This is a genomic window from Streptosporangium sp. H13245, from assembly GCF_055690525.1.
In genome coordinates this window covers 618309-848943 of the sequence record NZ_JBSZKT010000001.1, presented here as the reverse complement: position 1 = coordinate 848943, position 230635 = coordinate 618309, and the positions used below count along the sequence as shown (strand labels likewise).

Here is a 230635-nt window from a genome sequence, read left to right as displayed (position 1 = left end):
GGACTCCGGCGTCGCCGGGGAAGACGGCGACGCCGTGCGGCAGCGCCGAGTACTCGGCCACCGCCCCCCAGTGTGCGCGACCCCGGGTTACGTGACACCGGGACGCGCGGCTCCAGGGCCCGTGACACCGGAGTACGCGGCTCCAGGGCGCGTGACGCCGGGGTGCTCGACGACGCCCAGGTTCCCGCGCTGCGCTTCCACACCGAACCCGACGACCGCCCCGACGAGGAGCGGATCGAGATGGGGATCCGCGTGCTGGAGGCGCTCAGCTGGGCCGGTACCCGGATCAAGAACACGACGATCAAGATCGTCATCATCGTCGTGGCGGGCGCGGCGGGCACCCTGACCGGGATGAACCTCCTCGGCCCCGCGATCGAGTCCGAGGAGCCCACGAGTTCGCTGCAGGCGTCCACCAGCCAGGCCACCCGGTCCCCGCCCCCCGCCGCCGGTGCGCCGTCGCGGCAGGACGGGCTCGCCTCCCGCCTGCGGGTCCCGCCCGTGGTGACGCTGGACGAGTTCGGCCTGGGAAGCATGGTCCTCACCATCTCGGGAGAGCCGTTGAAATGGCGGATATCGGCTCCCGGCCTGGCCGTGAGCCCTTCCAGCGGCACGCTGCGGGAAGGGGTCACCCAGGTGATCAACCTGCGCGCCCACCGGGTCCGCAACTGGTGCGGCGCCCCCGCCTCGGTCACCGCCCCGATGACCGTCCACGGGCTCGACGACTCGATCGGTACGACGGTGCGCTGGCGGACCTGCTGACGATCCCATCCCCCCAAGATCGCTTTTCGAGAAAGGACCAGGGCAATGACGGATACCTCTCCCCACATCCATACATCGCCGCCCACCCCACCCACCCCGCCGACTCCACCCGAACAGTTCCACGAATCGGTCCCGCTCACCGCGGAGCACCTGCTCACCAACCGCCGCCCGGAACCCGCCGGGGGGTGGCGCCGTCTCGTCTGGCAGCTGTCCGGCAAGCGCATCATCCCCGCGGAGTCGGCGGCGGAGCTGGAACGGCGCACGCTGATGGCGCAGGCCCAGACCCCCGTCGCGAGCGGGCACCACCGGATCGCGGTCATGAGCCTCAAGGGCGGGGTCGGCAAGACCACGACGACCGTCGCCCTCGGCAACACGCTGGCCTCCCTGCGCGGCGACCGGGTGATCGCGATCGACGCCAACCCCGATCGCGGGACCCTCGGGATCAAGGTCAAGTCCGAGACGGCCGCGACCATCCGTACCATGCTGGCCGAGGCCCCCCACATCCTGCGCTACGCCGACGCGCGCGCCTTCACCTCCCAGTCGCCCGCCCGGCTGGAGGTCCTCGCCTCCGACACCGACCCGGCCGTGAGCGAGGCGTTCAACGCCGAGGACTACCGCACGGTCGCCGGGCTCATCGAGCGCTACTACTCCATCTGCATCACCGACTGCGGGACCGGCCTGCTCCACGGGGCCATGGGCGCGACGCTGGAGCTGGCCGACCAGATCGTGCTGGTCAGCCTGGTCGCGGTGGACGGGGCGAGCTCGGCCGCCGCGACGCTGGACTGGCTGACCGCCCACGGCCACGCCGACCTCGTCAGGAACGCCATCGTCGTGCTGAACGCCGTGGAACCCAAGTCCGACGTGGACCTGGACCTGCTGGAGCGCCACTTCACCTCCCGCTGCCGCGCGGTGATCCGCATCCCCTACGACCCGCACCTCAAGGAGGGTGCCGAGGTTGACCTGGTCCGCCTCCGGCCCACGACCCGGGGCGCGTACCTCCGCCTGGCCGCGGCGGCCGGGCAGACCTTCGGGCAGCGCCCCGACCGGAGCCACTAGTGCGGCCGGTCGCCGACGATCCCACGCTGAACTGGGATCTGGGCCCGCCGCCAAGCGCCCGGCGGCGGATGCTCATCGTGGTCGTCTCGATCGTGGGGACGATCCTGCTGGCGGCCGGCGCATGGCAGCTCCTCCGATCCGATCCCACCCCCGTGAACGCCTCCGCGCCGAAGGCCGTCGGGGACACCGTTCTCCTCGCCCCGCCCTCCGCCTACGAGGGCGCGGCCGGTTACCCCGTCGGGTTCCCCCGCACCGAGCTGGGCGCGGCCTCCGCCGCCGCCGCGGCGCTGGAGGCGGCGTGGACCCTCGACGCCGAGCAGGCCGAGCAGGCCGCGGTGCTGTACGCGCGGCCCGAGGAGCACGACGCGGCGCGGGCCGGTGCCCGCGAGGCCGTCGCGGGATGGCGGGAGATCCTCGGCCTTCCCAAGGACGGGGCGCTCCCCGACGGCGCCGCCATGCGGACGCGGACGATCGGCGTCCAGTGGAAGCCCCGCGCCCAGGATCAGGTGCAGGTCTCGGTCCTGGTCCAGGTGACCGCGACCAAGGGCGTCGGCGACACCGATCCAACCTATTCGAGCCCATACGCCATGAGCCTGCTCATGGTCTGGCAACCCGGCATGCGCGGCGCGAACCAGGGGGACTGGGTGAACGTCCCCGACCCCCTCGCCACCTCCGTGCCGCCGGTCGCCCTCCCGGGCACCCCCGAGTTCACCGCCGCGGGCTGGAAACCCATCTCCGGCCCAGAGCCCACCCCATAGATCCAGGAAGAGCGATCAATGCCCCCACGCAGCTCGTCCCGGCGTGTCACCTTACTCTCCGGCCTTCTGCTGGCCGCGGTCTCCGCGACGACAAGCGCGGTCATCGCCCAGCCGTGGGCCGCCGTGGCGGATCCCGGCATGAGCTCCGGCTCATCGTCGCAGGAGTTCGCCGGTCCCCCCGCCGGTTTTCCCCCCGCAGGCCCTCCTCCCGTACGACAGGAGTTCCCCCCGGAGGCCGCGAACCCCTCCCGCCCGGACAGTCCCCCCTCGGGCGACGGCTCCCGCTCGACGCCCGACGGGAACCCGCCCTCGGACAGCCGCTCCCGCCCGGCACCGGACGAGAACCCGCGCGCGGACGGCGGCGCCCCCTCCCGGCCGGACGGGAACCCGCCCACCGAGACGAGACCCCGCCGCGCCCCCGTGGAACGGGCGGCGCCACCCGAGACCGACGGCCCCCCTCCCACGTCCCGTAACCGTCCCGGCGAGAGGAACAGCGCGCCGCGCACGGAGGACGTTCCCCCTCGGGAGACGAGGGCGCGGGAAGCCGTACGGCCCAGGAACGAGGTGCCGGCGAACCCGCCGACCCGGAGGTCGCGTCCCGCCGAGGACCCGCCCGTGAACACCAGGTCCGCCGAAACGCCCCCGGAGACGGCGACGCCCCCGAGGAACACCAGGCCCACCGACACGCCTCCCGAGACCAGGAGGCCGCCCAGGAACACCAAGCCCACCACCAGCGCGCCCCCGAAGGCCAGGAAGCCCGCCCCGGCGCCGCCGAGGACGGCTCCCGTCCCGCTGCCCACCCCGGTCCCGTCGGGGACGTCCGCCCCGACCGCCCCCACCACTCCGGTTCCTTCGGCGACGTCCACGGCGACCTCCGCCCCCGGCACCCCGGCACCGTCGCCCAGCGCCACCTCGTCGTCCACGTCGAGCCCCGCGCCCACGTCGAGCGGGACGCCGCAGCCGCCGAAGGCGACACCGACCCCCTCCGGCACGGCCACCAACCCCGCGCCGACGCCGACCCCCACCACTCCCGCTCCCACGGCCACCGCGACGGCGACGGCGAGCCCGACCGCCACCGCGACGGCCACCCCGGCCCCGACGACCACCGCGACCCCGGCTCCGACCACCACGACCACGGCGACCCCGGTCCCGACCGCGACCGCCACCACCCCCGTGCCGAGCGCCACCCCCACCCCCACGCCCACCCGGTCGACGACCCCGAAGCCCACCACCCCGCCGAAGGGAACGCCGAAGCCCTCGGCGACCCCCACGACCACCGCCACCCCGCCGCGTACCGGTCCGCCGCGCTGGGTGACCCACGCGCCCCGGCCCGCGCCCACGCGGACCGGCGTCTACGAGCCCTCCCTCCTGACCGAGCCGATCCAGAGCACCCGGGCCCCGATGGCGGCCCCGTCCCCGGCGCCCTCGGCCAACACCGTCCTGCCCCTGCCGCCGCTCAAGCGCTCCACCTCCGACTTCTGTAAGCCGGAGGACATCGCCTCGTGCTGGAGCCTCGCGCCCTGGCGGAGCCGTACCGCGGAGTTCCCCGGCGTCCTGCTGATCGCCAACCAGGAGCCCGCGGGAGCGCCACGCTGGGTGTTCGCACCGCCCGCCTCACCCGCCCGGCAGCTGCCGAGCACGTCCGCGTCGTCGGCCCCCAACCCGACGAGCACCGGCTGCTGGAGCTTCAGTCCCTCGACACTCTGCGCCAGATCCTGGGAGGAGTAACCATGATCACCAGATCCCACGTACGGGTGGCCGTACTCAGCATGGTGGCCGCGCTGACGGTGAGCACCCTCAGCGCGGCCCAGGGAGAGGTGGTCTCCACGGCTCCCTGCGCCCCCGTCGCCACCGGCGAGGCCAGCGCCGCGCAGGCCCTCAACTGGGGCTCGCCGGCCTGGTGCGCGGAGTTCGACGCCGACTACCTCGACGAGTCCGACTGGGTGTTCTACGACTCGGCCGGGCACGCCGGTAACGGCCGCCGCTCCCCGCAGCAGCTCTACCTCGGCAACGGGGCGCTCTACCTGTACGGCCGCGAGGACGGCACCACGGCCGGTCTGGCCGCCCGTCACGACCAGGCCTACGGGCGCTGGGAGACCCGTATCCGCCTGTACGCGGGTGCCGGGTCGTACCACCCCGTCGCCCTGCTGTGGCCCACGGAGGGCGGCGGCAACGTGCGGAGCTCCACCGGTGAGGAGATCGACTTCCTGGAGGTCATCGACGACCCGGAGAGGCAGCGGCCGAACTTCTTCCTGCACACCCCCCAGGGGCAGGAGCAGGCCCACGCCAACATCGACATGACCACCTGGCACACCTACGCAGTGGAGGTCACTCCCAACAGCGTCGTCGGCTACATCGACGGGCAGGAGTGGTTCCGCTCCGCCAACTCCACCAGGAGCTCGATGTCGGTCTGCCTGCAGCTGGACTGGTTCCCCGGCCAGGGCAGCTCGGGTGAGGCGTGGATGGAGGTGGACTGGCTCCGCATCTACCCGTCGTCGACGGGCACCGCGGGCTGAGCCCACCGCAGTACAGGAGGGTGCGGGACCCGTGACGGGTTCCGCACCCTCCTCGTTTCTCAGGCGTTTCTCAGGCGAGCTGGGCGCCCTGCAGCCCGGCGTAGGCGCCGCGCAGCCGCATCAGCTCCTCGTGGGTGCCCATCTCCTCGATCCCTCCGTCGCGCATGACCACGATGCGGTCGGCGCCCCGGATGGTCGACAGCCGGTGGGCGACGACGAGGACCGTACGACCGGTGACCAGGCGGGTCAGCGCCTCCTGGATGAGCGCCTCGGAGCGGGTGTCCAGGGCGGAGGTGGCCTCGTCCAGGATCAGCACGCGCGGGTCGCGGATCAGCGCGCGGGCGATGGCCAGGCGCTGGCGCTGCCCGCCCGACAGCCGGGCGCCCCGCTCACCGACGACCGTGTCGAGGCCGTCGGGGAGCCGGTCGATGAACTCCAGCGCGTTGGCGTCCTGGAGCGCCCGCCGCACCCGGTCCTCGGGAACGTCGGCCATGCCGTAGGTGACGTTCTCCCTGATGCTGCCCTCGAACAGGATCGACTCCTGCGGCACGACGGACAGGAACCTGCGGTAGGTCCGCAGGTCCAGCGTCTCCATGTCGCGCCCGTCCAGCAGGATCCGGCCCGAGGTGGGCCGCAGGAAGCCGATGACGAGGTTGAGCACGGTCGACTTTCCCGCCCCGGAAGGGCCGACCAGCGCGATCGTCTCACCGGGACGCACCGTGAGGTCGAACCCCGTGATCGCGCTCTCCTCGCCGTAGGAGAACCCGACGTCGCGGAACTCGACCTCGCCGCGGACGGAGTCGACCTCCTCCTTGCCCGCGTTGTGCTCCAGGTCGGGCGCCTGGAGGACCTCGCCGATGGACCTTACGGACGCGAGCCCCTTGCTGATCATCGGGGTGAGGGTGAGCAGCGAGGTGACGGCGGCGGTGAGGGTGGCGAAGAAGCTGGTGAGCATGACCACGTCGCCCGCGGTGATGGGGATGACCTGGTAGTAGGCGACGAGCGCGGAACCGGTGAGGAAGGCGACGCCGAGCGCGTTGAGCAGGATCCAGGCCAGCGCGCCGAAGCTGCCGTTGAGCAGGTCGAGCCGGAGGCCCTTGCGCAGCACCTTGGTCAGCGTGCCGTCGACGCGGTGCAGGGCGTCCTGCTCCAGGCCGTGCGCGCGGGTGATCGGGATGAGCGTGGTCATCTCGCTGACCCGGCTGGACAGCTGCTCGACCTCGCGGCGGAAGCTCTCGTTGTCGTCGCGCAGCCGGGTGCGCATCCGCATCACGAGCAGGGCCGCGGCGGGTACGACCACCAGGAAGACGGGGATCGCGGCGGGCACCTGCACGGCGATCACCACCAGGCCCCCGGCCAGCATGGTGAGCGCGGACAGCCCCATGTCGGCCGCCTGCTGGCTGGTCTGCTCCACGCTCTCGACGTCCCGGATGACCTTGGTCTGGAGTACGGCGGCGCTGACCCGCGCGTGGTAGCCGATGGAGAGCTGCTGCATGCGGCGGCAGAGCGCGGAGCGCAGGTCCGTCCCCATCCGGCGGATGGCGCCGTGCAGGCAGCGGACGTAGAGCAGGTGGAGGGGGTAGTTGAGGAGCAGCAGGGCGAGCAGCACTCCCGCGTTGACCCACAGGTGGGCGATCGGGGCGCGGGCGACCACGATGTCGACGACGTTGGCGGTGATCAGCGGCAGCAGCCAGGTCGGACTGTGCTTGACCAGGAAGGCGAGAACCGCCACGAGCAGTCTGAGGCGGTCCTCCCTGAAGAGGTAGGCGAGCGTGCGGATTGGGTGCTCACCGCGGTAGCGGTGATCGAGAGCGCCAACCACAAATCCCCCAAACGATGGTAAATCCCCGGCAATCCTCTCGTACGGAGATTTCGTGCGCGTGACGCCCCCCGGGTGGATCGTGACGCCCCGCCGCGAGATCACTCACGGCACGAACCGGCAGGCACAGGTCACCCGGAAGCACCGGCCACCCGGCACGAACTTGCTCGACGCGGGACGTTCAGCCCGTGGTGGTGATGGGAAGCCTCGTCTCCAGGATCTGGCCCGGCCAGTCGCCGACCCTGAAGCTCTCGGTCCTGGTGAAACCCTGGCTCTCGTAGTACGCCACCAGCCGGCCGTCGTCACCGGCGTAGCAGTCGACCCGCACCAGCCCGATCCCCAGCCCGGCGGCCTCGGCGCGGGCGCGTCCCAGCAGGGCGGCCCCGACCCCCCGGCCGTGGAACCTCCGGTCGACGACCAGCCCCTGGACGTAGAGCTCGGGCTCGGGAGCGGGGGTGACGTAGGGCATCGCGGGCCCCACGACCAGGCAGCCCGCGGGCCGGCCGCCGAGTTCGGCGACGCGCATCCCGCCGGACGTCGCCCACGAGGTGATCCGCTCGACACGGGCCGCGTCGGCGGAGAACGGCTCGCCGCCCCACTGGCCGGTACGGCCCAGGGAGGTCAGCCACGCCACCGCGCCGTCGAACATCGCCAGCACGGCGGGTACGTCGCCGAGATGCCCGTCACGGATAATCACCGGCGGATCGTAACAGGACACATATCTCCACACGGGACGTGCCCGTACGGGATCCGCCACACCGGTAGATCAGTAAACTCGGCGACGGCCGGAGTACGGCTCCTCGGTCACGGGCCCACGCCGTGGCCTCTTCCCCCCCCGGGAGTCACGTGAGCAGCGGGTTGATCGACGCATTCCCGAAACCACCCACCGAGCCGCCTCCGGCGCCGCCCGGCGGGCGCCCGTCCCGGCCGCGCCACAGGTGGCTGTGGTGGGTGGTGGCCGCCGTCACCGCCGTGGTGCTCGTGGCGGCCGGGACGGTGGCGGGCGCGTACGTCAAGCTGACCGGCAACGTCAAGCACGTCGAGGTCTCCGCCGAGGACCTCGGGCGGCGCCCGGCCAAGGCCGCGGGCAGGGCGTTGAACGTGCTGGTCGTCGGCTCGGACCAGCGGGGCGGCAAGAACGCGAGGTACGGCCGGGTGGCGGGCGAACGGACCGACACGATTATGCTCGCGCACATCTCGCCGAAGCGGGACAACGCGATGGTCATCAGCTTCCCGCGTGACTCGATGGTCCAGCTTCCCGCCTGCCGGGCCAGGCAGGGGCTGCCCGGACAGCGACCGCACGTGGGCATGATCAACGAGTCGTTCAACTCCGGCGGCATCACCTGCACCTGGAAGACCGTCGAGTCGCTCACCGGCATCCACATCGACCACTTCGTGAAGGTCGACTTCACCGGCTTCAAGGGCATGGTCGACGCGGTCGGCGGCGTGGAGATCTGCGTACCCGAGGCGATCAACGACAAGAAGGCGCTGCTCCACCTGGCCGCCGGGCGCCAGAACCTCGGGGGCGAGCAGGCCCTGGGCTACGTACGGGCCCGCTACAGCCTGGGCGACGGATCGGACATCGGGCGCATCCAGCGCCAGCAGATGTTCATCGCCTCCATGGTCAAGAAGGTCATGAGCGGCGAGACGCTCACCGACCCCACCCGGCTGTTCGGCTTCCTCGACGCGGCGACGAAGTCGGTCACCACCGACCCCGGCCTCACCCCGGGCGTCATGAAGGACCTGGCGACCAGCGCGCAGGGGCTCGCCGCGGGACAGATCCACTTCATCACCACCCCGTGGCGCTACTCGCTCGTCCACCCGGGCCGGGTGGAGTGGGTCCAGCCGCAGAGCGGCAGGCTGTTCAGGATCGTCGCGACGGACCGGGCGATCACCGGCTCCGGGGTCAAGGGCGGCCAGACCAGGGTGCCCCGGTCGAAGATCCAGGTCGAGGTGCGCAACGGGACCATGCGGTCAGGGCTGGCCACCCTGGTGGCCGTCCAGCTGGAGGAGCGCGGCTACCACGTCGCCAGGATCGGCGACGCGTCCCGCAAGCCGTACCCGACGACCACGATCGCCTACTCGCCGAACGGCGCCGTCAAGGCGCCCACCCTCAGCCGCGACCTGCTCGCCTCCAGTCCGCTGCCCGTCCGCCGGGCGACCACCGGCAGGCTCGTCCTGACGATCGGCGACGACTGGAAGGGCCTGAAGCCGCTTCCCCGCGACGACACCGAGAGCCTGAAGGGGTTCGACGCGACCCACGACTCGTGCACCGGCGCCTGATCGTCCCGCCGGGGAGACATCGCGGCGGTCCGCGGGGGAATGATCGACCTGTCGCCGAGGGGCCGGAGGCCGCGCCGATACCCTCCCGGCCCCGGCCGGATGGGAATCATTGCCCTTCACCGCCGAACGGGCATCAGAGCTTGGCCGGGCTTTGCCCGTGGATTAATACCGATCACCTATAAATAGTCAAAAGCGTGTCTTTTGAGGAGGAAAGCCGCTTTTCGGGGGGGTATCTGTATTGCGACATCCGCGTTCGATCCGGGGTCGGGTGACGCTCATCGCGATCATCGTGTTCGCCCTGGCTCTGGGGATGGGCGCGTTCGCGACGTGGCAGATCGTGGAGACCAGGCTGTCGACCGACCTCGTCAACGCGGTCGCCGAAGCGGCCGTGAAGACGGCCCAGGACATCGAGAAGGGCGTCGCGAACGCCGTCGTCTTCCCGATCAACCGCATCAACCGCATCCAGGTCGTCGCGAGCGACGGCCGGGTGGTCGCCGCCAGCCCCGCCATGGAGGGGGCGCCCCCGATCACCCGGATGCGCCCGGCCCCCGGCGACACACGGGTGGACGGGACGTCGTGCGTGAGCTTCCCCTCAAGGGAACGGGCCTGCTACATCACCGTGGGCTTCCGGGCCGACCACTCCGTCTACGGCGACGTCATGGTCTACGCGGCGGTGCCGGAACCCCCCTCGCTCCGCACCAACTTCCTTGAGATCACGCTGGCGCTCTTCTCCTCGGGGCTTCTCGCGCTGCTCGGCTGGGGTACCTGGTACCTCGCCGGTCGTACGCTCGCGCCGGTGGAGCGGATCCGCGCCGAGATGGCCGAGATCACCGCCTCCGACCTCAGCCGCCGGATGCCCGTCCCCGACTCCGAGGACGAGATGGCGCAGCTCACCGAGACCATCAACGCGACCCTCGAAAGGCTGGAGCACGCCGTGGAGAACCAGCGCCGCTTCGCCTCCGACGCCTCCCACGAACTACGCACCCCCCTGACCGGGCTGCGCACCAAACTCGAACTCGCGATCTCCGACCCGGAGTCGGAGTCGGAGAACCCGCTGGAGACGATGTGCTCCGCGCTGGCGGACGCCGAGCGGCTCCAGGCCCTCATCGAGGACCTGCTGCTGCTCGCCCGCCTCGACGCCGGAGTACGGGGCACGCCGGAGCCGATCGACCTCGCCGAGCTGGTCACCTCCGAGGTGGAGCGCCGCCCGACCCGGCACGAGGTGCTGCTGAAACTCGACCCGGGCGTCGTGGTGCGGGGCAGCAGGGTCCAGCTGGACCGGCTGCTGACCAACCTGCTGACCAACGCCGACCGGCACGCGGTGAGCGAGGTACGGGTCCGGGTCGGGAGCGAGCGGGGCGAGGCCGTGCTGGAGGTCACCGACGACGGGCTCGGCATCCCGGCGGGAGAGCGGGAACGGGTCTTCCAGCGGTTCACCCGCCTGGACTCGGCGCGCAGCCGCGACGCCGGGGGAACCGGCCTGGGCCTGCCCATCGCGAGGGACATCGCCATGGCGCACCGCGGGCGGCTCTACGCCGCCGACAGCACCATCGGCTGCGGCGCCCGGCTCGTCCTCCGCCTCCCCCTGTCGGCCGACCCGGAGAAGGTGATCTCGGCGAACCGCGAAGGGCGACCCCGGCCGAACCACGGAAGGTGATCTCGGCGGTGATGGCCCGCACCTTCCCCGTACAAGAATCGGGTCATCTCCCTGTGGAAGAATCGGGCCATGCACAGGATCGTCATGCTCGCCATGGACGGTGTGATCCCCTTCGAACTGGGCATCCCGCCGCGCATCTTCGGCGGCGCCAAGAGCCCGGACGGCAGGCGGCTCTACGAGGTGATCACCTGCACCGTGGACGGCGCCCCCGTACGCACCGACGCCGACTTCGCGATCGCGGTGGACCACGGAGCCGAGGTCCTGGAGAGCGCGGACACCGTGGTGATCCCGGCCACCCACGCCCTCGGCACGATCTCCACCGAGGGACGGCTCCCCGAACCCCTGGCCGCCGCGATCGCGCGCATCCGGCCGGGCACCCGCCTGGTCTCGATCTGCACCGCCGCCTACGTGCTCGCGGCGGCCGGGCTGCTCGACGACCGGCCCGCGACCACCCACTGGAGCAGCGCCGCCCACTTCCAGAAGCTGTTCCCCCAGGTCAAGGTCAACCCGGACGTGCTGTTCGTGGACGACGGGGACGTGCTCACCTCGGCCGGGGTGGCCGCGGGGGTCGACCTCTGCCTGCACATCGTCCGGCGCGACCACGGCACCGAGGTGGCCAACCGCGTGGCCAGGCGGTGCGTCGTCCCGCCGTGGCGCGACGGTGGCCAGGCCCAGTTCATCGAGCGCCCGCTTCCCGCCCCGGCCACCGCGACGACCGCCTCGACCAGGGCCTGGGCGCTGGAGCGGCTGCACGAGCCGCTTCCCCTCAGCGAGCTGGCCGCCCACGCCCGGATGAGCCGTCGCACCTTCACCCGGCGCTTCCGCGACGAGATGGGCCTCAGCCCGGGGCAGTGGCTCATCCTGCAGCGGGTCGAGCTGGCCCGGCGGCTCCTGGAGACCAGTGACCTGCCGGTGGACGGCGTCGCCCTGCGGTCGGGGTTCGGCACCGCGGCCTCGCTCCGCCAGCATCTGCAGGTGGCCATCGGCGTCTCGCCGATGGCCTACCGCCGCACCTTCCGGCCCGTGGACGCCTGACCCGGCCGGACGTCTCAGCGAGAGAGCGCCGTCACCGGCCGGGCCGTGGGAGGCCGTCGAGGGGCCGTCACCGGGCCGGTCGGCGGGGAGGCCGGATGGGGCCGTCACTGGCCTCGGGACCACTCCTTCTGCAGGTGGTCGGCCGCCTTCTTCGCGGTGAGCCTGCCGCGGGCGACGTCGAGGATGGCGTCGCCCTCCGCGCGCTCAAGGAAGACCTCGTCGGGGACGTTCAGGGAACCGCCGCTTCTGACGAGGTCCTGGATCGCGGCGTAGCCGTCCTTGCCCTCGGAGGTGGCGAAGACGGACGAGTCCACCCGGAAGTCCTCGTGCGCGGGGATCAGCGCCAGGTCTCCGGCCCAGCTGGAGACGCCGTCGCCGGTGGTCAGGAACTCGATCAGCGTGGCCGCCTCGGCCACGTGCTTGGAGCTCTTGGGAACGGCCAGGCCCACTTCGGCCGTACTGCGGACGGCGGGCTTGGCCCCCGACAGGACGGTCGGGAAGGGCCCGGCGCCGATCTTCTTGACGGAGGTCTTCGTGGTCTTGCGGTAGGAGGTGGACAGCATCCGGCTCTGTCCCGAGCCGTCCACCAGGAACAGGGCCTTGCCGGAGCGGAAGAGCTCGGCCGGGCGGTCGCCCTTGAGGGTCAGCGACGATTTCGCCAGCACCCCCCTGTCGAACAGCGACCCGTAGGCGGTCAGGGCCGAGACCATCTCGGGGCCGTTCCACGGCTTGCCGCCGCTCAGCAGGTCGTCGGAGAGGGTCGGGTGGGTCTGGCCCGCGATGGTGAACAGCAGTTCCTCCTGCTGACGCGGCTCGCCGGAGAAGACGACCGGCCGGAGGCCGGGGATCTCCTTCTTGACCCGCATGACGACGGACTCCAGGTCGGCGGCCGTCTTGGGGAAGGAGAGCCCCAGCTCGGACAGGAGACCGGCGTTGTAGTACATGACCGCGCCGCCGCTGGAACCCATCGGGACGGAGTAGAGCGTGCCGCCCTTGGCGGCCTTCTCCGTCTGCCTCACCGCGTTCTCGTCGAGCTCGTCGACCCAGCCGCCGGAGACCTTGTCCTTCCAGTCGTCGACCGGGCGGAGCCGGTTCGCGACGGAGCGGGTCATCGTCGGGATCGGGAGACCGACGACGTCGAGTGCCTCGCCACCGGCGAGCGCCTCGGGCAGCCGCTCGCGGTAGTCGGCCTCGTCGAAGGTGCGCAGCTCGACCTCGATACCGGGGTTCGTCTGCTCGAACGCGGTGATCGCCCTCTTCAGCGCGGCCTCGGGCGGGGAGGAGGTCCAGTACTTCAGCGTGACGGGTCCCGCCGGCTTCTCGGGCTTCTTGGTCTCCTCGCCGGCCTTGGGGACGGCCTGCTTGACCGGCCGGCCGTCGGCCGGTTCACCCGCGCTACAGGCGGTCAGTCCAAGGGCGAGGGCCGCGGTGGTCACGGTGAACGCACGAGCTGTACCACGCATGCATACCTCCAGCAGAATCACGGTGCGGGTGACGGTGTTCAGCCCGGCAGGTCGATCACGGTCATTCCGATCGATCACGAAAAAAGATCTTATGTGGTCCCCTGCCGCGACAGGGGACCGTCAAACTCCCAGCGCAACCGCACCCGTCGGTCCCGGACTCCCGGCGAAGCCGCACCTCTCACTCACGGACTCCCGGACTCCCGGCGAAGCCACGCCTGTCAACTCAATCCGGGCTCCCGAAGCGACCGCGCCTCTCGGCCGGTTCCTCAGCCCCCGGAGCGAACGCGTCCGCTGTCAAGCCGGAACCACACCGCCCAGCTCAGTCCCGGGCGGTGCTCAGCGGCTCGGCGATGTCCTCCAGCCCCCTGCCCTCGGCCTTGACCCCGAGGAAGAGCTCCACCAGCCCTGCGGCGATCATGAGAACCGCGCCGATGCTGAAAGCGAACGCGGCGTCACCGGGCCTGCCGCTCTCGACGAGGTTGGCGAAGACCAGCGGCCCGGACACGCCGCCGACGAAGGTGCCGATCGCGTAGAAGAACGCGATGGCCATGGCCCGGGTCTCCATCGGGAAGATCTCGCTGACGGTCAGGTAGGCCGCGCTCGCCCCGGCGGAGGCGAAGAAGAGCACCACGCACCAGCAGGCGGTGAGCGTGACCGCGGTCAGTACCCCCTGGTTGAACAGCCAGGCCGTACCGAGAAGGAGCACCCCCGAGCCGATGTAGGTGCCGGAGATCATGGGGATGCGGCCGACCGTGTCGAAGAACCGCCCGAGCAGGAGAGGGCCGAGGAAGTTGCCCACCGCGATGACGGCGAAGTAGTAGCCGGTCTCGGTCTCGATGCCGAAGAAGGTCGACAGGATCTGCGCGTACCCGAAGGTGATGGCGTTGTAGAGGAACGCCTGGCCGATGAAGAGCGACAGGCCGAGGACCGTCCGCTTGGGGTAGCGGGCGACCATGGTGTGCGCGATCTTGCCGAAACCGATGGACCTGCGCTGGTGGATGGTCATCGACTGCGAGGGCTCGTCGAGCGTGACGCCCTTCTCGCGCTCGATCCGCTTCTCCACCCCGTCGACCAGCCCCTCGGCCTCCTTGTCACGGCCGTGGATGAACAACCAGCGTGGACTCTCCGGCACGTTCCTGCGCACCAGCAGGATGGCCAGGCCGAGCACCACGCCCATGCCGAACGCGACGCGCCAGCCGATGTTCAGCGGCAGGTTGTTGAGCAGCGGCACGGTCAGCAGCGCGCCGCCCGCGGCGCCGAGCCAGTAGCTGCCGTTGATGATGATGTCGATCCTGCCCCGGTGGCGGCTCGGGATGAGCTCGTCGATGGCCGAGTTGATGGCGGCGTACTCACCGCCGATGCCGAACCCGGTCAGGAAGCGGAACAGGAAGAACCACCAGGCGGAGAACGAGAACGCCGTCGCGGCGGTGGCGACCAGGTAGACGACCATCGTGATGATGAACATCTTCTTGCGGCCGAACCTGTCGGTGAGCCAGCCGAAGAACAGCGCCCCCAGGCACGCCCCTGCCACGTAGAGGGCGGCGGCGGTACCCGCGACCTGGGCCTGGGTGATCGCCAGGCCGCTGCCCTCCTTGGCCAGCTGGGCGGAGAGGTTTCCGACGATCGTCACTTCGAGGCCGTCGAGGATCCATACGGTTCCGAGCCCGATGATGACCATCCAGTGCCATCGTGACCATGGCAACCGGTCCAACCGCGCGGGGACCTTCGTGGTCACCGGTCCCGTCCGAACGTCGCTCATGGCGGCACCCGCTACCCCTTCACGACCGGCTTATACCGAAGTGAGCCCCCTCCCCCTCATCTGCCCCCGTCGCCCCCGCCCCACCAGGACAAACCACCGTGTTTTAGATACATTGCGCGAGCATGGGGAGACTTGACGCTGTTTAGGGAGATCAATGAAAGCCCGGATCACGGGCGTCGCGACGTATCTGCCGGAGCGGACCGTCTCCAGCGCGGACGTCGAACGGCGGATCGAGGGCTACGCGCCCCACAGAGGCATCGTCGAGCGGCTGACCGGAATCCGGCGCCGCCACGTGGCCCGCGACGACCAGCAGGCGTCCGACCTGGCCGCCGAGGCGGCCCGTGAGCTCGACCACTCCGACGCCGACCTGCTCGTCTTCGCGTCGGCCTCGCAGGACATGGTCGAGCCCGCCACCGCGCACATCGTGGCGGCCAAACTGGGACTCTCGTGCCCGGTGTTCGACGTCAAGAACGCCTGCAACAGCATGCTCAACGGGATCCAGATCGCCGAGGCGCTGATCCTGACCGGCGCGCACCGCAAGGTGCTGGTCTGCTCGGGCGAGATCCCGTCGCGGGCGATCCGGTGGCGGGTCAGGGACCGCGCGCAGTTCGTCGACTCCTTCGCGGGCTACACGCTGTCGGACACCGGGGCCGCGGTCACGGTCGCCGCCGATGTGGAACGTGGCATTTTCTACCGTGACTTCGCGGCCGACTCCACGGCCTGGGCGGTCGGCACCCTGCCCGGAGGCGGTTCGGCGCACCCCCGCGACCCCGAGTACTCCTACTTCCGCGGCGACGGGCGCGGGCTGAAGGAGGCCTTCGAGGCGGTCGGCCCGGACATCTTCCTCAACGCCCTCAAGCGCACCGGCCTGACCTGGGACGACTTCGCCATCGTGGCGGTGCACCAGGTGGCGCTGCCCTACCTGCGCTTCCTCGCCCAGGTGCTCGACATCCCCGAGGACAGGCTCGTGGTCAGCCTGCCCGAGCACGGCAACTGCGCCTCGACGACGCTGCCGCTCCAGCTCGCCCTGGGCGGCTGGCGGCCCGGCGACCGGGTGGCGCTGCTCGGGCTGGGCGGCGGAATCAGCAGCGGCGTGATGCTGGCGGAGATGTGACGAACCTCTGGGTGATCGTCCCCGCCTACAACGAGGCCCCCGGCATCGAGGCGACGCTGCGGGCGCTGGCCGAGCAGGACGACCGGGACTTCACGCTGCTCGTGGTGGACAACGCGAGCACCGACGGCACCGCCGAGGTCGTACGGCGGCACGGCGTCCAGGTGGTCGTCGAGACCAGGAAGGGCACCGGCGCCGCCTCCGACACCGGCATGCGCCACGCCATCGCGCACGGGGCGACCCACCTGGCCAGGACCGACGCCGACTGCCTGCCCCGCCCCGACTGGGTGCGCAACATCCGGCGGGCCTTCGGCGACGGGCTGGAGATGGTCGGCGGGCAGCTGCGGCCCAGGACCGACGAGTTCCGGCTGAAGTTCTGGGAGCGCCACCTCATCCCGTTCGTGGTGGGAGTCGCGGCGACCTTCGGGCGCTTCCGGCCGGGCAACAGGGACCCGCGCTACCTGGGCCCGTACGTGATGATGCCCGGCGCCACCCTGGCCATCACCGCGGACCTCTACGAGCGCGCGGGCGGCTTCCCCAGGACCGCGATCGAGGAGGTCCACGAGGACCGCGCCCTGGTCAACCGGGTGCGCACCCTCACCCCCGCGTACGCCTCGCGCCGCGACGTGGTGGTCTTCGGCTCCGTGCGCAGGCTGCGTGCGTACGGCCTCGCGGGCACCCTCGCCTGGTACGCCGACCACCACTACCGGCCGGAAGTGATCGACGTCCGGTGAACCACGAGACCCGCCTCCACCTGGCCGCCCACCCCTTCGCCTACCCGCTCATGCGGCTGCTGGCCCGGCTCGGGCCCGTGGTGCGCGTCCCCGGGCTGGGCGTGGTGGTCAACGACGCCGCCGTCGCGCGGGCCGTGCTGATGGACGGGCGCTTCCGCAAGGACGGCCCCGGCTCGCCCGGCGACCTGTGGACGCCCGTGCTCGGCCCCTCCGTGCTGCTCAACATGGAGGGACCCGGCCATCTCGCGCTCCGCAGGAAACTGATGCCGCTGTTCACCACCGGGTACGTGTCCGCGCTGGTGGACGACGTGCTCCGCGAGCCGCTCGACGACCTCTCCGCGCGTCTGGAGCGGGGGGAGACGGTCGACCTGGTGGACGCGATGCGGCTGATGGCCGGGGCGGTGATCTGCCGGGTGATCGGGCTGGGCGAGGTCCCCGAGGCGCGGGCCAGGGAGCTGTTCGCGGACGGGGAACGGGTCGTCTCGATGGTCTCGCTGCGCTCGCGGCGGCTGTCGGACCGGCAGGTGGCCGTCGCCAGACGGGTGCTGGACCGGATCGGGGACATCGCGCAGGCCGCCTACGAGGCCGGGGACGAGTCCACGGTCATGGGCCGGATGCGGGCGCAGGGACTGTCCGTGGCCGAGGCCAGGGGCGCGGCCGGGGCGTTCTTCCTCACCGGTACCGAGACCGTCGCCACGTTCGTCCCCCGGCTCATCGCCCTCCTGCACGACCACCGGACCCCGGTCGGCGACCTGGACGGGGTCATCGAGGAGGCCATGCGGGTCACCACGCCGACCCCGCTGATGCTGCGCTCGGTGGCCGCCCCCGCGCGCGTCGGGGACACGGCGGTACGCCCCGGCGACCGGGTGCTGATCGTCACCCACAACTGCGCGAGGGCGTACGGCCCCTTCGACCCCTCCCGCGCCCACCCTCCCGAGCTGCGGAGGCTCTGGTTCGGCGCGGGCCCGCACTTCTGCATCGGCTACCCGCTGGCCCTTGCGGAGATCCGCGCGGTGGCCTCGGTCCTGCTCTCCCACCGGGTGCGCGTCGTACGGCGACGCGCGGCCAGACGGGTCCTCATTCCCACCTACGAACACCTGTGGGTCGATCGGGCCGGTGCCGCGTGAACGACATCGTCAGCGGGATCATGACGGTCGCCGGACGGGAGCCGGGGCGCACCGCCATCGTCGACGGCCGGGGCCGCGAGATCACCTACGGCGAACTGGCCCGCCGGGTGACGGCGGTCCGCGACGCGATGAGCCGACCACACCCAAAGAACAAAACGCGCCCGAAGAACGAAACGCGGCCGGGAAACGAAACGCGACTGGGAAACGAAACGCACCCGGAAAGCGAAACCCGACCCGAAAGCGGGACGCGACCAGAAGACGAAACGCGCCCGGAAAACGGGATGCGACCGGAAAGCGAAACGCGGCCTGAAAGCGAAACGCGTCCGGAAGGCGGGATGCGTCCGGGGGACGGGGTGCTGTTCGCGGTGCGGCCCGGGGTGGACGCGGTGGCACTGGCGCTGGGGGCGGTGGCGGCGGGCGGGACGCTCGTCCTCGCGGACCCCGGCCTGGCACCCGACGTGCTCGCGGCCCGCATGGCCGCGACCCGGCCCGCGTGGGTGGTCAGCGAGTCCCTGCTCTACACCCTGAGCGGCCCGCTCAGGGGCCTGGCCCGCCGCCGGGGTCTGCTCCTGCCCGACCTCGCGGACCCGCTTCCCGGCCACCCCGTCCGGCACCTGTACACGGGCCCGTGGCTGCCCGGAGTCCCCCGCGGGGCCCTGCGGCTCTCCCGCATCCTCCGGTCGTCCGGTGACACCACCGCCCCAGCGGGTCGAGAGGCGTACAGAACGGACCTGAACCAACCGACGGCGCTCCAGGAAACATACGAAACCAACCCGGACCAAGAGGCGTACAGGACCAACCCGGACCAACCACCGGCGCCTCAGCAGGCCCACAGGACGGACCTGGGCCAACCACCGGCGTTCCAGGAGACGTACGGGACCAACCCGGACCAACCATCGGCGCTTCAGGGGGCGTACGGGGCCAACCCGGACCAACCGGCGGCGGTGATTTTCACGTCGGGGACCACCGCGCGCCCGCGAGGGGTGGTGCACACCCGGGGGTCGCTCGCGGCCGGGCTGGAGATGTTCAGGAGCGCCTTCCCGCTGGGCCCCGGTGACGTCGTGCACACCGACCAGCTGATGCTCGGGCTGCCCGCCCTGCTGGCCGGGGCGACCTGGTCCCTGCCCGGGGGCGGTGACCTCGCCGCGGAACTGGCCGCGCGGCGGGCCACCCACACCTTCGCCGTGCCGGTGCACCTGGACAGGCTGCTGCGCGAGACCCCCAGGCTCCCCGGAACCCTCCGCTACCTCCTGCTCGGCGCGGCCCCCGCCCCGCCGGGCGTGCTCCGCCGCGCGATCGAGGCCGGGCCCGAGGTCCTGTCGGTCTACGCGATGACCGAGGCGCTTCCCATCGCGATCGCGTCCGCCCGGGAGAAGCTGGCCCAGGTCGAAGGGGATCTGCTCGGGACGCCCCTGCCCGGCGTCGGCGTCCGGATCGCCGAGGACGGCGAGCTGTTCGTCTCCGGTCCCCACCTCGCGCGGCGCTATCTCGGCGAGGAGCCGCTGCGGGAGGTCGCCACCGGCGACCTGGTCCGGCTCGAAGGAGACCGGCTGGTGCTGCTCGGCCGGAAGAAGGACATGATCCTCCGCGACGGGGTCAACATCTACCCGGGCCTGTACGAGTCCGGCATCGCGGCGCTGCCCGGGGTGGCCGAGGCCGCGATCGTCGGGCTCTCCGACCCGGAGACCGGGGACGAGGAGGTCGTGCTGGCCGTCGTTCCCACGGACGGCTACGACGAGGGCCTGCTGCGCAAGGCGCTTCCCGAGATCGTGGACGCCGCTGCCCTGCCCGACCGGATCGAGCCGCTCGACGCCTTCCCCCGTTCCGGGCGAGCCGACAAACTCGACCGGGCCGCCCTGCGAAACCTGGTCACCCGCCGTGCCTGAGCGAAACGCCGTACCCGAACGAAACGCCGTACCTGAGCAACCCGCCGGACCCGAACGACAAGCCGGACCCGAACGACAAGCCGGACCTGGGCGACAGGCCGAGCCCGAACGAGCCACCGAGCCCGCCGGGCCCGTAGGGCGGGCGCCGAGGGTCGCGGTGACGGGCGCCTCCGGATTCGTGGGGGGCGCGGTCTGCCGGGCGGCCAGGGCGCGGGGCTGGACGGTGTGGGCCTTCGGCAGGCGCCCCCGGGTGGACGGCGCCCACGTCGGCGACGCCCCGTACACCTCGTGGAACCTCCTCGCCCCTCCGCCCGTACCGCTCCCTGAGGAGGTGGACGTGGTGATCCACTGCGCCGGGAGCGTCACGGACTGGGGGCCGCCGCGCGCCATCTGGGCCGCCAACGTGGACGGCACCCGCAACGCCGCCGCCGCCTTCCCCGGCACCAGGTTCGTGCACGTCAGCACGGCGAGCGTCTACGACCCGTTCCGGCCGACCGTGATGGCCGCCGAGGACGCCGCCCCGGTCGGGCGGTACGCCAACGCGTACGGCGCCTCGAAGGCCGCCGCGGAGAGGTGCCTGGAGCGGGCGGTCATCCTGCGGCCGCACGCGGTCTACGGCCGGGGGGACACCACGCTGCTCCCCCGGGTCCTCGGGGCGATCAGGGGCGGCAGGCTGCTCGCGGTGGGCGACGGGCGCCAGCGGATCAGCCTGACCTCGGTGGACAACCTGGTCCAGGCCTGCCTGCTCGCCGCAGAGGGCCCGGTCGACCACGGCGTCTTCAACGTGACCGACGCCGAGCCCGTCGTGCTCGACGACGCCCTGCGCGCGATCCTCGCGGAACGCGGCGTCGACGCCGAACCGTACTACCTGCCGCTCACGCTGGTGGACCCCGTCGCCGCCGTCGCCGAGACCGTGGCACGGCTGCTCCGGCGCCCGAGCCCGCCCCGGCTGACGCGCTACGCAGCGGGCCACCTGGCCGTCGAGCGGACCCTCGACATCACCGCCGCGCGCACCCGGCTCGGCTATCACCCCTCGGGGACGTCCTTCGGGGGTTCCGCGGACTGGTGAGGGCGGGCCTCGAACGCCGCGGCCGCGAGCCTGGAACGGACGCGCCTGCCCCTGACGATGAAGGCCGTCGCCGCCACGAGCAGGCCCAGCGTGAAGAGCACGCGCAGGCCGTCCCTCAGGAAGGCGGTCAGCGCGTCGAATATCGCGACCACGGCGGCGTACGACAGGCCGCCGGTGACCGAGGCGGGCAGATAGACGTTGCGGACCGCGGACATGGAGATCGCCAGCGCGAGCATGCTCGCGGCCAGGCCGAGCCCGGCACCGATCAGGGCGGCGCACCGGTCCCGGACCAGGAACACGCCCGCGACGATCAGGAGCGGTGACATGCCCATCAGGACCCACCTCAGCGAGATCAGCTCGTCGTAGACCCCGTCGATCGTGGCTATGGCGGAGGTGGGCAGCAGCAGGGTGACGGGGTGCGTCTTGGGCAGGCGGGAGGCGGCTCCCAGACCGGCGACCTGCAGCCTCCGCTTGACCAGCTCGTACACCGGGGCGAGGTCGTAGCCGACGCCGTTGCCCTCCACGCCGGGATTCGGGGCGTGGCCCAGGATCGCGAGGAGCCGCCGGTGCGTCAGCCGGTTGATCTCCACCCAGGCGACGGCGAAGTCCTCGTCGACGCCGGTCTTCACCGTCTCGCGGATGAGCTCCCCGCCGACCGAGATGCCCAGCCCGCGCAGCCGCACGATGATCTCGTCGGTGACGCGGTCCGTGAGGGCGTTCCTGACGGCCGGGTGGGCGGCCAGCGGAGTCACGTTCCGGATGTAGCGGTTGGGGTCGGCGATCTCGTTCGCCGCCCAGTAGGCGGTGAGGGCGAAAGGAGCGAGAAGGCATCCGAGCGCGATCAAAATCGAACCGATCACTGTACGCACGGGGCCCCCTAACCGCTTTACCTGGAAATCCCCACGTTTGCCTGGCAAAACCGGTTACAGGCTCTTTTTGACGCGAACTTGGAAATCAGTGTCATCCCAGCGGCGAAATCTGGTTTACAAACCTTGACCCACCACCCCCAGCGCGTCGAACAACCACATAGCCGATTCAACCGAAAACCGTTACTAACCTGCGACGTATTGGTCTGACGGATAGGAGATGTCACGGCTATGGCGGGCAATACGGGGCGAACAGGCGTCGGATCGAGCCTGGCACTGACACTGGGTTCAGCCGTTCTGTGGGGCCTGGCCCACCTCTGGGTGGGCCGCCGCCTGTCCGGTGCCTTCCTGCTGGGCATCGAACTACTCCTCGCCGGAGCCGCCGCGACCGCCGTGCTGACCGCCGGGCCCTCCCTGCTCTCCCTCGCCGTGCAACCCGCCTGGCTCTGGGTCTTCGCGCTCACCGCGATGCTGGTCGCCGCCGTGACGGTCGCCGTGATCATCCGCTCCTACCTGCTGGTACGGCCGGAGTCGGCGCCCCCGGCGGCCCGGTACCTCTCGGCCGCCGCCGTCGGCGCGCTGTGCGTGCTGGTGGTCGCTCCCATGGTCTACGCGGCCCGGCTGGCGTACATCTCCCACAGCGTGGTGACCTCGGTGTTCGCCGAAAGCGTCACACCGATCCCGGTGGACCCGTGGAAGGGCACCGACCGGATCAACATCCTGCTCGTCGGCGCGGACGCGGCGGCCAACCGGGTCGGCGTACGCACCGACAGCATGACCGTGGCCAGCGTCGACCCCCGGACCGGCGACACCGTGCTGTTCGGCCTGCCCAGGAACCTGGAGAACGTCCCGATGCCACCGGGCCCGGCCCGCGACCGCTTTCCCTACGGCTTCGAGGGCGAGGCGCCGTACACGCCGGGCATGCTCAACGAGATCTACCAGTACGCCGAGGACTATCCAGAAATGGTTCCCCGACAGGGCAAACGGCACCGCGGCCCGACACTTCTGAAAAGAACGATCGGCGGCATTCTCGGCCTCGACATTCCCTATTACGCGATGGTCGACATGAGGGGTTTCGTGGAGATCGTCGACGCGATGGGCGGCGTACGGGTCCGCATCAAGGATCCCATCGTGTACGGCAGGCAGAACGAGGGCCTGATCGAGGCGGGCAGGCGGAAACTCTCGGGCGAGGAGGCGCTCTGGTACGGCAGGTCCCGCACCTACAGCGACGACTACGTGCGGATGGGCCGCCAGAAGTGCCTGCTGAACGCCGTCGCCAAGCAGGCCGACCCGGTGACGGTCTTCCGGAGCTTCGAGAAACTGGCCACCGCCGCCGTCGACGCCATCTCCACCGACATACCCCGGCAGCTGCTGCCCGACCTGGTCGAACTGGCGGAGAAGGTGAAGGACTCCAGGATCAGGAGCCTCCAGTTCGTCCCCCCGCTGATCTACTCGGGCGCGCCCGACTACCACCTGATCAGGCGCGAGGTCATCGCCACCCTGGCGGCGCCGCCCGCCCCGCCCCGCTCCGTACCCGCCGTACAGGCCGGGGAGCGGAGGAACGCGGGCGAGTACGCCGAGACGAACGCCGTCGTCCTCGACTCCGCCTGCCACTGACAAACCGGGCCGACGGACTCGCGAGGACGATGTGCCCGGCGCGTCCGGCGCGTTGGGAGCGCTCACGAGGATCGGAATGCTGTTATGGAGTGATTACTGAGCGTAACAATGGAGGTTCGAGGATGAAACGCCACCTGGCGAGCGTGGCCCTGCTCGCCGTAATCGCCGTACCCGCCGCCGGATGGTCACCCGCCTGGGCCGATCCGGTCCCCTCGGTCTCCATCTCCCTCGACGACGGGGCGAGGGAGACCACTCCCGGCGCGGAGAACACCTACACACTCCGTCTCAGCAACCAGGGAAGCGCCCGGCTGAAGCGCGTCCTCCTGGTGCAGTCCCTGCCTCCGTCGATGACCTTCGTGAAGGCCGACGCCGGGGGGCACATGGAGCAGGGCAAGGTGGCGTGGACGGTGAACGTCCCGCCGGAGAGGGACACCATCGTCCACCTGAGCGCCCGGGTCGGCGCGGTCGCGGGGGCCGCGGGAGCCGCGGTGCAGAACCTGGCGACGACGGCCTGCGCCCGCAGGAGCGCTACCGGCCCCGTGCTGGTCTGCGCCACGGACATCAACACCGTGACCCCGCCAGAGCGGACGGCCGGATGGGTCCTGCCCGTCTCGCTGGTCTCCGCCGCCGTCGCGGGGCTGGTCACGGCCATGCTCCTGCTCCGCCGCCGTCGCCGGGTCCAACCGGTCTGATCCGGTACGACGAGTGCCCGGCTAGGGTCTCCCCAGCCGGGTACGCGACCGCAGGACCAGGCCGAGGCCGGAGAGCAGGAGCCCCACCAGGACCGGCCCGAACGGCAGCCCCGTGAACGGCAGCGAGGGAGCGGCCGGTACCCCGCGAAGCTCACCGGTGGGACAGGGAACCGCGAAGGACCGCCCCCGGCCCGGCACACACGACGGGTCGACGAGCGGCACCGGACCGGGAACAGGCACGGGCCCCAAGGGACCGGAAAAAAGCGCGGGCCCCGAAGGATCGGGAACAGGTACGGATCCCGAAGGATCGGGAACAGGCGCGGATCCCGAGGGGTCGGGAACAGGCGCGGGCCCCGAGGGGGAGACCGACGCCTGCGCCGGACCGGACTTATCGCCCGTTCCCGGGCCAGACTCGGTACCTGTTCCCGGGCCGGGCGCGGGCACCGAGCCGGGAGAGGGAATCGGCGCGGCGTCCGGATCAGGCACCGAAGCGGAACCCGGCGCCAAAGCCTGAACGGAGCCATCAGCGGATCCCGCCCCTGCCCCTGCTTCTGTCCCTGCTTCCGCCCCTGTCCCAGGCCTTGACCCAGTTCCTGCCCCCGGCCCTGACCCTGACCCCGATGCGGGTGCGGACGCGGTCTCCACCGCCCTCGTTCCGCAGCCCGGTCCTGTCGATCCCGCCGGGCAGCCGGAACCGGGCCTCACACCCACCGCGGCGTCATCCGGCCCGGGGGCCTCGGGCGCGAGCGTCCCGGTGGTCGTCCCCAGCACGGCGACCCGCTGCGCGCAGCCGAAGGCCGCGCCGGGGACGGGAGCGGCGCGCCTGGCGGACCACGGCACCGGGTCCGGGCAGTTCGTCCCGCCTCCGGGAGCCTGGACGGCACTGTCCAGCACCCCATCCCCGGTGGCGGTGGTGCCGACGGTCACGCTGTAGGTGATCGTGACCGTCTCGGCCACCGGGATGTCGCCGGTCCAGGCCAGCTTCGGCGCGCCGTACGAGAGGGTGCCGCTCGTGACCCGCGCGTCGCCGTTGTAGGCCGCGTCGTCGAGGACCCGGGAGAGCTCCCCGGTGAGCGTGGCACCCGGATAGGCGGCGTTGCCGACGTTGCCGATGTTGATCGTGTAGGTGACCCTCTGGCCGGGGACGGCGGTCTCCCTGTCGGCGGTTATGAGGACGTACAGCAGCGGCAGGCCGGATCCGCCGAGGTTTCCACAGGCGGGATCGGCGGACCCGGTCTCGCAGTTGGAGCCCTCGGGACCGACCAGCTCGCCGGTGAGACGCAGGTCCCCCGCCGGAGGGTCGTTCACCGTGACGCCGTAGGTGACCGTCACCGTCCTGCCCGCGGCCACGTCGCCGGTCCAGGTCATCTCGGACCCGGCGAAGGAGACCGCGCCCGACGTGGCCGACTGGTCGCCGTCGAAGCTCGCGTCGTCGAGCAGGCCCGACAGGTCGTCGGTGAAGGTGAAACCCCGGTAGGGGGTGCTCCCGGTGTTGCGTAGCTTGATGGTGTAGATGACCTTCTGGCCGGGCTTGGCGAGAACGGGGGCGGCCGTCTTGGTGATCTCGACCTCCGGCTTCCCCGCCCCCGCCGCACGGCTCTGCGCGACCCGCCTGCCCGTCACGGACGCGGGCGCGGAAGCGCGCGCCTCCTCGGGCACGTCCGTGGACACCTTCCCGGGGACCACGGGGACCACGGACGCGGGCATCTTCTCGGGTACGTGCGCCGACACCTTCTCTGCGGGTACGGACGCGGGCACCTCATCCGACCCCAGGACGGGCCCCGAGGAGGGAGCGTCGGCCACAGCGGGCGACACCTCGTCCCCCTTCACCACGGGCACCACGGGCACCACGGGCACCACGGGCACCACGGGCACGGCCGAGGGCTCCCCCTTCTCCACCGGCACGGCCGGGGACCGCCCGCCCGCCACCGGCACGGACTTCCCGTCCGTCGTCACCCGTGGAGTTCCGGCCTCCGCCCGGACGGACGGCGAGGGCCTCTCCTCCGCGCCCGTCCGGGGTGCGGCGAGAGCGAGCGACGGCGTCACGAGCACCGCGAGCGCGACACCCCACGCGGCGGACCCACCGGTCCACCGCCGGAAAACCCGCCGCCCCACAACCCGCCGTCCAAAGAACCGTCCGGAAAACCGCCGTCCGGAAAACCGTCGTTCGAGAACCCGCCGCCCGGAGACGCGACGCGACCAGGTACCGGTACGTACCACCGAAGCCCCTTGCTGACCCTTGTCCACGACCTCGCCGGGGGGCTCAAGATCAACCAACTCGGGGTGGGATACCCGGACCGGCCGGGTCTCATCGGCGCCGATGGCAAACATCCACCCCGCCGATTCCCAAAGCCGTTGTCGAGTCCGTACAGGAGACCCCGAAGCGGTTACAGCGGATCTTTGGCACCGGTCATGACATGGCAGGCGTTTTCTCTCACACCTTTCGCCCGCATTCGCCAAGAAAAATCACTCTCGTCCTTATTTGCGACGCGAGCACGCCTCCCCTCTTCCCCGCGATACGCGCCACGCGCCGCCGCCCGCCGTGGCATGATGGGCTCCGCGAAGGCTTGAAATGATTTTCATAATCAGATTGGATCGTCGTTGTGAGAGTGGCATTCGTCGGCAAGGGCGGCAGCGGCAAGACGACTCTGTCGGCGCTGTTCGCGAGATACACAGCGAGCCGGGGCGGCCCCGTGGTGGCCGTCGACGCCGACATCAACCAGCACCTGGGCATGGCGTTCGGGCTGGCCGACGGCGCGCTGCCGAGGCCGATGGGCTCGCACCTGACCGAGATCAAGGAATACCTGCGGGGCGACAACCCCCGCATCTCGTCGGCCGCCGCGATGGTCAAGACCACCCCGCCGGGGTCCGGCTCGCGGCTGCTCCGTCTCGACGAGCGCGACGACCCGATCCACACCGGATTCTCCGTCGCCACGCCCGAGGGACTCCGGCTGATGGTCACCGGGCCGTTCAGTGAGGACGACCTGGGCGTGGCGTGCTACCACTCCAAGGTCGGCGCCGTGGAGCTCTATCTCAACCACCTGCTCGACGGCGCGGGCGAGTACGTCGTGGTCGACATGACGGCCGGGGCCGACTCCTTCGCCTCGGGGCTGTTCACCCGCTTCGACATGACCTTCCTGGTGGCCGAGCCGACCCGCCAGGGCGTGAGCGTCTACCGGCAGTACCGCGACTACGCCGCCGACTACGGCGTACCGCTCGCGGTGGTGGGCAACAAGATCCACGGCCCCGGAGACGTGGCGTTCCTGCGCGACCAGGTCGGCGACGACCTGCTGGTCTGCCTGGAGCACTCCCCGGCGATTCGCGCGATGGAGCAGGGCCACCCCTTCGCCCTCCGCGACCTCGAACCGGCCAACTCCCGGGCCCTGGGCACGCTTCTCGACCATCTCGACGCCCGGGAGAAAGACTGGTTCCGCTTCGGGCGCCAGGCCGTGCAGTTCCACCTCCGCAACGCGGAGGCCTGGGCGAACAGGGCCACCGGCGAGGACCTGGCGGCCCAGATCGACCCCGGCTTCGTCTTCGGGCCCACGCGAGTGTCGCTCTCCCGCTAGATGGAGCGGTCAGTAGGCCCGACCTAGTGTCTGATGAATCCCCTTCTGTGAGGAGAACGCAGCATGTCGCTGACCGTTTCGAACGATCTTCTCGACCAGGCCAAGGCCGGTGAGGTGGACGACGCCGCATTCGTTACCTGTGTCAGAGACTCCCTTCCGTACGCCTGGTCGCTCATCACCGGCCTGGTCAAGGAGCGTGAGCACACCGGTGCCGAGTTCGCCGACAACACGGTGCCCCCGCCGGACGAGGCCGCTCGCGGCCAGCTCCTGCGGGCTCTCGCCAGCGACGCCATGCGCGGCGCCCTGGAGCGCCACTTCGGGGTGAGGCTGGCCTTCCAGAACTGCCACCGGGTCGCCGTCTTCGACCTGTCCGCCACCGGCGCCCACGCGGAGTTCGTCACCGCCAGGTCGCAGATCCTCAACCAGTCGCCCGAGCTGGTCGACTGCTGACGGCCTCGTTCCGAGGCGGGCCGCCTTCCCCGGCCGGATGTCCCCGCGCGAGGGTGTTTATCCGAAAAGCCCGAGCTGGCCCTCTCCGGCCAGCGGGTTGCGGTGCCTCTTGAGGTGGCGCCACCGGGGAAGGTCGTCCAGGTAGGACCACGACAGGCGGTGGTGTTCCGTCGGGCCGAGGGAGGCCAGCGCCGCCTGGTGGACCGGCGAGGGGTAGCCCGCGTTGTCGGCGAACCCGTACTCCTCGAAGCCGAGCGAGGCCATGTAGGTGTCCCTCCGGACCTTGGCGATCACGGAGGCCGCGGCCACGGAGACGCAGGAGAGGTCACCCTTGATCTCGCACCTGACCGGCCAGGGCGCGCCCAGATAGTCGTGCTTCCCGTCCAGGACGACCACGTCGGGCCGGACGGGAAGCCCGGCCAGCGCCCTCCTTGCCGCCCTGCGCAGGGCCTCGGTCATCCCGAGCGCGTCGATCTCCTCGTGGGACGCCTCGCCGTACCCGATCCCGGCCGCCCAGGCGGTGATCTCGGAGACCATGGCGGCGCGGCGGGCGGGGGTGAGCAGTTTCGAGTCGGTGAGCCCTGCGGGCGGTTCCGACAGGTCGGTGACCACGGCGCAGACCGCCACCGGACCGGCCCAGGCTCCGCGCCCGACCTCGTCCACCCCGGCGACCAGTTTGGAACCGCCGTCGTTCAGCAACCGCTCAAGGGCGTAGGTGGGAGGCACGTGCCGACGTTACCGGTCCGCGGCCTCCGGGCGTTCCCGTGACGTGGCTCGACCCTCGTTACCGGTCCGCGGCCTCCGGGCGTTCCCGTGACGCCGGTTCGACCCCCTCCAGGTCGGCGGCGAGCAGCCGGGCGGCGACGTGGACGGCCCGGAGGGTGACGGAGACGGCGGGGCGGTGGACACCGGACGACCGGGCGACGGCGTACACGACCCGGCCCACCCCCGGGCCGGGAAACCGGCGGACGGCGATGCCGCGGACCCCGGCGGCGAGCGCCAGGGCGGGGACGGCCGCGATGCCGATGCCCTTGGCGACCAGGCCGATGATCGTGCCCAGTCCCTCGAACTCCCAGGGCACCGGCCGGTGACCGCCGACGTCGGCCATCAGCCGGTCCACCGCCAGCCGGGAGGGTTCGCCGTCCGGGGTGGCCATCCAGGGCTCGTCGCGCAGGTCCCACAGGTCGACCGGGACGTCGGGGGAGGCGAGCCGGTGTCTGCGCGGCACCACGAGCACCAGCGGGTCGCGCAGCAGCGGGAAGACCCGCATGGTGTCGGGCTCGCGCATCCGGCCGTGCCAGTCGTCGACCAGGGCGATGTCCACCTCGCCCGACTGCACCTCGCGCATCCCGCGCCCCGAGCGGCCCTGTCCCATCCGCAGGGTGAGCTCACCGTGCCGTCGCAGCGTCCTGGCCAGCGCGGGCGCGAAGGCCACCGCGGCGGTCGGGAAGGCGGTCACGGTGACCCGTCCCGACGGGGTCGCGGCCTGGGCCGACAGGTCGGACTCGGCGCTCTCCACCATGGCCAGGATGCGCTCGGCGTGCTCGACGAGGCGGCGTCCCGCGTCGGTCAGCTCCGCGCTCCTGGCGGTCCTGTCGATCAGCACGGCTCCCGCCTGGCGCTCCAGCGCGGCCAGCTGCTGCGAGACCGCCGAGGGGCTGTAGCCCAGGGAGGCCGCGGTGGCCGCGATGCTGCCCCGGCGAGCGAACTCACAGATCAGGACGAGCCTCCGTAAATCAAGCATCAGTTTTCCTTACGCCTACCCACGACAACCGAAGCTTGTCCTGATGCACCCCATCCCACCAGGCTGGAAGGCACTCCACAACGTCCCGCGACGAGGTAAGGATCCCGCGATGAGCGTCACCCTTTCCGCCACCCTGGCGGCCAACGAGGACATCGAGCGAAGACGGCGCGCCGGTGAGCGCGTGCTGCACCTGGCCTTCGGTGAGGCGGGCCTGCCCGTCCATCCGGCCCTGCGCGAGCGGCTGGCCGAGGCGTCCGGGCTCAACGGGTACGGGCCGGTCGCCGGGGCGCCCGCGCTGCGCGAGGCGGCCTCCGGCTACTGGTCGCGGCGTGGCCTGCCCACCGATCCCGATCTGGTGGTCTGCGGCCCCGGGAGCAAGCCCCTGCTGTACGGGCTGCTGCTCGCGATCGGCGGCGACATCGTGCTGCCGATGCCGAGCTGGGTCAGCTACGCCGCCCAGGCCGAGCTGGTCGGGGCGCGTTCCCTGCTCGTCCCGACGCCCCCCGGCGAGGGTGGGGTGCCGGATCCCGAACGTGTGGCGGAGGCGGTCGGGAACGCCCGCGCCCAGGGGCGCGACGTGCGCTCGCTGCTGGTCACGCTCCCCGACAACCCCAGCGGCACGCTGGCCGGGGCGTCCACGGTCCGGCGGATCGCCGAGGTCGCCCGGGAGCTCGACCTGACGATCATCTCCGACGAGATCTACCGCGACCTGGTCCACTCCCCGGCCACCGGTTTCCTCAGTCCCGCCGACGTGGCTCCCGAGCGGACCGTGATCACCAGCGGGCTCAGCAAGAGCCTCGCCCTGGGCGGCTGGCGGATCGGCGTGGCCCGGCTCCCGTCGCCGTTCCTGCGCGACCGGCTCCTGGCGGTGGCGAGCGAGATCTGGTCCAGCCCGGCCGCCCCGGTCCAGCAGGCGGCGGCGTACGCGTACACCGAGCCGCCGGAGCTCGTCGAGCGGGTGGGCCGGAGCCGTGAGCTGCACGGCGCGGTGGCGCGGGCGGTGCGCGAGCGGTTCGTCCGCGCGGGTGTGCGGGTGGACGCGCCCCAGGGCGGTTTCTACCTCTACCCCGACTTCACCGGGTTCGGCTTCGCGTCCTCCGCCGACCTGGCCGCGCACCTGCTCGACCGGCACGGCGTCGGGGTGCTCCCCGGCCACGCCTTCGGTGACGACCCGGCGGCCCCGCGGGTACGGGTGGCGACCAGCCTCCTGTACGGCGAGACGACGCCGTTGCGGCTCGCCGCGCTCGATGCCCCGGACCCCCTGGAGCTGCCCTGGATCTCGGCCTCGCTGGACGATCTGAGCGGGGCCCTGGCGGGGCTGCGGGCGTCCCGCGTCCCGCTCGTCACGGGGTGATCGCCCCCCGCCGGGAACGCTCCGACGGGGTGGTTCCCGGGGTGTCGTCAGCGGATCTGACCTGGGATCCCTTACCGTGGAGACCCACGGGTCACCTGCGTTCCTCGATGCTCACCAAGATGTCTCGTGTCGTTTGGTATCAAGCAGGGGAAAGAGCCCTCATCATGTGCTCATGCCCGCTTTTGTCACCCTGTCCGGGCGCCTCGTGCGCCTGGAACCGCTCAGCCTCGCGGTCGTCGACGACCTCGTCGCCGCGGCGAGTGAAGACCGTTCCACCTATACCTTCACTCGCGTCCCCAATGGCCGGGACGAGATGGTCTCCTACGTGGAGGCCGCTCTGGCTGAGCAGGCGGAGGGCCGCACGATGCCCTTCGCCATCCGGTGGCTTCACACCGATCGTGTGGTCGGTGCCACCCGTCTCATGCACCTGGAGTACTGGCAGGGCCCCATGCCCTGGCCGCCGGGCGCTCGTGGGGCGGTGGGCGATGTCCCGTCCGTGGCCGACATCGGTTACACCTGGCTCTCCGCCTCCGCGCAGGGAACCGGTATCAACCGCGAGAGCAAGTATCTGATGCTCTCCCTCGCCTTCGAGACCTGGCAGGTCCACCGCATCACCCTCAAGGCCGATATACGGAACGTACGCTCCCGGGCCGCCATCGAAGCCCTCGGCGCACACCTCGACGGTGTGCGGCGGGCGGAGAGCCGAGGCGCCGACGACACGGTCCGAGATACCGCGTACTACTCGATCCTGAGTGACGAATGGCCGATCGTCCGAGAACGGATGCACGCGCGGATGAACCTGGCCGAGGCCGCGTGAGACGGGCACCCGACGTGCGGGAATACCACAAGGAGCGGCGAACCGCCACAAAGACTACATAGTCATATAAATAGTCACATAATATGATTTTAATCACTTAATGGAATAAAGCCCGCCCGGGGGTCCCGGGCGGGCCTGATGTTCGTCCGGCGCCGTACGCGAGTCGCGGCTCGCGTGACCGGCGGGTCGGGGGAGGATCGCGCTCACCGGTTGTCAGGTGAGCCCACCGGAGACCCCGGGGTCACTCCTCGTCGTCGGACTCGACCTCGTAGATGTAGCGCCACTTGCCGCACAGCGTCTTCTTGACGTCGTGCTTGTCCCAGTAGCAGACCCTGACCTGCAGGTTGTCGATGTCGTCCTCGACGAAGTGGAAGCGCTGGTAGCCGCTGGTGCCACACTTGCGCGCCCAGGAGTAGCTCTCGTCGCCGTCGTGGTTCTCGAACTTGAACTGGGCGTAGCCGCAGAGCCAGTTCGGCGAGTACTTGTCGTAGAGCCTGCCCTGGACGTGGAGGCGGTCGTTGCCGTCGACCGAGACGGTGCCCCGGGCACCGGCGCGGGAGTCGTCGTAGTACTTGGAGTAGTAGTAGCCCCACGACTCCTCGTCGTAGCCGCTCGAAGCGGCGGGGGCGGCGGTGAGGGTGGCGGCGGAGGCGGGGGAGGCGAGGGCGGGAACGCCGATCGCGATGACGGCGGTGGCGGCGGCGAGACCGAGAAGTTTGCTGATCGAGTGGCGCATGGTGGTTCTCCTTGAGGGGTGCGGCTCCCGTCTTCCGGAGGAGCCATGCCTCATTGATAGGCGCGGGTGCCTGCATCGCACTTACAGCGCCTTTATCCACACCTGCAATCCGCTGACATGTCGGGCATGGCCGCCCCCGTATGGGGCCATGCCCGACAGCACCAAGCATTGGGCGCACGACTCAACAGCCGATTGACGTGCAATCAACGTCTCGGCGAACAAGCAAGCCTCTACCTACGGGGTAAGCAAGGGAGGACCTATCATTTGGCCATAAAACTTTCCATTGGGCGGAGATTCGAGAAATGGCTGTTCAGGGCAGCGGAGACGGACTGCGGTTCGCCGTGCTCGGTCCTGTCCAGGCATGGCGCGACGGTTCCGAGCTCGACCTGGGCACCCCGCTGCAACGTTCCATCCTGGCGATGCTCCTGCTGAGAGAGGGCAGGGCGGTCACTCCGGCCGAGATGATCGACGCGATCTGGGGGGACGACGCCCCGCCCCGCGCGCTCGGCGCCCTGCGCACCTACGTCTCCCGGCTGCGCGCGGTGCTGGAGCCGGGCAGGTCCCCGCGCACCCGCCCCGAGCTGCTCACCTCCGTCGGCAGGGGGTACGCGCTGCGGCTGAACGACGGCTCCCTCGACCTGCTCCTCTTCGAGCGCGGCGTCCAGGAGGCCGAGGCCGCGCGCCGCGAGGGCGACCTGGCGCGGGCCGCGGAGAGCCTGCGCGCGAGCCTGGCGCTGTCCACCGGCGAGCCGCTCGCCGGGGCCGTCGGCCCGTACGCCGAGCACCAGCGCGGGCGGCTCGCCGAGCGGCGGATGAGCGTGCTTGAGGTCCTGATGGACCTGGACCTGGAGCTGGGCAGGCACGCCGACGTCCTGTCCGAGCTGATCGCGCTCACCGCCGACCACCCGCTGCGCGAGCGGCTGCGGGCCCAGCTGATGCTCGCCTACTACCGGTGCGGGCGCAGGGCGGAGGCGCTGGCGGCCTTCGCCGACACCCGCGCCACGCTGATCGAGGAGCTGGGCATCGAGCCGGGCTCCGACCTGACGAGCATGCACCAGCGCATCCTCACCGGTGACCCGGCCCTCACCCCGGCGCGGCCCGCGTCCGCCGAGGTCACCGAGGTCCCCGAGGCCGCGAGAACGGCCACGCGGGAGGGCTCCGAGGCGAAACTCCCCCAGCCGGACCCGGAGCACGCGGAAGCAGCGGGGACAGCGGGGACACGAGCGACGCCGACGGCCCCGGAGCTGCCGCGACCGGCGCAGCTTCCCGCCGCCGTGAACGACTTCACCGGCCGCCGCCAGATCATCGCGCGGCTGCGCACGCTGCTGTCGTCCCATGACGGCTCCGAGGGCGTGCCGGTGGCGGCCATCTCCGGCATCGGCGGCGTCGGCAAGACGGCCCTCGCCGTGCACGTCGCCCACGCCATGCACGACCTGTTCCCCGACGGCCAGCTCTACGCCGACCTGCGCGGGTACGGCGAGGAGCCGACCGCTCCCGAGTCGGTGCTCGCGGCCTTCCTGCGCGGGCTCGGCCTGCCCGCCGACGTCATCCCCGACGGCCTGGCCGAGCGGTCCGCGCTGTTCCGCTCGCTCCTGGCCGACCGGCGGATGCTCGTGCTGCTGGACAACGCCCGCGACGCCGCCCAGGTGAGCCAGCTGCTCCCCGGCTCGGCCGGGTGCGCGGCGATCGTGACCAGCCGGGGCAAGCTCGCCGACCTGGCCTCGGCCAGGCTGATCGACCTGGACGTCATGGAGCCGGACGAGGCCCTGGCGCTGTTCGGCATCGTCGCCGGTGTGGAGAGGGTGCAGGCGGAGCGCGCCGTCGCCATGGACGTGGTCGCCGCCTGCGGTTTCCTGCCGCTCGCGGTGCGGATCGTGGCGGCGCGGCTGGCCGCCAGGCCGTCCTGGACGGTCGCCTCCCTGGTGCTGCGGCTGGCCGACGAGCGCCGCCGCCTGGACGAGATGCGCGTGGGCAACCTCACGGTGGAGGCGACCTTCGCCCTCGGGTACGGCCAGCTCAACCCCGCCCAGGCCAGCGCGTTCCGGCTGCTCTCCCTGCCGGGGGGCCCGGACATCTCGATCGGGGCCGCCTCCGGGCTGCTCGCGCTGGACCCGATGGACACCGAGGACGTCCTTGAGTCCCTGGTGGACGCCAGCCTGCTCGAAGCCCCGGCCCCCGGCCGCTACCGCTTCCACGACCTGCTCAAGCTCTTCGCCCGCCGCGTCGCGGAACGGACCGAGAACGCGACGGAGGAGAGCTGCGCCGCGGGCGAGACGAAGCGGGGGGAGCGGCGCGGGTCCGGTGTGAGCGTGACCATCGGCGGGGAGGGCGAGGCCGCGCTGCGGCGGCTGCTCGGCTTCTATCTGGCGTCCGCCCGCTCGGCGCACCGCCTCGCCTACGAGGGCAGCACGATGGCCGACCGGCTGAAAGTCACCGGGACCGGCCACGTCTTCGCCACCGCCGACGAGGCGGTGGCCTGGCTGTCGGTGGAGGCGGAGTCGCTGTTCGCGTCGATCGCCCAGGTGACCTGCGCGGACGAGGCCGACGAGCTGCTGCCCGGGGCCGACCTGCTGCTCGCCATGGAGCCGCTGCTGGAGTCGGGGAGCCACGTCCGCGAGTTCGAGAGCCGGACGCGGGAGATGCTGGCCGTCGCGCGGCGGCTCGGCGCCGTCTCCATCGAACTGCGCTGCCGCTACGTGCTCGGGCGGGTGTTGTTCGGCGCCAACCGGCTGGCCGAGGCGGAGGAGGAGTTCCGTACGTCGCTGGAGCTGTCGGCCGGGGGCGACCGCGTCGTCACCGGCGAGACGCTCAACGCGCTGGCCGTCGTGGCCGGGCGCCGACGCCACCACGTGGAGGCCCTGGCCTGGTTCGACTCGGCGCGCAAGGCGTTCAGGGAGGCCGGGGAGCGGGGCGGGGAGGCACTGACGCTCAGCTACTCCGCCCGCGACCACCTGTTCCTGAAGCAGCCGGAGGAGGCCATCGCCGCCGCCGAGCAGGGACTGGCCCTGTTCATCGAGATGGGCTCCAGCGCGGGCACCGCCAGGGCCCGCTACCACCTGGGGATGGTCCTGTCGCGGGTCGGCAGGCTGAACGAGGCTGTCCACCACCACGCCGAGTGCCTCGCCTTCTTCAGAGCCAGCAGGCAGCGGGTGTGGGAGCAGCGGGTCTGCTCCCGGCTGGCCGAGACGTTCATCAACGCGGGCCGCTTCACCGACGCGGCCCGTCACGCGGAGCAGGCGCTCACCGTGAGCCGGGAGATCAGCCACCCGTACGGCGAGGCGCAGGCCCTGTGGGTGTTAGGCACGGCGCTCAACGGGCTCGGCAAGGTCGGGCGTGGCCGCGACTGCCTCGAACGGGCCCACGACCTGTTCGGCAGGCTCGGGGCGCCCGAGGCCGAGGATCTGCGTCTTCTGCTGGAGCGCGACCAGGTCGACAGCTGATCCCAGCCCGTCGTACAGGTCGTCGTCGAGACGCGTCATCCAGACGTGGTTGATCACCGGTGTTCCCCTCGAAGTCAGAGCCCGCGGTTCGGGATGGGTGTGGAGGTCCGGCCGGCCGTCTGACCCGGGCGACGCGTAGGGGGCCCGGTCATCCGGTGCGTCGCCCGCGGGTCGGCCGCCTCACTGTGACGGTCGGCCGGACGTGGCACGGACCCTTCACCCCCCGGGTCCGTGCCCCACGACCAGAGCTTCTCCCGTGGCGTTTGCGGTTCGATTGACAAGCGATAGCGGCGATATCCACAGCCTGTGGACAGTCACCCTGTGGATATGTGGAAAAACCCTTCGGCGATCAGTGGACGGAGGGCCGCGGGAGCCTTCGTCCGCAGGTCGGCATGGTCCTCGCCGGTCAGTTCCGCGATCGCGGCGAGCAGTGGATCCAGTGGATAGTCGCCGTCGCAGACCCCCGCGAGGGCGGCTTCCACGGTCCCGACCACCGCGCTGCGGCGCAGCCCCCCGGTCTGCCTCAGCACGATCCGCGACGGGTCCTCGGCACCCGGCGGGCCGACCCGCTCCTCCAGCACCCCCTCCGCCACCGCGAGCCTTGAGCCGAGCAGCTCGGCGTCGGTCAGCCGGTGCGCCGTGGTGATCGCGCCGAACACCTCGTCCACGTATCCGCCGACCGGCAGTTCCACCGGCCGCCCGTACTCCTCCACCCGCACGACCGGGTCGAGGCTCCCGGAGTCGTTCAGCGTGATCCAGCCGAAGCCGATGCCGGTGACGTTCTCCGCCTCGAACCAGCCGAGCCAGTCGTCGTAGAGCTCTCGGTGGCGCGCGGTGCCCTGCTCGGCGGCGTCCCGCAGCCACAGCTCGACGTACTCGGCGGGATCCTGGACGTCGCGCTGCACCACCCAGCCGTCGCAGCCGGTCCCGGTGAGCCAGCCGCCCACCCGGTCGCGCCAGTCCTCGCCGCCGACGTGCAGCCAGTTGGCCAGCAGGTGGCAGGTGCCGCCGGGGGCGAGGTGGCGAGGCGCCCGCCGTACGAGGTCGCGGCAGAAGTCGTCGGCGTGGAAGCCCGACTCTCGGTAGGTGAACCGGCCGCCCGGGGAGATCACGAACGGCGGGTTGGAGACGACCAGGTCGAAACGGTCGTCCTCGACGGGGTCGAACAGGGAACCCAGCCGGGCGTCGACACCGGTGATCCCCGACAGCGCCCAGCTGAGACTGGCCAGCTCCAGGGCGCGCGGGTTGACGTCGGTGGCCGTGATCTCCTCGGCTCTGCCGTGCAGGTGGAGGACCTGCACCCCGCATCCGGTCCCCAGGTCCAGGGCGCGCTCGACGGGACGGCGGGAGGCCAGCTGGGCCAGGTTCGCCGAGGCGCCGCCCGCGCCGACGACGTGGTCCGGGCGCAGGGCCGGGTCTCCCGGCCTGACCTTGCGGTCGGAGACGACGTAGCCCCCGTAACCGCCGCCGCCGGTTTCCCAGGGTTGCAGGTGGACCATGGAGGTGACCCGGCCGCCTTCGGTGGTCACCAGGCCCGCGGCGGCGAGTTCCTCCACGGGAAGGCCCGCGGGCACCTCCCGGGCCGCCACGGGGACGCCGAGCCACCACAGCCGGATCAGGGTGGCGAGCGGGTCGCCGTCCGCGGTGGCGCGCAGGGCGGGCACCGTCTCCTCGCGGGAGAGCGCGGTGGCGGCGACGTCGCCGAGACGCTCGCGGACGCCGTCGATGGTGTAGCCGGTGTCGAGCAGAAGCCCCCTGAGCCGGGCAGGCAGATCGTTCACCGGGCAATCCTCGCACCGGGTGCGTCCGAACGCTCCCGGTGATGAGACTGTTACCCACCGGGGTAAGCGTTCTGCAAGCGGACTTCAAGTGGAAAGCGGTACTTCTTGGGAGCCGCACCACACGCTTCAAAGGATCCATGATGCTGATCCCCTGCTTCGCCTGCGAGTCCCGTTTCCATCCTGACGAATATTTCCGCGCCTGCCACGACTACCACCGTGGCAAGGATCTGGTCGCCTGGACCTGCCCGCGGTGCGGCAATCAGGATGAGTTACGGGTCTTTCCCGGAGAGCTGGGGTTCGGATACGCCCGGCGTGGCAGGTTCGACGTCTCCGACCGGGTGCTGGTGCCCGGCCTGCGGCGTCGGCGTCAGGACCTGCGGCTGGACATATCGCTGGCCGAGGACGTCTGGCGGGTGGCGACGCGGACGCGCCAGCTGGTGGGAGCGCACTGAGACCGCTCCGGCCCGGAGAAGCCCCCGTGATCCGGGCCGGAGTGCCGGTGGTGACACCGGCTTGACGTACGGCGCTCAGAGCGGCCGGGACGCACAGAACCGATCGGAGCGGCCGGGGCGCTCAGCGCAGTCGGGACGGTCGGAGCGGCCGGGGCGCTTGGAGCGGTCGGGACGCACGGAGTAATCGGGGCGGTCAGCGCGATCGGAACGGCCGGGGTGCTTGGAGCGGTCAGAGCGGTCGATCAGGAGCTCTGCTGCCGCAGGCTCTGCCAGGCCGCCTCGCGGAGACCGCTGATCTCCTCGGGGGTGGGCTGGTGCGCACCGGCGAACCACAGTCGGCACATCTCGGTGGCCGGTCCCAGCCAGAGCACGTAGCACATCGTCGGGTGGACGGGCTGGAGCAGGCCGTCCTTCATGTGCGGGCGCCACCAGTCGGAGACCTTCCTGAAGAACGCCCTGCGCGACTCCGAGACCTCGGTGCCGCCCGGCTCGTCGCGCCTGGGCGGGCGCTCGCTGATCAGCAGGTGCGCGCGCTCGCGGTGTTCGCCGCTCCAGGACATGTGCAGCGCGACGATGGCCTCGATGCCTCCCCTGGCGGTCTCGTGGCGCTGGAGTTCGGCGAGGAACGCGTCCTGGTACATGCGCAGGGTCTCGGCGTACAGGACGCCGAAGACGTGTTCCTTGCTGGCGAAGTGGTGATAGAAACTGCCGACGCTGACGCCGCTCTCCTCGCGGAGGCTGGCCAGCGTGGTGGCCGAGACCCCGTCCTGGCTGAATCGGCGCAGGGCACCCTCGACGATCCTGGTGCGGCCGTCGCGTCCGTTCTTGGCGTTCTTCACGGATCCCATGGTGGGGTAACAGAACCTTGTTCCGCAAACTGCTCGGGAAACAGCTTGGACCACGTCGATCGTACCGCCCTGATCGTGGAGCCGCGCCGCCTCCCGTCGGGCGGGTTCGGGTACGGCCACGGGAGGCGGCGCCGGGGATCGCTCAGCGGAGGATCCTCGCGGTCACCTCGACCGTGCCGGAGGAGACGCGCATGGTCGCCTCCGGCCATGCCCTGCGGACCATCGACAGGACCGTGCGGTTGTCCCCGAGCACGTCCATCCCCACCGTCCTGGCCCCCCTGGCCTCCGCGCGGCGCATCAGCGCGCGGACGAGCCGGGAGCCGAGCCCCATCCCCTGCCACTCGTCGCCCACCACCACGGCGATCTCGACGTCGGCCTCCTCGCCCCGGCAGCTCATCGCGTGCCCGACGAGAAGGCCCCCGTGCACGGCGAGCAGGGCGTCGCGCCGCTCGTCCACCGCGAGAAGCGTCCTGACGAAGCTCGCGCTCGGGCGGCCCATCCCGGCGAAGAACCTCCGCGCCTGCGTACGGGACGACAGTCCCCCGAGGAAACGACGGATCCCCTCCTCGTCGTCCGGCCGCGCGGACCGGATCTCGACGGCGTCCCCGGACACCGCCGGCATGTTCCCGTACACGACCGCGATGTCCCCGGACGTCTTCGGAATGCTCCCGTACGCGACCGTGACGTCCCCGGGCGCCGGCACACCGTCCGGCGACACGAGCTGAGTTCGCATCATGGACTCAGAGTCTCGCAGGACATCTGAGTATGTCAACTAGACTTAGGTGAACGTTGGAGGTGGTGCGATGGCGACCTACGATTCGCACATGAAAGAGGCGGCTCCCGGCAACCTGCCCCTGCGGGTGGACAACTGCTCCATCGAACGCGCCCTGGGCGTCGTCGGCGAGAAGTGGACGTTCCTGGTGCTGCGCGAGGCGTTCAGCGGCGTGCGGCGCTTCGCCGACATGCAGGCCGCCACAGGAGCGCCCAGGCAGGTGCTCAGCGCCCGGCTGACCCGGCTGGTGGAGGAGGGGCTGCTGCGCAAGGTCCCCTACCGCGAGCCCGGCCAGCGGCAGCGTGACGAGTACCGGCTGACCCAGATGGGTCTCGACCTCTATCCGACCCTGATGGCCCTGATGCGGTGGGGCGACCGGTATCTCAGCGACCGCGAGGGGCCGCCGGTGCGCGTCACCCACCGAGGCTGCGGCGCCCTGGTCGAGCAGCACTTCCGGTGCGCCGAAGGGCACGAGGTGCCCGGTCCGAGGGAGGTCACCCCGGTGCCCGGCCCCGGCATGCGCCCTACAGGCTCCGGAGCTCCGCTTCCGGGGTCTCCGGCCCTCGCGTCTCCAACCTCCGCAGGCAGTGCCTGAGGCTGAGCACCGAGACCAGCGCCACGCCGCCGAGCAGCACCGCGACCGCGGAGGTGCGCACGAGGAGATAGGTCTCCAGGGTCTGGCTGAGCAGCAGCCACAGGCTCAGCGCCCCGTTCAGCAGCTGCGCGCAGCCCCACAGCACCGACTGCGACACGAAGAAGCGGCGCATCCGGGGATGCTCCATCACCTGGTCGGGCAGCGGTACGAGATCGGCCACCACCCGCCGGATCAGCGGCCTCTGCAGCGGCGCGGTGAGCAGGAAGCCCATGCTCACGCAGAACACCCCGAGGCAGGGCTGCAGGAAGAACACGATGGGGTTGCCCGTCGCCACCGCCAGCACCACCCTGACGGTGATCGTGCCCGCCGCCAGCAGCAGCGTGCCCGGTGCCTCGCCGCCCTTCACCAGCCGCCAGGCGACGCCGCCGTAGACCCAGGCCGCCGCCACCGCCAGCGCGCCGTTCGCGTTGGTGAAGATCAGCGCGACGTAGAAGACGAGAACGGGAAGGATCATGCTCTCGAACACCCTGGGAGCGGCGTGCCGCAGCAGGACCCCGATGCGGGGGAGTACGAGCGGAGCCGCGGGCGCGGGCATGAGCACAGTCATCAGGGGCGGGCTCCGGAGGTGGTGGAACATCCCGGGGTAAAACTCACATGACCGTATGCGACGCCCGGAGTGTCCGGTGAGCTTTTCCATGACATCCGAGGATCGGGCGGTCCCGGGCACCTTACTACGCCCAAAGGCGCACCCGGCTACGCCCAAAGGCGCACTCGGAGGACGGGGCGGTGCCCCCGGTGCCTACCCTTGAGGACGTGTACCGCTTCCTGCTGACTCCCCGATGGCTGGCTCTCCACGTGGTGGTGTTGCTGGTCATCCCCGCTTTCGTGCTGCTGGGCCAGTGGCAGTTCGGGCGTTTCGAGGAGAGGTCCACCAGCAGCCACCAGGTCACCGGCAACCTCGCCGCCGCGCCCGTCGCCGTGGAGAGCCTCACCTCACCCGGCGGCACCGTCTCTACGCAGGACAAATACCGCACCGTCACAGCTAAGGGGACGTACGACGCGAACGCCCAGCTCCTGGTCCGGCGCCGCGTCCAGGACAAGGCGGTCGGCTTCTACGTGCTGACTCCGCTGGTCAGGGCGGACGGCACCGGCGTGCTGGTGAACCGGGGCTGGGTCAGGGCGGGCAGTACCGCCGACGCCCTCCCCGAGGTCCCCGCGCCGTCCCCGGGTGAGGTGACTGTCACCGGCAGGCTACGCCCCGCCGAGACCGAGGAGACCTCCGGCATCCGCGACCGGGCGGGCCTGCCCTCGGGACAGGTCCTGCTGATCAACACCGAGGCGATCGGCCGCCGTCTGCCGTACCGGCTCCTCGGCGGGTACGTCGAGCTGACCGGGCAGTCGCCCGAGGCCGCCGCGGCGCCCGCACCCGTCCCCGCGCCGGAGGTCGGCGAGGGAGGCGGTCTCAACCTGGCCTACGGCGTGCAGTGGTGGCTGTTCATCGGGGTCGCGATCGGCGGCTGGGCGCTGCTGATCCGCAGGGAGGCCGCCGACCTCAGGGCCGCGGCGAACGCCCCCGGCGAGCCCGGTGGACCAGGCGAGTCGCCGGACGCCGCCCCGCGGACCGCGGCGGCACCGGCGGAACAGACCGGATCCTGACCGGGAGCCGGTGTCAGCCGGACACGAGGTCCAGAAGGTAACCGGCGGCCCGCGTCAGAACCCCGGAGAGCAGGCCCAGAAGTATTCCCAGCAGGAAGCCCCGCCCGCCGCCCAGCCGCCCGCGCGGCGCGGGGACCCGCCCGGCCGCGAACCAGAGCGGGCGGGGTTCGAGCAGCAGGAACAGGATCGCGCCGATCCACCCTCCGGCGAGGATCCAGAACCAGGCCCACCGGTTGCCCAGCCGGGGCGTCGACCCGAGCATGATCAGGAAGGTGAGCGCCCAGGCCGCGATCGGCCACTCACCGCCGATGGGCACCGGCAGCTCAAGAACCCACCGGGATCCGAGGGGGATTTCCCCGGAGTCGCTCAGCTCGATCACCTTGGCGCCGCTGCGACCCATGTCGCGCCTGAGGTCCGCCATCGTGTAGGGGGGCGATGCCGCCCCGAACGTCCCGGCGTCGAGTTCGCGCCAGGCCAGCGGGCCCTCGGCCCATCGGACGTAGCGGATCGCACCGTCCCGCTCGTCGTACTCGACGAGGGAGACGCGGTCGGCCGAGGCCGCGGCGCGGAACCCGTCCCGCGTCTCCGGGAAGGGCGCACGGTTCAGCACGGTGATCAGGACGCCGAAAACCAGGACGACCAGGAGGACCGACCGGATGGTCAGCCCGACGATCCGCCAGCCGCGACGGACCTCCAGCGCTTCAGGGGCCATACCTTATTAACTACTCGACGATCACGCGTTGACCATCGCCATGCCGAAAAGGAGCGCCACCGCGATCGCGAACCCGCGTGTCCCGTCGAGCCTGGCCGGTGCGGGCAGTGCCTCGTACGGGTCCCGCCACAGGGGTCTCGGCTCCAGCAGGACGTAGAGCAGCGAGCCGCCGGTGAGGAACATCCAGAACCACGCCCAGCGGCTGGCGTAGCGGGGGTTCGGCCGGGCCAGCATGAGCAGCCAGGCCAGGATCTCCGCCGCGACCGCCACCGGGCCGAACGGCTCCCACCACCGGCCGTAGGCGGGCGAGCCCGCCAGGGCCCCGGGGCCGTCGGTGCGCACGATCTCCACGGAGGGGTCGGCGGCGGCGCGCACCTGGGCCAGGAACGCCTCCTGGCGACGTTCCAGGGCCTCGGGGACCAGCCGGGTGGTCCGGGGGTCCCAGACGTCGTCGGGCTGGTCGAAACGGGCCTGGCTCCAGGAGAGCGGCCCGTGGGACCACGTCAGCGTGCCGTAGGCGGGCCAGTTGCGGTCATATACGATCTTGGTCACCGCGCCCGCCCGCAGGTCCGCCACGAGCTCCCCCGCGGGCCGCAGGGGAGGGGCCTGGTTGAGGTGGACGATCACCGTGGAGAGCGCGAGCACGAACAGCAGCGCCACCCGCACGGCGTACGGAATGTCATCCCGTGCCGGAACCATCACTCGCATCCCCTGCCCCATCGCGCGAGACCCACCGCTGGATAGGTTAGAGGGCGTGATCCGGCATATCGAGTTCGCGCGGCTGTACAACTTCCGTGACGTGGGCGGCTACCGGACGGACGGCGGGATGGAGGTGCGCTGGCGGCGGCTCTACCGCTCCGCCTCGCTGCACATGCTCGCCGACGACGACCTCGACCGCTTCCACGCGCTCGGCGTACGCACCGTGATCGACCTGCGCCATCCCAACGAGGTGGCGCGTCGCGGCCGTGCCCCGCAGGGGCCGGGCTACCACAACCTCCCGGTCGAGCATCGCAGGTGGGACACCACTCGTGACTACGACCCCGACGCCGGGATCGCCAGGTTCTTCGCCGACCGCTATCTGGAGGTCTCCCAGGACGGTCACGCCGAGCTCAGGAGCGCCCTGGAGGTGATCGCCGAGGCGGAGAACGCGCCCGTGGTGGTCCACTGCGCGGCGGGCAAGGACCGCACGGGGCTGCTGGTCGCCCTGGTCCTGCGGCTGCTGGGGGTGTCCGAGGAGGACGTGATCGCCGACTACGCGCTGACCGGGCTGGCCAGGCCCCAGATGGTCGCGTACTGGGAGAGGGAGCATCCGGGGGAGCCGGTCCAGTGGGCGGGGTTCGGCGAGGCGCCCGCCGACGCGATGCGCCTCTTCCTGGACGAACTGGGCCCGGTACGGGACTACTGCCTGCGCACCTTGGGTCTGGACGAAAAGGTGATATCCGCCCTCAAGCATCATCTTCTGAAAAATCCTGATATTGGGGCGATCTCTGGGTAGGCGCCCTCGCAGGGCCCGCCATGGGCAGCACCCTCCGGCGGGCCCGTCCCCGGGGTCGCACTTACCCCCCCTCAGGCGGCCCCGGGGCCCGCGAAAGGCACCGCGGGAGGCGCCGCGCGGGGGAGTGTCACCAAGGACATGACAGGGGCTCACGAAAAGCGCGATGAGGACATCACGAAAGACGCGATAGGGACATCACGGGAGACGCCGGCGGAGAGCGTGACGGGAACATCGCGGGAGGCGTCGTGAGAGACAGAGATACCAAGCGGAGACCTTGCAGCTTGATGAGTGTTATTCCAGCGGAATACGGTTGACCGTGTGACTACGCCGCTGCTCCCCGACCCCGAGCCCAGGCGGCGGGACTATGTGATCATTTCAGCCGACGACCACCTGATCGAGCCGCCCGACATGTTCGACGACCGGCTGCCGGAGAAATACGCCGACATGGCGCCCAAGGTGGTCGAGACCGACTCCGGTCACCAGGTCTGGCGGTACGGCGGGGCCACCTACCCCTGTGCCGGGCTCGACGTGGGTGCCGGCCTGCCCCGCGAGCAGTGGACGCTCGACCCGGTCCGGTTCGAGCACATGCGTCCCGGTTGCCATGACGTCGAGGCCCGGATCGAGGACATGGACCGCGCCGGTGTCTGGGCCGCGCTGTGCTTCCCCGGCATGCTGGCCGGGCAGTCCGGCATGGTCTTCGCCAAGACGCGCGACCAGGAGCTGGGCCTGTCGGTCCTGCGCGCGTGGAACGACTGGCACGTGGAGGTCTGGGCGGGCACCTACCCGGAGCGGATCATCGCCCTGCAGCTGCCCTGGCTGACCGACCCCGAGGTGGCCGCCAAGGAGATCCGCGACAACGCGGCGCGCGGTTTCAAGGCGGTGCTCTTCCCCGAGTTCCCCACCCGGCTGCGCCTGCCGTCCATCCACAGCGACCACTGGGACCCGTTCTTCCAGGCGTGCGAGGAGACGGGCACCGTCGTCTGCCTGCACGCCGGTGCCGGTTCCTGGGCTCCGGTCCCCTCCCCGGACACCCCGATCGAGGCGATCACCACGCTGATGCCGGCGAGCGCCATGTTCGCCTGCGCCGACTGGCTCTGGTCGGGCATCCCGCTGCGCTTCCCCGCGCTGCGGATCCTGATCGTGGAGGGCGGCGTGGGCTGGCTGCCGATGCTGGCCGAACGGGCCGACTACGCGCTCGACCACCCGGTGGCGGGGGAGGCCTCCTGGGAGGGCGGCCTGAAGCCCAGCGAGGTGCTGCGGAGAAACTTCTTCTTCGGCACGCTCAACGACCACGCCCTGTCGGGGGTGCGGCTCGCCGTCGGGCTGGAGCACGTGCTGCTGGAGAGCGGCTACCCCCACTCCGACTCCACCTGGCCAGACACCCAGCAGGCCGTCGCGACGAACCTGGGCAGCCTGCCGCCCGCCGACATCGCCCGGGTCGCCTACGGTAACGCCGCCCGCCTGTTCGGCCACCCGCTGCCCTCGCGCGCCTGGCTCAGGATGGAACAGATCTGACCCGCCCTCACTCAGGGCCGGACGGAACCCGGGGCTGGACGGACCTGATCCGCTCGCGCTCCCAGTCGACGTAGCGCCCGCCCTCACCGAGCAGGGAGCCCATCAGCCACAGGAACACACCGAAGTCGTCGGCCACCCCGATGAGAACCAGGAAGTCGGGGACGATGTCGACCGGCGAGATGATGTAGAGCACGCCGAGCCCCATCATGGCCAGCTTGCCCTTGCCCATACCGGAATACTGCCCGTTCATGACCGCGCCGACCATTCTGGGGAGGGCACGGAGACGGGTGCCGAGACCGGGAGAGCCCGGCTTCGTCACGTCCCGGTACGTCCGCCACGCCTGCGCCGCGCGCGCCGCCTTCGCCATGGGATCCTCCTCGGAACCACGTTCGCCTGGCGGCGTACTACCCCGCCGCCTCACGATATAACGCGTGATCTCCCGACAGGGTTCCCGAACGCCCCGCACAGGACAGGACGACGGCTACCGCGTCGCCGCGTGCCGGAAGGGCCGCTCCTCCTCGATCTGGGCGGCCACCCGGACGAGCAGGTCCTCCCGCCCCGAGGCGGCGACCAGCTGCACCCCCACCGGCAGTCCGTCCGCGGTGCGGTGCAGCGGCAGGGAGATCGCGGGCTGCCCGGTGGCGTTGACGGGCGAGGTGAACGACACGGCGCGGCTGGTACGGCCCGGCGAGGTGCTGACGTCGTCGGCGGCCAGCCAGCCGAGGCGGAAGGGCGCCACCCCCAGGGACGGCATGAGCAGCAGGTCGTGCGACTCCCACCAGGCGGCCATCCGCCGTCTGAACCCGTCGATCCAGTCGCGCGAGGTCACGTAGGCGACCGCGTCGAGCTTCCGGCCCGCCGCCCCCAGGATCCGGTTGCGCGTCTCCACCTCGTCGAGCTCGACGGGCCTGCCGCGCCAGCGCCCGATGTCCTCCAGGTCGGCGGCCACGTGGGCGGCGACGATCGTGCCGAAGTGCGTGGCGAAGCCCTCCTCGGCGAGCGCGGCGGGCCCTCCCGGCCCGACGTCGTGGCCCAGCGCCTCCAGCAGCCCGGCGGCCCCGGTGACCGCGGCCACCAGGTCCGGATCGGCCGGGACGCCGCCGCCCGGATGCCCGGTGAGGAAGCCGATCCGCAGCCGCCCGGGATCCGCCCCGGCCTCCTCGGCGAGCGGGCGCCCCCAGGCCGGGGCGCCGTACGGGTCGCCCGGCATCATCCCGGCGATCACGTCGAGGGTCGCCGCGCTGTCCCTGACCGTACGGCAGAGCAGGCCCGCGGCCGAGAAGCCCGCCCAGGGCTCGCCCCCCGAGGGGCCGGAACTGACCCTGCCCCTGCCGGGCTTCAGCCCGACCAGCCCGCACATGCTCGCCGGGATCCGGATCGACCCGCCGCCGTCGCTCGCCGTGGCGACCGCGACCATGCCCGACGCCACCGCCGCCGCGGACCCGCCGCTCGATCCTCCGCTGCTGTAGCGGAGGTCGTACGGATTGCGGGTGGGACCGAAGGCCAGCGGCTCCGTGGTGATCGCGGTGCCGAACTCCGAGGTGTTGGTCCGGCCCAGGATCGTGAACCCCGCCCGGCGCAGCTTGGTCACCGCGTAGCCCTCGCGCTCGGTGAGGATCCCGTCGAGGGTGCGCGATCCCGCGCGGTACGGTTCCCCGGCCATGCTCCAGCCCAGGTCCTTCAGCAGCGTCGGCACGCCCGCGAAGGGGGCGTCGGGGTCGACATCGTCCGCCTCCGCCAGTGCCCGCTCGAACCGGCGGTGGACGACCGCGTTGATCGTGCCGTCGCACGCCTCGATCCGCGCGATCGCCGCCTCGGCGAGCTCCCTCGGGGAGATCTCCCCCTTCCGTACGGCTTGCGCCTGCCCGAGCGCGTCGAGCCTCAACAGGTCGTGCAAGGGTCACTCCTCGGCAGGGGCCAGATCTCGTACGGCCTGGGCGATCGGGACCTCGCCCCCGGGGATGGGGGCGAGCACCGGGGTGTTCAGGCCGTCGCGCACATACTCCCGGATCCTGGCCCGGCACGTGGCGGCGTCGCCGTGCACGATGAGCTCGTCCACGACCTCGTCGGGGATGGCCTTGAGCGCCGCCCGCCGGTCTCCGGCCGCCCAGGCCTCGTGCATCGGCCGCAGCACCTCGCCGCGCCCCAGCCAGTCGTGGAAGGCGGCGTACACCGGGACGGTCAGGTAGCTCGCGAGCATCCGGCGCCCGAGCTCTCGCACCTTCTCCGCGTCTTCGCTGACGCACACGAACAGCCGGGCGATCAGCTCGGTCTCCGGGCCGATCTCGGCCCTGACCCGCCGCACGTCCCCGGGCGAGAGCCAGTTGGTGATCGCGCCGTCGGCCTCCTCGGCGGCCAGGCGCAGCATGCGGGGACGCAGCGCGGCGAGCACGATCTTCGGCGGGATCCTGGGGGCGCGCTCCAGCTTGAAGCCCTTGACCTCGAACGTCTCGTACCGCTCGGTGACCTTCTCGCCCGCGAGGGCCTCGCGCAGGAAGCGCAGGGTGTCCCTGGTCCTGGCGAACGGCTTGACGAACTCCCCGGCGTTCCAGCGTTCCACGATGGCCGGGGAGGAGGCCCCGATGCCCAGGACGAAGCGCTCGGGGGCGAGGTCGGCGAGCGTGGCGGCGGACATCGCGAGCAGGCCGGGCCCCCGGGTGGAGACCGGGACGATCGCGCTGCCGAGCCGTATCCCCGGGGCCCATTCCGAGGCCATCGCCAGGGGGACGAAGCCGTCGACGCCGCTGACCTCGGCGGACCAGGCGTCGGTGTAGCCGAGTCCGGGAAGCTCGGCGATCAGGTCCCTGGAGTCGGCCAGTGAACGGTCGTAGAAGGGGATCGTCATGCCCCAGCGTGGGCCCGTGGTCATCGTGCCGCCTCCGTGTCGGTGATCTCTTCCCAGAATGATGTTCTGACGTAGCTTGCCGCACCCGCTCGGGGTGCCGTCAATAGCCAGACCGTACCAACCGGACGGTATGCCACCAAGAAACGATCCGCGCCGTCCGGCCGTCGTCCATGAGGTCTCGCCGGGACTCACTCGCGGAGTTCGTGAACCCCCGCGATGAAGTCACGGGCGACCCCGCGCAGGCCGGGCAGGTGCGAGAGCCCCACCAGGCGGTCCACCAGCGGGACGGTGAGCTCGATGAACCGGTGTGTCCGCCGGCATCCCTCCGACTCGTCGTGCACCCAGAACAGGACGACACCCATCGACATCAGCCAGAGCAGCTCCGGCAGCTCGGCCCGCAGCTCGCTGTCCATGCGGTCGGAGGAGCCCTCCACGACCCGCCGGTAGATCGCGATCGACGCGTCCCTGGAGGGCGAAGACTCGGCGCTGAACGGGTTGAGCGGGTTACTCGGCTCGGCCGCGTGCTTGAAGAACTTCACCGCGAACTCGTGGTACGGCTCGGAGACCCGCACCCACTCCCGCAGCACCCCCGCCAGCCGCGCGGCGAACCGGTGCTCGGTGGCCAGCAGCTTCTCGCACGCGGCCTCGTGCTCGGTCTGAGCCCGGTCGTAGTACGCCTGGACCAGGATCTCCTTCGAGGCGAAGTAGTAGTAGGCGTTGCCCACCGACACCCCGGCCTCGGCGGCGATGGCCCGCATGGTGGTCGCCTCGTATCCCCGCTCGCGGAAGAGCCGCAGGGCCGTCTCCACGATGACCTCACGGGTCCTGTCCGATCCACGGGTCCTCGGGGTCGGCTCGGTCATCGGTCGCTCGTCACCTATCGATTGGAGCTGGGAGAACGGGCTCATCTGGTCTTTCTCCACTGGACGAACCCTAGATCATCCGTCCCGCACCGCCAGGGAGAAGCCCCAGTGAACGACCCTAAGCGCGCCACATGGCCCCCGCCACTCATATCCGTGATTGCTCCGCCACTCTCGCCCTCGCGCCGCCTCGCCCGCCCCCGCCTCCCGTGCGCTCCCCGCGTCGTCCGCCGACGACACGACGAGGGCACCGTACGTGATAAATCCAGACATGTCGGTCTATCGCCGAAATCGCTGTCCCAGCAGGTCATCGAGCCGCCCGATCATTCCCACTACCGGGCAAAAATCACTCTTCGTGAGGGATCATCCGGGTTCGGGAGTGGGATTGATCCATTTGGCGGAAGGGCTCCCGCGACAAGGGATACATAAATGGGGACACGTCCCTGTAGACAGCGGGCTGCCCGGTTGACGGCCGGAGCACTGCTCGCTCTGCAGCTATCTTTCATCGCATCGGCTCCGCACGACAGCGCGACCGCGGAGAGCGGGAACGCGTCGACCGGCGCCGCGGTCGTGAGCCGGCCCGTCGCGGCCGTCCCGGCGGAGGCACGCCGACTCACGATCACCGGAGTGTACGACATCGCCACCATGGAAACCGCGCGGCGCTACATCCGGGAACTGTGTCACCCGGCGGCCGTCCGGCGGAGCCCCGCGATCCCCCTCTGGCCGGAGGACACCACCCCTGCGGACACGCCGAAGCCCCCCGAGACCACCGCGCGGACACGCACCGCCGCCCTGGCGGGCAAGCACCACGAACAGGCCCCCTCCCAGACGTCCGAGACCACCGCGCGAGCACGCACCGCGGCCCTGGCGGGCGCCCCCCGGAGACAAACCACGGAAACCACCCCCCAGAGCCCCGGGAAAGCACAGGCGGCCGAGGCCCCCGTCGCCGCCACCCCGGCCTCCGTCGCCCTCGAAAAGCCGGCCGAGGCCCGCCCGCCCCAGACGCGACAGGCCCAGCAAGCACAGCAGCCCGTCAGGCTCCAGCAGACGGACGCCAAGCGGCTCCTGCGGGAAGCGGGCCTGACCTGGACCTCCTCGGGCAAGTGCGCGAACCGCAAGGTACCGAACTGCACCTCGCTGGAGGCCGTGCGATCCGCGACCGTCTCCAGCGCCATCGAGCTGAGGCGCCGCAGCGGCTGCCCCCTCGTCGTCACCGGCGGCACCGAGGTGGGCCACGCCCCCGGCCCCTACAGCCATCACGAGGGCTACAAGCTGGACATCAAGCCCAACGCATGCGTCAACCGCTACATCACGAAGAACTACCCGCCGCAGGGGGTGCGGGGGGACGGCGCCCGCCTGTACGGCCAGTCGGCGACCTCGGGCCCCCTCTTCGCCCGCGAGGCGGACCACTGGGACATCCTCTTCCGCTGACCCGGCGAACCCCACGACCCCTTGAGGGACCGCGCCCGGCCTCTCAGCGCCGTACGAGATCCCCCGCGCCGAGCCCCCGGGACCGCGAGGGCCGTGCGGCGGCGTGGCGTCACAGGACGCCACCCCGCCGCACGGCCCGGGAGGACTACGCGAACTCGGCCGCGACCAGCTCGGCGATCTCCGCCGCGTTCAGGGCCGCGCCCTTGCGGAGGTTGTCGCCGCAGACGAACAGGTCGAGGGTGTTGGGGAAGTCGAGCGCCTGGCGGATCCGGCCCACGTAGGTGGGGTCGGTCCCGACGACGTCCGCCGGGGTCGGGAAGACGCCGTTGGCCGGGTCGTCCATCACGACCACGGTCGGGGCGGCCTCAAGGATCCGGTGGGCGTCGGCGACGGTGATCTCGCGCTCGAAGGTCGCGTGCACGGCCAGCGAGTGCGTGGTGATCACCGGGACGCGGACGCAGGTCGCGGAGACCTTCAGGTCGTGGATCCCGAGGATCTTCCTCGACTCGTTGCGGAGCTTGAGCTCCTCGGAGGCCCAGCCGCCGTCCTTGAGCGAGCCCGCCCACGGCACGACGTTGAACGCCACCGGCGCCGGGAACGGCGACTCCTCGTCCCCGAGCCTGTTCTGCAGGGCCTTGCGCACGTCACCGGCGGTCTGCCCGATCGTACGGTCACCCGCCAGGGCCTCGACCTCGTCGTAGAGGCGGGCCGAGCCCGCCACACCCGCGCCGGAGACCGCCTGGTACGAGGCGACCACCAGCGCCCGCAGGCCGTACTCCTCGTGGAGGGCGCCCATCGCGGCCATCATCGACAGGGTCGTGCAGTTGGGGGTGGAGATGATCCCCAGCGGCCTGGTGCGCGCGTCCCGCGGGTTGACCTCCGGCACGACCAGCGGCACCTCGGGGTTCATCCGGAAGGTGCCCGACTTGTCGATGACGACGGCCCCGCGCTCGGCGGCGATCGGCACCCAGGTCGCGGAGACCTCGTCCGGCACGTCGAAGATCGCGATGTCGACGCCGTCGAAGACCTCGGGGGCCAGCTCCTGGACGACGAGGTCCTCGCCGCGGACCCGCAGGACCTTGCCCGCCGAGCGGGCGGACGCGACGAGCTTGATGTCGCCGTAGACGTCCTCGCGGCCGGAGATGATGTCACGCATGACGGTGCCGACGGCACCGGTCGCCCCGATCAGGGCGAGAGTGGGCTTGCGGCTCATCGCCCGCTACCTCCGTAGATCACGGCTTCAACCTGGTCCGCGTCGAGGTCGAACGCGCGGTGCGCGGCGCCGACCGCCGTGTCCACCTCGTCCTGCCCGACGATCACCGAGATGCGGATCTCCGAGGTGGAGATCATCTCGATGTTCACCCCCGCGTCGGCGAGGGCGGCGAAGAACGTCGCGGTGACGCCGGGGTGCGAGCGCATGCCCGCCCCGATCAGCGAGATCTTGCCGATCTGGTCGTCGAAGAGCAGCGACTCGAAGCCGATGCGCTCCTGGATCTTCTTCAGCGCGGTGAGCGCGGCCGAGCCGTCGCTCGTGGGCAGCGTGAAGGAGATGTCCGTCCGCCCGGTCGTCGCCGCCGACACGTTCTGCACGATCATGTCGATGTTGATCTCGGCGTCGGCGAGTGTTTTGAAGATCGTCGCAGCCTCGCCGACCTTGTCGGGCACCCCGACAACGGTGATCTTGGCCTCGCTCCGGTCGTGCGCGACGCCGGAGATGATCGGCTGCTCCATCTCTGTTCCTTCGCTGTCGGGGTCGGAGACGACCCACGTGCCTTCCTTGGTGCTGAACGAGCTTCTGACGTGGATCGGCAGGCTGAACCGGCGAGCGTACTCGACACAGCGCAGGTGCAGGATCTTCGCGCCGCACGCCGCCATCTCCATCATCTCGTCGTACGAGATCTTGGGGATCTTACGGGCGGCGGGGACGATGCGGGGGTCGGCGGTGAAGACGCCGTCCACGTCGGTGTAGATCTCGCACACGTCGGCGTTCAGGGCGGCGGCGAGCGCGACCGCCGTGGTGTCGGAGCCGCCCCTGCCGAGCGTGGTGATGTCCTTGGTGTCCTGCGAGACGCCCTGGAAACCGGCCACGATCGCGATCTGGCCGCTGTCGAGCGCCCCGCGGATCCGGCCGGGCGTCACGTCGATGATGCGCGCGCGGCCGTGCGAGGAGTCGGTGATCACCCCGGCCTGGGAACCGGTGAACGAGCGCGCCTCCTGGCCCAGGTTGGCGATCGCCATCGCCAGCAGCGCCATCGAGATGCGCTCACCGGAGGTGAGCAGCATGTCGAGCTCGCGGCCCGGTGGAAGCGGCGAGACCTGCTGGGCGAGGTCGAGCAGCTCGTCCGTCGTGTCGCCCATGGCCGAAACGATCACCACGACGTCGTTGCCGGCTTTTTTCGTCGCGACGATCCGCTGGGCGACCCGCTTGATGCAGGACGCGTCGGCGACGGACGAACCACCATACTTCTGAACAACGAGCGCCACGAGATGTCTCCGAAGCAATCTAGGGCTGTGGAGCTCACAGTCTACTGGCGCCCCTGCTGAGGCCCTCTGATCAAACCAGCATGTGGACGATCACACCGTCGTGCGCTCCTCCGCGACGTCGAGCCGCGTGTGGGCGACAAGCGCCTGAAGTGCCCGCATCGCCGCTCCGGCGTGGTTTCCCCAGGTGTTGAAATAGGAGTACTGCCACCACCAGAGCGCCTCAAGGGGACGGCCCGCCCGGTGGTGCCGCAGACCGTGCAGGAGGTCGGCGGCCACCGCCGTCAGGTCGTCCGACAGGCGGTACGGGGTGACCACGGTGTCCTTGTAGGGGTCGAAGACCTCGGCGTAGTCGTCGACCGGCCCCAGCCTCTCGGCGAGGGCCGTACGGACGGCGTCGACGTCCGGGTCCTCGCCCAGGTGCGGCTCCCAGTTGCCCGACAGGATCACGTCCTGGCTCGCGCCGAGCTGCGCGCCGGCCGAGCTGACCTGCGCGACCTCCACCAGCAGCAGCGGCAGGATGGCGTCGCCACCCTCACCGCCCGCCAGGCGGGTCAGGCCGTCGATGTAGTTCTTGGCGTGCTCCGCGATTCGTTCCGCGAGAGCGCTCCACGCATCGTCAGACATCAAGGAGCCTTCTTCCTTCGAACGCGCGGCCCAAGGTGACCTCGTCCGCGTACTCAAGGTCACCGCCTACCGGCAGACCGCTGGCCAGTCGTGTCACTTTCAGTCCCATCGGCTTGACCAGACGGGCGAGATAGGTCGCCGTCGCCTCCCCCTCAAGGTTGGGGTCGGTGGCGAGGATCAGCTCGGTGACCTGGCCGTCCGCCAGGCGGGTCATGAGCTCTCGGATGTTCAGGTCGTCGGGGCCGACGCCGTCGATCGGGCTGATCGCCCCGCCGAGCACGTGGTAGCGGCCCCGGAACTCACGGGTCCTCTCGATGGCCACGACGTCCTTCGACTCCTCGACGACGCAGATCACGTGGAGATCGCGTCTGGTGTCGCGGCAGATCCGGCACTCCTCCTCCGCGGCGACGTTGCCGCAGACCCGGCAGAAGCGGACCTTCTCCTTGACCTCCAGCAGAGCGTGCGCGAGCCGCTTCACGTCGGCCGGCTCCGCGGCCAGCAGGTGGAACGCGATGCGCTGCGCGCTCTTGGGACCGACTCCGGGAAGCATCCCCAGCTCGTCGATCAGGTTCTGGACGACCCCTTCGTACATGACCTAGAACCCGGGAAGCTGGCCGAGCCCGCCCCCGCCGCCCAGCCCCTGCGCGAGGGGGCCGAGCTTCTCCTGCTGCAGGTCGGCCGCGGCGCGCACGGCGTCGCGAATGGCGGCGATGACCAGGTCGGCGATGGTGTCGGCCGTCTCCTGGGGGTCGCCGGGGTCCACGGCCTCGGGACTGATCTTGAGTTCGAGCAGCTCGCCCCCGCCGTTGACCGTGGCCACGACCAGTCCGCCGCCCGCGGAGCCCTCGACTTCAGCGTCGTTCAGCTCCTGCTGGGCGCTCACAAGCTGCTGCTGCATGAGCTGTGCCTGCTCCAGCAGCTGCTGCAGGTTGACATCCCCTGGGTTCACCGTCGTTGTGCTCCTCGTCCGTGACATCGGTCGTCACGAGCCTACGGGGTTCGGGCCGGGTCGTGTACTGGAGCGAGCACGCGTTCCCCCAGGAGGGGGATTAAACCCCCCGTCGGGCCCCGGGCCCCCCTCCAGACGTCCGAGACCCGACGCGACACACGCCGGAGCGGCCGCACACGGCGCCGTGTGATCGAAAGGTAACCCTCCGAAGGTTGCACACACGTTGCGATCGTTCACTCACCCTCCGCACACCCTCTTTGGCCGAACGGGTTGCGGGCGGAGGCCCGACCATCGATGCTTCGGCCATCGGCTCTATTCCGGGGGGATATGTGCGCGACAGCCACCGGGGAGCTGTCCAGACGGTCGACCTCGACTCCTACTCGTCACGGCTGCGGCGTCTGCACGAGGCACTGATCAGGGGCGAGTGTCCGGCGGGTGAGGAGCCCAGAGGCGTGATCTCCGCGTCATGGCGGCGGTCGCTGGACGCCGGGGTCGATCCCGACACCGGGTCGGCCCCCCTCGCCTTCGAGGGCGAGGACATCCGCGAGATCCGCTCGGCGCACCCGATGAGCAGGCTCCTGCCGGTCATCACCGGGACCCTCCTGGAGGCCGTCGACGCGGACGACCAGATCCTGCTCGTCACCGACGCCCACGGCAGGGTGCTCTGGCGCGACGGCAACCACCGGACGATGGAGAGCGCCGACGAGGTGGGGCTGGCCGACGGCTTCGACTGGAGCGAGGACGCGATCGGGACCAACGGCCTGGGCACCGCCCTCGCGACCCGGCGCTCCCTGCACGTCTTCTCCGCGGAACACCTGGTCAGGGCGCTCCACGTCTGGTCGTGCTCCGCCGCGCCGATCGTCGACCCCGACAGCGGCGACCTGCTGGGCTGCGTCGACGTCAGCGGCAGGACGCGCGCCATGCACCCGGCGAGCGTCGCCCTCGTCGAGGCCGCGGCGCGGCTGGCCGAGAGCCACCTCACGCTGCGCATGCTCGAACGCGACGAGCGGCTCAGACGCCGTCACGAGCGGCACCTGAGCACGCTGCGCGGCGAGCCCGGCGCCCTGGTCACCGCGACCGGACGGATCATCGCCGGTAACGACGCGCGGCAGTGGGGCGCCCGCGTACGCCTGCCGGAGGTGGGCGACCGGGTGGTCCTGGCCGATGGTCGGAGCGCCTTCCTGGAGGTTCTCGGCGACGACGGCTTCCTGCTCCGGCTCACCGGCCCGGCCAGGGGTCCCGTGCTCACCCTGTCCTTCCTCGGCGCCGAACACCCCTCGGCGCACCTCGACGGGACCCGCCTGTCGCTCTCCCCGCGCCACGCCGAGATCCTCGCGATGCTCGCCCTCAACCCCCAGGGGATGACCGCCGCCCAGCTCTCCTTCCACCTGTACGGCGACGCGGGGAACCCGGTGACCATCCGCGCCGAGATCCACCGCCTCCGCGCCCAGCTCGGCCGGACGATCGCCGCCAAGCCGTACCGCCTGACCTGCGTGGTGGAGGCCGACTTCCTGGAGCTCAAGCGGCTGCTCGCGGCCGACGAGGCCACCCCGGTCGCCCGCGCCTACCGAGGCCCCCTGCTGCCCCGCTCCGAGGCCCCCGCCCTGCGCAGCGAACGCGAGGAGCTGGAGGGCCAGGTACGCGCCCGCCTGCTGCGGCGTGGAGGCCCCGAGGACCTGTGGGCCTACGCGGAGACCGAACACGGCAGGAGCGACATCCAGATCCTCGAACGCCTCGTCGTCACGCTGCCCCGCCACGACCACCGCGCGGTGGCCGCCCGGATCCGCCTCAGCGGCGTCGACCTGCCCTGAGCCGTGCCGCGGGTTCGTCCGCGCTTTCGGGACGAGCGCGGAGGAAGCGTCGCGGGTACGGCGGAAAACCTGCCAGGCGCGGCCGTCGAGACCGGGCCGGTACGGAACGACGCCGGGTCCCCGGTCCTCACCGCGAGTGCGACGTTCGCCGACGTCGGCCCTCGTGACGCGCTGCTCGCGGTGGGGCGATCGTCAGGTGTCCGGTCGAAAAGGCGTGACAGCGCGTCGCGACGGTCGGTGTGACGCGCTGCTCGCGGTGGAGCCGATCGTCAGGTGTGGTCGATCTCGCCGATGACCTGGCCGCCCAGCTCGCGCTGGAGGAGGGCCATGCCGCTGAGCGCGTCGACGTCGGCGTCCGCGTCGTTGAGCGGGTCGACCTCGTCGGTGTCGGGGGCGGTGCCGCGAGCACCTCGGGCGGGCACCGCGTCGGGCCAGGCCGCCGCCTTGGCGCCGGTCTTGGCCGCGGCCCTCGGACCGGCCTGCGCCGCCGCCCTGGCCGCCGAACGGGCGGCGGCCAGACCGGGGCTCGGCATGGAACTCGGCGGGGGAGGCGAGCCGGGGTCCTCCGGCATGGGGGCGTCCGGCCAGGACTCGTCCGTCGCGGGCGGGGCCTGCCGGGGCGGAGCCTCCCGCGGAGCCGCAGGCGCGGGGGCCTGGGGCGGAGACTGCGGGGCCGGTGCTGATGCCGGTGCCTGCGGCTGCGGTGCCTGGTTCTGGGGGGCGGGGTTCTGGGGCGCGGGATGCTGGGGGGCCGGGGGCTGCCTCGGGGCCGGGGGGCGGCCCTCGCCGGAAGGCGCGGGCCCGCCGCCGACGACGGCCTCGACCTTCCAGTTTCCGCCCAGGACCTCCTGCAGCACCGCCGCGACAACCGCGTCCTTGCCGCCGCCGATGAAGTTCTTCATCGCGCCGACCTGGGCGAAGCCGAGGGTGACGATCTTGCCTTCGACCCCGACGACCTGGGCGTTGGTGTTGACGTTGGCCCACACGACGATGCTGCGCCGCTTGAGCGCCGCGAGCACCTGGGGCCACGCCTGCTGCACGGCCCCGGCCCCGGAACCGGACGCCGTCGCCGTGTCGACCGGCGGGGGCGCGGCGGCGGCCTCGGGAGCCTGCTGGACGGACGCCTGTCCCTGCCTGCCGTGTTCCTGCCCCTGGGCCGGTGCGCCGGGCCTGACCGCCACGGGCCAGTCGTCGCCCTGGCCACCGGACCGCTCGGCGGGCGCCTCCGGCTGCGACGGGGGCGACGGGGGTGGTGGGGGCGACGGGTGAACCACCGGCGCGGGAGTGGGAGCGGGAGCCTGCTGCGGGAGGGGCGCGGGGGCCGCGACGACTCCGCCCTTCTCCAGCCGCTCCAGGCGGGCGAGCAGTGCCGCCTCACCCTGGGCGGCGCCGGGAAGAAGGATCCTGGCGCACATCAGTTCGAGCAGCAGCCGGGGCGAGGCCGCCCCGCGCATCTCGGTCAGCCCCGCGTTGAGGATCTCCGCCGCGCGGGTCAGCTCGGCCGGGCCCATCGAGGCCGCCTGGACCTGGAGCCGCTCCAGCTCGTCGCCCGGCCGGTCGAGCAGCCCGCTGGTGGCCGCCTCCGGCACGTTGGCCAGGATCACCAGGTCACGGAAGCGCTCCAGCAGGTCCATCGCGAACCGCCGGGGATCGTGGCCGCCCTCGATCACCCGGTTCACCACCTGGAACACCAGCGCGCCGTCACGACCCGCGAAGGCCGCGACCACGTCGTCGAGCAGGTCGCCGTCGGTGTAACCGAGGAGGGAGACCGCGCGGGCGTACGTGATGCCCGCCTCGTCCGACCCGGCGAACAGCTGGTCGAGGATCGACAGCGAGTCGCGGGCCGACCCCGCGCCCGCCCTGACCACCAGCGGGAGCGCGGCGGGCTCGAACGGGACCTTCTCCGAGGTGAGGATCTCCTCCATGAGCGCACGCAGCGCGGCCGGGGGGATCAACCGGAACGGGTAGTGGTGGGTCCGGGACTTGATCGTCCCGATGACCTTCTCCGGCTCGGTGGTCGCGAAGACGAACTTCAGGTGCGGGGGAGGCTCCTCGACGAGCTTGAGCAGCGCGTTGAAACCCTCGCGGGTCACCATGTGCGCCTCGTCGATGATGTAGATCTTGAAGCGCGACGACACCGGCGCGAAGAAGGCCCGCTCACGCAGGTCGCGGGCGTCGTCCACGCCACCGTGCGAGGCGGCGTCGATCTCGATGACGTCGAGGTGGCCGGGGCCGGTGGGCGCCAGCGCCACGCAGGACTCGCACTCCCCGCACGGGTCGGGGGTCGGGCCCTTCTCGCAGTTCAGGGAGCGGGCCAGGATGCGCGCGCTGGACGTCTTGCCGCATCCCCTGGGCCCGCTGAACAGGTAGGCGTGGTTGATGCGCCCGCTGCGCAGCGCCTGGCGCAACGGGTCGGTGACGTGCTCCTGACCCTTGACCTCGGCGAAGGTCCCGGGCCGGTACTTGCGGTACAGCGCAAGACTCATGCGGCGATCCCACCTGCGAGGGGTCTCAACGAAGAGACCCCTCGCACACCCGCCAGAGCCCGCTTATCCTTGCTGCCTTCCGGCCCTGGGGAGGTTCACAGGATGACGCCGCGCGAGGGGTCGGCCCTCAGTCTAGCCTCAGATCGGAGTGGTCGGTGTCGGAAATTAATGGTCCGCGCCGCTCCGAAAGTTAGGTAAGCTTCTCCACGGAGGATTCGCCTAGTTGGCCTAGGGCGCACGCTTGGAAAGCGTGTTGGGGGCAACCCCTCAGGAGTTCGAATCTCCTATCCTCCGCCAGTCGTAACACGAAAGCCCGCTCCGAACCGGAGCGGGCTTTCGCGCGTCAAGGGCCCGATCGGCCGGTTCGGAAGGCGTCTCTCCCCAGGTCCCGACCGGCCGGTTGATCGCGTAGACGGACCCGTGCGGGGAACGTCCAGGGAAGCGGGATCGCGGCCCGGTGGACGAGACGGGGCTCACGGGCGCCCGATCACCCGGGCCACGACGCCTTCCCTGAAGGGGTGTCCGGCCCCGTCGGCATGGCCGGCCCTCCCCTGGGCAGTCGGAGGGTCCCAAGCGGATCGAAGGGACGTCGGCGATGGACTTCAAGGATGACGCCCAGCTGGACAGCTCGCAGGTCGAGAGTCGCGGCGGAGGGAGGATTCCCGGTGGCGGTCTCGCGATCGGCGGCGGAGCGGCGGGAATCGTCGCGCTCATCGTGGCCCTCATTTTCGGGATAAACCCCGGGGACATCACCGGCGGCTCCTCCCAGCCGGCCCCGGTGGGCCCGAGCTCCGACCTCACCGCCCAGTGCAAGACCGGGCAGGACGCCGACCAGAACGAGGAGTGCCGGGTGGTCGGCGTGGTCAACAGCATCCAGGACTACTGGCCGAAGGCGGTCCAGGGGTACGAACCGGCCAAGACCGTGATGTTCTCCGGGCAGGTCGACACCGCCTGCGGTGCCGCCGACGCCTCCGTCGGCCCGTTCTACTGCCCGGCCGACCGCCAGGTCTACCTGGACCTCAGTTTCTTCAAGGAACTGGAGAGCAAGTTCGGCGCGAAGGGCGGGCCCTTCGCCCAGGCGTACGTCATCGGCCACGAGTACGGCCACCACGTCCAGAACCTCCTCGGGACCAACGCCAAGGCCCAGGAGGGCCCCGAGCAGGGTCCGGAGAGCGGCTCGGTCCGGCTGGAGCTGCAGGCCGACTGCTACTCGGGCGCCTGGGCCAAGAACGCGTACGAGACCGGCCTGTTCGAGAAGCCGTTCACGAAGACGGACATCGAGGAGGCGCTCAGCGCGGCCTCCGCCGTGGGTGACGACAGCATCCAGGAGCGGACCCAGGGCCGGGTCAACCCCGACGGCTTCACCCACGGGACGTCGGCGCAGCGTGTCAAGTGGTTCACCACCGGTTACCAGAGCGGCGACCCCGGCAGGTGTGACACCTTCGCGGGAAGCATCTGACACCGGCTTTGAACTGCGACGGGGGGAACCCGCCCTTCGCCGGGCGGGATTCTCTCCTAAACTACATACTGTGATCTTCAAGTTGGTCGGCGACGAACGGCCCTATCCCGAACACGGTCTCTCGCATCGCGAGTGGGCCCAGATACCGCCGCGACAGGTCCGGCTCGACACCCTGATCACCACGAAAGCGGTGCTCGACCTCCACTCCCTGCTCGCCAAGGACTCCACGTTCTACGGGGACCTGTTCCCGCACGTGGTCCAGTGGCGCGGCGACCTCTATCTGGAGGACGGCCTGCACCGGGCGCTGCGTTCGGCCCTGCACCAGCGCTCGGTCCTGCACGCGCGGGTCCTGGACCTGCCCGCCGAGAGCTGATCCTCTCAAGCGGGATACCGGACCCTGTGGCATCGGCCGGAGGGGTCAGGTGGGAAACCGGCGACCCTGCGGACTCTCGGCGATCCGAAAAACGGCGCATTCACGGCCGCCCCGGCGTGATTGTGGATATGCGAAGAGCCCCTGAGCTGCTCACGCAGTCCAGAGGCTCTTTTCGTGGCGGTGGAGGTGGGATTTGAACCCACGGATAGGTTGCCCCATCACACGCTTTCGAGGCGTGCGCCCTCGGCCACTAGGCGACTCCACCGCGGAGCAGCTTACCGGATAACCGCTATTGCTCGCGCATCCGTCGAGCGGTGAAGAACTCGGTGAGAACCGCCGCGCACTCGTCGGCCAGGACGCCCCCGAGGACCTCGGGCCGGTGGTTGAGGCGGCGGTCCCTGAGCACGTCCCAGAGTGACCCCGCGGCGCCGCCCTTGGGGTCCTCGGCGCCGTAGACGACACGGTCGACCCGGGCGAGCACGGCGGCTCCCGCGCACATGGTGCAGGGTTCCAGGGTGACCACCAGCGTGCAGCCGCTCAGCCGCCACCGGCCGCACGCCCTCGCGGCCCGCCGCAGGACGAGCATCTCGGCGTGCGCGGTGGGGTCGGCCGAGACCTCCCTGTCGTTTCCCGCGCGTGCCAGCACGGAGCCGTCGGGGCCCAGAAGGACCGCGCCGACGGGCACGTCTCCGCGCGCTCCGGCCTCGACGGCCTCCGCCAGGGCGAGCCGCATCTCCCGGACGTAGCCCACCGGTACCGGGCCGGTCACCGTACGCCCACCGCTCCGGCGCCGGGCCGGTCACCGTGCCGCCCCGGCGTCAGGCGTACGCCCAACGGCGGCGGGCCGGTCACGGCGCGTCCGTCACCGCAGGCGGTCGAGCTCGTCGGCGAACGCCAGCCGCTCGGCGATCACCGAGAGCGTGTCCGCGGGGAGCGCGCCCTCCTCCATGCTGAGCTCGATGAGCTCCTCCGAGCTGAGCCCGAGATCCTCCAGCAGCTCGAAGTCGCCCGCCGGCCGCACTCCCAGGTCGGGGGTGTCCTTGTCCACCGCCACCCCGGCGAGCTCGGTGAAGAGCTCACCCAGGTCGTCGGAGAGACCCGCGTGGGCGTCGGACAGGAACGTGCGCGGCTCCAGGTCGCCCTGGTATCGGACGATCGCGAACCACTCGTCCTCCACCTCCACGCACAGCAGGGCGAGCTCGTCACCGGTGAGCCCTAGATGTTCCTGGACGGCGTCGCCGAGGTCGTCGGCGATCTCCGCCTCGCTGAGGTCGACCTCCGCACCGTTCCAACCGTCCGTCGTACGGACGAAGGCGGCGGAGAACACGCTGTTGGATGGTCTGGAGGGCATGGCCGATCTCCCGAGGTCAGCCGAACACAGAGTCGATGGCGCGTTCGAACGGCTCGGAGAACCCCAGCCGCGCGGCGATGCTTGACAGGACGTCCTCGGGGAGGAGGTCGATATCCCCTGACAGGATGCCGAGCTCCATCTCGTCGAGGCCCAGGTCCGCGAAGATGGACAGGTCCCCCGCGGGGAGCGCCGTCTCCTCGTCCTGGAGGATCGCGTCGAGTTCGTCCTCGTCGGGAACCGGCACGTCCAGGTACTCCAGTGCCTGCTGGGCGAGCGGGAAGTCCCAGGACGCGGCGATGTCGGAGAGGAACACCTCGACCCTCTCGCCGAAGACCCGTAGCGCCACGAAGAACTCATCCCCAACGGCGACCAGGCCAATCGTGCCGTTCATGCTCGGCTGCTGGCGCAGGGCGTGGATGAGACCCTCAAGGTCGGAGGTGAGGGACACCGGGAGCATCTCCGCCTCCCAGCGGTCGTCCTCCCGGTAGATCACGATGGCAAAGTCCAGCGAGTCTTCGTCTGACATGGCCATCCCCACCGAATGCTTTCTCTACGGAGGTCAATGCTTTCAGAAGCGAAGCACTGACGTGGGCCTCTCCGACCAAATTGTGATCAAATCCGAGTGAGCGGGCGATGTCGAACGAGTGTGACCGTCATCCCCCGGCTTACCGCCGCCGACCGGGCCAGGATACCTTTGACCACCATGGAAACCCTGGTCGTCGACCATCCCCTGGTGGCCCACAAGCTGACCGCGCTGCGGGATGTGAACACGGACTCCCCCACCTTCCGGCGTCTCGCCGACGAGCTGGTGACCCTGCTGGCCTACGAGGCGACCAGGCACGTCCGCGTCACCGAGTGGTCGGTGGAGACCCCCGTGGCCCCCGCCAGGGGGGTGCGGCTGGCGCACCCGTACCCGCTGGTGGTCCCGATCCTGCGCGCGGGGCTGGGGATGCTGGAGGGCATGACCCGGCTGCTGCCGACGGCCGAGGTCGGCTTCCTCGGGATGATCCGCAACGAGTCCACGCTGGAGGCGGAGACCTACGCCACCCGCCTGCCCGAGGACCTCTCGGGCCGCCAGGTGTACGTGGTCGACCCGATGCTGGCCACCGGCGGCACGCTCGCCGCCGCGATCAAGTTCCTCTTCGACCGGGGCGCCGACGACGTGACCGCGCTGTGCCTGCTGGCCGCGCCCGAGGGGATCGCCCACCTCGACGAGTCCTTCGCGGGCACCGGCAAGCCGATCCGCCTGGTGACCGCGGCCCTGGACGAGCGGCTGAACGAGAACGGCTACATCGTCCCCGGGCTGGGCGACGCGGGAGACCGCCTCTACGGCGTCGTCTGAGGGCCCAAGGATCCGCTACCGGAGATTCCAGACCATCCTTTTCCCTTAAAGGATGGTTCTTCTACTCATCGACAGTTACATAATGTGGTTCCCCGGGTACTAAGCGTGGCGAAGACATCTCTTCTGTGTCCCCGGTCCGCCGAGGCCGCGGGCGCACACCAGGGAGAACCATGAGCGAGCGAATCATCCCGGACACCGAGCCGGACCCGTACGCGGACTTCAGCGCCGCGCTCAGGGACGAGTTCTCGGAGATCCATCCGGCGACCACGGTGACCCGCTGCATCGAGGCGGCCCACTACGGAGCGCTGGAGGTCGTCGGCCACGCCCATCCGGCGCTGGTCGAACGGATCGCCCGCAAGCACCTCGAGGTCCTCGCGCTGGTCGCGAGCGAGCGCGGGTGACGCGGGCGGCCGGGATGGCGGCGTGACGGGCGGGAAGTGCCCCGCGAGGGCCTCGGACGGGATCCTCGCGACGCGCACGAGACCGAATCAGCCGATGCGCTTTACCTCGGCATGGCCCTGGGTAATGTATATGGCGGGTGCAGTGGGTGAGCGGTAGTAGGAGGCCAAGGTGCAGGTCAAGAAAGTCCTAACGTACGGCGCTGTCGGATTTGTGGCGTTTTTCCTGTTCACACGACCAGGTGACGCGGCCAACGCTGTGAGGGGTGCCATGGACACGGTTTACACGGCGGCCGATTCTCTGGCCCAATTCGTCTCACATCTGTCATGAGGCTCGTGACCCACGGGGACTCCGCTCCCTCGTCGGTCAACCGCTACCTACTCCCCCACGAACACCAGGTCATCATGGTGCGGCGCCACCCGGCCGTGCTGCTTCGCGCGGTCGCCGAGGTCTTCGGCGGCCTGATCCTCGCCGGACTGCTGAGCAAGTGGTTCGGCGACCAGGGCGGAGGCGGCGTGCTCGTCGTCGTCTGGTGGGCCTGGCTGCTGCTCCTGATCCGCTTCGTCTGGAAGGTCGCCGAGTGGTCCGTCGACTACTTCGTCGTCACCTCCAAGCGAATGCTGCTCACCACCGGGCTGATCACCCGCAAGGTCGACATGATGCCGCTCGGCAAGGTCACCGACATGAGCTTCCAGCGTTCGATCCTCGGCCGCATGCTGGGATACGGCGAGTTCGTCCTGGAGTCGGCCGGTCAGGACCAGGCGCTGTCGAGGGTCAACTACATCCCGTACCCGGAGACCCTCTATCTGGAGGTCTGCCAGATGCTCTTCCCCGGGGGTAACGACTCGGACGACTAGCATCCGTGTCCGCGGTAGCGGGGGCCGTTGACACTTTCCGGTGAGGATTTTTCACTCGGGGTTACCTGATTCGACCGCTTCATGCAATCATGGCGAGAACGTTGACCATCCCCCGCCCTGAGAGATCAGATGCCGAGTCAGGGAACCATCGGTGACCGCGTCCGCGGACTGCGCCTGAGCAGGCGTATGTCCCAGGCCCAGCTCGCAGGGCCGGACCTTTCCGACAGCTATGTCTCCCTCATCGAGTCCGGCAAGCGGACGCCGACCCCCGTGGTCGCCCGCCTGCTGGCCGAGCGATTGGGGTGCACCACCGAGTTCCTGCTGCACGGGATCGAGCCGCGCCAGCGCATCGACACCGAACTCGGCCTGCGCCACGCGGAGCTGGAGCTCCTCCACGGTGATCCGTCCGTCGCGGCGGATCGCTTCGGCGAGATCGTCAAGGTCGCCGGCGAGGAGAACGTCATGCTGGCCGCGCACGCGCGGTTCGGCCGTGCCCGCGCGCTGGAGACCCAGGGCAAGATCGGCCCGGCGGTGAAGGCGTTCGAGCGGCTCCGCCGCGAGGCGTCCGCCCACCCCGAGCGCCTGGCCGACCTGCCGCTGGCGGTGGCCCTGAGCCGCTGCTACCAGCGCGCCGGAGACACCCTCCGCGCCCGCGACCTGGCCGTCCACGCGCTCGGTGAGATCAACCGGCTGCCCCTGTCGCAGGGGGAGATCGCCGTCGAGCTGGCCGCCTCCCTGATGGAGACCACCGGCACCCGGGGATCCGGCTCGCCGGGCATGTCCTACGTCCGGAACGTCCTGTCGGTCAACGGCGTCCCCGCCGCGGTCAACCGCACCGCGGAGATCCACGCCCTCTGGCAGGCGAGCGTCACCGCCGCCGACGGCGAGGACTCGGCGCTGGCCGTCCGTCTCGCCGACGACGCGATCGCGACCGGGCGCCCGGCGCGGATGGCCTCGCAGCTCGCCCTCATCGCGATGGACTGGGCCCGTCTCGCCGCCTCCACCGGTGACGGGCCGCTCGACGAGGCCCGCGAGTTCGCGGCCGCCGCGAGCGAGGTCTTCGCCGTGTTCCCCGAGCACGTCCACGAGTACGTCAAAAGCCTTGTCGTGCGCGCCCACGTCCAGTTGGGGGCGGGCGACACCCAGGGCGCGGTCACCCTGGCCACGACCGCCCTCGACATGCTGGACGGGCAGGCGAGCCCGGTCGGGGCGACCGCACGGCTGGTCCTCGCCCGTGCCGCGCTCGTCCGCGGTCAGGGCGGCGAGGTCACGACGGCCCTCGGCACCGCCAAGCAGGCGCTGAGCGACATCCGGTACGAGCTTTCCGGTCCCGACCGGGAAGCCGCGCGGGTCTGGCGCGAGCTCGGCGACCTGTACGGCCAGGTCGGTGTGGTCGACGAGCAGACCGGTGCGTATCGTAAGGCTCTTGAGGCTGCCGGAGTGCGCGACGCGATGGTGGGCGTGACCGTCGATTCGGCTCTGGTCCGTTAAGACGGGGTCCCGCCTTCTGGAGTTCCAGATTTGTTTTTGTGCCTCCGGAATAACTAGGGTCTACCAGTCATTGATTCGTAGGATGATTGGTTTCTCCGGAGGAGGCGGACGGTGAGTCTGCGTACGGCGCAGCGAGCATCCCTCGTCGACCAAGTGATCGATCAACTCAAGGAGCAGATCACTTCTAACTCCTGGCAGATGCACGCGAAGATTCCTACCGAGACCGTGCTCGCCGAACAGCTGGGGGTCGGGCGTAACACCGTGCGCGAGGCGGTGCGTGCCCTCACACACGCCGGTCTGCTGGAGTGCCGCCAGGGCGACGGGACGTACGTCCGGGCCACGAGCGAGCTCTCCGGGGCCATGCTGCGGCGGCTGCGCACCGCCGAGCAGCTCGAAATCCTGGAGGTGCGGCGCGCGCTGGAGGTGGAGGCCGCCAGACTGGCCGCCACCAGGCGCACCGAAGCCGACATCGCCGGGATCGAGGCGGCACTGGCCGAGCGGGAGCGGGCCTGGGAGCTGGGAGAGCCCGACGCGTTCGTCGAGGCCGACCTCGCCTTCCACATGGCGGTCGTCCGCGCCACCCACAACCTCGTGCTGATCGATCTCTACGAGGACTTCTCGGCGGCGCTGCGCGCCAGCATCACCGCCGCGGGCACCTCGCTGAACAGCACCCTGAACAGCACGTACATCCCGCACGAAGCGATCGCCCGTGCCATCGCCGTCGGTGACGCCGCCGCCGCCGAGCGCGCGGGCCACGCGTGCATGGAGCACATCCTGATCGCCCTGACGGAGGAGCAGGAACTCTCTCTCTGATCCTCGTTTTCTCATGCCGAGGGCCCCTCACCGTTCAGACGGTGAGGGGCCCTCGGCATGAGGCGATCAGGTCAGGCGCAGGGACATCACGAGGTAGCGGAACGAGGGGGCGGCGTCGCCGGGAACCTCCGTGACGAGGGCCGGGCGGCTCGGCGACTCCATGTTGAGCCGGACGAACTCAGTCTCGACCCCGCTCAGGCCGTCGAGCAGGAACTGGGACTGGAAGGCGATCTGGATGTCGCCGCCGGACAGCTCGGCGTCGACGACCTCGGTGCCCCGGCCGATGTCGCCGCCGCCCGCCTGGATGAGGACCTGCCCCTGGGCGAAGGAGAGGCGGACCGCGGTGTTGCGCTCGGCGACCAGCGCGACCCGCTTGATCGCGTCGATGAACGGCGCCACCGGCAGGTCGGCCCGGATCGACCAGTCGTCGGTCAGCCGCGAGCGGTAGTCGATGAACTGCTCGTCGAGCAGGCGGACCGTGGTGGCCCGGCCGACGCTCTCGAAACCGGCCACGCCGTCGCCCAGCGCCACCGACACCTCGCCGCCGCGCAGCGACTTGGCCACGTCGACGAGCACTCGCGCTGGCACCATCGCGGCGGCCGTGGTGCCGGCCGTCTCGGGGCGCCAGCCGAACTCCCTGGCCGCGATGCGGTAGCGGTCGGTGGCGGCCATGGTCACGTCGTCGCCGGAGATGTCGACCCGGATGCCGGTCAGCATGGGGAGGCTCTCGTCGCGGCTGGCCGCCGGGGCCACCTGGCCGACCGCGCTCGCGAAGGCCACGCCGCCGACCGCGCCGATCTTCGGCGGCATCTCGGGGAGGGAGGGGAAGTCCTCGACCGGCATGGTCAGCAGGCCGAACTCCGCGCTGCCGCAGGTCAGCACCGCTTCGGAGCCGCTGGTGAGGACCTCCACCACGTCGCCGGGCAGGCTGCGGGTGATCTCCGCGAGGATCCGGCCCGGGATCAGCACCCGGCCGGGCTCCGCCACGACCGCCTCGACCGAGACGCGGGCGGAGACGTCGTAGTCGAACGCCGACAGCACGAGGTCGCCGTCGTCGGCCTCCAGGAGCAGGCCGGAGAGCACGGGAATGGCCGGTCGGTTCGGCAGCACCCGGGCCACCCAGGCCACGGCGTCGGCCAGGACATCACGGTTAACCTGGAACTTCACCTGATCATCCCTTCGTCCCGAACGGCACACCGGGCGCGGAAGCCGTACTTCAACAGCACGTTATCCGCTGAGACCGACAGAACCGTTACGCGGCCGGGGAAAAAAGGGGAGGGGGAGGTCAGCCCCGGGCGGCGTTGAGGTAGGTCAGGACGGCGAGCACGCGGCGGTTGTCGTCGTCGGAGGGGGCGAGGTCGAGCTTGGCGAAGATGCTGGCCGTGTGCTTGCCGACCGCGCTCTCGCTGAGGAACAGCCGCTGGGAGATGGCCGCGTTGGAGCGGCCCTCGGCCATCAGCTCCAGCACCTCGCGCTCGCGCGGGGTCAGCGCGCCGAGCGGCTGGTGCCTGGCGGTGCTGGCCAGCAGTTTGGCGATCACCTCGGGGTCCATCGCGGTGCCCCCCGCGGCGACCCGGCGGACCGCGTCGACGAACTGCTCGGCGTTGAAGACCCGGTCCTTGAGGAGATAGCCGATCGCCCCCGAGCCGTCGGCCAGCAGCTCTCGCGCGTACAGCTGCTCGACGTGCTGGGACAGCACGAGCACCGGCAGGCCGGGGACGGCCCGGCGGGCCGCCAGCGCGGCCTGGAGCCCCTCGTCGGTGAACGTGGGCGGGAGGCGTACGTCGACCACCGCCACGTCGGGCCGCAGACCGGTCAGCGCCCCCAGCAGCTCGGGCCCCGACTCCACGGCGGCCACCACCTCGAAGTCGTGTGCCTGGAGGAGGTGGACCAGGCCGTCGCGCAGGAGATACAGGTCTTCGGCGATGACGACTCTCAGGCTCACCGGCCCAACCATAGGCGGGTCGGCAGGACCTCCGCCAGCCGCTGCTGGCGGGCGTGCATGACGGGGATGAGCATGCCCGCGGCGTACATGGACAGGCCCAGGAGGATGTTGAAGACGATCAGCGGCCACTGCAGCAGCTCGGGCAGGTAGAGGGCGAGGAACCAGCTGCGGTGCTCGGCGCCGAAGAGCTTCATGATCATCGTCACCAGTCCCTGCGGGAAGAGCGGGAGCCAGCCGATCCCCCAGCAGATCCCGACGATGACGGCCTTGCCCCGGGGCAGGGACGGCTTGCAGTCCGGGCTCTTCTCCCTCAGGGCGTTGGGCAGGTCGAACGTGGCGGTGGTCGGGCCGCCCCGCGGGCTGCTGACCGCGAGCACCCCGTCGAAGGCCGCCAGCCTGCGCTCGATGCCGCGCAGGCCGCTGCCCTGGGCCGGGTCGGCGCCCCCTGAGCCGTCGTCGGTGACCACCACGCGCAGCGCGTGGTCGTTGGTGCTGATGTCGATCCATACCCGCTCGGCGCCGCCGTGCCGGGCCGCGTTGGTGAGGAGCTCGCTGATCGAGAAGTAGGCGGCCGACTCCACGGGCGAGTCGGGGCGGGTGTCCAGGTCCACGGTGACCGTGACCTTCAGCGGGCTGTCCAGCGCCAGGGCGCGCACGGCGTCGCCGAGGCCGCGTTCGGCCAGGACCGGCGGGTGGATGCCCTTGACGAGGTCGCGCAGCTCGACGAGTGCCGTGGAGGAGGCCTCCCTGACCTTGCCGAGCAGGGCCTTGGCCGCCGCCGGGTCCTTGTCCATCAGCTCCTCGACCGCGCCGAGCGTCATGCCCATCGCGACGAGCCTCGCCTGCGCCCCGTCGTGCAGGTCGCGCTCGATCCGCCGCAGCTCGGAGGCCTGGGAGTCGACCGTCGCCAGGCGCGCCTGGTCGAGCCGCTGCACCCGCGCCGCGAGCACGGACCTGGCCGTGGGGGACAGCAGCAGGTGGTTCCATCGCGCGTACGCCCGCAGCAGTCGCGGGGTCGCGGCCAGCGCGGCGGCCGAGGCGCATCCCAGGGCGAGGGGCAGCGCCACCGGGGCCGCGGCCCACCACGCCAGGACGGCGCATCCGGCCAGGGTGAGGGGCAGCAGCGGGACGGCGTAGACGGCCAGCGGGTTGAGGAAGAGCCAGAGCCCGTCCCGCCAGGTGGCCGGGTCACCGATGATCCACTTCCAGCGGTTGTTCCAGTCTGGCCACTTCGGCGTCTTGTAGAGCTGGCGCTCGTGGCGGTACCAGCCGTCGGGCTGGGGCCGGGCCGGCAGCGGCGGGGGCAGGTAGGGCACCGGCACGGCGATCCCGAACCACGTGCCGTTCAGCCTTCTGGCGAGCGCGGTGCGGTGCCGGACCAGGTGGGCCGTGGGGGGAAACATGAAGACCATCCCCAGGCCGAACGCCAGCACGAACCCGACCAGGGTCAGCGCCACCAGGACGACGTCCACCAGCGCCGCCGCCCCCAGGGCGAGCGCCTTTCCCACCGCCACCGCGTATGTCCTCATGGCTCCAAGTGTCGGTGATCCGGCCGGGCGTGCCCAGTGGTGGCGGACGCCGCGGAGGGGTGGAGGTAGCCACACCCCCGGCGGGTGCCTGGCCCGCTCCCGCCGGGGACGTAGACGGATTCTCCGCGAGCGGCGCGGCTCGTAGCGTCGTTGGGCATGAAGGTCATCGAGGTCAGCAACCTCCGCAAGCGGTACCGCGACAAGCTGGCGGTGGACGACGTCTCGTTCACCGTGGAAGAGGGCGAGATCTTCGGCGTTCTCGGCCCCAACGGCGCCGGCAAGACGACCACCGTGGAGTGCGTCGCCGGCCTGCGCGTCCCCGACTCCGGCACCGTCAGCGTGCTCGGAGGTCTGCACCGCGGCGAGCTGAAGGAACGGCTGGGAGTCCAGCTGCAGAGCTCCACGCTGCCGGAGAAGCTCAAGGTCTGGGAGGCGCTCGACCTGTACGCGTCCTTCTACCGGACCCCGGCGGACTGGAGAGCGCTGATCGAGCGCGTCGGGCTCGCCGACAAGCGCGACACCCCCTACGGCAAGCTCTCCGGCGGCCAGCAGCAGCGGCTCTCGATCGCGCTGGCCCTGGTCGGCAACCCCCGCGTGGCGATCCTGGACGAGCTGACCACCGGCCTCGACCCCCAGGCGCGCAGGGACACCTGGGAGCTCATCGAGCGGATCCGCGAGGACGGTGTGACGATCCTGCTCGTCACCCACTTCATGGAGGAGGCCGAGCGGCTCTGCGACCGGCTCGCGCTGATCGACTCCGGCCGGGTGGTCGCGATGGACAGCCCGTCGGGCCTGATCGCCAGGGTCGGCGGGCGCCAGACCGTCAGGTTCCGGCCGTCCGGGCCGCTCGACGACTCCCGGCTCGAAGCCCTGCCCGAGGTCACCGGGGTGAGCCGCAGCGGCGGGCAGGTCGCGGTCACCGGCACCGGCAACCTGCTCCTCGCGGTCACGACCGTCCTGTCCGCCGCGGGTGTCGTACCCACCGACCTGCGCGTGGAGCAGGCCACCCTCGACGACGCCTTCCTCAGCCTCACCGGAAAGAAGATCTCCTCATGAACAAGATGCTCCTGACCGAGGCCAAGCTCTTCCTGCGGGACCCGGCCGGTCCGATCTTCGCGGTGATGCTGCCCCTCGTCCTCCTGCTCGCGCTGGGGCAGATCCCCGGCTACCAGGAGGCGGTTCCCGAGCTGGGCGGGGAGCGGGTCATCGACACCCAGCTGCCCGTCATGATGGTGATCCTGGCGGTGGTGACGATGGCGCTGACCGTCCTGCCCGCGACGCTGGTGACCTACCGGGAGAGCGGCGTGCTGCGCCGGATGTCCACCACCCCGGTCAACCCGATCCGGCTGCTGGTCGCCCAGGTCGCCAACAACCTCGTGGTGGCGATCGTCGCCACCGCCCTCCTGATCGGTCTGGGCTATCTCGTCCTCGGCTCGGTCCCGCCCAGGAGCCCGCTGGCCTTCACCGGGGTGTTCGTGCTCGGCACGGCCTCGATGCTGAGCCTGGGGCTGCTGATCGCCGCGGTGGCGCCCAACGCGAAGGTGGCGCCGGGCATCGGCTCGCTGCTGATGTTCCCGCTGATGTTCATGGCGGGGATGTGGATCCCCCGGGACCTGATGCCCGACGTGGTGCGGCGGATCGGGGACTTCCTGCCGATGGCGCCGTTCGCCGACGCGCTCCGCGACACGTGGGCCGGGCAGGCGCCGCAGACGCTGCACCTGGTGGTGATGACGGTGACCGTACTGGTCATGGGCGGGCTGGCCGCACGGTTCTTCCGCTGGGAGTGACGGCCGCCGGGGGGGGCGGCGGGGCCGCCGGGGTCCGTCCTTTACGAGGGGCAGGGACGGACCCCGGCTTATTTGACTGTTCGTTCTAGATTGTTCTACGTTTCTCCCATGGCGAGGGCAAAGGAGTTCGACCCGGACGCCGCCCTCCAGGCGGCGCTCGACCTGTTCTGGGAGCGCGGCTACGAGGCGACGTCGGTGAGCGACCTGGTGGACCGCCTGGGGATCGGCCGGGCCAGCCTGTACGCCACGTTCGGCGGCAAGCACGAGCTCTACCTCCGGGCGCTGCGGCGCTACCGGGAGATCCGCCGCCCGCTGTACATGGAGACGCTCTCGCGTCCGGGACCCGCGCTTCCCGCCGTACGGGAGCTGGTGGAGGGCTACGTCCGCGACTCCGCGGGGGAGGCGGGGCGGCGGGGCTGCATGATCGGGAACGCGGCGGCGGAGATGCTCCCCGGCGACGAGCAGGTGGCCCGGTGCGTGGACGGCGACTGGACCGCGCTGGAGACCGCGCTGATGTCGGCGCTCACCCGGGCGCGGGCACAGGGGGAGCTGCCCGCGGAGCGCGACCCGCGGGCGCTGGCGGGCTTCCTGCTGGTCTTCCTCCAGGGGTTGCGGCTGACGGCCAAGGGGACGTCGGATCCGGTACGGCTGCGCGTCGCCGCCGCCCAGGCACTCACTATTCTGGACTGATCAATCCACTATGGAGTCATCATGAAATTTCAGGACAAGGTGGTTCTGGTGACCGGGGGCGGGACGGGCATCGGCAGGGCGGTGGCACGCGGGTTCGCCCGCGAGGGCGCCCGCGTCGTGGTGGCCGCCCGGGGCCCGGAGGCGCTGGAGCAGACCGTGAAGCTGATCGAGTCGGACGGCGGCCGGGCGTCCGCCCTCGTCGCGGACGTCTCCGACTCCGCCTCGGTCGCCGGGCTGGTCGAGCGGATCGTGGAGCGGCACGGCGGGCTGGACGTCGCGATCAACAACGCCGGGGTGTTCGCCATGGGCGAGGTCGCCGACCTGCCGGAGGAGGATTTCACCCGGGTCGTCGGCGTCAACCTGACCGGCACCTTCCTCGCGATGAAGCACGAGATCCCGGCGATGCTGGCCGGAGGTGGCGGGGTCATCGTCAACGTCACCTCCCAGGTGGGGACGCACAAGCGCATCCCGGGCCTCGGCGCCTACGCCGCCTCCAAGGCCGGGGTGACGGCGCTGACCCGTACCGCCGCCCTGGAGTACATCGGCCGGGGTGTCAGGATCAACGCGCTCAGCCCCGGCCCGCACGACACCTCGATGTCCATGCGACCGGGTGAGACGGAGGCCGACCGGGCCGAGCGGATCAGCCGGCAGCTCCCGATCGGCAGGGTCGGCTCGCTCGACGAGCTCACCGGCACCGTCCTGTGGCTGGCCTCGGAGGACGCGGCCTTCGTGGTCGGCGCCGACATCGTGGTGGACGGCGGCTCCACCGCCTGACCCGGCGGCGTCCCCCGCCCACGCGGTTCTCCCTGGTTCACCGCCTGACCGGAACCGCGAGCCTCCGCGCCCGGATACACCACCTGGCCGGACACCGCGCCTCCGCGCGGCTCTCCCGGGTCCACCACCTGATCCAGCACCGCGTGCCTCCGCCCAGTTCCCCCGTTCCGCCCTCGCCCGGCTCTCCCATCCCGTTCCACGTGGTTCTCCCGGATCCACCGCCTGACCGGACGCCGCGCGTCTTCGCCCGGCTCCCCCGTCCCGTTCCCGTGCGGCCTCCTCCACACAGTTCTCCCGCTTCATGCCACGACACGGTGCTCCCGATCACACCGGTTTTCGACATCCGGTGCGTTCTTCCCCTCCGTATCGGATGTCCGGCGATGGGAAGCCGGATATGTCACTCTTGATTGATGCTGATCCTGGCGCACGTAAGTGACGTCCACATCGACGGTTCCCCCCGCAGCATCGACAGGACCCGATCCGTCATGCGGCACCTGGAGAACCTGCCCGGTCCCCTGGACGCGGTCGTGGTGACCGGCGACATCGCCGACAACGGCCTGATCGAGGAGTACGAGATCGCGCGTGAGCTGCTGACCACGCGCTATCCGACGATCATCTGCCCCGGTAACCACGACGTCCGTCCGGCGTTCCGCAAGGCCCTGCTCGACCTCGACGAGGACGGCGACGGGCCGGTCAACCAGGTCCTCAGGCTCGACGGGCTCACCGTCGCGCTGTGCGACTCCAGCGTCCCCGGGCGGCCGGAGGGCTTCCTGGAGGACGAGACGGTCACCTGGTTGAACGGCGTGCTCGCCGAGACCCCCGACACCCCGGCCATCGTCGGCATGCACCACCCGCCGGTGTCGCTGGGCATCCCGTACGTGGACGCGATCCGGCTGCGGAACCCGGAGCGGCTGGAGGCGGTCGTGCGGCGGCACCCGCAGGTGGTGGCCGTCGTCACCGGTCACGCCCACACCGCGGCGAGCACCACCTTCGCGGGCCTGCCGCTGTCGGTCGCCCCGGGGGTCGTATCCACGCTGCGGCTCACCCAGGAGCTCGACGTCCCGGTCCCCGTCGACTACGACCTGCCGCCGCAGATCGCCATGCACGTCTTCGACGGCGGCCGTCTCATCACCCACGTCCGCCCGGTCCTGTGACATCGCCGACATCGCCGCGGCCCGCCCCACGGCGTGCCGCGGCCTGAGCGAGACCCGGCCTCCCGGTGTCCGCGACGCCTCGGGAGACCGGCCCGTCCGCATAGCCGGATATATCCGTCACGGCCGACGCACCGATCCGTACGCCCCGCCTCGGGAGGCCGGTCCGCGTCCCCGTTTCCGGCCGGGTGTTCCGCGCCCGAAATTAGCGTTGTTGCACCCTTATGCGAAGCTAGTTCGACTGATAATCGGAAAACAACACGATCTGTTGAACCCTCGGGGACCCGGCGCCGTACTGCCAGCCGACACCGGAAAATCGTCCGGCGGCCGAACCCGGGAGGGCACAGCGTGATCGTGGACGCCCCGCGGCGACCCGCTCCAGCGGGCACCGCCGTGATCGCGGAACCGCCTCCCGGCGTTCGCGACCACGAAAAGGCGGGCGATGCCACCCCCGCGCACCGATCACGACCGCCCGACGCGAACCGCGGGGCACACGTGATGACGCGGCAGGGCGCCTGCCAATCCCCGCCGGTCGATTCCCCCGGAGAGAACCTCAACGTGAAAGCCTCTTCCTGGTCCGGTGACCGGCGAAGCCGGTCCCGCCACCGTCTGCGGCCGGTCGAGCCTCCCGACGACGAGCTGATCGTCGCGGAGCTGTATCGGGCGTACCACCGGCCGTTGCTCTCCTTCGTCGTACGGCTCACCCGTGGCGACCTGCAGTGGGCCGAGGACGTGGTGCAGGAGACCATGGTGCGCGCGTGGCGCAGCGCGGACCGGTTCGACGCCGACGCGTCGTCCCTGATGCCTTGGCTTGCGACGGTCGCCAGACATATCGTGATTGACGACCAACGCCGTAAGGACGCGCGTCCCCACGAGGCGGGTGAGGGACCACTGGAGAGTGTGCCCATGCCCGATCAGATGGAAGATCTTCTGCGACAGGTCGTCGTGTCGGACGCGCTCAACTCGCTGTCCCCCGCCCACCGCGAGATCCTCAACGAGACGGTCCTGCGCGACCGATCGGTGAACGACGCCGCCGAGGCGCTCGGCATCCCCGTCGGCACGGTGAAGTCGAGGGCGTACTACGCCCTCCGCGCGCTGCGCGTCGCCCTTGAGGAGAGAGGGGTGACGGCATGACCTCGCAGGTGGAGCACACCGACGTGGGCGCGTACGCCCTGGGCATCCTCGGGGAGCCCGACCGGACGGCCTTCTCGCACCACCTGGCCACGTGCCCGTCCTGCACCGCGGAGCTTCGGGAGCTGTCCGGGGTGGCGGACGCGCTCGCCGGGATCGGGCCTCTCAGGGACGAGGGCGGCAGGGTCGGCGACACCGATGACAGGGGTCCCGCCGAGGTGGTCAGCCTGCTGCGCCGTCGCAAGGCGGCCGACCGGCGTGCCCGCAGGGGCACGTTCGTGATCGGCGCCGCCGCGGCCGTCACCCTGGTCGCCGGTGGGATCGCCGTGGGCACCACGATCTCCGGCGACGGCGGGAGCGTTCCCGTCGGCCACTCCGCGCACGGCCCCGCGGAAGAGGCCTACCGGGCCGGTACGCCGCTCTCGGGTACGGGCGCCTCCGGCGTCACCGGCGGCCTGGTGCTGGAGACGAAGGGCTGGGGTACCCACGCCGTCCTGGAGCTCAGGGGCGTCAAGGGGCCGCTGGAGTGCGAGCTGGTCGCCGTCTCCCCGACCGGCGAGCGGCGCGTGGTCACCGGATGGGCGGTGCCCGAGCGGGGCTACGGGGTTCCCGGCTCTCCCGAGTCGCTCTACGTGCACGGCGGGGTCGCCTGGGGACCGACCGGGATAGACCGCTTCGAGGTGCGTACGACCGGCGGGGACACCCTGCTCACCGTCACGGTCTGACCCGGCATCCTAGCCCTCCCCCGGAACGGGAGGGCATTTTCCGGGCCGTTTCCGTATGTGTACTTTTACGTATTTGAACGTTGAACCATTGCTGGCCGTGGGGCCGTACAACCGGCTGAAGAACGCAGCAGCCCCTTACAGCTACGAGAGGTTCACGATGTCCAAGCGCACCCTCACCGTCTCCGGCGTGGCCATCGCCGCGGCCATGCTCTCCGCGGCCCTCGCCCCCGTCGCGCAGGCCGGTACAGCCGCGGCCACGCCCTCCGATACCGCGAGCACAACGGACGCCTACTTCGCGGGCACCCTGATCGGGAAGAACGAGGTGCCGACCAGCGGCGGTCCCGCCGTCGGCGACAAGAACGGCAGGGCCCTCGCCGTGGTCCGCATCCGAGGCAACGAGGTCTCCTACGCCGTACGGTGGGAGGGGACGGACACCCCCACCGCGTTCCACATCCACCAGGGCAAGGCCGGTAAGAACGGCGACGTGAAGGTCGGCTTCTTCATGGAGGCCCTGCCCGGCGGCAGCAAGGCCATCCTCGGCAGCGTCAGGATCAACGACGGCGGCCTGCTGTCCGGGATCAAGAGGAACCCGAAGAACTGGTACCTCAACCTGCACACCGCCGAGTTCCCGGGTGGCGCGGTGCGCGCCCAGATGCACCGGATCAGCCCGACCAACCTGGCCAACGTGCTGGCCAGCGGCGTGCACCCCATCTACCACTCCAACGCCGACGGCCGCCAGGAGGTCCCGGCCCCCGGCAAGAAGGTCGGCGACCCGAACGGCCGCGCCGAGTGGCTCGTCGGCATCAAGGGCTCGAAGGTCTACTACGCCACCATCTGGGAGAAGCTCGCCGCCCCCACCAACGGGCACATCCACCGGGGTAAGAAGGGCAAGAACGGCGATGTCGTGATCGACTTCTTCGCCGACACGAACGGCCTGCCCAAGGGGGTCACCGGGATCGCCGGTACCGCGTCGGTGAAGTCCGACATCGCCCGGGGCATCAAGCAGAACCCGAAGAACTGGTACACCAACCTGCACACCACCGAGTTCGGCGGCGGCGCGGTGCGCGGCCAGCTCTACCGGTCCGGCGGCGGCTGGTAACCCGACGTCCGGGGATCACGCGGCGGCGACGAGTCCGGACGCGGAGGGGATCCACGATGGCCACAAGCCACCCGTGCCCCCGGAGACGACGGCGCCCGCCACACGGACCAACTCCGTGCGGCGGGCGCCGTCGCGCGTGACGGCCGACTCCGTGGGGCGACCGTCACGTGCGACGGTTTCCGTGCGGCGGACAGTGTGGCGGGCACCGCCAGGTATGACCGCGACTCTGTGGAACGAACACCGTCACGCGTGACGACCGGGTCCGTGCGACAGGCGCCGTCGCGTGTGACCGCCGGTGTAACTTCGGCTGCCACCCCCTCGGGCCGGTGGGGTGGACCGTGCGACAGGCGCCGTCGCGCGTGACCGCCGGTATAACCGGGTCCGTTCAGTCCGTCCGGACGGGCCCGGGTTCCACGGCCGCGCGGAGGTCGTAGAGCTCGCGGGCGGCCATGATCTCCGAGACGTGCTTCTCCGACCAGCTCTTGATGCCCTCCATCAGCGCGACCACGCTGTGTCCCAGCGGGCTGAGCTCGTACTCCACCCGGGGCGGGATCGTCGGGTAGATCGTGCGGATCACCATCCCGTCGCGTTCCATGTTCCGCAACGTCTGGGTGAGGCTCTTCTGGGTGATCCCGTCGAGCCTGCGGCGGAGCACGCCGAACCGGACCGGGCCGTCCCGCAAGGCGTCCACCAGCAGGCAGGTCCACTTGTTGGCGATCGCCTCCAGGACCCTCCGCGAGCCGCACTCCCTCAGGTACGCGTTGGCCGCGCCGTACTCTCGCAGGCCAGAAATGGTTTCCATAAGGTACCTATATCTCCAGAAGGTGCCTTCTTACAAAGGGATACCGGTTTCGTCGACGATTGGTCCCGACGAACTTCCCTTCAGAGGAGACCACGATGCGTGTCATCACCCAGTCCGTCGTCGGCGGCCCGTCCGTACTCGACGTCACCGAGACCGACCGGCCGGAACCGGATCACGGGCAGGTCCTGATCAGGGTCGGGGCCGCCGGGGTCAACCCGGTCGACGGGGCCGTCCGCGCCGGTCTCTACCCGCTGCTCGGCCCGCCGCCGTTCACCCTCGGCTGGGACGTCGCGGGCACGGTCGAGTCCACCGGGCCCGGCGTGTCCGCGTTCGCCCCCGGCGACGAGGTGCTCGGCCTGCTCGCCTTCCCCGGTGCCGGCAACGCCTACGCCGACTACGTGCTCGCCTCGCCCAACGAGATCGTCCACAGGCCCGCCGCCCTGCCCGTGGAGCAGGCGGGAGGGCTTCCGCTGGCCGGGCTGACCGCCTGGCAGGCGCTGGCCGGTATCGCCCGCCTCGGCGAGGGGCGGCGGGTGCTCGTCCACGCCGCAGGAGGAGGGGTCGGCCACCTCGCCGTCCAGGTCGCCGCGTCTCTCGGGGCGCACGTCACCGGTACCGCCAGGACCGCCAAGCACGACCTCCTGCGCGAGCTGGGCGCGGACACCCTGATCGACCACACCGCCGCCGACTTCGTCGCGGAGACCGAGCCGGTGGACGTGGTGTTCGACCTGGTGGGCGGTGAGTACGGGGAACGTTCCGCCGCCGCGCTCAAGCCGGGCGGGCTGCTCGTCGGAGCGGTGGGGAACAACCTCGGCATCACGCGGGAACGCGCGGCCGAGCTGGGCGTACGGCTCGCGGTGGTGAGCGTGCGCCCCTCGGCGGCCGACCTGTCACGGCTGACGGCCCTGGTGGAGTCGGGACGGCTCAGGGTCCACGTGGACCAGGCGCTGCCGCTGGCCGAGGTGGTCAAGGCGCACGAGCTCCTGGCGACCCGCCGTACCACCGGGAAGATCGTCCTGATTCCCTGAGGTGCCCGGCCCGGTCAGGTGCCGTAGGGATGGGCGCTCCTGCCCTCGCGCAGCGTCCGCGCCCACCAGGTGAGCTGGTCGAGCAGTACCTTGGCCGCGCCGTCGCAGCTCCGCGGGTCGGTCGGCGCCCCCGTGTCGTCGAAGTTCCTCCAGGCTCCGTGAAAGCTGACGGTGTCGCGGACGGTGACCGCGTGCAGCTCGGCGAAGACCAGGCGGAGTTGCTCGATCGCCCGCAGGCCGCCGGAGACGCCGCCGTAGGAGACGAACCCGACTGGCTTGGCGTGCCACTGCCGGTCGTGCCAGTCGATCGCGTTCTTCAACGAGGCGGGGAAACTGTGGTTGTACTCGGGCGTCACGACGGCGAACGCGTCGGCCCTGGCCAGCCTCGGGGTCAGTGCCCCCAGAGCCCGCGCCGCCTCCGCGCCGGGCGCGGCCCCGAAGCGGGGCATCACCATCGGCAGGGAAATCTCGGCCAGGTCGATGACGTCGACCTCCAGGCCCTCGTGTCGGCGGGCCCGGCCCGCGAACCATTCCGCGATGGTCGGGCCGAACCGGCCTTCCCGGACACTTCCCACGATAACCGCCAACCTGATCGGCTCCTCGGGCATGACGGTCCTCCGCTGGTCACAGTGGGTTTGTCCGCGCCTTCACGGCGCCGTGTGAACAGGTTCGTACCTCAACCATGGTTCACGTCAAGCCGGGATCGTGCGTCCGTGGAAATCGGCGTCCCGGTGACAGGTCATGGTCGTGCGACTTACCGGTTGACGATGGCAAGCCGTGTCCGGGGTGCCCGGCTGGTGAGAAGATCGGGGGTGCTCCGAATAGCAGACGCAGTACTCGCGAGGTTGCCGGGACCGCTGCACGCGCTTGCGCTGAAGCACCGTGAACCGCTGAAGTTCGCGGTGGTGGGCGGAACAGCGTTCATAGTGGACAACACGGTGTTCTACGGGCTGAAGCTCACCATTTTGGAACCAAAGCCGGTGACCGCGAAGATCATCGCGGTGCTCGTGGCGACGATCGTGTCCTACGTGCTGAACCGCGAATGGTCGTTCCGGACCAGGGGCGGCCGCGAGCGCCGTCACGAGGCGGCACTGTTCTTCCTGGTCAGTGGCGTCGGCCTGGTACTCAGCTCCGCACCGCTCTGGATCTCCCGGTACGTGTTCCGCCTGGAGACCCCGGACGTGAGCCTGGTGACCCAGGAGATCGCCGACTTCGTGAGCGCGCAGGTCATCGGCACGCTGATCGCCATGGTCTTCCGTTTCTGGGCGCTCAGGAAGTGGGTCTTCCCCGACGAGAAGCCCGAGTCCGGCGGCGTACGACTGGCTCCCACCCCCGATCGCACGGACGAGGCGGCCTGACGGCTTGGACCGCTTCACCCTGACCGCCGAACAGAACCCTCGTAAGCCAGGCATCACGGAGCGTCGTCAACCTTCACGATCAGCCGCGCTTGCTCTTCGTCGCCGGATGAGCTGGCGCGGCAAGCCGCGGCGGCGATGACCCGGAAGCGCTCCGGCTCCGGCGCGCTCGCGCGTCATCGCCGCCGGGATGGTCTCTCAGGTGTCGTGACAGCGCTCAGCCGCCGTCGGCGCACCCGGCTTGGGCGTCGCGATACCACGGAGAAGCCTCAGCCTGTCGGGGGCCGGCATAAACGACGACCTTCGTACGCCCCGACAGGACCACACCTGATGGCCACCACGCGTCGGGAACGTTCGGGCGAACTTCTCTCTTGGGCCCCACGCGGAAGGAGTCGATTCCCATCCCGCGCCTGGCGAGCTCACCGCGAAGCTTCCCTACCGTCATGCGCATGTAGGGCACGCAGTGCAGCACCTCTCCCGGGGCGCTGATCTCGCCGGTGGTGGTGTAGTTCTCCCCCTCCCTGGCGGGTCTGCCCAGGGTCACACCGGCGGGTCCCGCCAGATCGGCCGGAATCCTGAGCTTCACCGTGCAAGGGTCTTCGAAGGCCGGGCAGTTCGGGTCGGGGATCGGCTCGATCTGCGGAGTCTCCTCCTCCGTCGACGTGCCCTGACCACCGACCACCTTGCCCACCAGGCTCGGCGACACCGGCTCCAGTTCCAGCGTGACCGGCAGTCCACGCGCCCGGAACTCCTCGGCGTACTGTTCCGGCGCGGCGTACACGTCCTTCACGGTGACGATGTAGTCCTTGCCCGACCTGGTGAAGTCCAGCGCCTCCGCCGGTCGCGGCCAGACCACGACACCGAGAGCGGCCACGGCGATGACGGTGCCCGACGCCACGGCGAACATCGCCGGCTTCCACGTCCTCCCGCGTGGCACGGGCCGCGGCCTGGACGCGGCCATGATGTGCCGCGCGTGAGCCGCCAGATCCGATGGGTCGGCGCGCACGCCGGAGGCCGGATCGTGTGCCCGCAGCGTGGTCCTCAGCTGCTTGACGTCGTGGTTCATACGGCACTCTCCCCGAATCGCGGCTGGCGCTGAGGGTGGTCGGCGAGGGACTGTTCGAGTCGTCTGCGGGCGCGGTGCAACCGCATCGCGGCCGTCGCTCTGGAACAGCCCGCGACCTGGGCCGCTTCGCGGAGGTCGAGCCCTTCCCAGGCGACCAGCAGCACCAGCTCCCTGTCGCTCTCGCTCAGGCTGTTCAGTGCCGTCAGGGCCGCCTGTCGCGCGACAACCGCAACGGCGTGATCGTCGATGTCGCCGACATCGTGGACCGCGAACAGTCCTTCGCGCCTCCTCTCCTTCTTGACGAGGTTCCGGATCAGGTTCCGGGCCGTGACATACAGCCATGGCAGCGGCCGGTCGGGCGGTATTTCTCGATGCTTCTCCCACGCGATTCTGAACGTCTCGCTGGCGATGTCCGGGGCGTCGGCCGGACCGACGCGCCGCCACGCATATCGAAGGACCGGCTCATAGTGCTCCTGGAACAGGCGCGTGAAATCTGCTTCTTCATCCACAGTCACACCCCTTGTATGTCACCAGGCCGCCCAACATCACCGAGGACGACGCGACCGGGGGTGTCCGTTCGGCGGGTTCGAACGCGGACCCCGCACACGGGGTCTAGTGCGGAGCCATGTCGACGAAACGGCTGTAGTGGCCCTGGAAGGCGACGGTGACCGTGGCGGTGGGGCCGTTACGGTGCTTGGCCACGATCAGGTCGGCCTCGCCCGCCCTGGGCGACTCGCGCTCGTAGGCGTCCTCCCGGTGGAGCAGGATGACCATGTCGGCATCTTGCTCGATACTTCCGGATTCGCGAAGGTCGCTGACCATGGGCCTTTTGTCGGTCCGCTGCTCGGGACCACGGTTGAGCTGGGAGATCGCGATCACCGGGACCTCCAGCTCCTTGGCGAGGAGCTTGATGGCCCGGGAGATCTCGGAGACCTCGTTCTGGCGGCTCTCGGTCTTCTTTGGCGAGGACATCAGCTGCAGGTAGTCGATGATGACGAACCGCAGATCGTTGCGCTGCTTGAGGCGGCGGCACTTGGCCCTGATCTCCATCATCGACATGTTGGGCGAGTCGTCGATGAACAGCGGGGCCTCGGCCACCTCGCCCATCCGCCGGGCCAGCTTGGCCCAGTCGTCGTCGGTCATCGTGCCCGACCGCATGGCGTGCAGCGCCACCCGCGCCTCGGCCGACAGCAGGCGCATCGTGATCTCATTGCGCGACATCTCCAGCGAGAACACCACGGTCGTCATGCCGTGCTTGATGGCGGCGGATCTCGCGAAATCCAGACCAAGCGTGCTGTTGTGCGTTGGAATACCGGTTCTTCCAGCAAGGTACATATGGTCGACATTGTCGACTTCCACGCATCTCACCGGCGTTGAGGGCACCGGCCGCACATCGACGATGTATCGGACAAGCGTCGACGGATGGGCCACGGTAACCTGCCGCACAGCCTTGCGGGACAGGCGGAACACTTTGTCCGCCGCCGTAAAGTTGATCATGTAGTAGGTGGAGGAGGCGACGCTTCTGCCCTTGACAGCCCGCGTCTTCATCGTCGCCCGGTAACCGAGACTCAGAACCAGTTCGTAGGCGTCTTCGGCGAGTCTCCTGTTGGTGACCCCGAACTGGATCTGACCGTTGCGGCTGACGTATCCATCGGTGTCGAGAAGACCGGCGAGCAGGGCGCGCCGCTGCTGCTCGGAGGCTCGCAGGTAGATCCGAGGAATGTGCTTGTCGCCGAGGACACCAAGGGTGCGCAAGACGGCCTGCACCGTGCCGTGACGGTTTCGGCATGCCTGGCACTGCCTCAAACCACTGGACGGGCCACCGCAGTCGGGACACGTAGGTGCCGGCACCGGACTCGACACCAGGCGGGCCCTGCCTCCGCACGAGCGGCCACAGGTGCGCACCTGGGATGTCTGGGGCACGAACAGAGCACCGCAGACAGTGCACGGCCTTTCCGCCACAGGCGGCGGATGCGGCAGACCAAGCGAGTAGAGGAGATCGGAGCTCGTACGGGTGACCCGCACCCCTTCGGCTTCCAGGTTGAGAACGATCTCTGGGTCGACGGTGGTGAACCGGGCACCGTCTGTGTGACCGTCACCAAGCCATACTCCGAGCGCGTAGGGGGGCAACGGCAGATCCCGCTCGGGCAGGTCGAACGCCGCGGCGACGGCCACCGCGTGGTTCGGCCGCCTGTCCGCCGAGGCGCAGCGCAATGTGCGGGCGATCTCCTCGGTTGTCACGACGTCCTCGTGGACAGCGGTCATGGAGGCGTTCATCGGCTGGGACACCCGCGCGTACAGCGCTCCGAAGAGCTCCGTGCGCGAGTATGCCGGGGCGTTCCACGTGTAGCGGCGAACCGGGCCGGTGACGGGCATGGGCACCTTGCCCGACACACCGATCTCCTTTTGCACGGTGTGGAGAACGTTGCGGAACTCGTCTCCTAGAACCGACAGGGCTTCCCGGTGCGTGACAAGCCGGTCCGGCTCCGCCGCCGACGTCTCGTACACGCCCCTGACGTGCTCTATGGATTCTTCGGGCCAGTAAAGGGTCCGTCTGTTCTCCGAGTCCTGGCGACGACGCGCACGCGTGGTCGTCCGCCATTGGTGCTGAGCGTCCGCGACGATCACGGTGCCGTCGCTGAACTCCACCTCGTAACAAGGCCGTCCGTGCATCACCTCGGTCGCCGCGACCACCCGTGTCGGCTTGCCGTCCGCACCGATCAGGTGGTCACCCGGCTCGACCTCACGCATGGTCGTCCAGCCGCCTGGAGTGGGCAGCGGCGTGTCGAGGGCGAGCGCCTTGCCGATGGCGGGACGGGCGGCCACGACGATCATCTGGCCGGGGTGCAGGCCGTTGGTGAGGGAGTCGAGGTCCTGGAAGCCGGTGGGGACCCCGACCATCTGGCCGCTCCGGCCGCCGATGGCCTCCAGCTCGTCGAGGGCGCCCGGCATGATGTCGGCCAGGGGGATGTAGTCCTCGGAGGTGCGGCGCTCGGTGACCTTGTAGATCTCCGCCTGGGCGCGGTCGACGAGGTCGTCGACCTCCTCGTCCTGGCCGCCGTAGCCGTAGGAGACGATGCGGGTGCCGGCCTCGATCAGGCGGCGGAGGATGGCCTGCTCGCGGACGATCCTCGCGTAGTAACCGGCGTTGGCCGCGGTCGGGACGACGGCGGTCAGCGTGTGCAGGTAGGCGCCGCCGCCGATCCTGGCGACCTCACCCCGTTTCTGCAGCTCGTCGAGGATGGTGACCGCGTCGGCGGGGTCGCCCCGGCCGTAGAGGTCGGTGATGATGTCGTAGATGATCTGGTGGGCCGGACGGTAGAAGTCGTCGGACCGCAGGATCTCGACCACGTCGGCGATGGCGTCCTTGGACAGCAGCATGCCGCCCAGGACCGACTGCTCGGCCTCGATGTTGTTCGGTGGGGTGCGCTCGAATCTCGGCTCGAAGACCGGCGGCTCCGCGATGCTCACCACACACCCCCTCTTTCGAACACAGTTACGTTATCTCTATTTGTAGCCGATCGGTGTGACAGTTTCGCGGCTTCGCGCCCGGCTGGCAACGCGGCCTGTCGACAGAGGTGTGGATAAGCTGTGCACTTCTTCCCCAGAGGTGTGGGCACCCTGGGGACAGTTCTGTGGATAACTCTTGTCCACAGCTGTGGATAACGCCCTGACCAGCGGAAATGTCATCCACTGCCTGTGGAGAAAAGAAAGTTGGGGCGACACGCCGAAAGTCGCCCCAGATGGCATGGCCTGACGGGTTCATCCCCCCGAAGATCCACCCGGAGGTAAGAGGCACAATAGACATGTGCCTCTTACCCCGCGATCCGGTGGATCCGGCCGATCCCGCCGATCCGACCAGCCCGGCCGATCTGACCGGTCCCGCGGATCCAGCGCATCCGGCCGACCCGGCGGATCCGCCCCCTCCGACCCCTCCGGCCGGTCCGGTCGCGACCACGACCGGCAGATCCTGCGGCTGGCACTGCCCGCGTTCGGCGCCCTGGTGGCCGAGCCGCTCTTCCTGCTGACCGACAGCGTCGTCGTCGGCCGCCTCCCCGCCCCCGCGCTCGGCGCCCTGGGCGTGGCGAGCACGGTGCTGAGCTTCCTGGTGGGACTGTGCGTCTTCCTGGCGTACGGCACGACCGCGGCGGTGGCCCGGCAGATCGGGGCGGGCGAGACCGGGCGGGCGCTGCGGCAGGGGGTGGACGGTCTCTGGCTGGCCGCCGGGGTGGGAGTGGCGATCATCGTGGTCGTCTGGCCGCTGGCGCCCTCGCTGGTCCACCTGATCGGCGCGGAGGGCGAGCTCGCCCGGCAGGCGGTGACCTACCTGCGGATCAGCCTGTTCGGCGTCCCCGCCATGCTGCTGGTGCTCGCGGGCACCGGCGTGCTGCGCGGCATGCAGGACACCGCGACCCCGCTGCTGGTGTCGGTGGGGGCCTTCGCGCTGAACGCGGTGCTCAACGTCGTGTTCGTCCTGGGACTGGGCTGGGGGATCGCGGGCTCGGCCTGGGGCACGGTGCTGGCCCAGTCGCTCGCCGCCGCCGTCTACCTCCTCCTGATCCTCGTCCGGTACCGCGCGCCGTTCCGTCCCGACCTGACCGGCGTACGGGCGGCGGGTTCGGCGGGGATCGCCCTGATCATCCGTACGGCGTGCCTCCAGGTGGTGCTGGCCGTCGCGACCGCCGCGGCCACCCGTATGGGAGAGCAGCAGATCGAGGCGCACACCGTCGCCATCAGGATCTGGACCCTGCTGGCGTTCGCCCTGGACGCGATCGCCATCGCCGGGCAGGCGATCACCGGCCGCGCGCTGGGCGCCGGTGACGTGGCGGGAGCACGCGGCGCGACCGGGAGGATGGTGATCTGGGGAGTCGGCTCGGGCGTGCTGCTCGGCCTCCTCGTGGTGGTGGCCAGGCCGTTCGTGCCCGCGCTGTTCGACGCGGGACCCGTCGTCACCGCGGAGTTGCTCGACCTGCTCTGGGTGGTGGCCGCCCTGCAGCCCGTCGCCGGGGTGGTCTTCGTACTGGACGGCGTGCTGATCGGCGCCGGGGACCGGCGCTACCTCGCCTGGGCGGGGGTGTGGACGACGATCGCCTACCTGCCCGCCGCGTTCCTGGTGGACCTCGGGGACGGCGGGCTGGTCGCGCTCTGGCTGGCGCTCGGGCTGTGGATGGCGGCCCGGCTCGTCACCCTGTCGACGCGGGCGTACGGCACGGCGTGGCTGGTGGTCGGCGGCTGAGGCGGCCGGACGCCTATCGCGGCGACGGGCGGTTCTCACCGGTGACGGAGGGTGTCTCCGACAGGTGATCCGGGCGTGACACTGTGGTGTCCACGACGTGATCGGATAGCCCTTGTCCTGCGGAACTCTCCTACGGCACTGTGAAGCGAGTCTCGCAATACCGGGTTACCAGCCCATCACGATTGGTCGCGTCGTGCCCGAAGGTCCTTCCTCCTCGATCGTTCGCCGCATGCCGCCGAGCCATGCCACCGAACGGTGGACCGGTGCGCGCCACGGCCTTCCCACGGCCTACCGAGGGGCGGACCTGATCGTCCTCGGCGTCGGCGTCATGATCGGCGCGGGCATCTTCAGCCTCGCCGGACGCCAGGCGGCGAGCATGGCCGGACCGGGCGTGATCCTCTCCTTCATGATCGCGGGAATCACCAGCCTGCTCGTGGCCTTCTGCATCGCGGAGCTGTCCTCCGCCATGCCGAGCTCGGGAAGCGCCTACACCTTCGCCTACGTCATCTTCGGCGAGCTCTGGGCCTGGATCGTGGGCTGGGCGCTGATCCTGGAACTCCTCCTGGCCGCGGCGGTGGTGGCCCGCGCCTGGTCGCACTACGCCGCCCAGATGCTCACCGACCTCGGCGTGAACCTTCCCCGGCCGGTCGCGGGCATGATCGGCCAGAGCACCGGCTTCGACCTGTTCACGTTGTTCATCCTGGCGATCCTCACGGCCGTGGTGGCCCTGGGCGCCCGCGTCGGGCTGCGCACCCTGTGGATCATCGTGGTCGCCAAGCTGCTCGCCATCGGCGCGGTCATCGTGGTCGGCGCCATCCACTTCGACCGGCGCAACCTCGCGGCCATCCCGGTGCCCGCGGCGCCCGCCGGGCAGGCCGAGGACACCCTGCACTCCCCGTTGCTCGGCATCCTCTTCGGCCAGACGGGCGCGTTCGGCTGGTTCGGCATCTTCGCCGCCTCGGCGGCCATCACCTTCGCGTACATCGGCTTCGACGTCGTGGCCACCGCCGCGGAGGAGGCGGAGGACGCGCCGAGGTCGATCCCGAAGGGCATCATCCGCGGGCTGATGCTCACCACGGTCATCTACATCGCGGTCGCGGTGGTCATGGTCGGGATGACCCCGTACGACAAGATGGACGCGAGCGCGCCGCTCGCCAGTGCCTTCCGCGACGCGGGCGAGGGCTTCATGGTGCACGTCATCAACATCGGGGCGGTGCTCGGCCTCACCACCGTCGTGCTGGTGCTGCTCGTCGGCCTGACGCGCGTACTGTTCTCCATGGCGCGCGACGGGCTGATCCCGCGCTCGCTCGCCAAGGTCAACCGCGGCTACCACAGTCCGACGAGGGTCACGCTGCTCATCGGCTTCCTCGCGATCCTGCTGGCCGAGTTCGTGGACGTGCTGACGCTCGAACCGCTGGTCGTGATCGGTGCCCTGTTCGTGTTCATCGTCGTGGGCGGCGGGGTGGTCAGGATGCGGCAGACGATGCCGGACCTGCCGCGAGGTTTCCGCACCCCGTTCTCTCCCGGCGTGCCGATCGCCTCGATCCTCGCCTGCCTGTGGCTCATGGTGAACCTCCAGCTCATCACCTGGCTGTACTTCATCATCTGGATGGCCTTCGGCGTGCTGGTCTACCTGATGTACGGGAGGCGCAACAGCGTGCTCGCCACGATGGCGCGGCCCCGCCCCGAGGCGCCCGCCGCTCCCGCCCCGGGACCGTACTACGGCGCCCCGCCCGGCGGCCCCGGCCCCGCCGCCGGGCCCCGTGGCAGGCACCGCCGCTGAGGCCGGTCAGAGGCGCCGGGCGTCGATCACGCTCTGTACGAACTCCCTGGTGCGGGGCTCGCGGGGATCGGTGAAGATCTGCTCGGGGGTGCCGCGCTCCAGGAGCACGCCGCCGTCGAGGAAGCAGACGGTGTCGGCGATCTCGCGGCAGAAGCCCATCTCGTGGGTGGTCAGGATCATGGTCATGCCCCCCTCCTTGAGCTCCCGGATGATCCCGAGCACCTCCTTGACCAGCGCCGGGTCCAGGGCGGAGGTGACCTCGTCCAGCAGCATCAGGCGGGGCTGCGTGGCCAGGGCCCTGATGATGGCGGCACGCTGCTGCTGGCCGCCGGAGAGCTGGTCGGGGTAGGCGTCCGCCTTGTCCGCCAGGCCGAACCTGGCCAGCAGGTCGCGGGCCTGCGCCTCAGCCTGTCTCCCGCCCACCTTGTGCACCTTGCGCGGGGCGAGCGTGATGTTGTCCAGCACGCTCATGTGCGGGAACAGGTTGAACGCCTGGAACACGATGCCCATGCGCTTGCGCACGTCGTCGGGATCGGCCCCGGCGTCGGTGATCTCCTCGCCGTCCAGGGTGATCGTGCCGTCGTCGGCGGTCTCCAGCAGGTTGACGCAGCGCAGCAGGGTGGACTTGCCGGAGCCTGAGGCGCCGATCAGGCAGACCACCTCGTGCGGCTCGACCTCCAGGTCGATCCCGCGCAACACGCTGTGGCCGCGATAGTTCTTCCACAGGCCCTCGATGGCCAGCAGGCTCATGCCCTCTCCTCCCGTACCGCCGCCGTCCCACCGGGCGGCACGACACCGCCGCCGTACGCCGGGCTCCGCCCGCTCACTGGCCCCGCCGCCTCTGCGAACGGGCCGCCAGGTAGTCGGTGAAGCGGGCCATCGGGATGGTGAGCAGGATGAACAGCAGCGCCGCCGCCAGGTAGGGGGTGTAGTTGAAAGTGCTCGCGACGTGGATCTGCGCCTGCCTCAGCGCCTCCAGGGGGCCGATCGTGGCGACGAGCGCGGTGTCCTTCTGCAGCGAGACGAAGTCGTTGAGCAGCGGCGGCACCACCCTGCGCACGGCCTGCGGCACCACCACGTAGCGCATCGTCTGGCCGTGGCTCAGCCCGAGGGACCGGGCGGCGGCCCGCTGGCTGGGGTGCACCGACTCGATGCCCGCCCGGAAGACCTCCGCCACGTACGCGCCGTACGAGAGGGTGAGCGCGATGATGCCCAGCGTCGCGAGGTCCGTCGGCGTCCCCTGCAGGCCGAGCGCGGGCAGGCCGAAGCCGACGAGATAGATGACGAGGATCGTGGGCACGCCGCGGAAGACGTCGGTGTAGATCACCGCCAGGGCGCGCAGCGGAAAGAACACCGGCGCCGTGAGGTTGCGGGCCAGCGCGACGAGCAGTCCCACGACGAGGATCAGCGGCTCGGCGATCAGGAAGATCTTGATGTTGAGCAGGAACCCGCTCAGCACGTCCGGCAGCGCCCCGGTGAACTGGTCGAGGTCGAAGAACGTCTCCCGCACCCTGGGCCAGCCGGGAGAGGCCGTGAAGAGCCAGAGCAGCAGGACGATCACGAGGATCGTCGAGACCGTCGCGACGGAGCCCGAACGGATCGACGACCTCCTGCGGAGCCGCTCCCGCTCCAGCTGCCGCTCGCTCTTCGCCCAGCCGGTGGGGACCTGCAAACGCTCGTCGTTCCTCATCGAGCGCCGCCGTGGCACGGACCGTACGCGGGCGGGACCCCGGCTCCGGGTGTGAACGACGTCGGAGGGGCGTACTCCAGGGTCACTTCAGCTCCGGCGCGCCCGCGGCGGAGCCGAGCCACTCGGTCTCGATCTTCGCCAGCTCACCGGAGGCGGTCAGCTTGTCGATGGCCTCGTTGACGCAGCCCACCAGCGGGCTGCCCTTCTCGAAGACCGCGCCGAAGACCTCGGGCTCCCCGGAGGCCGTGCCGAACTGACCGACGATCTTGGAGTTCTCGACCTGCGCGGCGGTCACGTAGAAGGCGGTGGGCAGGTCCACCACCACGGCGTCGACCTGCTTGTTCTTCAGCGCGTTGACGGCGTCGATCTGCTCGTTGTAGACGTTGAGCTCGGACGAGGGCTGGATGACGTCCTTGACCGCCTGCAGCGAGGTGGTGCCGACCTGCACACCGATCTTGGCGTCCTTCAGGCTCGCCAGGTCCGTGGCGGAGGCGACCTTGGAGCCGTCCAGCGCGACCACGGCCTGCTTGACCGTGTAGTAGCCCTTGCTGAAGTCGACGACCTTGGCCCGGTCGGGGGTGACCGAGACCTGGTTGACGTCGAAGTCGAACTGCTTGGCACCCGGCGCGAACGCGGAGTCGAACTTCACCGTCGCCCAGGTGACGTCACCCTGGGCGAAGCCCAGCTGCTTCGCGACGGCGTAGGCGACCGCGCTCTCGAAGCCCTTGCCGTTGGCCGGGTCGTCGTCGCTGAACCACGGGTCGTAGGCGGGCTTGTCGGTGCCGATGGTCAGCTTGCCGGGGGTCTTCAGCGCGAGGCTTTCCTTGGCGCAGGCGCTGGGGGCCGTGGAGGCGCCGCCGGAGGCGCTCGATGACGCGGGGCTCGCCTGGGTCGTCGTTTCCGAGGCCGGCGCACAGGCCACCGCGGTCGCCGCGAGGGCACCGAGCGCGAACAGCGTCGAGGGACGAACCATGACAAAACCTCCAGGGCGAAGCAACGATTCCCGAATTGTATGTACTCGCAGTGACCTGGGGTAACGGGGTATCAAAATGTGAACTTTTCCCGGCGGGAAAGGGGCTTTCCCCGGCCTCCACGACCCGCCACGGGACCTTGGCCGCGAGAACCTTTCCGGGCCACCGGACCGGCCCCTCGGGGCGGGGAAAGGACAAGGCCCCTCCCCGCGAACGGGAAGGGGCCTTGTCTCACGGGGCCTGTCAGGCCGCGACGACCTCGACATCGAGGGACGCGGAGACCTCCGGGTGCAGCTTGACGCTGACCCGGTGGGAGCCGAGGCTCTTGATCGCGGAGGCGATCTCGATGCGACGGCGGTCGAGCAGGGGGCCACCGGCGGCCTTGACGGCGTCGGCGACGTCACCCGTGGTGATGGAGCCGAAGAGGCGGCCGGACTCGCCGGCCTTCGTCTTCAGGACCACCTTCAGGGCCTGCAGCTGACCGGCGACCTCCTTGGCGGTGCCAAGGTCGCGAATCTCGCGAGCGTCGCGGGCCTTCTTGATCGAGGAGATCTGCTTCTCGCCGCCGCGCGTCCACAGGATCGCGAAACCACGGGGAAGCAGGTAGTTGCGGCCGTAGCCGCTCTTGACCTCGACGATGTCGCCGGGGGCGCCGAGGCCGGTGACCTCACTGGTGAGAATGAGCTTCATCTGTCCGGACCTCCTTAGCGCGCGGTGCTCATGTACGGCAGGAGCGCCATCTCACGAGCGTTCTTGATAGCGGTCGCCACGTCACGCTGGTGCTGGGTGCAGTTGCCCGTCACCCGGCGAGCACGGATCTTGCCGCGGTCGGAGATGAACTTCCGAAGCAGCGCCGTGTCCTTGTAGTCGACGTAGGAGATCTTGTCGTGGCAGAATAGGCAAACCTTCTTCTTAGGCTTGCGCAGTGCCGGCTTGGCCATCGTGGTGCTCCTTTCAGAGCCCCGCCGTCAGGCGGGAATGGTCGCTGCGGATATGGACTGGGAATACCGGACGCGGTCGCGTCCGTCCCGGAGGAGCGTCCCTAGAAAGGCGGTTCGTCGCTGAAGTCGCCGCCGCCGAAGCCGCCGCCACCCTGCTGCTGCTGACCGCCGCCGCCCCCGTAGTTGTTGCCGCCGCCGCCGGAGAAACCGCCACCTTGCGGTGCGGCCGGCGCCGCGGAGGCCCACGGGTCGTTGGCGGGGCCGCCGCCGAAGCCGCCACCACCGCCGCCACCGCCCTGACGGGCGGTCTTGTTGACCTTGGCGGTCGCGTTTCTCAGGGAGGGGCCGACCTCGTCGACCTCAACCTCGTAGACGGTGCGCTTCTCGCCTTCCTTGGTCTCGTAGGACCTCTGGCGGAGCCGCCCCTGAACGATGACCCGCATGCCGCGCTGGAGGCTCTCGGCGGCGTTCTCCGCCGCCTGCCGCCATACGTTGCAGGTCAGGAAGAGGCCTTCGCCGTCTTTCCACTCGTTGGTCGTCTTGTCGAGGAACCTCGGAGTGGACGCGATGCGAAACCGGGCCACCGCTTGCCCCGTGGGGGTGAAGCGCAGCTCCGGATCGTCGACGAGGTTGCCGACGATGGTGATCGTGGTGTCGCCTGCTGCCATGGCTAGCGCTGCCCTTCCTGCGGCCTTCGCTGGTTATCGGCTCAGAGTACGGCTGCCGTCCGACAAAATGCCGGAGATTAGTGCACGTCCGGGCGCAGGACCTTGGTGCGCAGGATTCCCTCGTTGAGGTTCATCTGCCGGTCGAGCTCCTTGACCGTGGCGGGCTCGGCGCTCAGGTCGATGACGGCGTAGATGCCCTCGGGCTTCTTCGCGATGTCGTAGGACAGCCTGCGGCGACCCCACACGTCGACCTTCTCCACGGTGCCGCCGTCGTTGCGGACGACCGTGAGGAACTGGTCGAGGGAAGGGGCGACCGTACGCTCATCGAGCGAGGGGTCAAGAATGACCATCACTTCGTAACGGCGCATGCTGACTTCCAACCTCCTCTGGACTCTTGCGGTCACGACACCGTGCCGTGACAGGAGGACGCTGACGTACTGCACCCCGGACTCCCATTTCGGCGCTCGGGGTGGAGGGTGGGCCATAACACACCCATTCGACGTAGCCGTGCCAGCCTACCAGCCCACCAAGGGTTGGGCCGTCACCTCGCCGGGCACGTGTCCCCACAGAAGTCCGCACGAAGGCACGCCCTCACGGGGAATTTCACGGGAAAGGGGGGTGAGGATGTCTCATGTGCCCGGACACCGCCAGAGCGGGCGTTTCCGGTTCAGGCTGAACAGCGACGGGCGGCGCCACCCCCTGGAGAACGTGCTGAGCGTCTGCACGATCCTCTGCGGGCTGGTTGCCTTCGTGGCAGGGTTCGTCCCCGCCGCGCACTCCGTCGCGTCGTTCCTGGGGGTGCTGGGGTTCTGCGGGGGCCTCTACTCCCAGTACGTCTCCGCGACGAGGCCGGAGCGCGCGCTGAACATCGTGGGCATCGTGGCCTCGTTCGTCGGTGTGGCCTTCGGCATCCGCCACGGGGGTTTCCTCCCGTAGGGTCCCGAACCTGGCGAAGGCCACACCGGCGAAGGCTCAAAGGCTCGAAGGCTCAGAAAGCCGGGCGGGCGAGGGTCCGTCGAACGAGGAACGGCTAACCGGCCAGGCGCAGGTCCACGCCCAGCAGGATGAGGAACCACAGGAAGACGGCGAGCAGGGCCTCGGCGATGTCCTTCAGGAGCGCGGGGGTGATGTAGTCGTACACCCAGGCGACGTAGATGCCGATCAGGATGTAGATGAGACCGATGAGACTGATCCCTCTGCGATAGCGAGCAGCCACTGGGAACTCCTTGGGGGTTTTGGCCCGTGGGGGCGGGCGGTGGGGCGCGACCTGCGACTGCCCATGCCCTCGGCGTTGAAACGGCTACTCTCGGATACATGCCGCTTATCGGAGCTCATGTCGACCAGGACGACCCGCTGGCACATGCCAGGGCACGTAACGCCGAGGTCGTGCAGTTCTTCCTCGGTGACCCGAAGGGGTGGAAGGCCCCGGTCATCGGCGAGAAGACCCGGGAGATCAAGGACTCGGGCGTGGAGGTCTACGTCCACGCCCCCTACGTGATCAACGTGGCGACCGCCAACAACCGGGTGCGCATCCCCAGCCGCAAGCTGCTGAGCGCGCACCTCGCCGCGGCGGCCGAGCTGGGCGCCCGGGGGCTGATCGTCCACGGCGGGCACGTCGGCACCGGAGACGACCCGCAGAAGGGCTTCGACAACTGGCGCAAGGTGTTCGAGCGCCTGGAGGAGCACGAGGTTCCCGTCCTCATCGAGAACACCGCGGGCGGCGACAACGCGATGGCGCGCAAGCTTGAGCGCGTCGCCCGGCTGTGGGACGCGCTCGACGGCTTCGACGTGGGCTTCTGCCTCGACACCTGCCACGCCCACGCGGGCGGCGAGGACCTGGCGGACGTGGTCGAGCGGGTCATGGCGATCACCGGCAGGATCGACCTGGTCCACTGCAACGACTCGCGCGACGCCTTCGACTCCGGCGCCGACCGGCACGCGAGCCTCGGCGCGGGCCAGATCGACCCCGAGCTGATCCTGGGCGTGTGCCGGAGCGCGAACGCGCCGATCGTGGTGGAGACCCCCTTCGACGGCCAGGCCGAGGACATCGCCTTCCTCAGGACGAAGCTCTGAAGGACGAGGCTCTGGGCCGGGCTTCCAGGGACAAAACTTCCAGGGGCGAAAGGGGCTACGAGCTGAGCCGCCCCCGCCGGTGGGCGAGAGTTGATCCACAGCCTGTGGATAACTTCATGGGATTACTTTTTCCCAAGAGTGGGTAAGGAGGCGTCCCCGCAGCTCAGCCCACCCAGGCGCCATCGGTGAAGATCAACGTGTTGAGCGCCATCAGCGGGCCCACCACCAGGGCGTAGACGATGATGATCCATCGTTGCCACGGCGCCGGTCCGCTGCTCACCCTGGCGAGCAGGACGAAGAGCGGCCACCACAGCAGCGCCGAGCGCGGGACCGACAGATAGTAGGCGGAGCACAACAGGGCGCCCACCTGGAGCCCCACATAGACGAACTCGCTCCACCTCCGCAGGTAGAGCAGGACCAGCACGAGCACCACCCCGACGATCGCCCCCGCGATCTCCAGCCGGAACGCCCAGGCGAACCGCCCCTCTCCCATGGCCGCGTTCCAGGTCGTGGTCAGCGACTCCCAGGGCCACACCATGTGACGCCCCCAGCCGGCCTCCTGCGCGGTCTTCCAGGCCAGCCAGTCACCCGTACGGGAGTACTGGTAGGCGGAGTAGAGCGCCAGCGGCACGAACGGGAGGAGCAGCCACCCCGCCCGCCGGACGGGCTGCCTGCGGGCGACGAACTCCACGATCAGCGCGACGGCCAGGAACAGGCCGGTGATGCGTACGCAGGAGGCGCCCGCCGCCAGGGCCGTGGCGAGCGGCCAGCGGCCCTGCCGCGCCGCGAGCCAGGCCGGGAGGGCGAACGCCAGGAAGAGCGCCTCGCTGTAGCCCGCGAACAGGAACACCGCCATCGGCCAGAGCAGCAGCGCCAGCACCGCGCGCCGGCCGGTCCCCTCAGGACCCTCGAACTCGGCCAGCCTGGCGAGCGCCACCATCGCGACGGCACCGGCCACCAGGGAGATCAGCAGCCCGGCGAGCGTCCAGTCGTCGATCACGAGATGCACCGCGCGGAGCATCAGCGGCATTCCGGGGAAGAAGGCGGGCAACCCCTTGTCGGGCTCGCTGCCCGGGGCTCCGCCGTAGCCGTGCTCGGCGATGGTGATGAGAAGGCCCGCGTCCCAGTTGCGCCAGCGCTCCAGGAACGGCTTCGGTACGGCGTCCCCCTCCATCAGCGCCTGGGCACCGACGACGACCAGGACGACGACTCCCAGCCGGGAGGCCAGCCAGAGCAGCAGCCCTTCCGTCGCGACGTCGCGCGGAGGGGTCTCTCGCGGAGGAGCGGGAGGAGTGATCACAAGGTCGGATTGTCCCGGATCACCGTGGCGGACCGCCAGACGTGGACGCTCGCCGAACAGACCCACCCTGCCTCCTGTCACGTTGACGGAGCACCGAACGCGGACGCTCGCCGGACGACCTGCCACCGTGGCGGACCACCGGACGCGCCGGACCCGCCGGACGTGGACGCTCGCCGTACGGCCCCATCCCCGCCCCCGCGCTAGGAGAGCGCGAGCCGGAAGCGGTCGGGGGCCTCGTCGAAGACGCCGCCCGCCTGGTCGTCGGTCCCGTCCTGGCGGATCACGTCCTTGTCGGGGACGAAGATGTCCCGTACGACGAACGCCATCATGATCAGGATGGTGATCACGCGGCCCCACACGGCGGTGAAGTAGGTGTCGCCCGCGATCCCCAGGGCCTCGTTGCCCGGCTGGATGCCGACGAGATAGAGCCAGATCGCGAAGAAGTACCAGCACTCGGCGAGCTGCCAGAGCGCGATCGGCTTCCAGCCCGGCCTGGCCAGCGCCGCGAAGGGGATCAACCAGAGCACGTACTGCGGCGACCACACCTTGTTGGTCAGCATGAACGCCGCCAGGGTGAGGAAGCACAGCTGCATCAGGCGTGGACGGGTCTTGGCCGTCAGGGTGATCACGGCGATCGCCAGGCAGAACCCGGCGAGCGAGACGACGCCCAGCTTGTCGAGGAGCTCGGAGTCACCCAGGATCGGCCACTGCTTCTGGTTGAAGAAGTACCAGATGGAGCCCCAGTCGGCCGGCCGCTCCTGGCTGAAGACGTAGAACCTCTTCCAGCCGTCGAAGGCGAAGTACATGATCGGCACGTTGACGACGAGCCAGGCGCCCGCGACGCCGCCGATCGTCTTGAGGAACGGCACCCACCTGCCGGTGCGCAGCGTCAGCAGGAACAGCGGGCCGAGGAACATCAGCGGGTAGAACTTGGTGGCGATCGCGAGGCCGAGCAGGATGCCCGCGAGCCACTGCTTCCGCTTCGACCAGGCCAGCAGCGCGCCCAGCGCGAGGGCGTTGGCCGCCAGGTCCCAGTTGATGTACGCGGTGAGGATCAGCGCGGGGGCGAGGGCGTACCAGAGCGCGTCCCAGCGCCTGGCGGGACCGGCCAGCGCGGCCATCAGCAGCACGCCGACGACCAGGCAGAACGCCATGAGGATGACGGTGAGGTCGTAGAACGCCGTCCCCTGGTCGCTCATGGGGGTGACGATCCGGCGGAAGAACTCCATGATCCCGCCGATGCCGACGGGGTACTCGACCGGATAGTCGAAATAGGGGATCTTGCCCTCGTTGAGCTTCTCGTTCCACCACAGGGGATAGATGTCGGTGTAACAGAAGTTCGTGAACTGCAGGGTCCCGTGGTTCCACGCCCCGCCGACGCGGCACGGCCACTTCCAGAACCAGGCCAGAACCGCCCCCAGCCCCGCGAACAGGGCCAGGGGCACGTACGGGATGGCCCGGGTGCCGAACTCGGGCAGCGAGCTCCGCGACGACAGGAGGTTCTTCATCAGGGACGTCGCCCGCTCGCCGAGGGCGTCGGCACGAGGGCCGCCGCCGGTGTGCCGGGGGCGCCGACCGAGGCCGGCGTGCCGCCCTGCCCGATCTCGCCGTTCGGCAGCTCGTCACTCGGGACGCCGCCGTCACCGCCGTCGGTGCCGACGTCGCACGAGCCGTCCCAGGGCAGGCACTCACGGCCCTCGGGCTGGTCTCCCCCGCCACCGTCGGGGTTGTCGTTCGGCCAGCCGCCGTCGTCGCCGTTCTCGTCGGGGAAGGGGTTGGTCTCCTCCATCGTCGGCGTCGGGGAGGGCGTCGGCGTGGGGGTGGCCAGGTTGCTCTGCGTCCCGGTGTTGGCCCTCGGCGGGAACTGCAGGACCTCGTCCTTGGCGGTCACGGCCTGCATGTAGTCGTGCCAGATCTGGGTCGGGGTGCCGCCACCGCCGATGAAGGAGGGCATGGGCTCCTCCTTCCAAAGGATCTTGGAGTCGTCGAGCTTCCGGTTCGGCAGGCCGTACTTGTCGACCTTCAGCTTGCGCGTCCCGGCCTTGTTGTAGGGCACGTCCTTGGACATGCCGACCGCGGTGACGATCTGCGGGGTGAAGCCGACGAACCAGGCGTCCTTGTAGGCGTTGTTCGTGCCGGTCTTGCCGGCCACCGGCCGGGTGCCGATGTTCGCGGCGCCACCGGTGCCGCCCTTGACGACGGCCTGGAGCGCGACGGTCGTGTCGGCCGCCGACTCGGGGCTGATGACCTGCCTCTCGGCGGCCTGCTCCTTGAGCACGACGGTGCCGTCGACCTCGATCACCTTGACGACGGTGTGCCAGTCGACGTGCTTGCCCTCGTTGGCGAAGATGGAGTAACCGGCGGCCTGCTCGACCGCGGTCACCGAGGCCACGCCGATGGTGGTCAGGTAGTTCTGGTTCTCGACCGCCCAGTCGACCGCGTTCTTGTCCTTGTAGGCCGGGTTCAGCTTGGCCGTCTCGCCCACGCCCGCCTCCCTGGCGATCCTGGCCACCTCGTCGAGCGTGACGGCCTCGCCCATCTGTGCGAAGACGGTGTTGACCGAGCTGGCCATGGCCTTGATCATGTTGATCGGCCCGAACGCCGCGTTCCCCGAGTTGCTGATCGGGGTGGTATGCGGCATCTTGATCGTCCGCATGCCGTCGACGTAGCTGTCGAGCGACCTGCCGCTCTCCAGCCAGGCCGCGAGCACGTAGGGCTTGAACGCCGACGCCGCCTGCTTGGTGGTGTCGAACGCGCGGTTGTTGAAGTCCTTGACGAAGTCGTCGCCGCTGTAGAAGGCGAGCACCCGGCCGTTCTTCGGGTTCACCGAGGCCACCCTGGCGTGGATGGTCGGCTCCAGGCCGGCGGTCCGGGCCTTCACCGCGTCCCTGGCGGCCTTCATCATGTCCTTGTCGAACGTGGTGTAGACCTTGTAGCCCCCGGTCTCCAGGTCCTTGCGGCTGATGCCCCGTCCGTTGAGCTCCCGGAAGACGATGTTGAGCATGTAGCCCCTGAGCCCCTCGAAGGTCTCCGCGACCTTGACGTCGGCGAACTTCAGGTCGTCGAAGGAGCTGTTCGCGTACTTGCCGTACTCACCCGGGTTCATCTCCGCCATGTTCCTGAGAGCGGCCTGGAAGCGCTCCTTGGTCGCGGCGTAGTTCTTCTTCTCCTCTTGGGTGTCGAAGGTGGTCGGGTTCTGGATCCGGCCGGCCAGGTAGGCGCCCTCCGGCACGGTCAGCTGGCCGACGTTCTTGCCGAAGAACGCCTTCGCCGCGGCCTGGATGCCGTACGCGCCACGGCCGAAGTAGATGAGGTTGAAGTACTCCTCAAGGATCTGTTCCTTCTCCAGCGTCTTGCTGATCTTGACGGCGACGAAGATCTCCTTGATCTTGCGCTGGATCGAGACCTCCGCGCTGAGACCGTCGTAGTAGCCGCGCGCCATCTGCTGGGTGATGGTCGAGGCACCCTGGAGCTGGGCGCCGCTGACGGTGCTCCAGAGCGAGCGGGCCATGCCCGCGATGTCGATGCCGCTGTCGGTGCGGAAGGTCTGGTTCTCCAGGGCGATCGCCGCGTCCTGGACGTAGACGGGGATCTGCTTGAGCTTCACCGGGGTCCGCTTGGTGCCGTAGCGGGCCATCACGGTCTTGCCGTCGCCGTAGTAGATCACGCTGCCCCGGTCGTCCACGCTGGCCTGCGCGGTGGGGACCGGCGTGTTGGCGTAGGCGACCGCGATCATGCCGAAGACGCCCGCGCTGAGGACCACGAAGCTGGCCATCAGGATCTTCCAGTTGGGCAGGAAGCGCGTCCACCTCCTGGTCTGGGGCTCGTCGTCCTCGGGGCCATCGCCCCCGGGCCCTCCGGGCCCCTCCGGGCCTCCGGGTCCGCCCGCGGCGGGTCCGCCCGCACCGCGCCCGCGGCGCCTGCGCCCGCCCTCGGCCCGCGAACCGGCGGAACGCCCGCCCGCCTGGGCGGCGAGCATCGACTGGGTGTCCTCGAAGGCGGCCTCGGCGCGGCGGCCGGTCGGGTCGGTGTCGCGACGGCGCACCTCGCCACCCCACTGCTCGGGGGCGCGCGGGGGCACACCGCCGGGGGTGCCGGGGCCACCGGGAGCGCCGGGTCCGCGCGGGGGCACGCCGCCGGGGGTGCCCGCGTCGCGCCGGGGCGGCCCGCCGGGCTGCTGGGACGCGCCACCGGGGTAGGGCATCCCGCCGTGCTGAGGCTGGGGCATCATCGCGGTCCGGGGATCGGCTCCCGCCGCCTGCGATGGCCGGGCCTGCGGTGCCTGCCGAGGAGAATCCCAGCCTGCACTGGTTTGGGGGTTTTGTGAGGGGGGAACTGCACGGGGAGCGGCTCCTGGGCTTGAGCGACGGCGCCGCCCCTGGCGAGCCGACTCGTCGGCGCCCTCCTGGCGCCCGTCCGACTCCGGGTCATTGCTGTGGCTGTAACTCACGCGTCCTCGTTTGGTCATCGGGGTCTACGACGGCGTGCAGGCGGGCGAGACTACCTCCTGATCACCAGAGATCTCGCCGCCTTGGCTCACTGGTAGCCGGCCTATTCGGGTGGATCTCCATTCCCGGTGACGAACGAGATCGTCGAGTGGTCCCGGCAACAACCTTGGCAGACCTCTCCCAGGTTGACGCGGGATTCCGGGTATTGGAAAGCGGTCCACGCCGCGCGAGGACCGTGTCCCACGACCGCCTGCTGTGACCACATACGCGCCAGACTACGGCCTTTTTGTCGTTTGCTCCCAACCACTGGGGAAAGTCGCTGATTGCAGCCTTATGTTGGATGGACGTATCCTGTCGATGTATCGGTTCGATACATCGACACGAGAGGTGGTGGTTTCCAGTGGCCGGAGGACGTGGCGGCGTGCTGGAGCTGGCCGTGCTCGGGTCGTTGCACGAGACCCCGCTACACGGCTATGAGCTGCGCAAACGGCTCAACGCCCTGCTCGGTATGTTCCGGGCGTTCTCCTACGGCTCGCTCTACCCCTGCCTCCGTCAGTTGCTCACCGACGGGCTGATCGTCGAAGACGGCGACGCCGCCGCGGCCAACACGGCCGCCGACAGCGCCATCGTGCTCCCCGGCCGCCGTTCGAAGATCGTCTACAAACTGACCGCGGAGGGCAAGGAACGCCTGCAGGAGCTGCTCACCCAGGCCGGTCCTTCCGCCTGGGAGGACGAGAGCTTCGGCGTGCACTTCGCCTTCTTCAGGCACACCGAGGCCGAGGTGCGCCTGCGCATCCTCGAAGGCCGCCGCAGCCGGCTTGAGGAACGTCTGGACGGCGTGCGCACGGCACTCGCCCGTACGCGCGAACGGCTGGACAGCTACACCCTTGAGCTCCAGCGTCACGGCCTGGAGTCGGTCGAACGCGAAGTGCGCTGGTTGAATGAGCTGATCGCCACCGAACGGCGAGCATCGCCGCCGGAGGGGGAGCGGCGACCCGCGCGAGACGAGACGTCCAGGGCGCCCGCGCCAGGGACGGGCACGACGGGGCGGCACGCCACCCCGGAAGAGAAATGACCACTGAGAAAGAACAAAGGGGAGCGAGTGCCATGGGTTCGGTGCGCGTAGCCATTGTCGGTGTAGGCAACTGTGCCACGTCGCTCATTCAGGGCGTGCACTACTACCGGGACGCCGACCCCGGTGCCCGGGTGCCGGGCCTGATGCACGTCAAGTTCGGCGACTACCACGTCGGCGACGTGGAGTTCGTCGCGGCGTTCGACGTGGACGCCAAGAAGGTCGGGCGTGACCTGTCCGAGGCGATCGTGGCCTCGGAGAACAACACGATCAAGATCTGCGACGTGCCGCCGCTCGGCGTCACGGTGCAGCGTGGCCCCACCTTCGACGGTCTCGGCGAGTACTACCGGGAGATGGTCGAGGAGTCCGACGAGACGCCGGTCGACGTCGTCCAGGTCCTCAAGGACAGCAAGGTGGACGTCCTCGTCTCCTACCTGCCGGTGGGTTCCGAGGAGGCCGACCGCTTCTACGCCCAGTGCGCCCTCGACGCGAAGGTCGCGTTCGTCAACGCGCTGCCGGTGTTCATCGCCTCCGACCCCACCTGGGCCCAGAAGTTCGTCGACGCCGGGGTCCCGATCGTCGGCGACGACATCAAGTCGCAGGTCGGGGCGACCATCACGCACCGCGTGATGGCCAAGCTGTTCGAGGACCGCGGGGTCGAGCTGCTCCGCACCTACCAGCTGAACTTCGGCGGCAACATGGACTTCATGAACATGCTGGAGCGCAAGCGCCTGCAGTCCAAGAAGATCTCCAAGACCCAGTCGGTCACCTCGCAGATCCCGCACGAGATGCAGAAGGCCGACGTGCACATCGGCCCGTCGGACCACGTGCCGTGGCTCGACGACCGCAAGTGGGCGTACGTGCGCCTGGAGGGCAGGTCCTTCGGCGACACTCCCCTCAACCTGGAGTACAAGCTGGAGGTCTGGGACTCCCCCAACTCCGCCGGCATCATCATCGACGCGGTGCGCGCCGCCAAGATCGCTCTTGACCGGGGCATCGCCGGGCCGATCCTGTCCGCCTCCTCGTACTTCATGAAGTCCCCGCCGGAGCAGTACTCCGACGACGAGGCGCGCGACTACGTGGAGAAGTTCATCCGCGGTGAGGTCGAGCGCTGACCTGCCGGCACCGAGCGGCAGACGGCGAGAGCCCCCGACCCATGTGGGTCGGGGGCTCTCGCCGTTGAACGGCCCTTCACGGGCCGGGGCTCCTGCTGTCGAACGGGCTGACGCCGAACGGGCACCCCGTCAGCGGGCGGCGGGCGGCAGACCGGCGGGGTCGGCGGCCGGCCAGGCGAGCGGGTCGGCGCCGAGCTCGACCAGCTGGGGGACCTGCTCGCGGCACCACGGGGAGATCGCCAGACGGTCGCCGAGCACCCCGTCGGTGAACTCCTTCCACGGCATCCAGCGCACGTCGTCGACCTCGTCGGGGTTGGGCGCGGCCTCCGAGGTCACGAGCACCCGGTAAACCGGGCACAGCTCCCGCTCGACGGTGCCGTTGTCCATGACCGCGCGGTAGGAGAAACGCGGCAGGAGGAGATCGACCTGGCCGGCCGCGAGGCCGAGCTCGTGGGAGAGCCTGCGGGTCACCGCCCCGGGGAGCGGCTCGCCGGGCAGGGGGTGGCCACAGCAGCTGTTGGTCCACACCCCCGGCCAGGTGATCTTGTGCAGTGCGCGGCGGGAGAGGAGGACCCGCCCCTGCTCGTCGAACACGTAACTGGAGAAGGCCAGGTGGAGGGGAGTGTCGAGACCGTGCACCGTGGCCTTGGCCGCCGTGCCGATCGCGTTTCCCTCGGTGTCGACGAGCACAACGTGTTCATCAGGTGTCACTCGACCGAGGGTACGTGATCATGTCGGTTTACCGCGCCCCCTACGTGATACGTAGGCAAAGGTCGTAAATGCCGGTCAGCACAATCAGGGATGTTCCCGATGCCCGCCCGGGGCGCCCGCACATAGGCTGAGCGCGTGTCATTTGCATCCGATCTACGCGTGGTCCTGGAGGGTCGGGACTTCCGGAGGCTGTACGCGACCCGGCTGGTCTCGCAGTTCTCCGATGGGATCTTCCAGTTCGCCGTGGCCGGGTTCGCCTTCTTCAGCCCGGAGAAGAGCACGAGCGCGGTGGAGATCGCCGCCGGGCTGGCCGTGCTGCTGCTGCCGTACTCGATCCTGGGTCCCTTCGCCGGGGTGTTCATCGACCGCTGGTCGCGGCGGCAGATCCTGGTGATCGCGCCGCTGGTCCGCGGGGCGCTGCTGCTCACCGCGGCGGCGCTCGTCGCCGCGGACGCCCCCGACGGGATCTTCTACGCCGCCGCGCTCGGCGTGCTCGGCGTGAACCGGTTCTTCCTGGCCGCGCTCGGGGCCTCGCTCCCGCACGTCGTACCAGCCGACCGGCTGATGGTGGCCAACGCGGTCACCCCGACCTCCGGCACCGTGCTCACCTTCGTGGGCATCGGCGCCGGCTACCTGCTTCGGATGATCTTCGGTTCCGGCCACCCGGGTACGGCGGTGCTGCTCGTCGTCTCCGGTCTCGTCTTCGGGTTCAGCGCGCTCATCGCGATGACCATGGGCAGGCAGCTGCTCGGCCCCGCCCACGACCCCGACCGGCCTCAGGCCCGCGAGGCCGTACGCCACGTGCTGACCGGCCTGGCCGACGGCGCGCGGCACCTCGCCCGGCACCGGTCCGCCGCGGCGGCGATGGGCGCGATGGCCACCCACCGGTTCATGTACGGCATGTGCACGGCGATGCTCGTGCTGCTGTCGCGCTACTACTTCGCCGAGAACGCCGAGGACGCGCTGACCGCGGTCTCCGTCGTGGTCGCCACCTCGGGGGTCGGCTACTTCCTGGCCATCCTGGTCACGCCGTGGGCCACCGAGCGCTTCGGCATCGAGCGGTGGATCCCGGCCATGCTGGTCACCGCCGGTGTGCTGACGCTGGCGCTCTGCGCGTCGTTCCAGCAGTGGGGGTTCGCGGCCGCGGGCTTCGTCCTCGGCATCGCCGGGCAGAGCATCAAGATCTGCGCCGACACCGCCGTCCAGCGGGACCTCCAGGACGCCTACCTCGGCCGGGCCTTCTCCATCTACGACATGCTCTTCAACGGCAGTTACGTGCTGGCCGCGGCCCTGGCGGCGACGCTGCTCCCGCCGAACGGCAAGTCGCTGCTCGTGATGGTGGTCATCACCGCCGGATACGTCGTGGGCGCGGTGATCTACCGGGCCGTCACACCGGCCCGGGCGGCCGAGCCACTGCCGTCGTCGCCGTCACAGTGACTCTCACGGTGACCTGGCCACCGCGTCGTCGCCGTCGTGGCGCTCACAGTGACCGGGCCGCCGCCGTCATCGCCGTCGTGATCCTCTCCAGGTCGCCGTCGCCGATCGAGTAGGGCGGCATCGCGTAGATCAGCCGTCCGAACGGGCGGAGCCAGACGCCGTGCCGCATGACGAGGTCCTGGACGGCGGGGACGTCGACGGGCTCGCGGGCCTCGATCACCCCGATCGCGCCGAGGACCCGCACGTCCCGCACTCCCGGCGCCCCCGAGGCCCCGGCCAGTCCCGCGAGGAGACCGGCCTCGATCCGGCCGACCTCCTCGCGCCACGGACGCTCCCGCAGGAGCTCCAGGGAGGCGTTCGCGACGGACGCGGCCAGCGGGTTGCCCATGAAGGTCGGCCCGTGCGCCAGCACGCCGACGCCCCCGGCCACCCGCTCGGTGCACAGCGTCGCGGCCAGTGACAGGTAGCCGCCGGTCAGGGCCTTGCCCAGGCACATGATGTCGGGCCTGATCCCGGCGTGGTCGCAGCCGAACAGCCTCCCGGTCCTGCCGAACCCGGTGGCGATCTCGTCGGCGATCAGCAGGACGCCGTGCTCGTCGGCCAGCTCGCGGAGCAGCCGCAGGTAGGCCGGGTGGTAGAAGTGCATGCCGCCCGCCCCCTGGACGACGGGCTCCACGATGATCGCGGCCAGCTCGTGGGCGTGCCGGGCGACCAGGTCCGCCAGCCGGGACGCGTAGCCCTCGTCGTACTCGCGCGGCGGCCGGTCGGCGAACACGTGCTCGGGCAGCACGCCGGAGAACAGGTGGTGCATGCCGTTGACCGGGTCGCAGACCGACATCGCCCCGAAGGTGTCGCCGTGGTAGCCGCCCCTGACCGTGAGCAGCCGCCCCTTGCCGGTGAACTGGAACGCCATCTTGATCGCGACCTCGACCGCGACCGACCCCGAGTCGGCGAGGAACACCTTCGGCAGCCCGGTCATCGCGGCGAGCGTGGTGGCCAGCCGTACGGCGGGCTCGTGGGTGAGCCCGCCGAACATGACGTGCGCCATGTCCTCCAGCTGGTCCCTCAGCGCCCGGTTGAGCCGGGGGTGGTTGTAGCCGTGGACGGCCGCCCACCAGGACGACATGCCGTCGACCAGCTCGCGCCCGTCGGCGAGCGTGAGCCGCACCCCGTCCGCGCGGGAGACCACGTGCGGCGTCACCGGCTGGGGCGTGGCCGCGTAGGGGTGCCACACGTGCTCACGGTCGAGCAGGGCGATCTCGGCCGCCCCGTCGAGACCTCCGAGACCGGGAACGGCGGCGTCAAGGTCGTCAAGGTCGTCGAGACCACCGAGGTCAGGGACGCCGTTCAGAGTCCACCTCGTTCGCGTCGCCCGCCTCGTTCGCCCGTGCCCACTCGCGGAGGGCGTCCGCGGCGGCCTCCTTGCCGAGGACACCCTGGTCGAGGCGCATCTCCAGCAGGAACTTGTAGGCGCGGCCCACGAGGGGACCCGGCGGGACGCCGAGGAGCTCCTGGATCTCGTTGCCGTCGAGCTCGGGGCGGATCTTGCCGAGCTCCTCCTCCTCGGCCAGCCGGGCGATGCGCTCCTCCAGCTGGTCGTAGGTCTGCGACAGGGCCAGGGCCTTGCGCCGGTTGCGGGTGGTGCAGTCGGCGCGGGTCAGCCTGTGCAGGCGCTCCAGCAGGTGCCCGGCGTCGCGGACGTAGCGGCGTACGGCCGAGTCGGTCCACTCGCCCGTGCCGTACCCGTGGAAGCGCAGGTGCAGCTCCACCAGGCGGGAGACGTCGGCCACCACGTCCTTGGGGAACTTCAGCTCCGCCATGCGCTTCTTCGCGAGCTGGGCCCCGACCACCTCGTGGTGGTGGAAGGAGACCCGGCCGCCGGGCTCGTGGCGGCGGGTCTTCGGCTTGCCCACGTCGTGCAGGAGCGCGGCCCAGCGCAGGATCCGGTCGGGGCCGTTCTCCTCCAGGTCGATCGCCTGCTCCAGCACGATCAGCGAGTGCTCGTAGACGTCCTTGTGCCGGTGGTGCTCGTCGATCTCCAGGCGGAGCTTGGGCAGCTCGGGCAGCACGTGGTCGGCGAGCCCTGAGTCGACGAGGAGCCGCAGGCCCTCGCGGGGGTGGTCGCCGCCGACGAGCTTGTCCAGCTCGTCGCGGATGCGCTCGGCGGAGACGATGTCGATCCTGTCGCCCATCGCGCCCATCGCGGCGAGCGCCGCCGGGTCGACGGCGAAGCCGAGCTGGCTGGCGAACCTGGCGGCGCGGAGCATCCGCAGCGGGTCGTCGCCGAAGGAGCGCTCGGGGGGCCCCGGGGTGCGCAGCACCCTGGCGTGCAGGTCGTCGAGGCCGCCGTGCGGGTCGACGAACTCGCGGGACGGCAGCCGCAGCGCCATCGCGTTGACCGCGAAGTCGCGCCGGGCCAGGTCGCCCTCCAGCGTGTCGCCGTAGGCCACGTCGGGCTTGCGCGACTTGGGGTCGTACGACTCGCTGCGGTAGGTGGTGATCTCCAGCAGCCACCCGCCCTTGCGGACGCCGACGGTGCCGAAGTCGATGCCGATCGTCCAGATGGAGTCGGCCCAGTCGCGGACGAGCTCCAGGACCGTCTCGGGCCTCGCGTCCGTGGTCAGGTCGAGATCGTTGCCGATCCTGCCCAGGAAGACGTCGCGTACGGAGCCGCCGACGAGGGCGATCTGGTAACCCCTGGCGGCGAAGAGCTCGCCGAGCTCGTCCGCCACAGGTGCGATCTTCCGGAACAGCTCGCTCATGCCGTGGCGCTGGCTCTGGGTCAGATTTGAAAGGGACAAGCCGGGTAGGTCCTTCGGTTACGGAACATGTTCCCCTGCGGGGATACACCTGAAGCGATCACCAGGTTACGGTCGGTCAGGGAACCTCGGGGACTGTGCGTCGAGGCAAGGAGCACACACATGAAGGATGCGCTCGCGATCCACCGCCGGCTCCTCGCACACCAGGTCCATCATGAGATCGTACGCCTTCCGCGCGCGATGACATGCTCGGACGAACTCCCCGAGGTGCTGTCGGCGAGTCCCGAGATCTGCGTGGGGGTCACGGTCTTCGAGGTCACGACGCGAATCGGCCGCGAGCCCGTGGCGGTCGTCGCCTCCGTCGGTTCCCCGCCCCGCCCGGGGGTGATCGGCGGCATTCTGGGGGCCCGGCGGGTGAGGGCGGCCTCGGCCTTCACCGTCAACTCCGCCACCGACTACGCCTCGGGCCTGGTCTGCCCGCTGCTGCTGCCCGCCACGCTCGCCGTGCTGGTGGACGAGCGGCTCACCCGCACCGCCACACCCGTTTACGTGCCCACCGGAGAGCGCCGGACGGCACTCCTGATCCGTGCCGACCATCTGCTCACACTGGTATCAGGAAAGATCGTCAACATGACCCGGCAGGGCTCCCTCGGCGAACCGGCGACCTTTCCCCTCGCCGGTTAGGCCATAGCATTACCGGCGTGCGCCGTACTCGACCCCTGGCCGGCACGTGATCCGCAAAGCCGCGCTCCTCGCCCTGCTCGCCACCACGCTGCTCGTTCCCGCGGCCGTGGTCGCTCCGGGTACGGCGGACGCCCGGACGGCCTCGGCCTCGGTGAACCGGGCTGGCCTCCAGGTCGTGCTGGAGGCGATCGGCCCCGACGCGCCGCGTGACCCGACCACCGAGATCAAACTGTCCGGCTCCCTGGTCAACTCGGGCACCGAGCCCATGAACGGGCTGCGCATCCGGATGCGCTTCTCGCCGCAGCCGTTCGCCAGGCGAACCGACATGCAGACCTACCTGGCGGGGCAGACCCTCCCGAACTCGTGGTGCTGCGAGAGTTTCGTCCAGGCGCCGATCGCGCCCTCGGGCAAGCTGCCGTGGGAGTTCGCCTTCACGCCGGGGGAGCTGAAGCTCTCCGTCTTCGGCGTCTACCCGGTCATGGTCGAGGTGCTCGACGCCTTCGGGCAGCAGGCCGGCAGCATGCGTACCCTCCTGACCTACATGCCCAGGGAGACCAGGGTGGCCCGCACCCGGCTCGCCATGGTGCTGCCCATCGTCGACCAGCCTCGCCGGTCCGTCGACTCCACCTTCGCCGACGAGGGCCTGCCCGCGGTCATGGCCCCCGGCAAGCGCCTGGGCGACCTGCTCAAGATCGCCCAGGACACGTCGTCCGCCAAGGGCATCACCTGGCTCGTCGACTCCGCGCTGCTCGACGACGCGCGGGCCATGGGCGAGCCGCACACGGTCAGGTCCAAGGACCGCACCCAGGAGCGCCCCGCGACCCCCGAGACCGCCCGGTGGCTGAGCGACCTCCGCGAGGCCGTCGCCGACCACCCGGTGGTGGCCACCCCGTACGGCGACCCCGACGTGGCGGCCCTCGCCCACAACGGGGTCGACGACGCCACCCGGACCGGGATCGCCGCGGCCGGGATCGTCGCCAGGGAGACCCTCGGCCGCGACGTGATCACCAACGTCAACTGGCCGGTGGGCGGCCTGATCGACTACGACGGGCTGGACCTGCTGGCCACCGGCGGCGTCAACACCGTGCTTCTGAACGTGCTGAACCTGCCGCCGGTGACGCCCCCGGTCGCCACCCCCGACGCCTCGGCGACCCTGGAGAGCGTGAACGGCCCGCTCACCGCCCTGGTCGCCGACGCCGTGCTGAGCGAGACCGTCGGCGCCGACACCTCCGCCCCCGGCGCGGCGCTCGTCAACCGCCAGCGGTTCATCGCGGAGACGGCGATGATCAGTTCGGAGCCCGCCACCTCCGCCAGGACGGTGATCGCCGTCCCGCACCGCCGCTGGGACCCCGATCCCGAGTACGTCACCGACCTGGTCGAGACGGCCGCCACCCTGCCCTGGCTGGCTCCCGTCACGCTCGACGCGATCAAGCGCGGCAAGGGCGTCCCGGTCCCGAGGGCCGGCCTGACCTACACCGACCAGAACCGGAAGCCGGAGCTCTCCAAGCAGTACCTGACGGGCGTCAAGAAGGTCGGCGCCCGCGCCGACCTGACCGCCGCGATCACCACCGCCCAGGACCTCGACGTCTTCGACCTGGCCCTGCTGCGCCTGACCTCCTCGGCCTGGCGGGGCAGGACCGGCTCCGCCACGCCGTACGTCCAGCAGGTCGCCGAGGCGATCGACGGCCGGATCGCGATGGTCAACATCACCGGCAGCGAGCAGTCGCGGCTGCGCACCCTGGCGGGCAGCAACGGCGACGTGCCGATCAGCGTGCGCAACGAGCTGAGCGGCGAGGCCAGCCGGATCGCGGTCCGGCTGAAGGTGACCTCCGACCAGCCCGACCTGCTCAAGATCGAGCCGTACGAGGACAAGCTGGAGATCATCGGCGGCCAGAACCAGACCATCCGGATCCCGATGACCTCGACGGAGAGCGGCCAGACGACGGTGACGGTCCAGCTCACCACCGACGACGGCCGCAAGTACGGCAAGCCGGTCGAGCTGACCGTGCGCACCACCGGCTACACCGGGGTCGCCCTGGTGATCGTGGGGGCCGCCCTCGTGGTGATGCTGGCCGCCGTCGTCATGCGCGTCCTGCGCCGCAGGGGAGGCCGCCGCCCGGCGGCCGCTCCCCCGCCGAAGCGCGAGCGCGAGCCCGCCGGCACCGAGTCCTGAGCGCCTGGCGCTCCCAGCACCTAGCGAAGGAAAGCGCATGAGCAGGGTCCTGCGCGCGAGCGCGATCATGGCGGCGGGGACGATGGTCTCCCGCGTCACCGGCTTCGTCCGGACGGCGGTGCTCGCGGCGGCCATCGGGACCTTCGCGCTGGGCGACGCCTACAACGTGGCCTACACGATCCCGTTCATCCTGTTCGACTCCCTCCTCGGCGGGATCCTGAGCAGCGTCGTGGTGCCGATGATCATCAAGCGGCAGAAGGCCGACCCCGACGGAGGCCGCGCCTACGAGCAGCGGCTGATGACGCTCGGGGTGCTCGGGCTGACGGTGGTCGCGGTGGTCTCGGTGCTGCTGGCCAGGCAGCTGATCGGCCTCTACAGCACCGACTGGGGTCCCCGGCAGACCGAGGTGGCGGTCAGGCTGGCCCAGTACATCCTGCCGATGATCGCCTTCTTCGGGATCGGCGCGATCGCCGGGGCGATCCTCAACACCCGCGACAGGTTCGCCGCCCCGATGTGGGCGCCCGTGCTCAACAACCTCGTGATGATCGCCGTCGCCGCCGTCTACTACGTGAAGCTGGGCGGCGCGGGCACCGACGTCGACACGGTCACCGACGCCGACCTGGCCCTGCTCGGGCTCGGCACCACCGCGGGCATCGTGGCGCAGTGCGTGGTGCTCGTCGTCTCGCTGCACCGGGTCGGCTTCCGCTTCCGGCCCCGGTTCGACCTGCGCAACGCCGGGCTCGGCGAGATGGGCCGCACCGCGATCTGGACCTTCGCCTACGTCGGGATCGGCCAGATCACCTTCCTGGTCACCACCAGGCTCGCGACCGGCGCGGGCCAGCGGGCGCCCGGCGCCGGCAACGCCGCCTACGCCTACGCCTACCAGCTCTTCCAGCTCCCGTACGGGATCATCGCGGTCTCGGTGATCACCGCGATGCTGCCCAGGATGAGCCGGGGGGTGGCCGACGGGCAGCTCGACACGGTCAGGGAGGAGTTCTCCTCGGGGGTGCGGCTGGTGTCGGTGCTGCTGGTGCCCGCCGGGCTGCTGCTGATGGTGCTGGGCCCCGCGGTGACCGTGCTGGTCTTCTCGTGGGGCAACATGACCGTCGACTCCGCGGTCTACATCGGCAACGTGCTGCAGGTCTTCGGGCTGTCGCTGGTCCCGTTCTCGATCTTCCAGCTGCTGCTGCGGGTCTTCTACTCCTTCGGCGACACGCGCACCCCGGTGTTCCTCGCCGTCGGCAACCTGACGGTGAACGTCACGCTCAGCCTCGTGGCCTACTACACCCTGCCCCCCCGCTACATCGTGATGGGCCTGGCCTCCGCGTTCACCGTCGCCTACGTGGCCGGCGCGGCGGTCGCCTGGATCCTGGCCGCGCGCCGGGTGGGGGGCCTGGCGGGGCGCAGGGTGGCCGCCGGGCTGTCCCGGATGTACCTGGCCGCGCTCCCGGCGGCGGCGCTCGCGCTCGGCGTGCTGTGGCTCACCCAGGAGCTCACGGCGCTGGACGCGCTGAGCGCCGCCATCATGCTGGCGGCGGGCGGCGGACTCGGTATGGTTCTTTACTTGGCGATCGCCCACCGGATGCGCATCCCCGAGGTGAGTTCGATCGTTGGAATGGTGGCAGGACGGGTAGGCCGGTAACCCAAAGACTTGTCTCAAACGTCTGACAAGACGAACACGGGCGGAACCGGCGCGGGACTACCATGGTGCAACGCGTGTGGTGACATGCGGCTAATGGAAGCAGGAGGGCGTGGGCGGATCCACCCAGCATCATGTGATGTGTCTTGATGTGCTGACCGGGCATGGTGCTGTCGTGTTCTCAGGTACGGGGTCCTCGTGAGTTCCCCCGCCGTCGAGCCCGGCACCAAGCTGGCCGAGCGTTTCCGGCTCGAAGACCGTGTCCACGAGTCGGGCGGGGCCACCCTGTGGAAGGCCATCGACGAGGTGCTCGCCAGACCCGTCGCCGTCCACACCTTCGACCCCGACTTCCCCCGCCTGAACGAGGTCGTCACGGCGGCCAGGGTGGCCAGTCGGCTCACCGACCCCCGCCTCACCCAGGTCTTCGACGCGACCGAGGACGACGGTCACTCCTACGTCGTCAGCGAGTGGGTGAGCGGCGAGTCCTTCGGCGACATGATCGCGGGAGGGCCGCTCGACCCCGAGCGGGCCGCCGCGATGGTCGCCGAGGCGGCCGAGGCGCTGGCCCACGCGCACGAGGCGAACCTCGCCCACCTCTGCCTCACCCCCGAGCACCTGGTGTGGACGGCGGGCAGCACGGTCAAGCTGCTCGGCCTGGGGGTCGACGCCGTCCTGGGCGACGTGACGAGCGACGACCCCGCCCGCGAGGACGCCGAGGGCCTCGGCCGCCTGCTGTACGCCGGGCTGACCGGCCACTGGCCAGGGGACGAGCAGGACAGCGGCGGCCTGCCCGTCGCGCCCATGGGCGACGGGCACTTCTGCACGCCGCGCCAGGTCACCGCGGGCGTTCCCGGCTACCTGGACGCCATCGTCTGCCGGGCGATGCTGCCGGAGACCAGGCGTGGGCTCGACCCGCTGACCACGCCCGCCGAGGTCGCCGAGGCCCTGGCCTCGGTGTCGCGGCCCAGTCCCCTGCCGATGCCGACGCCGATGCCCATGACGGCGCTGCCGGTGGCGGCCTCGCGTTCCGAGGGCATCGACACCATGGCGCCCCAGCGCCACACGCCCGCTTCCCAGCATCAGACCCAGCACCGCCCGATGCCCCAGCAGGGCGGCGGCATGGTCAACAAGGTCGCCATGACCGTCGTCGTGCTGCTGGTGATGGTGGCCGTCGGCCTGGGCGCCTGGACCCTCGGCCGCAGCATCGGCAACGCGGGCACCCCGACGCCCGGCGAGGAGAGCACCACGCCCACGCCGACCGTGGCCGCCGGGACCCGTGAGGTGAAGCCCTCCTCCGTCACCGGCTTCGACCCGCTGGGCGACAACGAGGAGCGCGGCGAGCTGGCCATCAACGCGACGGACGGCAAGGAGTCCACCGACTGGCACTCCGAGTCGTACGACTCCGCCGACTTCGGGCGGCTCAAGACGGGGGTGGGCCTCCTGCTGGACATGGGAGAGAGCGTCCCGGTCAAGCAGGTGACGGTCGAGTTCGGCGGCACCTCGGGAGGCACCGTGGAACTCAGGGTCGGCGACTCCCCGCAGCTCGACGACCTGTCCGTCCTGCAGAAGATCAACGGAGTCTCCGGCAAGAAGACGTTCACCGCGGAGGCCCCGAAGAAGGGCCGCTACGTGCTCGTCTGGTTCACCAAGATGCCCACCTACCAGGGGAAGTTCCGCGGCCAGGTGCTGGACATGAAGGTCCTCGCGACCAAGTGACACCACTGCGATTTGATCTGTTTTACATGGCTTCTTGCAGATCATCAGAGAATCCGTGGCACCATCTATCCCGTAGAGGTGTTCTCCCCGGATCGGTATAGCAGGACTCTCCTTGTGAATTTCCCACCCGAGACCCCGCCAGCGGCGGACGAGCAGACGGCGAAGGCCCCCGTGTCCGACGCCGACCTGCTCACCCGGCACATCGCCGGGGATCCGCACGCCTTCAGTGAAATAGTCAAGCGACATCGAGACCGCATGTGGGCGGTCGCCCTGCGCACGCTGGGCGATCCCGACGAGGCGGCCGACGCCGTTCAGGACGCCTTCGTCTCGGCCTATCGCAAGGCCGGGAGTTTTCGCGGCGAGGCGGCCGTGACCACGTGGCTGCACCGCATCGTGGTCAACGCCTGCCTCGACCGCATGCGCAGGAAATCGGTGCGCCCGGTGGCCGACGACGAGCTCGTCGAGGCCGCGGAGCGCGAGACCCCGGTGCTCGACCAGACGGCCGAGCGCGAGGTGTCCATGGAGGTCTCCGCGGCCCTGAAGCTGCTGCCCTCCGACCAGCGCGCCGCGCTGGTGCTCGTGGACATGATGGGCTACTCGGTCGAGGACGCGGCCCAGGTGCTGGAGGTGCCGAGCGGCACGGTGAAGAGCCGGTGCGCGCGCGGACGGGCGAAACTCGCCCCGATTCTTTCCCATTTACGGAACCGATCAGACCTGTCTCGCGTCTCATCCGCGAAGGGAGCAGAACTTCGTGACGGGTGATACGCACTACGACCTGGAGATCTTGGCCGAACTGGCCGAGGGGCTCCTCGACGCCGCCACGGCCATGCGGGTACGCGAGCATCTCGCGATCTGCGATCCCTGTGGCGAGAGCCTCGCCGACCTCGCGGCGGTTCGTGAGGTTCTGGCGGCGACCCCCACACCGGCGATGCCGATGGGAGTCGCGCTGAGGATCGACCGCGCGCTGGCCGTCGAGGCCGAGAGCTTCCGTGGAGGTGGAGTGGGCCTGGTGGAAGCACCGGCCTGGGACGACATAATGCGCGACGCGCCGTGGGAGACGTCCTCTCCCGCAGAACCGGCGCCATGGGAGACGACCCCCCAGAGGGACCCGCTCCCCGAGCTTGAGCCCGCCGTGCGGCTGGGGGTCGTCGGCGACGACGGCACCGTGGTCCCGGTGGTCCCGGCCAGGCGCCGCGGCGCGAACCGGCGGCGCCGGTGGGCGATGCCCGCCGCGGCGGCGGGCGTGGCGGCGGCGGTGATCGGCGCGACCGTGCTGGCGACCGGGACGCTGTCGGCGTCCGGGCCGGACCCCGTGATCTCGATCGCCCAGCCCGCGCCGGCGGACACGATCCAGTACACGCTGACCGACAGCAACTGGAACTACACCGACGCGGAGCTTCGCGGTTCGCTGCTCGACTACATCGGTCCCGGGACCATAGTCGGAACGACCGACAACTCCAGGATCGACCAGTGTGTCCGGCAGGTCTCGGCGCAGGTCGGCACGTCGCCCTTCGCCGTGGACCAGGGGTTCTACAACGGGCAGGAGGCCAACATCCTGCTCTTCTGGCAGAACCAGGCCAAGAACACGGTGCGCGTCCACGTCGTGGGCCCGCAGTGTGACAACGTGCGCAAGCCGGGTCTCGCAAGCTGGGAGTGACCGGTACGAAGTGGCCCCGGGTGACCTGCGACAGGCCACCCGGGGCGGCCGGTACGGCGCCGGACGCCTTTCGGGAGTCGGCGGACCGGTCCTCGGTGAGTCTCGGTGAGTGAGGCATCCGGGGTGATCGGCGATGGGTAATCCGTTTCCCAAAGACCCGTCCCTTCCGTGGGTGCCCGGCATGGATTCGTCCGTGCCGGGCTTTCCCGTTCCACCGGCGGATCCGTTACCGCGCCGGGCGGGAATCACCGGCGCCTAGGATCTGTTGACGCCGGTGGCATCGACAGAGGGAGAGGCGCGAGCACAGATGGACGTCCGGAATGTGATCATCATCGGATCGGGTCCCGCCGGTTACACATCGGCCGTGTACTCCGCGCGTGCCGACCTCAACCCGCTGGTCTTCGAGGGGTCGGTCACCGCCGGTGGCGCCCTGATGAACACCACCGAGGTGGAGAACTTCCCCGGCTTCCCCGACGGCATCATGGGGCCGGACCTGATGGACGGGATGCGCAAGCAGGCCGAGCGGTTCGGTGCCGAGCTGGTCGCCGACGACGTGATCGAGGTCGATCTGACCGCCAGCCCCAAGGTCGTCAAGACCGCCACCGACACCTTCTACGCCAAGTCGGTGATCCTGACCATGGGGTCCGGATACCGCGAGCTGGGCGTGCCGAACGAGAAGCGGCTGTCGGGTCACGGGGTGTCGTGGTGCGCGACCTGTGACGGGTTCTTCTTCCGGGGCCAGGACATCGTGGTGGTCGGCGGGGGGGACACCGCGATGGAGGAGGCGATCTTCCTGACCCGGTTCGCGGCCTCGGTGACGGTGGTGCATCGCCGGGACGAGCTGCGCGCCAGCAAGATCATGCGGGACCGGGCGTTCGCGAACGAGAAGATTCGTTTCGTCTGGGACAGCGAGGTCGTCGAGGTGCTGGGCGACTCCAAGGTGAGCGGGGTGCGGGTACGCGACCTCAAGACCGGCGCGGAGAGCGTGCTGGCGGCCACCGGGCTGTTCATCGCGATCGGGCACGATCCGCGCACCGAGCTGGTCAAGGGCCAGGTGGAGCTGGACGACGAGGGCTACATCAAGGTGGACTCCCCCTCGACCCGCACCAACCTGGACGGGGTGTTCGCCGCGGGTGACGTGGTCGACCACACGTACCGCCAGGCGATCACCGCGGCCGGCACCGGCACCGCCGCCTCGCTCGACTCCGAGCGCTGGCTGGCCGACCACGAAGGCGTGTGACGACCGCGCCACGTGACGGCGGGATGTGACGACGGCGGGCGGGTGCCGGGCGGTGCCGGGCACCACCCGCCGCCGGACACCGCCTGACACGCGTCGCACGCCGTCGAGCAGCGCGCCGGGCGCGCATATCGGGCGCACCGGGTGCGCGCCGGTCACCGCCCCATCGGCGTCATCGGCATCGTCAGCAGGAACAGTCCTCAGGCAAGTCCTCAGGGAAAAGGGAGAGCAGGAACCTTGGGCACCATCAAGCACGTGACCGACGCCAGTTTCGAGGCCGACGTCCTCAAGAGCGACAAGCCCGTGATCGTCGACTTCTGGGCCGAGTGGTGCGGCCCGTGCCGCCAGGTCGCGCCCATCCTGGAGGAGATCGCCAGCGAGAAGGCCGACAACCTCACCATCGTCAAGCTGAACGTCGACGATAATCCGGCAACGGCGACAAACTACGGCGTACTCCAGATTCCCACCCTGAACGTCTATAAGAACGGAGAGGTTGTGAAGCAGATCATCGGCGCCAAGCCGAAGGCCATGCTGCTTCGCGAGCTTGAGGGCATCATCTAGGCCCTCTGCGGCCGGCCGCCCCCCACGGCGTCCGCCCGTATCACCCGCTTCCGAGCGGCACACCCACCCACTGAAAGCCCCCCGCCTCACCGCGGGGGGCTTTCACATGCGCGGGACCTCCCGCCGTACGCCGCGTGGGCCTAAAAGGCCCTACGCGCACCACGCGGGCTCGCGAGGTCCCCGGAGAGAGGCTCACGGATCCCGGAGAGCGTTAGAAGGGCTCAGAGGCGTGCCGTACGGGCTCCAGGGGGTCTCAGACGGGCCGCAGGGCTCTCTCGGGACTCATCGACCCGAGGAGCCTCTCCAGTGCCACCTCGACGTCCTCACGCCACGAGACGGCGTTCTTGAGCTCCAGGCGGAGGCGGGGGAAGCGCAGATGCGGGCGGACCGTCTTGAAACCCACGGAGAGCAGGTAGTCGGCGGGCATCAGGCACGCGCCCGGCTGCTCCCACTTCAGGTCGCCGAACGCCTCGATCGCCCGTACGCCGCGCCGGGTCAGGTCCTTGGCCACGCCCTGGACCAGCATCCGGCCCAGGCCGCCCCCGGAGAACTCCGGGATGATGTGCGCGGTCATCAGCAGCACCGCGTCCGCGCTGACCGGGGAGGTCGGGAAGGCCACCGAACGCGGCACGTAGTGGGGCGGCGCGTAGAGCACGAACCCGGCCGCCACCCCGTCCACATAGACGATCTTTCCGCAGCTTCCCCACTCCAGCAGGGTGGAGGAGATCCACGCCTCCTTCTCCAGCCCGGGGTCGCCGACCTTCACGGCCCGGTCCGCGTTGACGGGATCGAGCTCCCAGAAGACGCACCGGCGGCAGCGGCGCGGCAGGTCGTCGAGATTGTCGAGGGTGACGTTTGCCAGCCGACGCGACACCTGTTGGCCCCAATCCTGGCGAGACGAGTGCAAGCCATGGCGAAAAACGCGCGAAAACGGCGTCTCCAGCTGGCATCGTAGCCCAGTGCGGGTCTTGGTTTCAGGAGGTCCCGTCCCCACACGCAGACGAACTACAACCCCTGCCGTAACCTGGTTTCTCTAGTATGAGCGCTTTGTGCTCCACAAAATCTAGGAGGTGGACCGTGCCCCAGAACAACGATCACGGTCAGGCCATCACCCCGTCCCATGGGTCGCGCATCGACGCCTACGTCGACCGTTACGCGGCACGGGCAACCGGGATGGTCGCCTCCGAGGTGCGAGCTCTCTTCTCCGTCGCGTCGAGGCCCGAGGTGGTCTCGCTCGCCGGCGGCATGCCGTACGTCACCGCCCTTCCCCTGGACGTGGTGGGGGAGCTGGTCGCCGACCTGATCGCCAAGCGCGGCCCCGTCGCGCTCCAGTACGGCTCGGGGCAGGGCGACCCGCACCTGCGCGAGCAGATCTGCGACGTCATGCGGATGGAGGGGATCGAGGCCAACCCGGACGACGTCGTCGTGACCGTCGGCTCCCAGCAGGCCCTCGACCTGATCACCCGGATCTTCATCGACCCGGGTGACGTCGTGCTCGCCGAGGGGCCCTCCTACGTCGGGGCGCTGGGCACCTTCTCCGCCTACCAGGCCAGGGTCATCCATGTCGCGATGGACAGCGAGGGGATCGTCCCCGAGTCGCTGGCCCAGACCATCTACGCCCTGAAGAGCGCGGGCAACCGGATCAAGTTCCTCTACACGATCCCCACCTTCCAGAACCCCGCGGGCGTGACGCTCAGCGTCGCGCGCAGGCGGCAGGTCCTGGAGATCTGCCAGCGGGCCGACGTGCTGATCGTCGAGGACAACCCGTACGGCATGCTCGGCTTCGACGGCGAGCCCATGCGGACGCTGCGCGCCGACAACGCCGACGGCATCGTCTATCTCGGCTCGTTCTCCAAGACCCTGGCTCCCGGTTTCCGGGTCGGCTGGGCCCTCGCCCCGCACGCCATCCGCGAGAAGCTGGTGCTGGCGATGGAGTCGGCGGTCCTGTCGCACTCCTCGTTCACCCAGCTGGCCGTCGGCCAGTATCTCGCCACCCAGCCCTGGCGCGAGCAGATCAAGTCGTTCAGGGAGCTCTACCGCGAGCGCCGCGACACCATGCTCTCCTCGCTGGAGGCCCTGATGCCCGACGGCGTCACCTGGACCCGCCCCGGTGGCGGGTTCTTCGTCTGGGCCACCCTCCCCGAGGGGCTCGACTCCAAGGCGCTCCTGCCCCGCGCGGTCGCGGAGCGGGTGGCCTTCGTCCCCGGCACCGGCTTCTTCGCCGACGGCGGCGGCGCGCGGCACATGCGGCTCTCCTACTGCTACCCCGAGCCCGACCGCATCCGCGAGGGCGTCCGCCGCCTGGCCGGGGTGATCGGGCAGGAGCTGCGCGTCCGCGACACCTTCGGGACCGGCTCGCCCGCCGAACGCGCCGGTATCGACACCCCGGGCCCCGACCTCGCGTAACCCGGCCTCCGGAGGTGCCCCGTGCCACGGGACACCTCCGGCATGAGTTCCTCCCCTCGGGTGCCGTACGGTGACTTCCTGCGCCGGTGCGCGGTGATCGATCCCGATCCGTCGGGACAACCGGGCCGCGCGTGACGAGAGCGACAGGACAGGCTCGGAGCGGGCCTTGACGAGAGGTATGTCGGATGCGTGACCTGGGCAATGTGCTCGTCCTGGCGGGCGGGCTCTCCTACGAGCGGGAGGTCTCGCTGCGTTCGGGCCGGCGGGTGAGCGAGGTGCTGCGGGGAGCGGGCATCTCCGTGGAGACCCGCGACACCGACGCGTCACTGGTTCCCGCCATGCTCGCGGACCCGCCGGACGCGGTCTTCGTCACCCTCCACGGCGGAGCGGGCGAGGACGGCGCCATCCGCTCGATCCTCGAACTCCTCTCCGTCCCGTACGTCGGCGCCGGCCCCGACGCCTGCCGGGTCGCCTACGACAAGCCCACCGCCAAGACCGTCGTCCGCTCCGTCGGGCTGCGCACCCCCGAATCGGTGACGCTGCCCAAGGAGACCTTCCACGACCTCGGCGCCTCCGCGGTGCTGGCCCGCATCGTGGACCGCCTCGGCCTTCCCCTGTTCGTCAAGCCGTCCCGTGGCGGCTCGGCGCTCGGCGCGTCGATCGTGCGCAGCGCCGAGGAGTTCCCCGCCGCCATGGTCGGCTGCTTCGCCTACGGCGACACCGCGCTGATCGAGCGCTGCGTCGAAGGGGTCGAGGTCGCCGTCTCCGTGGTGGACCTCGGGAACGGGCCCGTGGCGCTGCCCCCGGTGGAGATCGTCGCCAACGAGGGCGTGTACGACTACGCGGCCCGCTACACCGCCGGGCACACCGAGTTCTTCGCCCCGGCGCGCCTCTCGCCCAAGGCGTCGGCGGCCTGCGCCGAGATGGCGGTGACCGCGCACACCGCCCTCGGCCTCAGGGACGTCTCCCGTACCGACCTGATCGTCGACGCGGACGGCCTGCCCCACTTCCTCGAAGTGAACGTCGCCCCGGGGATGACCGAGACGTCCCTCCTCCCCATGGCCGCGGAGGCCGCCGGGGACGACCTCGGCACCCTCTGCCGGGTCCTCCTGGAACAGGCCGCCAAGCGCGGAGCCTGAGACCGGACCGGCGGCCGGGCCGAACCGATGGCCCGAACCGCCGGACCGGGCCGGTGGGCCGGGCCGACGGCGGGTGGGGGGACCGGCGGGGTGAGGGCCGGTGGCGGACGGGCCGGGGCGGATTCGGTGAGCGGATGAGCGGGCAGCGGACCGGATTCGGCGGGCGGGTGGCGGACCGGGCTCGGTGAGGCGGGTGCCGGACCGGACTCTGCGGGCGGGTGAGCGGGTGGCGGGCCGGGCTCGATGAGCGGGCGGGCCGGACCGGATTCGGCGGGTGGGTGGGCCGGGGCGGCGAGCGGGCCGGGCCTCCCCCTACGCTGGCCGTGTGCTGACCTCCACCCCATTCCCCAAGAGCTTCGCCAGCGACAACCACGCGGGCGTGCACCCTGCGGTTCTCACCGCCATCCTCGAAGCGAACACCGGAGACGCCCCCGCCTATGGCGGGGACGCCTGGACCACCGCGATGGAGGACGCCTTCCGCGCCGAGTTCGGCGACCACGCGACGACCTATCCGATGTTCAACGGCACCGGCGCCAACGTCGTGGGCCTCGGGCTCGTACTCCGGGCGTACGACGCGGTGCTCTGCCCGGCCACCGCCCACATCAACACCAACGAGTGCGGTGCCGCCGAACGTGTGCTGGGGACCAAGCTGGTCACCCTTCCCACCGGGGACGGCAAGATCTCCGTGGACGACATCCGCGGCCAGCTGTCCACGCTGGGGGACGAGCACCACTCCCAGCCCAGGGTCGTCTCCATCTCCCAGGTGACCGAGTGCGGCACCTGCTACACCGCCGACGAGATCGCCGAGCTCGCGGAGTTCGCGCACGCGCACGACCTCTTCCTGCACATGGACGGCGCCCGGCTGGCCAACGCGGCGGCCGAGCTCGGCTGCTCGCTCCGCTCCCTCACCACGGACGCGGGCGTGGACCTGCTCAGCTTCGGGGGTACCAAGAACGGCGCCATGGGTGCCGAGGCGCTCGTGATTCTCCGCCCGGAGCTGGACGCCCCGGCGCTGTTCCTGCGCAAGCAGGGGATGCAGCTCGCCTCCAAGATGCGCTTCGTCTCCGCCCAGCTGACCGCCCTCCTCACCGAGGAGCTCTGGCGTCGGAACGCCGCCCACGCCAACGCCATGGCCCACCGCCTGGCCGATGGCATCGCCGATCTCCCCGGCGTCTCCCTGCGCTACCCGGTGCAGTCCAACGCCGTCTTCCCCGCCCTCCCCGAGAAGGCCATCGCGGAGTTGCAGCAGCGCTACCTCTTTCACGTCTGGGACGCGACCGAGAACGTGGTCCGCTGGGTGACCGCCTTCGACACCACCCCCGAGCACGTCGACACCTTCGTCTCCGACATCCGTCTCGTCGTCCGGGAGGCCGTCGGCTCCTGAGCGGCGCCTGTTTCACGTGAAACAATCTCTCCCTCGGGGACGTGACTGTTTCACGTGAAACACCGGCCGCCATCCCCCTCTCCCACACGTAGACTCCTGGCCGTTCCGCAGGCAAGGCCCCGGCCGCCCGTCCTCCCCGCCGAAAGCTCGCGTCTCGCCGACCTCCGCTTCGTACGCCTGCCGACCCATGTTTCACGTGAAACGATGCCGTCTCCCCCTCGCGGCACGGTCGCCCGCCGACGCCGGGCACACGGCCCTGAGGCCGCGCACGCGTACCCGCGAGGTGTGTGGGAAGCGAGGACTCCCCTCGATCATCGCGACGCCGTACGGCGAGCACAGGAGGGCGGGGGGAGGTGGCAACGCGGAGGCCGGGAGACGGAACACGGACAGGAATGCGAACGCGCGGGGAAGCGGGGCCCCGGAAGCAGGGTGAAGGGCGAGGAGGGAACCGAGAAGCGGCGGGGATGCGAAGGTGGCCGGACCGGGAGCGGCCGGAGATGCAGGGGAGCGGCACGAGAGCCGAGGATGCGAGAACCGGCCTGCCCGCCCCGGGCACGAAACCTGTCCGCCCCGGGTATGGGAATGGCCTCCCTGTTTCACGTGAAACAGGGAGGCCATTCCCATACCCGGGGAACCGTCCGGGAAGGCCGGTCGCCGGGGGTCATCCCGGAGGGCAGCCATCCCGGAAGGGGCCTCGGGGAAGATCCACCGGCTCGGCGAGTACGCCACGGGCTCGTGTTCGACGGGCCTCTGGAGCCGGTGAGGTCATCCTTCCATCGCCTGCAGCGACCCCGGGGCCATCGTGCCGATGATGCGCTCCAGGTCGTCGATGGTCGCGAACTCCACCACGATGCGTCCCTTGCGACGGCCGAAGTCGACCTTCACCCGGGTCTCGAAGCGGTCGGAGAGCCGGTCGGCCAGATGCCGGAGGGCGGGCTCCTCGTCGGGCTTCGCCCGGGGAGCACGCTGGACCGGGGCCGGGGCCGCCTTGGCGTCGCCCACGGCGACGATCTCCTCGACCGCGCGGACCGACAGCAGTTCGGCCGAGATCCGGTTGGCGAGGTGTTCCTGGGCGGCGGGATCGTCCAGGCGGAGCAGGGCGCGGGCGTGGCCCGCGCTGATCGTTCCGGCCGCGACCTTGCGCTGCACCCCGGGCGGCAGCTTCAGCAGGCGCACCGTGTTGGTCACGTGCGAGCGGGAACGGCCGACGCGGGTGGCGAGTTGCTCGTGGGTCGCGCCGAAGTCGTCGAGCAGCTGCTGGTAGGCCGCCGCCTCCTCCAGGGCGTTGAGCTGCTCGCGCTGGAGGTTCTCGATGAGCGCGTCGAGCAGGAGCTTGTCCTCCTGGGTCTCCCGCACGATCGCGGGGATCTCGGAGAGCCCGGCGGCCCTGGACGCGCGCCAGCGGCGCTCGCCCATGATCAGCTCGTAGCGTCCCTCACCCGTGGCGCGCACCACGATCGGCTGGAGCAGGCCGACCTCGCCGATCGAGGTGGCCAGCTCCCTCAGGGCCTCCTCGTCGAAGATGTCGCGCGGCTGACGCGGGTTGGGCACGATGTCGTCGACGGGAATCTCAAGGAAGTAGGCGCCCGCGACCGGGTTGGGGCCGGGCTGCTCCGGCACCACCGGCTCCGGGGCGACCATGGTCACGGTCATCGACACGGGTGCCTCCGCGACGACGGCCGGGCCGGTCGGGATGAGCGCCCCCAGTCCCCTGCCCAACCCTCTCGGCTGCTTGCTCACTTGCCCCTCCCGAGACTCAAGGTGTCGCACTCACTGACATGCCCGTGGCCACGGCCACGGGGTTCCCGGCGCTCATACGGCCGCACCGCGATAGGCGATCTCGCGGGCGGCGTCCATGTAGGCCATCGCACCGCTGGAGCCCGGATCGTACGTCATGACCGACTGACCGTAGCTCGGCGCCTCGGAGACGCGCACGCTTCGAGGGATCAGCGTGCTCAACACCGTCGCGCCGAAGTGGGAGCGGACCTCGTCGGCGACCTGGGAGGCGAGGCGGGTGCGCCCGTCGTACATCGTCATGAGGATGGTGGAGAGGTCAAGCGTGGGGTTCAGATGGGCACGGACCAGGTCCACGTTCCTCAGCAGCTGGCCAAGACCTTCCAACGCGTAGTACTCGCACTGGATGGGGATCAGCAGCTCGTTCGCGGCCATCAGCGCGTTGACCGTCAGCAGGCCGAGCGAGGGAGGGCAGTCGATGAGGATGTAGTCGAACTCGACGGCGTCGTACGCGGCCAGCGCGCGCTGCAGGCGGGCCTCGCGGGCGACCATGGAGACCAGCTCGATCTCGGCACCGGCCAGGTCGATCGTCGCGGGGGCGCAGTAGAGGCCCGGCATGTCCGGGACCTCCTTCACGACCTCCGCGAGCGGCAGGTCCTCCACGAGCACCTTGTACATGTCCGGTACGTCGCCTCGGTGCTCGACGGCCAGGGCCGTCGAGGCGTTGCCCTGGGGGTCGAGGTCGACCACGAGCACCCGCTGGCCGTGCATGGACAGCGCCGCCGCCAGGTTGACCGACGTGGTGGTCTTGCCGACGCCGCCCTTCTGGTTGGCGACGGTGAAAATCCGGGTTCTGGAAGGGCGAGGCCAGTCTCCGTCCCGGACCCCGGCGGTACCTCCGGGAGCGGCGGCGGTCTTCTGGGCCGATGTTTCACGTGAAACCACTGAGCTGAGTGCCTCTCGTACCAGCGGCGAGTCGCCGGGATTAAGGGGGGTCTGGGTCACGGTCGTCTTCCTTTCAACCGGCCTGACTACGGCACCGGGAGCCGGTGCCGGCCAGCCCAGACCGGAAAGGCGTCCATGGGGCAAAACGGCGGGAACCTCGGGCCAGCCGAGACCGCTCCTCGCGCTGGCGATCGCACTCGAACGGTCGTTCACTGGCCTCGTACTCGCTTTGCTCGGTTTATCTGGTGGCCTCGCGCTATTTGCCTCGCGAGGCACGATCCTTCCGGCGAGAGGCCTTCCGCGCTCCCTCGGGAGCTCGACCGGCGACCACCCGGATGAGAGTTGCGGGCGGCTCGACCTTACCGTGCCCGACCGATGTAAGCTCGGCGGTTTGCACCCCACTCGACCGCAATTGCGACTCCGCGTCCGCCAGCTCCTCCGCGGCACGCTCGCCCTTCATCGCCAGCAGCTCGCCGCCCTCGCGCAGGAGGGGCAGCGACCATTTCAGCAGACGGTCGAGCGGCGCCACCGCGCGGGCGGAGGCGACGTCGAACTCCCGCCTGCCCGCGAACTCCTCGGCCCGGCCGCGCAGCACCTCGACGTTGTCGAGTTTCAGCGACTCCACACACTCGTCCAGGAAGACCGTCCGGCGAAGGAGCGGCTCCAGGAGGGTGACGGTGATGTCGGGCCGGACGATCGCGAGGACCAGGCCGGGCAGTCCGGCACCGGAGCCGATGTCGACCAGGCGCACACCGGCGGGCACGACTTCGGCGATCACCGCGCAGTTGAGCAGGTGACGGTCCCAGATGCGCGGTATCTCCCTCGGGCCGAGCAGCCCGCGCACCACGCCGGGACCGGCCAGCAGCTCCGCGAAGGCCTCCGCTCTCGCCCAGGCGTCGCCGGTGAACACCTCGCGCGCGACCTCGGGCGGTTCGGGGATCTGGTCACTCACTCGACGCTCACTCTTCCCTCGGAAATATCGGGGCCAGGCCGGTCTCAAGGCTAACGGCCCGCTTCGGCGCCGTCGTACAGCGCGGGCGGTGTCCACGCCGGGCGGGCCGCGAAAAAGGCCGCCGTCCCCCGGGATCCGGGGGACGGCGGCCTCTGTCAGCCCGTGCCGTCGCGCTAGGGGGTGTCAGACGGGAAGGACCACCACGAAACGACGGGGCTCCTCGCCCTCGGACTCGCTCCGCAGGCCCGCCGCGGCGACGGCGTCGTGCACGATCTTCCGCTCGAACGGGGTCATCGGCTGCAGCGACTTGGGCTCGCCGTTCCGCTTGACGTCCGCCGCGATCTTGCTGCCGAGCTCGCTCAGCTCGCTCCGGCGGCGGTCGCGGTACCCGCCGATGTCGAGCATCAGGCGCGACCGCTCACCCGTCTGGCGGTGGACCGCGAGGCGGGTCAGCTCCTGGATGGCCTCCAGGATCTCGCCGTTGGGGCCGACCAGGTCGCCGCCCTTGATATCGACGACCGACACCACGGCGCGATCACCTTCGACATCCATGTCGATGTCACCGTCGATGTCGGCGATGTCGAGCAGACCCTCGACGTAGTCCGCCGCGATCTCGCCTTCCTGCTCCAGGGCGGCGAGATCGGGAGCCGCCTTCACGGGCTCCTTCTCGGCCTCGGCCTCGGTCACGTCCGGCCACTCCTTCGTGCTGTCGGGATGAGACGTCAGGACTTCTTGCTGCCGGTCCGCTTGCTGCGGGGCTGGCGGGTGGGCTGCTGCCGGATCACCTTCGCCTCCGGTACGGGCGGCGCCTCGGGCTCGGGGGTGGCCTTCTTGACCTTGCTCAGCAGGCTCGGCTTGGGCTCGGGAGTCGTGATGTTGCCCTTGGCGTCGACCACCGGGGTGGGGTTGCGGCTGTAGAACCAGTGCTGCTGGCCGAGGGTCCAGAGGTTCGTGGTGACCCAGTAGAGGATCAGGCCGAGGGGGAAGTTCAGCGAGAAGACGGCGAACAGCGGCGAGACGTACATCAGGATCTTCTGCTGCTGCGCCATCGGGTTGTCCGGCATCTGGGCGATCGAGCGCGTCACGCTCTGCCGGACGGTGAGGAAGGTCGTCAGCGAGCTGACCGCCACGAAGATCGCGAGCACGATCTTGGTCATGATCGGGTCGGCGTCCAGCTTGAGGATGTCGGCCGAGCTCGTGAAGAACGTCGCCGGGATCGGGGCGCCGAAGATGTGCGCGGCCCGGGCGCTGTTGACGAGGTCCTGCGTCATGCCGAACTTGGCGTGGCCCGCGGCCATGGCCTGCAGCACGGTGAACATCGAGATGAAGATCGGGAACTGCGCCAGGATCGGCAGGCAGCCGCCCAGCGGGTTGGCCCCCTGCCCCTGGTACAGCGCCATGACCTCCTGGTTCATGCGCTGCTTGTCGTTCTTATACCGTTTGCGGATCTCCTGGACCTTGGGCGCCAGTTCCTGCATCTTCTTCGACGAGCGCATCTGCTTGAGGAAGAGCGGGAAGATCAGCAGCCGCATCAGCACGGTGAGCGTGATGATGGTCAGCGCCCAGTTGAGCCCGTTGTCCTTCGGAATGAAGGTGCTGTAGCCCTGGTGAATCCAGGTGATTACTTGGGCGACGGCTGTGTACAGCCAGTTCAGCCAGGACAGCTCCACCGAGCTAGCTCCCTTGCGTTTCGTCGGACCGGCCCGGGCGCGGGGGCACCGGGTCAAAGCCTCCGGGATGGAATGGGTGGCAACGCCCGATTCTCCGGATCGTCAACCATGTGCCGCGCAGCGCGCCGTGAACGGCCACGGCTTCGAGGCCGTAGGCACTGCACGAGGGGTGGAAGCGGCAACGGGGACCCAGCAGAGGACTCACGAAGGACCGGTAGAACCGGATCGGAGCCATCAGGATCCTGGCAGCCGGAGAAATTCCAGCGGTCTGCTGCGCCGTCATCATCGCCCATCCATGCGAGCCCCGGGGGGCTCCAGCCGCCTGAGTAAACGATCCAGCGCGACGTCGAGTTCGGCGGCAATGCGCTCGCTTCGCGCGGACGCGGCCGGTGGATTGGCGCGTACAACCAGCAGGCTACCTCTCGGAAGCCGGTCGAGACGGTCTCGCATGAGGTGTCTCAACTGACGTTTAACCCGATTTCTGATGACCGCGCCTCCTACGGCACGACTCACCACGAATCCAACCAGGGGGGGAGTGTCCCTGTCGGCGCGCATGCCGAAGTGCGCGACCAGGGTGGGGCGGCCTGCTCGGCTTCCCCCTCTGATCGCGCCGGCGAACTCGTCGCCCCGGCGCATGCGGGACCCGGACGGCAGCACGAGAGATCTTGGTCACCCTGGGCAGGTACGCCCGTCGCCCGCCGACAGCGATGCCGGCGGGCGACGGGCGCTACTGCCTAGGCCCGGCGGGCCGGGCACAACGGATGCGTCAGGCGGAGATCTCGGCGCGGCCCTTGCGACGGCGAGCGGCAAGGATGGCGCGGCCGGCGCGGGTGCGCATGCGGAGCCGGAAGCCGTGGGTCTTCGCACGACGGCGGTTGTTCGGCTGGAAAGTACGCTTGCTCACGAGTGGGCTCCAGGCTCAAGACGCATCCCCAGCACATGGGGACGCTCGACAATGGCTGGCCTGCCGGATGCGGGGCATGCGAAATAGCCGCCGCGTGGCAAGCCGACCGTCGTACGTTACGGGGCAGGCGTGTCCCAGGTCAAACCGGAAGGTGTTCCCGAAGCACGCCCACACAGGTTATCCACGTTTCCACAGGCACGTTATCCACCGGCGCCTCGCCGTCCACAGGATGTGCACTCCGTCCCCCCTGTACGCCACTAGGCTGTGGACAACGTCTTGTACACAGCTGTGGACAGGGCTACTGTCGGCCCTTCCAGACCCTCTCTCCGCTGCGAGGACGCGTCGGACCGCAGGTAACGGGCTGTGCACAGCCTGTGGATTCGATGTGGATTTCGCATGGCGCCCACGAAGGGGCCACGGGACTCCCGGCATGTGGACAACGACGAGATCCGGTGCGCCCGGCGGCCATTGTTGTGGATAAACAGATCGCGGTGGGCCAGCGGGCCGCGTCGGGAGGAGGGGAGCCGGACCATGGACGGAACGGACCTCAGCGCGGTCTGGGCGAGGGCCCTTGAGAACTCCCTGAACGAGAACGTCCCGTCCCAGCAGCGGGTCTGGCTCAACATGACCCGGCCCTTCGGCCTCATGAACGACACCGTGGTGCTCGCCGCGCCCACGGATTTCGCCAGAGATGTCCTGGAAAACAAGCTTCGCCCGCTCATCAGCCAGGCACTGTCCCAGGAGTTCGGCCGCCCGATGCGGGTGGCGGTCATGGTCGACCCCAGCGCGGCGGGTCCCGAGTCCGGTCTCACCCCCCGCCAGGACACTTATCCCCAGGCGCAGCCGCAGGGTTATGCACAGCCCGGCGGGGCCCAGCAGGGTTATGCACAACCCGCACAAGGCCAGCACCACGGGGGTTCCGGGCTCCAGCACCCCTATCCGGGGGGCAACCAGGCCGAGCGGCCGTCCACCGACTATCCACAGGCGCAGCCGTTCTCCTACCCGTACCAGCAGGGCGAGGAGTCACCCCAGCCGTACCTCCCCGCCGAGCCGTCGCAGGCGCCCTCGCAGGGGGAACAGGGCCCCGGATACGGCCGCGGCTACACCCCGCAGCCGTCCCCGCCCCGGCCCGAGCCCGACTCCTTCGACCGAGGCGCGCCCCCCGTGCCCGGCGCGGGCGGCGCCGGGGGCGTACAGAACAGGTGGGACGGCCGGGGGAGCCGCACGCAGGGCGAACCGGCCAGGCTGAACCCGAAGTACACCTTCGACACCTTCGTGATCGGCTCCAGCAACCGGTTCGCGCACGCGGCGGCGGTCGCGGTGGCCGAGGCGCCGGCCAAGGCGTACAACCCTCTGTTCATCTACGGCGACTCGGGGCTGGGCAAGACCCACCTGCTGCACGCGATCGGCCACTACGCCCAGAGCCTCTACGACGGCGCGCGGGTGAGGTACGTGAGCTCGGAGGAGTTCACCAACGACTTCATCAACTCCATCCGCGACCACAAGGCCGACAACTTCCGGGGCCGCTACCGGGCCGTGGACATCCTGCTGGTGGACGACATCCAGTTCCTGGAGGGCAAGGAGCAGACGCAGGAGGAGTTCTTCCACACCTTCAACACACTGCACAACTCCAACAAGCAGATCGTCATCTCCAGCGACCGGGCGCCGAAACAGCTGGTCACGCTGGAGGACCGGCTGCGCAACCGGTTCGAGTGGGGCCTGATCACCGACGTCCAGCCGCCCGAGCTGGAGACCCGGATCGCGATCCTGCGCAAGAAGGCGATCCAGGAGGGCCTGGCCGCGCCGCCCGAGGTGCTCGAGTACATCGCGAGCCGCATCTCGACCAACATCCGCGAGCTGGAGGGCGCCCTGATCAGGGTGACCGCGTTCGCGAGCCTGAACCGGCAGTCGGTGGACCTGCAGCTCACCGAGGTCGTGCTCAAGGACCTGATCACCGAGGACGCGGGCTCGGAGATAACGGTCGCCACGATCATGGCGTCCACCGCCGCGTACTTCGGGCTGTCGATCGACGACCTGTGCGGCGGGTCGCGCTCGCGGGTGCTGGTGACCGCCCGCCAGATCGCCATGTATCTGTGCAGGGAGCTGACCGACATGTCGCTGCCGAAGATCGGCCAGCAGTTCGGCGGCCGCGACCACACCACGGTGATGCACGCCGACCGGAAGATCCGCTCCCTGATGGCCGAGCGACGCTCGATCTACAACCAGGTCAACGAGCTGACGACCCGGATCAAGCAGCAGTCCCGCAACGGATGATGAGGTTTTTCACCTCATGATGCACAGGCTGTGGAAAACCTTGTGGATCAACGGTTCGCGGGGGCCGGGGAGGCTCCGGGGCGCCCAACCATGATCATCCGGAAACCCGCTGGTCCGAACGCTGTTCGGAGCATGTGGACAACCCTGGGGAGAACTTGGGGACAACCTGGGGACAACTCGTGGATAACCTGGGGACGGCCTGTGGGGAGAGTTTTCCACAAGGACAAAACGACCTCCTACCCCGTGGATAACCTGGGGAAACCTCGTGGAAAACTTGGGGACAGAGGGGCCCGAATCTGGGGACGGCCTGTGTGTACTCCGAGGTTCTCCCCAGCCCCAAGAGTTGTCCACAGTCTCCACCCACAGCCCCAGTGGATGAAAAAACAGCACTTGACCTGCGGAAACAATGGCTTTCCACAGTATCCACAGCCCCTAATACGAAGGCCACTTGTATCTCTAACTAGGAAACCCAAGAGCCATAAGAGGGGTTCCGAGGGAGCACAGGTGCGGGACAGTGAACACTTGAACCCCAGGCACCGAGCGGATGGCGCTCGACACACAGGAGGCAGATCCACGTGATGTTCCGGGTCGACCGAGACGTGCTCGCTGAGGCGGTCGCATGGACGGCGCGCAGCCTGCCGGCGCGTCCCTCCGTGCCGGTGCTGGCCGGCATGCGTCTTGAGGTCACGGAGAACGGGCAGCTCAAGCTCTCGGGCTTCGACTACGAGGTCTCCGCCGAGGTGACCCTCGAACTGCAGACGGGCGAGGCGGGCGTGGTGCTCGTCTCCGGCAGGCTTCTGGCCGAGATCACCAGGGCGCTTCCCGCGCAGCCTGTGGATTTCGTCGTGGAGGGCGCCAAGGCGGTCGTCACCTGTGGCAGCGCCCGGTTCACCCTTCTCACCATGCCTGTGGAGGACTACCCCTCCCTGCCGACCATGCCCCCGGCCGCGGGCCGGGTGGGCAGCGACGTGTTCGCCTCGGCCGTCGGCCAGGTCGCCGTGGCCGCGGGCAAGGACGACACCCTGCCGATGCTCACCGGCGTCCGCGTGGAGATCGAGGGCGACACGGTCACGCTCGCCGCGACCGACCGCTACCGCCTCGCCGTACGGGAGCTGAAGTGGCAGCCGGGCCAGCCCGACTTCTCGGCCATCGCGATGATCCCCGGCAAGACCCTCGCCGACACGGCCAAGGCCCTGGGCGGCACCGGCGCCGAGGTCGAGATCGCGATGAGCTCCGCGGGCGGCACCGGTGAGGGCATGATCGGCTTCTCCAGCGCGGGGCGCCGCACCACCACCCGGCTGCTCGACCCCGAGTTCCCCAAGTACCGCTCGCTGCTGCCGACGGAGTTCTCCGCCCGCGCGGAGCTGCCGACGTCCGCCTTCGTCGAGGCCGTCAAGCGCGTGGCCCTGGTCGCCGAGCGCAACACGCCCGTACGGCTGGCCTTCCGCGGCGACGAGGTCGTCCTGGAGGCGGGCAGCGGCGACGAGGCTCAGGCGGTCGAGGTGCTCCCCGTCGACTTCGAGGGTGACGACATCAACATCGCCTTCAACCACCAGTTCCTGCTGGAGGGGCTCGGCGCGATCGACTCCGACGTGGCCCGCCTGCAGATGACCACGTCCACCAAGCCCGCCATCCTCACCGGGGGCAAGCCCGCCGACGACGGGGGCATCCCCGACTACCGCTACCTGATCATGCCCATCCGCCTGTCCAGCTGATGGGCACCCCGCGACGGCCCGGCGCGGGGGATCCCGCGGCGGGGACAGTGCCGGGCCCCGAATCGGGCGCGGAGGCGCGCGGCGGGGCCGGAGGGGGAGCGACGTGGCTCAAGGCGTGCCTGAACGGCGCCAGGAGGCCCGGCGAGCACCCGGCCCTCCCCCTGACCCCTCTGGAGCTCGCTGAGGCGGCCCGTGAGGCCCGTGGGGCGGGTGCGGTCGCCGTTCACATGCACCCGCGCGACGAGGCGGGCAGCGAGTCGCTCAGCGCCGTCCACATCGGGGCGGCCGTGCGCGCCGTACGCGAGGCGTGCCCCGGCCTCCCCGTCGGGGTGAGCACAGGGCTGTGGATAACCGGCGGGGACGTGGACGCGCGGCGCGACGCCGTCCGGGGCTGGGCCGCGCTCGCCCCCGGTGACCTGCCGGACTTCGCGTCGGCGAACCTCTCCGAGCCCGGCTTCGAGGCCCTGTGGCATGATCTGCGGCGGCTCGGGGTGGACGTGGAGGCCGGGGTCTGGTCGGTGGACGACGCCGACGCGCTCGCCGCGACCGGCCTCGAATGCGCGCGGGTGCTCGTCGAGATCATCGGTGGTCCCGCTAGCACCGCCGTCCCCCGGGCGCGCGCCGTCCTGGACCGCCTCGCCGAGAGAGGTGTCCCCGGCCCGAGACTGCTCCACGGGGAGGGGGACCCTGCGTGGATTCTCCTGGACGAGGCGGGGCAGGCTGGACTGGCCACGCGCATCGGCCTGGAGGACGTCCTCCACAGCCCCGCGGGTGACCCTGTCGGCGGGAACGCCGAGCTGGTAAGGCTTGCGCGGGCACGCCTGGCGTAGGTGAACGATGAAACCCTGAAGGGGGTTCGCATGCAGATCGGCATGGTCGGGCTGGGCAAGATGGGCGGCAACATGGCGGAGCGCCTGCGCCGCGGAGGCCACGACGTCGTCGGGTACGACCGCGATCCCGCGGTCAGTGACGTCGCCAGCTTGGAGGAGCTCGTGGAGCGGCTCCAGGCGCCGCGCACCGTCTGGGTCATGGTGCCCTCGGGCGACCCGACCCGGGCGACGGTCGAGGCGCTCGGCGGCCTGCTGTCGCCCGGCGACATCCTCGTCGACGGCGGCAACTCGCACTACGTCGACGACCAGAAGCACGGCGCCGAGCTCGCCGCCAAGGACATCGGCTTCGTCGACTGCGGGGTGAGCGGCGGCGTCTGGGGGCTGCAGAACGGCTACGCGCTCATGGTCGGCGGCGACAAGGCCCACGTCGAGCGGGTGATGCCGATCTTCGAGACCCTCAAGCCCGAGGGGGAGGACGGCTTCGTCCACGCCGGCACGGTCGGCGCCGGCCATTTCGCCAAGATGGTCCACAACGGCATCGAGTACGGCATGATGCAGGCTTTCGCCGAGGGCTGGGAGCTGCTTGAGGCCTCCGACATCGTGACCGACGTGGCCGGTTCCTTCAAGAGCTGGCGGCAGGGCACGGTCATCCGCTCCTGGCTGCTCGACCTGATGGTCCGCGCGCTCGACGAGGACCCGTCCCTGGCGGAGCTGGAGGGCTACGCGCAGGACTCGGGCGAGGGCCGCTGGGCGGTGCAGGCCGCCGTCGAGCTGGCGGTCCCGCTGCCGGTCATCACCGCCGCCCTGTACGCCAGGTTCGCCTCCCGCCAGGACGACTCGCCGGCCATGAAGGTCGTCGCGGCCCTGCGCAACCAGTTCGGCGGTCACGCGGTCACCTCCAAGGCGGGCGCGGCCGAGAAGGGCGCAGACTCCCCCGGTGCCGACGTCGAGCCCCCGGCCGAGGCGGCCGGATAGCCCGCCGTCCCCGAGCGGCTCGCGCCATACCTTTTCCCGGGGGCGCGGGCCGTACGGACGCGGGAGGCCCCGGCGACGGACGGGGCCGACTAATCTTCCTGGGGTGCATGTCGCCCATCTCTCCCTGACCGACTTCCGGTCCTACGAAACCGTCGATCTCGGCATGGAGCCGGGGGTCACGGCCTTCGTCGGGCCCAACGGCATGGGAAAGACCAACCTGGTCGAGGCGCTGGGGTACGTGGCGACGCAGGCCAGCCACCGGGTCGCCACCGACGGGCCGCTGGTCAGGCAGGGCGCGACGCGGGCGATCGTCCGCTCGTCGGTGGTCCGCGACGACCGGCGCGCGCTGGTCGAGCTGGAGATCAACCCGGGCAGGGCCAACCGGGCCAGGCTGAACCGCTCCCCCGTCTCCCGTCCCCGCGACGTCGTCGGCCTGCTGCGCACGGTCCTGTTCGCCCCCGAGGATCTCGCCATGGTCAAGGGCGACCCCTCCGAGCGGCGCCGGTTCCTCGACGACCTCCTGGTGGCCAGGACGCCCAGGTTCGCGGGGGTTCGCGCCGACTACGACCGGGTGCTCAAGCAGCGCGGCGCCCTGCTGCGCACCGCCGCGCAGGCCAGGCGGGGCCGGGGCCGGAGCCCGCGGCGGGCCGAGAGCGACGCGGCGTTCGCCGAGGCGGGGGCGGGAGACCCGCTGAGCACCCTGGAGGTCTGGGACGCCCACCTGGCCACGCACGGCGCCGAGCTGCTCGCGGCCAGGCTGGAGCTGGTCGAGACGCTGCGCCCGCTGGTCGCCGCCTCGTACGCCGCGCTCGCGCCCGACTCCGCGCCCGCCGGGCTGGAGTACCGCGGCACCCTGCCCCCGGACGTGGGCACCGACCGCGCCGAGCTGGAGAAGCGGCTGCGGGCCTGCCTGCTGGAGGTGCGCGCCTCGGAGCTGGAACGCGGCGTGACCCTCGTCGGCCCGCACCGCGACGACCTGTTCCTCGGCCTGGGCGAGCTGCCGGCGCGCGGTTACGCCAGCCACGGCGAGTCGTGGTCGTTTGCGCTGGCGCTCAGGCTGGCCGCCTACGACCTGCTCAGGGCGGACGGCGGCGATCCGGTCCTGATCCTGGACGACGTCTTCGCCGAGCTGGACAACAAACGCAGGCGGCGCCTGGCCGAGATGGTCGCCCCCGCGGAGCAGGTGCTGATCACCGCCGCGGTCCCCGACGACGTGCCGGCGGAGCTGGCGGGGGGCCGTTTCGACGTGACCGAGGGGGGCGTGGCCCGTGTCCGATGACGGTGGGGAGGGAGCGGGACCCCGGGGCACCGAGCCGGGACGGCGTGGCGCGGGTGACCATCCCGGCCAGGCGGTACCGGACGGCGCGGGTGTGGACGGGGTGGCCGCGGGGTCGGCGAGGAGCGCGGCGGCCAAGGGGGCCGCGATGGCGAGGGAGAAGCTGGCCCAGGCCAAGTCGGACGCGGCCAGGCGGGGGCAGCTCCCCCGGCGCGAGCCTCGGCGCAGGGCGTCGGGGGCGCGCAGGGACTCCGGCGACCCCCAGCTGTTCGGCAGGGCCATCGCCGACCTGCTGTCCGACCGGGGCTGGGAGCAGCCCGCCGCGATCGGCGGGGTTTTCGGTCGCTGGCACGAGATCGTCGGCGCCGACATGGCGGCCCACACCAAGCCGGAGACCTTCGCCGAGGGCGAGGTCGTGGTGGTCGCCGACTCCACCGCCTGGGCCACCCAGGTCCGTCTGCTGGCGAGGACGCTCGTCAGGAGACTGAACGAGGAACTCGGGGACGGAACTGTACAAAAGGTAAAAGTTCGCGGGCCTCAGAACGGTCCCCGATCCAGCGGCGGCCTGCGGGTCACCGGAAGCCGCGGTCCGGGCGACACGTACGGCTGATCCGGGCCTGGAAAACGGATCAGCGGCTCCTCTGACGCGACGAACCCCCTCCGCGTAGGGGGATGTTCGAGGCGATGATCGTCGCGCGACAGGCCATTCCAGAGGCCGTCAATGCCACATGATGTGCTCTGAGCCGCTAGAATGAAATCGAATTCCGGACACGTCCGTTTGCGTGTCACCCCCGGCGCGCATGCCGGCTCCCCTGGGTGAACGCATCGGGGCATTCACGACGGTGACGGGCACGGCGGGGCTACATGTTGTCTCCCTGCCGCGTGTCCGCGGCAGGAGGATTTCGCACTTGTCCTACGACGCTAGCTCAATCACCGTTCTCGAAGGGCTCGAGGCGGTCCGTAAGCGCCCCGGCATGTACATCGGCTCCACCGGCGAGCGCGGTCTCCACCACCTCGTCTACGAGGTCGTCGACAACTCCGTCGACGAGGCCCTGGCGGGACACGCCGACCGGATCGAGGTCACCCTGCTCGCCGACAACGGCGTGCGGGTCGTCGACAACGGCCGGGGCATCCCCGTCGGGAACGTCCCCGGCGAGGACCGTCCCGCGGTCGAGGTCGTCCTGACCGTGCTGCACGCGGGAGGCAAGTTCGACGACAAGTCGTACGCGGTCTCCGGCGGCCTGCACGGCGTGGGCGTCTCCGTCGTCAACGCGCTGTCCAGCAAGCTCGACGTGGAGATCCGCACCGACGGCCACCACTGGCGCCAGAACTACGTCGGGACCAGGCCCACCGCCCCGCTGGCCAAGGGCGAGAAGACCGACGAGACCGGCACCTCGATCACCTTCTGGGCCGACGAGACGATCTTCGAGACCACGACCTGGCACTTCGAGACCCTCGCGCGCCGCTTCCAGGAGATGGCCTTCCTCAACAAGGGCCTGACGATCTCCATCAGGGACGAGCGCCCGGAGTTCGCCGAGGTGGAGGACGGGCAGCCCAAGGAGGTCACGTACTTCTACGAGGGCGGCCTGTCCGACTTCGTCAAGCACCTCAACTCCAAGAAGGAGCCCGCGCACCTCTCGGTGATCGACTTCGAGGAGCAGGGCGAGGGCATCGCCGTCGAGATCGCGATGCAGTGGAACAACTCCTACAGCGAGTCCGTCTACACCTTCGCCAACACGATCAACACCGCCGAGGGCGGCACCCACGAGGAGGGCTTCCGCGCGGCGCTGACGTCCATCGTCAACCGCTACGCGCGCGAGCAGAAGTTCCTCAAGGAGGGCAAGGACGACAACCTCGCCGGAGAGGACATCCGCGAGGGTCTCACCGCGATCATCTCGGTGAAGCTGGCCGACCCGCAGTTCGAGGGCCAGACCAAGACCAAGCTGGGCAACACCGAGGCCAAGTCGTTCGTCCAGAAGGCCTGCAACGACCACCTGCGCGACTGGTTCGAGCGCAACCCCGGCGAGGCCAAGGACATCATCACGAAGTCCCTGCAGGCCTCCCGTGCCCGCCTCGCGGCCCGCCAGGCCCGCGACCTGACCCGGCGCAAGTCGCTGCTGGAGTCGGGCTCGGGGCTGCCGGGCAAGCTGGCCGACTGCCAGTGGAGCGACCCGGAGAAGTGCGAGCTGTACATCGTCGAGGGTGACTCGGCGGGTGGCTCGGCCAAGGGCGGCCGCGACTCCAAGTTCCAGGCGATCCTCCCGATCCGCGGCAAGATCCTCAACGTCGAGAAGGCCCGGATCGACAAGGTCCTGCAGAACAACGAGGTCCAGGCGCTGATCACCGCCATGGGCACGGGTGTGCACGACGAGTTCGACATCACCAAGCTCCGCTACCACAAGCTCATCCTGATGGCGGACGCCGACGTCGACGGCCAGCACATCACGACGCTGCTGCTGACCCTGCTGTTCCGCTTCATGCGACCCCTGATCGAGGCCGGGCACGTCTACCTCTCCCAGCCGCCCCTCTACAAGATCAAGTGGGACCGGAAGGGCGAGGACGCCTCCTACGCCTACTCCGACCGTGAGCGCGACGTGGTCATCCAGGCCGGCATCGACGCGGGCAAGCCCGACCCCCGGCCGCGCGACAACGTGCAGCGCTTCAAGGGACTGGGCGAGATGAACGCCAACCAGCTCTGGGACACGACGATGAACCCCGACACCCGCCTTCTCCTCCAGGTCACCCTCGACGACGCGGCCCAGGCCGACGAGCTGTTCAGCGTGCTCATGGGTGAGGACGTCGAAGCCCGCCGTTCCTTCATCATTAGGAACGCCCGGGATGTCCGTTTCCTCGACGTGTAGACGTGTAGTGGTAGCCGTACCAGAAAAGGATCCTGACCTGTGACGGAAGTCAACACTCCGCCCGGCCCTCCGACCGACCGCGTCGAGCCGGTCGACATCCAGTCCGAGATGCAGCGCAGCTACATGGACTACGCGATGTCGGTCATCGTCTCGCGCGCGCTGCCGGACGTCCGGGACGGCCTCAAACCGGTGCACCGCCGCGTGCTGTACGCCATGTACGACGGCGGCTACCGGCCCGACCGCGGATACTTCAAGTGCTCCCGCGTCGTCGGCGACGTCATGGGCTCCTACCACCCGCACGGTGACTCGTCGATCTACGCCACCGTGGTGCGGATGGCCCAGCCCTGGTCACTGCGCTACACGCTGGTCGACGGGCAGGGCAACTTCGGCTCGCCGGGCAACGACCCGCCGGCGGCGATGCGCTACACCGAGTGCAAGCTCGCGCCCATCGCGATGGAGATGCTGCGCGACATCGACAAGGACACCGTCGATCTCGTCCCCAACTACGACGGGCGCTCCCAGGAGCCCCTGGTCCTGCCCTCGCGCTTCCCCAACCTGCTGGTCAACGGGGCGGCGGGCATCGCGGTCGGCATGGCCACCAACATCCCGCCGCACAACCTGCGGGAGGTGGCCAGCGGCATCGTCTGGTGCCTGCAGAACCCCGAGGCCGACGACGAGGAGCTCCTCGAAGCGCTGATCGCCCGGGTCAAGGGGCCCGACTTCCCCACCGGCGCGCTGATCGTCGGCCGCCGCGGCATCGACGACGCGTACCGCACCGGCCGGGGCTCGATCACCATGCGGGCGATCGTCGAGGTCGAGGAGGACGCCAAGGGCCGTCAGTGCCTGGTCGTCACCGAGCTCCCGTACCAGGTCAACCCGGACAACCTCGCGCTGACCATCGCCGAGGCGGTCAAGGACGGCAGGATCACCGGCATCGCCGACGTCCGCGACGAGAGCTCCTCGCGCGTCGGCCAGCGCCTGGTGATCGTGCTCAAGCGCGACGCGGTCGCCAAGGTCGTGCTGAACAACCTCTTCAAGCACACCCAGCTGCAGACCACCTTCGGCGCCAACATGCTCGCCCTGGTCGACGGCGTGCCGCGTACGCTCAGGCTCGACCAGTTCGTCCGCCACTACGTGGCGCACCAGATCGAGGTCGTGGTCCGCAGGACCAGATACCTGCTGCGCAAGGCCGAGGAGCGGGCGCACATCCTGCGCGCCCTGCTCAAGGCCCTGGAGCGGATGGACGAGGTCATCGCCCTGATCCGCCGGTCGCCCTCGGCGTCCGCGGCGCAGGGCGGCCTGATGACGCTGCTGGAGATCGACGAGATCCAGGCGCAGGCCATCCTCGACATGCAGCTGCGCAAGCTGGCCGCCCTGGAGCGCCAGCAGATCACCGACGAGCACGACTCGCTGATGGCGCAGATCACCGAGTACCAGGCGATCCTCGCCTCGCCCGAGCGGCAGCGCACGATCGTCCAGGACGAGCTCACGGAGCTCACCGGCCGGTACGGCGACGAGCGCAAGACCGACATCATCGCCTACGAGGGCGACATGTCGATCGAGGACCTCCTGGCCGAGGAGGACATGGTCGTCACGATCACCCGTGGCGGCTACGCCAAGCGAACCAACACAGATCTTTACCGGGCGCAGAAGCGCGGCGGCAAGGGCGTGCGGGGCGCGCAGCTGCGCCAGGACGACATCGTCGACCACTTCTTCGTCACCACGACGCACCACTGGCTGCTGTTCTTCACGAACAAGGGCCGCGTCTACCGGGTCAAGGCGTACGAGCTGCCCGACTCCGGCCGCGACGCGCGCGGGCAGCACCTGGCGAACCTGCTGGCCATGCAGCCGGACGAGGTCGTCATGGAGGTCCTTGACCTGCGTGACTACGAGGTCGCCCCGTACCTCGTGCTGGCCACCCGCAGTGGCCTGGTGAAGAAGACGCGCCTCTCCGAGTACGACTCGCCGCGCACGGGTGGTCTCATCGCGATCAATTTGCGCGAAGATGATGAGGTGATCGCTGCCAGGCTGGTGTCGGAGGACGACGATCTCCTCCTCGTCTCGCGCGGCGCCCAGTCCATCCGCTTCACGGCCTCCGACGAGGCCATGCGCCCGATGGGCAGGGCGACCAGCGGCGTGATCGGCATGCGCTTCCTCGACGGGGACGAGCTCCTGGCGATGAACCGGATCGCCGACGGCGACAACGTGCTCATCGCGACCGAGGGCGGCTACGCCAAGCGCACTCCCGTTGATCAGTACCCTCTTCAGGGAAGGGGCGGAAAGGGAGTCCTGACCGCCAAGATCGTTAGCGCGCGTGGCAAGCTGGTTGGCGCGGTCATGGTCAGACCCGAGGACGAGGTTTTCGCGATCACGTCCGCCGGAGGGGTTATCCGGACGAGTGCCGGGGAGATCAAGCAGTCTGGCCGCCAGACGATGGGGGTTCGGCTGATGAATCTGGCTGAGGGGGACAGCGTTGTGGCTCTGGCCCGCAACGCGGAGGCGTTGGAAACCGGCGAGAACGTGGGGGCCGGGGAAGACGTCGAGGCGCCGGTGGAGACCGGTGAGAACGGGGAGGGGGAGAATCCGTGAGTGCTCAGGGCAAACCGGGATCGCGCCCCGCCTCCTCATCGACACGCGATCAGGCGACGGAGAAGATGGACAAGACCGCTGGAACGAAAGACGTCGAGGCGGCCTCGTCACCGGTTAACGGTAGCGTGCCCGCGCCGGAAACCGATGAATCGGTATCCGACGATCGCAAGGGCAGGAAAAAAGTGACGACGACAGAGGACGGCAAGCAAGCCGACACCACGGTGCGGATCCGTCCAGGCGGATCTCCACCGCCCTCCGCGCCACCGCTGCAGTCGCCCGCTCCGCCTCCGCAGCCCTCGCCGTCCTCCCCTCCGCCGGGCGGGCAGGGCCGTCCCCCGGCCGGGCCGCAGCAGAACAACCGCGCCCCGTGGTCGCCCGGCAGCCTGTCGTCGCCCCAGGCCCCGGCGGACGGGCCCGGCAGGAAGGCCGCCGACGTCGGCGGCCCCAGGTCGCCCCGCAAGGCGCACCTGGTGCTGCGCAGGGTCGAGCCGTGGTCGGCCATGAAGTTCAGCTTCGTCGTGTCACTGGTCTGCTTCGTGGTGCTGTTCATCGCGGTCGCGGTGCTCTACATGGTGCTGTCCGGCCTCGGGGTGTTCGAGAACATCATCCAGACGGTCACCCAGCTGACGACGGCCGACGGCAAGGCCACCAGCGGCGTCGACATCGCCTCCTGGTTCGAGCCGGTCCGCATCCTGGGCTACACCGCCCTGATCGGCGCGGTGAACGTCGTGCTGATCACCGCTCTCTCCACCCTCGGCGCGGTGATCTACAACGTCGCCTCCGACCTGGTCGGCGGCGTGGAGGTCACCTTCAGCGAGGCCGAGTAGCCGGTCCGTCGCGTGTCCCCGCCCGTTTTTCGAGGGCGGGGACATGGCGCGAGCAGGTACCGAAACAGGGTAAGCTTTTCCCTGTTCGAACGAACGGGTTCGCCTCCGCCACGCGGCTGCGAGACCGTTCATCTGTGTGATGAGGGGCTATAGCTCAGACGGTTAGAGCGCTTCCCTGATAAGGAAGAGGTCCCAGGTTCAAGTCCTGGTAGCCCCACCCAGCTCAGAGGCCATTTCCCGGTTCGGGAAGTGGCCTTTTTGATCTTCCGGGTGACTAAGTGAGTGACTACCTGTTCGGGCCGTGCCTGAGACGGTAGGAACTAGCGAGCCGCTGTGTGGCAAGGGAGTGGTCGTGGTCGAGATCAACTGGCACGTGGTCAACAACGGCTTGGACTTCCTTGAAAGCGCCGTGGAGCTTCTTGAAGCCGGGAGCGAGAGGGAGGTGAAGTACGCCGCCCTTCATCTCAGCGCCAGCATCGAAACCTTGCTCAAAGTTCGTCTGGCCCGCGAGCACTGGACCCTCGTGGTGGCAGACCCGCGTGAGGCCAGGCGAGACAAGTACGAGTCGGGGGACTTCAAGAGTGTCCCCATTGATCAAGCTTTGGACCGTTTGGTGAACATCGCGAGCGTTGCGATCTCTGACGAGGACATCAAGCGGATCAAGAGTCTGAATCGGACTCGTAATCAGATAGCACACTTCGCTCTCATCGCCGAGAACCCCTTGGCGACACGTGCCACGGTTGCCCGCGCGATGGAAGCTCTTCTGCGCTTCATAGAGAAGCAGTTGGCCCCGGGAGCCTCCCCAGAGGAGCGAGAGATCATCGATGCTACCTACAGTCACGTCATGGAGCAGATTCGGCAGATTAAGGTGATGGTACGGGAGAGGATGAACTCTCTTAAGCCGATCATCGCCCAGGCAGACATGCCGGTAGTCAAGTGTCCTGAGTGTCTACAGGACGCATACCTGTTCTCTGACGGAACAGCAGGTAAGTGCCTGTTCTGCTCATACAACAAGTCTGGATTCGTGGCAGCGGCTAACTACGCTAGCAATGTTTTGGGAGAGGACGAGTATTCAACGATCAAGGATGGTGGAGAGTGGATCGTTAGCCAGTGCCACCTTTGCGCCGATACGGCGCTAGTGGACGGGATCATCACCACTGCCCGTATGGAGGCAACGCAAGGATGCTTCGGGTGTGGTTATTTCGGTAACCGGGGTGCTCTCGAACAATGCTCTCGGTGCACCGCGTGGACAGAGGCAGAACCAGATTCTGTGGCCGTCTGCTCTGCCTGTTGGGACTACATGATCTCTCGTGACTGAGGAGCCTACCTACCTGCGGAGTCACTCACTCATGTCTGAAGATTCGATCCATCGCTTCAGCCTCTTCCAGTAATACCGGGCGAAGTTGCTTGCGGTAGACCTTCTCCGTCACTACCGTCCCCTTGTGGCCGACCAGGCGGGAGATGTTCTCCAGGGCCATGCCGGAGTCCGACAGCAGCGAGACGAAGCTGTGCCGCATCTCTCGGGGCGTCCACTCGTCAGGGTCCAGGTCGGTCCTTTTGAGGATCACCCGGAAGGCCCGACGCACGTTGGCTGCGTCCAGCTCGGTCCCGTGCTTGCTTGCGAAGACGAGATCATTCTCCTGCCACAGGTCCCCCGCCTTCTCTCGTGCGAGCGTCTGCCGCTCGTGATGCCCGCGCAGCGCGTCTACGCACAGCTTGGGGAGAGCGAGGGTTCATCCCTGCCCCGACCCCCAAGCAGACCGTCACCGACGCCTTCGTCCACGTCCTCACTCAGCCGTCGTTCTACGAGATGATCACCAACGAGCGTGGTCCCACCACCTGGGGAGACCATCGTCACCGCCCGCATGCCCTACGCCGACGAGCGCGACCTGATGGCCCTATCGGTCGGCAGCCCCATCCTGATCATCCGTCGCATCCTCGCCGACAAAGACGGCCGACCCCTGGAGATGACCGAGATCAAGGCCGACGCCGAACGCTTCGAGACCGTCTACGCCCGCGAGAACTCCACCAGTGATCTCCCCGAGGGATTCGACCCCGACATCCACGACATTGAACAACTCGCGGACAGACCCGATCCTGAACCGACCGGCCGCATCCTGTTCCTGCTGTGACAGGTCGTTGTGATCGACATTGGCTCAGAGTTTCTTTACTGGTTCAAGGCGCCAGCGCTTCGCGCCGCCGCACGGCGCGGCACGCCCGCCCGGCGCGGACGGACCCCGCCGCCCGCCGCACCGAGCACCCGCCGAACCGAGCGGACCCGCCGCCCCTGGGTACGCGCTGCCGCCGCTCCGTCAGGCTCATGATTAACCTGCATGGAGGCCGTAAGACCATGCCGCAAGCTTTTCCGCCAGCGGTTTTGCTAGCGTTTATCGCCCGTTTCATTAGAGAAGAATCTTAAGTTCTGTAGGAGCCTCAAAGGGGGCCTCAAAGTCGCGCTGAGCAGCGCACATATTACAGGTGATTTAGTTTACAGATTTTTATTCTAGAGGAGCGAGTATCTGACTCGGACGCCCAATGCACCCCTATGGTGCGGTAATCTTCGAAGCCAAAGAAAACGCCCGCCGTCATCTTGCAGGACACGGCGGGCGCTAAAGCTCGCCCATGTGTCTAGGAGTAGCTTCATGAACAGGTTACCGCTTGGTCGGGGTCCACTGCTGGTCACATGCATGGTTGCGTGCCTCGTCGCAGCGCTTGTGATCATGGGGCATGGCAGTGAGGCTTCGCTGGTGGTTGGAGCCGTCACAACAGTCCTTATGATCTTCGTTGGCCGGTCAACGGGAGTTGAACCCTCTCGTTCCGAGAGTTCCGGGGAAGCCGAGGCTCCTGTTCCGGGCCGCTTGCAGGAGTGACTGTGATCAGATGGTCAACCGCCTCTACGCTCCGTTGGCTGCTGTGCTCCATGTCTGTGCATGGTGTACCGGGTTGCTGTAGGTGACTCCCCGCCCCCGCCTCCGGAGTGTTCGTGTCCCTCGGTCGGCGTCAACTTCGTCTGTACCTGTTGAGTGAAGGTTGCTGTGCACGTCGGAGTGGACGGACACGCGAAGACGGAGTTGACCCCTCGGTCGGGACACACAATCTGGCAGCTATCGGGGGCGGGGGAGGAATGGGCCAGGAGTCGTGCATGGTGATCTCTGGCAGGCGTGACGACGTGGTCCCTCCAGATCCACGCCGTCACGCCGGTCTAGCGGGCGTGCCCGGACAGCAGCGCCGTCCAGGTCGCCCGAGCTGTGGCGATCGACCAGCGGTGGCTCTCGTCCACCCGGTGGCCGTCGTCGAGTTGGAGGGTGCGCCGGATGAATCCCTGTCCGCCGCCTTGGAACAGTTCGTATACCGTGGCCCGGCATCCACACGTCCAGGCCACCGGCCGTACCCGCTCTAAGACCTGGTCGGGCTTGTGCCAGTCGAGCCGTACATGATCACGTTGTGCCATGCCCAGATGCGGGCTCAAGCACGTCTCGGTCACTGTCACAGCGGCGCTGCCTGCGTCGCCGCTTTTGGAGCGGGTGCGGAGCGCGTTGTGCGCAGGTCGGTGTAGCGGGCGGCGATCCGGTGCGCGGCCGTGGCCGGGTTGCCCGCTGTATGGGCCGCGTACTTCCTGCGGCCTGTCCGCATGGAGTACTCCCCGTTCCACCACACGAAGCGGACGCCGTCGGACCAGACGAGCAGGTCCACCCACACACTCAGCAGGTCCGTGCCGTGCCCCTGGTGAACATCGGCGGTTATCCCGAGATCATCGAGAGCGGCGCGAAGTTGTTCGGCCGCCTGGGAGGAACGGGCGGCTTTAGTGATCGTTGCGTTGCGGGTCATCGCTTCTCCGGAAGGTCTCGGATGGTCGTGACGGGGCAGCTGGACATGTGACCGCGACTAGTGTTCATCTTGCGGGGTGGGACGTTTATCGACGCTTGATACGTCCCCAAGCATGCTGACCAGCGCCGGGACGGGAAACTCCGTTTGAGGACGGCGACGGGACGTCTTTGAAGGCGTATAAACGTCCCATGGCACCCAACGAGCGCTTACGGTCCGCACTGCTCAGCGCGGGCATCAGCGTCCGGCAACTGGCCGAGGCGGTAGGGGTCGATCCCAAGACCGCCGAACGATGGGTCAACACCGGCCGCACACCACACCCGGGCATCGCCCACCGGGCCGCGATCGTGCTCCGGGAGGATCTGGCCCACCTGTGGCCCGCGATCGAGCAGGGAAAGCGACGCCATCGAGGGAGCGGTGAACTGGTCGCCGCCTACCCCACCCGTGCTTCCGCGCCCCTGGACATGTGGCGGACCCTGTTCGAGCGCGCGGAGCAGCGCATCGGCATCCTGGTCTACGCCGCGAACTTCCTGCACGAGTCGTGGCCGGACTTCAACGACCTTCTCGCGTCGAAGGCGCGGGAGGGGTGCCGCGTGCGCATCCTGCTCGGTGACGCCGACTCGCCTGTCATCCAGGGCCGGGGCGCTGAAGAGCGGTTCGGGCACGGTATCGAGTCACGGTGCCGGGTGGCGCTCATGCACTACCGGCCCTTGGCGGAGTCGGCGAACGTCGAGCTGCGTGTGCACGACACCACGCTGTATAACTCCCTGTTCGTGGGCGACGACCACATGATCGTCAACGCGCACGTGTACGGCATGAACGCCTATGGCGCACCGGTCTACCACCTGCGCCGCACACGTGAGGAAGGGCTATTCGACACCTACGCCACCAGCTTTGAGGCAGTGTGGGAGCAGTCCCGGCTCCCTGGAAAAGAGGCGTAGATGGCCCGTACCGAGTACTACGACGATTCCGGCGCGCCCGAGCCGAACAGGCTGGTCGTGGGGGTGTCCGCCGTGGTCGTCGATGACCGTGGTCGCATCCTCATGCAGAGGCGCACCGACAATGGGCTGTGGGCGCTGCCTGGCGGCGGGATGGATCTCACCGAGTCGGTGCCGCAGGCGGCTGTACGGGAGGTGAGGGAGGAGACCGGCTACGACGTCGAGGTGACCGGGATGGTCGGCCTTTACACCGACGCCCGGCACATCATCGCCTACACCGACGGAGAGGTACGCCGTCAGTTCAACATCTGCCTGACGGCTCGCGTCATCGGCGGGACGCTCGCGGTCAGCGACGAGTCGACCGACGTCCGCTGGGTCGGCAGGGAAGAGATCGACACGTTGCCGATGCACGACACCCAGCGACTCCGGATCGGGCATTTCCTCGCCGGGACGGCTTCGCCGTACATCGGCTGAATCGGGACGTTCCTGAGTGACCAGGTGGTTGTTCGCGCGTACCGCGGGTTGTGATGAAACGGTCGACGCTGTCCGAGGGGCCTTCAGGTGCGGGTGGCGAGGTCGAAGGTGGTGACGAGTTCCTCGGCGGCGATGGCGGGGTCGAGGCCGGTGAGGAGCCGGGCGGCGACGGTGTCGATCGTCGCGCGGACGGTCATGGCCATGAGCTGCGTGTCGAAGACGCGGAACTCGCCGGCCCGGCGGCCCTGCTCGAACAGCTCGGCCAGTAGGGCCAGGGCCATGTCCTGGGTCCCGGCCGGTGCCGGGGCCGCGTTGAAGGCGATCTGCTGGACCGCCCGCACGTGGGCGGGATTGGTGGCGATGAACTCCACGTTGGCGCGGATGTACGTCGCCAGTTTCTCGCGCGGGCCCTCCGCGGCCACGATCCTCGGATGCATGTACGCCGCGGCGTCGGTGAGCACCTTGGTCAGCACGTCCGCGAGCAGGTCATCCTTGGTGGCGAAATGGTAGGAGATCAGGCGTTTGCTGCTTAGTCCCGCGTGGCCGCAGATCGCTTCGAAGGTCGTTCCCGTGTAGCCCCGCTCGGCCAGGACCTCGATCGTGGCCTGCACGATCTGCTCCCTACGGGCCTGGGTCGCCCGAGCGCGGTCAACCGGTGCGGGTGTGGGCATGATGGGCCTTTCCGTGATCGGCGGCCCTCCCGCCGAGCCTGGTCAGCCCAGTTTGCCAGTCTGGCGGGGACTCGGGAACGCCGCTCGTACGGCGTGCTGGCTGGCCAGGATCGCGACTCCGGCCAGCAGCAGGCCGATCAGCCCCTGGTCGACCTTCATCCACAGCGGGTAGCCGCTGTCGGGCGCCACGCAGATCAGCACGATGCCGATCGTGCCCAGGATCGAGATGGCTCTGATCCGTACGTAGGCCGGGCGTTCGCCCCTGATGGCCTGCCCGGCGAGCGAGATCAGCCACAGCGAGGCCGCCGCCACGCCGCCGCCGCGCACCCAGACCACCCAGTTGACCAGGTCAGGGTGGTTCCGCAGCGCGGTGGCGATGATCAGGGTCGCCAGTGACACGGCCGCCATCCCGACGAACAGGGAGCGGATCCGCTGGAGATTCACCAGTGCTTTGTTATCCATGCGGGTAATAGTTACACGGCTGGATAAAAAGGGCAAGTGGTGGCTGAGTCACGGCTTCCGGCGTGCCGGGCGCTGACGCGACGGTTGTGGTGGGGGTGAGGGGGTGGCGCGACAGTTACGGGCGCTAGGGGGACATGACGGCTACGGGTGTGAGAGCGGAGAGTGGGCGTCGGTCGCGTGTGTGACGTGGTGGCCGTGCGGGTGGTGGCCCCCGGTGGGCGTGGTGGCGGCGACAATGGCGACCGGCGGTAATTCATCGGTCACTGATCGCTCAAAGGATTGGCCACCTGGCCACCTCAAAGGCATTCAATAAAACGCGGTAACGGCATGGCCGGAACCGGGAACACTCGGTGATTGACATCTGTCTCTTGGTGTACGACGTGATAGCCGGGCCGACTGGAGAAGTCAGGACCCTCTCACATCGATGCACAAATGTTCTCTGCCGAAATGGAGTCGATCATAGAGGCTGGATATGTTGGAGATGATGACTCTCGCGTCTACGCGTCAGTAAGCACCGCAATGGGGCCCGCGGTGGTGGCCGGATGTAGCGCGCCGAGTCTTCGGGGTCGACTCTTGCCAGATCCAATCGCAGTAGAGCCAACACAGGGGGTTGGATGCGACTGAGAGAACGTCGGCTTGTTCACTCCCGACAGACTGCCGCGGTGGCGCCGGCTGTCGGACGGTCGGATGCGACCGTCCAGTCTGTGGCATCGCCTCGTCCATGTCCAGATCGTGGCAATGGAACCAACGGCGGAGAGCCGGACATGACGCCGCAGGTGGAGCGGCTTGTTTCATATATCTCCGGCTCACGCGCCGAACCGGACGGGAGGGCTGCTTGAGCGAACCGCGCGGAGCGCTGAACGGCCGGAACGGTCGGCGGCGATGCTCGCGAGGCCGCAGGTGCGGCGAACCGCTGTTCGCGGCATGATCGAAAGACCGGTGTTCGACTGATGACGCAGGAAAACCTCTGGCAGACGAATTGATCACCACGATCACGTCTGTAGCGGCCGGGGGCTTCGGATGCCGTTCTGTTGTGCTGCCGTTGATTTGTCGCGTTCAATGCTGAACCGCGTCGTCAGTACATCTCGGCCGATTTCGGGGAAGTGCCTGGAAGATGCGGGGGCGGCGGGACGCGTCGGGATATGTTTCGGCGACGCGACAGCCGAATCGTTCTTCGGGAAGTCGAAGACGGGGGCTGTTTCGTCATCGGACGCTCGCCATTCGTGCGGAGGTGTGGCGTGCCGCCATTCGTTATATTGATGGCCTCCGCGACTCCAGAAGAGTGCATTCCTGTTTGGCGTAAAAGCCTATCGAAGTTCTCGATGAATGGCTGACGAACGGTATGACAGTGTGATATAAATCATCTATTCCGGTGTCCGGAAAGGTGTGGCTCCTCATAGCTGCTGCTGCTACAGCGGCGAGTCGAGCCGCGACGGGGAATGAGGGAGTGACCGCGGGCCGAATGAGTTCCCTTGACGTGCTGGTGCGCACGTGCCAGGGGATCCGCTCGGTAGTACCAAATGCCGGTCCGGGAGTGTTGAACCGGCGATCGTGTTCAGACAACGGGGACAGAGACAGAGAACGGGGGCAGAGAACGGGGGCTCAGCTCGACTCCGGTCGGCGAGAGTAAACGCGCGGGACCGGGGGCTGGCTCATCAGAGCGTGGGGTTCGTGTGTCACGAATGTCTTGACTGGCTTTCCGCCTGAACCGAGCGGTGCCTGTCGAGCGTGACGGCGCGGTATTCGGTGGCACTGCGACGAGCGCCGACCGCGCCAGGACCGTGACGTGTGCTCGCCATTCGACGATCCTCACGACATGGCCGATCTGATGCTCCAATTCAATGGAAAGCCATCGTCAACAGCTTGATCACAAAGTGTCACGGGGCTGCCTGATCGTTTCGCGAAATCGGGGATCAGGACACATGTGTAGTATTCGCCATCCCGCAAAGGGCGTCCGTAGACGCCCGCTGGTCCTGTGCGACGCAGGACGAAGAAGCGTGTGATGTCCTTCCAGAAGGGGGGCAACGTTGGCTGAGCGTATCGGATCTGTTGTGTCGTCAGATATAACCCAAATATGGAACACGCCGGACGGGGATTTTGAAGCCGCTCTATCTCCGGTCGAGGAGGTCCCCATCGGCTCGCTGCTTCCGGGGGACTCACCGCGCAGTGCCGGAGACCTCCAGCATGTGCGTCTGATATCCGAGCTGGAAACAAAACTTCCTCCGATAATAGTGCACCGGCCTACCATGCGGATCGTGGATGGAATGCACCGGCTGCGGGCAGCGGCACTGTGCGGAAAAAAGAGCATGAGCGTTCGGTTCTTCGACGGGGACGAACACGACGCCTTCGTTCTCGCCGTCAGGGCGAACATAACCCACGGTCTCCCGCTGTCCTCTTCCGACCGCGCCGCCGCGGCCGACCGGATCCTTCGGTCACACCCTCACTGGTCTGACCGGACAATCGCCCAGATAGCCGGGCTGTCCGCCCAGAGGGTGCGCAATATCCGCCATGCCGCGTTCCCCCAGGACTCCCAGCCGACAGCACGGCTGGGACGTGACGGCCGGACCCGCCCGCTGGACAGCTCGGCCGGCCGGATCCGCGCGGCCGAGCTGATAGTGAAGGAGCCGCACAGCTCGCTTCGGCAGATCGCGCAGCGGGCGGGAATCTCGTCGGGCACGGTACGGGACGTCCGTGACCGCCTGAGGAGAGGAGACTCTCCCCTGCCGGAGTCGCTGAGATCCGCTTCCGCCGATGCGCTGCCTCGGCTCACCCCTCAAGCCGAGGAAACCGGGCAAGCCGGGCAAACCGGGCCAGCCGGGCCGGATGACTCGACAGCTCCCGTCTCCCGGCCCGAGCCGGTGGACGGCCACCGCCGCAGATCACCGTTGAACGCCCTGATTAGGGATCCGTCTCTGCGGTCCGTGGAGCGGGGCAGATTTCTCCTCCGCATGCTCAGCTCAAGTGCCCTGCTCCCACCGAGCCGGAAGCAGCTGATCGACGCGGTTCCCGAGCACTGCGTCGATCTGGTCTATCAGGTGGCCAAGGAGAGCGCCGTGGCCTGGGCGGAGTTCGCCGAAGATCTCGAACGCAGAGCGACGCGGCTCAAGCCGTGAACGTGAGGACGGTGCCTACGTGTGCAACTGCTGAAAAACAGCGGTTGCACACCGGCCGTACCGATTCGGAAACCGCCGCAGGGCGCTTGACATGCGGGTTTGTCTGAGCGAGCCCCGGTGCGCCGAGGGCGCGATGATCGTCCTGAACCGGGCCGGAGGTGGCCAACCGCTTCCGGGTCACCCGGACGTCGGCCACCCGCCGGTATCGGGTTTCGGCAGGCGCGTGTCTCCCGGACGATCGGACGACCGGATGACCGGGCGGCGTCCTGCCGCTGTCACGACGCCGCGCGTGCGTCCAGCTGACGCTCGATGAGCCCGGTCAGGTCACCGACCGTTCTGATGTCCTTGAGTTCGTCGTCGATCTCCACCTGGAACCGGTCGAAAATCGCGGCTCCTATCTCGACGACGGCCAGCGAGTCCACGTCGAAATCCTCCATGAGGTACTTGTCCGGAGTCACCTCGGCGCGGGGAACGCCCGCCACCTCCTCGATTATCTCGGCCACCACCTGGCCGATATCAGTCGTGGTCATGTCCATTGTCAGGCCACCTTCCCATTGTTTCGCCATGGCGCTTCGGTGGATCCACCCAGCAAACATCGTGGCATTTTTCGTCATTGCTGCCATCCACAGAACGTGGCCGTTCGTGTACTCAATTTAGAGTAGTGTCAATAGCCTGACCGTCTTGCGAAATGATCAACTTTCGGCGATCCTGCAACCTATGCGGTGGCCATACGGGGAGACCATGTTCCAAGACGCGCTGACCGCGGTCGTCGCGCTTGTATTTGGCTGCGTTCTATTGCGGGCCGGAGTTTTTTCCCATCGTTTTGGAATAGTCGAAACGACGTTTCTCATCCCCCCGTTGGTCCTGGCCAGCGGGTCGCTGCTCCTGCGCCGGACCAGACCGCTGTTCGGGCTGGGGCTGGCGGCGATCGCCGCCGTCGCCGACGCGGCCGTGGGGCCATCGTTACTCCCCGTGCTTCTCCTGAGCAACCTTCTCTACAACGCGACCCTGCACGGACCGGCGCACGCGGTGTCCTGGCTGATCGGCGGAGGCTATGCCGCGACCGGAGTGGCGGCGCTGATCGTCCTGGCGTGGACGGAGACCGTCCGGGGCGGCCTGCTGACCGCGATCTACATGTTCCTGGTGCTGGTGTTGCCGTCCGTGGTCGGGCTGACAGTCCGCAGGTACCGCGAGAGTGCCGAACAGGCGCAGCGAAGAATCGGAGTGGAACGGCACGAGTCGGTGATGCAGGAGAGAGCCCGGGTGGCGGGCGACATTCACGACATCGTCGGCAACCACCTGAGCGCCATCGCGCTGCAGTCCACCGCCGCGATGGTCACCGCTCCGCGTGACAACGAGAAGCATCTGACGGCCCTGGTGGAGATCCGGCAGAGCAGTGTGGAAGTGATCGGCGAGATCCGCCGCATGGTCGCGACCCTGCGTACCGGCGGGCAGAGCCCGCGGTCCCTGCCCGTCGCGCCCGCCGTGCTCGACCTGGCACGTTCACTCATGGAACGCATGGAGAAGCTGGGATCGCCCGCGCGGCTGCGGACGGTGGGCACTCCCGTTCTGGGACACCGGGAGGTCGAGACGGTAGCCTGCCGAATCATCCAGGAATCGCTCACCAATGTGCTCAAGTACGCCTACGGGTCCGCCGTCGACATCGTCATCGTCTATCGGCCGGACCACATGATGATCACAGTGGAGAACGGCCTGTCGGCTGCGAACCCGGACCTGGCGCTCACCGGTTCCGGGCTCGGCGTGGCCAACATGGCCGAACGAGCCGCGCGGGTCGGTGGGACGTGCACCGCGCGGTGGTACGGGGACCGGTGGCGAGTGCACGCCGTGCTGCCGCTGAACCCGGCCGGGACCGTTCAGGATGTGCTTATCTGAGGAGTCTTTGTCGTGACCATCCGTGTTCTCATCGTCGACGACCATCTTCCCGTCCGGATAGGGCTCGCCATGATCATCAACTCGGCCGACGACGTGGAGGTGGTCGGCGAGGCCGCCAACGGCGAGCAGGCCCTGAGGCTGGCACAGACGCTCCGCCCGGACGCGGTGCTCATGGACATCCGCATGCCCGGGATGGACGGGATCGCCACCACCCGGCGGATGTGCATGCTGGGCGTGACCAACATCCTGCTGACCACGGCTTTCGACGCCGACGAGTACCTGTTCGGGGGGCTGTGCGCGGGGGCGGTCGGGTTCATCCTGAAGGACACCGACGCCGACTCGCTGATCACGGCACTGCGGTCCGTGGCGAACGGGGGCGGGGCGCTGTCGCCGAGCGTGACGCGGCGGCTGATCGCCGACTACGCGACCCGGATGTCGCCGCCGGAGGCGCGCGAGCAGCAGGCGAGGACGCTGGAACCGCTCACCGCGCGGGAACAGGAGGTGCTGTCCTGCGTCGGACGCGGCCTGTCCAACCGCCAGATCGCCACCGAGCTGGGGCTCGCCGAGAACACGGCCAAGACCCATGTCAGCCGTGTGCTGGCCAAGCTCGGGCTGAGCAGCAGGGTGCAGGCGGCCATCCTGGCGCAGGAGTTCAACCTGACGGCCTCACGCACGATCGGGTGAGGTCACACCCGGATCAACGAGGGCCGTACGGGATCGTGTCATCGAAGCCTGTAGGGGCCTGCCGGATTCCGTCTTCACCGTTGTCCGTATGACTCGTTCGGGCTCCCGAGCGAGGCGCGGGGGTCGGCGCCGGTGCGTGCGGGCGTTCTGACCTGCGGTCCCGTCGTTTCTGGGGTACGGAACCGGCGGCGCCAGGTAAGGGGGCGACGGGGGAGGAAGCCGCCTGCTTTCGGGGATGGCGCCGTACGGAAGCTCCCGTGGCGGCCCGCACGGCGAGGCGTCCCGACGGGCGACGCCGTCGATCCCGTTCCGCCCCGGCCGGGCTTTTGGCGGCCTCACCGGGCCCGCGTTCCGGCCGGTCGTCACCGCCGACGCGGCGATCCATTTCCGCCGGGACCACGAATGCGATGCCGGTCGCCGACAAGGACTACCGAGGCGTACTTAGTTACGCCGACAGCGCGTACACAATGAGAATTAGAAGGCGTCGCCATCCGGTGTATCGCACGCCCCTGACCTGGGGGCATTTCGGTGTTCGCCTCGTTGCGCACCGTATTGCGGGAAATCCGCATTCGCCTATTACAAACACGGCTATATGACCTCCTTGACATTTCCATCTGAAATACAGAAGATCGCCCATATCGGCGTCTGAAAGCGATAAATAGACGGATCCGCCGGGGCGGGCCGCGGTGGGAGAGTGGGAGAGAGGTCGCCATGGGGGCTCGCCTGATCGGGCCGGACGGCATCGGGGCCGTGGATCTGGAGTCCGCGGCGGGCGGGGCGGTGCGGGCATTTCACGACGCCGGAATGCGTGCCGGAGACCGGGTCCTGCTGTGGGCGGACAACAGCCCGTCGTACGCGGCCGCGGTACTGGCACTGACGCACCTCGACGTCTCGCTGGTCCTGCTCGACCACCGCCAGACCGCCGCGGAGACCGCCGCCACGGCGCGTGCCGCCGAGGTGTCCTGGGTCGTCACCGACATGCCCGACACCCCTGCCCAGGGGCGGGTCATCCACCTGGGGGCACTCGCCGACCGCCTGTCCGAGCCAGGCCGCCTGTCCGAGCCCGGCTTCTCGGTCGATCCGGCGCGGTGGCGCGCACGCTCCGACGCCCTGGTCACCTGGTCGTCCGGAACCACGGGCACCCCGAAGGGCATCGTCCGTACCGGCGAGGCGTTCCTGGGCAACCTGGAACGCACCCAGCGCCGGTTCGGCTACCGGCGTGACGACGTGCTGCTGCCCCTGCTGCCCTTCTCCCACCAGTGGGGGCTGTCGCTGATCCTGCTCACCTGGATCAGCGGCGCGACCCTCGTCGTCGCCCCGTACACGCGCGTCAACCAGGCGTTGCGGCTGGTGGGAAGGACCGGCGCGACCGTGGTCGACGCCACCCCCGCCACGTACCACAGCCTGCTGAACGTCCTGACGCGTCAGCCCGGCCTGCGTGACGCGGTCGCCTCGGTGGAGCGATGGTGCACCGGTGGCGCCCCGATGCACCCGGGGTTGTCGGAGCGGTTCCAGGAGGTGATGGGCCGCCCGCTGCTGGACGGCTACGGCAGCACGGAGGCGGGAAACATCTCCTTCGCGCTGCCGCCCGACCCGGTGGCCTGCGGGCGGCCGCTCGACGGGGTCGAGGTGTGGATCGGCGCGGACGGCGGACGGCCCGTCGCTCCGGGGGCGACCGGCGAGATCTGGGTGCGCTCCCCCGACCTGTTCACCGGCCACCTGGACGAGCGCGGGATCACACCGGTGGACCACCGCGCTGGCTACCGCACCGGAGACCTGGGCTTCCAGGACCCGGACGGCAATCTGCACGTGCTGGGGCGCAGGGCCGCGGTCCACCGATCCGGGCACACCCTGTACCCGGAGGTCATCGAGCGCACGGCGCAGCGGTGTGGCCGCGAGGTCAAGATCGTCGCGCTGGACGACGACCGGCGCGGTTCCCAGCTGGTGTTCGTGGTGGCCGACCCCGACGGTGGCGCCCCGCACGTCTGGTGGGAACGTCTCCGCGCGCTGCTGCCGGCGTACGAGTACCCCAACCGCGTGCTGGTCCTGGACCGGCTGCCGCTGAACCGTACCGGCAAGGTCGACGCCGCCGAGCTGCGGCGGGTGGTGCTGCGTGAGCTCGGGGACAACCCGTCGTCGTCGGTGGTCACCCCCGACAACCCCGTTCTCCGAACGTGAAAGGAACGCAATGACAACGCATTCCGACAGGGCGCCACGTCGGCGCGTCGTGGTCACCGGCACCGGAGCGGTCTCCCCCATCGGTGTGACCACCGAGGAGTTCTGGGCGGGGCTGGTGGCGGGCCGCAGCGGCGCGAGCCCGATCACCGGGTTCGACGCCTCGGATCTGCCGGTGCGAATCGGCGCGGAGGTCCGCGACTTCGATCCGGGCGTGTACATCGAGCGCAAGCTGAGCCGCCGCCTCGACGGCTACGCCCAGTTCGCCATCGCCGCGACGTACCAGGCCGCCGCGCAGGCGAAGCTGCAGCTCGTCGACGGCTTGGGCGAGCGGACCGCGGTGTACGTGGGGTCGGCCTACGGGGCCGACAAGCTGATGGCGACCGCCCTGGCCACGCTGCGCGACCGCGGTCACCAGGCGATGAGCCCCTTCTACGCCGCCAACAGCGGGGTGGACAGCGCGGCGAGCGAGATCGCGATCCTGCTGGGCGCGACCGGACCGTCCAACGCCATGAGCACCGCGTGCGCCACCGGGGCGACGTGCATCGGCGAGGCCCTCCGGCTGATCCGCCACGGCTACGCCGACGTCGCCGTGGCCGGTGCCTCCGACGACTGCGTGTCCCGGCTCAACATCTCCAGCACCGCGAGGGCCGGGGCGCTGTCCCGCCGCAACGACGACCCGACCCGGGCCAGCCGCCCCTTCGACCGGGACCGCGACGGGTTCCTGATGGGCGCGGGCGCCGGGGTGGTGGTCCTGGAGGCCGCCGAGCACGCGCTGGGCCGGGACGCCGAGATCCTCGCCGAGCTGGTCGGGTACGGCGCGAGCACCGACGCCCACCACGTGACGGCCCCGCACCCGGAGGGGCGCGGCGCGCGCGGCGCGATCCGGCAGGCGCTGCGGGACGGCGGGCTCGCCCCGACGGACGTGGACTACGTCAACGCGCACGGCACCGGCACGTTGATGAACGACCGGATCGAGGCGGCGGCCATCCGCGCCGAGCTGGGCGAGCACGCCGAGCGCATCCCGATCACCTCGATCAAGTCGATGACCGGGCACACCCTGGGCGCGGCGGGCGCGCTGGAGCTGATCGCCTCGATCTGCACGATCAGGGAAGGGGTGGTGCCCCCCACGATCAACTGCGACGACCCCGAGGACACCGGGCTGGACTTCGTCCCGCACACCGCTCGCCGGCAGGAGGTTCGTACGGTCCTGAGCAACTCCTTCGGGTTCGGCGGCCGTAACGCCGTGCTGGCCGTGCGCCGCTGGGAGGAGTGAGCGGTGCCGGGAGGACGGGCCGTGCCCTGGACGAACCCTGAACGAACGGACATCCGGTGAAGGGACATCGATGAGAGGCGAGCTTGTCACGCTGCGGCGTGTGTTCGAAGACGACTACGACGCGCTGGCGACCTGGGCGAGCGGGCGGGCGGGCCTGTACGGCAGCGGGTCCGCGGCCTTCCCCAGCCGTGAGGACATGCGCCGGGGCATCGAGTCCGGCGGCACCCGCTACCTGATCGTCACCGATCCGGACGGCACCCGGATCGGAGCGGTGACCTGGGACCAGGGCGCCCACGCCCTCAGCTTCCGGATCGGGGTGATGATCGGCGACGAGGACCTGTGGACGGAGGGGCACGGCGCGGAGGCCATCCTGCTTCTCCTGAACCAGCTGTTCCACACCATGGGGGCGCACCGGGTGGAGATGCTCGCCGGGCTCTACAACCGGCAGCCCGTGCGGATGGTCACGCAGGGCTACATGGTGCTGGAGGGGATCCTGCGCGACTACTTCTTCGTGGACGGGGAGTTCCACGACGCCGTCATCCTGTCGCTGCTGCGCCCGGACTACTACCGGCTGGTGAGCGATCTGGGGATCGCGCAGGACGTGATACCGGCCGAGCAGAAACGGGAGGCGCACGAGACGCTGCGCAAGCACCTGGTGGAGGTCTCCGGCGACTACTTCATCCGGCTGATCGAAGACCGGAGACGCTAGCCGGGGGCCCGATCGCCGTCGCGTTCGCCCACCGGCCCCGCGTCGCCCGTATCACCCGACCGACCGACCGTCCTTCCGAAGACAGATCAGGAGGCTTCCATGTCATCAGCCGCTCCCCGCGTCTCGGTCTCCGAGCACGCAGACGGCGGGGTGACGCCGCAGGTACCCCGGTTCCACGCTCCCTTCGACTGGGACGAGGTGGACGAGGTGACCCGGACCCTGGGCACGGCCGTGCTGACCGGCCTGGTCGACGAGGACCTGCGGAACCGGTTCGACCGGGAGATCGACCGGTGGCTGGACCGGCACCCGGACACCGCCCTTCCCGACAGCGGGTCGCCGGTCTACGACACGTTCATGGGCCGTCGTACGGCGCGGCTGCACGGGCTGGTCGCCAAGGCGCCCTCGTCGGCGGACCTGATCGCCCACCCCGACCTGCTCGGCTGGGCGCGGCGGCTGCTCGCGCCGGTGTGCGACGGCATCCTGCTCAGCGCGGGTGAGTTCATCCAGATCGGCCCGCGCGAGTCGCGCCAGTACACCCATCGCGACTCCGACGCCTGGTGGTTCGCGCCGCGCGGGCCGGACCCGCTGTGCGTGAACGTGATGGTGGCGCTGACCCCGTTCGACGAGAACAACGGCGCGACCCGGGTGGCGCCGGGCAGCTGCCTGTGGCCGGACGACCGGCGGCCCGTGAACGACGAGATCGTGCAGCCCCGGCTGGACCCCGGTGACGCCCTGCTGTTCCGCGCCGACGTCTTCCACGGCGGCGGCGCCAACCGCACCGCCGACCAGTTCCGGCGCGGCGTCGTGCTCAGCTACTGCGTGGGGTGGCTGCGGCCGCTGGAGAACTCCTTCCTCAACGTGCCGCGGGAGGTCGCCGCGGAGCTGCCCGGCGAGGTGGCCGAACTACTCGGCTACACGATCCACGACTCGACCGGCCGCGGCGGCGGCATCATCGGGACGCACGAGTACGGCGACCCCCGCCAGGCCCTGCTACGCGGCTGACGGCGAACACGCGGACGGCCCCGGGCGCACCTCGTGCCCGGGGCCGTCTCGCCGTACGCGATGTGCGACTACGAGGATCACCCTCGCGTGTCGGGCCAGCGGTGGAGGCGGTACGGAAGCCACCACAGGTAGGGGCCGATCTCCGCCACCAGCCGATGCTTGCGGAAGTCGTCCGCGACCACCGGGGGGACCGATTCGGCCGGTGCTCCCTGGTGGAGGGTCCTGACGGCGTCGAGGTGGATGTCCCGGCTGAGGATGAGCCGGCGCGTGCCGGCCGACCGGGCGTCACGTACGTGGACGAATCCCGGCCCCTTCCGGTAGAGCAGGTTTCCGAGGCGGTAGGAGTCGCGCCATCGGCGGACGGTGTCGCCGTCGCCGTGGACGGCGGAGGAGGGCGGGTAGAGGTGCTGGAGGAGCGAGACCGGGAAGTCGCCGTCACACTCCAGCGCCCACTGGACCGACAGGCCGATCCTGGTGAGCTCCCGGACGAGCGAGAGCTGTTCCAGGGCGAGGCCGAGGTCGGCGCCCCTCCGGATGTCGACGTGGTCGGCCAGGTCGACCCTGCGGGCGCCCTGCTCGCTGAACCGGAGGGCGGAGGCGGTCGCCGCGCCCTCCTCGGCGTCGGCGTCGCCGAGGAACATCCCCGGGACCTCCCTGGCCGCGCTGGTGTACTCCCGCCAGAGCGTCACCCTGATGTTCGGCATGCGGCTCCTCCTCAGTGCTGGGTGACCAGTCGCGACGCGTCCGGCTCGGTGTCCGCGGCCCGCCGGTGGACGCTCGACTTGGTTCGTTGCAGCTCGCGGTTCGCCGCCACGGCCGCGACATGGATGAACTGGTCGTTGTCGGTGAAGACGACGCCGTGACCGCGCCAGTCCGCCAGGATCCGGCGGACGACCTCTTCGGAGACGCCCTCGGCGAACTCGGCCGAGAGCTTGCGGGACAGCACCGGAACACCGCGCGGATCGTCGAGCAGGCGGAACAGCGCGCGTTCCACCGGGTCGTCGAGGACGAGCGTCGACCAGTGGAAATGCGGTCGCGTGTTGATGAGGACGATGCTCTCGCCCAGGTCGTGATAGGTGAGGCGGCTCTCGGCCGCCACCTTCTGCCAGTCGGCGGTGGCGACCTGCAGCCGGTGCGCGATCTCCTCGTCGATCCCCGCCGGTCGCGCGTCGAAGGAGTACGCGAGGTCGAAGCTCTCGTTCTCGGGAAGATCGAAGATCAGCCGATGCGGGAGGGTGGGCCGCAGGTCCGGGAAGCCCAGCTCAGGCCGGTCGAAGTAGGGGCTGAACCGTTCGATGATGATCCGGCTGATGGCCTCGGGCGGCCACAGGTGGTGGAGCGCGGGGAACTGCTCGATGACGGCTGTGTAGTCGGCGGGCGTCTCTCCGGGGAAGCCGTAGAGGTAGTTCCAGAGCACCTTGATGCCCAGAGATTCGGCGTCCCTGATGATCCGCACGTTCTGACAGCCCGTCACGCCCTTGTCCATCAGTTTCAGGACGTGGCTGTTGAGGCTCTCGATGCCCGGCTGGATCGTGACGATGCCCGCGTCGGCGAGGATCCGCAGCTGGTGGCGCCGCAGGTTCGACTTCACCTCGCAGTGCAGGCGCAGGTCGTAGTCGGCCTGGGCGAGCCGGGGCAGGAGCGAGGTGAAGTAGGCCATGTCCAGGATGTTGTCGACCACGAAGACGTCGAGGACCCGGTGGCGTTCGACAAGCTCCATGATCTCTTCGTAGAACCGTCCGGGGCTCTTGCTGCGGAACTCCATGGACGAGCCGTTGAGGCCGCAGAACGTGCAGTGGTGCTTGGCGCCCCACCAGCATCCGCGCGCCCCCTCCACCACGAGGACCGGTTCGAACCAGGACCGCGCCACCGACGTCGACCACCGCCTGAAGAACTCGGAGTAGTCGGGCGGGACCAGGGCGCCGGGCGGAATGGGCTTCTTCTCCATGGGATTGGCCACGGAGGCGCCGTCCGCCCGGCGCCAGCACAGTCCCGGGATGTCCTTGAGATCTCCCTTGCCGAGCAGCGCCTCGATCAGCGCCGGGAAGCTCAGCTCTCCCTCTCCCCGGACGACATGGTCGACGCAGGGGAAGTTGCGGTGGATGGCGGCTCCCTGGGGGCCGTCGCAGTTGGCGCCGCCGAACACCGTCACGATCTCCGGGGCGAGGCGCTTGATGTGCCGCGCCGCGGCCAGCGAGGCGACGCTCTGCTGGAACGTGGACGTGAACCCGACGACGTCGGGGGCCATCGCGACGATGCGTTCGGCGAAGTCCCGGACGAACTCGTCGCTCAGCGCGCGCAGCTTGAGCATCAGGTCGACCCGTTCCCCGGGGAACTCGGCGCGCGCCATCCGCTCGAACTCCTCGGCGTGGCGTTCGGTGTCGTGCAGGGCGGGGGCGAACACCCAGTCACCGCAGCTTCTGAAGTGGGAGTCGACGGCGAAGAAATTGTAGTCGGCCGGGGAGATGGGGCAGCGTTCGGCGAGCCAGTCGACGTAGTCGAGGTTTCCGAAGACGGTTTGGACATCGATATCGGTGAGTTTGGTCCGCGTGAGCCGGGTAAGTATTCCAAGCGCGATGGGAGACATGTCGATCGCCGCCCACGGCATCGAGACCAGGAGAATACGCATAATCACCTTTGTTCAACGGAAAGAGTGAAAGCATCGACGGGCAACGCGACCCGGAGCCGCTCGACGTCTCCGTCTGTGACGAGCACCGGCCGGTCGGGGTGGAGTTCTGTGGCCGCGTTCGCCGCGGCGATCTCAGGCCGTACTCGTCAAGGTGATCCGGAGTGTGGCCAGCGGTTCGGCGGTCCACCGGTATGATCCCGGCCTCGGCCGGGTGTCCGGTGAACGGTTCGGGGGAGCGCGCCCGGATCCCGCCGGTCTTGTCGATCCACGCGACGAGCCCCCATGGTGACCCCTCTCCCACCGCGGTCCGCCCCGGCGGAGCCGTCTGATTTATCGCTTTCAGACGCCGATATGGGCGATCATCTGTATTCCAGATGAGAATGTCAAGAGGGTTATATGGACCTGTTTACGGAAGGTGAATTCGAGTTTTCCGTAAATACGGTGCGTAACGGAATGGACACCGAAATGCCTCCAGGTTGAACGGCATGCAATACACCGAATGGAGACGCTCTCTAATCCTCATTGTGTACGCATTGTCGGCGTAACTGAGTACGCCTCGATAGCCATCATCGGCGACCGGCGAATCTCCCGAGGAGCCGGGCACCCGGCGAACCCCGCCCGCTCACGGGCGCCCCGGGAGGTGGTCGGCGCGGGGTTCGGGGATCTCGATGACGGTGGGGCAGGGGACGGTGAGCGCCCGGGTGACGGCGGCGCGCAGTTCGGCGGGGCTGGTGACGCGCACCCCCTCGCCGCCGTAGGCGCGGCCCAGGGCGGGGAAGTCCGGCCCGAGCAGATCGACGCCGATCCTGGGGATGCCGCGTTCGGCCATCTCCTGGGCGATCATGCCGTAGCCCCCGTTGGCCACCACCACGACGGGCAGGGACAGGCCGAGCTCCACGGCCGTCGCCAGCTCGTTCACGGTGAACTGGAACCCGCCGTCGCCGGTGAGCGCGGTGACCGGCCGTCCCGGCACGCCCAGGGACGCGCCGATGGCGGCGGGGAGCGCGTACCCGAGGGTGCCGAAGCCGGTGGGGTACAGGAAGCTGCCCGGCCGTTCCACCCGGAAGCCGGTCAGCGCGCCCAGGTAACACACCCGCGCGCTGTCGTTGACCAGCACCGCGTCCTCCGGCAGTGCCGCGCGCAGCGCCCGGACGACCGGCCGCCAGCGCTCGCCGTACGCCGTCACGGCGGCGCGGGCCGCCGTCCGGGACAGGCCCCGGCCCGCGTTCCCCGGGCGGGGGGTGAGGGCGGGCATCATCCGGGCGAGCGTGCCCGCCGCGTCGCCCACCAGCGGGTACGCCGCGGGGACGGGGCGGTGCACCTGGTCGGGGTCCACGTCCACCCGTACGATCCGGCCGGGCAGGTCCAGCGCGCCGGACCAGGTGTCCGTGTCCGCCAGCTCGGTGCCGACGGCGAGCACGACATCGGCCTCGCGCAGCAGGTCGCGGATCTCCGGTACGTGGAGCGCGGCACCGAGCGAGAGCTCGTGGCTCTCCGGCAGGACCCCCTTGCCGTTGGCGGTGGTGACCACCGGTGCCGCCAGCAGCTCGGCCACCTCGCGCAGCTCGCCCGCCGCGTTCCGCGCACCGCCACCGGCGATGATCACCGGTTTCCTCGCGGTCGCCAGGACGCGCGCGGCGGCGAGGGCGGCCTGCTCTGAGGAGGAGGCGGGGGCGGCGCGCACCGGGGCCGCCACGGGGATGTCGGAGGCGCTGGCCAGCAGGTCGTAGGGCACCTCCACGTGCGTCGGCCGGGGGCGGCCGGTCGTGAACCCGGCGAACACCGAGGCCAGCACCCGGGGGATCTCCGCGAGCGTGTGCACCCGCCTGCTGCCGCACACCGCGGCGAGCGCCGCCGACTGGTCCCTGACCTCGTGCAGCAGCCCCGACCCGCGCTCGTGGTCCAGCGGCACACCGGGAGAGAGGAGCAGCATCGGCACGGAGTCGGAATACGCCTGCCCCGCGGCGGCCACCGCGTTGAGCAGCCCGGGGCCGCTCGTGGTGATGACGACGCCCGGCCGTCCGGTCACCCTCGCGTAGCCGTCCGCCGCGTACCCCGCGCCCTGCTCGTGGCGCGGGGTGACGTGACGGGGGCGGCCCGCGCCCAGATGCCGGTAGATCTCCAGGTTGTGGGTGCCGGGGATGCCGAAGACCAGTTCGACGTCGTGCGCGCGCAGCGCGGCGACCAGCAGCTCTCCCCCGGTGGGCATGTCATCCTCTTCCGTGGCCGTCTCGTCCCACCGCGGTCTCGTACGTCAACCGGACCGGGATCCCCTGGCGCCGCCCGCCGCGCGTTCTCCCTCTTCCCCCTCGGCGCCCATCGCCTCGCCGTTGGCCTCGGCGATCGCCACCGCGGCCTCCCGCGGGGCCACCCCGCCGGTCGCGGCGGCGCGCTTCATCCGGCCCACGAGGTCGTCGATCGTCTCGTCGATCCTCGCGAACGCCGACTCCGCGGTGGGCGCGATGTCGCCGAACAGCGTCCACCACCACCAGGCGTTGGCCGCGGAGTTCACCACGAAGTCGGGCAGCACCTCGACGTTCCGCCCGGCCAGCGCCGCCTCCGCGCCGGGGGTGACCGAGGCGTTGGCCGCCTCGACCACGTACCGGGCCCGCACCCGCTCGTGGTTGCGCTCGTGGACGGCGTACGACACGGCCGCGGTCACCAGCACGTCGGCGTCGACGCCGGTCCACGCGTCGCCGGGCAGCTCGCGGTCCCCCGGCGCCAGCCGGTCACGGTTGATGCCGCCGTACAGCGTGCGCGTCCGCAGCATGGTCTCGACGTCGAGCCCGCCCGGATTCACCACCAGGCCGTCGGCGTCGGTGATCCCCACGACCCGCAGTCCGTGGCGTGCCAGGTAGCGGGCGGTGGCGCCGCCCATGGAACCGAAGCCCTGGATCACCACCCGGGCGTCCGCCGCGCGTTCCCCGTTGTGCCGCAGGGCCGTCACCACCGCCCGGGCCACGCCGTAGCCCCCGGCCAGGTCGCCGAGGCCGATCTCGTCGACGGTGACGGCGAACGCGCTCGCCAGCCGCCGCAGCCCCGCGTCGGCACCGTCGGGCACCTGCGCGAGCGCGGCCTCGACCGAGCTTCGCATGCCGATCTCGCCCATCAGGCCGTCGATGGTGGCCTGCCGGACCCCCAGGTCCTCACCGGTGGCCCAGTGCTCTCTCAGCAGGGGACGCATGGCGAGGAAGTACCGTTTGAGGACGTTTCGCGCCTCCGGGTGCCGTGGATCCAGGTCGATGCCGCCCTTCGCGCCGCCGAACGGGCGGTACCGGTCACCGGGGCGGAAGAGGACCGTCTCCTTCAGCGACATGACCCGGGCCAGGTCCGTGACCTCGTGCAGGGTGCATCCGGAACGCATGCGCACGCCGCCGCTGGCGACCCCGCGCCGCAGCCGGTCCACGACCAGGTGGCCGACCACGCCGGTGACCTCGTCGGTCCAGGTGACCCGCAGGTACGGCGCCCTCACTTGTCGCCGCTCCCGGCGAGGGGTTTCCCGCCCTCCGTGGGAGGCTTCCCCTCCTCCGTGTCGAACAGGCCGAGGACGTGCTCGTTCACCCGGTACCGCGCGAGGACCTCGGGGGCCAGGTAGCGCGTGCCCGTGACGAACTCGATGCAGGACCCGGCCCCGCACTCGCACAGGAACGGGCAGGCCATGTCCCATTCGGAGGCGGGGTAGAAGATCGACACCTCGTCACCGGCGCGGATCGCGCGCTCGGCCACCAGCCGCCTGGCCGAGGCCGCGAAGTAGGCGTTGGGCGCGCACGAATGGTTGAGATAGCGAATCTCCCCGGCGTCGATGTGCCGGTCGACCCCGACCTGCAGGGTGAAACGAGAAGGGACGGCCAGTTCCACGTCGGCCGTCACCTCCATGATCGTCTCACCCGGTGCGAAGTCCCGGGACGTGACGATCCCACTGCCGCCGGGACGCCCCTCGACGACGTTCAAGAACCCGCCACCACTCCACATGTCCGCTCCTTATCGGTTTCTTTCGGCCTGACCGGCGCGGGCGTGAACGGCCCCTCGCCCTGTCCTCAGGGGCCGGATGACGGATCGCTCAGCAGTTCGTGCAGATGATCGGTGAGGATCTCCACCGTCGGGTGCCTGGCCAGCCGCAGCGGAGGCAGCCGCCGGCCGAGCACCACCCGCAGGCGGCGCTGGATGAGCAGGCCCATCAGCGAGTCCATGCCGACGTCGAAGAAGTTCTCGTCCACGCCGAGCGCCTCCGCTTCGGGGAACCCCAGCACCTCGGCGACCACGACGCGGACGTGACGGCGCAGGCTCTCCCGGGTGCCGTCCGGCGGCGCGTCGCGGTCCTCGGGCGCCGGGGCGGTCAGCTCCCTGAGCAGCGGGGACGGGGCGGCCGAGTCGGCGCTTCCCAGCAGGTCCCACTCGGCGTCGGCCACGACGGTCTGGACCGCCGCACCGGCGAGCACCGGCCCCAGGGTCCGTACCGCGCGGTCGCCGGGCATCAGGCGCAGCCCGGTGCCCTCGAACAGGGACTGCTGCGGCGTGCCCTCGATTCCCTCGCGCCACGCGCCCCAGTTGACGACGTGCCCAGGCAGGCCGCGCAGCCGACGGGCGTGCACGAAGGTCTCCAGGTAGCAGTTGGCGGCGGCGTAGGCGGGATCCCAGCCGCCGAACAGCGCCGCCAGCGCGGAGAAGCCCAGGAAACACCGGACGTCGTGCTCCTCGCCGAGGCGGCCGAGCAACTCGGTGCCGTCGACCTTGGAGGCGAACATAGCGGCCAGGTGGGTCTCGTCCATGTCCTCCAGCCGCGCGGTGCCGCCGGTGAGGGCGGCGTGGACGACCGCGCGCAGCGGCGGCAGGTCGGCGCCGAACCGGCGGGACAGCGCGCTCATGGCGGCCTCGTCCGCGACGTCGGCACGTACGTCGCTGACCGGCACTCCCTCGGCGCGCAGGCGCGCGGCGGCCTCGGCGGACTCCCCGCGCAACCCGCCGCGCGACACGACCACCAGGTGACGCGCGCCCAGGCGGACCAGGCCGGGCAGCAGCGCCGGTCCGATACGTCCGGTACCGCCGACGACCAGGCAACCGCCGTCCCCGGGGATCGGGGGCCCGGCCTCGGCCGGTACGTCCTCGACCGGGCGGAGGCGGGGAACGTGACGTGTGCCGTCCCGGTAGGCGGCCTGCGCGTCGCCCGGTTCCGCGCCCAGCTCGGCCAGGACGTACGCGGCGTCGTGCTCGGACGCGGTGGGCGCCAGGTCGACCAGCCCGCCGTAGAGGTCGGGGTGCTGTACGGCCAGCCACCGGCCCAGTCCCCACACGGGCGCGTGGGCGGCGTTGAGCTCCGGCTCACCGCCGACCGCCTGCGCGCCACGGGTGACCAGCCACAGACGGGACGACCGGCCGGACGCGGCCAGGGAACGGACCAGGCCGAGGACGTCGGAGGCGGTGCGTCCGGCGCGGGCGGTGTCGTCGCCCGCGCCGGACCCGGTCGCGAGAAGGACCACGTCGGTCGTGCCGCGCGCCCGCTTGGCGGCCACCGACAGTCGCGTCGAACCCGCGACCGCGCCACCCGTACGCAGCAGGCCGACCAGGTCGGCCGCGAGCGTCTCGTCCCCCTCGTCCTGGGGGACGACCAGCCAGTCCCCACCCGGCGGCGCGGGCGCCTCCGCCCGTTCCGCCGTCGGCCACGTGACCCGCAGCATCCACTCGGTCGCGGGCGTCGGCGCGGGCTCGGCGGACGGTGGCTTCGGCCTGGGCGTCGCCGCCCAGAAACGGCGGTGCCGCCAGGGTGTCGAGGGAACGCCGGTCGTCGTCCCCTCGGGGAAGATCCGGTCCCAGTCCACGCGCTGTCCGGCGGTGTAGATCCTCGCCAGGCCGGTCAGCAGTTCCCGCCGGGCGGGCTCGTCCCGGCGCAGGCTCCAGGCGACGGTGAAGTCATCGCTTTCCAGCGCGTCCAGCAGGGTGTCGTCCAGTGCCTTGCCGAGCACCGGGTGCGGGCCGATCTCAAGGAACAGGCGGTGACCGTCCCCGGCCGCGGCGCGTACCGCGTCGGCGAACCTGACGGGTTGCCGCAGGTTGGCCACCCAGTAGTCGGCGTCGAGCACGGGTGTCCCGTCCCGGGGGCCGCGCACGGTGGAGTAGAACGGCACCTTGGGGCCGCCGGGCCTCAGGTCGGCCAGCGCCTCCCGCAGCGGACCGGCGAGCGGGTCCATGGCGGGCGAGTGCGAGGCCACGTCGACCTTGATCTCGTGAACGTCGATGCCGTCGGCGGCCAGCTTGTCCATCAGCGTTCGCATCGCCTCGGTCTCCCCCGAGGCGACGGTCAGGTTGGGCCCGGCGAGCACGGCGATGTCTATCCTGCCGAGCCCGGCGGCCTCGGCGACGGCGGCGCGTACCGTGTCCGCCGACGCCTCGATCGAGGCCATGATCCCCTGGCCGGCGACCGTGGACAGCAGCCGGGAGCGCCGGCAGACGATCGCGGCGCCGTCGCGCGGGCTGAGCGCTCCCGCGACGACGGCGGCCGCGATCTCGCCCATGGAGTGACCGACCACGGCGGCGGGCTCCACGCCATGGGAACGCCAGGCAGCGGCCAGCGCGATCTGCATGGTGAACAGCAGGGGCTGGACCGTCGCGACCCCGAGCATCTCCTCGGGCCGTCCCGCCCGCAGCACCGCCTCCGGGGAGAATCCGGCCTCGGCCCGGACAAGGGGGTCCAGCTCGGCCACGGCGGCCGCGAAGGCGGCGTCGTGTTCCAGGAGCTCCCGCGCCATGCCCGGCCACTGGCCGCCCTGCCCGGAGAACACCCACACCGGGCCTTTGGCGTTGGCTCCGGCCGCCGTGGCGGCCACCCCCAGCGACGGCCGGGCGTCGGCGAGCGCGGTCAGCCCTTCGATCAGCTCGTCACGGGTGCCCGCGACGACGGCGCCCCGGGCGGGACGGCCGGCGCGCCGCTCCAGGGTGCGCCCGAGGTCGGCCAGCGGTACCTGACCGTCGTCGCCCTTCAACCAGGACGCCAGCCCGGCCGCCGTGTCCCGCATCCGTTCGAGGGTCGTCGCCGCGACCGGGTAGAGCGCGAGGCCGGGGTCGGCGGGCGGGGCGGTGACGCGCGTGTGCTCCTCCAGGACGATGTGCGCGTTGGTCCCGCTGAACCCGAAAGACGAGACGGCGGCCCGGCGTACCCCCTCGCCCGTGGGCCACGGCGTCGCGCGGTCCGGGACGAAGAACCGGCTGCGTTCGGCGTCGATCGCGGGGTTCCAGCGGTCGAAGTGCAGGTTCGGCGGGATCGTGCCGAACCGCACCGCGAGCGCCGCCTTGATCAGGCCCGCGACGCCCGAGGCCGCCTCCAGGTGCCCGATGTTGGTCTTGACGGCACCGAGCGCGCAGCGCGGCGTCTCGCCGCCCGTACCGTAGACCGCGTGCAGGGACTCGAACTCGATGGGGTCGCCGAGCGCGGTTCCCGTGCCGTGGGTCTCGACGTAGCCGACCGACCCTGAGGCGACTCCCGCGATCTCCAGGGCACCGCGCATGACCTCGCGCTGCGCGATGCCGCTGGGTGCCGTGACCCCCTGTGAGCGGCCGTCGGAGTTCACCGCCGAGCTGCGGATCACCGCGGTCACCGTGTCGCCGTCGCGGACCGCGTCGATGAGCCGCTTGAGGACGACCACGCCGCAGCCCTCGCCTCGGACGAACCCGTCGGCGGCGGCGTCGAAGCTCTTGCAGCGGCCGTCGGGGGCCAGCATCCCCCACTGCGACATGGCGATCTGCGTGTCGGGGTCGAGGATGACGTTCACGCCGCCGACCAGCGCCAGGTCGGTCTCCCGCAGCCGCAGGCTCTGACAGGCCAGGTGTACGGAGACCAGCGAGGCCGAGCACGCGGTGTCCACGGCGACGCTGGGACCGCGCAGGCCGAGGAGGTAGCTGATGCGGCCGACCGCCACGCTGTGCGCGGTTCCGGTGCTGCTGTAGGCGTCGGGTTCGGTGGCCTGGAGATTGCGGTAGTCGGAGTGGTAGACACCGGCGAACACGCCGGTGCGCGACCCCGCCAGACTGTCGGGCTCGATGCCGCCCTGTTCGAGCGCCTCCCAGGCGACCTCAAGGAGGATGCGCTGCTGCGGATCCATGGAGACCGCCTCACGCGGCGAGATCCCGAAGAACTCGGCGTCAAATCCGGCCACGTCGTCCAGGAAGCCGCCCCAGCGGGAGTTCATCCGGCCGGGGACGAGCGGATCGGGATCGTAGACGGCGCTCGCGTCCCAGCGGTCGGCGGGGATCTCCCCCACGCCGTTCCGTCCTTCCAGGAGCAGCTTCCAGTAGTCCCGCAGGCCGTTGACGCCTCCGGGCAGCCTGCACGCCATGCCGACGACGGCGATGGGCTCGCCGGCGACCGTCGTGGCCGCCGCACGCGACCGCGCGTCCAGCTCCTCGCGCCGATCCCGCTCCAGCTTCGCGAGCCGCTCGCCGATCCCCGTCATGCCGCACCGACCTCCCAGCCGGACGCGCCGATGCCCCGCCCGTCTTGTCCGTTGCCTTTTCCGATGCCTCGCCCGCTGCTTTGTCGGCTGCTTCGTCCGCCGTGGAGCGGGTCGACGCGGCCGAGGCGGAGGGCGGCGCCGACGCGCACGAGCCCGGTGACGTTTCGTCGAATCGCCCGCCCGGCCCGATCCTCCGGTCGCCGGGCGGCGATTCGATTCTGTTTCATGTTCGGTAATGATGGTTGCCGGATCCTCAATTCAGCAATGACCTGAAATGAGCAGGCGACTCGTCAATTCGATGTAGTCAATTTCGCGACCGGCAAGATCCCGGATTTCCCTTCCGGCGCTTTCCGGTACGGCCCGCGACGGCGGATCATCTCGCGGCGTCGAGTGAATGGCCCATGATCGCCGGTGCCGGGATCTTCGCTCACCCCCCGCGGAACGTGGCCGACGGCGTCGTCGGGGGGCTTCTCGTCGGTCGGCGGCCGATCGACACGGAGCGGCCCGGCCGCACCGGTGGCGCCGTCACCAGGCCGTGGCCGCGTATCACCGGTCAGCACGGAGCCGTCGATCCCGAGCCGAAGGGCCGGACGTGGAGAATGGTGTTGAATGCGGCTTCTCCCAGGTCATGGTTTATCCGGACATGTCACCAGACCGTAGTAGTGGTTACGCGGATCGTAGCGGAGTAATGGCGGAAGTCGCGTTCATCGCGGCTTTTCAGTGTTTCCACTGTGCCGTACGGCGTTGACCTGAGGTTTTATGCCGGAACGCGGGGCGGATCGGCCCGGAGTCGCGCAACGCGGGAGGACCGCCGCCCTCCTTTCGACGTACGCGAACTACCTCCTTTCGGTGTACGCGAACTTCCTCCTCAAAGGGGTTCTCTCGCGGGCCCTTGGCGGCTCATCATGGACATGTTGGTATGAAGCGATGCGACGTTACCTGAGACGCCGGTACTATGCGAGCGATAAACGCGGCCGACGAAGATTGGCATTCGACGGCGACCGGCACGCCATGGAGGTGAGTGAGCGGAAAAACATTCCATTTTGAGACAGCGGCCCCTGTGTCGCCGCTGTACACAACCGATACGGAAAGTGGGCGCAAAAACATGATCTTCGGCCTCATCGTGGCCTGTGAAATCGCCTTCTGGGTCGTTCTCGCCGCCGGGCTGGCCGCACGTTATCTGCTCGGCCGGCGGTTGATCGGCGCGGTGCTGCTCGCGGGTGTTCCGCTTCTCGACCTCGTGCTGCTCGTCGCCTCCTACTTCGATCTGCGCGCGGGAGCGACGGCCGGGCCCCAGCACGGACTCGTGGCCGTGTACGTCGGGTTCTCCGTGGTCTTCGGTCCGAGCATCATCCGGTGGGCCGACGACCGGTTCGCGCACCGGTTCGCCGACGGCCCCCCTCCGCGCCGCCCGCCCCAGTCGGGCCGCCCCTACATGCGCTACGAGTGGCGCCAGTTCGGCAAGGCCTGCCTGACCTGGGTCATCACCTGCGGACTACTGTTCGCGATCATCATGTTCGTCGACGATCCCGACCGTACCGGTCACCTTTGGGCGTGGGTCAGGTCCATGACCACCATGCTGGCGATCTGGGTGATCTGGCCCATCGTGGCGACGTTCTCGGCCGGTGACAGCAAGAGCGATCCGGCACAGGAGCCCGTCCAGAAGGGGCACCCCCGGAACGAGGGGTGATCGGCGCGACGCCCTCTCGTGTCGTGAGATCGGGTAGCCGAGGTCCGTCGGGACGGCCGTGGCGGTCGGTGGCGGCGATGCCGGTCCAGCCGACCGGACGCACACCGAGCCCGGGGTTCGGGGCGAGTGAACGGACATCGACGGAGACCGCCGTCGGCCCGCTCGGGGCCGACGGCTTCGCCCTGACGCGTGGAGCCCTGACATGTCCTGACGTGTTGACGTGTGGAGACGCGCAGACAGGGCCGGTGACACCTGCTTCGGGCGGGGATCCCCGCCGTCGGCACCGCCTCCAGGCGGCACCGCACCGGGCAGCCATCGGCCAGGCGGACAACGTACGGCCTGCTCGGCTGCGGGAACGATTCAGCGTCCGATCTCGCGAACCGTGAGGAAGAAGGCCGGGAGTCCCCCGGCTCAGGTGCCCATGGCGTGCCTGCTGCCATCCACGTGAACGATCTCGCCGGTGGTCGCGGGGAACCAGTCCGGCTCAGGTGCCCATGGCGTGCCTGCCGCCGTCCACGTGAACGATCTCGCCGGTGGTCGCGGGGAACCAGTCCGAGAGCAGGGCCGCGCACGCCCGTGCGACCACCGTGTGGTCGTCGGGTCGCCAGCCCAGCGGTGCGTGCTCGTCCCATTCCGCCAGTGAATCCCTGAACCCGGGGATGTTGGACGAGGCGACCGTCCGCAGCGGCCCCGCCGCGACCAGGTTCATCCGCACGCCGTGCGGGCCCAGGTAGTGCGCCAGATACCGGGCACACGACTCCAGCCCGGACTTGGCGACCCCCATCCAGTCGTAGCCGGGGGACGCGCCGCGGCCGTCGTAGTCGAGCGCCACGATCGAGGCGCCGGGACGCAGCAGCGGCAGCACCGCGCTCGTGAGCGCCTGGAGGGAGAAGGTCGACACCTGCAGTGTCGTCGCCACGTCCTCCCACGAGGTCCGCAGGAACTGCCCGCCGAGGGCACCCGGTGGCGCGAACGCGACCGCGTGCAGGACGCCGTCCAGCCCGTTGAAGTGCACGCCGACCTGCTCGGCCAGCGCGTGGAGTTGTGTGGTGTCGGTGATGTCCAGGTCGACCACCGGCGGCGGTTTGGGGAGCCGCATGGCGACCCGCTCCACCAGACTGCGGCGGCCGTAGGAGGTGAGCACGACCTCCGCGCCCTCCGCCTGGGCCACCCGGGCGACCTCGAAGGCGATCGACGAGTAGGTGAGCACTCCGGTGATCAAAATGTTCTTGCCGTCGAGAATTCCCATATGCCTCACCGCGTATTTTTTGCTTATCGCAAGCTAACGGCGAGGTCGATTCGATGTCAATGAGGATCGTCCCGATGACAAACCGGGTGAGATTGCCGGTGCATCCTTTTGAGGGGACGTTCGCGGGCGTGATTCCGCTGGCGGGTGGCACGAAGGCCGGGAAATACGCTCCGGCGGAGCACTCCGGCCGTAATACCAAAGTATGAGGCCGCTGCTTATTCCGGGTCATTGCCTGGCCTTCCGGCGGTCAGGACCATGGAGCTTATGGGACATTGCAGAAAGGCCGCTCCCGCGGACCGGCGGAATTCCCCGGCACCGGCTCGCGGTACGGGGGGCGGGTCGTGCGCGAGCCCGCGGGCGGACCGATGAATACGGCGGCCCCGCCTACCGGACCCGTGACCACGCCGACTCCGCCCACCGGACCGGTTTGCTCACCGGTCCCGCTTACCGGACCGGTGAAGGGAGCCCCGTGAGCCTGCCCGCGTTCCCCGGTGGCGAGCCGGACGACCTGGTGACGATCCTGCGTCGCCGGGCCACGCGCACACCCGAGCGGGTGGCCTTCTCCTTCGTGGACTTCGCCGCCGACCGGGCGGGGCGGGCCCGGGCCGTCGACTACGAGACCCTGGACGAGCGCGCCCGCGCGGTCGCCGCGACGCTCCAGCGGATCTGCGCGCCCGGCGACCGGGTGGCGATCTCGTGCCCGAACGGTCCCGGCTACGTGGACGCGCTGCTCGGCTGCCTGTACGCGGGCTGTGTCGCGGTGCCGCTTCCCGGGCCGGAAAGGCCGGGCCAGACCGTCCGGCTGCGCGGTGTGCTGGCCGACTGCTCGCCGCGCTACGTGCTCACCACGACCGACGCGCGCGCCGACGTCGAAGCGGCGCTGGGCGACGCGCCGGAGGACACCGGGTGCGCGATCCTGTGCGTCGACCAGGTGCCGACGGAGACGGCCGCCGACTGGACCGACCCGCCGCGCTCGCCCGGCGATCTGGCGTTCCTGCAGTACACGTCGGGCTCCACCCGCGAGCCGGTGGGGGTGTGCGTCACCCACGCCAACCTGCTCGCGTGCGTCCGGCAGATCGAACAGCGGTCGGAGATGGACGACCAGTCGGTCGTCGTGTCCTGGTTGCCGTTCTTCCACGACATGGGACTGATCTCCGGCATAGTGCTGCCGCTGGGCGCCGGTGCCCACGCGGTGCTCTTCACCCCGATGGCGTTCCTGCAGGAGCCCGCCCGCTGGCTGCGGCTGATCTCCGACTACCGGGGCACCTGGACCGCCGGCCCCGACTTCGCCTTCGACCTGTGCGTACGCCGTGTCGGCCCTGACCGGCGCCGCGACCTGGACCTGAGCTCGCTCACCAGCGTCACCAACGGCAGCGAGCAGGTCCGGCCCGGCAGCGTCGAGGCGTTCCTGGACGCCTTCGGTCCCTGCGGCCTCGACCCGGCGGTCGTCTCGCCCGGCTACGGGCTGGCCGAGGCCACCCTCGGCGTGACCGCCGCCGTCCGGGGCGCGGTGATCCGTACCTTCGACCGCGCGGAGCTCGCCGAGGGCCGCGCCCGCCCGGCCGCGCCCGGCGGGACGCCCGTGCGGGGCCTGGTGGGTTGCGGGCCGCCGCTGCCGGAGGTGGCCGTACTGGTCGCCGACCCGGAGACGGGCGCGGAACTGCCCGCCGGCCGGGTCGGCGAGGTCTGTGTGCGCGGCGCCAACGTCGCCGAGGGCTACTGGGGGCGGCCCGACCTGACCCGCGCGGTCTTCGTCGAGCGCCCCGGCGGGCCGCCGGGCCGCTGGCTGCGTACCGGCGACATGGGCTTCCTGTACGAGGGCGAGCTGTACATCACCGGCCGCAGCAAGGAGCTGGTGATCGTGGACGGCCGTAACCACGCCCCCGCCGACATCGAGCTGACCGTCGAGCAGGCGCACCCGGCGATCCGGCCGGGCGGCGTGGCGGCCTTCGCGCTGGAGACGGCCGACGGCGAGGGCCTGGGCGTCGTCGCCGAGCTGCGCGGCGGACGGCTCGACGAACCGGCCGCCGGGCTGGCCGACACGGTGAACGCGATGCTCGCGGCCGAACACGGGCTGCGGGCGAAGGGGCTGGTGTTCGTCCGGCCTGGACGGCTTCCACGGACCACCAGCGGCAAGATCCGGCGCACGGAGTGCCGTACGCGGTTCGCCGCCGGTGGTCTCGACCCGCTGGACCCCGCGGTGATCGACACGGTGATCGACGCGGTGGCGGACGGCGTGACGGCGGACGGTGCGCGATGACGGCCCCGGGCCGCCGGACGCCGACCGAGGCCGAGATCCGGAACTGGCTCGCCGATCGGCTGGCCCGCCGCCTGCGGCGGCCCCCGGCCGAGGTGGATCCGGGGCGCCCCCTCAACGAACTGGGGCTGAGCTCCCGCGACATCGTCGAGATCACCGGCGAGCTGCAGGAGTGGCTTGGGACCGTCGTCGATCCCGCGCTCGTCTACGCCCACCCGACGGTCGCCGGGCTGGCCCGCGCGTGCGTTCCCGGACGGGGCGAACCCGCGGTGGCCCCGGAGGACCGGGTGTCGCCGTCCACGGCCGGGCCGGTGGCCGTTGTCGGGATCGGCTGCCGGTTCCCCGGCGGCGTCACCGATCCTTCGGCGTTCTGGGAGATGTTGTCGGCGGGTCGTGAAGGCGTCGGCGAGGTTCCCGCGGACCGCTGGCGGGAGTGGACGAGGCAGGAGCCCGCCGTCGCGCGCCTGCTGGGCGGGGCGGTCCCCCGGGGCGGGTTCCTGGCCCACGACGTGGGCGGGTTCGACGCCGAGTACTTCGGCGTCTCGCCGCGTGAGGCCGCCGCGATGGACCCCCAGCAGCGGATCGCGCTGGAGGTCGCGGTCGAGGCGCTGCAGCACGCCGCCATCGCCCCCGGCGCGCTGGCGGGCACCCGTACCGGCGTGTTCGTCGGCGCGTCCACCTCCGACTACGGCCAGATGCTGTTCCGCGACCTGACGGCGGTGAACGCCTGGACGGGCACCGGCGCCAGCCCGAGCATCATCGCCAACCGGATCTCCTACTGGCTGGGCGCGCACGGCCCCAGCCTCGTCGTCGACACCGCCTGCTCCTCGTCCCTGACGGCGACGCACCTCGCCGCGCGGAGCCTGGCCTCGGGGGAGAGCGACCTGGCGCTCGTCGGGGGCGTCAACCTCATCCTGTCGCCCGGGGTGACCGTCAACTTCCACCGGGCGGGGGCGATGGCCGCCGACGGCCGGTGCAAGACCTTCGACGCCGCCGCCGACGGCTACGTCCGCGGCGAGGGCTGCGGCGTGGTGGTGCTGAAACGGCTGGCCGACGCGCGCCGGGACGGCGACCGTGTCCTGGCGGTCCTGCGCGGCAGCGCCGTCAACAGCGACGGCCCGTCCAACGGCCTGATGGCCCCCAACCCCGACGCGCAGGAGGCCGTGCTGCGGGCGGCCTGCGCCGCCGCCGGGCTCGACCCCGGCGAGATCGACTACGTCGAGGCGCACGGCACCGGCACCATGCTCGGCGACACCGTCGAGGCCCGCGCCCTGGGCCGGGTGTTCGGCGCGGCCCGCGACGCCGACGCGCCGTTGCCGGTCGGATCGGTCAAGACCAACATCGGCCACCTGGAGGCCGCGGCGGGCGTGGCGGGACTGATCAAGGTGGTGCTGGCGCTGGCCAACGGCCGCGTACCGCCGAGCCTGCACTTCACCGTTCCCAACCCGCACATCGACTTCCACGGCGCGCGCCTGCGGGTGGTGACACCGGAGCTCGACCGGCAGGAGACGGCCGACCGGCCGAGGCTGCTCCGCGCGGGGGTGTCCTCGTTCGGCTTCGGCGGCGGCAACGCCCACGCGGTCCTGGAGCGGGCGCCCGCCGGTGAACCGGAGGCGGACGCGCGGCCCGCCGACGCCTCCGACCGTCCGGGCGTCTACTGCCTGCCGGTCGCCGACCCGGAGAGGACCCTGGCCTTCGCCTCGGCGCTCGCCGACCGGCTGGACGCCCCGGACGACGCTCCCGCCCTGGCGGACGTCGGGTACACCCTGGCGCGGCGCACCGCCGGGCCCTGCACCGCCGTCGTCGCCGGTTCCCGGGGTCAGCTCGTGGCCGAGCTGCGCGACCTGGCCGCCGGACGGCCCGGCCCGGCCGTGTTCCCACCGGCCCGCGCCGCCGCCGGGGAGGGGCCGGTGTGGGTGTTCCCCGGGCAGGGGGCGCAGTGGACCGGGATGGCGCGCGGCCTGCTGGCCGAGGAGCCCGCCTTCGCCGCCGCGGTGGACGAGCTGGACCCGCTGTTCGTCCGCGAGGCCCGGTACTCGCTGCGGCACGCCCTCGAACGAGGCCGCCCGCTCGTCGGCATCGACCGCGTCCAGCCGGTGCTGTTCGGCGTCCAGGTCGCGCTCGCCGCGCTCTGGCGCGCGCACGGCGTCACACCGGCCGCGGTGATCGGCAACTCGATGGGCGAGGTCGCCGCCGCGGTGGTGGCGGGGGCCCTCACCCCGGCGGACGGGGTCGCGGTGATCGTACGGAGGTCCCGGCTGATGGCCCGCGCCGCCGGACGCGGCGCGATGGCGGTGGCGGACCTCACCGGCCTCGGGGCGGAGGACCTGGCGGCCGGATTCCCCGGTGTCGAGGTGGCGGGTCATCTCGCGCCCGGCCAGAGCATGATGGCGGGCGACGCGGAGGCCGTGGCGCGGTTCGTCGCCCGGCTGGAGGGCGAGGGACGGCTCGCCCGCACCGTACGGGTGGACGTGGCCTCCCACTCCAGCCACATGGACCCCCTGCTGGGCGAGCTGGCCGAGCAGCTGGGCGAGGTGACCGGCACCGGCGAGCCGACCTGCGAGTTCCTCACCACCGTGCTCGACGACCCGCGCAAGGCGCCCGACTTCACCGCGGCGTACTGGGGGGCGAACCTGCGCCGCCCGGTGCGGTTCGAGCAGGCGGTACGGGCGGCGGCGGGCATCGGGCCCTTCGTGGAGATCTCTCCGCATCCGGTGCTCACCCACGCGGTCGAGGAGACGCTGCGCGCGGAGGGCGTCGCCGAGCCCGTGGTCGTCCCGACACTCCGCCGCGACTGCGACGAGCCGTGGACGTTCAGGACGGCCCTGGCCCGCCTCGTCGCGGCGGGCCTTCGTCCCGACCCTCCGGCGCTGCACCCGGCGGGCCGCGTCATCGACCTGCCCGCCGTCCCGTGGCGCCACACCCGCCACTGGATCGCGGACACCGCGCCCGATCCCGGCCTCCCGGCGCCCGCCCCCGGCACCCTGCTCGGCGTGGCCGACACGGTCCCCGCCGAACCCGCGATCCGGACGTGGCGCGCGCTGTGCTCACCCGAGGCGCCGCCCTTCCCCGGCGAGCACACCGTCGACGGTGTGCCGGTCGTTCCGGCCGCGGTGCTGCTCAACACGCTGCTGCGGGCGTCCGGGACCGGGGCGGTCGCCGACGTACGGCTGCTGCGCCCCGTGCTCACCGGCCTGCGCCTGGAGGCCCAGGTCACCGAGCAGGGTGGTGCGCTGCGGCTGGCGGCCCGCCCGCAGGCGTCACCGGACGCGGCGTGGGTGGAGCACCTGACCGCGCGCATCGCCGTTCCGGACCAGGTCCCGTCGCCGGACGCGGGGTGGGTGGAGCACCTGACCGCGCGTACCGCCGGTCCGGGCCCGGTCCCGCCACCGCCCGGTCACGCCCCGGACGGCGACCGGCTCACCGGCGCGGACGTCGACGCCCTGCTGGACGGCTCGGCCGCCGGGCGGGCCTACCCGTGGCACGTGACCGAGGCGTGGCGCGCGCCGGGCCGGTTGCGCGGCGCCGTCGAACTCACCGACGGCACGGCCGGGCTGCTCGACGCGGTCCTCCACCTGGCCCCGCTCGCGGTCGTGGACGACTGGCGGGGGACGCCGGTCCCGTCCGGCGTGGGTCATCTGGCCTGCGTCGCGGAACCGGCCGGGCACGCCGTGATCGACGTGCGCGTTTCCGGGGAGACCGGGCGTGGCGGGGTGGTCATGGACGTCGTCGTCACCGGCCCGGACGGCGAGACCATGCTGACCGCCGGTCGGCTCACCTACGCGCTCCTGGACACGGTGTCCGGACCCGACGTCGTGGACGCGCGGCGGCTGACGTTCGCCCCGCGCTGGGAGCCCGTCGACCTCACGACGGCCGCCCCACCGGCCTCGGTCGCGGTCGTCGGGCCGCCCGGCCCGTTCACCGGGCGGCTCGCGGCCGCCCTGCGTGACCGCTGCGGCCGGGTGCACCTCGGCGAGTCCGTAGAAGGGCTCCCGGACGTCGAGGCGATCGTCCTCGCGCCGCTCGCGGGCACCGCCTCCGCCACCCCGTACGAGGACGCCGTCGCGACGGTACGCCGCGCCGCCGCCGCGATCGCGGCGGCGGGGGGTTCGGCCCGGGTCTGGCTGGTCACCAGAGGGGCGCGGTCTCCACGGGATGTCTCCGGCACCCTCCAGTCCCTGCTGTGGGGGCTGGCGGGAGTCGCGGCAGCCGAACACCCGGACCGCTGGGGCGGAGTGGCCGACCTCGACGACGAGGACGACGCGACGTTCGCCGCGCTGGCAGGGGTGCTCGGCCTGCGCCGGGACGGTCCCCTGTCGATCGTCGCGGGCGGCGTGACAGGGCTGCGGCTCGCCCCTGTCGGCGACCCGCCGGACGGTACGCCGACAGCGTGCCGTCCGGACGCCGCCTACCTGGTGACCGGGGGTCTCGGCGCGCTCGGGCTGCGGACCGCCGGGTGGCTGGCCGAGCGCGGCGCGCGCCGCCTCGTGCTCGCCGGGCGCACGCCGCTGCCCCCGCGCGGGGACTGGGACCGGCGTGCCGCCGCCGATCCCGCCACGGCCGTACGGGTGGCCGCGATCCGCGCGCTGGAGGCCCGTGGCGTCGCCGTCCAGGCCGTGGCGCTGGACGTCGGCGACGTCGCGGCGCTGCGCCGTCTGGTCCGCGAGCGCGACCGGGCCGGGCTGCCGCCGGTGCGCGGCGTCGTCCACGCGGCCGGGGTCGTGGGCGACCGGCCGCTGCGCGACCTGGACGACGACACCGTCCGGGCCGTCCTGTGGCCCAAGGTCGCGGGCCTGCTCGCCCTGGACGCCGTCTTCCCGGTGGACGACCTGGACTTCCTCGTGCTGTTCTCGTCGGCCGGGGCGCTGTTCGGCGTGCCCGGTCAGGGGCCGTACGCGGCGGCGAACGCGTTCCTGGACGCCTTCGCGCGCCGGCGCGGCCGGGACGGCGCACGCGTGGTGAGCCTCGGGTGGGGGCCCTGGGACGGTCTCGGGTTCGCCGCCGACGCGCGCCTGGTCGACGAGCGGACGCGCGCCGCCGGGCTGCGTCCGCTGCGCGCGGAGGAGGCGTTCGGCGCGCTGGACCACGTGCTACGGCACCGGACGGCCCAGGCCCTGGTCGTCGCGCCGGGGAGCGCGCCGGACACGCCTCCCGAAGGACTGCTCGCGGACGTCCTGGCCGGACCCGGGGCCACGGCGGACACGGGCGCGGACACGGACACAAGCGCTGCCCGGCCCGCCCGTCCGGACTGGACGGCGTTCCCGCCGGATGAGCTGGGGCCCGCCCTGACGGCGGTCGTGCGGGAGGCGGCCGCGGCCGAGCTCGGCCTGCCGGTCGGGGATCTGGCCGACGACCGGCCACTGGCCGAACTCGGCCTCGACTCGATCATGGGGCTGGCGTTGCGCCGCAGGCTGGAGCGGCTGACCGGCGCGACGCTGTCCGCCACGGTCCTGTGGAACTACCCGACGGTGGCCGCCCTGACCGCGCTGCTGACCGAACGCCTGGCCGGGCCGCCTTCCCCGGGTGCCCCCTCGGACGCTCCTGCGGGTGCTCCCTTGGGTGATGACCAGTCCTGGTCGGCGCTGCTGGAGCGGGTCTCGGCCGACGACGGCTGACGAGACCACCCCGGACCGTCGGCGGGGACCGGATGCCTGTCCTGGCCCGTTGAGGGGAACCGGACGCCTGTTCCGGACCGCTGGCGGGGATTGGACGCGCGGTCGGGCCGGGCCGTCCGTGTTGTCGCGGGGAGAACCCGTCGCCGTGATCGGGGTCGGCCGTCGGCTGTCCGGCGGCGTCACGGCCCGTCCGCGGGGACACCGGCGGCCGACCGGCTGTATTGGCCGTCGTATTGGCCGCCGGTTCGAGCAGCTGCCGGATCGCGTGCGACAAGATGTCGACGCCCCCTGCCGGACGAGGTCCGTTCTGCCGGACGAGATCCGGACGAGATCCGTTCCCGTGTGCCCGGGAGTCCGGGCCGCCCGGACGGCGTACCGGCCGGCCGTCACCGCCGGCGCGGCGAGAAACTACGAATGTAGTACATGTGCCCGGGACTGATTCGCCGAGAGCCGAAAGAAATGAACGGCCCGCCGGTCCCGAAAATGCCCTATCCCCGGTAACTCTTCTGTCCGGACCGCCGGTGCGGACGGGAGTGATAAACGGTTACGTGCCACTGCTTATTTCGCTGTAATTCGTATACTAATTCTGGAGTACCTCACCGAAAAGAGTCAGCGAGAAAGGTGCTCTGACCTGGGAAAATGAAGAAGGAGTTACGCATTGTCGAAGTTCACTCACCCTCTTTGATCCCCTTCTTGGTAGCCAGGAAGTTTATTGATGAGCTGCTCTTGACAGTTCTCGGACAGGTGCGCATTATTGCCTTGAGTATCCGGAAAGAATTTCATCGGATTGCGAGACGGGTGGGGTGTGAATGAAGGATCATCCTGTGTCCGGCAACGGGGGCGGCGACTCTGCGGAGATCTCGACCGCAAAACTACGTGACGTCTTTCCGGGCGGAGAAATCTACGCGGTGAGCGACGACGAGACGCTTCTTCAGAGCGCCTCCCGGTACGGGCTCACAGGCATCCCGATGGCCGAGGCCGACGACCTCCCCGAGGGTGCCAACGTGGTTCTCCTTCTCCGGAACCACATGCTGAGCAAGGAGATTCGCAAGCGCTTCCGCAAGGCCAAGGTGCTGTTCGTCCCCATCTCCAGCTTCGGCACCGAGCTCGAATCGGCCCTCTACACCCTGCGGCTCACGCTTCTGACGGACTACGCGGTCGCCGTCGAGCGGACCCGCCGGTGGATCGACGAGCTCAGGAGCCTGACCGAACCGATCAACTTCGTCTCGCAGGGGCCGTCCTCGGCGGGGGACCTCACCACGAACTTCGTCTGCACGCTCGCCGACGACCTCACCCTCGACGCCTGGGCCTCGCCCACCATCGGCACCGGGCAGTGGGTCGGCGTGGGGAGCTACTGCGAGATCGCACTCACCGCCCGCGGCTTCTCGGCGGACCGCCCGCGCCCCTTCACCATCGACGGCACCGCCGTGGCCTCCGGGGTCCTGGCCGCCCGCGACCCGAGGTTCGACGAGGCCGGTGACGCCCGGATCCGGGCCGCGGACGACCTCCGGCGCGAGCTCAACCGGCGCGGCCCGATCGTGCTGCGCCTCAAGGGCGGCGTGCTCTCCGACGTGCGCGCCGGTGGCGAGGACTTCACCGACGCGCTTCTCGAGGTGACCAACCCGGAGTACGGGCTGCACGCCCTCGAACTCGGCCTCGGGACCAACCAGCATGTCCTGCCGTACGTGGACTGGACCGTCAACTCGCAGCTCAACGAGGGGGCGGGGCCGGTGCACATCGGCTTCGGCGACGGGATCACCGGCGCCCATATGGACTTCGTGGTCGCGGATGCGGCCCATCACTTCGGCTCATCGGTCTGATAGCCGTCACCAGCGTCCATGGGACGCCTCTCTGAGATGTCCCATGGCGATGTCCCATGTTCCTCCGACGAAGAGAGGGGGTGAATGGCTAATGCGCAACCTGTCTATTTCGGACCAGTCGTGGACCATGCAGTCCGAGGCTGCCGACGAGCTTGACGTGTCCGCGGAGGCGGACTTCGACCGCAGCGTCACCTTCAGCTACGCCCGGATCTGACGCTTGGATCCGCTCAGTTACGCCCGGATCTGATCTGAGATCCGCTCGGTGAGGGCGGCGGTCGTGTTTCCGCCGCCCTCACCGTCTCATCGGAAAGGACTTGCTGATGGACACAGCAGACGACCGGCACATTGTCATCTCGGTCGACGGCCATGGCGGTGCCCCGGTCGACGGATACCGGGACTATCTGGAGTCGTCCTATCATGAGGAGTTCGATCGCTGGGCGGCGACCTACGAGGTCCCCTACGAGGACATGAAGGGCGAGGACGGCTCCCGCAACTGGGACTCCGACCGCCGACTGCGGGATCTTGAGCAGGACGGGGTCGTGGCGGAGGTCCTGTACCCCAACACCGTCCCGCCGTTTTTCTCCACCTCCTCGCTGGCGAGCAGCCAGGCCGCTGTGCCGAACGTGGAGGAGGTACGCCGCAGGCGGGCGGGGCTGCGGGCGCACAACCGCTGGCTGGCGGACTTCTGCGGCATGGCGAAAGGGCGCCGCGCGGGTGTGATCCAGGTCATGCCGCACGACATCGACGCGGCCATTGAGGACATCCACGCGGCCGTCGACGCCGGGGTGCACGGAGGGGTGCTGCTTCCTGGCGTGCCGCCGGGCTCTGGCCTGCCGCCGCTCTACCACAGCTACTACAGGCCGCTGTGGGAGACCTGCGCCGAGCTGGGGATCCCGATCAACTGCCACAGCGGCGGTTCGGGGCCGAGGACGGGCACCCAGCAGGAGGACGACATGTTCTTCCTCATGGAGATGAAGTGGTGGGACCAGCGGACGCTGCGCCACCTCATCCTGGGCGGCGTGCTCGAACGGCACCCCGGGCTCAGGGTCGTGTTCACCGAGGTGGGGGTCGACTGGATCCCGGCGCTGCTCAGGTCCATGGACCGGTACTTCGACTCGATGCGTACCCCCTCCGGGTTGTCCAGTGAGGAGATGACCTACCACGGGACGCATGTGCTCGACCGGCTGTCCCTGCGCCCCAGCGAGTACTGGAAGCGGCAGTGCTACGTGGGAGCGAGCTTCCTGCACCCGAACGAGACCGCCAAGAGGAACCTCGTGGGCATCGACAAGATCATGTGGGGCAGCGACTACCCGCATGTCGAGTCGAGCTTCCCCTACTCCCGGGAGGCCATCCGGTTCGCCTTCGCCGGGGTGCCCGACGCCGAGGCGACGGCCATGCTCGCCGGAAACGCGGCCGACGTCTACGGATTCTCCCTGGACAGGCTTCGCTCGGTGGCCGAGCGGTTCGGGCCGGGCAGGCGGGAGGTGGCGGCCGGGGTGGATCCGGCGACCCTGCCGTCCGCCGCGGCCAAGTGCCCTGCCTTCGCCGGTGCCATGCCCGGGGCGGCGATGATGCAGCTGGGTGACAACCGGAAGGTCGTCGAGAAGTGACCGGGAAACCGCTCGGGCCCGGACGTGCGGTGCCGCACCGCACGTCCGCCTGCCCCCCGGGCCTTCGGCGGCTCGGCCGGGCCTGACCTCCGGGATCCGGCGGTGGCTACCGGAAGGGGTTTCGCCCCGTGGCGGTCAGATAGAGCGGGAAGAAGACGACCCACAGGACCAGGGAACCCAGGAACCACGCGTGGGGGGTGTCCACCCTGAGGGACCCGAACGAGAAGGCGACGGGATCGCCCTGTCTCAGCCGCTCCTTGGCGTCCGCGTAGACCCAGGCGTCGATTCCCAACAGCAGGAGCAGGATGAGAATCGGCACCAGCGCGGTGGGGGACAGCCCGGTCATTCGCCCTGCTTCCGATCGGCAAGGTCAGGTAGTTTCACCGTCATTGTACATATTTCGGATCGCTGATTCCTGTCCGTGAGACCGGGGGCAACGGTCCTTCAGAGCACCTTCGTCATGAACACGCTGTACGGGTCGGGCCGGTAGTCCGCGAACGGCTCGCAGTAGTCGAACCCGAACTTCTCGTACAGCTTCCGGGCGGGCAGGAAGAACTCGGTCGCGCCGGTCTCAAGGCTCAGCCGGGTGAGCCCCATGCGCCTGGCCTCGGCGATGATGTGCCCCAGCAGCAGGGACGCGGTCCCGCTCCGCTTGCGTGTCGGCGCGGTACGCATCGACTTCACCTCGGCGTGGCCCGCGTCCAGCCTCTTGATCGCGCCGCAGCCCACCAGGGTGTCACCGTCCAGGACCGACCAGAAGGTGACCTCGGGCTTGCGGAGCCCGTCCAGGTCGAGGGCGTGCTTGCTCTCCAGGGGCGTGATGGACCGCATCTCCTGGACGTGCTCGTCGAGAAACCCGGCGATCTCCGGACCGGAGAGGTCGTCGAGGACGATCTTCACTGTGCTCGCCTTTCTTCGGGGCCCCGGTTTGAGGTGTCCGCTGCCCTCCCTATTTTCCCGCACCGGATGTTCCCGCGCCGACGTAGGCCGCGAGGTGTTCGCCGGTGAGGGTGGAGCGGGCGGCGACGAGGTCGGCGGGGGTGCCCTCGAAGACGATCCGGCCGCCGTCGTGGCCGGCGCCGGGGCCGAGGTCGACGATCCAGTCCGCGTGCGCCATGACCGCCTGGTGGTGCTCGATCACGATGACCGACTTGCCGGAGTCGACGAGCCGGTCGAGCAGGCCGAGCAGCTGCTCGACGTCGGCGAGGTGGAGGCCGGTGGTCGGCTCGTCGAGGACGTAGACGCCGCCCTTCTCCGCCATGTGGGTGGCCAGCTTGAGCCGCTGCCGCTCGCCGCCGGACAGGGTGGTGAGCGGCTGGCCGAGGCTGAGGTAGCCGAGCCCGACGTCGGAGAGCCGGTCGAGGATGGCGTGCGCGGCCGGTACGCGCGCCTCGCCGGAGCCGAAGAACTCCCCGGCCTCGGTCACCGACATCGCGAACACCTCGCTGATGTCACGGCCGCCGAGGTGGTGGTCCAGCACCGACGCCTGGAACCGCCTCCCCTCGCACTCCTCGCAGGTGGTGGCGACCCCGGCCATCATCGCCAGGTCGGTGTAGACGACCCCGGCGCCGTTGCAGCTGGGGCAGGCGCCCTCGGAGTTGGCGCTGAACAGCGCGGGTTTCACACCGTTGGCCTTCGCGAACGCCTTGCGGATCGGGTCGAGCAGCCCGGTGTACGTCGCCGGGTTGCTCCGCCGCGAGCCGCGGATCGCGCCCTGGTCGATCGACACCACCCCCGCGCCGGTGGGGATCGACCCGTGGACGAGCGAGCTCTTGCCGGATCCGGCGACGCCGGTGATGACGGTGAGCACCCCGAGCGGGATGTCGACGTCGACGTCGCGCAGGTTGTTCGCCGTCGCGCCGCGGATCTCCAGCGTGCCGGTGGACGTCCGCACCGTCTTCTTGAGGGTGGCCCGGTCGTCGAAGTGGCGGCCGGTGACGGTGCCGCTGGCCCGCAGCCCCTCGACGGTGCCCTCGAAGCAGACGGTGCCGCCCCCCGTACCGGCGCCGGGGCCGAGGTCGACGACGTGGTCGGCGATCACGATCGTCTCCGGCTTGTGCTCCACGACGAGCACCGTGTTGCCCTTGTCCCGCAGCCGCAGCAGCAGGTTGTTCATCCGCTGGATGTCGTGGGGGTGCAGGCCGACGGTGGGCTCGTCGAAGACGTAGGTGGTGTCGGTGAGCGAGGAGCCGAGGTGGCGGATCATCTTGACGCGCTGCGCCTCGCCGCCCGACAGCGTGCCCGAGGGCCGGTCGAGCGAGAGGTAGCCCAGCCCGATCTCCACGAACGATTCGAGGGTCCGCAGCAGCGTGGCGAGCAGCGGCGCGACCGACGGCTCGTCGAGGTCGCGGACCCATCCGGCCAGGTCGCTGATCTGCGTCGCGCAGACGTCGGCGATGTTGACCCCGCCGATCCGCGAGGAGCGGGCCGCCTCGCTGAGCCGGGTGCCGTCGCATTCCGGGCAGACGGTGAAGGTGACCGCCCGGTCCACGAACGCCCGGATGTGCGGCTGCAGCGCGTCGGGGTCCTTGGAGAGGAACGACTTCTGCACCTTGGGGATCAGCCCCTCGTAGGTGAGGTTGACGCCGTCGACCTTCACCTTGACCGGCTCCCTGTAGAGGAAGTCGTGGAGCTCCTTCTTGGTGTAGTCGCGGATCGGCTTGTCCGGGTCGACGAAGCCCGACTCGGCGTAGACGCGTACGGTCCAGAAGCTGTCCGACTTCCAGCCGGGGATGGTGAAGGCGCCCTCGGCGAGCGACTTGGAGTCGTCGTAGAGCTGGGTGAGGTCGATGTCGGAGACCGAGCCCCGGCCCTCGCAGCGCGTGCACATGCCGCCGGTGCGGGTGAAGGTCTGTTTCACGGTCTTGCCGTTGCCGACCGTGACCGCGCCGCTCGCCCGGACCGAGGGGACGTTGAAGGAGTACGCGTTGGGCGGGCCGATGTGCGGCTGCCCGAGCCTGCTGAAGAGGATGCGCAGCATCGCGTTGGCGTCGGTGGCGGTACCGACCGTGGAGCGGGTGTCGGCGCCCATCCGCTGCTGGTCGACGATGATCGCGGTCGTGAGCCCTTCGAGGACGTCGACCTCCGGCCGCGCCAGTGTCGGCATGAAGCCCTGCACGAAGGCGCTGTAGGTCTCGTTGATCATCCGCTGCGACTCGGCGGCGATCGTGCCGAACACCAGCGAGCTCTTGCCCGAGCCGGAGACGCCGGTGAACACCGTCAGCCGGCGCTTCGGGATCTCGACGCTGACGTCCTTGAGGTTGTTCACGCGCGCGCCCCGCACGCGGATCAGGTCGTGGCTGTCGGCGGCGTGCGGGGCCTGCGGGCCCGCCCCGGAGGTCGTGCTCATCGTGTCTCCATCTGTCGGGCGGGCCGCCTTCGCGGTCTCCGTCGGTGTCGTCCGGCTCGATCCGACCGGTTTCGAGCCGGACGTGCGGTTCTCCTTCAGGTGCCGTCTTCAGGTGCCGTCCGCGCGGCTCACGGCCGCGGCCACCGGACGGCTCAGCGCAGCTCCTGGATGCGGATCATGTTGCCCGCGGGGTCGCGGACGGCGCAGTCACGAACGCCGTACGGCTGCTCGGTCGGCTCCTGGACGATCTCGGCGTCGCCGGAGCGCAGCCGCGCGAAGGCGCCGTCGAGGTCGGCGGTGGACAGGAGGATCCCGGCGTAGGTGCCCTTGGCCATCATCTCGACGATGGTGCGGCGCTCGTCGTCGGTGACGCCGGGGTCGGCGACCGGCGGCTGCAGGACGATGGACGTGCCGGGCTGGTCGGCGGGGCCGACCGTGATCCAGCGCATCCCGTCGTAGCCGACGTCGTTGCGGACCTCGAAGCCGAGGGTGTCGCGGTAGAAGGTCAGGGAGGCGTCAGGGTCGTCGTGCGGCAGGAAGCTCGCGTGAATGGTGATGTCCATGGCAGTCACGCTAGGTGCGGTTCGGGGACCGGCGCTTCTCGATTCCTGACCGGTCTGGTCCTGACCGGCCTGGTCACCTGTCTCGCCACGCAGGACGGCATCCCCGCCGTCGCACGCGCCGCCTGGCGCCGGTAGACGCTGGGCGGCACGCCGACCAGCTCGGTGAAGCGGCTGCTGAAGGTGCCCAGCGACGAGCAGCCGACCGCGAAACAGACCTCGGTGACGCTGAGGTCGCCACGGCGCAGCAACGCCATCGCGCGCTCGACGCGCCGTGTCATCAGGTAGCCGTACGGTGACTCGCCGTAGGCGAGCCGGAACGCGCGGCTGAGGTGCCCGGCCGACATGTGCGCGCCGCGGGCGAGCGCCTCGACGTCCAGCGGCTGCGCGTACTCCCGGTCGATCCGGTCGCGGACGCGGCGCAGCCGCGCGAGGTCGCGCAGGTGCTGCGCCGGGACGGCTCTGCTGGTCACATGCGAAATCGTACGTCGCGCCGGAGTTGTCCGCTCCGTATCCGCTCGGGTGGGCCGGCGGGGTGGGGTTGCCGATTCGGTCCCGCAGGGTCGCGCGGGCGGGGGCCGTCCGGATCGCGGGCGGTGAGTGGCCGCCGGGTTCGCGGAAGTCGTGCGTGCCGACGACCTCGAAGCCGGGGCATCGATTTCGAGCGCGACCCCCTACCGGATATTCACTGAGATCACGCCAGTGTACAACCGCTGAGAATCAGCGGTTGTACACGCTTTCGCGCCCACCCAGTAGTGTGACCGCAGGGCGGTCTCCTAAGGGCATTCACCATTTGGTACGCGCCTTTAGCGGCCAGGCGTTTTCCAAACGGTCGGCGCTTCGCTTTCACTCGCCCCGGGCGGCGGGACGGACCTCGCCTCCCGGGTGGGCATATCACCGAAGATGGCCGGTGACCAGCGCGATGTCCGCTTGTGTCCACCGGCCACACCGAACCGGCGTACGCACGCGCACACCGGTCGCCAAAACCGGCGGACCCCGTCGAAGGGAAATAGTGGACCGGTTCCTTTGGAACGTCGAGAGCGATTCGCCGGACGATCGCACGGGGCTTCCCGGACTGAAAAGGGCTTGTGGGATCTCTCCCATCGAAAGCTCCACGTCTATCTCGGTGTATCTTGGTCCATCCAGGTTCACGCTTGTCAGTCTTATTACAATGGCGTCGGAAGTCGATTGCCCATGTCAATATCGCTGAGATTACCCATTGTGATGAGAGGTGAGCCATGGCAGCAGGTGTGGCGGCTCCGTTCCGCATTCTTGGGCCCATCGAGTTACATGACGGCGAAGCACCTGTCCCCATCTCACCTGGCAGGCAACCGATCGTTCTCGGAGCGTTGCTGCTGCAGGCCAATCACATCGTCAGTACCGAACATCTCATCGACGCCGTCTGGGACGAGGATCCTCCGCCCAGCGCGCGCGCCCAGGTGCACATCTGCATCTCGGCGCTGAGGCGGCTGGTGGCCCTCGTCCCGGCCGGAGGAGAGATCATCCGGCGTCCGCCCGGATACTGCCTGCGGATATCACTGGAGGACCTCGACTCTCACCGTTTCGACACGCTGGTGCGGGAGGCCGGGCATCTGACGCAGACGAATCCCGTCGCGGCGGCGGTCCTGCTACGGCAGGCGCTCGCCCTGTGGCGGGGCCCGGCCCTCAGCGGCGTCGTCAGCCGGGTGCTGGAGCGCAAGGCGCTGCGGCTGGACGAGGCCCGGCTGACCGCGCTGGAGTCCTGTCTCGACATCGAGCTGGAACTGGGCAGGCACCGCGAACTGGTCGGTGAGCTCACCGACCTGGTGGAGCACACTCCGCTGCGCGAGCGGCTGCGCGGTCAGCTCATGATCGCCCTGCACAGGTCGGGACGGCAGGCCGACGCCCTGGAAACCTACCGCGTGGGGCGGGCCCGGCTGGTGGACGAGCTCGGCCTGGAGCCGGGTGAGAAGCTGCAGCGGCTGGAGAGGGCCATCCTGCTGGGTGACGACTCGCTGCTGCTCGCCGGTTCGGCGAGGGACTCCGTCACGCTCGCCCCGGACCAGCCCGCGATGCTGCTGCCGATCACCCCGCATCAGCTGCCGGCCGACATCCAGGACTTCACCGGTCATCACGACCTGGTGGACGAGGCCGAGAGGTTCCTGCGTGCCGGTGGCAACATCGCCATGCCGATCGTGGTGATCAGTGGCAAGGCCGGTGCGGGGAAGAGCTGTCTGGCCGTGCATGTCGCACACCGCCTCATGAAGGCGTTCCCCGACGGTCAGCTCTATCGGGATCTCCTGGGCAACCAGCCGCAGAGCGTGTCCGTGGCCGACGCGCTCGGCACCTCCCTGCGTTCGCTGGGAATTCCCGGTCCCGCCGTGCCCGGCAGCGTGGAGGAACGGACCGCCATGTACCGCAGCCTGCTGGCCGACAAGCGGACACTGGTGGTCCTTGAGGACGTGGTCAGCGAGACCCAGGTGATGGCGCTGCTTCCCGGCAGCGGCAGTTGCGCCGTCATCGTCACCAGCCGGACCCGCCTGACCGGTCTGCCCGGTGCGCTGCAGCTCGAAGTGGACGTCATGGACGAGACCAGTTCCCTGGCACTCATCGCCAAGGTCATCGGAGCCGGCCGGGTGGCGGCCGAGCCGGGTGCCGCCCTCACCCTGACCCAGATGGCCGGGGGGTTGCCGCTCGCCCTGCGGATCATGGCGGCCCGGCTGGCCGCTCGCCCCCACTGGTCGCTGGCCTCGATGGTGAACAGGCTGACCGACGAGCGGTACCGCCTCGACGAACTGGCCCACGGGGAGATGGTCGTCAGGAAGAGCCTGTTGCTCACCTACGACGGGATGGGTGAGAGGGCCCGCCGGTTGCTGGACCTGCTCGGCCTGGCCGAAGGCGAGACCATCCCCTACTGGTTCGCCGCCGCCGCGCTCGACGGCGAGGCGCACCGGGCCGTGGACTGGATGGAGGAGCTCGTCGACTCCCGGCTGCTGGACGTGGCGGGTGTCGACAACGGCGGCTACCCGCGCTACAAGTTCCACGGTCTCATCCGCGCCTTCTCGCGGGAGCGGCTGTACGAGCGCGGGGACGACACCGGCAAGATGGCCGCCCTTGAGCGCGTGATGGGCTGCTGGGTGCACCTCGCCGAGGAGGCGCATCGCCGGCTCTACGGCGGTGACTACACCCTGCTGCACGGCTACGCGCCCCGCTGGAAGCTGCCCGACGACCAGCTCGACCGGCTCCTGGCGAGCCCCCTCGACTGGCTGGAGCAGGAGCGGGTCAACCTCTGCGCGGCGGTGATCCTGGCCGGGAAGCACGGCCTGGCCGAGGTGGGCTGGGATCTCGCGGTCACCCTGGTCGCGCTCTTCGAGACACGCAGCTACTTCGAGGACTGGCAGCACACTCACGAGAACGCCCTCAGTGCCGCCCGGCTGGTCGACGACAGGCGAGGCATGGCGGCGATCATGTGCTCGCTCGGCTCGATGCACCTCAACCAGCGGCGGCCGGCCATGGCACGGCCGCTGCTGGAGCTGGCACTCACCCAGTTCCAGAAGCTTGGGGAGGTCCATGGCACGGCGCTGGCGTCGCGGAACCTGGCGATGCTCGAATACCACCGGGGTTCGTCGGAGGCCGAGCCCCTGTACCAGCAGGCGCTCACCGGTTTCCAGCAGGTCGGGGACCTGGTCGGGGAGGCCCACGTCCTGATCAAGATCGCCCAGATCGCACTCGACGGGCAACGGTACGGCGAGGCGGAGGCACAGCTGAACCAGGCGCTGGAGATCGCCAGGCAGACGGGCAGCCTCCGCGTGGAGGCCCAGGTGATGCACAAGCTCAGCAAGGCGTACCTGCTGAGCGCGAACTACGAGCGGGCCGAACAGGCGGGGAGCACGGTCCTGCGAATGGTGCGCGAGAACAGCGACGTCATCGGTGAGAGCTACGCCCTGCACAGCCTCGGCATCATCTACGGCCGACGCCAGGAGCTCGACCTGAGCGAGCAGGCCCTGCGTCACGCGGCGGAGATCCGCGAGAGCATCATGGACGACCTCGGTGCCGCACAGGTGCGGCTCGACCTGGCCGAGGTCCTGGCGGCCAGGGGCGACGTCGTCCAGGCGCGGGAGCTGGCGGAGAAGGCGCGGGCCATGTTCCAGGAGCGGGAGTCCGAGCGGTGGACGAGGAAGGCCGAGGAGATCATCGCGGCGCTCATCGCCTGGGCGTGAAGTAGAAGGCCTGCTGGGAGGTGAACAGGCCACAGCTCGAAACGGTGAACACGTCGGCGAAGCTCACCTGCTCACCGGGGTCCGGCCCCGTCTCGCTGCCGACGACGACGACGTGCTCCCCCGACCCCGAGGCGATGACCATGACCACCAGGTAGTGGCGGAGGCCGATCTGCCGCTGGCGGTAGCGCTCCAGCTCGTCTCTTCCGTAGACGGTCACCTCCGGGTGGCACAGCACGACGTCCTTCTCGAAGAGGGAGGTGTAGGCGTCGACGTCGCCGGAGTTGAGGTACGAGTAGCTCAGCCGAGCATGGTCGGACGCCACGGACGCCAGCCGGACACTGTGGGTACCTCCAAGGTGCTGCATGTCGTCTTCCATGGTTTCCCGCTCCCGCATCAGCTCGGCGAATTCTTCCGCGCCAGGTAGACGACGGTCACGCAGTGCTCTGTCACCTGGCCGCCGAGCGCCTCCGCCGTGGCCTCGATGTCACGCAGAAGGGCGGTCCGGACCGGCTCGGGGAGCTCCCGGACCGCGGCGAAGGTGGAGTACAACCGGACAAGCTGCCGGGCGGACATCGTTATCGACCACTGGATGGTCTTCACCTGGATGTCCCCGAAGGAGGCGGCGCCCAGCGCGCCGACCCAGGCGTCGCGGTCGAACGGCCCGGGAACCCCCAGGGTCCCGGCGGGACGGTGGTGCTGGAGAACAGCGTTCAACGCCGTACGGAAAGGGGTGGGCTTCACGGGGTTCCCGTAGACGGTCCACCACGCGGCCAGCCGGCCCGCGGGGCGGAGCAGCCGCGCGATCCTCCGTGGCGCGGTGGACCTGTCCAGCCAGTGCAGGCTTGAGGCGCACACCACGAGATCGAAGTCCGCGGCGAGCTCCGCGACGGAGTCGAAGTCGCCTTCGACGACGGTCAGCGGCCGGTCACCGAACTCGGTGCGGAGCCGGGCCGCGAAGTTGGCGCCCAGCTCCACGGCACAGACCTCGGCGCCGCGGTCCAGAAGTTCCCGGGTGGCCTGCCCGCTGCCGGCGCCGATCTCCAGAACCCTGGCACCGGGACGCAGCGCGCCGATCTCCTCAAGAAGCTCGTAGGCGCGGGCGGGGTAGCCGGGCCGCGACGAGCGGTAGCCGTCGGCGTCCTCGTCGAACAGTTCACGGCGCCGCAGGCGGCCTTCGGTGACATCCATAATGATCATCCCTTCATGTCCTGAGTGGTCCTTCCAGACAGAGCACGGAAGGCACCTCCGCCGGTGCCACCAGCCCCAGCAGGGACAGGCAGGCTCCGGCCCTTCCGTTGAGCAGCCCAGGAAAACGACTGCCACGCGCGTGCGCGACGACGGTGCCGCCCGCCACGAGATCTCGCCTCATCCGCCGGTACGGCTCCCGCCCGAGCCGGGGGAGGTGTTCCGCGGTGAGCCGGAGGAACTCCAGGCCGCCGAGGTCCCCGTGGCAGAGGCCGTGGCCGGTGGGTGAGCCGTTCGCCGTGATCACCCGCAGGGCTCCGGCCACCTCTTCGACGAAGGCCGGTGAGGGACGCAGGCGGTGGGCGAGCAGCCGCGAGATGCCCACCCCCGCGGCGCCACGGCACCAATGCGGCTCAGGCGTCGCCGCGTCCCGGCCGGGGGTCAGGGCTCGAAGCCCCGCCTCCTCGACCTCGGCGTCCTTCAGGACCCGGCCCGCTCTGAGCAGCGCCCACCCGATTCCGGCTCTCCCGTGCGCGAAGCCGTCGCCCGCGCCGTCCCACGACGAGCTCGTCAGCCGCTCGGCGCAGAGGGAGATCGCCGCCCTCAGCTCGGAGAGGCCGTGTCGCTCGTAGAGGTCACAGGCCACCACGGCCGCCCCGGCCAGGCCGGAGACCAGGCCGGGCTCCTGCGGCTCGCCCAGGTTCCCGACGAAGGACGGGACGCATCGATCGATGACGTCGAGGTAGGTCTCGTCGGCGGTCAGCGCGGCCAGGTGGCCCAGGACGTAGAACGTTCCCGCCATTCCCGAGTAGGCGCCGACCCGCCGTTCGTCCCGAAGCCCGGAGAGAACCGGCCGGATGCTTCGTGACGCCAGCTGGAGATAGCGTTCGTCCGCGTACACCTTGGCCGCGTAGCCGAACATGAGGGCCATGCCGGACAGCCCGTCGTACAGCCGCGTCGGGAGTGCCCCGTAGGTGCGTGGCTCGGTGCCGACGCTGTTTCCGGCCAGGCCGATCCAGGTGCAGTCCGTTTTTCCGAGGATCGCCTCGTCGGCCAGCGCGTCGATGACCTCACGGGTGCCGTCCCGGAGACTCCTCCGCCGGTCCGGCACCCGTACGGGGGAGGGCGGGGAGTGCGGCAGGGTGCTGAGGGCGGTCGTCAGGATGTCCAGCTGGACGGCACGGTCCTCCGCGCCGAACGTCCGCAGCCGGCGCTCGGCCGCCTCGCGCCCCGTCTCGCGGAAGAAGCCGCCGATCTCACCGTCCTCCCCGAAGTGGAGCGAGGTCGACGAGGCCCTGGTGAAGAAGCGGGGAACGTCCCCGGCCAGTAACTGGCCTCGCTCGGCCTCGGTCAGCCCGGGCCAGAGCATCTCCGTTTCGGGGGTCCCGCGCAGACGACGCGGGTGCCGGAGCTCGCCCAGCAGCAGGCCGTAGACCTCGGTCGGCCGGGTCAGGTAGCGGATCTCGATGTCGGAGAACCGGCGGATCAGCTCGTGGAAGACCGGCTTGTTCGCCGTGATGGTGTCGTAGGCGTCCAGGAATCCCCCGACGATGCCGGGGACGTGGTCCGACGGGTTGATCCGCTCATGACGGAGGAAGGGCAGGTTCTCGGCCCTCTCCAGGGTCGCGGGCACCAGTCCCGTCCGCATCACGTCGGTGAACGGCGCGACCAGGGCGAGTTTTCTCAGTCGTCCCGGGCTGTCCAGGCCGCCGCCTATCGCACTGGTTTCCAGGGGGAGCTGACGCCCCGGGATCAACGCGGTCGCGAGGACGCTTCCGGAGAGCAGCTCGAAGGCCCTGTCCTCGGCGGAGTCCACGTCGGCCGAGGAGGCGGGCGAGGGCTGGAGAAGGGTTTCGAGGTCGATGGGGATCGGGAACTCACCGGCGGCCCGGAGGTTCTCCATGTGCATGTCGGAGGCGGCCAGGCAGGTCAGCAGCGCGGCGCAGGAGCCGATCCGGCGGTAGAACCGGCCGATCCCCTCGGGGCCGGGCGCGGGAGCGTGGCCGACGAACTCGCACCAGCCGTACGAACCCCGGTTGACGACCCGCATCGCCTTCAGGCCGATCTCGTCGTTGAGGTCGTTGAGCAGCGCGACGGCCTGGCCGTACAGGTCCTCGGCGTCGAGCGGCCGGGGTTTGTAGATGACCCGGGTCCCGCCGAGGAAGGTCACCTCCGTGACGGATCGGCCGTCGTTGTGCGGGTCACCCAGGCCGGAGCGGAGCGAACAGGCCACCGCTCCCTCCGGCACCCACCCGTGCCGCCGCAGCAGGGGGAGATCGGCGGCGAGCCGTGAGAGCAGCTCCAGGGAGCTCGTCAGCCAGTTCTGGGCGCAGCGCACCAGCGCCGGGCCGAGCACGGGGTACTTCTCGAAGAGAGAGGCCAGGTACGACGGGTCACCCAGCAGGTGGTCGCTGTAGTGGTCGTACCTGTCCTCGGGGGTGTCCCCGGCGAGCCGGCCGCCGGCCCGTGCCGCGTTCAGCTCGAAGATCAGCGTCCGGTGGCTGACGGAGACCAGGTCGCCGATCAGGTTCGCCGCCAGGGAGTCCCAGGCCTCCCGCGTGAGCACACTCTCGAAGGCCGCCGCCTCCGACCGCAGGAGCGCCTGGTAGTGGTCGGCGAACTTCGCCATCAGCCCGTCGAAGGGGATCCGGTCGTAACGGGTTCCGTAGAGCCTCACCGAGATCGGGTCCCATGTCCGCGACGCGCGGTGAGCGCATATCTTCTCGATCATGATGGCCCTCAGCCACGCCGGTCGGACAGCAGCTGGCTGCCGACGAGTTCCCGGTAGAGGCCGTCCCTGGTGAGCAGGTCCTCGTGGGTTCCGTTGGCTCGTACCCGCCCGCCCTCCAGGACCACGATGTGGTCGGCGCCCACCACGGTGGAGAGCCGATGCGCGATCATGACGACCGTGGTCGTCTCCACCACGGCGGCCATCGTCTCCCGCAGCGCGAGTTCGTTGGCCGCGTCGAGCTGCGAGGTCGCCTCGTCCATCAGGAGTATCCGCGGGCGGCGCAGCAGGGCTCGCGCGATGGCTATCCGCTGACGCTGACCGCCGGAGATCGTCGTTCCCCGGTGGCCGACCCGCGTGTCGAGACCGTCGGGCAGGCTCGCGACGAACTCGGTGAGCCTCGTCCTGACGAGCACGTCCTCGATCTCCTGTTCAGAGACCGCCTGCGCGGCGTAGCACAGGTTCTCCCTGAGCGTGCCGGCGAGAACGGGGGCGTCCTGCTCGACGTAGCCGATCTGGCGGCGCAGCTCGGCCAGCGGCCACTGCCGTATGTCCTTCCCGTCGATCGTGATGATCCCCGACGACGTCTCGTAGAAGCGTTCCAGCAGCGAGAAGAGGGTGGTCTTCCCGGCGCCGGACTCGCCTACGATCGCGGTGACCTCGCCGCCCGTGACGGTGAAGGTGATCTCCCGCAGGACGGGCTCCTTGCCGTAGTCGAAGGAGACCTTGTGGAAGGCGGCCGTGGCCTGCTGGTAGATCGGCTTCTCGACCGCCGTCGAGGGCTCCTCCTCCGCCTCGATCGGCAGGTCGTCCACCTCGCGCATGCGGCGGACGGCGGCCAGGCCCACCTGTATCTCCGTGGCGCTCTGCATGAGGGTCGCGATCGGCTGGCCCATGTTGAACAGATAGAGCAGGAACGCCACCAGCGAGGACACGGCGAGATCGCCGGAGGCGACCCGGGCGGCACCGGCTCCGAGCACGAGGAGGAAGGCCACCTGAATGGAGAGCCCCGAGGAGACCCTGGCGAGCGCGGCCCACTTCGCCGCGCCGGTGGTGTGCCTCCACGCCTCCTCGACGGAGGCGTCCAGCCGTGAGATCTCGGCCCCCTCCATGCCGCTCGCCTTCACCGTGCGGAAGGCGCCCAGCCCTCGTTCCAGCGCCACCGCGATCTCCCCGACCGCCCCCTGCACGCCCTGCTGGGCGCGGGAGATCCTGGGCATGGCCAGGCCGGCCACTCCCAGGATGAGGACCAGGGTGCCCACGGTGATGACGAGCAACGGCAGGTCGAGGACGGCCATCAGCGTGATTCCGCCGACGAGCATGAGAACGCCGCTGAGCGGTTCCACGAGGGCCGACGAGGCGGCGCTGCTCAGCAGCGTCGTGTCGGAGGTCACCCGGGAGATCAGGTCGCCCGGACGGTCCAGCGCGTCGACCCGTAGACGCATGATCCTCGTGATGAGCCTGCCGCGCGCCCGGCGCACGACACTCGCGGCCACTCGTTCCAGCAGGTAGGTGCCCCACGCGGCCGAGAGCGCGCTGAGGAAGACGAGTCCCACGAGCGCCAGCACCGGGTTCCACGACATCCCGCCGGCGTTGATCGAGTCGATGACCTGTTTGGCGACCAGCGGCTGGGCCAGCCCGGCCGCGGTTCCCACGAGGTTCAGGGCGCCGCCCGCCACGAGCGGCCCGCGGTGCGGGCGGCTGTGGCCGGCCAGGAGCCGCCAGGCCGGAGGGGGTGTCCGGGTGTCGTTCGTCGTCGCGTTCATCAGATCATCTCGAATCGGTTGAGGCTTCTCATCGCCGTGCGAGAGGCCAGCAGGCAACCGGCGACGGCGGTGATCAGCCCGACCAGCCCGAAGGTCGCGAGGGTGCCCATCGGCATCGCCCTCGCGGCCGCCGCGACGTTCCCGCCCGCCATGAGGAAGGCCATCCACGCGGTCGCCGCCACGCCGAGCAGCCAGGCCGGGACGACCGTCAGGACCATCTCCCAGACGACCATCAGGGTGATCTGCCGCGGAGCGGCGTTGATCTGGCGGAAGGAGTGGAACTCTCCGGCGCGGTCCATCGCGCTCAGCACCAGCGCGCTGACCGCGGCCAGCAGCAGGAAGCCGCCGACCAGCACCACGGCGAGGATGCCGATGGTGGAGGTGCCGGCCGCGCGCTCCGCCACGTACCGCTGACGGAACTCGTCCGTCGACTCCACCCTGACCAGCCCGCTCTGTCCGGCGACGCCGTGCAGCGCCGGGGCGGCGGCGGATCCGGCCCGCACCAGGATCTGGTTGTAGGCGGGTACGGCCACCTGACCGGAGAGGGCGCCGCCGGGCAGCACCAAGCCCTCCTGGCCGCCCTTGTCCCGGCCGAAGATGGCCGTGACCGGCAGGACGACCGGGGCGGACGCGCCCGTGACACGCACTTCCACCCGGTCTCCGAGCGAGATGCCACGCTGTTGCGCGTAGGTGGCTCCCACCGCGGCTCCCTCGTCGGAGAGCGCGCCCCGCTGCACCTGGAGGTCGAGCAGCTGACCGGCCGCGCCCGTGGTCACGGTCGCGTAGGTGGCCGCGGAGTCCTGGCTCCCCCTGTCCGTACCCGCGCGCAGGGGGGTGGCCTGCGCCCAGGTCTCCCACAGGCCGACGCTGGCGGTGACGCCGGGAACCTCCGACACGGCCTTCCGCGTCCCCTCACCGAGACCGATGTAGGCGTCGCGGATCAGCGGCGTCCTGAGGATGTAGTCCGCGTCGATCCGGTTCACCGCGTCGTCCGTCGTGCTGAGCGTGTAGAGCGGGAGGCTGCTCAGAGCCCACCCCGCGATCGCCACTCCCACGGCGAGCGGTGCCACCACCCCCGCGTACCGGCGGTGCTGGAACCGTACGTTGGCGGCGGCCAGGTAGCCGCTGACCGAGGAGAGCGCGGCGACGGGGGCGCGGCTGACACGGGTCAGCCCGTAGACGACCCAGGAGCCGACGAACCCGATGCCGACCATGACCAGCCCGCTCGCCAGTACGCCGTAGACGCCGCGAAGGGCGGGAGGCATCAGACCGGCCATGCCGAGGACCTGGACGGTGCCCGCACCGGCCAGCGCCAGGACGCCCGCCACGATTTTGAACGTGCTCTTCCCGGTGCCCTCGGCCACCGAGGTGGAGTCGGTCAGCGCCTCCGCGGGCCTGATCCTCAACGCGGCGCGCGCGGTCAGCCAGGCGGCCACCTGGCCGGCCAGAACGGTGACGAAGAGGGCGAGGACGATCGGCTGCGCGCTGTAGATCACCCGGAAGGCCGGGTTGAAGATCTCCCTGGAGCGCAGGACGACGACGAGCAGCTCGGCCACCCCCAGCCCCAGGACGCCTCCGGCGACCCCGCCCGCCAGCGCGAGGATCAGCGCCTCGGTGTGGCAGAGCAGCCTGATCTGACCGGGAACGGCGCCGACCGCCCTGAGCAGGGCGAACTGCTTGGCACGGCGGCGGATCGATGTGATCAGCGCGCCGCTGATCACGGTGATGGCCATGAGGGCGACTATCGCGGTGAGCATGCCCATGGTCTGACCGGTCGCCCGGTCGTCGGGGAGGCTGTCCTCCAGCCCGCCGCGGCCGGCACCCGCGGCCACGCTCAACGTCGGCAGCCCCGCCGGTCCCGGAGAGTCACCCTGGATCGTCCGGCCCAGCAGGGAATGGACCTCCGCCGCGACGGCCGAGGGGCTGGCCCCGGCGTCGACGAAGATCCCCAGTGCGTCCACCCGCCCGGCGCCGCGCCCGGCCAGTTCGGCGGCGTGCTCGTCGGTGAAGAAGAGCGCGCGCTGGTAGGTCAGGGAGCCGGCGGAGGCACCCGGCTCGGCTGTTCCGGCGAGCCGGTAGGCACGGCTCGCACCGGCCACGAGCACCCGCACCTGCCCGCCGAGCGGTACACCGGCGGCCTCGGCCAGCTCCCGGTCCAGCACCACCTCGTCCTGACCGGTGGGCCACCGTCCCTCGCGGAGGGCGAAGGGGGTGAGCTTCGCGCTCGCCGAGGCGTGACCGAACTGCACGATCTTCGTGGGCGAGATCACCGGCCGCCCCTGCCCGTCCAGCACGATCGCGATGAACGTCAGCTCCGGTACGGCCTCCTGAACCGCGGGAAGCGACCGGACCCGCTCGACCGCGTCCGGGGTGAACAGCCCCGGGGCGCCTCCCGCCACGACGGGGACGGCCGAGTATCGTTCGACCGGCGCTTCCGCGTTGGTCGCCGAGTGCTGGATGACGGCGAACGCGTTGATCAGGCTGGATCCGATGGCGATCATCAGGAACGCCCCGAGCAGCACGCCCGGCTGGCGCCGCAGCGTGTGCCACGCGATGGACAGCATCAGTCCTCACCCGCCAGACGTGTCATGGTGGCGCCCACTCGCTCGGGAGTGGGCGCCACCATGACGTCGACGATGCTTCCGTCCACGAGGAAGAGCACCTGGTCGGCGTGGGCCGCGGCGACCGGATCGTGGGTCACCATGATCACGGTCTGGCCGAGATCGTCGACGGCGTCCCGCAGCACCGACAGCACCGCTTTGCTGGAGGCCTTGTCCAGGGCGCCGGTCGGTTCGTCGGCGCACAGGACGCGTGGCTTCGTGATCAGGGCACGGCAGATGGCCACCCGCTGCTGCTGCCCGCCGGACAGCTCGTGCGGCCGGTGGCTCAGGCGGTCGGCGATGCCCGCGCGCTTGGTGAGCTCGTCCATCCAGGTCCGGTCCGGAGCACGGCGGGCGAGCCGGAGGGGAAGGGTGATGTTCTCGGCGGCGGTGAGCGCCGGCATCAGGTTGAAGGCCTGGAAGACGAAGCCGACCATGTCGCGGCGGATCATCGCGAGCTTCTTCTCCGGCATCCCGTTGAGCCGGTGGTCGCCGAGGAGGACCGAGCCGGCGGTGGGTTCGAGGAGTCCCGCCGCGCACTGCAGCAGGGTCGTCTTGCCTGACCCGGAGGGACCCATCACCGCGGTGAAGGTGCCGGGGGTGAAGTCCCAGCTCACGTCGTTCAACGCGGTGACGGTGTTCTCCTTCGCGCCGTAGACGTGGCGTACCCGCGCCAGGCTCACGGCGGGCGACAGCCGTTGTTCCGCGGAGGTCTGCTGCACAGTCATGGGCGGACCGTCACTTTCATCGTGATGAAGAAGTGAATGATTTCGTCGGGGTTCTCGCCGATGGCCTCACCCTCCGCCTCGACCCACGCGTGGGCTTCGAAGGGGTGGGTGCTCACTCCGGTGCACCAGTCCGGCCAGCTGCCGGACAGGCGGCACATGAGGGCGATCGCGATGGAACGTTCGAGGCAGCGTGGGCCGCCGTGCCGGACGCTCAGGCCCACGATCGCGTTCCGGGCGTGCTCGGCCTCCTCAGCCGTCGCCGCCCTGGCGCCCTTGCTCACGAACTGGAGCACGGCGCGCAACCTGTAGGGGGCGCAACGAGCCAGCAGCCAGGCCAGGGCGATCGCGGCCAGCACGACGGGGCGCAGGCGCCAGGAGGGAGCGGTGGCGCTCTGGAGCGCCACCATCTTGGGGCTCACGGGATCACCAGCTTGGCCGCGGCCAGGTTCTCGATCATGTGCTGGACGTCGGTGACAACCCGTTCGGCCGCGTCCGGATACTGTTCACGCAGCGCCGCGATCGCCGGTTCGAGGTCCTCTCCTCGCAGGAGGGACTTCAGCACGATCGCCGCCGTGTCGTTGGTCTGCCAGTATTTGCCGCGGCGGTTGTCCAGGAGGACGGCCCCGGTGTCGGTCTCGGTGAACGTCACGTGTGCGGGCAGGTGCCAGGCCATCAGGTCGCTCCTTCACGATTGGCCGTGGATCGAAGCCAGAGTTCGACGCCCAGGGTGGAGTCGAACGGCATGAAAGGCCGCGCGTCCGCGTGCTGTCCGAAGAGAACCGGGCGGATCGCCTCGGGGTCGATGAGCCCCATCCGGGCCAGGTGCGAGTCCTCGCACAGGGCCCAGAGTTCCTGCCGGTGCTTGCGCAGCCCCTCGTAGAAGTCGGTGCTTCCGTCGGCCTTGGTCTGGCGGTCGAGGACGTGGGGAACCAGCCCTCTCATCGCGGCGGCGAGGACGGGTTTCGTATGGGTGGGCGAGACGCGGTCTTCGAGACGGACCGAGAGCGCGGCTTCGAGAACGCGGTCGTCGGTGTACGGAGCCTCCAGCAGGAGGCCGAACTGCTCCGCGACCCGGGAGAGCCCCCGTATGATCCAGCCGTTCGCCTGGATGGCGCGAACCATCTCGTGCTGGGCCGGCAGGGGGGAGAACGGCTCGGGACCCTCGGCCGCCGCCTCGTGGATCAGCCTCCGCACGGTCCTGACGGCTTCCTCGGTCGCCCAGGGCGGCATGCGGAGGGCTGGTTCCCATCCGGTCTCATATCCCCACACCCGCTGGTCGGTAAGCCTGTCGGTGCCCTGGGCCAACCAGCGGGGGTAAGGCTTGATGGTGGACATCTGGCGCACCGTGGTGGCCAGGTTCCATCGATATCGTGACGCGGCGGCCCTGATGTGTGGGATGGACCGTCGCGGATGTTGTCGTGACAAGCTGTTCAGGCAGGTGGTGGTGGCGAAGAACAGCTCGTCACCACCCGTTCCCTGCATGTGTCGGGTGGAACCCGCCTCGGCGGCCAGCCGCAGCACGTGCTCGATGCGCGCGCGGGGGCGGGCCAGGGGAGCGGGCCCCTCAAGGTCGAGACGGGTTTCGGACAATAGGGAGTACACGGCGGGGCCCGTGCCGCGCGGCACGGTCAGATGCCGGGCGTTCGGAAGGTCGTCCTTGCAGCGGTCGGCCCAGAGCTTGTCGTCGTTCAGGCTGCCCGAGCCCTCGTAGTGAACGGTCACCAGCTCGCTGCTCTGACCGGCGGCCAGGAAGCACAGGCTGGTGGAGTCCATTCCGCCGGAGAAGTCCGAGCTGAGGACACCGGTCCCCCGGCTCCTGGCAGCGATCGCGCCCTCCAGGGCGTCGCGGACCAGGGCCGCGCCATCGGCGAGGGAGACCTCGGGCTCCGGGGGCGTCCACCAGCTCATCTTGCGTCCGGCGCCATTGCCGGAGATCTCCAGATAGTGTCCGGGCGTCAGAGCGCGAATGCCCTTCCACATGCTCACCTCGTTCAGCGGCCAGGGGGCTCCGAACGGGGTGAGCAGGTGAAGCGCGAGCCGTTCCTCGTCGATCCCGGCCCCGGTGAGCTCGGCCAGGCTCTGCGGGCGATCCGCGGCGACGGTGATACCCATGACCGTGCCGTAGAAGATCTGCCGGGCTGTCGAGATGGTTCCCTGGGCTCTCACCGTGCCGTTCACGGAGCCGATCAGGTGGAACGACCCGGGGATCGAGCGGGCCAGGGAGTCGAGGTCACGCACGGAACGGACCTTGCGGAGCCGTTCGGCCAGCGTGGCCTCGGTGATGGCCATGGTGCCCAGGAGGGCGACTCTGGCGTGAGCCGACTCCGCCTGGACGATGTCGGAGCCGGACCACTGGCCCAGCAGCCAGGGGCGGCCGGAACGATGCGTCAGAACTTTCTCGCCGAGTGCGGCGGGAAGGATCTCTCTGATCCTGTCCGCCTCCGAGCTGTCCGGAAGTACGACGAATCTCATCCCGGCCTCCTTTCTTGGTGGAGACGGTGTCCGGCGGCGACGCCGCCGGACACCGTCGCGACTAGATGACTGGATTAGTCGAAGTAGTAGCCCCAGATGCTGTCGGCCCACTTGCCGCGGTTGGTGAGCTGGGTGAGCTCGGAGAAGTCGCCGACCTCGACCAGGGCCGGAACCTCGTAGGTCTTCTCGTTCATGGTGTTTCCTTTCACGTGCGTATGTTTTGAGTTTTTTGGTTTTTGTGCTGGGTGTTTCTGTGTTTCACCTGGTGCTTGCGACGACCGGATCAGTCGAAGTAGTAGCCCCAGATGCTGTCGGCCCACTTGCCGCGGTTGGTGAGCTGGGTGAGCTCGGAGAAGTCGCCGACCTCGACCAGGGCCGGAACCTCGTAGGTCTTCTCGTTCATGGTGTTTCCCTTCACGTGCGTATGTTTTGAGTTTTTTGATTTTTGTGCCGGGTGTTTCTTTGTTTCATCCGGTTTTCGTGACGACCGGATCAGTCGAAGTAGTAGCCCCACTGGCTGTCGGCCCACCTACCGCGGTTGCTGTCCTGGGTGAGCTCGGAGAAGTCACCGACCTCGACCAGAGCCGGAACCTCGTAGGTCTCCTCGCCCATGATTTTTCCCTTCGCCAGCATTTGTTTTGAATTTTTTTGTCTTCGTGACCGGGGTGTTTTTTGTTTCGCCCCGTTCCTTCTGACATTTGAAACTTTCGCAGGCCCCGTTTCCTCCCCGCTTCCTCGTCGCTTCTTCGTTCGGCGGACGGCGCCGGGGGGTGGGAACCCGCTGGTCAGACGGCGGACGGTGTGCCCGGTCGTGTGGTGTGCGGTCGCGTGGTCCGGGCACGGTCTCCGGCCGATCGGGGGCCGCAGGCCATGGACGGGGCTCGCGTCGTGGGGAAATCGGCGGCCGAAGGTCTCATCGTGTTCTCCACGCGTAAGCCGTGCTCTGCGGACTTCTTCAGGATCGCCGTCGGCCGGCGGGTTTTCCTCCTCCGTCAACGGGGTTCTCGCCCTGGGAGCCTGGTCCCAGGGCGAGGACCCCTCGGGAGCCTGATCCCCCGGTTTCGCGGCTCCCACCTCGGAGATCGGAGTCACCGCCCGGGGCTCCACCGCGCGCTCAGGTCATGGCGAACGGTTCCCTCGGGCGTGTACCGGAACCCGTGCGGGTCAGTGCCCGGTCAGCGCCGATCGGCGCCTTGATCGGCGGGGATGTGCGCGCGGACCTGGAAACCTCTCCCCGGGACGGACTCGATCCGTAGTTCCCCGCCGCACAGGGCGACCCGCTCGGCCATCCCCCGCAGCCCGAAACCGCCTGTCTCCGTCACGTGCCGCGCGGCCGGGCCGTCATCGCTCACCTGGACCTCGACCGCTCCGGGAAGGTACGCCACCGTGACGGTCGCCGTGGCTCCGGCGGCGTGTTTGCGGGAGTTGGTCAGCGCTTCCTGGACGATCCGGTAGACCGCGTTGTCCACGGTCACCGCCAGCGGGAACGGGTCTCCGGTCACCTCCAGACGGACCCGCTGACCGGCCTCCCGCGCCCGGTCCACCAGGGAGGGCAGGAGGGCGGCCCCCGCCGCGTGGTCCTCGCTCTCGGGCCGGTGCGTCTGCTCGGCTCGCAGCACGTGCAGCAGGTGCCGCATCTCCGCTATGGCGTCACGGCCGTTCCGTTCGGCCGTGGCGAGCGTCGCCTCGGCCTGGTCGGGGTCCTTTCTCAGAACCGTTCGCGCCGCACCGAGCAGGATGTTCACCGTGCTGATGTGGTGGGCGACCACGTCGTGGAGCTCCCGCGCGATACGGGCCCGCTCCGTCCGTACGGCCGCCTCCTCCAGCGCGGTCCGGTCGCGTTCCCTCAGTTCGTGGCGCAGCCGTACCAGGCTTCCCAGGGTGAACAGCAGGAAGAGGGGGAACAGCAGCAGCGCGGCGATGAGGAAGGCCATGGACAGCTGCCCGCTCCCGTCCCGGCTGAGAACCGGTGAGCCCAGGGCGTGCAGGACCACGAGCGTGCCGCCGTAGACCAGACCGGCGATCGTCGCCGGTCCCCAGGCGACGCCGGGCGGGGCGTACCTGCCGATGGCGTACAGGGCCACCGCCAGCGCCCCCGGCAACACGGGATGCGACACCAGCAGCTGCGTCGCCAGGGCGCACGCGAGGGCGAAGAAGAGGACCGCGACGGGTCGCGTGCGCCGCCAGAACAGGGCGGTGGACGCCAGGCCGCCGATGAGCAACTGGACGGCGAGGGAGGGCCCGCTCGCCGAGGGGGAGGACAGCACCCAGGTGAACACGACCACGAGGCAGTCCGCGGTTCGCGATTGGCCGAAACGCCTATGCCGCACAGCTGTGCATTCTGCCTCTCCGGCGAGAGGAGGGTCAACGCGGACCGATCAAGCTCTCCACCCCGGTGAGGACGCGGCCGACGGCCGCGTCGAGCTCGGCGACCGGATCCTCGGCCAGCGCCCGTTCCCTTGAGTGGGCCAGCACCATGGTGGGGCAGCGATAGGTGAACCGGCCGTCGGCGCCGACCCCGGAGACCGTGAGCAGCCGCGCGTCGACGAGGGCCTCGACACGCCATTCCGCCTCGGCCGGCGAGACCTCCTCCAGGCGTGAGACCTCCGAGATCGAGATCTCCTGGTTCCCGTAGTAGCCGATCCTCCGGAGCAGTGCCCTGGCCTCCGGGGTCAGGGCGAGGTAGCCGCAGTCGAGGGTGGCACGGATGTCGAGGTCGTCATGGTGCAGCTCGGACAGGATCCTGTCGCGATCCTCCAGGCGAGCCGCCAGGGTGGCGACGTTCCAGTGCGGCCTGGTGGCCAGCCTCGCGGCGACGATGTCCAGCGCCAGGGGCAGGCCGTCGCACAGTTCGATCACCCGGCGGGTGGCCTCCGGCTCGGCTTCCAGACGATGGGCACCCGTGCTGTCGGCGAGGAGCGCCCACGCGTCGTCGACGGGCAGCCCGCCCAACGTGATGTGGACGGCCTCGCGCAACGAGGCCAGCGACGAGCGGCTGGTCACGATGAGCGCGCACTCCCGGCAGGCCGGAAGGAGCGAGCGGATCTGTGCCGCGCCGGTCACGTTCTCCACCACGATGAGGATTCGACGGCTGGCCAGGAGCGTGCGCAGACGACCGTTCTGCTCGTCCTGCCGCGCCGGTACGTTCCTGTCCCCCAGCGCGCGCAGCATGCCCGGCAGCGCGTCATCCGGCTCGGCGTTGTAGAGGTGCCCGTCGGGGAAGAGCTCCGTCGAGCTGTGGGCCGCCTCCAGGGCGAGCGTCGTCTTGCCCGAGCCGCTCGCCCCGGTGATCGCCACCGCGCGGCTGCCGCCTTCCAGCGCCGTCCGGATCTGCTCCAGCTCCCGGTTCCGGCCGATGATCTTCAAGGGGCGGGGCGGGAGTTGCCGGGGAACCGGTGTATCCTCCGCCAGCACGGGTTCCTGGCGGAGGATCTGCTCGTACAGGTGCCGCAACTCGGGGGAGGGATCGATGCCCAGCTGGTCGGCGAGCTCCTCGCGAAGCCTGGTGAAGACGGCGATGGCCTCCCCGGCCCTGCCTGCCCGGTAACAGGCCGCCATGAGCTGCCAGGAAAAGCGCTCGCGCAGCGGATGCTCGCTGGTCAGACGCCGGAGTTCGGGGATCAGCTCGTTGTGGCCGCCGAGGGACAGGTCGGCTCCGATGCGCTCCTGAATCGCCGTCAGCCGTCGTTCGTCCCATTCTTCCGCCGCGGCCCGGAACACATGGCTGTCCAGCCCGGCCAGGGCCGGGCCACGCCACACCCTCAGCGCCTCCTGCAGGAACCGGACCTTGTCCCGGGGCGCGGCGGCCCTGGCAGAGTCGGCCAGGCTCTTGAACCGCCATGCGTCGATCACTTCGGTTGGCGTGTTGAGCAGGTACGAACCATCCCGCTCGACGATGAGGACGCCCTGCTGGCGAAGCTCCCCGATCCCGCGATGAACCTGGTTGCGCGCGCTCTTGACGGGATGCTCGTCGTAGAGCCCATCCACCAGGGCGTCCACGCTCACCAGCTGGCCCGGGGAGAGAAGCAACCGGGCCATGACCGTCTTCGACCGTCTGGTGGCGAGCCTGACCTCGCTGCCGCCTTTCCACAGGGCTACGGCACCCAGGAAGCCGAAGCGCGTCGCCGTCCGGCCCTGTCCGGGATCGTCGGCGGACCGGCCCCTCCTCGTGCTTGCCTGCCCCCGGGGCCGCTCCCTCTCTTGATCGCCTGTCCCTCGTACCATGCTTCGCCTCCAGCCGGTGGCATCCCTTTTGAGATTCATTGTGGGAAAACGGCTGTCACGGACCTATCGTCGTTCTATCGCGGGTGGCTTACGCAGGCGAGTAAGACCGGAGATAGGCCGGTAAAGGACTTTCTTCTTACGTTTCTGACGTCGCAGTCAGCGAGCCCAACCAAGGCGAAAGAGCGTGGAACATGCACGTCAAGGAAATGATCCTCACAGCCGTCGTCACCGTCGCCGCCCTGCTCTGTGCCACCCCGACCGCCTACGCGGGCAGTGTCCTGCCCCCTTCCGTCCTTAGTGACACTCCTTGGGACTGACATTTTCGGTGCCCGAGGCAGGCGATGGCAGGCGCCTCATCCGATCGGGCGTCAGGACAGGTGCGACCCGGCGCGGCCGGTCGCGCCGTCGGATCGGCGTCACGGGTCGGTGGCGACGGTCTTCTCGATGTTCCGTTCGGCGGGCGCCGTGACGGTGACGAGCAGGGCCATCTCGGCGACCGTGGGGTTGTCGAGAATGAGGCGCAGCGGCACCTTCAGGCCCACGGTGTCGCGCAGGCGGGAGGCCATCCGGATCGCGAGCAGCGAGTGGCCGCCGAGTTCGTAGAAGTCGTCGTGCCGTCCGATCCGTTCCAGGTTGAACACGTCGCACCAGATCGCGGCGACCAGTTCCTCGGCCTCTCCTCGCGGCAGGGTGTCGGGCGCGTCGCTCATCTCGCCGACCGCCCGGGTGCGGCGACGTGTTTGAAGTCGATCATTACTGGCTCCTGTGGTCGTAGAGGCCGGTGGTGGCACCGCTGATGAGGTCGGTGGTGGGAGGGATCGCTGTGGCGGCACCGCTGATGAGGTCGGTGGTGGAAGGAGTCGCTGTGGCGGTACCGCTGATGAGGAAGTCGAGGCCGGTACCGCGCAGCCACGCGTCGCCGAGCGTCGCCGGGTCGGCTCCCGAGCGGCCGGTCTCGCGGGCGAGCTGCGACCAGAGGCCGTCCAGCCGGTGTTCGGACGCCGCACAGGCGACGTCGGCCAGGTCGAGCACCGCCGTGTTGCCCCGTTCGGCGAGGTCGGCCGAACGGGCGAGCACCACGGAGAGGCCGAACAGCTCGGCCGCGATCCTGCCGACGAGAGCGAGGGAGCGCTGCCTGGTCAGCAGTTCGTCCATCGGGAGGTCACCGGTCACGGCCCGGCAGTGTTCGGCGAGCCTCTCGGCCTGCGACGTGAGACGGCGCAGGTGGTCGTGGTGCCTCGGCGGGAAGCGGCCGGGGCCGACCGGCTCCGGTCCTGCTTCGGGAGGTTCGCCGGGCTCGTACGACTGCTGGTTCGTCTCCGGCTCCGGTGCGGGCTCGTACGGCCGCTGGGTCGTCTCCGGTTTTTCGGGTGGCCCGTCGGGTTCGTACGGTCGCGGGTTCGTCTCCGGTTTTCTTTCGGGTGGCCCGTCGGGTTCGTACGGTCGCGAGTTCGTTCCCGGTTCTCTTTTGGGCGGCCCGCCGGGTTCGTAGTACGGCCGCAGGTTCGCCTCCGCCGACCACAGGTCGAGCATGAACTCGACGCCGCCCGCCACCCGCAGTCCGCGGGCGTCCCGGAAACAGCGTTCCACCGGCAGTGGCGGAGCCCCTCTCGCGGCCTTGCTGCGGGCGGTCTCGTACCCCTCGCCGCCCAGCAGCGCCATCGTCCCGTCCACCGCTCGCCAGCTCGCCAGGGCCATGAGGTTCTTCGCGGCGGTCAGGTCGGGGCGGGTGTCCGCGCGTTCCGCCCCGAGGAGGCACCAGACGAGCAGGCTCTCGATGAGGAAGACCTCGGCCGCGTTCTCCGCCACGCGCCGCCGGATCTCCTCGTACTCGCCGAGCGCCCGGTCGTTGATCCTCCGCCTGTTGACGAAGTCCCGCGACCAGAGCAGGGACGCGCGCGCGACGGCGAGGGCCGGGGGCGCGATGACGAGGTGCCGTCCGAAGAGCGCCAGCTCCCCGAGGTCGACACCCGCCTCGCCGGGCGCCTCCCCTGGCGCCTCCTCGGTGACGGTCCCGCCTTCGGGGGCCGAGCCGGTGACGGTGTCGCTGTCGGAGGATTCCGGGCGCATGCGCCAGCCGCCGGACTCCTCGGGCATGAGCTGCTCGGCCGGTACGCGCACCCGGTCGAGGCGCAGCATGCCGAAGGCCGCGCCGCGCAGTCCCATGAACTCGTGCGTGCTGACGACCTCGAAGCCGGGGCTGCGGGTGTCGACGAAGAAGAGCTTGACCTCCTCGGTGCCGTCGTCGCCGACGACGGTCGCGGAGACGTCGACCAGTTCCGCGACGGAGCCGTTGCCGATGAACACCTTCTCCCCGCTGATCAGGTAGGCGTCGCCGCCTTCGACGGGTACGGCCACCGTGGTACGACCGCGGTTTCCGGCCCCGGCGACCTCGGCGTCGGCGGTGCCGGAGACGACGCCGGACGCGATCCGCTCGGAGATGAGGTCGCGGAGCGGGCCCGGCGGGAGCGCCCGCAGGTACACACCTGAGCCGAATCCGTTGTGGATGGCGAGGGCGAACGCCACGGGCATGGACCAGCTCGCCGCCGTCTCGACGACCCGGCAGGCGTTGAGCCAGGAGAGGCCGAGCCCGCCGAGCGAGGGGTCGATCATCAGGCTGAGCAGGCCGGAGTCCTGGAGGGCGCCGAGGAACCCCTCGGGCAGGCGCCCGTCGGCCTCGACCGCCGCCGGATCGACGCGGTCGAGGAGAAGACGGCTGAGGCGGGCGACGGCCTCGTCCCCGGCGAGGCGGTCCCCCGGATCCTGCTCAGGGAAGGGGCGTAGCAGATCCCACCGTACGCGGCCCAGGTACAGCTCCTGCAGAAAGCTCGTCGAGGCCGGTGGCGAGGTGTCGGAGGAAGTCATCGGTCCGCTCCCGGAAGTAGAAGTGGTCACCTGGGAAGATCCGTACGTCACACGGCCCGGTGGTGTACCGGCTCCACGCGGTCAGCGACTCGCCGGTCTCCTCGTCCTGGTCGCCGCCGAGGACCACGAGCGGGCAGGTCAGCGGCTCGCCGCGTACGGGCCGGTAGGTGGCGACGATCGTCAGATCGGCGCGGACGACCTCCAGCGCCGCCGCCAGGACGTCCGGGTCGGCCTTGACCTCCTCGGGGAGGGGACCGTGCTCACTCTCGATCACCGCGACCAGGTCCTCGTCCCGTGGCTCGGGGAGGCCCCCGGCCTCGTGCAGGTGCGGCGCGCGGTAGCCGGAGAGGTACAGCGCGGCCGGGCCGGGCGAACCCTGTTCGCGCAGTGCCAGGGCGGTCTCGTACGCGACGAGTGCGCCGAGGCTGTGCCCGAGAAGAACGTACGGGGCGACGAAGTCCACCTCGGACACCAGGGCGTGGACCAGCTCCGGCATGCTCGTCGCCGGTGCCTCCTCCCGGCGGCTCCCGCGCCCGGCGAGCTGCACCGCCCAGACCTCGACGCTCGGTAGCGCGTCGGACCATCGCATGTACTCGCCCGGGGAACCGCCGCTGTGCGGGAAGCAGTACATCCGCAGCCGGGCCTCCGGGCGGCGTTCCCGGGACAGCAGCCAGCGGGGTCGGGAGCCGGTCACGGTCGCTCCTGTTCGTCGCGGGGTGAGTCAGGGCGGGATGGGGCGGGGCGTGGTGGGTCGGGGAGGGACGCGTCGAGATGGGATGCGTCGGGAAGGGGCGCTTCGGGGAGGGATGTCGCGAGGAGGGACGCGTCGAGGAGGGACGCGAGCGCGGCCACGGTGGGTGCGCGGAAGAACGCGCGGACGCCGAACTCGACGTCCAGTTCCGCCCGGAGACCGGCCACGAGGCGGGTCGCGATCAGGGAGTCGCCGCCCAGGTCGAAGAAGTTGTCGTGGACGCCCAGCGACGCCAGGCCGAGCGCCTCGCGGAAGGCCGCAGCGATGATCTTCTCTGTGCGGGTCTCCGCCTGGACGTAGTCCGCGTCGAGCTCCGGCCGTTCGAACCCGAGGGGTTCCACGGCCGAGACCGCGTCCCGCGCCGGATCTCCCCCGTCGAGCCGGACGTCGAGTTGGACGTCGAGGCGAGCGTCAAGCCGGGCATCGAGCCGAGTGTCGAGCCGGAACCGCTGGCGCTGGAACGGGTAGGCCGGAAGCGGGACACGCCGGGGCTTTCGCCCGTGGTGGAGCGCGGACCACTCGATGGGCACGCCCGCCTGCCACAGCAGGCCGGTGGCGTGGAGCAGCTCCGCCGCCCCGCCCCCGGCGTCGGCGGCGTGCGGGAGGCTCTGCGCCACCGGGCGGTCCGCCCGGTACTCGGGGTGCTGCCGGGCCAGGCCGCTGAGGGTACGGCCGGGCCCCAGCTCCAGCAGCGCGTGCCCGCCGGTGGTGAGCAGCGTCCGCAACGCGTCGGAGAACCGTACGGTGTGGCGCAGGTGGGCCGCCCAGGAGGCCGGGTCGCACGCCTCCTCCGCGGTGACGGGCGCCCCGGTCCTGTCGGAGATCCAGCGGATCGCGGGAGGCCGGAGCGGCATCGTTCCGACTAGCTCGGCGTACCCGGCGAGGGCGGGCTCGACGAGGGGGGAGTGTGCGGCGGCGCTGATGCGCAGCGGGCGCGCGTCCACGCCCTCCCCGGCGAGATGGTCCCGCAGGCGGTCCACGTCGGCGGCGGGGCCGGTGACGACGCACTGCGCCGGGCCGTTGATCGCGGCGATCGACAGGCCGCCGTCCAGCGAGGGCAGGAGCTCCGCCTCGCCGAGCGGTACGGCCAGCATCGAGCCGGAGGGCAGGCCGTCGAGGATCCGTCCCCGCGCGAGCACCAGCGTCAGCGCGTCGGCGGGCGGGAGCACCCCCGCCGTCGACGCGGCGGCGTACGCGCCGAGGCTGTGGCCGAGCACGACCTCCGGTGTGACGCCGCGCGCCCGCCACAGCAGGGCGAGCCCGTGCTGGATCGCGAACAGCACCGGCTGGCACACCGTCATCGTGCCGAGCCGCGCCTCCGCCCAGGACTCGGCGCCCGCGCTCGGATACAGCACGTCCCGCAGGTCCAGCCCCAGCTCCGGCGCGGCCAGCTCGGCGCAGGTGTCGACCGCTTCGCGGAACACCGGTTCCCGCTCGTACAGGTCCCGCGCCATCCCGAGGTGCTGGCCGCCCTGCCCGGGGAAGAGGAAGGCGACCCCGGTGGGGCGGGTGGCGGCGCGGCCGGTCACCAGGCGGTGCGACCCGGCCCCGCCGAACACGCTCACAGCATCGTCGCCGCCGTTGTCACTGCCACCGCCGCTGTCACCGTCGGCGCAGACCGCGAAGGCCCGGTGCGTGAACTCCCTGCGGCCGGTCTGGAGCGTCCAGGCGACGTCCGCGAGTGGCGCGTCGCGCCGCTTCAGGTGCTCGCCCAGCCGGGTCGCCATCTCCGCGAGCGCGCCGCCGGTACGCGCGGACAGCACCAGCAGCTGGTGTCCACCGGAAGGGTCCGGGGGCGCCGGTTCCCGCCATTCCTCGACGACGACGTGGGCGTTGGTGCCGCCGATTCCCAGGGAGTTGACGCCCGCCCTGCGGGGGGTCCGGCCCTTCGGCCAGGGTGTCGCCTCTCCCTTCACCACGAAGGGGCCGGTGTCGAGGTCGATCTCGGGGTTCGCGCGGCGGAAGTGGAGCGTGCCGGGGACGAGCCCGTGCCGGAGCGACAGGACGACCTTGATCAGCCCGATCACCCCGGCCGCGGCGTCGGTGTGCCCGATGTTCGACTTGACGGAACCGAGCAGGCAGAACCCCTTCTCGTCCGTACCGAGACCGAACGCCTTGGACAGCGCCCGTACCTCGATGGGGTCGCCGACCGGCGTGGCGGTCCCGTGCGCCTCGACGTACCCGATGGTGGCGGGGGACACTCCGGCGAGCAGGTGCGCCGCGCGCACCGCGGCGGCCTGCCCGTCGACGCTCGGGGCGGTGAACCCCACCTTGCCGGCGCCGTCGTTGTTGACCGCGGACCCGAGGATGACGGCGTGGACGAGATCACCGTCCGCGAGCGCGTCCTCCAGCCGCTTGAGCACGACGATCCCCGCGCCGTCACCGGACACGGTGCCGCTCGCGTCGGCGTCGAACGGGCGGCAGCGCCCGTCGGCCGCGAGGACGTCGTCGTCGCCCTGGCCCTCCATCGGATGCGGTACCCGGATCGTCGCCCCACCGGCGAGGGCGACGTCGCACTCCCCGGCGAGCAGCGCCTGCGCGGCCTGGTGGACGGCGACGAGCGAGGTGGAGCACGCCGTCTGCACGGTCACGGCCGGACCGTTCAGGTCCAGCTTGTACGCCACCCTGCTGGTCAGGAAGTCCATGCCGCAGGCGAGCCGGAACTGCCAGTCCGTGACGCCGGGGAACAGGTCGCGACGCTCCCGCAGCAGCGCGAGGTGATCGGTGTCCCCGCTGCCGCCGTACACGCCGATCACGCCGGGGTAGGCGCCCGGGTCGCAGCCCGCGTTCTCCAGGGCCTCCCACGCGCACTCCAGGAAGATCCGGTGCTGGGGGTCGAGCATCAGGGCCTCGCGCGGTGAGAAGCCGAAGAAGCCCGCGTCGAAGAGATCCGCGTCCGGTACGACGCCGTAGGCGGAGATCCTGCCGGTGCTCTCGTCCTCGGGCGACCGCGTGACGAACTCGGTTCCGTCGGCGAGCCCCGCCCAGAACGCGTCCACGTCCGGCGCTCCGGGGAACCGGCCCGCCATGCCGATGATCGCGATGGCCGTCTGCTCGGCGTGCGCCTGCTCAACGTGCGTCTGTTCGGCGTGGGTCTGTTCGGCGTGTGGCCCGGTCACGCGAGGTCTCCCGTCCGCGCGGGCTCCGCGCCGCCCTCGGGCCCATGCGGGGCTTGGCCGTCCTTCGGTGCTTCGTCCGAGGCTGAGTCCGGGGCCGGGGCCTGGCCGTCGCGCAGGCCGCGTACCGGGGAGAAGAGAGGCGGCAGCATCGACAGGACGGTGAGGACAGCGGCGATCCAGAAAACCCCGCGCAGGCCGACCGGGGCCACGAGCAGTCCCCCGACGGTGGCGCCGAGGGGGATCATGCCCCAGGTGACGAAGCGGAAGACGGAGTTCATCCGGCCGAGCAACTGCGGAGGCGTCACGATCTGGCACAGGCTGACCTGAAGGACGTTGAAGATGTACGCGCCGACGTAGATGACGAACAGGCCGGCGGCGAAGACCACCGGGCCGGTGGACAGCGGCAGGAGGATCGTGCCGCCGCTGAACAGGACGATCGACGTGATGAAGGCGGCGCCGGTGCCGAAGCGCTTGGAGAAGGGTTCCGCCGCGAGCGCGCCGACGAGGCCGCCCGCGTTGCCGACCGCGAGGACGATGCCGATCACGCCCGCGCTCAGGTGCAGCTCGTCCGCCGCGTAGACGATCTGGAGGGCGAGTACGGCCGCGAACGCCAGTTCGGCGAGGGTGGCGCAGAGGATCAGCGGGCGGAGCAGCGGATGGGAGAACACGAAGCGGATGCCTTCGGCGATCTCCCTGCGCAGGCCGAGCCGCTCCGCCGGAGCGGGTTTTCGCTCCTCGACCTTGATGAAGAGCAGGAAGACCGCCGAGACCAGATAGGTGATCGCGTCCGCCAGGAGCGCCAGGGGCGCGGTGAGCACCTCGACGAGGAAACCGCCGACCCCCGGGCCCCCGAGTTGCGCGACCGAACGGGACAGCTCCAGCTTGCCGTTGGCGTCGACGAGCTTGTTCTCCTCGACCAGCTCGGGGAGGTAGGACAGTTGCGCCACGTCGAAGAACAGCGTGCCCAGCCCGATGGCGAACGCCACCGCGTAGATCAGCGGCATGCTGAGCACGTCCAGCCACACGGCGACCGGTACGGCCAGCAGTGCCACCCCCCGCAGGAGGTCGGTGAGGATCAGCACCGGCCGCCGGGGAAGCCGTTCGAGCCAGACCCCCGCGGGCAGGCCGACCAGGAGGATGGGCACGTACTCCACCGCCCACACCAGGCTGACCTCCAGCGCCGAGGCGTCGAGCAGGAGCAGCGCCGCGAGCGGCAGGGCCAGCAGGGTGATCTGCGTGCCGAACAGGCTGACGGTCTGGGCGGCCCAGAGGTTACGGAAACCGGAGACGCGCCAGAGGCTCTTTCCCGTCACCTCATGCCTCCGTACCGCGCGGGCCCGACAACGGTGTTCTCCCGGTGGTGGCTTTCCGGGTACGGGTTCTCCCGGTGGTGGTTCTCCCGGTGACGGCGATGACGCGTCGCCGTTCGGCGGTGTCGTGGAACACGAGTGGTCTCTCTCCTCATGAGGTGGCGCGGTGGTCATCGGTACGGCGGCGCTGGAGTCCGAGGCGGGCCCGGCCCGCGGCCCGCCTGCTCGCCTGCTCGTCGTCGTCGCCGGTACGGGGTGCCCGGGGGTCGCCGGGACCGGTGCCCGGGGGGTTGCCGGTCCCCGGCGCGGCCTGCTCGTCGAGGTGCCGGGAGAGAGCCGCGATCGTGGGGAACTCGAACAACGTCACCATCGGCAGCCGTCGGCCCAGAGCCTCGGTGAGCCGGGCGTGGACGGCGGCGAGGCTGAACGAGTTGCCGCCGAGGTCGAAGAAGTTGTCGTGCGGTCCGATATGGTCCAGCTCCAGGACCTCCTGCCAGATCCGCCTCAGCGTGATCTCCCGTCCCCCGCGGCCGGGCGCTTCGGGAGTGCCGGACGTCTGGGGATCACCGGGCGCCGGGAAGCCGAACGCCGGGCCGTCAGGCGTCGGCGAACCGGGCACGGGCGAACCGGTGGGTGCCTGGGCGTCGCCGGTGGGGAGCGGCCACGGAAGGGCGTCCCTGTCGACCTTGCCCGACGTACGGATCGGCAGGTCGCCGACGACCGCGAGGCGTGGCACGAGCGCGGCGGGCATCGTCTGGCGCAGCCGGGCCCGCGCGCCGCCCTCGTCGAAGCCGGTACCCGGCACGATGTAGCCGACGAGGATCTGGTGGCCAAGGCGCGTCGTGCGGACCGCCGCGGCGGCGGCGCTGACGCCCGGCAGCCGCCGCAGGGCCGCTTCCACCTCGCCGAGCTCGACGCGTCGGCCCCCGAGTTTGACCTGTTCGTCGATTCGCCCGACGAAGACCAGGCCCTCCGGCTCCGCCCTGACCAGGTCCCCGCTGCGATAGGCCCGCTTCCAGCCGAGGGACGGGAGCGGGGCGTACTTCTCCGCGTCCTTCGCGGGGTCCAGGTAGCGGGCCAGGCCGACCCCGCCGATCACGAGCTCGCCGGTCTCGCCCATGCCCACGGGCTCGCCGTCCGGGCCCACCACGGCCAGATCCCACCCGTCGAGGGGAAGCCCGATCCGTACCGGGTCACCGGGTGAGAAGAGGGTCGCCGACGAGGTGACGGTCGCCTCGGTGGGGCCGTAGCTGTTCCACACCTCGCGCCCGGGGGCGGTGAGCCGCTCGATCAGCTCCCGGGGACACGCCTCACCTCCCAGGATCAGCAGCCGTACGCCGTCGAACACCTCGGCCGGCCAGCGCGAGGCCAGCGTGGGCAACGTCGAGATGACGGTGATGCCGTTCTCCCTTATCCACGGGCCGAGGTCGGTGCCGGTACGGACGAGGGCGCGCGGGGCGGGGACGAGGCAGGCGCCGTTCCGCCAGGCCAGCCACATCTCCTCGCAGGAGGCGTCGAAGGCCGCCGAGAGCAGGGCCTGTACGCGGTCGCCCGGCCCGATCGGGCTGTCCCGCAGGAACAGCCCGGCCTCGGCGTCCACGAACGCCGCCGCGCCGCGATGGGTGGCCACGACGCCCTTCGGGGTTCCGGACGAGCCGGAGGTGAAGATGATCCAGGCGTCGTCGTCCACCCCCGGCCGGGAGGACTCCCCCGATTCGACCGGTTCCCGTGCTCCGTCCGGTTCCCGCAGTCCGTCAGGTCCGGCAGGTTCCCGCAATCCATCCGGTTCGGCCGGTTCCCGTGGTTCGCTCGGTACGCGTACCGCGGGGGTGAGTGTGATGTGACGGTTCTCCCCGACGACGGCGTGGACCCCGGCCTCGCCGAAGACGAGCTCCCTGCGTTCGGCGGGATCGTCGGTGTCGACCGGTACGTAAGCCGCGCCCGCGGCGAGGACGGCGAGGATCGAGACGTACAGGTCGGCGGTGCCGGAGGGCACGCACACCCCCACCCGGTCGCCGCGCCGCACGCCCGCCGCCCGCAGTCTCCCGGCCAGGACCTCGACCTCGGCCCGCAGGGAGGCGTAGTCGAGCCGTACGCGCCCGTCGTCGAGCGCGGCGGCCTCGGGGAAGCGAGCGGTCGTCTCGTCGAGGACGTCGAGCAGGGTGCGGGGGGCAGGCGCCCGGTCGGCCGAGGTGAAGACCGCGGGCGTCGCGGGCCTTTCCATGATGTTCCCGCCCGTGGCACCGTTCGTGACGTCGTCCATGACGCTGTTCGTGGTGCGGTCCGTGTTCCGCGGTCCGGCGTCGGCGAGCGGGGGCAGGGTCCACAGGGGAGCCTCGGGGTCGGCCACGACGGCGGCGAGCAGCCGGTGGAAACGGTCGCCGATCGATCGGACCGTGCCGGGCTCGAACAGATCTGTGTTGTAGGTGATCGTCAGGTCGAAGGCGTCGCCGGTGGCGGCCCGGAAGATCGTGAAGTCGAGACCGGCCTTGGCACCGGTGGGCATGAGGTCGATCAGCGACGCGGTGAGATCACCGAAACGCGGCTCGGCCATCGGGGTCGGCTCGAAGCTGAAGAGGGCCTGCACCAGCGGGTTGCGGTCGAGGTCGCGCTGTGGCGCCAGCTCCTCCACCAGTTTCTGGAACGGAACCCGCTGGTAGCTCAGCATGTCCATCACGGTCTCCCGGGTCCGCCGCACGACCTCGGCGAACGACGGGTCACCGGACAGGTCGAACCGCACCGGCAGCGTGTTCACGAAGAAGCCGATCACGGGTTCGAGCTCCGAGAACAGCCGGTCGTTGACCGGAGTGCCGATCAGCAGGTCGCGTGCGCCGGTGAGGCGGCCCAGCAGCGCCGCGTAGGCCGCGATCATCGGCACGAACGGCGTCACACGCGTTCGCCGGGCCAGGGCGAGGACCTCCGCCATGAGCGGTCCGGGAAGGGTGACGTGGTGGTTGGCACCACCCCTCCGGCGAGGCCGCTCAAGCTCACTGACACCGCCTGTGCCACTCACGCCACCAGCGCTGCCCGTGCCGCTCGTGCCGTCCGCGCCGCTCGTGCCGCTCGTGCCGTCCGTACCGCTCGCGCCGTCCCGCGCCAGGTGTGGAAGGTCCAGCGTCGTCGGGGCGCCGGCCAGACGCTCGTGCCACCAGGCGAGGTCGGCGGGGTCCACGGGCTGCCGCCGCTGCCAGGCCGCGTAGTCGCCGAACTGGACGGGGAGCGGCGGGGGCTCGGGCGCGCCCACGTACCCGTCGGCGAGCTCGTCGAAGAGAAGATGGAGCGACGGCCCGTCACAGACCAGCTGGTGCAGGAATATGCCGAGGATGTGCCGGTCGACATCGAGGCGGATCAGCCTCTTGCGGACGAGCGGTCCGGTCGTCACGTCGAAGGGTTCGTCGGCCCATCGCCGCAGCAACGCGTCGGCGAGGTCGTCACGACGCTCGGGCGGCTCCGATGTCAGGTCGGCCAGTCGCGGGCCGAAGGGCGGCGACGGCGCGATCCGCTGGTACGGCTCGTCCCTGCCCATCGGGAACGTCGTGCGCAGGATGTCATGCCGGACGAGGACCCGTTCGACCGCGCGCCTCAGTGCTCCGAGGTCAAGCGGTCCGTCCAGGCGTACGGCCACGGGCACGTTGTAGGCGGAGTCGCCGGGGTGAACCTGCTCGATGATCCACAGCGCTCGCTGTGCGACGGTGAGCGGAACCGGCTCTCCGGCGCCTCCTCGGGCCGGTACCGTCTGCCGCCGCACGGGCACGATCTTTCTGTCCATGCTGTGGATCCACCGCCTCGCGGTCGTGGGTGGGTGCTGGGGAGTTTCGAGGTCCCGCACGGGGTGAATCGGTTTCCGGCGCCGGATACGGCGGCCCCGGCCGATCCCGGGCACGGGCCGGTCATGGTTTCGCGGGTTATGTGATTTCTGATGGCCCGGCCTTGTCCCGGAGATCCCTGAGATACCGGACTCTGGTAATCGCGCGGACCGGCCGGGTCGCCCTCGCCCTGCTCAACAGCGAGAAAAATGCTCGAAAAAACAGGTGAGAAAAAATGCCGCGAATATCACACAAAGAGCACTCTCCAAAATAACGAGGCTCTTCACGGTGTTTCAAGAACCGATGAGGAGTAAGGAGCACCGGTTCGTTCCGGCGCCTGTCCGGCGTGACACTGACTTTACGGGTTGGTGTCGTACGGAATCCTCCGACACGTCCCTCGCCGTGCGGAGTTTCCGCACGGTGGTTAATGAGTGACGTTATTGACCATCGGTGAGTTGCGGGCGGTAGTCAAGGAGGGGATGTGGATGTTCATGCAGGGTACGGGCACCCTTCACATCTTCTCGCCTTGTCCTCGGTCGCCCCAATGCTGAGTTGGTCAGGTTAACGAAGGGTTACCGGTAAAGGTGTTGACGGGAACACGGCGGTGGCCATTTCGCGGGTGAGGTGCCGTGTACATTACTCTCGGTCAATGTTTCAGTTAGGACCGCAAAAGCCACCTGGGGCGGCGATCCCGGCGTATTGCCACCGGCCGGACCGGTATGTATTGTCCGTTCGGGCGAAGCCACAACTTATCCGGTCGACCAGCCGGCCGCCCTCGTTCCATAGGCGGAACCGTGCCGAAGACGACACGTTGTCCCGCGATCACCTTCCCTTTCTCGCACCCTTTAAGGCTGCCCATCTCAGCCTCGCCATTCGGTGTTTAGCCCCTGTACCAGTGAAGGAGCGTTCTCCCATGCCCGGAATCCAGGAGACAACTGAGATTGAGCAGACGGTCAGGTCGATTCTGGTGACGGACCTGTTCGTCGAGGTGCCGGAGATAGGGCTCGACGACGGCCTGCGGGGCATCGTCGGGCTCGACTCGCTGGGCTTCGTCGAACTGCGTGTCCAGTGCGAGGACAGGTTCGGCGTCCGCATCTCGGAGAAGGAGTTCAGCCCGGAGAACTTCGCCAGCATCCGCTCGATCTCCGAGCTGGTCCGCAGGCTGCAGGCCGCCGGACCGGCCGCGTCCGGCGGTCGTGACGCGGTTGACGCGGTCGCGGACCGTACGCCGGGGGGTGAGCACCCCGATGCCGGATGAGAACGGCACCGGTGTCGCCCCGTACGGGCCCGGCGACGCCTGGTTCGACCGGACGATGCACATGAACCACTACGGCACGAAGCTGCCGTTCGGCTGCGTGGGGGCGAAGGGAATCGTCCAGCGGTTCGTCGAGCTCGACGGCCCGGGGGCGGGGCGGTCGCTGGACGTGCTGGACGCCAGCGGGGGCTACGCGTCCGCATGCCTCGGCGCGGGGTCGCCGGTGGTCGTCCCGGCCTTGACGCGCGCCGTCGAGGAAAGCGGCTACGTGACCGACGAGATCGCGTCACTGGAACGGGCCCGGCTGCTGGAGCGCCTGTTCGGCCCCGGCGGACTGTGGGCCGGACGGTTCCCGGCCGCCGACTACCACGTCACCGGCCGCAACTCCGGTTCCGAGGGAATGGAACTGGCGCTGCGCCTGGCGCTGGAGTCCCGCTTCGACCGCCGCAACCTGCGCGCCGCGGCGGGCAAGGAGGGACGCGACGTCGTCCTCGCCTTCGAGGGGGCCTGGCACGGCTGGACCGGCGGGCTGCTCCCGCTGCTGAACAGGCGGCACTACCGGATCGGCCTGCCCGCCGTGGCGGCGGAGCCGTTCGGCTTCACGGCCGAGCACATCCCGTTCGGCGAGATCGAGACGGCCAGGGAGTACTTCGCCCGCAACGGGCACCGGGTGCTCGCCGTGGTGATCGAACCCGTCCAGGGAGACGCCGGGATCCTGACCCCGCCCCCCGGCTACCTGCGCGAGGTGGCACGCCTGTGCCGGGAGAGCGGCGCGCTGCTCGTCGCGGACGAGGTTCTCACCTTCGCCAAGACCGGCGAGTTCTTCGGGATGACGGACGCGGAGGGCCCGATTCCCACCGACGTCACCGTGCTGGGCAAGAGCCTCGGCATGGGGGTGCTGTCCACCTCCATGGTCGTCGCCCGCCGGAGCCTGATCGTACGGGAGACCGGCACCGTCGCCACCTCGGACCTGCGCCCGATCACCTGCGCGGTGATGGGGGCGGGCATCGAACACGTCCACGCCGAAGGTCTGCTCGAACGGTCGCGGACGCTGGGAGACCACCTGGGGACGCTGCTGCGGCGCGATCTGGTGGACCAGTTTCCCACCCTCTACCGGGAGGCCAGGGGGGTGGGTGTCATGCACGGCGTGGAGCTCACCGAGGCCGCGGCCGCGCACCTCGGCGCGTTCAGGGAACGCATGATCCGCAGCGGTGTGTACGTGGAGTTCATGGCGGGTGCCGGACGGCGTTCGCACGGCCTGCGCTACGTCTTCCCCACGATGCGGGTCGCCCCGCCGCTCGTCGTCACCGCCGCCGAGGTGGAGTCGATCGTGGAGCGCCTCGTCGACGGCTCGCGGGCGTTCCGCAAGGAGGCGCTGTGACCACCGCCGCGCCGACCGGCCGTCCCACGCTGGTCCCCGTACGGCACCGGGTCGAGCACGTCGACATCGACGCGTCCGGCGTGATGCACTTCGCGCGCTATCCGTCCCTGCTCGAAACCGCGGCCCTGGAGAACCTGGACCGCCTCGGCGTCGGGGTCGACGCCCTCGCCCGCGACGGTCTCGACCTCGTCGTGGCGGAACTGAGCATGCGCTACCACGCGTCCGCCCGCTTCCTCGACCAGCTGGACCTGGAGATCTCCGTCCTGCACGTCGGGGCCGCGAGCTTCCGGCTCTCCGGCACGGTACTTCGCACGCGGCCCGAGTCCGAACCCGAGTCCGAGGGGGAGTCGCGGCGGCTGTCCACCGGCGTCTTCGTCTTCGGCGTGGTCGACAGGACGAAGGGTGCCGCGTGCGCGCTTCCCGAACAACTCAGGAAATCGCTGAAGGAGTGCCGCCACGATGCAGACATCTGAGACCGCCACCACGCCCCCGGTCACCGCGACCACCGCGACCACCGCGACCACGGACGGCGTAACCACGGACGGCACCACCCTGACCACCGCGACCACGGGCACCACGCCCTCGGACGGCACGACCCCGGTGGACGCGGGCGACAGAACCCTCGGATTCACCGAGATCAAGCAGTGGCTCCGCCACCGGCACCCCATGATCTACATCGACCGCGTGCTGGACTACGAACCGGGCGCGCACCTCACCAGCACCCTTCTCGTCTCCGGCACGATGGACGTCATCGCCGGGCACTTCCCGGAACGCGCGATCTTCCCGGCGAGCCACCTCACCCAGGCCTTCGCGCAGTCGGGGATCATCCTCTACCAGCTCAGCACGTCTCCCGTCGCGGACGACGAGCTGACGCTCATCGGCTCCATGAAGTCGAGGTTCACGCGCATCGTGGTCCCCGGAGACCAGGTGGTCTTCACGGTGAAGAGCGAGCTGATCCAGGACTCCACCTTCTTCTTCTCCGGGCGCGCGGTGGTCGGGGACCGTACCGTGGCCGCGTTCAAGGGCACGCTCGTGCGTGTCAAGGTCGCCGACATGGGGCGGATGTTGTGGTGAGCGGCCCGGACACCACGGGCGCGCCGGAGGTCTGGGTCACGGGAATGGCGTGGTCCACTCCCCTCGGCACCGGCCTCGACGACGTGTGGCGCTCCCTGCTGGACGGCGCGAGCGGCATCCGGGCCGTACCCTCGGTGCACCCTCTGCGCAACGAGAGCGCCGCCGTCCTTCCGCATCTCTCGCTGGACAAGGACCCGGGCGAGCGGCAGCACATCCTGAGCCGCGACACGCTGGTGGAGGCGGTGGCGGACGCGGGACTGGACGTCACCGATCCGCGCCTGCGGGCGGTCTTCGGAACCAGTTACGGCCCCCATCTGGACGGCACGGATGTGGCCGCCCTGGACGACTGGTGCGCGGAGGTGGCCGGTGAGCTGAACATGCCGCAGGCTCCGGTGTCGCTCACCACCGCGTGCTCCTCGGGTTCGGACAGCCTCCTGGTCGGTGCCGAGCTGATCAGGAACGGCGACGCGGAGATCTGCGTCTGCGGCGCGGCGGACATCCTCACCCAGGCCAAGAGACTGGGCCACTCGGCGCTGGGCACCATGTCACCGACCTCGCTGCGCGCGTTCGACGAGGCCCACGACGGGACGATCCTCGGCGAGGGGGCCGCCTTCCTCGTGCTGGAGTCCGCCCGCTCGGCGACGGCGCGCGGCGCGCGGCCCCACGGGTACCTGCTGGGCGCCGGTTCGGCGAACGACGCGGTGAACACCGCCGCCCCCGACCTGTCCGGTGACAGCGTCGTACGCGCGGTGGGCAGGGCGCTGCTGGCGGCCGGTCGTCACGCGGAGGACGTGGCCGTGGTGAACGCGCACGGGTCGGGCACTCCGGTCAACGACCTGGTGGAGTGCCGCAGCTACGAACGCGTGTTCCCCGCGACCTCCCCCACGGTCTTCGCGACCAAGGGCGCGTTCGGCCACACGCTCGGCGCCACCGGCGCCCTGGAGGCGGTCGCGGTCCTGCTGGCGCTGCGGGACGGGGTGGTGCCACCGGTTCACGGCCTGACGGCCGTCATGCCCGGCTTCCCGCTCCCCCTGCCGATGGGCGGCCCGGCCGCGTTCGACGGCCGGATCAACCAGAGCAACAAGACCGACCAGACCGGGCCGAGCAGGCAGACCGGCCGGATCGGCAGGGTCGGGCTGAGCGTGACGCTCGGGTTCGGCGGGTTCAACACCTGTCTGGCGTTCGAGGGAGCGAGGTGACCGGCATGGCCGCCGAGCAGCCCAAACAGCCCAAACAGCCCGAGCAGCCCGAGCAGCCCGAGCAGCCCGAGCAGCCCGAGCGGTCCGAGCGGTCCGAGCGGTCCGAGCAGTCCGAGCGGTCCGAGCGGTCCGGGGCTTCCGGAGAGATCGCGGGCGAGGGGGTCGTCGTGGTGGCGCGGGGCGAGGCCGCCCGCGCGGAACTGGCCCCGGTACGCAGCAGGATCCCCTCCCTCTACGCCGACCCTCTCTCCTGGCTCGTGGTCGACGCGGTCGACGACGCCCTGTCCACCTGCGCGGACGCGCTGGACGCGGTACGGGACGAGGTCGCCGTCATCCTGGTCAGCGCGCTGTGCACGCTCCAGACGATGGAGGCGGTCGCGAAGTCCGTACGGAGCGGCAGGGTGTCCCCGCTGCGGTTCGCCGGAGCCAGCCCCGGCGGCGCGGGAAGTCTCGCCTGCATCGTGCGGGGGTTCAAGGGGCCCTCGCTGACACTGGCGACCCGCCCCGGGGAAGGGGTCCCCGTGGCCCGTACCCTGGCCCGCTCGTGGTTGCGCTCCGGAGCGGCCGAGTACGTCGTGGTGAGCGTCCACCACGCGGAGGAGGACGGCGGCCACCGGGTGCGCAGCACAGTGCTCGGGCCCGGACCGGACCTTCGCCGCGCCCTCCCGGTGCCGGGCCGGTGAGCACGGTGAGCACTGCGAGCGCGGACGGCGTCCCCGGCCAGGACGTGATCGACGCCTTCCTGGCGAACGTGACCGACGTCGACCGGCCGGGCTCCCGCGTGTCACTGGCCGCCGTCGCCGACGAGCTGGCGGGCCTCGGGGTGAAGCCCGGCGCGGCGGTCGTGATCGCGATGCCCAACGGAAGGCCGCTGCTGCTCTTCTTCTTCGCGGTGCTGCTCGCCGGAGGGGTGCCGGTCCTCGTACCCCCCTCGGCGAGCGCGGCGCGCATCGGTGCGATCGGACGCCGGTTCGGCGCCGACGCCCTGATCGCACCCATGGTGAACGCCGAACGGTACGGCGCTCCGGCCAAGCACCCGGTCGGGGACGCCGAGATCGTGTTCTTTCCCTGGCCGGAGCGGCGGCACTACGCCGCCGGTGAGGTGATCCTGATGACGTCCGGCACGTCGGGCATCTTCAGCGGCTGCCTGCACGACGTCGGCTCCCTGCTGCGCAACGCCGCCATGCACGCGCACGCGGTCGGCCAGCGGGACACCGACACGGTGCTGCTCAACCTCCCGCTCCACTACTCCTACGGTCTTGTCGCCCAGGCGCTCGCGTCGCTGGTCACGGGCTCGCGCCTCGTCGTCTGCGGGCCGCCGTTCACACCCTCCGCGTACGCGGGGACGCTACGCGAGCGGCGCGTCACGTTCTCGTCGCTGACACCGGCGCTGGTCGCCCGGCTGGCGGCGGGCGACACCGCCTGGTCACACCCCCTGCGGGTCCTCACCGTCGGCGGCGACCACCTCCACCCCCGGTACGTCGAACGGCTGCTCGTCGGGCATCCGGAGCTGGAGCTGTACCTGACGTACGGCCTCACCGAGGCGGGTCCCCGGGTCTCCACCCTGGCGGCCCACCTGGAACCGCCCAGCAGGTACGCCTCGGTGGGGCTGCCGCTGCCCGGCGTCCGCACCAGCCTGCGCCCGTCCGCCCTCGGCGACGGCTCCCGGGAACTGCTGGTGGAGTCCGGTACGGTACTGCGCCGCCGGGTGCCCGACGATCGCGCCGACCCGCTGGTGGCACCCGGGACGATCGCCACCGGCGACCTCTTCGAGATCGACGACGACGGCTACCACTACTACAGGGGACGGTTGTCCGACTCGGTGGTCGTCAACGACGAGAAGGTGTGGCTGCCCTCCGTCAGGGAGATCGCCACGTCGATCCCGGGCGTGCTGCGGGCCACCACCCGGGTGTACCAGAGCGACGACGAGCGCCGGTACGACCTCGACGTCTACGTGGACCACCCGGACCAGGCGCAGGCCGTCGAGATCGAACGGACCCTCGGGCGCCTGCTGCTGCGGGCGGAGAGACCCGCCCGCATCACGCTGCGCCCGATCTCGGACGCGGGCTGGCACAAATGAGCACCGCACCGACCACACCGACCGGGCCGCCCGCGATTTCGATGGCGATTCCGGTGGCGATTCCGTCCGTGACCCCGTCCGTGACCCCGTCCGTGACCCCGTCCGTGACCACGGCGGCGACTCCGTCCGCGATTCCGGCGGCGACTCCGATGGCGATTCCGGTGGCGAGGAAGGCAGGGAGAAACGATGAACGACCTTGAGCGGGAGGCCGGGACGGACCGGCTGCCACCCGTGCTGCGGGCCGTCGCGGACCGGGTCCGCCTCGCCCCGGACGCCGAGGCGGTCACCTTCCACGGGAGCTCCGTGACGTACCGCGAGCTCTGGAACCGTTCGGAGCTCGTGGCCCGTCGGCTCGCGGGCTTCGGGGTCGGCGTCGGCACCAGGGTCGGGCTCCACCTCGACCGGTCGATCGAACTCGTGGTGACCCTCGTCGGCGTCATGCGGTCCGGTGGCGTCGCCGTCCCCCTCGACCCGGCCTACCCGGTGGACCGGCTGCGGTACATGTGCGCGGACGCCGGTGCCGACCTGGTGATCGGGCACGAGGGCCACCTCGAACGCCTGGGCGGCCTCCGGCCACTCGTCGCGGACGGCCCGCTGGTCTACGCCACCCGGCAGGCGGAGGACGACGACGCGGGGGATAGCCCACCGCGAACCGCCGGGCCGAACGTTCCGCTGGTGGAGGACGACGACACGGGACACCACCCGTCGCGAACCGCCGAGCCGGACGCCCCGTTCCCGCGCGTCTCCGGTGAGGATCTCGCCTACATCATGTACACCTCCGGCTCCACCGGACGGCCCAAGGGTGTCCTGTTCGAGCACCGGAACCTGGCCAACCTCATCGCCTGGCAGACGGCCGCGAGCGGCTGCGCCGAGGGGGACCGGACGCTGCAGTTCTCCCCGGCGGCCTTCGACGTCATCTACCAGGAGGTTCTCACCACGCTCTGGGAGGGCGGCACCGTCGTGTGCTGCACCGAGGACGAGCGGCTCGACCCGCAGTTCCTGTGGGAGCTGCTCGCCCGCGAGCGGGTCAACCGGCTGTTCGTGCCGTTCGCCATGCTCCAGTCGCTCGCGCTCTTCGCGGACGACGTCACTCCGGACGTCCACCCGCTCCGCGAGATCTACTCGACGGGCGAGCAGATGCAGTGCGGCAGCAGGCTCCGCGCCATGTTCGCCAGGCTGCCCGGCTGCCGCCTGGCCAACCAGTGGGGAACGACGGAGACACACGTCGCGACCTGCCGATGGCTGCCCGAGGACGTGGCGGCGTGGCCGCCGCTCCCGTCGATCGGGACGCCGATCCGCGGTACGCGAGTCCACGTGTGCGACGAGGACGGCAGGCCGCTGCCCCCGGGACGGACCGGAGAGCTGTGGATCGCCGGTGAATGCGTCGGACCGGGGTTCGTGAACCTGCCGGACCGCACCGCGCGGAGCTACGTGCCCGACCCCTTGGACCCGGCCGTTCGCGCCTACCGCACCGGAGATCTCGGACGGATGGGCGAGGACGGGGAGCTTGAGTTCCTCGGCCGGAGGGACAGCCAGGTCAAGCTGCGCGGCTTCCGGGTCGAGCTGGGGGAGATCGAGACCCTGCTCAACTCGATGCCCTCCGTCGCCGAGGCGGTGGTCGCGGTGGTGGGAGAGGACGCGGAGGACCAGAGCCTGCGGGCGTTCGTGGTGGCCACGTCGCTGCCGTTCGACCGCGCCGAGGTGCTCACCGCGCTCCGCGACAAGGTACCCGCCCACATGGTGCCGTCGCGGATCGAGGTGGTCTCCTCGTTCCCCAGAACCCCGAGCGGCAAGCTGGACCGGCTGGCCGTCGCCACCTCCGCGCCCGGCTCCCCGTACCCACCCGGCCCCGCCACCTCCGCGACCGCGACCGCCTCCCCGTACCCACCCGGCCCCGCCACCTCCGCGACCGCGACCGCCTCCCCGTACCCACCCGGCCCCGCCACCTCCGCGACCGCGACCGGCTCTCCGCACCGACCAGGCCCCACCTCCGCGACCGCGCCCGGCTCCCCGCACCCGCCCGGCACCGGCCCCGCGACCGGCGCGGTGTGACGATGCCAGGCTCCCCGCGACCACCCGTGACGACCACCCGTACCAATCGCCTGTAACAACCGCCTGTCACAGCGAATTCGGCTCCGTACCGGCGCGCGACCGCGCGTCCTGCCGAGCCGATGTACCAGTGCCACGACACCAGCGAACAGGGACACAAGCCATGAACCGTCAGCTGGAGAACCTCAACAAGGTGTATCTCCCCCCTGCCGAAGGACAACCGAGCCTTTTCCAGATCTGGGAGGAA

Annotated in this window: 196 protein-coding genes, 3 tRNA genes and 1 other RNA gene (1 of these 200 running past the window's edge); 100 read left to right on the top strand and 100 right to left on the bottom strand. The window is 70.3% G+C overall.

What is annotated here, in order from left to right; all coding sequences use genetic code 11:
* Window positions 1–72: 72 nt before the first annotated feature.
* Window positions 73–759, top strand: coding sequence for a hypothetical protein (locus tag ACW9TB_RS03990; RefSeq protein WP_472746511.1), 687 nt, complete (start codon window positions 73–75; stop codon window positions 757–759).
* 45 nt (window positions 760–804) lie between these two features.
* Complete coding sequence (locus tag ACW9TB_RS03985; protein WP_472746510.1) at window positions 805–1815, top strand: MinD/ParA family ATP-binding protein; 1011 nt, start codon at window positions 805–807, stop codon at window positions 1813–1815.
* 568 nt (window positions 1816–2383) lie between these two features.
* Here ACW9TB_RS03985 and ACW9TB_RS03980 read toward each other — a convergent pair.
* Window positions 2384–3913 (bottom strand): hypothetical protein, encoded by a 1530-nt coding sequence (locus ACW9TB_RS03980; protein WP_472746509.1) that lies wholly within the window; start codon window positions 3911–3913, stop codon window positions 2384–2386.
* Here ACW9TB_RS03980 and ACW9TB_RS03975 point away from each other — a divergent pair.
* Both ACW9TB_RS03975 and ACW9TB_RS03970 read left to right on the top strand, forming a co-directional pair.
* Window positions 3885–4301, top strand: a complete 417-nt coding sequence (locus ACW9TB_RS03975; protein ID WP_472746508.1) for a hypothetical protein — start codon at window positions 3885–3887, stop codon at window positions 4299–4301. The genes ACW9TB_RS03980 and ACW9TB_RS03975 overlap by 29 nt on opposite strands.
* Window positions 4302–4303: 2 nt before the next feature.
* Window positions 4304–5089: a glycoside hydrolase family 16 protein gene (locus ACW9TB_RS03970; RefSeq protein WP_472746507.1), complete on the top strand. Its 786-nt coding sequence runs from the start codon at window positions 4304–4306 to the stop codon at window positions 5087–5089.
* A gap of 70 nt (window positions 5090–5159) precedes the next feature.
* Here ACW9TB_RS03970 and ACW9TB_RS03965 read toward each other — a convergent pair whose 3' ends face one another.
* On the bottom strand, window positions 5160–6911 hold the full coding sequence (locus ACW9TB_RS03965; RefSeq protein WP_472746506.1) for an ABC transporter ATP-binding protein: 1752 nt from the start codon (window positions 6909–6911) through the stop codon (window positions 5160–5162).
* Between the two features lie 178 nt (window positions 6912–7089).
* Window positions 7090–7605 carry a GNAT family N-acetyltransferase gene (locus tag ACW9TB_RS03960; RefSeq protein WP_472746505.1) on the bottom strand — a complete coding sequence of 172 codons (516 nt, stop codon included), beginning with the start codon at window positions 7603–7605 and terminating at the stop codon, window positions 7090–7092.
* Between the two features lie 149 nt (window positions 7606–7754).
* Here ACW9TB_RS03960 and ACW9TB_RS03955 point away from each other — a divergent pair, with 149 nt between their 5' ends.
* The 3 genes from ACW9TB_RS03955 (at window position 7755) to ACW9TB_RS03945 (ending at window position 11883) form a co-directional block, all read left to right on the top strand.
* On the top strand, window positions 7755–9191 hold the full coding sequence (locus ACW9TB_RS03955) for an LCP family protein (RefSeq protein WP_472746504.1): 1437 nt from the start codon (window positions 7755–7757) through the stop codon (window positions 9189–9191).
* A gap of 268 nt (window positions 9192–9459) precedes the next feature.
* On the top strand, window positions 9460–10848 hold the full coding sequence (locus ACW9TB_RS03950) for a sensor histidine kinase (protein ID WP_472746503.1): 1389 nt from the start codon (window positions 9460–9462) through the stop codon (window positions 10846–10848).
* 69 nt (window positions 10849–10917) lie between these two features.
* A complete protein-coding gene (locus tag ACW9TB_RS03945; RefSeq protein ID WP_472746502.1) occupies window positions 10918–11883 on the top strand; it encodes a GlxA family transcriptional regulator in 966 nt (321 codons plus the stop codon).
* 104 nt (window positions 11884–11987) lie between these two features.
* On the opposite strand, the gene ACW9TB_RS03940 is transcribed toward ACW9TB_RS03945, so the two are convergent.
* Window positions 11988–13346 carry an ABC transporter substrate-binding protein gene (locus ACW9TB_RS03940; RefSeq protein WP_472746501.1) on the bottom strand — a complete coding sequence of 453 codons (1359 nt, stop codon included), beginning with the start codon at window positions 13344–13346 and terminating at the stop codon, window positions 11988–11990.
* Between the two features lie 319 nt (window positions 13347–13665).
* The gene (locus tag ACW9TB_RS03935; protein ID WP_472746500.1) at window positions 13666–15105 is read right to left on the bottom strand and encodes an MFS transporter; all 1440 of its coding nucleotides are present in this window, start codon (window positions 15103–15105) and stop codon (window positions 13666–13668) included.
* Between the two features lie 154 nt (window positions 15106–15259).
* Here ACW9TB_RS03935 and ACW9TB_RS03930 point away from each other — a divergent pair, with 154 nt between their 5' ends.
* The 5 genes from ACW9TB_RS03930 to ACW9TB_RS03910 all read left to right on the top strand — a co-directional run bounded on the left by ACW9TB_RS03930 (window position 15260) and on the right by ACW9TB_RS03910 (window position 21032).
* The gene (locus ACW9TB_RS03930; protein WP_472746499.1) at window positions 15260–16219 is read left to right on the top strand and encodes a 3-oxoacyl-ACP synthase III family protein; all 960 of its coding nucleotides are present in this window, start codon (window positions 15260–15262) and stop codon (window positions 16217–16219) included.
* A complete protein-coding gene (locus ACW9TB_RS03925) occupies window positions 16216–16950 on the top strand; it encodes a glycosyltransferase family 2 protein (RefSeq protein ID WP_472746498.1) in 735 nt (244 codons plus the stop codon). The genes ACW9TB_RS03930 and ACW9TB_RS03925 overlap by 4 nt, the downstream gene beginning before the upstream one ends.
* On the top strand, window positions 16947–18077 hold the full coding sequence (locus tag ACW9TB_RS03920; protein WP_472746497.1) for a cytochrome P450: 1131 nt from the start codon (window positions 16947–16949) through the stop codon (window positions 18075–18077). Before ACW9TB_RS03925 ends, ACW9TB_RS03920 begins: the two co-directional genes overlap by 4 nt.
* 335 nt (window positions 18078–18412) lie before the next feature.
* A complete protein-coding gene (locus tag ACW9TB_RS03915) occupies window positions 18413–19963 on the top strand; it encodes a class I adenylate-forming enzyme family protein (protein WP_472746496.1) in 1551 nt (516 codons plus the stop codon).
* A gap of 157 nt (window positions 19964–20120) precedes the next feature.
* Window positions 20121–21032, top strand: coding sequence for an NAD-dependent epimerase/dehydratase family protein (locus ACW9TB_RS03910; RefSeq protein ID WP_472746495.1), 912 nt, complete (start codon window positions 20121–20123; stop codon window positions 21030–21032).
* Here the strand turns inward: ACW9TB_RS03910 and ACW9TB_RS03905 are convergent.
* A complete protein-coding gene (locus tag ACW9TB_RS03905; protein ID WP_472746494.1) occupies window positions 20990–21901 on the bottom strand; it encodes a hypothetical protein in 912 nt (303 codons plus the stop codon). The genes ACW9TB_RS03910 and ACW9TB_RS03905 overlap by 43 nt on opposite strands.
* 228 nt (window positions 21902–22129) lie before the next feature.
* Here ACW9TB_RS03905 and ACW9TB_RS03900 point away from each other — a divergent pair, with 228 nt between their 5' ends.
* Entirely contained in the window at window positions 22130–23515 is a 1386-nt protein-coding gene (locus ACW9TB_RS03900) for an LCP family protein (protein WP_472746493.1), read from the top strand.
* A 122-nt stretch (window positions 23516–23637) separates the two neighbouring features.
* Complete coding sequence (locus tag ACW9TB_RS03895) at window positions 23638–24207, top strand: hypothetical protein (RefSeq protein ID WP_472746492.1); 570 nt, start codon at window positions 23638–23640, stop codon at window positions 24205–24207.
* A gap of 21 nt (window positions 24208–24228) precedes the next feature.
* On the opposite strand, the gene ACW9TB_RS03890 is transcribed toward ACW9TB_RS03895, so the two are convergent.
* The gene (locus ACW9TB_RS03890) at window positions 24229–26163 is read right to left on the bottom strand and encodes a DUF7927 domain-containing protein (RefSeq protein ID WP_472746491.1); all 1935 of its coding nucleotides are present in this window, start codon (window positions 26161–26163) and stop codon (window positions 24229–24231) included.
* Between the two features lie 647 nt (window positions 26164–26810).
* On the opposite strand from ACW9TB_RS03890, the gene ACW9TB_RS03885 reads away from it, so the two are divergent.
* Both ACW9TB_RS03885 and ACW9TB_RS03880 read left to right on the top strand, forming a co-directional pair.
* Window positions 26811–27776, top strand: a complete 966-nt coding sequence (locus ACW9TB_RS03885) for an ATP-binding protein (protein WP_472746490.1) — start codon at window positions 26811–26813, stop codon at window positions 27774–27776.
* Window positions 27777–27839: 63 nt separating this feature from the next.
* Window positions 27840–28226 (top strand): SCO5389 family protein, encoded by a 387-nt coding sequence (locus tag ACW9TB_RS03880; protein ID WP_472746489.1) that lies wholly within the window; start codon window positions 27840–27842, stop codon window positions 28224–28226.
* Between the two features lie 57 nt (window positions 28227–28283).
* Here ACW9TB_RS03880 and ACW9TB_RS03875 read toward each other — a convergent pair whose 3' ends face one another.
* A complete protein-coding gene (locus tag ACW9TB_RS03875) occupies window positions 28284–28952 on the bottom strand; it encodes a ribonuclease HII (RefSeq protein ID WP_472746488.1) in 669 nt (222 codons plus the stop codon).
* 58 nt (window positions 28953–29010) lie between these two features.
* Entirely contained in the window at window positions 29011–29970 is a 960-nt protein-coding gene (locus ACW9TB_RS03870; RefSeq protein WP_472746487.1) for a LysR family transcriptional regulator, read from the bottom strand.
* Between the two features lie 109 nt (window positions 29971–30079).
* Between ACW9TB_RS03870 and ACW9TB_RS03865 the strand changes: the two genes are divergently transcribed.
* Window positions 30080–31324: a pyridoxal phosphate-dependent aminotransferase gene (locus ACW9TB_RS03865; RefSeq protein WP_472746486.1), complete on the top strand. Its 1245-nt coding sequence runs from the start codon at window positions 30080–30082 to the stop codon at window positions 31322–31324.
* A gap of 172 nt (window positions 31325–31496) precedes the next feature.
* Window positions 31497–32141, top strand: a complete 645-nt coding sequence (locus ACW9TB_RS03860) for a GNAT family N-acetyltransferase (protein ID WP_472746485.1) — start codon at window positions 31497–31499, stop codon at window positions 32139–32141.
* Window positions 32142–32382: 241 nt separating this feature from the next.
* Here the strand turns inward: ACW9TB_RS03860 and ACW9TB_RS03855 are convergent, their stop codons facing one another.
* Entirely contained in the window at window positions 32383–32877 is a 495-nt protein-coding gene (locus ACW9TB_RS03855) for a hypothetical protein (RefSeq protein WP_472746484.1), read from the bottom strand.
* Window positions 32878–33179: 302 nt separating this feature from the next.
* On the opposite strand from ACW9TB_RS03855, the gene ACW9TB_RS03850 reads away from it, so the two are divergent.
* The gene (locus ACW9TB_RS03850; RefSeq protein WP_472746483.1) at window positions 33180–36317 is read left to right on the top strand and encodes an AfsR/SARP family transcriptional regulator; all 3138 of its coding nucleotides are present in this window, start codon (window positions 33180–33182) and stop codon (window positions 36315–36317) included.
* 314 nt (window positions 36318–36631) lie between these two features.
* On the opposite strand, the gene ACW9TB_RS03845 is transcribed toward ACW9TB_RS03850, so the two are convergent.
* Complete coding sequence (locus ACW9TB_RS03845) at window positions 36632–38098, bottom strand: DUF7059 domain-containing protein (RefSeq protein ID WP_472746482.1); 1467 nt, start codon at window positions 38096–38098, stop codon at window positions 36632–36634.
* Between the two features lie 140 nt (window positions 38099–38238).
* Between ACW9TB_RS03845 and ACW9TB_RS03840 the strand changes: the two genes are divergently transcribed.
* Entirely contained in the window at window positions 38239–38550 is a 312-nt protein-coding gene (locus ACW9TB_RS03840; RefSeq protein ID WP_472746481.1) for a hypothetical protein, read from the top strand.
* A gap of 242 nt (window positions 38551–38792) precedes the next feature.
* Here ACW9TB_RS03840 and ACW9TB_RS03835 read toward each other — a convergent pair whose 3' ends face one another.
* Window positions 38793–39398, bottom strand: a complete 606-nt coding sequence (locus ACW9TB_RS03835) for a TetR/AcrR family transcriptional regulator (protein ID WP_472746480.1) — start codon at window positions 39396–39398, stop codon at window positions 38793–38795.
* Window positions 39399–39540: 142 nt separating this feature from the next.
* Window positions 39541–40134, bottom strand: a complete 594-nt coding sequence (locus tag ACW9TB_RS03830) for a GNAT family N-acetyltransferase (protein ID WP_472746479.1) — start codon at window positions 40132–40134, stop codon at window positions 39541–39543.
* 67 nt (window positions 40135–40201) lie between these two features.
* Between ACW9TB_RS03830 and ACW9TB_RS03825 the strand changes: the two genes are divergently transcribed.
* Complete coding sequence (locus ACW9TB_RS03825; RefSeq protein WP_472746478.1) at window positions 40202–40765, top strand: winged helix-turn-helix transcriptional regulator; 564 nt, start codon at window positions 40202–40204, stop codon at window positions 40763–40765.
* Here the strand turns inward: ACW9TB_RS03825 and ACW9TB_RS03820 are convergent.
* Entirely contained in the window at window positions 40695–41372 is a 678-nt protein-coding gene (locus tag ACW9TB_RS03820; protein ID WP_472746477.1) for a VC0807 family protein, read from the bottom strand. The genes ACW9TB_RS03825 and ACW9TB_RS03820 overlap by 71 nt on opposite strands.
* A 188-nt stretch (window positions 41373–41560) precedes the next feature.
* Here ACW9TB_RS03820 and ACW9TB_RS03815 point away from each other — a divergent pair, with 188 nt between their 5' ends.
* Entirely contained in the window at window positions 41561–42421 is an 861-nt protein-coding gene (locus ACW9TB_RS03815) for an SURF1 family cytochrome oxidase biogenesis protein (RefSeq protein WP_472746476.1), read from the top strand.
* A 13-nt stretch (window positions 42422–42434) separates the two neighbouring features.
* Here ACW9TB_RS03815 and ACW9TB_RS03810 read toward each other — a convergent pair whose 3' ends face one another.
* Both ACW9TB_RS03810 and ACW9TB_RS03805 read right to left on the bottom strand, forming a co-directional pair.
* Window positions 42435–43133: a hypothetical protein gene (locus ACW9TB_RS03810; RefSeq protein WP_472746475.1), complete on the bottom strand. Its 699-nt coding sequence runs from the start codon at window positions 43131–43133 to the stop codon at window positions 42435–42437.
* A 21-nt stretch (window positions 43134–43154) separates the two neighbouring features.
* Window positions 43155–43832: a hypothetical protein gene (locus ACW9TB_RS03805; protein ID WP_472746474.1), complete on the bottom strand. Its 678-nt coding sequence runs from the start codon at window positions 43830–43832 to the stop codon at window positions 43155–43157.
* 55 nt (window positions 43833–43887) lie between these two features.
* On the opposite strand from ACW9TB_RS03805, the gene ACW9TB_RS03800 reads away from it, so the two are divergent.
* Both ACW9TB_RS03800 and ACW9TB_RS03795 read left to right on the top strand, forming a co-directional pair.
* Window positions 43888–44628, top strand: coding sequence for a tyrosine-protein phosphatase (locus tag ACW9TB_RS03800; RefSeq protein ID WP_472746473.1), 741 nt, complete (start codon window positions 43888–43890; stop codon window positions 44626–44628).
* A gap of 318 nt (window positions 44629–44946) precedes the next feature.
* Complete coding sequence (locus ACW9TB_RS03795; RefSeq protein ID WP_329087897.1) at window positions 44947–46143, top strand: amidohydrolase family protein; 1197 nt, start codon at window positions 44947–44949, stop codon at window positions 46141–46143.
* 7 nt (window positions 46144–46150) lie between these two features.
* On the opposite strand, the gene ACW9TB_RS03790 is transcribed toward ACW9TB_RS03795, so the two are convergent.
* The 4 genes from ACW9TB_RS03790 to ACW9TB_RS03775 all read right to left on the bottom strand — a co-directional run bounded on the left by ACW9TB_RS03790 (window position 46151) and on the right by ACW9TB_RS03775 (window position 49851).
* Window positions 46151–46510, bottom strand: coding sequence for a YkvA family protein (locus tag ACW9TB_RS03790; protein WP_472746472.1), 360 nt, complete (start codon window positions 46508–46510; stop codon window positions 46151–46153).
* 114 nt (window positions 46511–46624) lie between these two features.
* A complete protein-coding gene (locus ACW9TB_RS03785; protein WP_472746471.1) occupies window positions 46625–48040 on the bottom strand; it encodes an amidase in 1416 nt (471 codons plus the stop codon).
* Window positions 48041–48043: 3 nt separating this feature from the next.
* A complete protein-coding gene (locus ACW9TB_RS03780) occupies window positions 48044–49012 on the bottom strand; it encodes an LLM class F420-dependent oxidoreductase (RefSeq protein ID WP_472746470.1) in 969 nt (322 codons plus the stop codon).
* 164 nt (window positions 49013–49176) lie between these two features.
* Window positions 49177–49851: a TetR/AcrR family transcriptional regulator gene (locus tag ACW9TB_RS03775; protein ID WP_472746469.1), complete on the bottom strand. Its 675-nt coding sequence runs from the start codon at window positions 49849–49851 to the stop codon at window positions 49177–49179.
* A 624-nt stretch (window positions 49852–50475) separates the two neighbouring features.
* Here ACW9TB_RS03775 and ACW9TB_RS03770 point away from each other — a divergent pair.
* Window positions 50476–51279 carry a hypothetical protein gene (locus ACW9TB_RS03770; protein WP_472746468.1) on the top strand — a complete coding sequence of 268 codons (804 nt, stop codon included), beginning with the start codon at window positions 50476–50478 and terminating at the stop codon, window positions 51277–51279.
* A 145-nt stretch (window positions 51280–51424) separates the two neighbouring features.
* Here ACW9TB_RS03770 and ACW9TB_RS03765 read toward each other — a convergent pair whose 3' ends face one another.
* The 5 genes from ACW9TB_RS03765 to ACW9TB_RS03745 all read right to left on the bottom strand — a co-directional run bounded on the left by ACW9TB_RS03765 (window position 51425) and on the right by ACW9TB_RS03745 (window position 55336).
* Window positions 51425–52492 carry an aspartate-semialdehyde dehydrogenase gene (locus ACW9TB_RS03765; protein WP_472746467.1) on the bottom strand — a complete coding sequence of 356 codons (1068 nt, stop codon included), beginning with the start codon at window positions 52490–52492 and terminating at the stop codon, window positions 51425–51427.
* The gene (locus ACW9TB_RS03760) at window positions 52489–53763 is read right to left on the bottom strand and encodes an aspartate kinase (RefSeq protein ID WP_472746466.1); all 1275 of its coding nucleotides are present in this window, start codon (window positions 53761–53763) and stop codon (window positions 52489–52491) included. The genes ACW9TB_RS03765 and ACW9TB_RS03760 overlap by 4 nt, the downstream gene beginning before the upstream one ends.
* A gap of 90 nt (window positions 53764–53853) precedes the next feature.
* Window positions 53854–54387: a DUF5063 domain-containing protein gene (locus ACW9TB_RS03755; protein ID WP_344743938.1), complete on the bottom strand. Its 534-nt coding sequence runs from the start codon at window positions 54385–54387 to the stop codon at window positions 53854–53856.
* Window positions 54380–54979 carry a recombination mediator RecR gene (recR, locus tag ACW9TB_RS03750; protein WP_350968710.1) on the bottom strand — a complete coding sequence of 200 codons (600 nt, stop codon included), beginning with the start codon at window positions 54977–54979 and terminating at the stop codon, window positions 54380–54382. The genes ACW9TB_RS03755 and recR overlap by 8 nt, the downstream gene beginning before the upstream one ends.
* A gap of 3 nt (window positions 54980–54982) precedes the next feature.
* The gene (locus tag ACW9TB_RS03745; RefSeq protein ID WP_329087916.1) at window positions 54983–55336 is read right to left on the bottom strand and encodes a YbaB/EbfC family nucleoid-associated protein; all 354 of its coding nucleotides are present in this window, start codon (window positions 55334–55336) and stop codon (window positions 54983–54985) included.
* 329 nt (window positions 55337–55665) lie between these two features.
* On the opposite strand from ACW9TB_RS03745, the gene ACW9TB_RS03740 reads away from it, so the two are divergent.
* A complete protein-coding gene (locus ACW9TB_RS03740; protein WP_472746465.1) occupies window positions 55666–57147 on the top strand; it encodes a GAF domain-containing protein in 1482 nt (493 codons plus the stop codon).
* Window positions 57148–57416: 269 nt separating this feature from the next.
* Here ACW9TB_RS03740 and ACW9TB_RS03735 read toward each other — a convergent pair whose 3' ends face one another.
* The gene (locus ACW9TB_RS03735; RefSeq protein WP_472746464.1) at window positions 57417–59633 is read right to left on the bottom strand and encodes a DNA polymerase III subunit gamma and tau; all 2217 of its coding nucleotides are present in this window, start codon (window positions 59631–59633) and stop codon (window positions 57417–57419) included.
* Window positions 59634–59662: 29 nt separating this feature from the next.
* An RNA gene (gene ffs / locus ACW9TB_RS03730) (signal recognition particle sRNA small type) lies at window positions 59663–59758 on the bottom strand.
* A gap of 83 nt (window positions 59759–59841) precedes the next feature.
* Between ffs and ACW9TB_RS03725 the strand changes: the two genes are divergently transcribed.
* The 3 genes from ACW9TB_RS03725 (at window position 59842) to ACW9TB_RS03715 (ending at window position 61465) form a co-directional block, all read left to right on the top strand.
* A tRNA-Ser gene (locus tag ACW9TB_RS03725) sits at window positions 59842–59930 on the top strand.
* A gap of 298 nt (window positions 59931–60228) precedes the next feature.
* Window positions 60229–61092 (top strand): KPN_02809 family neutral zinc metallopeptidase, encoded by an 864-nt coding sequence (ypfJ, locus tag ACW9TB_RS03720; RefSeq protein ID WP_472746463.1) that lies wholly within the window; start codon window positions 60229–60231, stop codon window positions 61090–61092.
* A gap of 70 nt (window positions 61093–61162) precedes the next feature.
* Window positions 61163–61465, top strand: a complete 303-nt coding sequence (locus ACW9TB_RS03715) for a type II toxin-antitoxin system VapB family antitoxin (protein WP_329087971.1) — start codon at window positions 61163–61165, stop codon at window positions 61463–61465.
* 175 nt (window positions 61466–61640) lie between these two features.
* Here the strand turns inward: ACW9TB_RS03715 and ACW9TB_RS03710 are convergent.
* From ACW9TB_RS03710 to ACW9TB_RS03695, 4 genes are all read right to left on the bottom strand, one after another.
* Window positions 61641–61730, bottom strand: a tRNA-Ser gene (locus tag ACW9TB_RS03710).
* Window positions 61731–61754: 24 nt separating this feature from the next.
* A complete protein-coding gene (gene tadA, locus ACW9TB_RS03705; protein ID WP_472746534.1) occupies window positions 61755–62198 on the bottom strand; it encodes a tRNA adenosine(34) deaminase TadA in 444 nt (147 codons plus the stop codon).
* Between the two features lie 129 nt (window positions 62199–62327).
* Window positions 62328–62816 carry a tRNA adenosine deaminase-associated protein gene (locus ACW9TB_RS03700; protein ID WP_472746462.1) on the bottom strand — a complete coding sequence of 163 codons (489 nt, stop codon included), beginning with the start codon at window positions 62814–62816 and terminating at the stop codon, window positions 62328–62330.
* Between the two features lie 16 nt (window positions 62817–62832).
* Window positions 62833–63342 (bottom strand): tRNA adenosine deaminase-associated protein, encoded by a 510-nt coding sequence (locus tag ACW9TB_RS03695; RefSeq protein WP_362688075.1) that lies wholly within the window; start codon window positions 63340–63342, stop codon window positions 62833–62835.
* Between the two features lie 177 nt (window positions 63343–63519).
* On the opposite strand from ACW9TB_RS03695, the gene upp reads away from it, so the two are divergent.
* The 5 genes from upp (at window position 63520) to ACW9TB_RS03670 (ending at window position 67718) form a co-directional block, all read left to right on the top strand.
* Window positions 63520–64158: a uracil phosphoribosyltransferase gene (upp, locus tag ACW9TB_RS03690; protein ID WP_472746461.1), complete on the top strand. Its 639-nt coding sequence runs from the start codon at window positions 63520–63522 to the stop codon at window positions 64156–64158.
* Window positions 64159–64328: 170 nt separating this feature from the next.
* Window positions 64329–64559, top strand: coding sequence for a hypothetical protein (locus tag ACW9TB_RS03685; RefSeq protein ID WP_329087977.1), 231 nt, complete (start codon window positions 64329–64331; stop codon window positions 64557–64559).
* A 324-nt stretch (window positions 64560–64883) separates the two neighbouring features.
* The gene (locus ACW9TB_RS03680; protein ID WP_344742919.1) at window positions 64884–65414 is read left to right on the top strand and encodes a PH domain-containing protein; all 531 of its coding nucleotides are present in this window, start codon (window positions 64884–64886) and stop codon (window positions 65412–65414) included.
* A 129-nt stretch (window positions 65415–65543) separates the two neighbouring features.
* Window positions 65544–66905: a helix-turn-helix domain-containing protein gene (locus ACW9TB_RS03675; protein ID WP_472746460.1), complete on the top strand. Its 1362-nt coding sequence runs from the start codon at window positions 65544–65546 to the stop codon at window positions 66903–66905.
* A gap of 111 nt (window positions 66906–67016) precedes the next feature.
* The gene (locus ACW9TB_RS03670; protein WP_472746459.1) at window positions 67017–67718 is read left to right on the top strand and encodes a FadR/GntR family transcriptional regulator; all 702 of its coding nucleotides are present in this window, start codon (window positions 67017–67019) and stop codon (window positions 67716–67718) included.
* 66 nt (window positions 67719–67784) lie between these two features.
* Here ACW9TB_RS03670 and dnaN (ACW9TB_RS03665) read toward each other — a convergent pair whose 3' ends face one another.
* The 3 genes from dnaN (ACW9TB_RS03665) to ACW9TB_RS03655 all read right to left on the bottom strand — a co-directional run bounded on the left by dnaN (ACW9TB_RS03665) (window position 67785) and on the right by ACW9TB_RS03655 (window position 71192).
* The gene (gene dnaN / locus ACW9TB_RS03665) at window positions 67785–68885 is read right to left on the bottom strand and encodes a DNA polymerase III subunit beta (protein WP_472746458.1); all 1101 of its coding nucleotides are present in this window, start codon (window positions 68883–68885) and stop codon (window positions 67785–67787) included.
* A gap of 118 nt (window positions 68886–69003) precedes the next feature.
* Window positions 69004–69657: a response regulator transcription factor gene (locus ACW9TB_RS03660; RefSeq protein WP_329093772.1), complete on the bottom strand. Its 654-nt coding sequence runs from the start codon at window positions 69655–69657 to the stop codon at window positions 69004–69006.
* Between the two features lie 2 nt (window positions 69658–69659).
* On the bottom strand, window positions 69660–71192 hold the full coding sequence (locus ACW9TB_RS03655; RefSeq protein WP_472746457.1) for a sensor histidine kinase: 1533 nt from the start codon (window positions 71190–71192) through the stop codon (window positions 69660–69662).
* Between the two features lie 156 nt (window positions 71193–71348).
* Here ACW9TB_RS03655 and ACW9TB_RS03650 point away from each other — a divergent pair, with 156 nt between their 5' ends.
* From ACW9TB_RS03650 to ACW9TB_RS03615, 8 genes are all read left to right on the top strand, one after another.
* Window positions 71349–72248, top strand: coding sequence for an ABC transporter ATP-binding protein (locus ACW9TB_RS03650; RefSeq protein ID WP_472746456.1), 900 nt, complete (start codon window positions 71349–71351; stop codon window positions 72246–72248).
* Window positions 72245–72979 carry an ABC transporter permease gene (locus ACW9TB_RS03645; protein ID WP_472746455.1) on the top strand — a complete coding sequence of 245 codons (735 nt, stop codon included), beginning with the start codon at window positions 72245–72247 and terminating at the stop codon, window positions 72977–72979. Before ACW9TB_RS03650 ends, ACW9TB_RS03645 begins: the two co-directional genes overlap by 4 nt.
* A gap of 108 nt (window positions 72980–73087) precedes the next feature.
* Window positions 73088–73669, top strand: a complete 582-nt coding sequence (locus ACW9TB_RS03640) for a TetR/AcrR family transcriptional regulator (RefSeq protein ID WP_472746454.1) — start codon at window positions 73088–73090, stop codon at window positions 73667–73669.
* 21 nt (window positions 73670–73690) lie between these two features.
* Window positions 73691–74443, top strand: a complete 753-nt coding sequence (locus ACW9TB_RS03635; RefSeq protein WP_472746453.1) for an SDR family NAD(P)-dependent oxidoreductase — start codon at window positions 73691–73693, stop codon at window positions 74441–74443.
* A 410-nt stretch (window positions 74444–74853) separates the two neighbouring features.
* Complete coding sequence (locus ACW9TB_RS03630; RefSeq protein ID WP_472746452.1) at window positions 74854–75597, top strand: phosphodiesterase; 744 nt, start codon at window positions 74854–74856, stop codon at window positions 75595–75597.
* 555 nt (window positions 75598–76152) lie between these two features.
* The gene (locus ACW9TB_RS03625) at window positions 76153–76728 is read left to right on the top strand and encodes a sigma-70 family RNA polymerase sigma factor (RefSeq protein WP_472746451.1); all 576 of its coding nucleotides are present in this window, start codon (window positions 76153–76155) and stop codon (window positions 76726–76728) included.
* Window positions 76725–77450, top strand: a complete 726-nt coding sequence (locus tag ACW9TB_RS03620) for an anti-sigma factor family protein (protein WP_472746450.1) — start codon at window positions 76725–76727, stop codon at window positions 77448–77450. The genes ACW9TB_RS03625 and ACW9TB_RS03620 overlap by 4 nt, the downstream gene beginning before the upstream one ends.
* Window positions 77451–77523: 73 nt before the next feature.
* Window positions 77524–78549, top strand: a complete 1026-nt coding sequence (locus ACW9TB_RS03615) for a CHRD domain-containing protein (RefSeq protein ID WP_472746449.1) — start codon at window positions 77524–77526, stop codon at window positions 78547–78549.
* Between the two features lie 385 nt (window positions 78550–78934).
* On the opposite strand, the gene ACW9TB_RS03610 is transcribed toward ACW9TB_RS03615, so the two are convergent.
* Entirely contained in the window at window positions 78935–79351 is a 417-nt protein-coding gene (locus tag ACW9TB_RS03610; protein ID WP_472746448.1) for a winged helix-turn-helix transcriptional regulator, read from the bottom strand.
* A 95-nt stretch (window positions 79352–79446) separates the two neighbouring features.
* Here ACW9TB_RS03610 and ACW9TB_RS03605 point away from each other — a divergent pair, with 95 nt between their 5' ends.
* Window positions 79447–80379, top strand: a complete 933-nt coding sequence (locus ACW9TB_RS03605; protein ID WP_472746447.1) for an NADP-dependent oxidoreductase — start codon at window positions 79447–79449, stop codon at window positions 80377–80379.
* 14 nt (window positions 80380–80393) lie between these two features.
* Here the strand turns inward: ACW9TB_RS03605 and ACW9TB_RS03600 are convergent, their stop codons facing one another.
* Entirely contained in the window at window positions 80394–80966 is a 573-nt protein-coding gene (locus ACW9TB_RS03600; protein ID WP_472746446.1) for an NADPH-dependent FMN reductase, read from the bottom strand.
* Window positions 80967–81191: 225 nt separating this feature from the next.
* Between ACW9TB_RS03600 and ACW9TB_RS03595 the strand changes: the two genes are divergently transcribed.
* Window positions 81192–81737 (top strand): GtrA family protein, encoded by a 546-nt coding sequence (locus ACW9TB_RS03595; protein ID WP_472746445.1) that lies wholly within the window; start codon window positions 81192–81194, stop codon window positions 81735–81737.
* A gap of 214 nt (window positions 81738–81951) precedes the next feature.
* On the opposite strand, the gene ACW9TB_RS03590 is transcribed toward ACW9TB_RS03595, so the two are convergent.
* The 3 genes from ACW9TB_RS03590 to dnaB all read right to left on the bottom strand — a co-directional run bounded on the left by ACW9TB_RS03590 (window position 81952) and on the right by dnaB (window position 86271).
* Entirely contained in the window at window positions 81952–82800 is an 849-nt protein-coding gene (locus ACW9TB_RS03590; RefSeq protein WP_472746444.1) for a hypothetical protein, read from the bottom strand.
* Window positions 82797–83309, bottom strand: a complete 513-nt coding sequence (locus ACW9TB_RS03585) for an RNA polymerase sigma factor (protein WP_472746443.1) — start codon at window positions 83307–83309, stop codon at window positions 82797–82799. Before ACW9TB_RS03585 ends, ACW9TB_RS03590 begins: the two co-directional genes overlap by 4 nt.
* A 103-nt stretch (window positions 83310–83412) precedes the next feature.
* Window positions 83413–86271 (bottom strand): replicative DNA helicase, encoded by a 2859-nt coding sequence (gene dnaB, locus ACW9TB_RS03580; RefSeq protein WP_472746442.1) that lies wholly within the window; start codon window positions 86269–86271, stop codon window positions 83413–83415.
* Between the two features lie 496 nt (window positions 86272–86767).
* On the opposite strand from dnaB, the gene ACW9TB_RS03575 reads away from it, so the two are divergent.
* Window positions 86768–88036, top strand: coding sequence for an MATE family efflux transporter (locus ACW9TB_RS03575; RefSeq protein ID WP_472746533.1), 1269 nt, complete (start codon window positions 86768–86770; stop codon window positions 88034–88036).
* 229 nt (window positions 88037–88265) lie between these two features.
* Window positions 88266–89819 carry an APC family permease gene (locus ACW9TB_RS03570; RefSeq protein ID WP_472746441.1) on the top strand — a complete coding sequence of 518 codons (1554 nt, stop codon included), beginning with the start codon at window positions 88266–88268 and terminating at the stop codon, window positions 89817–89819.
* A gap of 6 nt (window positions 89820–89825) precedes the next feature.
* Here the strand turns inward: ACW9TB_RS03570 and ACW9TB_RS03565 are convergent, their stop codons facing one another.
* From ACW9TB_RS03565 to rpsF, 7 genes are all read right to left on the bottom strand, one after another.
* A complete protein-coding gene (locus ACW9TB_RS03565) occupies window positions 89826–90569 on the bottom strand; it encodes an amino acid ABC transporter ATP-binding protein (RefSeq protein ID WP_472746440.1) in 744 nt (247 codons plus the stop codon).
* Between the two features lie 73 nt (window positions 90570–90642).
* Entirely contained in the window at window positions 90643–91509 is an 867-nt protein-coding gene (locus tag ACW9TB_RS03560) for an amino acid ABC transporter permease (RefSeq protein WP_472746439.1), read from the bottom strand.
* 82 nt (window positions 91510–91591) lie between these two features.
* Complete coding sequence (locus ACW9TB_RS03555; RefSeq protein WP_472746438.1) at window positions 91592–92482, bottom strand: ABC transporter substrate-binding protein; 891 nt, start codon at window positions 92480–92482, stop codon at window positions 91592–91594.
* A gap of 241 nt (window positions 92483–92723) precedes the next feature.
* Window positions 92724–93170, bottom strand: a complete 447-nt coding sequence (gene rplI, locus ACW9TB_RS03550) for a 50S ribosomal protein L9 (protein WP_389908772.1) — start codon at window positions 93168–93170, stop codon at window positions 92724–92726.
* 14 nt (window positions 93171–93184) lie between these two features.
* A complete protein-coding gene (gene rpsR / locus ACW9TB_RS03545; protein WP_012895699.1) occupies window positions 93185–93421 on the bottom strand; it encodes a 30S ribosomal protein S18 in 237 nt (78 codons plus the stop codon).
* A 101-nt stretch (window positions 93422–93522) separates the two neighbouring features.
* Entirely contained in the window at window positions 93523–94089 is a 567-nt protein-coding gene (locus tag ACW9TB_RS03540; protein ID WP_362838005.1) for a single-stranded DNA-binding protein, read from the bottom strand.
* A 77-nt stretch (window positions 94090–94166) separates the two neighbouring features.
* Complete coding sequence (rpsF, locus tag ACW9TB_RS03535; protein WP_030919721.1) at window positions 94167–94457, bottom strand: 30S ribosomal protein S6; 291 nt, start codon at window positions 94455–94457, stop codon at window positions 94167–94169.
* Between the two features lie 265 nt (window positions 94458–94722).
* Between rpsF and ACW9TB_RS03530 the strand changes: the two genes are divergently transcribed.
* Window positions 94723–95025: a hypothetical protein gene (locus ACW9TB_RS03530; protein ID WP_472746437.1), complete on the top strand. Its 303-nt coding sequence runs from the start codon at window positions 94723–94725 to the stop codon at window positions 95023–95025.
* Between the two features lie 94 nt (window positions 95026–95119).
* On the opposite strand, the gene ACW9TB_RS03525 is transcribed toward ACW9TB_RS03530, so the two are convergent.
* Entirely contained in the window at window positions 95120–95305 is a 186-nt protein-coding gene (locus ACW9TB_RS03525) for a hypothetical protein (protein WP_329088054.1), read from the bottom strand.
* A gap of 98 nt (window positions 95306–95403) precedes the next feature.
* On the opposite strand from ACW9TB_RS03525, the gene ACW9TB_RS03520 reads away from it, so the two are divergent.
* The gene (locus ACW9TB_RS03520) at window positions 95404–96162 is read left to right on the top strand and encodes a deoxyribonuclease IV (protein WP_472746436.1); all 759 of its coding nucleotides are present in this window, start codon (window positions 95404–95406) and stop codon (window positions 96160–96162) included.
* 163 nt (window positions 96163–96325) lie between these two features.
* Here the strand turns inward: ACW9TB_RS03520 and ACW9TB_RS03515 are convergent, their stop codons facing one another.
* The 3 genes from ACW9TB_RS03515 to ACW9TB_RS03505 form a co-directional block, all read right to left on the bottom strand.
* The gene (locus ACW9TB_RS03515) at window positions 96326–97462 is read right to left on the bottom strand and encodes a hypothetical protein (RefSeq protein WP_472746435.1); all 1137 of its coding nucleotides are present in this window, start codon (window positions 97460–97462) and stop codon (window positions 96326–96328) included.
* Window positions 97463–97662: 200 nt separating this feature from the next.
* Window positions 97663–98970, bottom strand: a complete 1308-nt coding sequence (locus tag ACW9TB_RS03510; protein ID WP_472746434.1) for a glycosyltransferase family 87 protein — start codon at window positions 98968–98970, stop codon at window positions 97663–97665.
* Window positions 98970–101693 carry a transglycosylase domain-containing protein gene (locus ACW9TB_RS03505; RefSeq protein ID WP_472746433.1) on the bottom strand — a complete coding sequence of 908 codons (2724 nt, stop codon included), beginning with the start codon at window positions 101691–101693 and terminating at the stop codon, window positions 98970–98972. Before ACW9TB_RS03505 ends, ACW9TB_RS03510 begins: the two co-directional genes overlap by 1 nt.
* Before the next feature lie 617 nt (window positions 101694–102310).
* On the opposite strand from ACW9TB_RS03505, the gene ACW9TB_RS03500 reads away from it, so the two are divergent.
* Window positions 102311–102985 (top strand): PadR family transcriptional regulator, encoded by a 675-nt coding sequence (locus ACW9TB_RS03500; protein WP_472746432.1) that lies wholly within the window; start codon window positions 102311–102313, stop codon window positions 102983–102985.
* 32 nt (window positions 102986–103017) lie between these two features.
* Window positions 103018–104097, top strand: a complete 1080-nt coding sequence (locus ACW9TB_RS03495; protein ID WP_472746431.1) for an inositol-3-phosphate synthase — start codon at window positions 103018–103020, stop codon at window positions 104095–104097.
* Window positions 104098–104226: 129 nt separating this feature from the next.
* On the opposite strand, the gene idi is transcribed toward ACW9TB_RS03495, so the two are convergent.
* Window positions 104227–104808 (bottom strand): isopentenyl-diphosphate Delta-isomerase, encoded by a 582-nt coding sequence (idi, locus tag ACW9TB_RS03490; RefSeq protein ID WP_472746430.1) that lies wholly within the window; start codon window positions 104806–104808, stop codon window positions 104227–104229.
* 135 nt (window positions 104809–104943) lie between these two features.
* On the opposite strand from idi, the gene ACW9TB_RS03485 reads away from it, so the two are divergent.
* Window positions 104944–106245, top strand: a complete 1302-nt coding sequence (locus tag ACW9TB_RS03485; RefSeq protein ID WP_472746429.1) for an MFS transporter — start codon at window positions 104944–104946, stop codon at window positions 106243–106245.
* Window positions 106246–106288: 43 nt separating this feature from the next.
* On the opposite strand, the gene ACW9TB_RS03480 is transcribed toward ACW9TB_RS03485, so the two are convergent.
* Together ACW9TB_RS03480 and ACW9TB_RS03475 are read right to left on the bottom strand one after the other, a co-directional pair.
* Window positions 106289–107503: an adenosylmethionine--8-amino-7-oxononanoate transaminase gene (locus tag ACW9TB_RS03480; RefSeq protein ID WP_472746532.1), complete on the bottom strand. Its 1215-nt coding sequence runs from the start codon at window positions 107501–107503 to the stop codon at window positions 106289–106291.
* A gap of 76 nt (window positions 107504–107579) precedes the next feature.
* Window positions 107580–109007, bottom strand: coding sequence for a CCA tRNA nucleotidyltransferase (locus ACW9TB_RS03475; protein WP_472746531.1), 1428 nt, complete (start codon window positions 109005–109007; stop codon window positions 107580–107582).
* A 159-nt stretch (window positions 109008–109166) separates the two neighbouring features.
* Between ACW9TB_RS03475 and ACW9TB_RS03470 the strand changes: the two genes are divergently transcribed.
* From ACW9TB_RS03470 to trxA, 8 genes are all read left to right on the top strand, one after another.
* Window positions 109167–109688 carry an aminoacyl-tRNA deacylase gene (locus ACW9TB_RS03470; RefSeq protein WP_472746428.1) on the top strand — a complete coding sequence of 174 codons (522 nt, stop codon included), beginning with the start codon at window positions 109167–109169 and terminating at the stop codon, window positions 109686–109688.
* A 46-nt stretch (window positions 109689–109734) separates the two neighbouring features.
* On the top strand, window positions 109735–111861 hold the full coding sequence (locus ACW9TB_RS03465; RefSeq protein ID WP_472746427.1) for a DUF6049 family protein: 2127 nt from the start codon (window positions 109735–109737) through the stop codon (window positions 111859–111861).
* 37 nt (window positions 111862–111898) lie between these two features.
* Complete coding sequence (gene murJ, locus ACW9TB_RS03460; protein WP_472746426.1) at window positions 111899–113503, top strand: murein biosynthesis integral membrane protein MurJ; 1605 nt, start codon at window positions 111899–111901, stop codon at window positions 113501–113503.
* Window positions 113504–113698: 195 nt separating this feature from the next.
* Window positions 113699–115216 (top strand): protein kinase family protein, encoded by a 1518-nt coding sequence (locus ACW9TB_RS03455; protein ID WP_472746425.1) that lies wholly within the window; start codon window positions 113699–113701, stop codon window positions 115214–115216.
* A 114-nt stretch (window positions 115217–115330) separates the two neighbouring features.
* Window positions 115331–115978: an RNA polymerase sigma factor SigM gene (sigM, locus tag ACW9TB_RS03450; protein WP_472746424.1), complete on the top strand. Its 648-nt coding sequence runs from the start codon at window positions 115331–115333 to the stop codon at window positions 115976–115978.
* Window positions 115968–116873 (top strand): zf-HC2 domain-containing protein, encoded by a 906-nt coding sequence (locus tag ACW9TB_RS03445; RefSeq protein WP_472746423.1) that lies wholly within the window; start codon window positions 115968–115970, stop codon window positions 116871–116873. The genes sigM and ACW9TB_RS03445 overlap by 11 nt, the downstream gene beginning before the upstream one ends.
* A gap of 307 nt (window positions 116874–117180) precedes the next feature.
* Window positions 117181–118113 carry a thioredoxin-disulfide reductase gene (trxB, locus tag ACW9TB_RS03440; protein WP_472746422.1) on the top strand — a complete coding sequence of 311 codons (933 nt, stop codon included), beginning with the start codon at window positions 117181–117183 and terminating at the stop codon, window positions 118111–118113.
* A gap of 234 nt (window positions 118114–118347) precedes the next feature.
* A complete protein-coding gene (gene trxA, locus ACW9TB_RS03435; RefSeq protein WP_472746421.1) occupies window positions 118348–118671 on the top strand; it encodes a thioredoxin in 324 nt (107 codons plus the stop codon).
* Between the two features lie 253 nt (window positions 118672–118924).
* Here the strand turns inward: trxA and ACW9TB_RS03430 are convergent, their stop codons facing one another.
* A complete protein-coding gene (locus ACW9TB_RS03430) occupies window positions 118925–119545 on the bottom strand; it encodes a GNAT family N-acetyltransferase (protein WP_440085420.1) in 621 nt (206 codons plus the stop codon).
* A gap of 299 nt (window positions 119546–119844) precedes the next feature.
* Between ACW9TB_RS03430 and ACW9TB_RS03425 the strand changes: the two genes are divergently transcribed.
* From ACW9TB_RS03425 to ACW9TB_RS03415, 3 genes are all read left to right on the top strand, one after another.
* Window positions 119845–121077: an aminotransferase-like domain-containing protein gene (locus tag ACW9TB_RS03425; RefSeq protein ID WP_472746530.1), complete on the top strand. Its 1233-nt coding sequence runs from the start codon at window positions 119845–119847 to the stop codon at window positions 121075–121077.
* A 185-nt stretch (window positions 121078–121262) separates the two neighbouring features.
* The gene (locus ACW9TB_RS03420) at window positions 121263–122216 is read left to right on the top strand and encodes a D-alanine--D-alanine ligase family protein (RefSeq protein WP_472746420.1); all 954 of its coding nucleotides are present in this window, start codon (window positions 121263–121265) and stop codon (window positions 122214–122216) included.
* 325 nt (window positions 122217–122541) lie between these two features.
* Complete coding sequence (locus tag ACW9TB_RS03415) at window positions 122542–123600, top strand: threonine aldolase family protein (RefSeq protein ID WP_472746419.1); 1059 nt, start codon at window positions 122542–122544, stop codon at window positions 123598–123600.
* Between the two features lie 765 nt (window positions 123601–124365).
* On the opposite strand, the gene ACW9TB_RS03410 is transcribed toward ACW9TB_RS03415, so the two are convergent.
* The 8 genes from ACW9TB_RS03410 to rpmH all read right to left on the bottom strand — a co-directional run bounded on the left by ACW9TB_RS03410 (window position 124366) and on the right by rpmH (window position 129805).
* The gene (locus ACW9TB_RS03410; RefSeq protein WP_472746418.1) at window positions 124366–125340 is read right to left on the bottom strand and encodes a ParB/RepB/Spo0J family partition protein; all 975 of its coding nucleotides are present in this window, start codon (window positions 125338–125340) and stop codon (window positions 124366–124368) included.
* A gap of 72 nt (window positions 125341–125412) precedes the next feature.
* Window positions 125413–126339 (bottom strand): ParA family protein, encoded by a 927-nt coding sequence (locus ACW9TB_RS03405; RefSeq protein WP_472746417.1) that lies wholly within the window; start codon window positions 126337–126339, stop codon window positions 125413–125415.
* A 196-nt stretch (window positions 126340–126535) separates the two neighbouring features.
* Window positions 126536–127231, bottom strand: coding sequence for a 16S rRNA (guanine(527)-N(7))-methyltransferase RsmG (gene rsmG / locus ACW9TB_RS03400; RefSeq protein ID WP_472746416.1), 696 nt, complete (start codon window positions 127229–127231; stop codon window positions 126536–126538).
* 183 nt (window positions 127232–127414) lie between these two features.
* Window positions 127415–127918, bottom strand: coding sequence for a Jag family protein (locus ACW9TB_RS03395; protein WP_472746415.1), 504 nt, complete (start codon window positions 127916–127918; stop codon window positions 127415–127417).
* A gap of 35 nt (window positions 127919–127953) precedes the next feature.
* Entirely contained in the window at window positions 127954–128901 is a 948-nt protein-coding gene (gene yidC / locus ACW9TB_RS03390) for a membrane protein insertase YidC (RefSeq protein ID WP_472746414.1), read from the bottom strand.
* A 4-nt stretch (window positions 128902–128905) separates the two neighbouring features.
* The gene (gene yidD, locus ACW9TB_RS03385) at window positions 128906–129187 is read right to left on the bottom strand and encodes a membrane protein insertion efficiency factor YidD (RefSeq protein WP_425582575.1); all 282 of its coding nucleotides are present in this window, start codon (window positions 129185–129187) and stop codon (window positions 128906–128908) included.
* The gene (gene rnpA / locus ACW9TB_RS03380; protein ID WP_472746413.1) at window positions 129184–129558 is read right to left on the bottom strand and encodes a ribonuclease P protein component; all 375 of its coding nucleotides are present in this window, start codon (window positions 129556–129558) and stop codon (window positions 129184–129186) included. Before rnpA ends, yidD begins: the two co-directional genes overlap by 4 nt.
* A 109-nt stretch (window positions 129559–129667) precedes the next feature.
* Entirely contained in the window at window positions 129668–129805 is a 138-nt protein-coding gene (gene rpmH, locus ACW9TB_RS03375) for a 50S ribosomal protein L34 (protein WP_329088117.1), read from the bottom strand.
* A 531-nt stretch (window positions 129806–130336) separates the two neighbouring features.
* Between rpmH and dnaA the strand changes: the two genes are divergently transcribed.
* The 11 genes from dnaA (at window position 130337) to ACW9TB_RS03320 (ending at window position 144470) form a co-directional block, all read left to right on the top strand.
* A complete protein-coding gene (gene dnaA / locus ACW9TB_RS03370; protein WP_472746412.1) occupies window positions 130337–132079 on the top strand; it encodes a chromosomal replication initiator protein DnaA in 1743 nt (580 codons plus the stop codon).
* 575 nt (window positions 132080–132654) lie between these two features.
* Window positions 132655–133794 (top strand): DNA polymerase III subunit beta, encoded by a 1140-nt coding sequence (dnaN, locus tag ACW9TB_RS03365; protein WP_472746411.1) that lies wholly within the window; start codon window positions 132655–132657, stop codon window positions 133792–133794.
* Window positions 133794–134624, top strand: a complete 831-nt coding sequence (locus ACW9TB_RS03360) for a 3-keto-5-aminohexanoate cleavage protein (protein WP_472746410.1) — start codon at window positions 133794–133796, stop codon at window positions 134622–134624. The genes dnaN (ACW9TB_RS03365) and ACW9TB_RS03360 overlap by 1 nt, the downstream gene beginning before the upstream one ends.
* Window positions 134625–134654: 30 nt before the next feature.
* On the top strand, window positions 134655–135599 hold the full coding sequence (gene gnd / locus ACW9TB_RS03355) for a phosphogluconate dehydrogenase (NAD(+)-dependent, decarboxylating) (RefSeq protein WP_472746409.1): 945 nt from the start codon (window positions 134655–134657) through the stop codon (window positions 135597–135599).
* Between the two features lie 103 nt (window positions 135600–135702).
* Entirely contained in the window at window positions 135703–136878 is a 1176-nt protein-coding gene (gene recF, locus ACW9TB_RS03350) for a DNA replication/repair protein RecF (protein WP_472746408.1), read from the top strand.
* A complete protein-coding gene (locus ACW9TB_RS03345; protein WP_472746407.1) occupies window positions 136868–137485 on the top strand; it encodes a DciA family protein in 618 nt (205 codons plus the stop codon). Before recF ends, ACW9TB_RS03345 begins: the two co-directional genes overlap by 11 nt.
* A 298-nt stretch (window positions 137486–137783) precedes the next feature.
* The gene (gene gyrB, locus ACW9TB_RS03340; protein ID WP_472746406.1) at window positions 137784–139736 is read left to right on the top strand and encodes a DNA topoisomerase (ATP-hydrolyzing) subunit B; all 1953 of its coding nucleotides are present in this window, start codon (window positions 137784–137786) and stop codon (window positions 139734–139736) included.
* A 39-nt stretch (window positions 139737–139775) separates the two neighbouring features.
* A complete protein-coding gene (gene gyrA, locus ACW9TB_RS03335; RefSeq protein WP_472746405.1) occupies window positions 139776–142325 on the top strand; it encodes a DNA gyrase subunit A in 2550 nt (849 codons plus the stop codon).
* Window positions 142326–142507: 182 nt separating this feature from the next.
* Window positions 142508–143152: a DUF3566 domain-containing protein gene (locus tag ACW9TB_RS03330; protein ID WP_472746404.1), complete on the top strand. Its 645-nt coding sequence runs from the start codon at window positions 142508–142510 to the stop codon at window positions 143150–143152.
* 143 nt (window positions 143153–143295) lie between these two features.
* Window positions 143296–143369, top strand: a tRNA-Ile gene (locus ACW9TB_RS03325).
* Between the two features lie 135 nt (window positions 143370–143504).
* Window positions 143505–144470: a hypothetical protein gene (locus tag ACW9TB_RS03320; protein WP_472746403.1), complete on the top strand. Its 966-nt coding sequence runs from the start codon at window positions 143505–143507 to the stop codon at window positions 144468–144470.
* 25 nt (window positions 144471–144495) lie between these two features.
* Here ACW9TB_RS03320 and ACW9TB_RS03315 read toward each other — a convergent pair whose 3' ends face one another.
* Window positions 144496–144801: a tyrosine-type recombinase/integrase gene (locus ACW9TB_RS03315; protein ID WP_472746529.1), complete on the bottom strand. Its 306-nt coding sequence runs from the start codon at window positions 144799–144801 to the stop codon at window positions 144496–144498.
* A 177-nt stretch (window positions 144802–144978) separates the two neighbouring features.
* Here ACW9TB_RS03315 and ACW9TB_RS03310 point away from each other — a divergent pair, with 177 nt between their 5' ends.
* Complete coding sequence (locus ACW9TB_RS03310; RefSeq protein WP_472746402.1) at window positions 144979–145284, top strand: UTRA domain-containing protein; 306 nt, start codon at window positions 144979–144981, stop codon at window positions 145282–145284.
* Window positions 145285–146354: 1070 nt separating this feature from the next.
* Here ACW9TB_RS03310 and ACW9TB_RS03305 read toward each other — a convergent pair.
* Both ACW9TB_RS03305 and ACW9TB_RS03300 read right to left on the bottom strand, forming a co-directional pair.
* On the bottom strand, window positions 146355–146603 hold the full coding sequence (locus ACW9TB_RS03305) for a hypothetical protein (protein WP_472746401.1): 249 nt from the start codon (window positions 146601–146603) through the stop codon (window positions 146355–146357).
* Between the two features lie 35 nt (window positions 146604–146638).
* Window positions 146639–146980 carry a hypothetical protein gene (locus ACW9TB_RS03300; protein WP_472746400.1) on the bottom strand — a complete coding sequence of 114 codons (342 nt, stop codon included), beginning with the start codon at window positions 146978–146980 and terminating at the stop codon, window positions 146639–146641.
* 188 nt (window positions 146981–147168) lie between these two features.
* Between ACW9TB_RS03300 and ACW9TB_RS03295 the strand changes: the two genes are divergently transcribed.
* Both ACW9TB_RS03295 and ACW9TB_RS03290 read left to right on the top strand, forming a co-directional pair.
* A complete protein-coding gene (locus tag ACW9TB_RS03295) occupies window positions 147169–147918 on the top strand; it encodes a DUF5919 domain-containing protein (protein ID WP_472746399.1) in 750 nt (249 codons plus the stop codon).
* Window positions 147919–148389 (top strand): NUDIX hydrolase, encoded by a 471-nt coding sequence (locus ACW9TB_RS03290; RefSeq protein WP_472746398.1) that lies wholly within the window; start codon window positions 147919–147921, stop codon window positions 148387–148389. It begins immediately after the preceding gene.
* A gap of 83 nt (window positions 148390–148472) precedes the next feature.
* Here the strand turns inward: ACW9TB_RS03290 and ACW9TB_RS03285 are convergent, their stop codons facing one another.
* Window positions 148473–149000: a TetR/AcrR family transcriptional regulator gene (locus ACW9TB_RS03285; protein ID WP_472746397.1), complete on the bottom strand. Its 528-nt coding sequence runs from the start codon at window positions 148998–149000 to the stop codon at window positions 148473–148475.
* A 102-nt stretch (window positions 149001–149102) separates the two neighbouring features.
* Complete coding sequence (locus ACW9TB_RS03280) at window positions 149103–149522, bottom strand: hypothetical protein (protein ID WP_472746396.1); 420 nt, start codon at window positions 149520–149522, stop codon at window positions 149103–149105.
* A 2255-nt stretch (window positions 149523–151777) separates the two neighbouring features.
* On the opposite strand from ACW9TB_RS03280, the gene ACW9TB_RS03275 reads away from it, so the two are divergent.
* On the top strand, window positions 151778–152635 hold the full coding sequence (locus ACW9TB_RS03275; RefSeq protein ID WP_472746395.1) for a hypothetical protein: 858 nt from the start codon (window positions 151778–151780) through the stop codon (window positions 152633–152635).
* A 275-nt stretch (window positions 152636–152910) separates the two neighbouring features.
* Here ACW9TB_RS03275 and ACW9TB_RS03270 read toward each other — a convergent pair whose 3' ends face one another.
* Complete coding sequence (locus ACW9TB_RS03270; RefSeq protein ID WP_472746394.1) at window positions 152911–153171, bottom strand: acyl carrier protein; 261 nt, start codon at window positions 153169–153171, stop codon at window positions 152911–152913.
* A 322-nt stretch (window positions 153172–153493) separates the two neighbouring features.
* Between ACW9TB_RS03270 and ACW9TB_RS03265 the strand changes: the two genes are divergently transcribed.
* The 6 genes from ACW9TB_RS03265 to ACW9TB_RS03240 all read left to right on the top strand — a co-directional run bounded on the left by ACW9TB_RS03265 (window position 153494) and on the right by ACW9TB_RS03240 (window position 160374).
* Window positions 153494–154528, top strand: a complete 1035-nt coding sequence (locus ACW9TB_RS03265) for a sensor histidine kinase (protein ID WP_472746393.1) — start codon at window positions 153494–153496, stop codon at window positions 154526–154528.
* A gap of 12 nt (window positions 154529–154540) precedes the next feature.
* On the top strand, window positions 154541–155212 hold the full coding sequence (locus ACW9TB_RS03260; RefSeq protein ID WP_472746392.1) for a response regulator: 672 nt from the start codon (window positions 154541–154543) through the stop codon (window positions 155210–155212).
* Window positions 155213–155923: 711 nt separating this feature from the next.
* A complete protein-coding gene (locus tag ACW9TB_RS03255) occupies window positions 155924–157390 on the top strand; it encodes a class I adenylate-forming enzyme family protein (protein WP_472746391.1) in 1467 nt (488 codons plus the stop codon).
* A 10-nt stretch (window positions 157391–157400) separates the two neighbouring features.
* Complete coding sequence (fabF, locus tag ACW9TB_RS03250; protein WP_472746390.1) at window positions 157401–158663, top strand: beta-ketoacyl-ACP synthase II; 1263 nt, start codon at window positions 157401–157403, stop codon at window positions 158661–158663.
* Between the two features lie 70 nt (window positions 158664–158733).
* On the top strand, window positions 158734–159372 hold the full coding sequence (locus ACW9TB_RS03245; RefSeq protein WP_472746389.1) for a GNAT family N-acetyltransferase: 639 nt from the start codon (window positions 158734–158736) through the stop codon (window positions 159370–159372).
* A gap of 99 nt (window positions 159373–159471) precedes the next feature.
* Window positions 159472–160374 carry a phytanoyl-CoA dioxygenase family protein gene (locus tag ACW9TB_RS03240; RefSeq protein WP_472746388.1) on the top strand — a complete coding sequence of 301 codons (903 nt, stop codon included), beginning with the start codon at window positions 159472–159474 and terminating at the stop codon, window positions 160372–160374.
* A gap of 77 nt (window positions 160375–160451) precedes the next feature.
* On the opposite strand, the gene ACW9TB_RS03235 is transcribed toward ACW9TB_RS03240, so the two are convergent.
* The 6 genes from ACW9TB_RS03235 to ACW9TB_RS03210 all read right to left on the bottom strand — a co-directional run bounded on the left by ACW9TB_RS03235 (window position 160452) and on the right by ACW9TB_RS03210 (window position 171447).
* Window positions 160452–161078 carry a DUF5825 family protein gene (locus ACW9TB_RS03235; RefSeq protein ID WP_472746387.1) on the bottom strand — a complete coding sequence of 209 codons (627 nt, stop codon included), beginning with the start codon at window positions 161076–161078 and terminating at the stop codon, window positions 160452–160454.
* 11 nt (window positions 161079–161089) lie between these two features.
* On the bottom strand, window positions 161090–163003 hold the full coding sequence (locus tag ACW9TB_RS03230) for a RiPP maturation radical SAM C-methyltransferase (RefSeq protein ID WP_472746386.1): 1914 nt from the start codon (window positions 163001–163003) through the stop codon (window positions 161090–161092).
* 622 nt (window positions 163004–163625) lie between these two features.
* Entirely contained in the window at window positions 163626–165212 is a 1587-nt protein-coding gene (locus tag ACW9TB_RS03225) for a 5-guanidino-2-oxopentanoate decarboxylase (RefSeq protein ID WP_472746385.1), read from the bottom strand.
* 45 nt (window positions 165213–165257) lie between these two features.
* A complete protein-coding gene (locus ACW9TB_RS03220; protein ID WP_472746384.1) occupies window positions 165258–166475 on the bottom strand; it encodes a Glu/Leu/Phe/Val dehydrogenase dimerization domain-containing protein in 1218 nt (405 codons plus the stop codon).
* Entirely contained in the window at window positions 166472–166975 is a 504-nt protein-coding gene (locus ACW9TB_RS03215) for an SET domain-containing protein-lysine N-methyltransferase (protein WP_472746383.1), read from the bottom strand. The genes ACW9TB_RS03220 and ACW9TB_RS03215 overlap by 4 nt, the downstream gene beginning before the upstream one ends.
* Before the next feature lie 65 nt (window positions 166976–167040).
* Window positions 167041–171447: a type I polyketide synthase gene (locus ACW9TB_RS03210; protein ID WP_472746382.1), complete on the bottom strand. Its 4407-nt coding sequence runs from the start codon at window positions 171445–171447 to the stop codon at window positions 167041–167043.
* A 1105-nt stretch (window positions 171448–172552) separates the two neighbouring features.
* On the opposite strand from ACW9TB_RS03210, the gene ACW9TB_RS03205 reads away from it, so the two are divergent.
* On the top strand, window positions 172553–173137 hold the full coding sequence (locus ACW9TB_RS03205) for a hypothetical protein (protein ID WP_472746381.1): 585 nt from the start codon (window positions 172553–172555) through the stop codon (window positions 173135–173137).
* Window positions 173138–173621: 484 nt separating this feature from the next.
* On the opposite strand, the gene fabI is transcribed toward ACW9TB_RS03205, so the two are convergent.
* Window positions 173622–174386: an enoyl-ACP reductase FabI gene (gene fabI / locus ACW9TB_RS03200; RefSeq protein WP_472746380.1), complete on the bottom strand. Its 765-nt coding sequence runs from the start codon at window positions 174384–174386 to the stop codon at window positions 173622–173624.
* A 469-nt stretch (window positions 174387–174855) separates the two neighbouring features.
* On the opposite strand from fabI, the gene ACW9TB_RS03195 reads away from it, so the two are divergent.
* The 5 genes from ACW9TB_RS03195 to ACW9TB_RS03175 all read left to right on the top strand — a co-directional run bounded on the left by ACW9TB_RS03195 (window position 174856) and on the right by ACW9TB_RS03175 (window position 185688).
* The gene (locus ACW9TB_RS03195; RefSeq protein WP_472746379.1) at window positions 174856–176646 is read left to right on the top strand and encodes a fatty acyl-AMP ligase; all 1791 of its coding nucleotides are present in this window, start codon (window positions 174856–174858) and stop codon (window positions 176644–176646) included.
* Window positions 176643–182258 (top strand): beta-ketoacyl synthase N-terminal-like domain-containing protein, encoded by a 5616-nt coding sequence (locus ACW9TB_RS03190; protein WP_472746378.1) that lies wholly within the window; start codon window positions 176643–176645, stop codon window positions 182256–182258. The genes ACW9TB_RS03195 and ACW9TB_RS03190 overlap by 4 nt, the downstream gene beginning before the upstream one ends.
* An 809-nt stretch (window positions 182259–183067) precedes the next feature.
* Window positions 183068–184078 carry a hypothetical protein gene (locus tag ACW9TB_RS03185; protein ID WP_472746377.1) on the top strand — a complete coding sequence of 337 codons (1011 nt, stop codon included), beginning with the start codon at window positions 183068–183070 and terminating at the stop codon, window positions 184076–184078.
* 91 nt (window positions 184079–184169) lie between these two features.
* On the top strand, window positions 184170–184292 hold the full coding sequence (locus tag ACW9TB_RS03180; protein WP_472746376.1) for a hypothetical protein: 123 nt from the start codon (window positions 184170–184172) through the stop codon (window positions 184290–184292).
* A 106-nt stretch (window positions 184293–184398) separates the two neighbouring features.
* Window positions 184399–185688 (top strand): amidohydrolase family protein, encoded by a 1290-nt coding sequence (locus tag ACW9TB_RS03175; RefSeq protein WP_472746375.1) that lies wholly within the window; start codon window positions 184399–184401, stop codon window positions 185686–185688.
* Between the two features lie 106 nt (window positions 185689–185794).
* Here the strand turns inward: ACW9TB_RS03175 and ACW9TB_RS03170 are convergent, their stop codons facing one another.
* From ACW9TB_RS03170 to ACW9TB_RS03150, 5 genes are all read right to left on the bottom strand, one after another.
* Window positions 185795–186034, bottom strand: a complete 240-nt coding sequence (locus ACW9TB_RS03170; RefSeq protein ID WP_472746374.1) for a hypothetical protein — start codon at window positions 186032–186034, stop codon at window positions 185795–185797.
* Window positions 186035–186132: 98 nt separating this feature from the next.
* Window positions 186133–186588 carry a GNAT family N-acetyltransferase gene (locus ACW9TB_RS03165; protein ID WP_472746373.1) on the bottom strand — a complete coding sequence of 152 codons (456 nt, stop codon included), beginning with the start codon at window positions 186586–186588 and terminating at the stop codon, window positions 186133–186135.
* A 49-nt stretch (window positions 186589–186637) separates the two neighbouring features.
* Window positions 186638–189037, bottom strand: a complete 2400-nt coding sequence (locus ACW9TB_RS03160; protein ID WP_472746372.1) for an ATP-binding cassette domain-containing protein — start codon at window positions 189035–189037, stop codon at window positions 186638–186640.
* A gap of 152 nt (window positions 189038–189189) precedes the next feature.
* Complete coding sequence (locus tag ACW9TB_RS03155) at window positions 189190–189600, bottom strand: VOC family protein (protein ID WP_472746371.1); 411 nt, start codon at window positions 189598–189600, stop codon at window positions 189190–189192.
* Window positions 189601–189605: 5 nt separating this feature from the next.
* A complete protein-coding gene (locus tag ACW9TB_RS03150; protein ID WP_472746370.1) occupies window positions 189606–190070 on the bottom strand; it encodes a helix-turn-helix transcriptional regulator in 465 nt (154 codons plus the stop codon).
* A gap of 876 nt (window positions 190071–190946) precedes the next feature.
* On the opposite strand from ACW9TB_RS03150, the gene ACW9TB_RS03145 reads away from it, so the two are divergent.
* Complete coding sequence (locus tag ACW9TB_RS03145) at window positions 190947–193796, top strand: AfsR/SARP family transcriptional regulator (protein WP_472746369.1); 2850 nt, start codon at window positions 190947–190949, stop codon at window positions 193794–193796.
* On the opposite strand, the gene ACW9TB_RS03140 is transcribed toward ACW9TB_RS03145, so the two are convergent.
* The 14 genes from ACW9TB_RS03140 to ACW9TB_RS03075 all read right to left on the bottom strand — a co-directional run bounded on the left by ACW9TB_RS03140 (window position 193780) and on the right by ACW9TB_RS03075 (window position 209313).
* Window positions 193780–194160 carry a nuclear transport factor 2 family protein gene (locus tag ACW9TB_RS03140; protein WP_472746368.1) on the bottom strand — a complete coding sequence of 127 codons (381 nt, stop codon included), beginning with the start codon at window positions 194158–194160 and terminating at the stop codon, window positions 193780–193782. The two genes, ACW9TB_RS03145 and ACW9TB_RS03140, sit on opposite strands and share 17 nt — an antisense overlap.
* 29 nt (window positions 194161–194189) lie before the next feature.
* Complete coding sequence (locus tag ACW9TB_RS03135; protein WP_472746367.1) at window positions 194190–194984, bottom strand: class I SAM-dependent methyltransferase; 795 nt, start codon at window positions 194982–194984, stop codon at window positions 194190–194192.
* A 13-nt stretch (window positions 194985–194997) separates the two neighbouring features.
* A complete protein-coding gene (gene lanM / locus ACW9TB_RS03130) occupies window positions 194998–197658 on the bottom strand; it encodes a type 2 lanthipeptide synthetase LanM (protein WP_472746366.1) in 2661 nt (886 codons plus the stop codon).
* 62 nt (window positions 197659–197720) lie between these two features.
* Window positions 197721–199475 (bottom strand): ABC transporter ATP-binding protein, encoded by a 1755-nt coding sequence (locus ACW9TB_RS03125; RefSeq protein WP_472746365.1) that lies wholly within the window; start codon window positions 199473–199475, stop codon window positions 197721–197723.
* Window positions 199475–202039, bottom strand: coding sequence for an ABC transporter permease (locus ACW9TB_RS03120; protein ID WP_472746364.1), 2565 nt, complete (start codon window positions 202037–202039; stop codon window positions 199475–199477). The genes ACW9TB_RS03125 and ACW9TB_RS03120 overlap by 1 nt, the downstream gene beginning before the upstream one ends.
* Window positions 202039–202803: an ABC transporter ATP-binding protein gene (locus ACW9TB_RS03115; RefSeq protein ID WP_472746363.1), complete on the bottom strand. Its 765-nt coding sequence runs from the start codon at window positions 202801–202803 to the stop codon at window positions 202039–202041. Before ACW9TB_RS03115 ends, ACW9TB_RS03120 begins: the two co-directional genes overlap by 1 nt.
* Window positions 202800–203222, bottom strand: coding sequence for a lasso peptide biosynthesis B2 protein (locus ACW9TB_RS03110; protein WP_472746362.1), 423 nt, complete (start codon window positions 203220–203222; stop codon window positions 202800–202802). The genes ACW9TB_RS03115 and ACW9TB_RS03110 overlap by 4 nt, the downstream gene beginning before the upstream one ends.
* On the bottom strand, window positions 203219–203476 hold the full coding sequence (locus ACW9TB_RS03105; protein ID WP_472746361.1) for a lasso peptide biosynthesis PqqD family chaperone: 258 nt from the start codon (window positions 203474–203476) through the stop codon (window positions 203219–203221). The genes ACW9TB_RS03110 and ACW9TB_RS03105 overlap by 4 nt, the downstream gene beginning before the upstream one ends.
* The gene (locus ACW9TB_RS03100; RefSeq protein WP_472746360.1) at window positions 203476–205275 is read right to left on the bottom strand and encodes an asparagine synthase-related protein; all 1800 of its coding nucleotides are present in this window, start codon (window positions 205273–205275) and stop codon (window positions 203476–203478) included. The genes ACW9TB_RS03105 and ACW9TB_RS03100 overlap by 1 nt, the downstream gene beginning before the upstream one ends.
* 74 nt (window positions 205276–205349) lie before the next feature.
* Entirely contained in the window at window positions 205350–205469 is a 120-nt protein-coding gene (locus ACW9TB_RS03095) for a lasso RiPP family leader peptide-containing protein (protein WP_472746359.1), read from the bottom strand.
* A gap of 89 nt (window positions 205470–205558) precedes the next feature.
* On the bottom strand, window positions 205559–205678 hold the full coding sequence (locus tag ACW9TB_RS03090) for a lasso RiPP family leader peptide-containing protein (RefSeq protein WP_472746359.1): 120 nt from the start codon (window positions 205676–205678) through the stop codon (window positions 205559–205561).
* 89 nt (window positions 205679–205767) lie between these two features.
* Complete coding sequence (locus tag ACW9TB_RS03085) at window positions 205768–205887, bottom strand: lasso RiPP family leader peptide-containing protein (protein WP_472746358.1); 120 nt, start codon at window positions 205885–205887, stop codon at window positions 205768–205770.
* A gap of 563 nt (window positions 205888–206450) precedes the next feature.
* Window positions 206451–207560: a sensor histidine kinase gene (locus tag ACW9TB_RS03080; RefSeq protein ID WP_472746357.1), complete on the bottom strand. Its 1110-nt coding sequence runs from the start codon at window positions 207558–207560 to the stop codon at window positions 206451–206453.
* 79 nt (window positions 207561–207639) lie between these two features.
* Window positions 207640–209313, bottom strand: coding sequence for an AfsR/SARP family transcriptional regulator (locus ACW9TB_RS03075; RefSeq protein ID WP_472746356.1), 1674 nt, complete (start codon window positions 209311–209313; stop codon window positions 207640–207642).
* A gap of 377 nt (window positions 209314–209690) precedes the next feature.
* Between ACW9TB_RS03075 and ACW9TB_RS03070 the strand changes: the two genes are divergently transcribed.
* A complete protein-coding gene (locus ACW9TB_RS03070) occupies window positions 209691–209816 on the top strand; it encodes a hypothetical protein (protein WP_472746355.1) in 126 nt (41 codons plus the stop codon).
* 99 nt (window positions 209817–209915) lie between these two features.
* On the opposite strand, the gene ACW9TB_RS03065 is transcribed toward ACW9TB_RS03070, so the two are convergent.
* From ACW9TB_RS03065 to ACW9TB_RS03040, 6 genes are all read right to left on the bottom strand, one after another.
* Window positions 209916–210209, bottom strand: coding sequence for a phosphopantetheine-binding protein (locus ACW9TB_RS03065; RefSeq protein ID WP_472746354.1), 294 nt, complete (start codon window positions 210207–210209; stop codon window positions 209916–209918).
* 43 nt (window positions 210210–210252) lie between these two features.
* Window positions 210253–212364 (bottom strand): acyl-CoA dehydrogenase family protein, encoded by a 2112-nt coding sequence (locus tag ACW9TB_RS03060; RefSeq protein WP_472746353.1) that lies wholly within the window; start codon window positions 212362–212364, stop codon window positions 210253–210255.
* Complete coding sequence (locus ACW9TB_RS03055) at window positions 212267–213058, bottom strand: thioesterase II family protein (RefSeq protein WP_472746352.1); 792 nt, start codon at window positions 213056–213058, stop codon at window positions 212267–212269. Before ACW9TB_RS03055 ends, ACW9TB_RS03060 begins: the two co-directional genes overlap by 98 nt.
* Window positions 213055–216234 carry a type I polyketide synthase gene (locus ACW9TB_RS03050; protein WP_472746351.1) on the bottom strand — a complete coding sequence of 1060 codons (3180 nt, stop codon included), beginning with the start codon at window positions 216232–216234 and terminating at the stop codon, window positions 213055–213057. Before ACW9TB_RS03050 ends, ACW9TB_RS03055 begins: the two co-directional genes overlap by 4 nt.
* Window positions 216231–217547 carry an MFS transporter gene (locus ACW9TB_RS03045; RefSeq protein WP_472746350.1) on the bottom strand — a complete coding sequence of 439 codons (1317 nt, stop codon included), beginning with the start codon at window positions 217545–217547 and terminating at the stop codon, window positions 216231–216233. Before ACW9TB_RS03045 ends, ACW9TB_RS03050 begins: the two co-directional genes overlap by 4 nt.
* Window positions 217548–217695: 148 nt before the next feature.
* The gene (locus ACW9TB_RS03040) at window positions 217696–221313 is read right to left on the bottom strand and encodes a non-ribosomal peptide synthetase (protein WP_472746349.1); all 3618 of its coding nucleotides are present in this window, start codon (window positions 221311–221313) and stop codon (window positions 217696–217698) included.
* Window positions 221314–222263: 950 nt separating this feature from the next.
* Between ACW9TB_RS03040 and ACW9TB_RS03035 the strand changes: the two genes are divergently transcribed.
* From ACW9TB_RS03035 to ACW9TB_RS02995, 9 genes are all read left to right on the top strand, one after another.
* On the top strand, window positions 222264–222608 hold the full coding sequence (locus tag ACW9TB_RS03035) for an acyl carrier protein (protein WP_472746348.1): 345 nt from the start codon (window positions 222264–222266) through the stop codon (window positions 222606–222608).
* On the top strand, window positions 222598–223986 hold the full coding sequence (locus ACW9TB_RS03030) for an aminotransferase class III-fold pyridoxal phosphate-dependent enzyme (RefSeq protein ID WP_472746347.1): 1389 nt from the start codon (window positions 222598–222600) through the stop codon (window positions 223984–223986). The genes ACW9TB_RS03035 and ACW9TB_RS03030 overlap by 11 nt, the downstream gene beginning before the upstream one ends.
* Window positions 223983–224459: an acyl-CoA thioesterase gene (locus ACW9TB_RS03025; protein ID WP_472746346.1), complete on the top strand. Its 477-nt coding sequence runs from the start codon at window positions 223983–223985 to the stop codon at window positions 224457–224459. Before ACW9TB_RS03030 ends, ACW9TB_RS03025 begins: the two co-directional genes overlap by 4 nt.
* Window positions 224446–225060 (top strand): 3-hydroxyacyl-ACP dehydratase FabZ family protein, encoded by a 615-nt coding sequence (locus tag ACW9TB_RS03020; RefSeq protein ID WP_472746345.1) that lies wholly within the window; start codon window positions 224446–224448, stop codon window positions 225058–225060. Before ACW9TB_RS03025 ends, ACW9TB_RS03020 begins: the two co-directional genes overlap by 14 nt.
* On the top strand, window positions 225057–226259 hold the full coding sequence (locus ACW9TB_RS03015; RefSeq protein WP_472746344.1) for a beta-ketoacyl-[acyl-carrier-protein] synthase family protein: 1203 nt from the start codon (window positions 225057–225059) through the stop codon (window positions 226257–226259). Before ACW9TB_RS03020 ends, ACW9TB_RS03015 begins: the two co-directional genes overlap by 4 nt.
* The gene (locus ACW9TB_RS03010; protein ID WP_472746343.1) at window positions 226256–226942 is read left to right on the top strand and encodes a hypothetical protein; all 687 of its coding nucleotides are present in this window, start codon (window positions 226256–226258) and stop codon (window positions 226940–226942) included. Before ACW9TB_RS03015 ends, ACW9TB_RS03010 begins: the two co-directional genes overlap by 4 nt.
* A gap of 5 nt (window positions 226943–226947) precedes the next feature.
* Entirely contained in the window at window positions 226948–228339 is a 1392-nt protein-coding gene (locus ACW9TB_RS03005; RefSeq protein ID WP_472746342.1) for a class I adenylate-forming enzyme family protein, read from the top strand.
* 186 nt (window positions 228340–228525) lie between these two features.
* Window positions 228526–230391, top strand: a complete 1866-nt coding sequence (locus tag ACW9TB_RS03000) for an amino acid adenylation domain-containing protein (RefSeq protein ID WP_472746341.1) — start codon at window positions 228526–228528, stop codon at window positions 230389–230391.
* Between the two features lie 160 nt (window positions 230392–230551).
* Window positions 230552–230635, top strand: the beginning of a protein-coding gene (locus ACW9TB_RS02995) for a class I SAM-dependent methyltransferase (RefSeq protein WP_472746340.1). The gene runs 606 nt beyond the window's last position; only the first 84 of its 690 coding nucleotides appear in the window; its start codon is at window positions 230552–230554; the stop codon falls past the right edge of the window.

Excerpts from the sequence above, each read along its gene's own strand:
- ACW9TB_RS03985 (WP_472746510.1), top strand. The coding sequence starts at position 805 with ATGACGGATACCTCTCCCCACATCCATACATCGCCGCCCACCCCACCC.
- ACW9TB_RS03970 (WP_472746507.1), top strand. The coding sequence starts at position 4,304 with ATGATCACCAGATCCCACGTACGGGTGGCCGTACTCAGCATGGTGGCC.
- ACW9TB_RS03945 (WP_472746502.1), top strand. The coding sequence starts at position 10,918 with ATGCACAGGATCGTCATGCTCGCCATGGACGGTGTGATCCCCTTCGAA.
- ACW9TB_RS03940 (WP_472746501.1), bottom strand. The coding sequence starts at position 13,346 with ATGCGTGGTACAGCTCGTGCGTTCACCGTGACCACCGCGGCCCTCGCC.
- ACW9TB_RS03935 (WP_472746500.1), bottom strand. The coding sequence starts at position 15,105 with ATGAGCGACGTTCGGACGGGACCGGTGACCACGAAGGTCCCCGCGCGG.
- ACW9TB_RS03930 (WP_472746499.1), top strand. The coding sequence starts at position 15,260 with ATGAAAGCCCGGATCACGGGCGTCGCGACGTATCTGCCGGAGCGGACC.
- ACW9TB_RS03915 (WP_472746496.1), top strand. The coding sequence starts at position 18,413 with ATGCGTCCGGGGGACGGGGTGCTGTTCGCGGTGCGGCCCGGGGTGGAC.
- ACW9TB_RS03900 (WP_472746493.1), top strand. The coding sequence starts at position 22,130 with ATGGCGGGCAATACGGGGCGAACAGGCGTCGGATCGAGCCTGGCACTG.
- ACW9TB_RS03895 (WP_472746492.1), top strand. The coding sequence starts at position 23,638 with ATGAAACGCCACCTGGCGAGCGTGGCCCTGCTCGCCGTAATCGCCGTA.
- ACW9TB_RS03880 (WP_472746489.1), top strand. The coding sequence starts at position 27,840 with ATGTCGCTGACCGTTTCGAACGATCTTCTCGACCAGGCCAAGGCCGGT.
- ACW9TB_RS03870 (WP_472746487.1), bottom strand. The coding sequence starts at position 29,970 with ATGCTTGATTTACGGAGGCTCGTCCTGATCTGTGAGTTCGCTCGCCGG.
- ACW9TB_RS03865 (WP_472746486.1), top strand. The coding sequence starts at position 30,080 with ATGAGCGTCACCCTTTCCGCCACCCTGGCGGCCAACGAGGACATCGAG.
- ACW9TB_RS03860 (WP_472746485.1), top strand. The coding sequence starts at position 31,497 with ATGCCCGCTTTTGTCACCCTGTCCGGGCGCCTCGTGCGCCTGGAACCG.
- ACW9TB_RS03855 (WP_472746484.1), bottom strand. The coding sequence starts at position 32,877 with ATGCGCCACTCGATCAGCAAACTTCTCGGTCTCGCCGCCGCCACCGCC.
- ACW9TB_RS03850 (WP_472746483.1), top strand. The coding sequence starts at position 33,180 with ATGGCTGTTCAGGGCAGCGGAGACGGACTGCGGTTCGCCGTGCTCGGT.
- ACW9TB_RS03840 (WP_472746481.1), top strand. The coding sequence starts at position 38,239 with ATGCTGATCCCCTGCTTCGCCTGCGAGTCCCGTTTCCATCCTGACGAA.
- ACW9TB_RS03835 (WP_472746480.1), bottom strand. The coding sequence starts at position 39,398 with ATGGGATCCGTGAAGAACGCCAAGAACGGACGCGACGGCCGCACCAGG.
- ACW9TB_RS03830 (WP_472746479.1), bottom strand. The coding sequence starts at position 40,134 with ATGATGCGAACTCAGCTCGTGTCGCCGGACGGTGTGCCGGCGCCCGGG.
- ACW9TB_RS03825 (WP_472746478.1), top strand. The coding sequence starts at position 40,202 with ATGGCGACCTACGATTCGCACATGAAAGAGGCGGCTCCCGGCAACCTG.
- ACW9TB_RS03820 (WP_472746477.1), bottom strand. The coding sequence starts at position 41,372 with ATGACTGTGCTCATGCCCGCGCCCGCGGCTCCGCTCGTACTCCCCCGC.
- ACW9TB_RS03810 (WP_472746475.1), bottom strand. The coding sequence starts at position 43,133 with ATGGCCCCTGAAGCGCTGGAGGTCCGTCGCGGCTGGCGGATCGTCGGG.
- ACW9TB_RS03805 (WP_472746474.1), bottom strand. The coding sequence starts at position 43,832 with ATGGTTCCGGCACGGGATGACATTCCGTACGCCGTGCGGGTGGCGCTG.
- ACW9TB_RS03790 (WP_472746472.1), bottom strand. The coding sequence starts at position 46,510 with ATGGCGAAGGCGGCGCGCGCGGCGCAGGCGTGGCGGACGTACCGGGAC.
- ACW9TB_RS03780 (WP_472746470.1), bottom strand. The coding sequence starts at position 49,012 with ATGACCACGGGCCCACGCTGGGGCATGACGATCCCCTTCTACGACCGT.
- ACW9TB_RS03775 (WP_472746469.1), bottom strand. The coding sequence starts at position 49,851 with ATGACCGAGCCGACCCCGAGGACCCGTGGATCGGACAGGACCCGTGAG.
- ACW9TB_RS03765 (WP_472746467.1), bottom strand. The coding sequence starts at position 52,492 with ATGAGCCGCAAGCCCACTCTCGCCCTGATCGGGGCGACCGGTGCCGTC.
- ACW9TB_RS03755 (WP_344743938.1), bottom strand. The coding sequence starts at position 54,387 with ATGTCTGACGATGCGTGGAGCGCTCTCGCGGAACGAATCGCGGAGCAC.
- recR (WP_350968710.1), bottom strand. The coding sequence starts at position 54,979 with ATGTACGAAGGGGTCGTCCAGAACCTGATCGACGAGCTGGGGATGCTT.
- ACW9TB_RS03735 (WP_472746464.1), bottom strand. The coding sequence starts at position 59,633 with ATGAGTCTTGCGCTGTACCGCAAGTACCGGCCCGGGACCTTCGCCGAG.
- ypfJ (WP_472746463.1), top strand. The coding sequence starts at position 60,229 with ATGGACTTCAAGGATGACGCCCAGCTGGACAGCTCGCAGGTCGAGAGT.
- tadA (WP_472746534.1), bottom strand. The coding sequence starts at position 62,198 with ATGCGGCTCGCCCTGGCGGAGGCCGTCGAGGCCGGAGCGCGCGGAGAC.
- ACW9TB_RS03700 (WP_472746462.1), bottom strand. The coding sequence starts at position 62,816 with ATGCCCTCCAGACCATCCAACAGCGTGTTCTCCGCCGCCTTCGTCCGT.
- ACW9TB_RS03695 (WP_362688075.1), bottom strand. The coding sequence starts at position 63,342 with ATGTCAGACGAAGACTCGCTGGACTTTGCCATCGTGATCTACCGGGAG.
- upp (WP_472746461.1), top strand. The coding sequence starts at position 63,520 with ATGGAAACCCTGGTCGTCGACCATCCCCTGGTGGCCCACAAGCTGACC.
- ACW9TB_RS03685 (WP_329087977.1), top strand. The coding sequence starts at position 64,329 with ATGAGCGAGCGAATCATCCCGGACACCGAGCCGGACCCGTACGCGGAC.
- ACW9TB_RS03680 (WP_344742919.1), top strand. The coding sequence starts at position 64,884 with ATGAGGCTCGTGACCCACGGGGACTCCGCTCCCTCGTCGGTCAACCGC.
- ACW9TB_RS03675 (WP_472746460.1), top strand. The coding sequence starts at position 65,544 with ATGCCGAGTCAGGGAACCATCGGTGACCGCGTCCGCGGACTGCGCCTG.
- ACW9TB_RS03655 (WP_472746457.1), bottom strand. The coding sequence starts at position 71,192 with ATGAGGACATACGCGGTGGCGGTGGGAAAGGCGCTCGCCCTGGGGGCG.
- ACW9TB_RS03650 (WP_472746456.1), top strand. The coding sequence starts at position 71,349 with ATGAAGGTCATCGAGGTCAGCAACCTCCGCAAGCGGTACCGCGACAAG.
- ACW9TB_RS03645 (WP_472746455.1), top strand. The coding sequence starts at position 72,245 with ATGAACAAGATGCTCCTGACCGAGGCCAAGCTCTTCCTGCGGGACCCG.
- ACW9TB_RS03640 (WP_472746454.1), top strand. The coding sequence starts at position 73,088 with ATGGCGAGGGCAAAGGAGTTCGACCCGGACGCCGCCCTCCAGGCGGCG.
- ACW9TB_RS03635 (WP_472746453.1), top strand. The coding sequence starts at position 73,691 with ATGAAATTTCAGGACAAGGTGGTTCTGGTGACCGGGGGCGGGACGGGC.
- ACW9TB_RS03630 (WP_472746452.1), top strand. The coding sequence starts at position 74,854 with ATGCTGATCCTGGCGCACGTAAGTGACGTCCACATCGACGGTTCCCCC.
- ACW9TB_RS03620 (WP_472746450.1), top strand. The coding sequence starts at position 76,725 with ATGACCTCGCAGGTGGAGCACACCGACGTGGGCGCGTACGCCCTGGGC.
- ACW9TB_RS03610 (WP_472746448.1), bottom strand. The coding sequence starts at position 79,351 with ATGGAAACCATTTCTGGCCTGCGAGAGTACGGCGCGGCCAACGCGTAC.
- ACW9TB_RS03605 (WP_472746447.1), top strand. The coding sequence starts at position 79,447 with ATGCGTGTCATCACCCAGTCCGTCGTCGGCGGCCCGTCCGTACTCGAC.
- ACW9TB_RS03590 (WP_472746444.1), bottom strand. The coding sequence starts at position 82,800 with ATGAACCACGACGTCAAGCAGCTGAGGACCACGCTGCGGGCACACGAT.
- ACW9TB_RS03570 (WP_472746441.1), top strand. The coding sequence starts at position 88,266 with ATGCCGCCGAGCCATGCCACCGAACGGTGGACCGGTGCGCGCCACGGC.
- ACW9TB_RS03565 (WP_472746440.1), bottom strand. The coding sequence starts at position 90,569 with ATGAGCCTGCTGGCCATCGAGGGCCTGTGGAAGAACTATCGCGGCCAC.
- ACW9TB_RS03560 (WP_472746439.1), bottom strand. The coding sequence starts at position 91,509 with ATGAGGAACGACGAGCGTTTGCAGGTCCCCACCGGCTGGGCGAAGAGC.
- ACW9TB_RS03555 (WP_472746438.1), bottom strand. The coding sequence starts at position 92,482 with ATGGTTCGTCCCTCGACGCTGTTCGCGCTCGGTGCCCTCGCGGCGACC.
- rplI (WP_389908772.1), bottom strand. The coding sequence starts at position 93,170 with ATGAAGCTCATTCTCACCAGTGAGGTCACCGGCCTCGGCGCCCCCGGC.
- rpsR (WP_012895699.1), bottom strand. The coding sequence starts at position 93,421 with ATGGCCAAGCCGGCACTGCGCAAGCCTAAGAAGAAGGTTTGCCTATTC.
- ACW9TB_RS03540 (WP_362838005.1), bottom strand. The coding sequence starts at position 94,089 with ATGGCAGCAGGCGACACCACGATCACCATCGTCGGCAACCTCGTCGAC.
- rpsF (WP_030919721.1), bottom strand. The coding sequence starts at position 94,457 with ATGCGCCGTTACGAAGTGATGGTCATTCTTGACCCCTCGCTCGATGAG.
- ACW9TB_RS03520 (WP_472746436.1), top strand. The coding sequence starts at position 95,404 with ATGCCGCTTATCGGAGCTCATGTCGACCAGGACGACCCGCTGGCACAT.
- ACW9TB_RS03510 (WP_472746434.1), bottom strand. The coding sequence starts at position 98,970 with ATGAAGAACCTCCTGTCGTCGCGGAGCTCGCTGCCCGAGTTCGGCACC.
- ACW9TB_RS03505 (WP_472746433.1), bottom strand. The coding sequence starts at position 101,693 with ATGATGCCCCAGCCTCAGCACGGCGGGATGCCCTACCCCGGTGGCGCG.
- ACW9TB_RS03495 (WP_472746431.1), top strand. The coding sequence starts at position 103,018 with ATGGGTTCGGTGCGCGTAGCCATTGTCGGTGTAGGCAACTGTGCCACG.
- ACW9TB_RS03475 (WP_472746531.1), bottom strand. The coding sequence starts at position 109,007 with ATGAGCGAGCTGTTCCGGAAGATCGCACCTGTGGCGGACGAGCTCGGC.
- ACW9TB_RS03470 (WP_472746428.1), top strand. The coding sequence starts at position 109,167 with ATGAAGGATGCGCTCGCGATCCACCGCCGGCTCCTCGCACACCAGGTC.
- murJ (WP_472746426.1), top strand. The coding sequence starts at position 111,899 with ATGAGCAGGGTCCTGCGCGCGAGCGCGATCATGGCGGCGGGGACGATG.
- trxB (WP_472746422.1), top strand. The coding sequence starts at position 117,181 with ATGGACGTCCGGAATGTGATCATCATCGGATCGGGTCCCGCCGGTTAC.
- ACW9TB_RS03425 (WP_472746530.1), top strand. The coding sequence starts at position 119,845 with ATGGTCGCCTCCGAGGTGCGAGCTCTCTTCTCCGTCGCGTCGAGGCCC.
- ACW9TB_RS03420 (WP_472746420.1), top strand. The coding sequence starts at position 121,263 with ATGCGTGACCTGGGCAATGTGCTCGTCCTGGCGGGCGGGCTCTCCTAC.
- yidD (WP_425582575.1), bottom strand. The coding sequence starts at position 129,187 with ATGATGACGGCGCAGCAGACCGCTGGAATTTCTCCGGCTGCCAGGATC.
- dnaA (WP_472746412.1), top strand. The coding sequence starts at position 130,337 with ATGGACGGAACGGACCTCAGCGCGGTCTGGGCGAGGGCCCTTGAGAAC.
- ACW9TB_RS03360 (WP_472746410.1), top strand. The coding sequence starts at position 133,794 with ATGGGCACCCCGCGACGGCCCGGCGCGGGGGATCCCGCGGCGGGGACA.
- gnd (WP_472746409.1), top strand. The coding sequence starts at position 134,655 with ATGCAGATCGGCATGGTCGGGCTGGGCAAGATGGGCGGCAACATGGCG.
- ACW9TB_RS03305 (WP_472746401.1), bottom strand. The coding sequence starts at position 146,603 with ATGGCACAACGTGATCATGTACGGCTCGACTGGCACAAGCCCGACCAG.
- ACW9TB_RS03300 (WP_472746400.1), bottom strand. The coding sequence starts at position 146,980 with ATGACCCGCAACGCAACGATCACTAAAGCCGCCCGTTCCTCCCAGGCG.
- ACW9TB_RS03295 (WP_472746399.1), top strand. The coding sequence starts at position 147,169 with ATGGCACCCAACGAGCGCTTACGGTCCGCACTGCTCAGCGCGGGCATC.
- ACW9TB_RS03290 (WP_472746398.1), top strand. The coding sequence starts at position 147,919 with ATGGCCCGTACCGAGTACTACGACGATTCCGGCGCGCCCGAGCCGAAC.
- ACW9TB_RS03280 (WP_472746396.1), bottom strand. The coding sequence starts at position 149,522 with ATGGATAACAAAGCACTGGTGAATCTCCAGCGGATCCGCTCCCTGTTC.
- ACW9TB_RS03270 (WP_472746394.1), bottom strand. The coding sequence starts at position 153,171 with ATGGACATGACCACGACTGATATCGGCCAGGTGGTGGCCGAGATAATC.
- ACW9TB_RS03255 (WP_472746391.1), top strand. The coding sequence starts at position 155,924 with ATGGGGGCTCGCCTGATCGGGCCGGACGGCATCGGGGCCGTGGATCTG.
- fabF (WP_472746390.1), top strand. The coding sequence starts at position 157,401 with ATGACAACGCATTCCGACAGGGCGCCACGTCGGCGCGTCGTGGTCACC.
- ACW9TB_RS03245 (WP_472746389.1), top strand. The coding sequence starts at position 158,734 with ATGAGAGGCGAGCTTGTCACGCTGCGGCGTGTGTTCGAAGACGACTAC.
- ACW9TB_RS03240 (WP_472746388.1), top strand. The coding sequence starts at position 159,472 with ATGTCATCAGCCGCTCCCCGCGTCTCGGTCTCCGAGCACGCAGACGGC.
- ACW9TB_RS03235 (WP_472746387.1), bottom strand. The coding sequence starts at position 161,078 with ATGCCGAACATCAGGGTGACGCTCTGGCGGGAGTACACCAGCGCGGCC.
- ACW9TB_RS03230 (WP_472746386.1), bottom strand. The coding sequence starts at position 163,003 with ATGCGTATTCTCCTGGTCTCGATGCCGTGGGCGGCGATCGACATGTCT.
- ACW9TB_RS03225 (WP_472746385.1), bottom strand. The coding sequence starts at position 165,212 with ATGCCCACCGGGGGAGAGCTGCTGGTCGCCGCGCTGCGCGCGCACGAC.
- ACW9TB_RS03215 (WP_472746383.1), bottom strand. The coding sequence starts at position 166,975 with ATGTGGAGTGGTGGCGGGTTCTTGAACGTCGTCGAGGGGCGTCCCGGC.
- ACW9TB_RS03210 (WP_472746382.1), bottom strand. The coding sequence starts at position 171,447 with ATGACGGGGATCGGCGAGCGGCTCGCGAAGCTGGAGCGGGATCGGCGC.
- ACW9TB_RS03205 (WP_472746381.1), top strand. The coding sequence starts at position 172,553 with ATGATCTTCGGCCTCATCGTGGCCTGTGAAATCGCCTTCTGGGTCGTT.
- fabI (WP_472746380.1), bottom strand. The coding sequence starts at position 174,386 with ATGGGAATTCTCGACGGCAAGAACATTTTGATCACCGGAGTGCTCACC.
- ACW9TB_RS03190 (WP_472746378.1), top strand. The coding sequence starts at position 176,643 with ATGACGGCCCCGGGCCGCCGGACGCCGACCGAGGCCGAGATCCGGAAC.
- ACW9TB_RS03185 (WP_472746377.1), top strand. The coding sequence starts at position 183,068 with ATGAAGGATCATCCTGTGTCCGGCAACGGGGGCGGCGACTCTGCGGAG.
- ACW9TB_RS03180 (WP_472746376.1), top strand. The coding sequence starts at position 184,170 with ATGCGCAACCTGTCTATTTCGGACCAGTCGTGGACCATGCAGTCCGAG.
- ACW9TB_RS03175 (WP_472746375.1), top strand. The coding sequence starts at position 184,399 with ATGGACACAGCAGACGACCGGCACATTGTCATCTCGGTCGACGGCCAT.
- ACW9TB_RS03170 (WP_472746374.1), bottom strand. The coding sequence starts at position 186,034 with ATGACCGGGCTGTCCCCCACCGCGCTGGTGCCGATTCTCATCCTGCTC.
- ACW9TB_RS03160 (WP_472746372.1), bottom strand. The coding sequence starts at position 189,037 with ATGAGCACGACCTCCGGGGCGGGCCCGCAGGCCCCGCACGCCGCCGAC.
- ACW9TB_RS03155 (WP_472746371.1), bottom strand. The coding sequence starts at position 189,600 with ATGGACATCACCATTCACGCGAGCTTCCTGCCGCACGACGACCCTGAC.
- ACW9TB_RS03140 (WP_472746368.1), bottom strand. The coding sequence starts at position 194,160 with ATGCAGCACCTTGGAGGTACCCACAGTGTCCGGCTGGCGTCCGTGGCG.
- ACW9TB_RS03135 (WP_472746367.1), bottom strand. The coding sequence starts at position 194,984 with ATGGATGTCACCGAAGGCCGCCTGCGGCGCCGTGAACTGTTCGACGAG.
- ACW9TB_RS03125 (WP_472746365.1), bottom strand. The coding sequence starts at position 199,475 with ATGAACGCGACGACGAACGACACCCGGACACCCCCTCCGGCCTGGCGG.
- ACW9TB_RS03120 (WP_472746364.1), bottom strand. The coding sequence starts at position 202,039 with ATGCTGTCCATCGCGTGGCACACGCTGCGGCGCCAGCCGGGCGTGCTG.
- ACW9TB_RS03115 (WP_472746363.1), bottom strand. The coding sequence starts at position 202,803 with ATGACTGTGCAGCAGACCTCCGCGGAACAACGGCTGTCGCCCGCCGTG.
- ACW9TB_RS03105 (WP_472746361.1), bottom strand. The coding sequence starts at position 203,476 with ATGGCCTGGCACCTGCCCGCACACGTGACGTTCACCGAGACCGACACC.
- ACW9TB_RS03100 (WP_472746360.1), bottom strand. The coding sequence starts at position 205,275 with ATGAGATTCGTCGTACTTCCGGACAGCTCGGAGGCGGACAGGATCAGA.
- ACW9TB_RS03095 (WP_472746359.1), bottom strand. The coding sequence starts at position 205,469 with ATGAACGAGAAGACCTACGAGGTTCCGGCCCTGGTCGAGGTCGGCGAC.
- ACW9TB_RS03090 (WP_472746359.1), bottom strand. The coding sequence starts at position 205,678 with ATGAACGAGAAGACCTACGAGGTTCCGGCCCTGGTCGAGGTCGGCGAC.
- ACW9TB_RS03085 (WP_472746358.1), bottom strand. The coding sequence starts at position 205,887 with ATGGGCGAGGAGACCTACGAGGTTCCGGCTCTGGTCGAGGTCGGTGAC.
- ACW9TB_RS03075 (WP_472746356.1), bottom strand. The coding sequence starts at position 209,313 with ATGGCCCGGTTGCTTCTCTCCCCGGGCCAGCTGGTGAGCGTGGACGCC.
- ACW9TB_RS03070 (WP_472746355.1), top strand. The coding sequence starts at position 209,691 with ATGCACGTCAAGGAAATGATCCTCACAGCCGTCGTCACCGTCGCCGCC.
- ACW9TB_RS03065 (WP_472746354.1), bottom strand. The coding sequence starts at position 210,209 with ATGAGCGACGCGCCCGACACCCTGCCGCGAGGAGAGGCCGAGGAACTG.
- ACW9TB_RS03060 (WP_472746353.1), bottom strand. The coding sequence starts at position 212,364 with ATGACTTCCTCCGACACCTCGCCACCGGCCTCGACGAGCTTTCTGCAG.
- ACW9TB_RS03040 (WP_472746349.1), bottom strand. The coding sequence starts at position 221,313 with ATGGACAGAAAGATCGTGCCCGTGCGGCGGCAGACGGTACCGGCCCGA.
- ACW9TB_RS03035 (WP_472746348.1), top strand. The coding sequence starts at position 222,264 with ATGCCCGGAATCCAGGAGACAACTGAGATTGAGCAGACGGTCAGGTCG.
- ACW9TB_RS03030 (WP_472746347.1), top strand. The coding sequence starts at position 222,598 with ATGCCGGATGAGAACGGCACCGGTGTCGCCCCGTACGGGCCCGGCGAC.
- ACW9TB_RS03020 (WP_472746345.1), top strand. The coding sequence starts at position 224,446 with ATGCAGACATCTGAGACCGCCACCACGCCCCCGGTCACCGCGACCACC.
- ACW9TB_RS03000 (WP_472746341.1), top strand. The coding sequence starts at position 228,526 with ATGAACGACCTTGAGCGGGAGGCCGGGACGGACCGGCTGCCACCCGTG.